Annotated in this window: 230 protein-coding genes, 3 tRNA genes and 3 pseudogenes (2 of these 236 only partly in view); 128 read left to right on the plus strand and 108 right to left on the minus strand. The window is 63.7% G+C overall.

Going from position 1 to position 219,233, the window contains the following annotated elements:
- The 3 genes from ACVWZM_RS25250 to ltrA form a co-directional block, all read left to right on the plus strand.
- A protein-coding gene (locus tag ACVWZM_RS25250) for a hypothetical protein (RefSeq protein WP_456855194.1) crosses the window boundary here: on the plus strand, window positions 1–409 show its 3' portion. The gene continues 347 nt to the left of window position 1, outside the view; the window shows 409 of its 756 coding nt (coding positions 348–756); its start codon lies beyond the left edge, outside the window; it ends in the stop codon at window positions 407–409.
- A gap of 249 nt (window positions 410–658) precedes the next feature.
- Window positions 659–1,294 (plus strand): hypothetical protein, encoded by a 636-nt coding sequence (locus tag ACVWZM_RS25255; protein ID WP_057017853.1) that lies wholly within the window; start codon window positions 659–661, stop codon window positions 1,292–1,294.
- 1,119 nt (window positions 1,295–2,413) lie between these two features.
- Window positions 2,414–3,790: a group II intron reverse transcriptase/maturase gene (gene ltrA / locus ACVWZM_RS25260; protein WP_456835305.1), complete on the plus strand. Its 1,377-nt coding sequence runs from the start codon at window positions 2,414–2,416 to the stop codon at window positions 3,788–3,790.
- A gap of 279 nt (window positions 3,791–4,069) precedes the next feature.
- Here the strand turns inward: ltrA and ACVWZM_RS25265 are convergent, their stop codons facing one another.
- On the minus strand, window positions 4,070–5,158 hold the full coding sequence (locus ACVWZM_RS25265) for a TRAP transporter substrate-binding protein (protein WP_057017852.1): 1,089 nt from the start codon (window positions 5,156–5,158) through the stop codon (window positions 4,070–4,072).
- A gap of 308 nt (window positions 5,159–5,466) precedes the next feature.
- On the opposite strand from ACVWZM_RS25265, the gene ACVWZM_RS25270 reads away from it, so the two are divergent.
- Window positions 5,467–6,552, plus strand: a complete 1,086-nt coding sequence (locus ACVWZM_RS25270) for an NAD-dependent epimerase/dehydratase family protein (RefSeq protein WP_057017851.1) — start codon at window positions 5,467–5,469, stop codon at window positions 6,550–6,552.
- Between the two features lie 214 nt (window positions 6,553–6,766).
- Here the strand turns inward: ACVWZM_RS25270 and ACVWZM_RS25275 are convergent, their stop codons facing one another.
- The 5 genes from ACVWZM_RS25275 to ACVWZM_RS25295 form a co-directional block, all read right to left on the minus strand.
- Entirely contained in the window at window positions 6,767–8,074 is a 1,308-nt protein-coding gene (locus ACVWZM_RS25275; RefSeq protein WP_456855195.1) for an NAD(P)H-dependent oxidoreductase, read from the minus strand.
- A gap of 127 nt (window positions 8,075–8,201) precedes the next feature.
- Window positions 8,202–9,002 carry a phytanoyl-CoA dioxygenase family protein gene (locus ACVWZM_RS25280; RefSeq protein WP_050425629.1) on the minus strand — a complete coding sequence of 267 codons (801 nt, stop codon included), beginning with the start codon at window positions 9,000–9,002 and terminating at the stop codon, window positions 8,202–8,204.
- A 47-nt stretch (window positions 9,003–9,049) separates the two neighbouring features.
- The gene (locus ACVWZM_RS25285) at window positions 9,050–9,724 is read right to left on the minus strand and encodes a GntR family transcriptional regulator (RefSeq protein ID WP_057017850.1); all 675 of its coding nucleotides are present in this window, start codon (window positions 9,722–9,724) and stop codon (window positions 9,050–9,052) included.
- Between the two features lie 236 nt (window positions 9,725–9,960).
- Window positions 9,961–11,211: a M20/M25/M40 family metallo-hydrolase gene (locus ACVWZM_RS25290; protein ID WP_057017849.1), complete on the minus strand. Its 1,251-nt coding sequence runs from the start codon at window positions 11,209–11,211 to the stop codon at window positions 9,961–9,963.
- Window positions 11,212–11,275: 64 nt separating this feature from the next.
- Window positions 11,276–12,142, minus strand: a complete 867-nt coding sequence (locus ACVWZM_RS25295; protein WP_057017848.1) for a sigma-70 family RNA polymerase sigma factor — start codon at window positions 12,140–12,142, stop codon at window positions 11,276–11,278.
- A gap of 110 nt (window positions 12,143–12,252) precedes the next feature.
- Here ACVWZM_RS25295 and ACVWZM_RS25300 point away from each other — a divergent pair, with 110 nt between their 5' ends.
- Window positions 12,253–12,708 carry a carboxymuconolactone decarboxylase family protein gene (locus tag ACVWZM_RS25300; protein ID WP_028341912.1) on the plus strand — a complete coding sequence of 152 codons (456 nt, stop codon included), beginning with the start codon at window positions 12,253–12,255 and terminating at the stop codon, window positions 12,706–12,708.
- 169 nt (window positions 12,709–12,877) lie between these two features.
- Here ACVWZM_RS25300 and ACVWZM_RS25305 read toward each other — a convergent pair whose 3' ends face one another.
- On the minus strand, window positions 12,878–13,687 hold the full coding sequence (locus ACVWZM_RS25305) for an alpha/beta fold hydrolase (RefSeq protein ID WP_057017847.1): 810 nt from the start codon (window positions 13,685–13,687) through the stop codon (window positions 12,878–12,880).
- Window positions 13,688–13,831: 144 nt separating this feature from the next.
- Here ACVWZM_RS25305 and ACVWZM_RS25310 point away from each other — a divergent pair, with 144 nt between their 5' ends.
- Window positions 13,832–14,374, plus strand: a complete 543-nt coding sequence (locus ACVWZM_RS25310; RefSeq protein WP_057017846.1) for a methylated-DNA--[protein]-cysteine S-methyltransferase — start codon at window positions 13,832–13,834, stop codon at window positions 14,372–14,374.
- Window positions 14,375–14,603: 229 nt separating this feature from the next.
- Here the strand turns inward: ACVWZM_RS25310 and ACVWZM_RS25315 are convergent, their stop codons facing one another.
- The 5 genes from ACVWZM_RS25315 to ACVWZM_RS25335 all read right to left on the minus strand — a co-directional run bounded on the left by ACVWZM_RS25315 (window position 14,604) and on the right by ACVWZM_RS25335 (window position 18,351).
- Window positions 14,604–15,467: an MBL fold metallo-hydrolase gene (locus ACVWZM_RS25315; protein WP_456855196.1), complete on the minus strand. Its 864-nt coding sequence runs from the start codon at window positions 15,465–15,467 to the stop codon at window positions 14,604–14,606.
- 72 nt (window positions 15,468–15,539) lie between these two features.
- Entirely contained in the window at window positions 15,540–15,713 is a 174-nt protein-coding gene (locus ACVWZM_RS25320; RefSeq protein WP_156436273.1) for a hypothetical protein, read from the minus strand.
- A gap of 33 nt (window positions 15,714–15,746) precedes the next feature.
- Window positions 15,747–16,361, minus strand: coding sequence for a glutathione S-transferase family protein (locus ACVWZM_RS25325; RefSeq protein WP_057017844.1), 615 nt, complete (start codon window positions 16,359–16,361; stop codon window positions 15,747–15,749).
- 158 nt (window positions 16,362–16,519) lie between these two features.
- The gene (locus ACVWZM_RS25330; RefSeq protein ID WP_057017882.1) at window positions 16,520–17,362 is read right to left on the minus strand and encodes a fumarylacetoacetate hydrolase family protein; all 843 of its coding nucleotides are present in this window, start codon (window positions 17,360–17,362) and stop codon (window positions 16,520–16,522) included.
- A gap of 140 nt (window positions 17,363–17,502) precedes the next feature.
- Window positions 17,503–18,351, minus strand: a complete 849-nt coding sequence (locus tag ACVWZM_RS25335; RefSeq protein ID WP_456855197.1) for an MBL fold metallo-hydrolase — start codon at window positions 18,349–18,351, stop codon at window positions 17,503–17,505.
- A 119-nt stretch (window positions 18,352–18,470) separates the two neighbouring features.
- On the opposite strand from ACVWZM_RS25335, the gene ACVWZM_RS25340 reads away from it, so the two are divergent.
- Complete coding sequence (locus ACVWZM_RS25340; RefSeq protein WP_456855198.1) at window positions 18,471–18,884, plus strand: DUF3775 domain-containing protein; 414 nt, start codon at window positions 18,471–18,473, stop codon at window positions 18,882–18,884.
- A 182-nt stretch (window positions 18,885–19,066) separates the two neighbouring features.
- Here the strand turns inward: ACVWZM_RS25340 and ACVWZM_RS25345 are convergent, their stop codons facing one another.
- The 3 genes from ACVWZM_RS25345 to ACVWZM_RS25355 form a co-directional block, all read right to left on the minus strand.
- Window positions 19,067–20,014 (minus strand): NADPH:quinone reductase, encoded by a 948-nt coding sequence (locus ACVWZM_RS25345; protein WP_456855199.1) that lies wholly within the window; start codon window positions 20,012–20,014, stop codon window positions 19,067–19,069.
- Window positions 20,015–20,052: 38 nt separating this feature from the next.
- Entirely contained in the window at window positions 20,053–20,835 is a 783-nt protein-coding gene (locus tag ACVWZM_RS25350; RefSeq protein ID WP_057017840.1) for an SDR family oxidoreductase, read from the minus strand.
- Between the two features lie 133 nt (window positions 20,836–20,968).
- Window positions 20,969–21,484, minus strand: coding sequence for a CvpA family protein (locus ACVWZM_RS25355; RefSeq protein ID WP_057017839.1), 516 nt, complete (start codon window positions 21,482–21,484; stop codon window positions 20,969–20,971).
- Window positions 21,485–21,594: 110 nt separating this feature from the next.
- Between ACVWZM_RS25355 and ACVWZM_RS25360 the strand changes: the two genes are divergently transcribed.
- On the plus strand, window positions 21,595–22,356 hold the full coding sequence (locus ACVWZM_RS25360) for an SDR family NAD(P)-dependent oxidoreductase (RefSeq protein ID WP_057017838.1): 762 nt from the start codon (window positions 21,595–21,597) through the stop codon (window positions 22,354–22,356).
- 321 nt (window positions 22,357–22,677) lie between these two features.
- Here ACVWZM_RS25360 and ACVWZM_RS25365 read toward each other — a convergent pair whose 3' ends face one another.
- Together ACVWZM_RS25365 and ACVWZM_RS25370 are read right to left on the minus strand one after the other, a co-directional pair.
- Window positions 22,678–24,285, minus strand: a complete 1,608-nt coding sequence (locus tag ACVWZM_RS25365) for a GMC family oxidoreductase (RefSeq protein WP_456855200.1) — start codon at window positions 24,283–24,285, stop codon at window positions 22,678–22,680.
- Window positions 24,286–24,400: 115 nt separating this feature from the next.
- A complete protein-coding gene (locus ACVWZM_RS25370; protein WP_057017836.1) occupies window positions 24,401–25,834 on the minus strand; it encodes a coniferyl aldehyde dehydrogenase in 1,434 nt (477 codons plus the stop codon).
- Window positions 25,835–26,151: 317 nt separating this feature from the next.
- Here ACVWZM_RS25370 and ACVWZM_RS25375 point away from each other — a divergent pair.
- A tRNA-Met gene (locus ACVWZM_RS25375) sits at window positions 26,152–26,228 on the plus strand.
- Between the two features lie 235 nt (window positions 26,229–26,463).
- Window positions 26,464–26,655, plus strand: a complete 192-nt coding sequence (locus ACVWZM_RS25380; RefSeq protein WP_456855201.1) for a hypothetical protein — start codon at window positions 26,464–26,466, stop codon at window positions 26,653–26,655.
- 141 nt (window positions 26,656–26,796) lie between these two features.
- On the opposite strand, the pseudogene ACVWZM_RS25385 reads toward ACVWZM_RS25380, so the two are convergent.
- Window positions 26,797–28,053: pseudogene (locus tag ACVWZM_RS25385) on the minus strand (recombinase family protein); the annotation flags it as partial.
- A gap of 244 nt (window positions 28,054–28,297) precedes the next feature.
- On the opposite strand from ACVWZM_RS25385, the gene ACVWZM_RS25390 reads away from it, so the two are divergent.
- Window positions 28,298–29,113 (plus strand): integrase, encoded by an 816-nt coding sequence (locus tag ACVWZM_RS25390; protein ID WP_456855202.1) that lies wholly within the window; start codon window positions 28,298–28,300, stop codon window positions 29,111–29,113.
- An 8-nt stretch (window positions 29,114–29,121) separates the two neighbouring features.
- Here the strand turns inward: ACVWZM_RS25390 and ACVWZM_RS25395 are convergent, their stop codons facing one another.
- Entirely contained in the window at window positions 29,122–29,730 is a 609-nt protein-coding gene (locus ACVWZM_RS25395) for a recombinase family protein (protein ID WP_456855203.1), read from the minus strand.
- A gap of 223 nt (window positions 29,731–29,953) precedes the next feature.
- On the opposite strand from ACVWZM_RS25395, the gene ACVWZM_RS25400 reads away from it, so the two are divergent.
- The 4 genes from ACVWZM_RS25400 to ACVWZM_RS25415 all read left to right on the plus strand — a co-directional run bounded on the left by ACVWZM_RS25400 (window position 29,954) and on the right by ACVWZM_RS25415 (window position 31,737).
- Window positions 29,954–30,157, plus strand: a complete 204-nt coding sequence (locus ACVWZM_RS25400) for a YqaE/Pmp3 family membrane protein (protein WP_456855204.1) — start codon at window positions 29,954–29,956, stop codon at window positions 30,155–30,157.
- Window positions 30,154–30,885, plus strand: a complete 732-nt coding sequence (locus ACVWZM_RS25405; protein WP_456855205.1) for a hypothetical protein — start codon at window positions 30,154–30,156, stop codon at window positions 30,883–30,885. The genes ACVWZM_RS25400 and ACVWZM_RS25405 overlap by 4 nt, the downstream gene beginning before the upstream one ends.
- 4 nt (window positions 30,886–30,889) lie before the next feature.
- A complete protein-coding gene (locus tag ACVWZM_RS25410; RefSeq protein ID WP_456855206.1) occupies window positions 30,890–31,417 on the plus strand; it encodes a hypothetical protein in 528 nt (175 codons plus the stop codon).
- Between the two features lie 89 nt (window positions 31,418–31,506).
- Window positions 31,507–31,737 (plus strand): hypothetical protein, encoded by a 231-nt coding sequence (locus tag ACVWZM_RS25415; protein WP_456855207.1) that lies wholly within the window; start codon window positions 31,507–31,509, stop codon window positions 31,735–31,737.
- A gap of 620 nt (window positions 31,738–32,357) precedes the next feature.
- On the opposite strand, the gene ACVWZM_RS25420 is transcribed toward ACVWZM_RS25415, so the two are convergent.
- Window positions 32,358–33,590 carry a replication initiator protein A gene (locus ACVWZM_RS25420; protein WP_456855208.1) on the minus strand — a complete coding sequence of 411 codons (1,233 nt, stop codon included), beginning with the start codon at window positions 33,588–33,590 and terminating at the stop codon, window positions 32,358–32,360.
- Between the two features lie 288 nt (window positions 33,591–33,878).
- Here ACVWZM_RS25420 and ACVWZM_RS25425 point away from each other — a divergent pair, with 288 nt between their 5' ends.
- On the plus strand, window positions 33,879–34,541 hold the full coding sequence (locus ACVWZM_RS25425; RefSeq protein WP_456855209.1) for an AAA family ATPase: 663 nt from the start codon (window positions 33,879–33,881) through the stop codon (window positions 34,539–34,541).
- The gene (locus ACVWZM_RS25430; RefSeq protein WP_456855210.1) at window positions 34,513–34,869 is read left to right on the plus strand and encodes a hypothetical protein; all 357 of its coding nucleotides are present in this window, start codon (window positions 34,513–34,515) and stop codon (window positions 34,867–34,869) included. Before ACVWZM_RS25425 ends, ACVWZM_RS25430 begins: the two co-directional genes overlap by 29 nt.
- A 75-nt stretch (window positions 34,870–34,944) precedes the next feature.
- On the opposite strand, the gene ACVWZM_RS25435 is transcribed toward ACVWZM_RS25430, so the two are convergent.
- The 4 genes from ACVWZM_RS25435 to ACVWZM_RS25450 all read right to left on the minus strand — a co-directional run bounded on the left by ACVWZM_RS25435 (window position 34,945) and on the right by ACVWZM_RS25450 (window position 37,543).
- Window positions 34,945–35,253, minus strand: coding sequence for a hypothetical protein (locus ACVWZM_RS25435; protein ID WP_456855211.1), 309 nt, complete (start codon window positions 35,251–35,253; stop codon window positions 34,945–34,947).
- A gap of 2 nt (window positions 35,254–35,255) precedes the next feature.
- A complete protein-coding gene (locus ACVWZM_RS25440; RefSeq protein WP_456855212.1) occupies window positions 35,256–36,140 on the minus strand; it encodes a phage integrase N-terminal domain-containing protein in 885 nt (294 codons plus the stop codon).
- A 790-nt stretch (window positions 36,141–36,930) separates the two neighbouring features.
- Window positions 36,931–37,140 carry a hypothetical protein gene (locus tag ACVWZM_RS25445; protein WP_456855213.1) on the minus strand — a complete coding sequence of 70 codons (210 nt, stop codon included), beginning with the start codon at window positions 37,138–37,140 and terminating at the stop codon, window positions 36,931–36,933.
- Window positions 37,130–37,543: a hypothetical protein gene (locus ACVWZM_RS25450; RefSeq protein ID WP_456855214.1), complete on the minus strand. Its 414-nt coding sequence runs from the start codon at window positions 37,541–37,543 to the stop codon at window positions 37,130–37,132. Before ACVWZM_RS25450 ends, ACVWZM_RS25445 begins: the two co-directional genes overlap by 11 nt.
- On the opposite strand from ACVWZM_RS25450, the gene ACVWZM_RS25455 reads away from it, so the two are divergent.
- The 5 genes from ACVWZM_RS25455 (at window position 37,533) to ACVWZM_RS25475 (ending at window position 39,623) form a co-directional block, all read left to right on the plus strand.
- Complete coding sequence (locus ACVWZM_RS25455) at window positions 37,533–37,727, plus strand: hypothetical protein (RefSeq protein ID WP_456855215.1); 195 nt, start codon at window positions 37,533–37,535, stop codon at window positions 37,725–37,727. The two genes, ACVWZM_RS25450 and ACVWZM_RS25455, sit on opposite strands and share 11 nt — an antisense overlap.
- Before the next feature lie 395 nt (window positions 37,728–38,122).
- Window positions 38,123–38,509, plus strand: coding sequence for a hypothetical protein (locus tag ACVWZM_RS25460; RefSeq protein ID WP_456855216.1), 387 nt, complete (start codon window positions 38,123–38,125; stop codon window positions 38,507–38,509).
- 366 nt (window positions 38,510–38,875) lie between these two features.
- On the plus strand, window positions 38,876–39,130 hold the full coding sequence (locus tag ACVWZM_RS25465; RefSeq protein ID WP_456855217.1) for a hypothetical protein: 255 nt from the start codon (window positions 38,876–38,878) through the stop codon (window positions 39,128–39,130).
- The gene (locus ACVWZM_RS25470; RefSeq protein WP_456855218.1) at window positions 39,130–39,357 is read left to right on the plus strand and encodes a hypothetical protein; all 228 of its coding nucleotides are present in this window, start codon (window positions 39,130–39,132) and stop codon (window positions 39,355–39,357) included. Before ACVWZM_RS25465 ends, ACVWZM_RS25470 begins: the two co-directional genes overlap by 1 nt.
- Before the next feature lie 101 nt (window positions 39,358–39,458).
- Window positions 39,459–39,623 (plus strand): hypothetical protein, encoded by a 165-nt coding sequence (locus ACVWZM_RS25475; RefSeq protein WP_456855219.1) that lies wholly within the window; start codon window positions 39,459–39,461, stop codon window positions 39,621–39,623.
- Between the two features lie 5 nt (window positions 39,624–39,628).
- Here ACVWZM_RS25475 and ACVWZM_RS25480 read toward each other — a convergent pair whose 3' ends face one another.
- Complete coding sequence (locus ACVWZM_RS25480; protein WP_456855220.1) at window positions 39,629–39,832, minus strand: hypothetical protein; 204 nt, start codon at window positions 39,830–39,832, stop codon at window positions 39,629–39,631.
- Window positions 39,833–39,896: 64 nt separating this feature from the next.
- Here ACVWZM_RS25480 and ligD point away from each other — a divergent pair, with 64 nt between their 5' ends.
- From ligD to ACVWZM_RS25495, 3 genes and pseudogenes are all read left to right on the plus strand, one after another.
- A complete protein-coding gene (ligD, locus tag ACVWZM_RS25485; protein WP_456855221.1) occupies window positions 39,897–40,793 on the plus strand; it encodes a non-homologous end-joining DNA ligase in 897 nt (298 codons plus the stop codon).
- 432 nt (window positions 40,794–41,225) lie between these two features.
- Entirely contained in the window at window positions 41,226–41,438 is a 213-nt protein-coding gene (locus ACVWZM_RS25490) for a hypothetical protein (RefSeq protein ID WP_456855222.1), read from the plus strand.
- Window positions 41,435–41,595, plus strand: a pseudogene (locus ACVWZM_RS25495) (DUF2934 domain-containing protein). The gene ACVWZM_RS25490 and the pseudogene ACVWZM_RS25495 overlap by 4 nt, the downstream one beginning before the upstream one ends.
- Window positions 41,596–41,788: 193 nt before the next feature.
- Here ACVWZM_RS25495 and ACVWZM_RS25500 read toward each other — a convergent pair.
- Complete coding sequence (locus tag ACVWZM_RS25500) at window positions 41,789–42,016, minus strand: DUF6894 family protein (RefSeq protein WP_456856773.1); 228 nt, start codon at window positions 42,014–42,016, stop codon at window positions 41,789–41,791.
- Between the two features lie 166 nt (window positions 42,017–42,182).
- Between ACVWZM_RS25500 and ACVWZM_RS25505 the strand changes: the two genes are divergently transcribed.
- Both ACVWZM_RS25505 and ACVWZM_RS25510 read left to right on the plus strand, forming a co-directional pair.
- Window positions 42,183–42,512: a hypothetical protein gene (locus ACVWZM_RS25505; protein WP_456855223.1), complete on the plus strand. Its 330-nt coding sequence runs from the start codon at window positions 42,183–42,185 to the stop codon at window positions 42,510–42,512.
- An 80-nt stretch (window positions 42,513–42,592) separates the two neighbouring features.
- On the plus strand, window positions 42,593–43,087 hold the full coding sequence (locus tag ACVWZM_RS25510; protein ID WP_456855224.1) for a hypothetical protein: 495 nt from the start codon (window positions 42,593–42,595) through the stop codon (window positions 43,085–43,087).
- Here ACVWZM_RS25510 and ACVWZM_RS25515 read toward each other — a convergent pair.
- Window positions 43,084–43,722, minus strand: coding sequence for a hypothetical protein (locus ACVWZM_RS25515; protein ID WP_456855225.1), 639 nt, complete (start codon window positions 43,720–43,722; stop codon window positions 43,084–43,086). The two genes, ACVWZM_RS25510 and ACVWZM_RS25515, sit on opposite strands and share 4 nt — an antisense overlap.
- Window positions 43,723–43,732: 10 nt before the next feature.
- Here ACVWZM_RS25515 and ACVWZM_RS25520 point away from each other — a divergent pair, with 10 nt between their 5' ends.
- The 3 genes from ACVWZM_RS25520 to ACVWZM_RS25530 all read left to right on the plus strand — a co-directional run bounded on the left by ACVWZM_RS25520 (window position 43,733) and on the right by ACVWZM_RS25530 (window position 45,750).
- Window positions 43,733–44,254 (plus strand): hypothetical protein, encoded by a 522-nt coding sequence (locus ACVWZM_RS25520; protein ID WP_456855226.1) that lies wholly within the window; start codon window positions 43,733–43,735, stop codon window positions 44,252–44,254.
- A 141-nt stretch (window positions 44,255–44,395) separates the two neighbouring features.
- A complete protein-coding gene (locus ACVWZM_RS25525) occupies window positions 44,396–45,352 on the plus strand; it encodes a hypothetical protein (RefSeq protein WP_456855227.1) in 957 nt (318 codons plus the stop codon).
- 131 nt (window positions 45,353–45,483) lie between these two features.
- Entirely contained in the window at window positions 45,484–45,750 is a 267-nt protein-coding gene (locus ACVWZM_RS25530) for a hypothetical protein (protein ID WP_456855228.1), read from the plus strand.
- A gap of 401 nt (window positions 45,751–46,151) precedes the next feature.
- Here ACVWZM_RS25530 and ACVWZM_RS25535 read toward each other — a convergent pair whose 3' ends face one another.
- Together ACVWZM_RS25535 and ACVWZM_RS25540 are read right to left on the minus strand one after the other, a co-directional pair.
- A complete protein-coding gene (locus ACVWZM_RS25535) occupies window positions 46,152–46,979 on the minus strand; it encodes a GIY-YIG nuclease family protein (RefSeq protein WP_456855229.1) in 828 nt (275 codons plus the stop codon).
- 248 nt (window positions 46,980–47,227) lie between these two features.
- Entirely contained in the window at window positions 47,228–47,878 is a 651-nt protein-coding gene (locus ACVWZM_RS25540; RefSeq protein WP_456855230.1) for a hypothetical protein, read from the minus strand.
- A gap of 253 nt (window positions 47,879–48,131) precedes the next feature.
- Here ACVWZM_RS25540 and ACVWZM_RS25545 point away from each other — a divergent pair, with 253 nt between their 5' ends.
- Both ACVWZM_RS25545 and ACVWZM_RS25550 read left to right on the plus strand, forming a co-directional pair.
- Window positions 48,132–48,800: a recombinase family protein gene (locus tag ACVWZM_RS25545; RefSeq protein ID WP_456855231.1), complete on the plus strand. Its 669-nt coding sequence runs from the start codon at window positions 48,132–48,134 to the stop codon at window positions 48,798–48,800.
- Entirely contained in the window at window positions 48,797–49,021 is a 225-nt protein-coding gene (locus ACVWZM_RS25550; RefSeq protein WP_456855232.1) for a WGR domain-containing protein, read from the plus strand. The genes ACVWZM_RS25545 and ACVWZM_RS25550 overlap by 4 nt, the downstream gene beginning before the upstream one ends.
- On the opposite strand, the gene ACVWZM_RS25555 is transcribed toward ACVWZM_RS25550, so the two are convergent.
- A complete protein-coding gene (locus ACVWZM_RS25555; protein WP_456855233.1) occupies window positions 49,018–49,755 on the minus strand; it encodes a hypothetical protein in 738 nt (245 codons plus the stop codon). The two genes, ACVWZM_RS25550 and ACVWZM_RS25555, sit on opposite strands and share 4 nt — an antisense overlap.
- Window positions 49,756–50,216: 461 nt before the next feature.
- On the opposite strand from ACVWZM_RS25555, the gene ACVWZM_RS25560 reads away from it, so the two are divergent.
- A complete protein-coding gene (locus ACVWZM_RS25560) occupies window positions 50,217–50,444 on the plus strand; it encodes a hypothetical protein (RefSeq protein WP_456855234.1) in 228 nt (75 codons plus the stop codon).
- Window positions 50,445–50,482: 38 nt separating this feature from the next.
- Here the strand turns inward: ACVWZM_RS25560 and ACVWZM_RS25565 are convergent, their stop codons facing one another.
- Window positions 50,483–51,379, minus strand: coding sequence for an AbiTii domain-containing protein (locus ACVWZM_RS25565; protein ID WP_456855235.1), 897 nt, complete (start codon window positions 51,377–51,379; stop codon window positions 50,483–50,485).
- A 168-nt stretch (window positions 51,380–51,547) separates the two neighbouring features.
- Here ACVWZM_RS25565 and ACVWZM_RS25570 point away from each other — a divergent pair, with 168 nt between their 5' ends.
- Window positions 51,548–52,411, plus strand: a complete 864-nt coding sequence (locus ACVWZM_RS25570; RefSeq protein ID WP_456855236.1) for a tetratricopeptide repeat protein — start codon at window positions 51,548–51,550, stop codon at window positions 52,409–52,411.
- 58 nt (window positions 52,412–52,469) lie between these two features.
- On the opposite strand, the gene ACVWZM_RS25575 is transcribed toward ACVWZM_RS25570, so the two are convergent.
- The 6 genes from ACVWZM_RS25575 to ACVWZM_RS25600 all read right to left on the minus strand — a co-directional run bounded on the left by ACVWZM_RS25575 (window position 52,470) and on the right by ACVWZM_RS25600 (window position 56,304).
- Window positions 52,470–52,546: transfer RNA gene (locus tag ACVWZM_RS25575), tRNA-Pro, on the minus strand.
- A 152-nt stretch (window positions 52,547–52,698) separates the two neighbouring features.
- On the minus strand, window positions 52,699–52,917 hold the full coding sequence (locus ACVWZM_RS25580) for a hypothetical protein (RefSeq protein ID WP_456855237.1): 219 nt from the start codon (window positions 52,915–52,917) through the stop codon (window positions 52,699–52,701).
- A 4-nt stretch (window positions 52,918–52,921) separates the two neighbouring features.
- Window positions 52,922–53,335, minus strand: a complete 414-nt coding sequence (locus tag ACVWZM_RS25585) for a very short patch repair endonuclease (protein ID WP_456855238.1) — start codon at window positions 53,333–53,335, stop codon at window positions 52,922–52,924.
- Window positions 53,336–54,229 (minus strand): NaeI family type II restriction endonuclease, encoded by an 894-nt coding sequence (locus ACVWZM_RS25590; protein ID WP_456855239.1) that lies wholly within the window; start codon window positions 54,227–54,229, stop codon window positions 53,336–53,338.
- 51 nt (window positions 54,230–54,280) lie between these two features.
- On the minus strand, window positions 54,281–55,249 hold the full coding sequence (locus ACVWZM_RS25595; RefSeq protein ID WP_456855240.1) for a DNA cytosine methyltransferase: 969 nt from the start codon (window positions 55,247–55,249) through the stop codon (window positions 54,281–54,283).
- 341 nt (window positions 55,250–55,590) lie between these two features.
- Complete coding sequence (locus ACVWZM_RS25600; protein WP_456855241.1) at window positions 55,591–56,304, minus strand: dCTP deaminase domain-containing protein; 714 nt, start codon at window positions 56,302–56,304, stop codon at window positions 55,591–55,593.
- A gap of 26 nt (window positions 56,305–56,330) precedes the next feature.
- Here ACVWZM_RS25600 and ACVWZM_RS25605 point away from each other — a divergent pair, with 26 nt between their 5' ends.
- Window positions 56,331–56,813 (plus strand): deoxycytidylate deaminase, encoded by a 483-nt coding sequence (locus ACVWZM_RS25605; protein WP_456855242.1) that lies wholly within the window; start codon window positions 56,331–56,333, stop codon window positions 56,811–56,813.
- Between the two features lie 141 nt (window positions 56,814–56,954).
- Here the strand turns inward: ACVWZM_RS25605 and ACVWZM_RS25610 are convergent, their stop codons facing one another.
- On the minus strand, window positions 56,955–57,470 hold the full coding sequence (locus tag ACVWZM_RS25610) for a type II toxin-antitoxin system VapC family toxin (RefSeq protein WP_456855243.1): 516 nt from the start codon (window positions 57,468–57,470) through the stop codon (window positions 56,955–56,957).
- Window positions 57,471–58,220 carry a hypothetical protein gene (locus tag ACVWZM_RS25615; protein WP_456855244.1) on the minus strand — a complete coding sequence of 250 codons (750 nt, stop codon included), beginning with the start codon at window positions 58,218–58,220 and terminating at the stop codon, window positions 57,471–57,473.
- Window positions 58,221–58,433: 213 nt separating this feature from the next.
- Here ACVWZM_RS25615 and ACVWZM_RS25620 point away from each other — a divergent pair, with 213 nt between their 5' ends.
- From ACVWZM_RS25620 to ACVWZM_RS25635, 4 genes are all read left to right on the plus strand, one after another.
- A complete protein-coding gene (locus ACVWZM_RS25620; RefSeq protein WP_456855245.1) occupies window positions 58,434–58,730 on the plus strand; it encodes a nucleotidyltransferase family protein in 297 nt (98 codons plus the stop codon).
- Complete coding sequence (locus ACVWZM_RS25625) at window positions 58,730–59,092, plus strand: HepT-like ribonuclease domain-containing protein (protein WP_456855246.1); 363 nt, start codon at window positions 58,730–58,732, stop codon at window positions 59,090–59,092. The genes ACVWZM_RS25620 and ACVWZM_RS25625 overlap by 1 nt, the downstream gene beginning before the upstream one ends.
- A 256-nt stretch (window positions 59,093–59,348) precedes the next feature.
- Window positions 59,349–59,687 (plus strand): DUF3768 domain-containing protein, encoded by a 339-nt coding sequence (locus ACVWZM_RS25630; RefSeq protein WP_456855247.1) that lies wholly within the window; start codon window positions 59,349–59,351, stop codon window positions 59,685–59,687.
- An 11-nt stretch (window positions 59,688–59,698) separates the two neighbouring features.
- Window positions 59,699–59,968 (plus strand): hypothetical protein, encoded by a 270-nt coding sequence (locus ACVWZM_RS25635; protein ID WP_456855248.1) that lies wholly within the window; start codon window positions 59,699–59,701, stop codon window positions 59,966–59,968.
- A 48-nt stretch (window positions 59,969–60,016) separates the two neighbouring features.
- On the opposite strand, the gene ACVWZM_RS25640 is transcribed toward ACVWZM_RS25635, so the two are convergent.
- Entirely contained in the window at window positions 60,017–60,307 is a 291-nt protein-coding gene (locus tag ACVWZM_RS25640) for a hypothetical protein (protein ID WP_456855249.1), read from the minus strand.
- 631 nt (window positions 60,308–60,938) lie between these two features.
- Here ACVWZM_RS25640 and ACVWZM_RS25645 point away from each other — a divergent pair.
- On the plus strand, window positions 60,939–61,769 hold the full coding sequence (locus ACVWZM_RS25645; RefSeq protein WP_456855250.1) for a hypothetical protein: 831 nt from the start codon (window positions 60,939–60,941) through the stop codon (window positions 61,767–61,769).
- Here ACVWZM_RS25645 and ACVWZM_RS25650 read toward each other — a convergent pair.
- From ACVWZM_RS25650 to ACVWZM_RS25675, 6 genes are all read right to left on the minus strand, one after another.
- Entirely contained in the window at window positions 61,744–62,424 is a 681-nt protein-coding gene (locus ACVWZM_RS25650) for a hypothetical protein (RefSeq protein WP_456855251.1), read from the minus strand. The two genes, ACVWZM_RS25645 and ACVWZM_RS25650, sit on opposite strands and share 26 nt — an antisense overlap.
- A 185-nt stretch (window positions 62,425–62,609) precedes the next feature.
- A complete protein-coding gene (locus ACVWZM_RS25655; RefSeq protein WP_456855252.1) occupies window positions 62,610–63,551 on the minus strand; it encodes an FtsK/SpoIIIE domain-containing protein in 942 nt (313 codons plus the stop codon).
- Window positions 63,548–63,859, minus strand: coding sequence for a hypothetical protein (locus ACVWZM_RS25660; RefSeq protein ID WP_456855253.1), 312 nt, complete (start codon window positions 63,857–63,859; stop codon window positions 63,548–63,550). Before ACVWZM_RS25660 ends, ACVWZM_RS25655 begins: the two co-directional genes overlap by 4 nt.
- A gap of 63 nt (window positions 63,860–63,922) precedes the next feature.
- Window positions 63,923–64,147 (minus strand): hypothetical protein, encoded by a 225-nt coding sequence (locus tag ACVWZM_RS25665; protein ID WP_456855254.1) that lies wholly within the window; start codon window positions 64,145–64,147, stop codon window positions 63,923–63,925.
- Window positions 64,148–64,149: 2 nt separating this feature from the next.
- Entirely contained in the window at window positions 64,150–64,500 is a 351-nt protein-coding gene (locus ACVWZM_RS25670; RefSeq protein WP_456855255.1) for a hypothetical protein, read from the minus strand.
- A 26-nt stretch (window positions 64,501–64,526) separates the two neighbouring features.
- On the minus strand, window positions 64,527–65,699 hold the full coding sequence (locus ACVWZM_RS25675; RefSeq protein ID WP_456855256.1) for a protein rep: 1,173 nt from the start codon (window positions 65,697–65,699) through the stop codon (window positions 64,527–64,529).
- Window positions 65,700–66,114: 415 nt separating this feature from the next.
- On the opposite strand from ACVWZM_RS25675, the gene ACVWZM_RS25680 reads away from it, so the two are divergent.
- The gene (locus tag ACVWZM_RS25680; RefSeq protein ID WP_456855257.1) at window positions 66,115–68,208 is read left to right on the plus strand and encodes a DUF3825 domain-containing protein; all 2,094 of its coding nucleotides are present in this window, start codon (window positions 66,115–66,117) and stop codon (window positions 68,206–68,208) included.
- A 21-nt stretch (window positions 68,209–68,229) separates the two neighbouring features.
- On the opposite strand, the gene ACVWZM_RS25685 is transcribed toward ACVWZM_RS25680, so the two are convergent.
- On the minus strand, window positions 68,230–68,556 hold the full coding sequence (locus ACVWZM_RS25685) for a hypothetical protein (RefSeq protein WP_456855258.1): 327 nt from the start codon (window positions 68,554–68,556) through the stop codon (window positions 68,230–68,232).
- A gap of 368 nt (window positions 68,557–68,924) precedes the next feature.
- Here ACVWZM_RS25685 and ACVWZM_RS25690 point away from each other — a divergent pair, with 368 nt between their 5' ends.
- Window positions 68,925–70,784 (plus strand): ATP-binding protein, encoded by a 1,860-nt coding sequence (locus tag ACVWZM_RS25690; RefSeq protein ID WP_456855259.1) that lies wholly within the window; start codon window positions 68,925–68,927, stop codon window positions 70,782–70,784.
- A 228-nt stretch (window positions 70,785–71,012) separates the two neighbouring features.
- Window positions 71,013–71,447 (plus strand): hypothetical protein, encoded by a 435-nt coding sequence (locus ACVWZM_RS25695; RefSeq protein WP_456855260.1) that lies wholly within the window; start codon window positions 71,013–71,015, stop codon window positions 71,445–71,447.
- 295 nt (window positions 71,448–71,742) lie between these two features.
- Here the strand turns inward: ACVWZM_RS25695 and ACVWZM_RS25700 are convergent, their stop codons facing one another.
- A complete protein-coding gene (locus ACVWZM_RS25700) occupies window positions 71,743–72,345 on the minus strand; it encodes a hypothetical protein (RefSeq protein ID WP_456855261.1) in 603 nt (200 codons plus the stop codon).
- A 6-nt stretch (window positions 72,346–72,351) separates the two neighbouring features.
- Between ACVWZM_RS25700 and ACVWZM_RS25705 the strand changes: the two genes are divergently transcribed.
- A complete protein-coding gene (locus tag ACVWZM_RS25705) occupies window positions 72,352–73,221 on the plus strand; it encodes a hypothetical protein (RefSeq protein WP_076828113.1) in 870 nt (289 codons plus the stop codon).
- 161 nt (window positions 73,222–73,382) lie between these two features.
- On the opposite strand, the gene ACVWZM_RS25710 is transcribed toward ACVWZM_RS25705, so the two are convergent.
- Complete coding sequence (locus ACVWZM_RS25710; protein WP_456855262.1) at window positions 73,383–74,897, minus strand: helicase HerA domain-containing protein; 1,515 nt, start codon at window positions 74,895–74,897, stop codon at window positions 73,383–73,385.
- Between the two features lie 762 nt (window positions 74,898–75,659).
- Between ACVWZM_RS25710 and ACVWZM_RS25715 the strand changes: the two genes are divergently transcribed.
- Entirely contained in the window at window positions 75,660–76,949 is a 1,290-nt protein-coding gene (locus ACVWZM_RS25715) for an MFS transporter (protein ID WP_057018169.1), read from the plus strand.
- Window positions 76,950–76,995: 46 nt separating this feature from the next.
- On the opposite strand, the gene ACVWZM_RS25720 is transcribed toward ACVWZM_RS25715, so the two are convergent.
- The 3 genes from ACVWZM_RS25720 to ACVWZM_RS25730 all read right to left on the minus strand — a co-directional run bounded on the left by ACVWZM_RS25720 (window position 76,996) and on the right by ACVWZM_RS25730 (window position 80,413).
- Window positions 76,996–78,186 carry an OpgC domain-containing protein gene (locus tag ACVWZM_RS25720; RefSeq protein WP_057018168.1) on the minus strand — a complete coding sequence of 397 codons (1,191 nt, stop codon included), beginning with the start codon at window positions 78,184–78,186 and terminating at the stop codon, window positions 76,996–76,998.
- Between the two features lie 283 nt (window positions 78,187–78,469).
- Entirely contained in the window at window positions 78,470–79,084 is a 615-nt protein-coding gene (locus ACVWZM_RS25725; RefSeq protein WP_076828126.1) for a TetR/AcrR family transcriptional regulator, read from the minus strand.
- 156 nt (window positions 79,085–79,240) lie between these two features.
- Window positions 79,241–80,413 (minus strand): acyl-CoA dehydrogenase family protein, encoded by a 1,173-nt coding sequence (locus tag ACVWZM_RS25730; RefSeq protein ID WP_456855263.1) that lies wholly within the window; start codon window positions 80,411–80,413, stop codon window positions 79,241–79,243.
- Window positions 80,414–80,446: 33 nt separating this feature from the next.
- Here ACVWZM_RS25730 and ACVWZM_RS25735 point away from each other — a divergent pair, with 33 nt between their 5' ends.
- Window positions 80,447–80,920: an AMP-binding protein gene (locus ACVWZM_RS25735; protein WP_456855264.1), complete on the plus strand. Its 474-nt coding sequence runs from the start codon at window positions 80,447–80,449 to the stop codon at window positions 80,918–80,920.
- A 112-nt stretch (window positions 80,921–81,032) separates the two neighbouring features.
- On the plus strand, window positions 81,033–82,127 hold the full coding sequence (locus ACVWZM_RS25740) for an asparaginase (protein ID WP_456855265.1): 1,095 nt from the start codon (window positions 81,033–81,035) through the stop codon (window positions 82,125–82,127).
- Here the strand turns inward: ACVWZM_RS25740 and ACVWZM_RS25745 are convergent.
- On the minus strand, window positions 82,087–82,638 hold the full coding sequence (locus tag ACVWZM_RS25745) for a sigma factor-like helix-turn-helix DNA-binding protein (protein WP_456855266.1): 552 nt from the start codon (window positions 82,636–82,638) through the stop codon (window positions 82,087–82,089). The genes ACVWZM_RS25740 and ACVWZM_RS25745 overlap by 41 nt on opposite strands.
- A gap of 184 nt (window positions 82,639–82,822) precedes the next feature.
- On the opposite strand from ACVWZM_RS25745, the gene ACVWZM_RS25750 reads away from it, so the two are divergent.
- From ACVWZM_RS25750 to ACVWZM_RS25770, 5 genes are all read left to right on the plus strand, one after another.
- Window positions 82,823–83,803, plus strand: a complete 981-nt coding sequence (locus ACVWZM_RS25750) for an AraC family transcriptional regulator (protein WP_456855267.1) — start codon at window positions 82,823–82,825, stop codon at window positions 83,801–83,803.
- A gap of 60 nt (window positions 83,804–83,863) precedes the next feature.
- The gene (locus tag ACVWZM_RS25755) at window positions 83,864–84,670 is read left to right on the plus strand and encodes an MBL fold metallo-hydrolase (protein WP_168858395.1); all 807 of its coding nucleotides are present in this window, start codon (window positions 83,864–83,866) and stop codon (window positions 84,668–84,670) included.
- A 91-nt stretch (window positions 84,671–84,761) separates the two neighbouring features.
- The gene (htpG, locus tag ACVWZM_RS25760; RefSeq protein ID WP_456855268.1) at window positions 84,762–86,624 is read left to right on the plus strand and encodes a molecular chaperone HtpG; all 1,863 of its coding nucleotides are present in this window, start codon (window positions 84,762–84,764) and stop codon (window positions 86,622–86,624) included.
- A gap of 261 nt (window positions 86,625–86,885) precedes the next feature.
- Entirely contained in the window at window positions 86,886–88,091 is a 1,206-nt protein-coding gene (gene zigA / locus ACVWZM_RS25765; protein WP_456855269.1) for a zinc metallochaperone GTPase ZigA, read from the plus strand.
- Between the two features lie 171 nt (window positions 88,092–88,262).
- Entirely contained in the window at window positions 88,263–89,411 is a 1,149-nt protein-coding gene (locus ACVWZM_RS25770) for a DUF3095 domain-containing protein (protein WP_057018114.1), read from the plus strand.
- 243 nt (window positions 89,412–89,654) lie between these two features.
- Here ACVWZM_RS25770 and ACVWZM_RS25775 read toward each other — a convergent pair whose 3' ends face one another.
- From ACVWZM_RS25775 to ACVWZM_RS25785, 3 genes are all read right to left on the minus strand, one after another.
- On the minus strand, window positions 89,655–90,098 hold the full coding sequence (locus ACVWZM_RS25775) for a DUF2147 domain-containing protein (protein ID WP_076828011.1): 444 nt from the start codon (window positions 90,096–90,098) through the stop codon (window positions 89,655–89,657).
- A gap of 259 nt (window positions 90,099–90,357) precedes the next feature.
- On the minus strand, window positions 90,358–91,743 hold the full coding sequence (locus ACVWZM_RS25780; protein ID WP_076828013.1) for an MATE family efflux transporter: 1,386 nt from the start codon (window positions 91,741–91,743) through the stop codon (window positions 90,358–90,360).
- Window positions 91,744–91,879: 136 nt separating this feature from the next.
- Window positions 91,880–92,410 carry a GNAT family N-acetyltransferase gene (locus tag ACVWZM_RS25785; protein WP_076828015.1) on the minus strand — a complete coding sequence of 177 codons (531 nt, stop codon included), beginning with the start codon at window positions 92,408–92,410 and terminating at the stop codon, window positions 91,880–91,882.
- A 139-nt stretch (window positions 92,411–92,549) separates the two neighbouring features.
- On the opposite strand from ACVWZM_RS25785, the gene ACVWZM_RS25790 reads away from it, so the two are divergent.
- The 14 genes from ACVWZM_RS25790 (at window position 92,550) to ACVWZM_RS25855 (ending at window position 108,403) form a co-directional block, all read left to right on the plus strand.
- A complete protein-coding gene (locus ACVWZM_RS25790) occupies window positions 92,550–93,149 on the plus strand; it encodes a superoxide dismutase (protein WP_016846956.1) in 600 nt (199 codons plus the stop codon).
- A gap of 241 nt (window positions 93,150–93,390) precedes the next feature.
- The gene (gene crcB, locus ACVWZM_RS25795) at window positions 93,391–93,777 is read left to right on the plus strand and encodes a fluoride efflux transporter CrcB (protein ID WP_076828042.1); all 387 of its coding nucleotides are present in this window, start codon (window positions 93,391–93,393) and stop codon (window positions 93,775–93,777) included.
- A gap of 570 nt (window positions 93,778–94,347) precedes the next feature.
- Window positions 94,348–95,061 (plus strand): protein TolQ, encoded by a 714-nt coding sequence (gene tolQ / locus ACVWZM_RS25800; RefSeq protein ID WP_016846954.1) that lies wholly within the window; start codon window positions 94,348–94,350, stop codon window positions 95,059–95,061.
- Between the two features lie 34 nt (window positions 95,062–95,095).
- Window positions 95,096–95,563, plus strand: coding sequence for a biopolymer transporter ExbD (locus ACVWZM_RS25805; RefSeq protein WP_016846953.1), 468 nt, complete (start codon window positions 95,096–95,098; stop codon window positions 95,561–95,563).
- A 30-nt stretch (window positions 95,564–95,593) separates the two neighbouring features.
- Window positions 95,594–96,526, plus strand: coding sequence for a cell envelope integrity protein TolA (locus ACVWZM_RS25810; RefSeq protein ID WP_057018118.1), 933 nt, complete (start codon window positions 95,594–95,596; stop codon window positions 96,524–96,526).
- 72 nt (window positions 96,527–96,598) lie between these two features.
- On the plus strand, window positions 96,599–97,924 hold the full coding sequence (gene tolB / locus ACVWZM_RS25815) for a Tol-Pal system beta propeller repeat protein TolB (RefSeq protein WP_028340643.1): 1,326 nt from the start codon (window positions 96,599–96,601) through the stop codon (window positions 97,922–97,924).
- A gap of 184 nt (window positions 97,925–98,108) precedes the next feature.
- The gene (locus tag ACVWZM_RS25820) at window positions 98,109–100,433 is read left to right on the plus strand and encodes a putative bifunctional diguanylate cyclase/phosphodiesterase (protein WP_456855270.1); all 2,325 of its coding nucleotides are present in this window, start codon (window positions 98,109–98,111) and stop codon (window positions 100,431–100,433) included.
- A 172-nt stretch (window positions 100,434–100,605) separates the two neighbouring features.
- Window positions 100,606–101,340, plus strand: coding sequence for an N-acyl amino acid synthase FeeM domain-containing protein (locus ACVWZM_RS25825; RefSeq protein ID WP_057018120.1), 735 nt, complete (start codon window positions 100,606–100,608; stop codon window positions 101,338–101,340).
- Window positions 101,341–101,612: 272 nt separating this feature from the next.
- Window positions 101,613–102,095, plus strand: a complete 483-nt coding sequence (gene pal / locus ACVWZM_RS25830; protein WP_016846948.1) for a peptidoglycan-associated lipoprotein Pal — start codon at window positions 101,613–101,615, stop codon at window positions 102,093–102,095.
- 252 nt (window positions 102,096–102,347) lie between these two features.
- Window positions 102,348–103,388: a tol-pal system protein YbgF gene (gene ybgF / locus ACVWZM_RS25835; protein WP_076828018.1), complete on the plus strand. Its 1,041-nt coding sequence runs from the start codon at window positions 102,348–102,350 to the stop codon at window positions 103,386–103,388.
- A gap of 52 nt (window positions 103,389–103,440) precedes the next feature.
- The gene (tilS, locus tag ACVWZM_RS25840) at window positions 103,441–104,475 is read left to right on the plus strand and encodes a tRNA lysidine(34) synthetase TilS (RefSeq protein ID WP_057018121.1); all 1,035 of its coding nucleotides are present in this window, start codon (window positions 103,441–103,443) and stop codon (window positions 104,473–104,475) included.
- Window positions 104,476–104,733: 258 nt separating this feature from the next.
- Complete coding sequence (gene ftsH / locus ACVWZM_RS25845; RefSeq protein WP_057018122.1) at window positions 104,734–106,656, plus strand: ATP-dependent zinc metalloprotease FtsH; 1,923 nt, start codon at window positions 104,734–104,736, stop codon at window positions 106,654–106,656.
- A 39-nt stretch (window positions 106,657–106,695) separates the two neighbouring features.
- A complete protein-coding gene (locus ACVWZM_RS25850) occupies window positions 106,696–107,082 on the plus strand; it encodes a DUF3052 domain-containing protein (protein ID WP_244558820.1) in 387 nt (128 codons plus the stop codon).
- 121 nt (window positions 107,083–107,203) lie between these two features.
- On the plus strand, window positions 107,204–108,403 hold the full coding sequence (locus tag ACVWZM_RS25855) for an ABC transporter substrate-binding protein (protein WP_456855271.1): 1,200 nt from the start codon (window positions 107,204–107,206) through the stop codon (window positions 108,401–108,403).
- Window positions 108,404–108,613: 210 nt separating this feature from the next.
- Here ACVWZM_RS25855 and ACVWZM_RS25860 read toward each other — a convergent pair whose 3' ends face one another.
- The gene (locus ACVWZM_RS25860; RefSeq protein ID WP_456855272.1) at window positions 108,614–110,113 is read right to left on the minus strand and encodes a hypothetical protein; all 1,500 of its coding nucleotides are present in this window, start codon (window positions 110,111–110,113) and stop codon (window positions 108,614–108,616) included.
- Window positions 110,114–110,510: 397 nt separating this feature from the next.
- Between ACVWZM_RS25860 and ACVWZM_RS25865 the strand changes: the two genes are divergently transcribed.
- Window positions 110,511–111,185: a TetR/AcrR family transcriptional regulator gene (locus tag ACVWZM_RS25865; protein ID WP_026191806.1), complete on the plus strand. Its 675-nt coding sequence runs from the start codon at window positions 110,511–110,513 to the stop codon at window positions 111,183–111,185.
- Window positions 111,186–111,279: 94 nt separating this feature from the next.
- The gene (locus ACVWZM_RS25870) at window positions 111,280–111,708 is read left to right on the plus strand and encodes an OsmC family protein (protein ID WP_016841620.1); all 429 of its coding nucleotides are present in this window, start codon (window positions 111,280–111,282) and stop codon (window positions 111,706–111,708) included.
- Between the two features lie 77 nt (window positions 111,709–111,785).
- Here the strand turns inward: ACVWZM_RS25870 and pyk are convergent, their stop codons facing one another.
- Window positions 111,786–113,222 (minus strand): pyruvate kinase, encoded by a 1,437-nt coding sequence (gene pyk, locus ACVWZM_RS25875; RefSeq protein WP_225162447.1) that lies wholly within the window; start codon window positions 113,220–113,222, stop codon window positions 111,786–111,788.
- Window positions 113,219–113,827: a DUF1036 domain-containing protein gene (locus tag ACVWZM_RS25880; RefSeq protein WP_038377731.1), complete on the minus strand. Its 609-nt coding sequence runs from the start codon at window positions 113,825–113,827 to the stop codon at window positions 113,219–113,221. The genes pyk and ACVWZM_RS25880 overlap by 4 nt, the downstream gene beginning before the upstream one ends.
- 196 nt (window positions 113,828–114,023) lie before the next feature.
- On the opposite strand from ACVWZM_RS25880, the gene ACVWZM_RS25885 reads away from it, so the two are divergent.
- The 3 genes from ACVWZM_RS25885 to ACVWZM_RS25895 all read left to right on the plus strand — a co-directional run bounded on the left by ACVWZM_RS25885 (window position 114,024) and on the right by ACVWZM_RS25895 (window position 116,793).
- Window positions 114,024–114,326, plus strand: a complete 303-nt coding sequence (locus ACVWZM_RS25885) for a DUF1244 domain-containing protein (RefSeq protein ID WP_050422684.1) — start codon at window positions 114,024–114,026, stop codon at window positions 114,324–114,326.
- Between the two features lie 271 nt (window positions 114,327–114,597).
- Window positions 114,598–114,870 carry a DUF2312 domain-containing protein gene (locus tag ACVWZM_RS25890; RefSeq protein WP_016841616.1) on the plus strand — a complete coding sequence of 91 codons (273 nt, stop codon included), beginning with the start codon at window positions 114,598–114,600 and terminating at the stop codon, window positions 114,868–114,870.
- A gap of 159 nt (window positions 114,871–115,029) precedes the next feature.
- Window positions 115,030–116,793 (plus strand): adenylate/guanylate cyclase domain-containing protein, encoded by a 1,764-nt coding sequence (locus tag ACVWZM_RS25895; protein WP_076828030.1) that lies wholly within the window; start codon window positions 115,030–115,032, stop codon window positions 116,791–116,793.
- A gap of 36 nt (window positions 116,794–116,829) precedes the next feature.
- On the opposite strand, the gene ACVWZM_RS25900 is transcribed toward ACVWZM_RS25895, so the two are convergent.
- The 3 genes from ACVWZM_RS25900 to ACVWZM_RS25910 form a co-directional block, all read right to left on the minus strand.
- On the minus strand, window positions 116,830–118,425 hold the full coding sequence (locus ACVWZM_RS25900; RefSeq protein WP_456855273.1) for a DUF882 domain-containing protein: 1,596 nt from the start codon (window positions 118,423–118,425) through the stop codon (window positions 116,830–116,832).
- Between the two features lie 265 nt (window positions 118,426–118,690).
- Entirely contained in the window at window positions 118,691–120,988 is a 2,298-nt protein-coding gene (locus ACVWZM_RS25905) for a L,D-transpeptidase scaffold domain-containing protein (protein ID WP_456855274.1), read from the minus strand.
- Between the two features lie 308 nt (window positions 120,989–121,296).
- Window positions 121,297–122,787 (minus strand): sigma-54-dependent transcriptional regulator, encoded by a 1,491-nt coding sequence (locus tag ACVWZM_RS25910; RefSeq protein ID WP_456855275.1) that lies wholly within the window; start codon window positions 122,785–122,787, stop codon window positions 121,297–121,299.
- 142 nt (window positions 122,788–122,929) lie between these two features.
- On the opposite strand from ACVWZM_RS25910, the gene ACVWZM_RS25915 reads away from it, so the two are divergent.
- From ACVWZM_RS25915 to ACVWZM_RS25960, 10 genes are all read left to right on the plus strand, one after another.
- Window positions 122,930–124,846 carry a M3 family oligoendopeptidase gene (locus ACVWZM_RS25915; RefSeq protein ID WP_456855276.1) on the plus strand — a complete coding sequence of 639 codons (1,917 nt, stop codon included), beginning with the start codon at window positions 122,930–122,932 and terminating at the stop codon, window positions 124,844–124,846.
- A 268-nt stretch (window positions 124,847–125,114) separates the two neighbouring features.
- Window positions 125,115–125,267, plus strand: coding sequence for an aa3-type cytochrome c oxidase subunit IV (locus ACVWZM_RS25920; protein ID WP_092080774.1), 153 nt, complete (start codon window positions 125,115–125,117; stop codon window positions 125,265–125,267).
- Window positions 125,268–125,411: 144 nt separating this feature from the next.
- Window positions 125,412–126,536, plus strand: a complete 1,125-nt coding sequence (locus ACVWZM_RS25925; protein WP_229192827.1) for a Re/Si-specific NAD(P)(+) transhydrogenase subunit alpha — start codon at window positions 125,412–125,414, stop codon at window positions 126,534–126,536.
- Between the two features lie 11 nt (window positions 126,537–126,547).
- Window positions 126,548–126,865 carry a proton-translocating transhydrogenase family protein gene (locus tag ACVWZM_RS25930; protein ID WP_016841609.1) on the plus strand — a complete coding sequence of 106 codons (318 nt, stop codon included), beginning with the start codon at window positions 126,548–126,550 and terminating at the stop codon, window positions 126,863–126,865.
- A 43-nt stretch (window positions 126,866–126,908) separates the two neighbouring features.
- The gene (locus ACVWZM_RS25935; RefSeq protein ID WP_028335992.1) at window positions 126,909–128,306 is read left to right on the plus strand and encodes an NAD(P)(+) transhydrogenase (Re/Si-specific) subunit beta; all 1,398 of its coding nucleotides are present in this window, start codon (window positions 126,909–126,911) and stop codon (window positions 128,304–128,306) included.
- A gap of 10 nt (window positions 128,307–128,316) precedes the next feature.
- A complete protein-coding gene (locus ACVWZM_RS25940; protein WP_199805310.1) occupies window positions 128,317–128,487 on the plus strand; it encodes a hypothetical protein in 171 nt (56 codons plus the stop codon).
- 15 nt (window positions 128,488–128,502) lie between these two features.
- Window positions 128,503–129,321, plus strand: a complete 819-nt coding sequence (locus ACVWZM_RS25945) for an alpha/beta hydrolase (RefSeq protein WP_057019010.1) — start codon at window positions 128,503–128,505, stop codon at window positions 129,319–129,321.
- Between the two features lie 53 nt (window positions 129,322–129,374).
- A complete protein-coding gene (locus ACVWZM_RS25950; protein ID WP_057019011.1) occupies window positions 129,375–130,472 on the plus strand; it encodes a calcium:proton antiporter in 1,098 nt (365 codons plus the stop codon).
- Window positions 130,473–130,509: 37 nt separating this feature from the next.
- On the plus strand, window positions 130,510–130,794 hold the full coding sequence (locus ACVWZM_RS25955) for a cupin domain-containing protein (protein ID WP_028340624.1): 285 nt from the start codon (window positions 130,510–130,512) through the stop codon (window positions 130,792–130,794).
- Between the two features lie 264 nt (window positions 130,795–131,058).
- Window positions 131,059–132,000: a hypothetical protein gene (locus ACVWZM_RS25960; protein WP_456855277.1), complete on the plus strand. Its 942-nt coding sequence runs from the start codon at window positions 131,059–131,061 to the stop codon at window positions 131,998–132,000.
- A gap of 48 nt (window positions 132,001–132,048) precedes the next feature.
- Here ACVWZM_RS25960 and ACVWZM_RS25965 read toward each other — a convergent pair whose 3' ends face one another.
- A complete protein-coding gene (locus ACVWZM_RS25965; RefSeq protein WP_057019012.1) occupies window positions 132,049–132,711 on the minus strand; it encodes a tetratricopeptide repeat protein in 663 nt (220 codons plus the stop codon).
- Window positions 132,712–132,824: 113 nt separating this feature from the next.
- Window positions 132,825–133,121: a 30S ribosomal protein S21 gene (rpsU, locus tag ACVWZM_RS25970; RefSeq protein WP_021078544.1), complete on the minus strand. Its 297-nt coding sequence runs from the start codon at window positions 133,119–133,121 to the stop codon at window positions 132,825–132,827.
- A gap of 264 nt (window positions 133,122–133,385) precedes the next feature.
- Here rpsU and aqpZ point away from each other — a divergent pair, with 264 nt between their 5' ends.
- Window positions 133,386–134,108 (plus strand): aquaporin Z, encoded by a 723-nt coding sequence (aqpZ, locus tag ACVWZM_RS25975; RefSeq protein ID WP_057019013.1) that lies wholly within the window; start codon window positions 133,386–133,388, stop codon window positions 134,106–134,108.
- A 173-nt stretch (window positions 134,109–134,281) separates the two neighbouring features.
- Here the strand turns inward: aqpZ and ACVWZM_RS25980 are convergent, their stop codons facing one another.
- Both ACVWZM_RS25980 and purE read right to left on the minus strand, forming a co-directional pair.
- Window positions 134,282–135,388 carry a 5-(carboxyamino)imidazole ribonucleotide synthase gene (locus ACVWZM_RS25980; protein ID WP_168855438.1) on the minus strand — a complete coding sequence of 369 codons (1,107 nt, stop codon included), beginning with the start codon at window positions 135,386–135,388 and terminating at the stop codon, window positions 134,282–134,284.
- Window positions 135,385–135,873, minus strand: coding sequence for a 5-(carboxyamino)imidazole ribonucleotide mutase (gene purE / locus ACVWZM_RS25985; RefSeq protein WP_028335999.1), 489 nt, complete (start codon window positions 135,871–135,873; stop codon window positions 135,385–135,387). The genes ACVWZM_RS25980 and purE overlap by 4 nt, the downstream gene beginning before the upstream one ends.
- Before the next feature lie 145 nt (window positions 135,874–136,018).
- On the opposite strand from purE, the gene ACVWZM_RS25990 reads away from it, so the two are divergent.
- Window positions 136,019–136,744 (plus strand): GGDEF domain-containing protein, encoded by a 726-nt coding sequence (locus ACVWZM_RS25990; RefSeq protein ID WP_057019015.1) that lies wholly within the window; start codon window positions 136,019–136,021, stop codon window positions 136,742–136,744.
- Here the strand turns inward: ACVWZM_RS25990 and ACVWZM_RS25995 are convergent.
- The 3 genes from ACVWZM_RS25995 to ACVWZM_RS26005 form a co-directional block, all read right to left on the minus strand.
- Entirely contained in the window at window positions 136,739–136,990 is a 252-nt protein-coding gene (locus ACVWZM_RS25995; RefSeq protein WP_018268738.1) for a hypothetical protein, read from the minus strand. The genes ACVWZM_RS25990 and ACVWZM_RS25995 overlap by 6 nt on opposite strands.
- A gap of 30 nt (window positions 136,991–137,020) precedes the next feature.
- Entirely contained in the window at window positions 137,021–137,230 is a 210-nt protein-coding gene (locus ACVWZM_RS26000; protein WP_253588851.1) for a hypothetical protein, read from the minus strand.
- Between the two features lie 196 nt (window positions 137,231–137,426).
- Complete coding sequence (locus ACVWZM_RS26005; protein WP_016847372.1) at window positions 137,427–137,633, minus strand: YdcH family protein; 207 nt, start codon at window positions 137,631–137,633, stop codon at window positions 137,427–137,429.
- 240 nt (window positions 137,634–137,873) lie between these two features.
- Here ACVWZM_RS26005 and ACVWZM_RS26010 point away from each other — a divergent pair, with 240 nt between their 5' ends.
- Window positions 137,874–138,059 carry a YdcH family protein gene (locus ACVWZM_RS26010; RefSeq protein WP_016847370.1) on the plus strand — a complete coding sequence of 62 codons (186 nt, stop codon included), beginning with the start codon at window positions 137,874–137,876 and terminating at the stop codon, window positions 138,057–138,059.
- Between the two features lie 96 nt (window positions 138,060–138,155).
- Here ACVWZM_RS26010 and ACVWZM_RS26015 read toward each other — a convergent pair whose 3' ends face one another.
- The gene (locus tag ACVWZM_RS26015) at window positions 138,156–139,259 is read right to left on the minus strand and encodes an NAD(P)/FAD-dependent oxidoreductase (protein ID WP_456855278.1); all 1,104 of its coding nucleotides are present in this window, start codon (window positions 139,257–139,259) and stop codon (window positions 138,156–138,158) included.
- Window positions 139,260–139,533: 274 nt separating this feature from the next.
- Here ACVWZM_RS26015 and ACVWZM_RS26020 point away from each other — a divergent pair, with 274 nt between their 5' ends.
- From ACVWZM_RS26020 to ACVWZM_RS26030, 3 genes and pseudogenes are all read left to right on the plus strand, one after another.
- Window positions 139,534–142,221 (plus strand): sensor domain-containing protein, encoded by a 2,688-nt coding sequence (locus tag ACVWZM_RS26020; RefSeq protein ID WP_456855279.1) that lies wholly within the window; start codon window positions 139,534–139,536, stop codon window positions 142,219–142,221.
- A 343-nt stretch (window positions 142,222–142,564) separates the two neighbouring features.
- Complete coding sequence (locus ACVWZM_RS26025; protein WP_057019052.1) at window positions 142,565–144,088, plus strand: ABC-F family ATP-binding cassette domain-containing protein; 1,524 nt, start codon at window positions 142,565–142,567, stop codon at window positions 144,086–144,088.
- Window positions 144,089–144,422: 334 nt separating this feature from the next.
- Window positions 144,423–145,890 (plus strand): annotated as a pseudogene (locus ACVWZM_RS26030) (glycerol-3-phosphate dehydrogenase).
- 155 nt (window positions 145,891–146,045) lie between these two features.
- Here ACVWZM_RS26030 and ACVWZM_RS26035 read toward each other — a convergent pair.
- Window positions 146,046–147,275 (minus strand): tetratricopeptide repeat protein, encoded by a 1,230-nt coding sequence (locus ACVWZM_RS26035; RefSeq protein ID WP_082653939.1) that lies wholly within the window; start codon window positions 147,273–147,275, stop codon window positions 146,046–146,048.
- Between the two features lie 296 nt (window positions 147,276–147,571).
- Between ACVWZM_RS26035 and ACVWZM_RS26040 the strand changes: the two genes are divergently transcribed.
- Genes ACVWZM_RS26040 through ACVWZM_RS26050 form a run of 3 tightly spaced genes read left to right on the plus strand, consistent with a single transcriptional unit; the run spans window position 147,572 to window position 150,407 of the window.
- Complete coding sequence (locus ACVWZM_RS26040) at window positions 147,572–148,672, plus strand: ABC transporter ATP-binding protein (RefSeq protein ID WP_244558894.1); 1,101 nt, start codon at window positions 147,572–147,574, stop codon at window positions 148,670–148,672.
- Window positions 148,669–149,583, plus strand: a complete 915-nt coding sequence (locus tag ACVWZM_RS26045) for an ABC transporter permease (RefSeq protein ID WP_057019022.1) — start codon at window positions 148,669–148,671, stop codon at window positions 149,581–149,583. The genes ACVWZM_RS26040 and ACVWZM_RS26045 overlap by 4 nt, the downstream gene beginning before the upstream one ends.
- Entirely contained in the window at window positions 149,583–150,407 is an 825-nt protein-coding gene (locus tag ACVWZM_RS26050; protein ID WP_456855280.1) for an ABC transporter permease, read from the plus strand. The genes ACVWZM_RS26045 and ACVWZM_RS26050 overlap by 1 nt, the downstream gene beginning before the upstream one ends.
- A 114-nt stretch (window positions 150,408–150,521) precedes the next feature.
- Here the strand turns inward: ACVWZM_RS26050 and ACVWZM_RS26055 are convergent, their stop codons facing one another.
- The 4 genes from ACVWZM_RS26055 to ACVWZM_RS26070 all read right to left on the minus strand — a co-directional run bounded on the left by ACVWZM_RS26055 (window position 150,522) and on the right by ACVWZM_RS26070 (window position 155,952).
- The gene (locus tag ACVWZM_RS26055) at window positions 150,522–151,373 is read right to left on the minus strand and encodes a carbohydrate ABC transporter permease (RefSeq protein ID WP_076829618.1); all 852 of its coding nucleotides are present in this window, start codon (window positions 151,371–151,373) and stop codon (window positions 150,522–150,524) included.
- A complete protein-coding gene (locus tag ACVWZM_RS26060; protein ID WP_076829621.1) occupies window positions 151,370–152,239 on the minus strand; it encodes a carbohydrate ABC transporter permease in 870 nt (289 codons plus the stop codon). Before ACVWZM_RS26060 ends, ACVWZM_RS26055 begins: the two co-directional genes overlap by 4 nt.
- Before the next feature lie 203 nt (window positions 152,240–152,442).
- Window positions 152,443–153,828 carry an ABC transporter substrate-binding protein gene (locus tag ACVWZM_RS26065; RefSeq protein ID WP_057019053.1) on the minus strand — a complete coding sequence of 462 codons (1,386 nt, stop codon included), beginning with the start codon at window positions 153,826–153,828 and terminating at the stop codon, window positions 152,443–152,445.
- A 156-nt stretch (window positions 153,829–153,984) separates the two neighbouring features.
- Window positions 153,985–155,952 carry an AsmA family protein gene (locus tag ACVWZM_RS26070; RefSeq protein WP_076829623.1) on the minus strand — a complete coding sequence of 656 codons (1,968 nt, stop codon included), beginning with the start codon at window positions 155,950–155,952 and terminating at the stop codon, window positions 153,985–153,987.
- Between the two features lie 244 nt (window positions 155,953–156,196).
- On the opposite strand from ACVWZM_RS26070, the gene ACVWZM_RS26075 reads away from it, so the two are divergent.
- From ACVWZM_RS26075 to ACVWZM_RS26090, 4 genes are all read left to right on the plus strand, one after another.
- Window positions 156,197–156,904, plus strand: a complete 708-nt coding sequence (locus tag ACVWZM_RS26075; RefSeq protein ID WP_016842309.1) for a CoA transferase subunit A — start codon at window positions 156,197–156,199, stop codon at window positions 156,902–156,904.
- A 24-nt stretch (window positions 156,905–156,928) separates the two neighbouring features.
- Entirely contained in the window at window positions 156,929–157,579 is a 651-nt protein-coding gene (locus tag ACVWZM_RS26080; protein ID WP_018268725.1) for a 3-oxoacid CoA-transferase subunit B, read from the plus strand.
- Between the two features lies 1 nt (window position 157,580).
- On the plus strand, window positions 157,581–158,225 hold the full coding sequence (locus ACVWZM_RS26085; protein ID WP_076829626.1) for an N-acetyltransferase: 645 nt from the start codon (window positions 157,581–157,583) through the stop codon (window positions 158,223–158,225).
- 351 nt (window positions 158,226–158,576) lie between these two features.
- Complete coding sequence (locus ACVWZM_RS26090; protein ID WP_456855281.1) at window positions 158,577–159,596, plus strand: GlxA family transcriptional regulator; 1,020 nt, start codon at window positions 158,577–158,579, stop codon at window positions 159,594–159,596.
- On the opposite strand, the gene ACVWZM_RS26095 is transcribed toward ACVWZM_RS26090, so the two are convergent.
- A complete protein-coding gene (locus ACVWZM_RS26095) occupies window positions 159,588–160,718 on the minus strand; it encodes an IS630 family transposase (RefSeq protein WP_076829362.1) in 1,131 nt (376 codons plus the stop codon). The two genes, ACVWZM_RS26090 and ACVWZM_RS26095, sit on opposite strands and share 9 nt — an antisense overlap.
- A gap of 39 nt (window positions 160,719–160,757) precedes the next feature.
- Between ACVWZM_RS26095 and ACVWZM_RS26100 the strand changes: the two genes are divergently transcribed.
- The 3 genes from ACVWZM_RS26100 (at window position 160,758) to ACVWZM_RS26110 (ending at window position 162,682) form a co-directional block, all read left to right on the plus strand.
- Window positions 160,758–161,039: a LexA family protein gene (locus tag ACVWZM_RS26100; RefSeq protein ID WP_076829365.1), complete on the plus strand. Its 282-nt coding sequence runs from the start codon at window positions 160,758–160,760 to the stop codon at window positions 161,037–161,039.
- 118 nt (window positions 161,040–161,157) lie between these two features.
- Complete coding sequence (locus ACVWZM_RS26105; RefSeq protein ID WP_076829632.1) at window positions 161,158–161,685, plus strand: tautomerase family protein; 528 nt, start codon at window positions 161,158–161,160, stop codon at window positions 161,683–161,685.
- A gap of 13 nt (window positions 161,686–161,698) precedes the next feature.
- A complete protein-coding gene (locus tag ACVWZM_RS26110; RefSeq protein ID WP_141342314.1) occupies window positions 161,699–162,682 on the plus strand; it encodes a carbon-nitrogen hydrolase family protein in 984 nt (327 codons plus the stop codon).
- 59 nt (window positions 162,683–162,741) lie between these two features.
- Here the strand turns inward: ACVWZM_RS26110 and ACVWZM_RS26115 are convergent, their stop codons facing one another.
- From ACVWZM_RS26115 to ACVWZM_RS26125, 3 genes are all read right to left on the minus strand, one after another.
- Window positions 162,742–164,097 (minus strand): MFS transporter, encoded by a 1,356-nt coding sequence (locus tag ACVWZM_RS26115; RefSeq protein WP_456855282.1) that lies wholly within the window; start codon window positions 164,095–164,097, stop codon window positions 162,742–162,744.
- 79 nt (window positions 164,098–164,176) lie between these two features.
- On the minus strand, window positions 164,177–165,706 hold the full coding sequence (locus ACVWZM_RS26120; RefSeq protein ID WP_076829640.1) for an aldehyde dehydrogenase: 1,530 nt from the start codon (window positions 165,704–165,706) through the stop codon (window positions 164,177–164,179).
- Entirely contained in the window at window positions 165,703–166,356 is a 654-nt protein-coding gene (locus ACVWZM_RS26125; protein ID WP_076829643.1) for a GntR family transcriptional regulator, read from the minus strand. Before ACVWZM_RS26125 ends, ACVWZM_RS26120 begins: the two co-directional genes overlap by 4 nt.
- A gap of 157 nt (window positions 166,357–166,513) precedes the next feature.
- On the opposite strand from ACVWZM_RS26125, the gene ACVWZM_RS26130 reads away from it, so the two are divergent.
- Both ACVWZM_RS26130 and ACVWZM_RS26135 read left to right on the plus strand, forming a co-directional pair.
- The gene (locus ACVWZM_RS26130) at window positions 166,514–167,308 is read left to right on the plus strand and encodes an alpha/beta fold hydrolase (protein WP_456855283.1); all 795 of its coding nucleotides are present in this window, start codon (window positions 166,514–166,516) and stop codon (window positions 167,306–167,308) included.
- A gap of 131 nt (window positions 167,309–167,439) precedes the next feature.
- Complete coding sequence (locus ACVWZM_RS26135) at window positions 167,440–167,925, plus strand: Crp/Fnr family transcriptional regulator (protein ID WP_076829648.1); 486 nt, start codon at window positions 167,440–167,442, stop codon at window positions 167,923–167,925.
- Here the strand turns inward: ACVWZM_RS26135 and ACVWZM_RS26140 are convergent.
- The gene (locus ACVWZM_RS26140; RefSeq protein ID WP_456855284.1) at window positions 167,864–168,691 is read right to left on the minus strand and encodes a metallophosphoesterase family protein; all 828 of its coding nucleotides are present in this window, start codon (window positions 168,689–168,691) and stop codon (window positions 167,864–167,866) included. The genes ACVWZM_RS26135 and ACVWZM_RS26140 overlap by 62 nt on opposite strands.
- A 162-nt stretch (window positions 168,692–168,853) precedes the next feature.
- Window positions 168,854–172,741: a PAS domain-containing protein gene (locus ACVWZM_RS26145; RefSeq protein ID WP_456855285.1), complete on the minus strand. Its 3,888-nt coding sequence runs from the start codon at window positions 172,739–172,741 to the stop codon at window positions 168,854–168,856.
- A gap of 356 nt (window positions 172,742–173,097) precedes the next feature.
- Here ACVWZM_RS26145 and ACVWZM_RS26150 point away from each other — a divergent pair, with 356 nt between their 5' ends.
- From ACVWZM_RS26150 to ACVWZM_RS26170, 5 genes are all read left to right on the plus strand, one after another.
- Window positions 173,098–173,496: a phasin family protein gene (locus ACVWZM_RS26150; RefSeq protein WP_057019032.1), complete on the plus strand. Its 399-nt coding sequence runs from the start codon at window positions 173,098–173,100 to the stop codon at window positions 173,494–173,496.
- Between the two features lie 271 nt (window positions 173,497–173,767).
- Window positions 173,768–174,202 (plus strand): phasin, encoded by a 435-nt coding sequence (locus tag ACVWZM_RS26155; protein ID WP_028336028.1) that lies wholly within the window; start codon window positions 173,768–173,770, stop codon window positions 174,200–174,202.
- A gap of 189 nt (window positions 174,203–174,391) precedes the next feature.
- A tRNA-His gene (locus tag ACVWZM_RS26160) sits at window positions 174,392–174,468 on the plus strand.
- Between the two features lie 200 nt (window positions 174,469–174,668).
- The gene (locus tag ACVWZM_RS26165; RefSeq protein WP_375162575.1) at window positions 174,669–174,962 is read left to right on the plus strand and encodes a hypothetical protein; all 294 of its coding nucleotides are present in this window, start codon (window positions 174,669–174,671) and stop codon (window positions 174,960–174,962) included.
- 378 nt (window positions 174,963–175,340) lie between these two features.
- Window positions 175,341–175,667 (plus strand): hypothetical protein, encoded by a 327-nt coding sequence (locus tag ACVWZM_RS26170; protein ID WP_018273595.1) that lies wholly within the window; start codon window positions 175,341–175,343, stop codon window positions 175,665–175,667.
- A gap of 13 nt (window positions 175,668–175,680) precedes the next feature.
- Here the strand turns inward: ACVWZM_RS26170 and ACVWZM_RS26175 are convergent, their stop codons facing one another.
- Complete coding sequence (locus ACVWZM_RS26175; RefSeq protein ID WP_301322284.1) at window positions 175,681–175,815, minus strand: hypothetical protein; 135 nt, start codon at window positions 175,813–175,815, stop codon at window positions 175,681–175,683.
- Between the two features lie 34 nt (window positions 175,816–175,849).
- On the opposite strand from ACVWZM_RS26175, the gene ACVWZM_RS26180 reads away from it, so the two are divergent.
- On the plus strand, window positions 175,850–176,530 hold the full coding sequence (locus ACVWZM_RS26180; protein ID WP_028336032.1) for a ParA family protein: 681 nt from the start codon (window positions 175,850–175,852) through the stop codon (window positions 176,528–176,530).
- A 462-nt stretch (window positions 176,531–176,992) separates the two neighbouring features.
- Here the strand turns inward: ACVWZM_RS26180 and ACVWZM_RS26185 are convergent, their stop codons facing one another.
- The gene (locus ACVWZM_RS26185) at window positions 176,993–177,289 is read right to left on the minus strand and encodes a DUF4282 domain-containing protein (RefSeq protein WP_028340592.1); all 297 of its coding nucleotides are present in this window, start codon (window positions 177,287–177,289) and stop codon (window positions 176,993–176,995) included.
- Window positions 177,290–177,607: 318 nt separating this feature from the next.
- Here ACVWZM_RS26185 and ACVWZM_RS26190 point away from each other — a divergent pair, with 318 nt between their 5' ends.
- The 3 genes from ACVWZM_RS26190 (at window position 177,608) to ACVWZM_RS26200 (ending at window position 178,873) form a co-directional block, all read left to right on the plus strand.
- Entirely contained in the window at window positions 177,608–178,066 is a 459-nt protein-coding gene (locus tag ACVWZM_RS26190) for a MaoC family dehydratase (RefSeq protein WP_057019033.1), read from the plus strand.
- Between the two features lie 8 nt (window positions 178,067–178,074).
- Window positions 178,075–178,557 carry a MaoC family dehydratase gene (locus tag ACVWZM_RS26195; RefSeq protein ID WP_076829845.1) on the plus strand — a complete coding sequence of 161 codons (483 nt, stop codon included), beginning with the start codon at window positions 178,075–178,077 and terminating at the stop codon, window positions 178,555–178,557.
- 172 nt (window positions 178,558–178,729) lie between these two features.
- Window positions 178,730–178,873, plus strand: coding sequence for a hypothetical protein (locus ACVWZM_RS26200; protein WP_016841369.1), 144 nt, complete (start codon window positions 178,730–178,732; stop codon window positions 178,871–178,873).
- 107 nt (window positions 178,874–178,980) lie between these two features.
- Here ACVWZM_RS26200 and ACVWZM_RS26205 read toward each other — a convergent pair whose 3' ends face one another.
- The 6 genes from ACVWZM_RS26205 to ACVWZM_RS26230 all read right to left on the minus strand — a co-directional run bounded on the left by ACVWZM_RS26205 (window position 178,981) and on the right by ACVWZM_RS26230 (window position 182,784).
- Window positions 178,981–179,121 carry a hypothetical protein gene (locus ACVWZM_RS26205; protein ID WP_167350365.1) on the minus strand — a complete coding sequence of 47 codons (141 nt, stop codon included), beginning with the start codon at window positions 179,119–179,121 and terminating at the stop codon, window positions 178,981–178,983.
- Between the two features lie 386 nt (window positions 179,122–179,507).
- Entirely contained in the window at window positions 179,508–179,930 is a 423-nt protein-coding gene (locus ACVWZM_RS26210; RefSeq protein ID WP_076829847.1) for a hypothetical protein, read from the minus strand.
- 155 nt (window positions 179,931–180,085) lie between these two features.
- The gene (locus tag ACVWZM_RS26215; protein ID WP_456855286.1) at window positions 180,086–181,027 is read right to left on the minus strand and encodes a hypothetical protein; all 942 of its coding nucleotides are present in this window, start codon (window positions 181,025–181,027) and stop codon (window positions 180,086–180,088) included.
- 246 nt (window positions 181,028–181,273) lie between these two features.
- Window positions 181,274–181,708: a nuclear transport factor 2 family protein gene (locus tag ACVWZM_RS26220; protein ID WP_456855287.1), complete on the minus strand. Its 435-nt coding sequence runs from the start codon at window positions 181,706–181,708 to the stop codon at window positions 181,274–181,276.
- A gap of 284 nt (window positions 181,709–181,992) precedes the next feature.
- A complete protein-coding gene (locus ACVWZM_RS26225; RefSeq protein ID WP_456782618.1) occupies window positions 181,993–182,253 on the minus strand; it encodes a hypothetical protein in 261 nt (86 codons plus the stop codon).
- A gap of 60 nt (window positions 182,254–182,313) precedes the next feature.
- Window positions 182,314–182,784, minus strand: coding sequence for a nuclear transport factor 2 family protein (locus ACVWZM_RS26230; RefSeq protein WP_057019035.1), 471 nt, complete (start codon window positions 182,782–182,784; stop codon window positions 182,314–182,316).
- Between the two features lie 312 nt (window positions 182,785–183,096).
- Between ACVWZM_RS26230 and ACVWZM_RS26235 the strand changes: the two genes are divergently transcribed.
- The 3 genes from ACVWZM_RS26235 (at window position 183,097) to ACVWZM_RS26245 (ending at window position 185,156) form a co-directional block, all read left to right on the plus strand.
- Window positions 183,097–184,215: an alpha/beta fold hydrolase gene (locus ACVWZM_RS26235; RefSeq protein WP_456855288.1), complete on the plus strand. Its 1,119-nt coding sequence runs from the start codon at window positions 183,097–183,099 to the stop codon at window positions 184,213–184,215.
- Window positions 184,216–184,634: 419 nt separating this feature from the next.
- Window positions 184,635–184,868 carry a hypothetical protein gene (locus tag ACVWZM_RS26240; protein WP_253638637.1) on the plus strand — a complete coding sequence of 78 codons (234 nt, stop codon included), beginning with the start codon at window positions 184,635–184,637 and terminating at the stop codon, window positions 184,866–184,868.
- 93 nt (window positions 184,869–184,961) lie between these two features.
- Complete coding sequence (locus ACVWZM_RS26245; protein WP_016841379.1) at window positions 184,962–185,156, plus strand: hypothetical protein; 195 nt, start codon at window positions 184,962–184,964, stop codon at window positions 185,154–185,156.
- Between the two features lie 157 nt (window positions 185,157–185,313).
- Here ACVWZM_RS26245 and ACVWZM_RS26250 read toward each other — a convergent pair whose 3' ends face one another.
- Window positions 185,314–186,639, minus strand: coding sequence for a TAXI family TRAP transporter solute-binding subunit (locus tag ACVWZM_RS26250; RefSeq protein WP_057019039.1), 1,326 nt, complete (start codon window positions 186,637–186,639; stop codon window positions 185,314–185,316).
- 718 nt (window positions 186,640–187,357) lie between these two features.
- Window positions 187,358–188,125 carry a DpnI domain-containing protein gene (locus ACVWZM_RS26255; protein ID WP_253638638.1) on the minus strand — a complete coding sequence of 256 codons (768 nt, stop codon included), beginning with the start codon at window positions 188,123–188,125 and terminating at the stop codon, window positions 187,358–187,360.
- Between the two features lie 199 nt (window positions 188,126–188,324).
- Between ACVWZM_RS26255 and ACVWZM_RS26260 the strand changes: the two genes are divergently transcribed.
- Window positions 188,325–188,945, plus strand: coding sequence for a hypothetical protein (locus ACVWZM_RS26260; protein WP_456855289.1), 621 nt, complete (start codon window positions 188,325–188,327; stop codon window positions 188,943–188,945).
- Window positions 188,946–188,956: 11 nt separating this feature from the next.
- Here ACVWZM_RS26260 and uvrB read toward each other — a convergent pair whose 3' ends face one another.
- The 5 genes from uvrB to ACVWZM_RS26285 all read right to left on the minus strand — a co-directional run bounded on the left by uvrB (window position 188,957) and on the right by ACVWZM_RS26285 (window position 194,645).
- Window positions 188,957–191,869, minus strand: a complete 2,913-nt coding sequence (gene uvrB, locus ACVWZM_RS26265; RefSeq protein ID WP_076829859.1) for an excinuclease ABC subunit UvrB — start codon at window positions 191,867–191,869, stop codon at window positions 188,957–188,959.
- Window positions 191,870–191,981: 112 nt separating this feature from the next.
- Window positions 191,982–192,188, minus strand: a complete 207-nt coding sequence (locus tag ACVWZM_RS26270; protein ID WP_371852155.1) for a hypothetical protein — start codon at window positions 192,186–192,188, stop codon at window positions 191,982–191,984.
- On the minus strand, window positions 192,185–192,421 hold the full coding sequence (locus ACVWZM_RS26275; RefSeq protein ID WP_038377734.1) for a hypothetical protein: 237 nt from the start codon (window positions 192,419–192,421) through the stop codon (window positions 192,185–192,187). Before ACVWZM_RS26275 ends, ACVWZM_RS26270 begins: the two co-directional genes overlap by 4 nt.
- A 108-nt stretch (window positions 192,422–192,529) precedes the next feature.
- Window positions 192,530–193,750 carry an NAD(P)-binding domain-containing protein gene (locus tag ACVWZM_RS26280; protein WP_456855290.1) on the minus strand — a complete coding sequence of 407 codons (1,221 nt, stop codon included), beginning with the start codon at window positions 193,748–193,750 and terminating at the stop codon, window positions 192,530–192,532.
- Window positions 193,743–194,645: a LysR substrate-binding domain-containing protein gene (locus tag ACVWZM_RS26285; protein ID WP_018273588.1), complete on the minus strand. Its 903-nt coding sequence runs from the start codon at window positions 194,643–194,645 to the stop codon at window positions 193,743–193,745. Before ACVWZM_RS26285 ends, ACVWZM_RS26280 begins: the two co-directional genes overlap by 8 nt.
- A 112-nt stretch (window positions 194,646–194,757) precedes the next feature.
- Between ACVWZM_RS26285 and ACVWZM_RS26290 the strand changes: the two genes are divergently transcribed.
- The gene (locus ACVWZM_RS26290) at window positions 194,758–194,991 is read left to right on the plus strand and encodes a hypothetical protein (protein WP_057019043.1); all 234 of its coding nucleotides are present in this window, start codon (window positions 194,758–194,760) and stop codon (window positions 194,989–194,991) included.
- 106 nt (window positions 194,992–195,097) lie between these two features.
- On the opposite strand, the gene ACVWZM_RS26295 is transcribed toward ACVWZM_RS26290, so the two are convergent.
- The 3 genes from ACVWZM_RS26295 to ACVWZM_RS26305 are packed head-to-tail and all read right to left on the minus strand — an operon-like array spanning window position 195,098 to window position 197,115.
- Window positions 195,098–195,775: an SCO family protein gene (locus ACVWZM_RS26295; protein WP_229191213.1), complete on the minus strand. Its 678-nt coding sequence runs from the start codon at window positions 195,773–195,775 to the stop codon at window positions 195,098–195,100.
- Complete coding sequence (locus tag ACVWZM_RS26300; RefSeq protein ID WP_316399156.1) at window positions 195,772–196,887, minus strand: MBL fold metallo-hydrolase; 1,116 nt, start codon at window positions 196,885–196,887, stop codon at window positions 195,772–195,774. Before ACVWZM_RS26300 ends, ACVWZM_RS26295 begins: the two co-directional genes overlap by 4 nt.
- Before the next feature lie 48 nt (window positions 196,888–196,935).
- Window positions 196,936–197,115: a hypothetical protein gene (locus tag ACVWZM_RS26305; RefSeq protein WP_456855291.1), complete on the minus strand. Its 180-nt coding sequence runs from the start codon at window positions 197,113–197,115 to the stop codon at window positions 196,936–196,938.
- On the opposite strand from ACVWZM_RS26305, the gene ACVWZM_RS26310 reads away from it, so the two are divergent.
- Window positions 197,114–197,821, plus strand: coding sequence for a glutathione binding-like protein (locus ACVWZM_RS26310; RefSeq protein WP_456855292.1), 708 nt, complete (start codon window positions 197,114–197,116; stop codon window positions 197,819–197,821). The genes ACVWZM_RS26305 and ACVWZM_RS26310 overlap by 2 nt on opposite strands.
- Before the next feature lie 118 nt (window positions 197,822–197,939).
- Here the strand turns inward: ACVWZM_RS26310 and ACVWZM_RS26315 are convergent, their stop codons facing one another.
- The gene (locus tag ACVWZM_RS26315) at window positions 197,940–198,731 is read right to left on the minus strand and encodes a crotonase/enoyl-CoA hydratase family protein (protein ID WP_316399153.1); all 792 of its coding nucleotides are present in this window, start codon (window positions 198,729–198,731) and stop codon (window positions 197,940–197,942) included.
- Window positions 198,732–198,817: 86 nt separating this feature from the next.
- Between ACVWZM_RS26315 and ACVWZM_RS26320 the strand changes: the two genes are divergently transcribed.
- Window positions 198,818–199,420, plus strand: coding sequence for a TetR/AcrR family transcriptional regulator (locus ACVWZM_RS26320; RefSeq protein WP_456855293.1), 603 nt, complete (start codon window positions 198,818–198,820; stop codon window positions 199,418–199,420).
- Between the two features lie 99 nt (window positions 199,421–199,519).
- Here the strand turns inward: ACVWZM_RS26320 and ACVWZM_RS26325 are convergent, their stop codons facing one another.
- Complete coding sequence (locus ACVWZM_RS26325) at window positions 199,520–200,194, minus strand: HAD family hydrolase (RefSeq protein ID WP_456855294.1); 675 nt, start codon at window positions 200,192–200,194, stop codon at window positions 199,520–199,522.
- A 315-nt stretch (window positions 200,195–200,509) separates the two neighbouring features.
- On the opposite strand from ACVWZM_RS26325, the gene ACVWZM_RS26330 reads away from it, so the two are divergent.
- From ACVWZM_RS26330 to ACVWZM_RS26340, 3 genes are all read left to right on the plus strand, one after another.
- Window positions 200,510–202,093 carry a DUF1800 domain-containing protein gene (locus tag ACVWZM_RS26330; protein ID WP_456855295.1) on the plus strand — a complete coding sequence of 528 codons (1,584 nt, stop codon included), beginning with the start codon at window positions 200,510–200,512 and terminating at the stop codon, window positions 202,091–202,093.
- Entirely contained in the window at window positions 202,090–203,319 is a 1,230-nt protein-coding gene (locus tag ACVWZM_RS26335; protein ID WP_456855296.1) for a DUF1501 domain-containing protein, read from the plus strand. The genes ACVWZM_RS26330 and ACVWZM_RS26335 overlap by 4 nt, the downstream gene beginning before the upstream one ends.
- 80 nt (window positions 203,320–203,399) lie before the next feature.
- Window positions 203,400–203,744, plus strand: a complete 345-nt coding sequence (locus ACVWZM_RS26340) for an endonuclease domain-containing protein (RefSeq protein ID WP_456855297.1) — start codon at window positions 203,400–203,402, stop codon at window positions 203,742–203,744.
- 67 nt (window positions 203,745–203,811) lie between these two features.
- Here the strand turns inward: ACVWZM_RS26340 and ACVWZM_RS26345 are convergent, their stop codons facing one another.
- The 3 genes from ACVWZM_RS26345 to ACVWZM_RS26355 form a co-directional block, all read right to left on the minus strand.
- Window positions 203,812–204,753 (minus strand): aldo/keto reductase, encoded by a 942-nt coding sequence (locus tag ACVWZM_RS26345; RefSeq protein WP_456855298.1) that lies wholly within the window; start codon window positions 204,751–204,753, stop codon window positions 203,812–203,814.
- 272 nt (window positions 204,754–205,025) lie between these two features.
- Entirely contained in the window at window positions 205,026–205,487 is a 462-nt protein-coding gene (locus tag ACVWZM_RS26350; RefSeq protein WP_057015132.1) for a GNAT family N-acetyltransferase, read from the minus strand.
- A 103-nt stretch (window positions 205,488–205,590) separates the two neighbouring features.
- Window positions 205,591–206,406 (minus strand): PAS domain-containing protein, encoded by an 816-nt coding sequence (locus tag ACVWZM_RS26355; RefSeq protein ID WP_076829885.1) that lies wholly within the window; start codon window positions 206,404–206,406, stop codon window positions 205,591–205,593.
- A 212-nt stretch (window positions 206,407–206,618) separates the two neighbouring features.
- Between ACVWZM_RS26355 and ACVWZM_RS26360 the strand changes: the two genes are divergently transcribed.
- Window positions 206,619–206,972: a DMT family protein gene (locus ACVWZM_RS26360; protein ID WP_028336063.1), complete on the plus strand. Its 354-nt coding sequence runs from the start codon at window positions 206,619–206,621 to the stop codon at window positions 206,970–206,972.
- Between the two features lie 190 nt (window positions 206,973–207,162).
- On the opposite strand, the gene ACVWZM_RS26365 is transcribed toward ACVWZM_RS26360, so the two are convergent.
- The 3 genes from ACVWZM_RS26365 to ACVWZM_RS26375 all read right to left on the minus strand — a co-directional run bounded on the left by ACVWZM_RS26365 (window position 207,163) and on the right by ACVWZM_RS26375 (window position 208,390).
- Entirely contained in the window at window positions 207,163–207,318 is a 156-nt protein-coding gene (locus tag ACVWZM_RS26365; RefSeq protein WP_168859260.1) for a hypothetical protein, read from the minus strand.
- A 61-nt stretch (window positions 207,319–207,379) separates the two neighbouring features.
- Complete coding sequence (locus ACVWZM_RS26370; RefSeq protein ID WP_168859259.1) at window positions 207,380–207,556, minus strand: hypothetical protein; 177 nt, start codon at window positions 207,554–207,556, stop codon at window positions 207,380–207,382.
- A gap of 180 nt (window positions 207,557–207,736) precedes the next feature.
- Window positions 207,737–208,390 carry a glutathione S-transferase family protein gene (locus ACVWZM_RS26375; protein WP_057015955.1) on the minus strand — a complete coding sequence of 218 codons (654 nt, stop codon included), beginning with the start codon at window positions 208,388–208,390 and terminating at the stop codon, window positions 207,737–207,739.
- Window positions 208,391–208,997: 607 nt separating this feature from the next.
- Here ACVWZM_RS26375 and ACVWZM_RS26380 point away from each other — a divergent pair.
- The 3 genes from ACVWZM_RS26380 (at window position 208,998) to ACVWZM_RS26390 (ending at window position 212,417) form a co-directional block, all read left to right on the plus strand.
- Window positions 208,998–210,200: a pyridoxal phosphate-dependent aminotransferase gene (locus ACVWZM_RS26380; RefSeq protein ID WP_028340563.1), complete on the plus strand. Its 1,203-nt coding sequence runs from the start codon at window positions 208,998–209,000 to the stop codon at window positions 210,198–210,200.
- 248 nt (window positions 210,201–210,448) lie between these two features.
- A complete protein-coding gene (locus ACVWZM_RS26385; protein WP_057015953.1) occupies window positions 210,449–210,970 on the plus strand; it encodes a DUF992 domain-containing protein in 522 nt (173 codons plus the stop codon).
- Between the two features lie 964 nt (window positions 210,971–211,934).
- Window positions 211,935–212,417, plus strand: coding sequence for a DUF992 domain-containing protein (locus ACVWZM_RS26390; protein ID WP_168859258.1), 483 nt, complete (start codon window positions 211,935–211,937; stop codon window positions 212,415–212,417).
- On the opposite strand, the gene ACVWZM_RS26395 is transcribed toward ACVWZM_RS26390, so the two are convergent.
- On the minus strand, window positions 212,414–213,346 hold the full coding sequence (locus tag ACVWZM_RS26395; RefSeq protein WP_456855299.1) for an alpha/beta fold hydrolase: 933 nt from the start codon (window positions 213,344–213,346) through the stop codon (window positions 212,414–212,416). The genes ACVWZM_RS26390 and ACVWZM_RS26395 overlap by 4 nt on opposite strands.
- Before the next feature lie 124 nt (window positions 213,347–213,470).
- Here ACVWZM_RS26395 and ACVWZM_RS26400 point away from each other — a divergent pair, with 124 nt between their 5' ends.
- From ACVWZM_RS26400 to ACVWZM_RS26425, 6 genes are all read left to right on the plus strand, one after another.
- The gene (locus tag ACVWZM_RS26400) at window positions 213,471–214,385 is read left to right on the plus strand and encodes a LysR substrate-binding domain-containing protein (protein ID WP_456855300.1); all 915 of its coding nucleotides are present in this window, start codon (window positions 213,471–213,473) and stop codon (window positions 214,383–214,385) included.
- Window positions 214,386–214,545: 160 nt separating this feature from the next.
- On the plus strand, window positions 214,546–216,594 hold the full coding sequence (locus ACVWZM_RS26405; RefSeq protein ID WP_253606878.1) for an elongation factor G: 2,049 nt from the start codon (window positions 214,546–214,548) through the stop codon (window positions 216,592–216,594).
- 139 nt (window positions 216,595–216,733) lie between these two features.
- Window positions 216,734–217,375 carry a YoaK family protein gene (locus tag ACVWZM_RS26410; protein WP_057015948.1) on the plus strand — a complete coding sequence of 214 codons (642 nt, stop codon included), beginning with the start codon at window positions 216,734–216,736 and terminating at the stop codon, window positions 217,373–217,375.
- A gap of 31 nt (window positions 217,376–217,406) precedes the next feature.
- Window positions 217,407–218,249 carry a shikimate dehydrogenase gene (locus ACVWZM_RS26415; protein WP_456855301.1) on the plus strand — a complete coding sequence of 281 codons (843 nt, stop codon included), beginning with the start codon at window positions 217,407–217,409 and terminating at the stop codon, window positions 218,247–218,249.
- 117 nt (window positions 218,250–218,366) lie between these two features.
- Complete coding sequence (locus ACVWZM_RS26420; protein WP_194295382.1) at window positions 218,367–218,945, plus strand: hypothetical protein; 579 nt, start codon at window positions 218,367–218,369, stop codon at window positions 218,943–218,945.
- A gap of 266 nt (window positions 218,946–219,211) precedes the next feature.
- Window positions 219,212–219,233: the start of a single stranded DNA-binding domain-containing protein gene (locus ACVWZM_RS26425; RefSeq protein WP_057015947.1), read on the plus strand. Its footprint extends 587 nt past the window's final position; the window shows 22 of its 609 coding nt (coding positions 1–22); the start codon lies at window positions 219,212–219,214; its stop codon lies off the right edge, out of view.

Raw genomic sequence — 219,233 nt, forward strand, 5'->3', positions numbered from 1 at the left:
CTCCTTCTCGGTGCTGCTGCCGATTCCGTTCAATGATTTCACCACGCGCGACGCGCAGACCGGTGAGACCACGCATGTGGTCGGCGGCAAGAGCTCCGAAGGAATCAAGTTTGTCGCGGTCGAACTGCCGCCCGGCAACAAGCCGCCGCCGGATCTCGCTTCAATCCCGAAAACGCTGGCCGCAAATCCGGCGAACAAGGTTTCCGACGTCGGCCGCAGGACAAGCGGCGATGCCGAGATTCTGACCCTGACGGTGAGCGATGGCGGCAAGACCATGTACATGCGCTGCATCGATGCGAAGGGCACGCGCTACACATTGACGATCGAGTTTCCCAATGCCTATCGGGACCTGGTCATTGCAAACAAAGACAGGTTCTTCGAGTCATTCAAGCTGAAGAAGAACTCTTGAGCGGCTGACCGTCAGCGCTCGCCGTGCACGGGTGCGCATAGACCTCGGCCACGCCGCTGATCGCCATCCCATTGTGCTGCTCGACTGCTGGCTGGGCATGGCGATCAACACTCCTTGAACGCTTTGTGATGATTCGGCCACGATTGACCTTCATCGTCTACGACCAAAGTTCATGGGCCGTTCATTTCGATTTCCGTACCTGTTCCACCCAAGAAGCTCGGCAAAACCTGCCCCAACAAGGAGACTTCCATGCGTGAGATCGTCCGTCCCGTAACTGCTGCGCTGAGCGTCGCGTGTCTTGCGATCGCCATGACCGCGGCGTCGAACAGCGGCGCATTCGCGCAGGCCAAGCAGCAGCAGATGGCGCCGCCGGCCAAGCAGCCCGCGCAAGCCGCGCCACCCGCGCAGGCTGCGGCTCCGGCACAGGACCAGGCCCCGCCGATCAAGCAGATCGCGCTGACCGACAAGCAGGTCGATGGCGCGCTCGCCGCAGCCAAGGAAATGGACCCGATCACCGCGAAGCTTTCCCAGGACGCCAAGCCGGATCCGAAGATCGTCGGCCAGCTCGAGGGCATCGCCAAGAAGAACGGCTTCGCCAGCTATGACGAGTACAACAACGTCGTCGACAACATCTCGCTGGTGCTCGGCGGCTTCGATCCGCAGACCAAGAAGTATATCGGTCCCGAGGCCGTGCTGAAGGCGCAGATCGCCCAGGTCCAGGCCGACAAGAAGATGTCGGCCAAGGACAAGAAGGACGCGCTCGCCGACCTCAACGACGCGCTGAAGTCGCCGCCGCCCGCGGTCGAGAACAAGGGCAACATTGATCTCGTGACCAAGAGCTACGACAAGCTGATGGAAGAGTTCGGCGGCAGCGACGACAATTAATGCGTCGCATCGAATCAGGAAGAGAGCCCCGGAGAAATTCTCCGGGGCTTTTTTATGGTGTGCCGAGCATGTTCGACAGCTTGGAGGTGGAAGTCCTTTACCCAGCCTGATGGCGGCGAAGGGTTAGCGAAGCGCAAGGGCGTCATCGCGAGGTGGGGTCTGAAGGAAGCGTGGAGCAAACCTGCGGCCCGATGGACAAAAACCGGATAACGAGGCCTACCCAACCGGACGAGCGAGCCAATGATCGCAAAGTCCACAGTCATCAAGGGTTGGGGTGGTAAATCCGGCGGGCGTGCAGGGAAGGCGGTCGAACTTACCTCGGGAGATCTTCGGCGTGTCCGGGCGACCGGACTGAGCGGGCCGCAAGGTCCGTGATCGCGACGGAGAAGTCAGCAGACGGCATAGTAGGCGGAACGAGTTTCGCTGAAGGCCCGAACGCTGGAAAGACGTTTGGATGTGGAAGCCTCGAGCCGGCCATGCGGCTGAAATCCAGGTCACTGGCCTTTGGAGCGGCGGGAAAGGGTGAAGCCCGGACGGCGCCGCTCAAAGGGGCCGAAGCCGACACGACGGAGACCACTATCTGAGCCTCTGGCGCGGACGCAAAACAAACCGTTCGCGCTTAATCCGGTGAACCGCCGTATACGGACCCGTATGTACGGTGGTGTGGGAGGGGAGAGTCGCGAGACTCCCCCTATCCCGATTGTGCCGAGTATGAACGACAGCTTGGAGGTGGAAGTCCTCTATCCAGCCTGATGACGGCGAAGGATTAGCGAAGCGCAAGGGCGTCATCGCGAGGTGGGGTCTGAAGACAGCGTGGAGCAAAGCCGCGGCTCGATGGACAATTACCGGATAACGAGGCCTACCCGGCCGGACGAGCGAGCATGTGATCGCGAAGTCCATAGTCATCAAGGGTCGGGGTGGTAAATCCGGCGAGCGTGCGGTGAAGGCGGTCGGTCTTACCTCGGGAGGTCTGTGCTGTGTCCCGGTAACGGGACTGAGGTCGTCGTAAGGCGACTTGACCGCAGCGCAGAAGTCAGCAGCGGGCATAGTAGGCGGTGGCGTGCCGTCGAAGGCCCAAACGGTGGAAGTGGCCAGTAGAACGGTGATCTCGCGCGAGCCATGCGGCAGAAGAATCAGGTCGAGCTGAACTTGGGCACCGGAGCGAAGGGTGAAGCCCCGAACGCCGCCGCCCAAGAGTCCGAAGCGCGCGCGGCGGCCACCGCCCTCGAACGCCCGGCGGCCGCAGGGCCGTCGATGGAAGCGGTAATCGAGCGTGAGAACCTGAAGACGGCGTTGGCGCAAGTGACGCGCAACAAGGGCGCGGCGGGCGTCGATGGGATGACCGTCGATGAGTTGCCGGCCCACCTGAAGGAGCACTGGCTAGCGATCCGAGCCCAGTTGCTTGAGGGCACCTACAAGCCGCAGCCGGTGCGGCGGGTGGAGATACCGAAGACGTCGGGCGGCCTGCGGCCGCTCGGCATCCCGACGGTGCTCGACCGCTTGATCCAGCAGGCGGTGATGCAGGTGCTGCAGGCGGATTGGGACGGGACGTTCTCCGAGACCAGCTTCGGCTTCCGGCCGGGGCGCTCGGCGCATCAGGCGGTGGAACGGGCGCAGACGTACATTGCGGCCGGCCGCAGCTTCGTGGTGGACATCGACCTGGAGAAGTTCTTCGACCGGGTCAACCACGACATCCTGATGAGGCTCGTTGCCAAGCGGGTGACTGACAAGCGCCTCCTGAAGCTGATCCGCGGATTCCTGAATGCGGGTGTGCTGGAGAGAGGGCTGGTCAGTCCGACGGAAGAGGGTACGCCGCAGGGCGGTCCGCTCTCGCCGCTATTGTCGAACCTGATGCTGGATGTGCTGGACAGGGAACTGGAAAGACGCGGCCATCGCTTCGTGCGCTACGCCGATGACTGCAACATCTATGTGCGCAGTCGGAAGGCGGGCGAGCGGGTGCTGGCGGGCATCGAACGGTTCCTCGAAAAGCGCCTCAAGCTCAAGGTCAACAAAGCCAAGAGCGCGGTCGCCAAACCGAGCGTTCGCAAGTTCTTGGGCTTCAGCTTTATCGGTGGGAAAGAACCGCGTCGGCGCATCGCGCCGCAGGCACTTGCCCGCTTCAAGGCGAAGGTCCGAGGACTGACACGACGCACCTGCGGCCGAAGCCTCGCGCAGATTGCCAAGGAACTATCGCGCTATCTGATCGGATGGCGCGGCTACTTCGGCATCTGCCAAACCCCGTCGGTGTTGCGCACACTTGACGAATGGCTCAGGCGGCGGTTGCGCGCCATCGCCTGGAAACAATGGAAGCGCGGTGACACTCGCTTTGCCGAGCTGCGACGCTGCGGCGTCGGCCGGGATCTGGCGGCACAAACCGCCGGCAGCCCGCATGGCCCTTGGCGGCTCGCGAACAGCCCCGCGCTCACCATCGCCATGCCAATCGCGTTCTTCAGGGCACTCGGCTTGGCTTCCGTCGCGGCACAGCAGCCCGCATAATCCACCGAACCGCCGGATACGGACCCGTATGTCCGGTGGTGTGGGAGGGGAGAAGCCGCGAGGCTTCCCCCTATCCCGATTGTCTCGGAACGCGCCCGGCTCAAGATGAACGAAATAATAAGCGCTGCTCCAGCCCCGTCATTGCGAGCCAACGGGTCGCGCGAACGCGCGCCCGATGACAGGCTCCGCGAAGCAATCCATCTCATCGCAAGCGGAGAAATGGATTGCTTCGTCGCTATCGCTCCTCGCAATGACGGCAGTGTAAAGCCATCGTCCGGCTCAGGTGCGCGTGCGCATCCGCATCATGAAGCTGTCGAACGAGAGCTCGGCGACCTGCATCCAGGCCAGCGATTCGTTGCGATAAGCGGCCAGGCTCGCATGCATCTTGCCGAAATGCGGATTGCTCTTGGAAAGATCCGCGTAGATCTCGTTGGCCGCGTTGTAGCAGGCTTCCAGCACCTCCTGCGGGAATGGCCGCAACTGCGCGCCGGCCACGATCAGGCGCTTCAGCGCCGGCGGGTTGACCGCGTCATATTTGCCGGTCACCCAGGTGAAGGTGTCCTCGGAAGCCGCCTGGATCGCTGCCTGATAGTGCTTCGGCAGCGCGTTCCACTTGTCCTTGTTCATCACATTGTGGCCCTGGCCGGTGCCTTCCCACCAGCCGGGGTAGTAGTAGAACTTCGCGACCTTGACGAAGCCGAGCTTCTCGTCGTCATACGGCCCGACCCATTCGGCGGCGTCGATGGTGCCTTTTTCCAGCGCCGGATAGATGTCGCCGCCGGCGATCTGCTGCGGCACCCCGCCGACCTTGGCGATGATGGTGCCGGCGAAGCCGCCGACCCGGAATTTCAAGCCCTGGAAATCCGCCATCGACTTGATCTCCTTCCTGAACCAGCCGCCCATCTGGGCGCCGGTCGAGCCGGTCGGAATGCCGATGCAGTTGAATTCAGCGAGCAGATTGTTGAGCAGGTCGGTGCCGCCGCCCCATTGCAGCCAGGAAATGTGCTGGCGCGTGTTGAGGCCGAACGGCAGCGACGTGCCGAAGGTGAAGGCGGGATTCTTGCCCCAGTAGTAATACAGCGCGGTGTTGCCCATCTCGACCGTGCCGTTGGAGACGGCGTCCAGCACCTGCAGGCCGGGGACGATCTCGCCGGCGGCGAACGGCTGGATCTGGAACCGGTTGTCGGTGATCTCGGCGACGCGCTTGCAGAAGAATTCACAGCCGCCATAGAGCGTATCGAGCGCCTTCGGCCAGCTCGCCGCGAGCCGCCACCTGACCTCCGGCATCGATTGCGCGACCGCGGGCGCGGCGACCGCCGTCGCAGCCAGGCCGACGCCGCCTGCCTTCAAGAATTCACGACGTTTCATGCGTATCCCTCCTGTGTGCCGATACCTCGACAAGGGGAACGATCTTGGTGCCGTCTTTCTTCGCCGATCGATCGACGTTCTGTGATGAATGTGTCCGGTGGCCCTCGACGGGCTCTTGTTGTGGAAATCCGAGTTTCCGGTTCCGCCGGTCAGGATGATCGTTTGCCGGAGGAAATCAAGCGCCTGCCTTCGTTGCAGGTGCGAAGGACAATCGGCGCTGTCGGTCTCATCCGATACCCGCCGCGATGGCTGCCGGCCCTGCCGCGATCTGCTACGCAGGGCGGGTGGGTTGATGGGAGTTCAAGGACATGGCCAACAAGAAAATCGTGGTTGCCGGCGCAACCGGCCTCGTGGGCAACGCCGCCTTGCGACACTTCGGCGCATCCGACGATTGCGAGCGCATTGCGCTGTCGCGCCGCAAGCCACGCGATCTCTATGGCGCGCGGCATGTGCGAATCGATCTCACCAGCGCGGAGGATTGCTGTCGCGCCGCGGCCGAGCTCGCCGACGCAACGCACCTGATCTACGCCGCGCTCTATGAGGCGCCCAGCCTGGTTGATGGCTGGCGCGATGCCGGCCAGATCGAAACCAACGACCGGATGCTGCGCAATTTGATGGGCGTGCTCGAACCCGTCGCGCCCGATCTCAAGCATGTCGCGCTGCTGCAGGGCACCAAGGCCTATGGCGTGCATGTCCGGCCGCTCACGGTGCCGGCACGCGAGGGCCGTTCGGAGATGTACGAGCAACCGAATTTCTATTGGGCGCAGGAGAATTTCCTGCGCGAGCTGCAGCGGGGCAAGAGCTGGCACTGGAGCATCTTGCGCCCGGTCCTGATCATCGGCGAAGCCATGGGCGGCGCGATGGACCTGATCCCGCCGCTCGGCGTCTACGCGGCGGTGCTGCGCGCGCAGGGCAGGCCGCTGGATTATCCGGGCGGCGCGCCGCGCGTCGCGCAAGCGGTCGATGTCGATCTGCTGGCACGCGCGATCGCCTGGTCGGGTGACGCCGAGGCTGCGCGCAATGAAGCGTTCAACGTCACCAATGGCGACGTCTTCACCTGGCAAAATATCTGGCCGGCGGTCTCTGACGCGCTCGAGATGACGCCGGGCCGGCACGTGCCGCTGTCGCTGGCGCAGGAATATCCGAAATGGATCGCGCAGTGGGACGAATTGCGCAGGACGCACGATCTGATCGCGCCCGGGCTGGAGGAGTTCGTCGGCCTGTCCTTCCAATATGCCGACTACAGCATGCGCTACGGACAGACTGAAGCTGGTCCGCCGTCGATCGTCTCGACGGTGAAGATCAACCAGGCCGGCTTCACCGAGATGATGGATACGGAAGCGATGTTCCGGAAGTGGTTCAGGCTCGCGAAGGCGAGCCGGCTGCTGCCGTAGTATTGAGCCCCGCTCGATCTTCTCCCTCTCCCCGTTCTTACGGGGAGAGGGTTGGGGTGAGGGGCATCCATCCGGCGAGCACTTCGCCGCTTGTTGAGCAGTTTGCCTCGCCCCTCACCCGGATCACACCGGACGATGCTTCGCATCGCCGGGGCGATCCGACCTCTCCCCGCAAAGAGCGGGGAGAGGTGAAGGACGTCCCGTCGTTCGAGCGTCAGCGCGAAAACGCCTGCTCCATCGCCTTGCGCGTCTTGATCGTATCGTTGCTCTCGTCGACCTCGACATCGCTCCAGCGCACGACAGCGCCATGGGCGACGTCGTTCTTCAGCTTCACCCGATGTGCAAGCCCGATCGGCAATGCGCCGGCGGCGAGGCTGGCGGCGGCCGGCATCAGCTTGCCCCACACGGTGTAGCCGCCTTCGCCGTCGAGCATCTCGCCGGCGCGCAGATTGCGCTTGGCCACCGCTGCGACGTCGCCGCGGAAGCCGCGCGGTTGCCCGGTCGGCTCGTTGCGCAGCGCTGCCGACAGCACGGAGATGTTCAGCTCGAGTCCGATCAGATGATACGGCTTGTACATCGCCGCATAGCGGCCGGAGGCGTCGGTCTTGAGGCCGTACTGCTTGAAGCAATCGGCGGCATAATCGTTGGGCGCCTCCAGCACCACATAGACGCCCCAGCGCAGATCACGGAACACCGGACGGCCGTCGCGCTCCAGCGACGACACCACTTCGACGATGCCGGATTTCTCCAGCACGCCGCCCTTGTCGCGCGGCCGCATCACATGCGGCAGGTCGTCGACGCCGCAGGGCGGAAACAGCAATCCCTCCGACGGCACGTCGAGGGTGCAGGCGTTGGCGATCGCCGCCATCTCGATCGCGGATTTGGTGCCGTCGAGGAAGGAGTTGAACATCTGCGGATTCATGCCGGCGGATTGCGCCTCGCCGGCGGTGAGCCCGTAATGCTGCCACACACCGTCCGGCGTGACGTCGTGATAGGCCGGCAGGTACTTTGTGCCCTTGCCGGCGGCGACGACGCGGAAGCCTGTCGCGCGGGCCCAGTCGACCATCTCGGCTGTCAGCGCCGGCTGGTCGCCATAGGCCAGCGAATAGACCACGCCGGCCTTGCGTGCCTCCTCGGCGAGCAGCGGCCCCGCCAGCACATCGGCCTCGACATTGACCATCACGACATGTTTGCCGGCGGCAATCGCCGCGCGGGCATGGCGGATGCCGACGGCGGGATTGCCGGTCGCTTCCACCACGACATCGAATGCGCCGCCGGCGATCGCACGCGCGCCGTCGTCGGTGAAGGTGGTGGCGCTGATCCGCGCGTCGTCCCAGCCGACCGTGCGGCACGCCTCGCGGGCCCGGTCACGGTCGAGATCGACGATCACGGGCACCTCAAGCCCCGGCGTGTGCGGCACCTGCGACAGGAACATCGAGCCGAATTTTCCGGCGCCGATCAGGACGACGCGCACCGGCTTGCCGGCGGCGGCGCGGGTTTTGAGGAGGTGATGCAGGTTCATGATGCTTTCCAAAGGGTCGTTCCGGGGCGCGTGAAACGCGAACCCGGAACCTCGAGATTCCCCGATGCGCAATTGCGCATCTGCGGTTCGACGCTAACGCACCGCCCCGGAATGACGGTCGAAGACTTTACTCCGCCGCCTGCCGCGGTGCACGAGCGAGCCGCAGCAGCGCGTCGTCGGCGACGGTCTGGATCGGCGTGAAGTCGCGGTGCGCGATGTAGTCGGGCCGCGTCGGGGTGCGGATGTAATTCGAGACCGCGTTCAGCGTCAGGTAGACGATCTTGCGCGGGTAGGGCGTGATGTTGCCGCTCGATCCGTGCACCAGATTGCCGTGGAACATCAGCATGCCGCCGGGCTTGCCGGTCGGCGCGACGATGCCGCCCTGCTTCACCAGGCGGGTCACGGTTTCCTCGTCCAGCGTCCACAGCGGATAGGATGTGGTTTCGAGATCGTGCGAGGCTTTCAGATCGCCCGCGGTCTGGCTCTGCGGCACCAGCATCAAGGGGCCGTTGATCGGCATCACCTCGTCGAGGAAGATCGCGATGTTCATCGCGCGCGGCTCCGGCATGCCGTCATCGCGCTTCCAGGTGCCGTAGTCCTGGTGCCACTGCCAGACGTCGCCGGTGAAGGCCGCCTTCGCGTTGATCTTGAACTGATGCATGTAGACCTTCTCGCCGAACAGCTGCTCGATGGGATCGATCATGCGCGGATGCGCGCCGAGGGTGCCGAACGCCTCATTGTAGAGATGCGCGGCGAAGGCCGTGCGCGGCGCGCCGCTCTTCTCGCGCCACACCTCGGGGCGGTTGGCGTCATAGATCGAGACTGCTTCGCGCGCGAGGAAGTCGACCTCTTCCTGGCTGAACAGCTCGGGCAGGAACAGCCAGCCTTCGCGATGGAAAAATTCGACCTGCTCTTGGGTCAGTTTCATGGTGCTTTCCTCCTGTTGTTATTGTCATCCGGGGCGATGCGTGAACGTCACGCCGCCACGTCGATTGCCCTCAGCTTCTCTTCGGTCATCCGTCCTGCCGTCTGCGCATGCGCCAGCGCCGCGGCTTCTGCCGCTGCGGCATTGCCGGAAAAAACATGCGCGGCGATGGTCTCGTGCTCGGTCCAGGCGCTGCCGCGGTAATCGAGCTCGGCGAGCACGGTCGCCATCGAGCGGCGCATATGCGGCCATTGCGGCGCGATCATCTCCTCGATCGCGGAATTGCCGGCGAGGCGATAGATCGCGCTGTGGAAATCGACGTCGAGTGCGATCAGGCGCGCCAGCGGCGTGCCGTCGTCGATCGCGCGTCCGGCTTCGAGCGCGGCTTCGAGTTGCGCGCGTGCCGCGGCATCTTCCTTTACACGCGTAGCGGCAAGCCGTGCCGCCAGCGCATCGATGGCGCCGCGGACTTCATAGAGTTCGCGGATGCGCTGCGGATCGAGCTGCGTCACCTCGAAGCCGCGTTTGCCGCTCTCCGCGACAAGGCCCTGGCGATGCAACAGATGCAGGGCGTGCGAAATCGGCTGGCGCGAGACGCCGAGCCGATCGGCAAGTTCGTTCTGGGTGATGCGCTGGCCAGGCAGCAGCGTGCGGTCGATGATCGCTTCGAGCAATCGCCCGTAAACCTGGTCGATGAGGTTTGGAAGCGGGTCCAACGGGATCATACCGACCGTCCAGCTTTGGAATACGGAATTCCGTATTCGAAAATGAGGTTACTGCGGGTTGGGGGAGCGGTCAAGGCTCCGGTTTGCGACCACGCTAAGCGATTGAGAATGGGCCTGTTTTTGACCGGGCCGCGCTGCGACAGCCGTCCCAACGTCGTGATGGCCGGGCTTGGATGCCGGGACCAGAGCCGCGGATGCCCGGGACAAGCCCGGGCATGACGAGTTTTTCGGAAACGCTACTTCGCCTTGCCCAGCTCCATCAGTATTCGCGTCATCAGATAGAGCCGCGGCACGATCGAATTGGTGTCGATGTATTCGTCGCGGGCGTGATAGCCCCAGCCGGCGAGGCCGAAGCTTTCGACCACGACCGCCTTGCCGCTGCGCGCGGCGTAGCCGGCGTCGGTCGCGCCGCCGGTCATTTCCGCGATGTCGAGCGTGCGCCCGAGCTCGGTGTAGATCGCCTGTCCCTGCCTGGCGAGCGCGCGGCCGCGATCATCGGCGACGAACGGCGGACGGCCCGCGACGACCTTCACGGTCACCTCGGTGTCCGCGATCAGTCTGTTCTTCACCTTCTCGTCGAGCGCGGCCTGCAGCTTTTGCACGCCGTCGGGAATGGTGAGGCGGATGTCGGCGCCGGCGGTGGCATGATCGGGGATCTGGTTGCGCACAGTGCCGGCCTTCGCGGTGGTCCAGTTCAGCTGCGTGCCCGGAATCGATTTCGCGATGTCCTGGGTCTGCAGCAATTGATGCGCGAGCTCGATCAGCGCGTTGCGGCCGAGCTGCGGCGCCGCGCCGGCATGCGAGGCCTTGCCTTTCACATCGATCGTGCCGGTGGCGGTGCCGCTGGCGCCGAGCAGCAGGCTTTCATTTTTCGCGACCGGCGGCGCCACCGTCGGCTCGCAGGACAGCACCACGTCGTGCTGGTCGGCGAGCTCTGCGATGATCTCGCCGGAGCCGATCGAGCCGACCTCCTCATCCGGATTGAACGACACCGTGAGCTTGGCGTAATCGCGCCAGCCCGCATCGTTCAGGATCTTGAGCGCATGCAGGATGACGGCGATGCCGCCCTTGTCGTCGGCAATGCCGGGTCCATAGATCCTGGTGCCGTCGACCTTGTAGGGCTGGGTGTCGAGGATGCCGTGCTCATAAACCGTGTCCATATGCGCGATCAGCATCAGCTTCTTCGTGCCGGTGCCCTCAAAGCTGCCGATCACCATGTCGGCGCCGGCGCCCTTCGTGGTCTTGCGCCGCTCGGTCTTGGCGCCGAGCGCCTTCAGCCGTGCCTCGGTGTAGTCGGCCATCTTCTTCAGGCCTTCGACATCGCCGGAGCCCGACTCGATCAGCACCATGTCGTGCAGGCTCTCGATCACGGCCGGCTGGGCCTGCTCGGCGGCCGCACGCAGCTTCTCGTCTGCGGCGGCAAAGGCGGAGGAGGAGGCAAGGGCGAGCAGGCCGGCCGACGCGAGCAATTTGATGGATAGTTTCATGATTGTCCTCCCTGCGCAGATGCAGAGAGACACTAGCATTGCGACTTTGCTGCCTCCAGCTGTGTCAGCTGCGCTCAAGCACCTCGACATCGAAGGTCTCGATCTCCGAGACGTCGGCGGTCGCATCGATCGCCGCGATCCGGTCGCCTGAGATCGTGACCTGCAGCACGACGCGGAGCGCGCCGCCGAAGATGACGGCAACGCCGATCCCGCCGTCGACCAGCGCGGGCCTCGCCGCCTGCGCGCGTCCCCTAAAGCTTTCGGCAACCGCTGCGGCGCCGCGGATGACGGGTAGCGAGCCGAGCCGCTGCGCAGCCTGATCGGCGCGCACCACGACGTCGGGCGCCAGCACGGCCAGCAGTCCTTCGAAATCGCCGTTGCGGGACGCCGCAAGAAAGGCCTCGACGATGCCGCGCTGCCGGCTGAGATCGGCATCCGGTGCGGGCGGCGTGCCCTGCACGCGACGCCTGGCGCGGCTGGCGAGCTGCCGCGCGGCGGCCGGCGTGCGCCCGACGATCGGCGCGATCTCCTCGAACGGTACCGCGAACATGTCGTGCAGCACGAAAGCCAGCCGCTCGGCCGGCGCCAGCGTTTCCAGCACCACGAGCAGCGCGGCGCCGACGGAATCGGCCATCTCGGTCTCGCGCTCGGACGGATTGTCCGCGATCGGCTCCGGCACATGTGGGCCGATCGGCTCCTCGCGGCGCGATTTGCGCGAGCGCAGCATGTCGAGACAGATGCGCGCGATCACCGTGGTCAGCCAGCCCCCGAGATTGTCGACCGCCGCCGTGTCGGTGCGGCCGAGCCGCAGCCAGGTTTCCTGCACGGCATCGTCGACTTCGGCGGTCGAGCCCAGCATGCGATAGGCCACCGCCCGCAGGCGCGGCCGGTTGGCCTCGAACTGCTCGGTGAGAGAATTTTTCTCGTCCATCGGTCACATTCCCTTTGTCCGCTCCGTCATGGCCATGACGAACGAAACTGCGCCGATGTGACAACAGATCGGCACGGCGCCGTCAAAAGGCAATTCAGGAGAATGACATGATGAAAGCCCGCATGAACCACCCTGTGATGGTTGTTCCCGAGGCCATGAAGGCGCTGCAGGCGCTGAGCGAGAGCACCAAGCCAGCTCTGCCGGAAAAGCTGCTGGAACTGGTGCATCTGCGCGCCAGCCAGATCAATGGCTGCAGCGTCTGCGTCGATATGCACCCAAAGCTCGCCCGGCGTGCCGGCGAGACCGACGAGCGGCTGTTCGCGGTCGGTGCCTGGCGCGACGCGCCGTATTTCACCGAGGCCGAGCGCGCCGCGCTGGCGCTGACCGAAGCGGTGACCCGGCTCAGCGACCGCGAGGATCCGGTGACGGACGCGGTGTGGGACGAGGCGGCCAAGCACTTCGACGAGCAGCAGCTCGCGTCCCTGGTGCTGGGTATCGCGGCGATCAACGTCTGGAACCGGCTCAACGTCGCGGTGCGCCAGCCGGTCGGCGCCTGGAAGGTGTGAGAGAGTAGCTTTCTTACTTCGCCTCTCCCCTTGTGGGAGAGGCCGCCACCGATGCGTCGCATCGGTGGCGGGTGAGGGGTCTGCCTCCGCGGAGAGAACCCCTCACCCGGCACGATGCCGCTGCGCACCATCGCGCCACCCTCTCCCACAAGGGGAAAGGGTGCACCGCTTACGCGGAGAGAAACTCCAGCACGATCTCGCAGTAGCGCTGCGGGGCCTGCTCGAACATCGGATGGGTGGTGCCCGGGATCATCTCGGTGCGCGAACCCTTCACATTGGCGGCGAGCGCGTGCAGCACCTTCGGCAGCACGCCCTTGGTGTTGGCGCCGCCGATGAACAGCGTCGGCGTCTTGATCGCCTCCGCGTCCGCCTTCGAGAATGGCGGGCGTTGGTCGCGGGTCTGGCCGATCAGCGTGGTCGCATTGTCGCGCAACAGCTGCTTGGAGGTTGCCGGAATCCGCTTCCACGCGCCGGGGCCTTCGAGCGCGTCCATGAAGATCTGCAAGCCGCCGTCGATGTCGCCCTTGGCGATTTCCGCCGCGCATGCCGCGAAGCGTGCTGCCAGCGGCGAGGGGCCCGGCTTGAAATCTGGATCGAGGGTCTCGTCGAGCTCGCCGCCCGGCTCGGCGAGGATCAGCTTGCGCAACAGGTCGGGCCGGCGCTGTGCGGCGCGGAAGCAGATATGGCCGCCGCGGGAATGCCCCATCAGGTCGACCGGTCTGGTGTCGAATTTTTCGATAAAGGCGATCACATCGTCGACGTGCTGCGCGATCGAATAGGTGTCGCCGATGCCGTCCCAATGCGCCGGGAAGAAATGCCGCAGGCTGACCGCGATCACGCGGTGCCGCCGCGTCAGCGGGCCGAGCACCGCCGACCAGATCCGGAAGTCGCACAGCGAGCCGTGCACGCAGACCAGCGGCGGGCCCTCTCCGACATCGAGATAGGGCATGTCGAAACCGTTGACGTGGAGGCTGTGCATTTTGGGCTCGCGGAGAGGCAGGAGATGTTGTTGATTTGGCCGAAGTTCCCACGGAATTCGGGTGGATAGCAACATTCTCCAAGCCTAGATTCCGGATCAACAGCAGGCTCACGCGAGAGCTGAAGGGAACATCTGGAGCGAGCCATGACCGGCCAGCATTTTGCAATCTTCGAGACCATGATCGGCGCCTGTGGCGTCGTCTGGGGCGAGCACGGCGTTACCGGGGTGCAGCTGCCGATGGGCACCGAGGAGAAGACCCGCAAGCGGATCTTCCAGCGCAACGGCGAGGTCACCGAGGCGGCGCCGCCGGCCGAGGTGCAGCACGCGATCGACGGCATGATCGAGCTGCTCGCCGGCAAGCCGAACGACCTTGCCGACATTGTGCTCGATCTCGACGGCGTGCCGGAATTCAACCGCGGCGTCTACGACATCGCGCGGAAGATCCCGCCGGGCAAGACCGTAACCTATGGCGATATCGCCAAGCAGCTCGGCGGGGTCGAGCTGTCACGCGATGTCGGCCAGGCGCTCGGCCGCAACCCGTGCCCGATCGTGGTGCCTTGCCACCGCGTGCTGGCGGCGGGCAACAAGCCGGGCGGCTTCTCGGCCAATGGCGGCGTCGTCACCAAGCTGAAGATGCTGCAGATCGAAGGCGCGATCGTGAACCACACGCCGAGCTTGTTTGATTGAGGTGCGCGCGCTCTTATCCTCCCCTGGAGGGGAGGATCGGTTCGCATGAAATGCGAACCGAGGTGGGGTGAAGGTCTCTCGTAACGGGCGCTGCCCGCGTTGAGAGATCACCCCACCCCGTCTCACATTGCGCTGCGCCTGATGTGAGCCACCCAGAGAGCGAGCTACGCTCGTCTCGACCCCTCCAGGGGAGGGTGGCAGGGTGCGACTATCGCGAGTTTGGCTCACGTCACACCGTTTCGCACACAAACCCGCTGCCCTTCCGCCTGATCTTGCCAATCGACGGCGAGGGGAAATGCGCGGGGCAGCACAGCGTGTCGGTGTCGCAATAACGCTCCAGGAAGCCGCGCCGCGTCTTCGCGGCTTGCGCCTGGTCGACATCGAACTTCGCCGACAGCTCCGGATAATGCGTCTGGATCGGCGAGTGCATCAGATCGCCCGAAAAGACCGCAGCGTCCTTGCCGCGGCCGAAGGCGACGTGGCCCGGCGTGTGGCCGGGCGTCGGCAGGATGCGAGCATGGTCGCCGATCGCAAAGTCATGGCCGACGATCTCGGCGCGCTTGGCCTCGACCACCGGCAGCACGCTGTCCACGAAAGGCGGGACTTCCGCCTTCGCGTTGCTCTCGGTCCAGTAGTCGAACTCGGCCTTGTCGAACACGTAGCGCGCGTTTGGAAAGGTCGGCACCCAGCGGCCGTTCTCCAGCCGCGTGTTCCAGCCGACGTGATCGACATGCAGATGCGTGCACATCACATAGTCGATGTCAGCGACGGAGAAGCCGGCTGACGCCAGACTGCGCAGATAGTTGTCGTCGGTCTTCATATTCCATTTCGGCCGCGCCGGCCGCGGCTTGTCGTTGCCGATGCAGCTGTCGATCAGGATGGTATGGTGCGGTGTCTTCACGACGTAGGACTGGAACGCCAGGATCAAGGTGTCGCTGTCGTCGAGCGCACCGGTGGCCTGCATCCAGCCGCGGTTCTCGGCGAGCACGTCCGGCGTCAGTCCGGGCAGCATGTCGTGCGCGGGCAGGAACGTGGTCTCCTGCTCGACGATGCGATGAATGGTGAGATCGCCGGCGGCAAACTTCAGGCTCATGGTGATTCCTTGGCGTTGGCGCTTTCGAGCGAGGTGGAGTCCGGTTCGCGTGAAGAAGCGCGCAGGAAAGTTCTAGTGCGCGTCGCGCACGGCGGGAATGATGATGTTGGCAAGGATATCCATCGCCGCAAGGCCTTCCTTCGGCTGGCCGTACCGGGCTGCCGCCGTCATCATCACAAGGTCGAGATCGGAGCCAGGCCGGCGATGCACAAGACCTGCGCCGGGAGGTGAGAGGCGGGGAGGCATTCGCGCGTCACATGCTCCCCGCTGTTGCCGTGGTCACGCCGCCGGCGGCGCCGAGATCTTCACCGACGGCCGCTCCAGCATTTTCTGGTAGAACGCGTCGAGCTTGGGATAGGCCTTGCGCCAGCCGCAATCGGCGAAGCGGAAATCGGCATAGCCGAGCACACAAACGAGGCCGATCTGCGCGATGTCGAACGACGCGCCATCGAGAACATCCGGCCGGTTCTCGAACCGCGCCATGCCGGCCCAGGCCCTGTTCCAGTGATCGTCGTGCCAGGCCTGCCACAGCGAGCCCTGCGGCCGCACCATTTTCTCGTAGCGGCACAGCAGCATGGAATCGAGCATGCCGTTGAGCAGGGAGTGATCGGTCTTCAGCTTCCAGCGCCGCGGGCCGTAGCCCGGGATCAGTCGGCCGCCGCCGAGCTCGTTGAGATATTCGACGATGACGTAGGAATCGAGGATGACGTCGCCATGGTCGAGGATCAGCACCGGCAGTTTCTTCAGCGGCGAGATCTTGGAGTATTCGTCGTTGGCCGTGCCGGGCGCGACGGTCGCCGGCACCAGCTCGATCTTGTCGATCAGGCCAAGCTCGATCGCCGCGATGCGCACCTTGCGGGCGAACGGGGAGGCGGGAGAGAAGGTGAGTTTCATGGAGATGACCTCTTTACGAACACACAGTCGTCATCCTGAGAGACCGTGAATGTATGACTCTCGATGACGCAACATACTCGATGTCGTCCCGGCCTAGTGCGCAATTGCGCACGGGAGCCGGGACGACGAGGGGAGAGATTGCGCTGTATCCCCGAAAACTACGCCCCAACGATTTCCTGGCGCTGCTCGCCGAGGCCTTCGATGCCGAGCGTCACGACGTCGCCGACGTTGAGATATTGCGGCGGTTTCATGCCGGTGCCGACGCCGGGCGGGGTGCCGGTCGTGACGATGTCGCCGGGCAGCAGCGTCATGAACTGCGAGACGTAGGAGATGCACTTCGCCATCGTGAAGATCATGGTCGAGGTCGTGCCGGTCTGGCGGCGCTGGCCGTTGACGTCGAGCCACATCGACAGCTTCTGCACGTCGGCGATTTCATCCTTGGTGACGAGCCACGGGCCGACCGGGCCGAACGTGTCGTGCGACTTGCCCTTGGTCCACTGTCCGAGGCGCTCGATCTGGAAGTTGCGCTCGGAGACGTCGTTGCAGATGCAGTAGCCGGCGACGTGGTTCAGCGCGTCGGCCTCCGAGACATATTTGGCGCGGGTGCCGATGATGGCGGCGATCTCGACTTCCCAGTCGAGCTTGGTCGAACCGCGCGGCTTCTCGACCGGATCGTTGGGACCGGACAGCGCGGTGTTGGCCTTCAGGAAGAAGATCGGCTCGGACGGGATCGGGTTGCCGGTTTCCTTGGCGTGGTCGGAATAATTCAGGCCGATCGCGACGAATTTGGAGATGCCGGTGACGGGGGCGCCCAAGCGCGGCTTGCCGGCGACGGCGGGCAGGGAGGCGGGATCGAGGGCAGCAAGCTTCTTCAGCGATTCCGGCGTGTAGGCATCGCCGGTCAGGTCCTTCAGATGGGCCGAGAGGTCGCGGAGCTGGCCGGATTTGTCGATCAGACCGGGCTTTTCCGCACCCTTTTCGCCATAACGAACAAGCTTCATGTTGATCACTCCCTACGATGTCCTGAGGATTGTTACTGGTATACCTCGACACGCTTCATGGAACAGCGCGCCGGGAAATTCAACCGCCCTGAGCGCGCTGCATTGCTGCCAAGCCTTATTTCAAGGCCATTTCGGTCCAATCAGCCCAGCGCGATAAACCTGAACGCGTCGCCGTCGCGCTTGATGTGGCCGGCATTGAAATGCCCGCCGATCACCAGCGTCGACGTATCGGCAAAGCGCGAGAACAATTCGCGCCGCGTCGCGGCCGATTGCTGCTGGTCGGAGTCCGCGGTCGACGACCAGTCGAGGTGGTACATCTGGCAGGGATGATGCGCGACATCGCCGGTCAAGAGGCCTTCCTCGCCGCCGGACCTGATGTGGATGCTCATATGGCCGGGGCTGTGTCCGGGCGTCGGGATCAGCGTGATCTCCTCGGTCAGCCGGTGATCGCTCGGCACCAGTTCGGCCTTGCCGGCATCCGCGATCGGCTTCACGGAATCGGCGAACACGGCGGCATGCGCGGGATCGTCGCTATGGTCGCGCCAGTGCTCGTATTCGGTCTTGCCGAACACGTAGCGCGCCTTGGCGAAGGTCGGGACCCATTTGCCGCCGACGAGCTTGGTGTTCCAGCCGACATGGTCGACATGCAGATGCGTGCACAGCACGGTGTCGATGCTGTCTGGGGCAAATCCGGCTGTGGTCAGTTTTTCCAGGAACGGATCGCTGCGGTTGTTCCAGATCGGCACGTTGCGGCCCTGCTTGTCGTTGCCGAGCCCGGTGTCGACGATGATGCGGTGCTCCGGCGTTTCCACCAGCAGCGAATGGATCGACATCTTCAGCCGGCCGTCCTCGTTGGCGAAATGCGGGATCAGCCAGGGCAGGCTCTGGATCTCTTCCCGGCCGGCCAGCGGCAGGATGAAGCGGGTGCTGCCGACCGTCTCGAGCTCGACGACTTTCGTGATCCTGACCTTGCCTACGGTCCAGTGCATGCGGCGTGTCCTCTATTTTTTTGTTGCTCTTGCCGGACCATGCGGGTTTCCGCACGCCGACGCAATGGATCAAGTCGGCGCCTCCTGCGTTACCGCCTCGTTGGACGAAGGAGTGTGCAATGCCGGAACTCGCAATCCCCCCTGAAAAGGTCGGCTTCTTGATCGAGAAGGCGCGGGAATTCGACGTCAAGGAGGGGCTCGTCGATCCCGACTCCGGCTCGAACGGCGCCGACGACGACATGATCGATGTGCTGGAGGATGACGGCACCGATCCGGTGGCGCGCGAGATCACCGGCTTCATCAACGCGCTCAGCGAGGACGAGCAGGTCGACCTCGTCGCCCTGATGCGGCTCGGCCGCGGCGACGGCACGATCGAGGAATGGGCCGATCTGCGCCGCGAGGCGGCGCGCGGACGCACCGGCCATGTCGCCAACTATCTGTTGGGCGAGCCGATGCTCGGCGATCTCCTGGCTGAAGGACTCGACGAGTTTGGCCTGGGGCCGAGCGACGAACGCATCACGCCGATCCACTAAGGATGCGGCTCCTTGCTTACCTCGCCCCGCTCGCGGGGAGAGGTCGGAATTCAAGCGTAGCTTGAATTCCGGGTGAGGGGGGCCTCCGCAATCTTTGCCTTCACCGTCTTTGCGGTGACAGCCCCTCACCCCAACCCTCTCCCCGTAAGAACGGGGAGAGGGAGCAGGAAGGAGAAACCGTGCTAACGTGCGCAGTCGACGATCACGGTGCCGATCTTGTCGCCCTTCTCGACGGCGAGATGGGCGTCGGCGGTCTCGGCGAGCGCGAATTGCCCGGCGATATTGTGCACGCGGGTGCCCGACGCCAGCCATTTGGTGATGTCGGCCTGCGCGGCCGCGAGCAGCGGCGGCGGCAGCGCGAACAGCACCAGCGAGCGCACGGTGATGCATTTCTCCATTAATTCGCGCACCGGCAGCGTGGGGGTGCGGTTGCCGTTGGTGGCGTAGACCGCGATCGTCGAGTTCATGGCCATGATCTTCAGCGTGGTCGCGAGATTGCCGCCGAAATCGACGTCGATCACGCGGTCGACACCGCGGTTCTCGGTGAAGGCCATCACCTTGGAGACGACATCCTCGGTCCGGTAGTTGACGACGGTGTCCGCGCCGGCGAGCCGTGCCTCGACGTCCTTGACCTGCGAACTGACGGTCGCAATTACGCGCGCGCCGCCCCATTTTGCCAATTGCACGGCGTAGTGGCCGACCGCGCCGGCGCCGCCGGTAACCAGCACCGTCTGCCCCGAGATCGGGCCGTCCGCAAACAGCGCGCACCACGCCGTCATGCAGGGGATGCCGAGCGTAGCACCTGCCGCGAACGACACGTCCTGCGGCAGCGGCGTCACCAGGTAATCGGCGAGCGTGATGTATTCGGCCGCGGTGCCGAAGGCGCGGCCGTTGCGCTGGCCGTTGAACAGCCAGACGCGGTCGCCGACGGCAAAGCGCGTGACGCCTTCACCGAGCTGGTCGATGATCCCGGCACCGTCGCTGTTCGGGATCACGCGCGGGAATTCCATCGCGCGATAGTTGCCGCTTCGGCGGCCGACATCGGCCGGGTTGACGCCGGACGCCTCGAGGCGAACCCGGACTTCACCGGGACCAGCCTCGGGCGTTGGCATCTCGCCGACGGTAAGCACCGTCGGCGCCGCGCCGGTCCGTTCGTACCAAACAGCTCTCACAACGTGCCTGGGAAAGCACCGCCGTCGAGCAGCAGGTTCTGCCCGGTGATGAAGCCGGCCTTGGCGCCGCACAGGAATGCGCAGGCATAGCCGAATTCGTCGGGATCGCCGAAGCGGCCGGCGGGGTTCAGCTTGGCACGCTCGGCCAGGACCTGCTCGGCCGAGATGCCGCGCTTCTCGGCCTCGGGCTTCGCGGTGCCGCGCAGGCGGTCGGTCTCGAACGGGCCCGGCAGCAGGCCGTTGATGGTGACGTTGTTGATCACGGTCTTGCGCGACAGGCCGGCGACGAAGCCGGTGAGGCCGGCGCGGGCGCCGTTGGACAGGCCGAGGATCTCGATCGGCGCCTTCACCGCCGCCGAGGTGATGTTGACGATGCGGCCGAACTTGCGCGCCATCATGCCGTCGACGGTCGCCTTGATCAGCTCGATCGGCGTCAGCATGTTGGCGTCGATCGCCTTGATCCAGTCGTCGCGGGTCCAGTTGCGGAAATCGCCCGGCGGCGGGCCGCCGGCATTGTTGATCAGGATGTCGGGCTCGGGGCAGGCCTTGAGCACGGCTTCGCGTCCCGCCGCCGTCGTGATGTCGCCGACGATCTCGGTGACGGTGACGCCGGGGTGCGCCTTGCGGATTTCGTCGGCGGTCTGCTTCAGCGCCTCGGCGCCGCGCGCCGTCAGGGTAACGTGCACCCCCTCATTGGCGAGCGCGATCGCGCAGGCGCGGCCCAGTCCCTTGCTCGATGCGCAGACGATGGCACGGCGGCCTTTGATTCCAAGATCCACGGTTCACTCCCTGTGATGTCGGTCGGTTTGTAAAGGTTTGATTGCACCAGTCTAGCGAAGCTCGGCGGCGCCGATAAGGGACGTGCAATGCATAAGTGCATGCCGGGCAGGAACAGTGCGGTGGGCCGGCGCCCTAGATGCGTTGCTCGCGCCGCAGCCGCTCGATCGCCATGGTGGCCTCGGGCGGCAGCGAGCGGAATCCGGCCTGTCCGGCCGCGGAGAACAACGGCCGCAATTGCGATCCGTTGAGGAATTGCGGCTGTCTGGCGAGCGGCACCAGCTGATCGAACACCAGCACCAGCGTGGTCACGACGAGGCCGACCCTGATGGCGCCGAGCAGCGCGCCGCCGAGGCGGTCGCCGATCCCGATCTCCGAGCCGATGGTGTCGTCGAGCATCGTCCGCGCCATCTTTCCGAGGATGACGCCAATCAGGAGAAAGAGGCCGAACAGCAGCACGCCATTGGGCGGAAACGGCGACGACGGCAGCGTCGCGATGTGGGGCCCGATCATCGCCAACGCGGCGACTGCAAGCGGCATGGCGACGAGATAGGCCAGGATAGTGACCGCGCTGCGCAACAGGCCGGTCGTGAAGCCGGTCACCACTGCGAACACCGATCCGAGGATGACGGCAAGGTCGAAGAGATTCATGGATGAGGAATTCCTGCCCCAATCTCCTACTGTCCCCTGGTTGATCAAGCCTGCTTACATCAGGGACAATTGTCGCTATCACTCGTCCGCTTCAATCCGGGAACCTGTCGATGTCCGACCTATTCGATGTCAGTAAAGAAATCATCCTCATCACCGGCGCCTCGCAGGGGCTCGGGCGGCAATTCGCCCGCGTGCTGGCGGCACATGGCGCCGCGGTGGTGCTGGCCGCGCGCCAGACCGCGAAGCTGAAAAGCCTCGAGGAGGAGATCAAGGCTAAGGGCGGCCGCGCTGCCGCGGTGCAGATGGATGTCGCGGATATTTCCGGCATCGCGCAAGCGCTCGACGCTGCGGAAGCCGCGCTCGGTCCGGTCACGGTCCTGATCAACAATGCCGGCATTGCGATCGAGAAGCTGTCGACCGAGCAGACCGAGGCGGATTGGGACGCCGTGATCAGCGCTAATCTGAAGGGCGCCTACTTCCTCGCGACCGAACTTGCGCGGCGCATGATGGCGCGCAAGCAGCCGGGCAATATCATCAACGTCGCGTCCGTGCTCGGACAGGGCGTGCTCAAGGCGGTGTCGCCCTATGCGATCTCCAAGGCCGGCATGATCCAGGGCACCAAGGCAATGGCGCTGGAGCTTGCCGGCAACAACATCCGGGTCAACGCGCTGGCGCCGGGCTATATCGATACCGAGATGAACCATGATTTCTGGTCGACGCCGGCGGGCGAGCGGCTTGCCAAGCGCATCCCGCAGCGCCGGGTCGGCGCCGAGTCCGATCTCGACGGCGCGATCATGCTGCTGGCCTCGAACGCCTCGCGCTACATGACCGGGACGGTGGTGACGGTGGATGGCGGGTTCTTGCTGAACTAGCTTTGTAGCCCGGATGAAGCGCAGCGAAATCCGGGGAGCATGCGTGAAGGTCCCGGATAGCGCTTCGCTTCATCCGGGCTACGATTGCAACCCATCAGGTCACGAGCACGGCCCGAGGCAGTCGGGCGCGGTTTCTGGATAATAGAAGAATGCCGCTGATTTGCCCGACGAGTCAAGTCGCCGTGTCGAAGCCGGCAGCCCCAGCCCCCCCCCGGCTCCTTTGCATGGGGTTGTTTTCGATATTTTGGCAATGCGGCCCTGCGACGGCAGCCTCATAGGGGGGCAAAGGCGCTCTTGCGCCGTGCCCACCCTACGCATTGGTCACCCCGCCCGCATCTCCGCCCTGATCATGTCGGCCGCCTTCTCGCCGATCATGATGGTCGGTGCATTGGTGTTGCCGCCTATCAGGGTCGGCATGATCGAGGCGTCGACTACGCGCAGGCCTTCGAGCCCGTGCACGCGCAGCTTCGGATCGACCACCGCGAGCGGATCGCCGGTGCCCATCTTGCAGGTGCCGACCGGGTGATAGACTGTGTCGACGCGCTCGCGCAGAATGCTGCGGATATCGTCGTCGGTGCGGACGTTGGACGTGAACACATCCTTCTGCTGCAGGGCGCGCAGCGCCGGCGCCTCCATCAGCCGCCGCGTGGTCTTGTAGCCCGCCACCATCGATTCGAGATCGTCTTCCTCGCCGAGGAAGTTCGGGTCGATCAGCGGCGCCCGCATCGGGTCGCTGCCGGCCAGCGCGACGCTGCCGCGGCTCTTCGGCCGCAGCAGGCAGACATGGCAGGAGAAGCCGGTGCCGCCGTGGCGCTTGCGGCCGTGGTCGTCGACCATCGCCATGCCGAAATGCAGCTGGATGTCGGGGATGTCGAGATCGGGCCGCGTCTTCAGGAAGCCGCCGCATTCGGCGAAGTTCGAGGTGAGGGGGCCGCGGCGCTCGCGCCGATATTGCATGATGGCGCGGACGAGCCGCGGCATGCCCTTCAGCGAGATGCCGGCGAAGTTCGGATTGTCGGACATGTAGCCGAAGATGAAATCGGGATGGTCCTGCAGGTTTTGGCCGACGCCGGGCAGATGATGCACGCTGGCGAGGCCGTGCTTGCCGAGCGCTGCGGCATCGCCGACGCCCGACAGCATCAACAGCTGCGGCGACTGGAACGCGCCGGCGGCAAGCAGGACTTCGCGCCGCGCGCGGATTTGCTTCAGCTCCTTGCCCTGGCGGTATTCGACGCCGACCGCGCGCTTACCCTCGAACAGGATGCGCGTCGCGTGCGCATTGGTCTCGACGCGAAGGTTGGGACGCCTGCCGATATGCGGATGCACATAGGCGCGTGCCGCGCTCCAGCGCTCGCCGTTGCGTTGCGTTACCTGGTAGATGCCGAGGCCCTCATGGTCGTCGGCATTGAAATCCTCGCGGATGCGGAATTGCGCCTCTTGCGCCGCCTGCAGGAAGGTCTGCTGGATCGGATTGCCGGAGCGCAGCTTGTTGACGGCGAGCGGGCCACCCTTGCCGTGATACTCGCCGTCGAAATCGGAATTGTCTTCCGAGCGCTTGAAATAGGGCAGCACGTCGGCGAACGCCCAGCCGGTATTGCCGAGCGCGGCCCAGTGGTCGTAATCGGCGCGATGGCCGCGAATGTAGACCATGGCGTTGATCGCCGAGGAGCCGCCGAGCCCCTTGCCGCGCGGCTGATAGCCGATGCGGCCGTTGAGGCCTTTCTGCGGCACGGTGTTGAAGGCCCAGTTGTTGACGGTGCCCGCGACCATCAGCACCAGGGCGCCCGGCGTGGTGACGACCCAATTGTCATTGGTGCCGCCGGCATCGAGAAGCGCCACCGACGTCGCCGGATCCTCCGACAGCCGCCCCGCCACCGCGCAGCCGCCGGAGCCCGCGCCCACCACCACGAAATCGAATGTGTCAGTCACGCATCTTCCCCCTTGGTCTTCGTTTTGCGTCATTGCGAGCGCAGCGAAGCAATCCATCTATCCGTTATGCGGCGCTATGGATTGCTTCGCTGCGCTCGCAATGACGGTGTGAATCCTACGACAACATCCGCATCAGCTTCTCCAGCCGCGCGACCTTCGCGCCATAGGGCGGATAGAGATCGGCAAGCCGGTTGAAGCGCGAGCGGTAGAACACCGGCTTGAACTTGGTCAGCGTCTTGAACCCCCACTCGCCGTGATAGGCGCCGGTGCCGGAGGCGCCGACGCCGCCCATCGGTTGATAGGCCTGCGCGAAGTGGAACAGGCAGTCATTGACGGTGACGCCGCCGGACACCGTGCGCGCCAGCACCGCATCGCGGGCGGCGCTGTCGGTGCCGAACCAGTACAGCGCCAGCGGGCGATCGCGGCTGTTGACGAAGGCGATCGCTTCCGTCGCATCGCGCACGCCGATGACCGGCAACAGCGGCCCGAAGATCTCTTCCTGCATCACCGTCATGTCCGGCGTCGCGCCGACGATCACGGTCGGCGGAAATTTGCGCCCCGCCTTCCACTCGCGGTCGTTCGGCGTTGCCGGCTGCATGATGGTCGCGCCCTTCGCGGCGGCGTCGGCGACCAGCCCCTCGAGCCGTGCATAGTGCCGATCCGAGACGATCGACGTGTAATCGGTGTTATCGGGATCGGTACCGAACATGTGCTGCATGTGGCCCTGCAGCCGCATCGCGAAGGGCTGCACCGCGGCCTGCGGTACCAGCACGTAATCGGGTGCGATGCAGGTCTGGCCGGCATTCAGCAGCTTGCCATAGGCGATGCGCTGCGCGGCTTCATCGATGTCGGCGGAGCCGTCGACGATCACGGGCGACTTGCCGCCGAGCTCGAGCGTCACCGGCGTCAGATTGCGGCCACAGGCTTCGGCCACCAGCCGGCCGACCCGCGTCGAACCGGTGAAGATCAGATGATCGAACGGCAGCGCGGCAAACGCCTTTGCGATTTCGTCGTCGATCTCGGTGACCGCGAGCTCGGTGACGTCGAATTTCTTGGCGATCGTCTCCATCAACAGCTCGGCGAAGCGCGGCACCAGCTCGCTCGGCTTGATGATGGCGCGGTTGCCGGCCGCGATCGCGGCGACCGCGGGCGCCAGGGTCAGCTGCAGCGGATAATTCCACGGCGCGATGATGCCGACCACGCCGAGCGGCTGCGGCATCAGCCGGTTCTTGGCCGGCGCGAACTGCACCGTGGTCGGGACCTTCCGCGGCGCCATCCAGCCCTTGAGGTGCTTGGCGGCGTGCCTGATCTCGCCGAGCACCAGCATGGTCTCGGCGATCGCGGTCTCGACGGTGGAGCGGTGGCCGAAATCGGCCGAGATCGCCGCCTCGAATCGCGCCTCATTCTCGGTCAGCGCGGCGCGCAGGCGGCGCAGCCGGTCGAGCCGTGCCTGCAATGTCGGCGCCGGCTCGCTGCGCGACAGCTCGAACTGGCGATGAAAGGCCTCCTCAAGCGCATGCAGCCCCGGGCTCTTCAATGGCCGGTCCATGGCATTTCCCCCTCGGATGACGCATTCTTGACTGATTTGTTGCGCGCCAAGCTCCGCTTTTGCGCGCGGTCTGGCAAGGCTCGGTTCCCGGCGGTAAATCCTGCCGGGACGGCCGGCGATTTCGACGTCACAAAATCCTCAAAAACCCGCATCCGGGGCTTTCCAAACCGGGCTCACGTTGATACATACGCCCCGCACCCGATGGCTTCGGCCCGGGTCGCCTTCTCAGGAAGCCCCCGGACGGATCGATCGGCGCCGTTGAAAAGCGTTGGCCGGCCGGCTCAGGCACCCTTTCTGCAAGGCACGCAACGGTTTAACGCGGGGTGGAGCAGCCCGGTAGCTCGTCAGGCTCATAACCTGAAGGTCATAGGTTCAAATCCTATCCCCGCAACCAGCACACCCCCAGACTCTTGGGGGCCAGCCGCCCTCTCAGAAATCCTGAGCAGGGCGGCGAGTTGGCCGTAAATCTCAATCTCCACCGGCTTGTAGAGGCCACGCGGGTGGACGACGATTTTTTCAACAATCTCGCGCAGGGCCTCATGGGCCGCTAAGCGGCTGTCCTCATCGGCTGCCGCCAAGGTCTTTTTCAAGTCCCGCACCTTCTCCCGGTAGGCATCAGCAGCGTTGGGGTGGAACTCGACGGTCGGCGGGACGAGGTTGGCGATGTCGGCTTCGAGCTGGTCGCGCTCGGCTTCCAGGGCGGTGAGCCGATCCCGCAGCGCCCGGCTCGGGGCTTCCGCAATAATGGCATCCACGGCCTTGGTTATGGCGCCGTTGACGTTGCCCAACCGCTTTTCGAGATCGCGGCGGCGATGCGCTGACGAGCCGTGAAGTTCGCGGGTCATCCGGTAATATTCCCGGACGTACTCGGCAATCACCTCAGGCGCGGCCAGCTTTTCCTCGATCCCCTTCAGCACCACGGCCTCAACCGTGGTGCGCGGCACCATTCGCTTGTTGTCGCACAGGCCGGTCTCCTTCATCCGTGAGCACAGCAGCAGCGAGCCACGCTTGTCATGGCCGCCGACGATGTAGCCCGAGCCGCACCGGCCGCACTTGACCAATCCCGACAGCAGGTTCTTGGGCCGGGTCGCGAACGGCTTTTTCTGCGGGCCGCCGCGCTCTTCCTTCCGAGCCTGCACACGGGCCCAGGTATCGGCATCGACGATGCGCAGGTGTTCGGCTTGCGCCGTCATCCATTCCTCGCGCGGGTTCTCGCGGCTGATGCGCTTGCCGGTCTCCGGGTCTTTGATGAAGCTCTGCCGGTTCCAGACGATGCGGCCCACGTATAGCTCATTCTGCAGGATGCCGTTCATGCGCTTGCGACTGCCGCCGATCGTGGAGGCGTTCCAGATCCCGCCGCGCGGGCCGGGCAGACGCTTCTTGTTCAGCGCCGCCGCGATGTCGCGCGGTGAACGGGCATCGAGGTAGTCGGTGAAAATCTGGCGGACGACAGCGGCCTCGGTCGTGTCGATCTCAAGTTCGCCAGCTTTGCCGGGGATCGGCCGATAGCCGTAGCTGCGTCCACCGTTGTGGCGGCCGTCGCGGTTGACGCCGGCCTGGCCGCGCCGGGTCTTCTGAGCCAGGTCTTTGAGATAGAGCGAGCCCAGCAGTCCCTTGACGCCGATATGGATATCACCGGCGATGCCGTCCTGTGCGGTACGGATCTCGACACCAGCGAACCGAAGCCGCTTGTGGATGCCTGCCAGGTCTTCCTGGTCGCGCGAGATGCGGTCGAGCGCTTCGGCAACGACCACATCGAACTTGGCTGCCTTGGCGTCGCGCATGAGGCGCTGCCACCCTATCCGGTTCAGGGTGCTGGCGCCGGAGATGGCGCGGTCATCATACACACCGACGATGCTCAACCCTTCCCGCTCGCAGATGGCGCGGCACAGCGCGACCTGATCCTCAATCGACCTGTCGGTTTGTTTGTCGGAGCTAAACCGTGCGTAGATTGCCGCCTTCATCGTCGCTGCTCGCGTCTGTTGTGCGGTGTTGCCGCTCATAATCCGCGATTGCCGCAGCACGAGCAAGAGCACGAACGAATCGCAGCAATGCATCGCTGCGCGTGGGGTCGGCAAGCTCGGCTCGCGCGAGAAGGCTCGCTGCCTGACTTGTTGAATCGAGCGCGCCGCATGACACGAGTTCAGCCTGCGTCGCCTCTGCTGGTGGACCAGACATATCGATGGCACCCAAGACACGACGGCCGCGAATACGACCATCAAGTTGAGACTGGAGGCCTCCAGGACATTGAGCCCTGTTGCTGGGAGATCGATGAGCGGGGTGCGATGAACGCGGGCTGAGAATTGCGGCTCGGGGCGATAGTACGGGCTTTAAACGCGTTTCGCCGGGTTCGCGGAGGGGCGGTTCGCTTTGGAGCTGGCAATGATTTTAATTCGTTTGGCGCTGTCCTGAAGGACGACGGAAATGTAACCTGATCCCCCGCCATTTTCAAGATGCAGGCCCATGCCAGATGAATTCACGCTGCAGCGTTCGAAGGACCTGATCGAGCGTTATACTCGATTCCGCGCCGAGCTGGATGCCAGTGAAGGGGGCGGTCGCTTTATGCCCTACTCCTGGTGGAGCCTTCCCAGACCGTTGCCGATGAACTGGTTGGCTTACAGCCTCATGCTGCAGGAATATGCCTCGGAGCTCGCCAACATCATCAACGACTTGACGCATCACGTGAACCGGTTGCGCGCCTGGGCCGCGGTCATCGCCCCTCTGTCGGATGATGAGAAGTTCGAAGTGACGCACGAATTCATCGATATGCTGGGCACCGTCGCGCTCGGGCAGCCCTATGCGATCAAGTCACGCTTTGCGTACGCGGCGGGACATCTCTGCCACCAGGCAAACCAAGCCAAGAGCCCGGCCAACTGGAAGGACGATTTCCCGAAGAAGAACCTCTATCTCAACGATATCGAGCCGTATTGCAGGGGCTGGAAGAAGTATCGCCGTTTCAAGCTGCGGGTAGAGTCGATTGCGGGCAGCCTATTCAACCAGGACTCTGATAATTTTCGACACGCCTACAACCATGAATTCTCCCCCCGGTTCGTACTCGGGTTGACGAGAATGGTCAGCAGGATCGAGGAGGCTGGTGGCGTCAAGTACACGTTCGGTGGCAACGAGCCTCTCGATCTGACCGAGGTTGCCGACTTGCTCGAAAAGGAGCGCGACAAGTGTTACCTCGCCTTCGTCGCATTCCAAAAGCTGGTCGAGGAGCAAATTGCTGCAATACGGACTTACGAGGCGGATCAGGCAATCGCCAAAACTGACGCGTAGGGGGCGCATCACTCGGACAAACGGGCGGCCCGGTGTGTCGGATTCTTGGCCTCGTCATTGCCGTCAGAAGAACATATCCTCGAAATCGTCGACGAACTTACCTGGAAGGCGCTTGCGACAGCCTTTTGCGTTTGGCCCGCAGAGCAGAGATCGAGCGCGGCCTTCCGTTCAGCTGCCGTCAGCTTCGGCTTGCGTCCAAACCTGACACCGTTCTGGCGCGCGCGATCTCGTCCAGCAGCGGTGCGCCTCACGATATCGTCCCGCGTTTTGCGCGCGATGTAACCGACCAGCGCAGCCAGCACTTCGCCAAGCTCGGTGGTGGTGTCGGCCCACGGCTCGGCCAGAGATCTGTAGCCGGCGCCACGCGAGGTGATGTCGGCAAGAACGCTCAGCATCTTGAACGGTCCGCCGCGGGTCAGGCGATCGAGCGCGGGCAGGATCACGGTATCGCCTTTGTGCAGCCGGCGCAGCAGTCTCGCCAGCTCGCGCCGATCATCCTTTAGACCGCTTTGCTTCTCGCAAAGAATCCGCTCGCAACCCGCAGCCTCAAGCTGCGCTATCTGAATGTCCAGCTCCTGGCCGGACGTGCTGACGCGCGCATAACCGAAGATGGTCATCGCCGCTGCCCCGTTGCAAAACTCCTAAGTTTTGCAAGGCCGTCGACGCGGGAAGGGGAGGCCGGAAGTAAGTCGTACCTTTCCCGAGTCCGCTCAATAACTTGTGCGAACGTCTCGGGGGCGACCTTATTTTCCATCCGGGGCTGATTCTGCCCTCAGACCCTTGCATTCGTAAATCAGGATTTTTGCATACAAACGGAAACCTTTTTTTGAGGGATTTCCGATGATTGCCGTTGCGATCTTGCTGCCTTGGTTGGCGCTCTTTATGCGTGGGCGTGTCGTTCAAGGCATTCTCTGCCTCATCCTCCAAATCACTGTCATCGGCTGGATACCGGCCGCCATCTGGGCGCTCGTGGTCGTCAACAACGACAACCAGGAACGCCGTCATAAAGAGATGCTGGATGCGGTGCGCGGAGGTCGGCCATGAGACCGCTGCTCAGCGCCTTCTTTCTCGTGCTGGCCAGCGCGGCGCACGCCGACAAGCTGTTGCCACCGGTACGCATCGAGCAGGAAGCATTCGCCTGCCTCGACATCAACGCGGTCAAGTATCGCGAACAGCTTATCCAGAACGGACAGACCGAACAGGTCGATAAGATGCACGGGCTTTACCACCTGGTAGATGGCTGCCTTTTTCCGCATCCGGGGCAGTACATGTTTTACGAGGGCTACGACGCGACCACCAAAGGCGCATTCGTATGCCTGCGCCAGCGCCCCGGATCGGATTGCTATTGGATGAAGCGCACGGCCATCGGCGAAGTGCCGACGATGTATCCCGGTCGCAAGCTTCCGGACGGCAACAAGGGGATTGCGTGCCCGGCGTGGGAGAAGGTGGTCAGAACTTCGAAGGAAACCGACAAGGCCACGTACGCCCGCTTCAAGGGGAACAAGCAACCCGGTGACGGCAACCCGGTCGGCGAGATGGCCCAGGGCATGGCGACCGGCATGCTCAGCATGATCACGGGTGGCCCGGACAGCCACAGGGCGCGGAGCCTGAACCTCTGCGAATACTACCTGCTGTCGGCACAACAGGAAGCGCGACGCCTCACGGCCTATGACCGGTGCCCGCAGCTCATTGCTCCCGACCAGCTCCTTGCGGAAAAGAGAGGCTACCAGTCCGACATCACCGAAATCGTCCGCTCGTGCTTGGGGAACTGACGCCATGCGTGTGGGGAATTTGACACTGGCGATGCTGCCGGCGTTGTCGTTGGGCGCGTGCCAGGACTACGGCACAGATGAGCGCTTGCAGGCGGCCGCCGACATCGTCGGCGCCGCGTACGGGCTCAGGGCAAACTATCTAGAAATGTCGTTCGATAAGCGCGACGCGAACACCCTGGTCGTGTCCAGCAAGCGTGGCCCCTACAAACGGTATGAACTGCGGGAGCCGGAGCGCTGCACGTTCCGGTTTACGGTAGATGCCGGCATGCACGATGCCCAGACCACAACCGCCGACCTCAGCAAGCTCACCCGCCTCGAAGTGGCACCAACGATCTCGGGCAACTTCGGCATCGTCTACCTGGCCGGCAGCGAAGCCAATACCGTCACTGTTCACACGCAGTTCGGTGACCAGAAAAGCAACAAAGTGCAGCTCAACAACCTGGCGCCCGCACAGATCGACGCGTTCCTGTCCAAGGTGGCGGAATTCCAGGAAAAGATGTGCGGGATCAAGGTCAAGATTCCGGGCAGCTGACACAGCCCGTGGAAGATTTCCGTCCCGGCAGCGGACGGATACGCAATCAGCCCGGCATACCGCCGACGCTGATAAACAGGAGAAGTTCAGTGAGCATCTTCGGTAACCCTACGCATTCCGCTTCCTTCGGCGAGTCCGTGACGGGCGGGTCCATTCCCACCCATGCGGCTTCGTTCGGCGACAAGGCGACCGGCGCCGCCGTGCAAGTCTCAAGCGCTTCGTTTGGTCAGAAGGTCTCCGGCGCGTCGACCGCGACACATGCCGCGAGCTTTGGTGAGCGGATGTGCGGAGAGTCCGTGCCCACCTACTCGAAGGACTGATTGATGGTTACGGGACGAGCGGTGGTTCATACGCCGCTCGTCTCGCGTGTAGGCCGATTGTGCGGGCGTTAAAACCATTTTCATCGCTGCCGCGCGGTGTGCTTCGCTTCCGAAGTCAGAAGTGTGTTTAAATCGCGCCCTCGGTTGTTCTAGCCCTATCTCTATCTGTTGGCGCTGCCTTCAGTGATAGCTCCCGCCGTATCCTTCCCCTTCAAAAACAAGTTTGAAAAAATCAGCCGCAGGCGTTTTAGGGGTATTCATAGTTTTAAATAGTTTTAAGCAAAGCGGCCCTGTGGATATGTAAAAAACGCACCAATCCATTCATGCACTTGGTCGAAAAGCCGATAGGTGAAAGACGGCCGCCCGATAGGTGATAGACGGCGTTGCATAGGTGATAGACGGGATTGGGTAGGTGATAGACGGGCCTGGATAGGTGATGGACACCGTTTTGTAAGAACCAGTTGAGCGGCGGTTCAGCGCCTCCTTCAAGGTCTCGCACAGTAGGTGAAAGACGCTTCTGTAAAAACGGTTGTAAAAAAAGGGGCCGCCGCCTGGAGCCCGATGCAGATATCCGGTGTGATAGGTGAAAGACGGCTTTTGTAAAAAAACCTTGTAAGAATTCATCCGACCGGCGATGCAGCGGCTTCGTTCTTGAGCTGTGCAGCCCCTTCCCCGCGGTAGCGCATCCGCAACAACTGACCGTTTCGTCCGCCCACAAAGTCGAGATCGTAGTCAGGCAGCGGAAATACCTTGGTGTTAGCTACTAGCTGTTTCAGCATCTGCGCAAACTGTGGCAAGGCTTGAGGCGACCCGCTGCGCTTGCGAACTTCCGAGATGGAATAGCGCGCTTCTCCGCGTCCTGCCGCACGTCGCGCCAATCGGTACACCATCCGACCGAGCCCCTGGCTGATGAGGAAATAGTCCGGATGAAGCGTGAGTATCTGTGGTGCCCCCTTCCCGCGCACCACCATATCGTAGATCCACATCGGGATGTGGATTTCGACCTGGTCAATGTGCCCGTTGGCGGTTTCGCTAACGACGCGGTACTTGTCTATGAACGGGACATTCATGATCTCGCGCCGTTTGCCGCCGTTCAACGGCACGACTTTCAAGCGGGTACCAGCCAAACGGTCCAGTGCGGCTTCCAGGTCCTTGTATTGCCTGCCACCCGAGCTGCGCCGGCAGAACTTGAGAATGTGCGACGCGCTCGGCCGGTAAACTTGGGACGGCAGGCTGGGCCGCAGGCCCTTCGCTTCGTCAACGCGATAGCGGCGCACTTCCTCGTTTAGATACGATAGCATGTGAAGGAAGATGTCATAGTCGAATACCGTGGCCAGGCCGTGCTCTCCGCTCCCCGCCACTGTGATGATGCTATCCTTCAATTCGTAGCGCAGTAGCGTCAGACGGTGGTTTTTCGACATCGTGAACGGCGCGATGTCCATCAGGTTTACGTCATCCTTGAGCGGTGCATCGAAAATGACCGGCACAAAGAGCGATAGCTGGCTGTCATCGACCGGCGCCCCACGTAGCACCGGCGCCGGCAGCTCTGATTTTAGCATGCCGATGAGGTCGGCTTTGTGCTCGCTGCCCTTGATGGTTTCGCCGAGGCTGCGCAACGCCGCAGCTAATTCCGGATCGGCGATCTTTACGCTGCCACGCTCAAGATCCGCAAAACTGCGCCGCATGTAGAACACTCGCAGTCGGGCCAACGCCTCTTTGTCAAGTATGAAAACCGGCCGGTTCGTTTTCTCGGAGAATTCAGCGGCCAACTTCTGGAGATAATCGTTTCGCTCATGCAAGCTCAGCGCTGCGAATTTCTCGCGGGCTATCAGATCGAGCTTGAGCGATTGCATACGGCAACAGTACCGGGTCCCCTTCCCGCCCGCGAGCCGGTAGCCAATGAATTAGGCAGTCATGATTGGCGTCGAAGTTGGAGAAATGCACGGTTTTCTGCGAAGCGTACCGATCGTACTGCTACACTGCTACACAATCATCCTGATGTATCGCTAAGCCGCTGTACTGCTATGGCAGCATGCTGTTAAAGCAGCGCGCTGCCATACTGTTGTAGTGCTGTAACAGCCTGTCAGCGAACTGCTGTACTGCTGTAGCAGTGATGTCCAACCCTGCACTAGGGTGGGCGCATGAAAATCGTCAGCTTCGTCAATCAAAAGGGTGGCACGGGTAAAAGTATGCTCGCCATCAACCTCGCCGTGGCTGCCGAAGCCGCTGGCGAGAAGGCTTGCCTTATCGATCTCGATCCGCAAGGCACTGTGACCAACTGGTTCGATACCCGGACAGCCGAAACGCCCCCGGTTGTTGCACATGAGTCTGCGGCCGATATCACAAGAACTCTTACAACGCTGGAGAAGGCTGGGTTCACGTTAGTGGTGATCGATACGAAAGGGGAGGACGGCCACGCCACCCGTGCGGCCATGCGGGTCGCGGACCTCTGCCTGATTCCGGTACGTCCCGCCGGGCCCGACCTGCACGCCACGCGGACTACGATGGACGCATTGCACACGATGCGCCGCGACTTTGCGCTCGTTGTAAATCAGGCGACACCGAATAAGGCTGCCAAACTCACATCGGCTGTTATGACCGGCCTCGCACAAAGCGGACCGGTGGTGCCGATCTCTTTGGCCTCGCGGATGGACTTCCAATACAGCTACGCTCTGGGCCTCGGCGTCGGTGAACATGCGCCTGGATCGAAGGCCGCCGATGAAGTTGCCGAGTTTTGGGCCTGGTGCAGGAAACGTATCAACAAGGAGAAGACCGGTGAGCAGCAAGAGCGACGCCGCGCGTAACGCTGTAGCAGCCGCGGCTGGCTTGGACGGATTGCTGCGTCCAAAGCCCGTTCAGTTGGCTGCCGTGCAGCCTGACAACGTGGTTGAAATCAGCCCCGAAGTAGACGCGCCCAGTGTAGCACCGACAGGCGGCAAACAGCGCAAGGCCGCTAAGCCGCAAGAAGGGACGGTGCGCGCAACCTACAAACGCGTGATGTTGTACCTGCCGCCCAAGGCAAAGAAGAAGATGCAGGAAATCGCCTTCACGACCGATCGCAAGGCTCATGATATCTACCTGGACGCTTTGCGAGAATATCTGGAGCGGTCGGGTCATCCCGGGCTGCTATAGCAGCATATCAGTACGCTGCTGTGCCAGTATGGCAGCGAATCGCAAATGCGCTTTTGCGATAATGCGACGATACGACTACCAGGAAATCTCAACGTCGTAGCCGCTGGCCTGCCGACCGCCTTCGAGCGTCGCGGTGCGACTCAGCCATTCCAATTGCAATCCGTTGGCTTTCACCCACTCCTTCAAAGCCTCGGCGCTTTCAGTATCGCGCAGGTCGACTCCATCCGGCATTGCGATCCGAAGGGCACGATGCCCTTTTCCGGCAGCTTCGTGAATCTGGGATCTTACTTTATCGGTACGCATGAGGCCGACGGCCAGGTTCTCGCGCGCGGTTTCGTACGAGCGAAGAAGCTCAGGAATGAGTTTCGAGAGGGGTGCTTTCATTACTACCGATTCTGCGCCTTCGCGAAGCGGCTGCCAAGATAGGTGTCGGCGACGGCCAGCCGGCCATGCCCCAGCTCATTTGAGATCTGCATCCGGGCGCGGAAGTCTGATGCTTTCTCGGCGCGGCTCATGCGCTCATACGTGGCTCCGCCAGCAGCAGGGCAGGGGTGACCCGTCAGCGCCTGGTAGCGCCATTGGGCGTACCAGTGGCGGTGGCCATGGAGATTGCGGATGCCGGTGCCCCAGGTCATTTTTTCGACCTCCTTGCGGAAATCGATATAGCGCTGCCCCTGCGGGATCAGCGAGCCATCACCGCAGGCCTGCCGCAGCTCATCGAGTAACCGACGCTGCCGTGGATGCGTCACCGGGATCTCCCGCGCGCGGCCGCCCTTGCACCAGCTTGACTGCATCGCCAGCCGTTCGCCCTTGTCGGCCTGGCTGACCCGGAATTTCAGGCTCTCTTCGAGCCGCATACCAAAGGCCATCTGGAGACGCAGCGCCAATTGCATGCGGTAGGGCAGGGTGGTCAGCCTCTCACCCGGGGTGGCTTGAGCGCGATTGCCGTTATAGGCAGCGCGTTTCTCAATGCCGACACTCTCGTTGTCGCGCGGGACGACGTTGGGCTTGCGAACCCTTGCCGCCCACCACCGCAGCCAGCCCATGCGGTTCTTCATCGTTCCGGCCGAGAGCCGTGACGTCTGCCAGTGCCCAACCAGCGCCTCGACATGGCGCGGCTTCAACGACGACGCGGCCGGGAGCTTGAACCCGAGCCCACGTAGCTCGCGTGCCATGAGCTGCAACCCCCGGTGCCGCTGGTTGCGCGTCAGATACGACCCTCCGCCATCGCCGAGGGCAATGGTCTTGAGGTCGTAGGCGAGCGCGTCCATCGTCGTTATCCTCGTTAGTGTTGATGACCGCCGCAAAAGCCTTGGCTTGATGCGGCCCGCCTTGCTGGCGGACTGGTCGTACAAAACGGCGAGCGACGCCGTATTGCCTCGTCCTGGTCTGTGACCGGTTCGCTACCGGGAATGCGGCCAGCTCCTTCCATGCTGTGCTTCGGCATTGCCGAGTTGTTGCGATCCCTTGTCATTACTTGCCTCGTATCGGCGCGCAGCCGGCATTGCCCGTAGGGTTGCACTGGCGGCGGGATTGCCGGGAAACGCCCGGCTCGCTTTCGTCTGGTCGACATCATCTTGCTCCTTTGAAACGGTCGTGGCCTGGCGGCCGGGGGTGGCTCTCCTATTGTCGTACGGCCTGGCGAATAACTTCTGGCACTCGCCGGCACTCGGCCCGTGCAGAGCCCGTGCCTAACCGCCACGGTGTGTAGAATGATTGTGCAACCTCGGAGAGAGTTCGTCTGACAACTTACCGTCGTGCGTGTGGTGCGCGCCCTCACTACTGGTCTTTGACTGTAGTGAGGGCGCTCGCAGCGCGAGTGCCGGCACGCCGGCATTGGGGAGGGGCTCCCCAAACCCTTCCGTGGCCGCTTAGGGCCTGCGCCATCCAGCGGCCAGCGGAAGCCTCGCGCGGGCCTCCACACCACGCGCGGCCGGGGACACCCCGGCGCCCCGCGATGTACCGCGTCGTAAAATCGTGGAATCGTGAATGCGATTAGGATCAAGCCGCCGCCATACCGATAAAAAAAAGCCCCGATCAGCTCGGGGCTTCCGCGTTTGGTCACTTGAACAGGTCGAGTTGCGGATCGTCGACGATGCCGTTGTCGGATCTGAACTTGGCAGTCGTCATGTCCTCGCTGGCCCAAGGGAATCGAAGCAACTCGCACGTCGGACAGGGCGAGTTCTCGGGCTCGGGCGTTTCTCGGGTCCACTGCATGAGCGGGTGGGTCCAGTCGCACTTGTACCAATGGCGATGCAGGTTAATTGCCATCGATATCCTCGTCAGCGTCGTAGTTGCTGTTGGTGAGAACCTCCGGCCGATAGTGGCTGAGCTTCTCGTCAACGCACTGGGGACAGACCCGCGCGAGTGGAATACCGCGGGCGTCATTGACCCAGCGTGAAGCAAGCCCCGACCCACACGGGCAGGGATGCAAATCGTCGATCGCCATGAGCGTCTCCGGAAAAAAGTGATGAAGATGTTCGTATGGCAGAATCTTGCGCTGCACGGCTGCGATTGAAAAGCCCCGGCGTCGCTGCCACTGATGCTTGCCTGCTACATGAGCAACAAAACGGCCTGACGGCTTTACGGCCCAACACATTGCGTCACCATCGATGCACAGCGCTTTGCTGGAAACACCCCGCACATTTAAAAAAGGAAAACCGATGGCCGACAACAAGTCGCCTTCGCATGACGCGTTTGCCGTCAGCGGCGATGGCAGGAAATCGACGTGGACGCGCATTGGCGCCGCGTGGCCCAACGATGATGGTAAGGGCTACAACATCGTGATCGCGCCCGGCGTTGCGGTCTCGGGAAAGATCGTCCTGCGCGCACCGAAGCCCCACCAGGAGAGTGATTAGATCGCCGCTCCGATCGCCGAAGCAAATGCGCTGCTGGACGCCATCCACGCGCATATTGAGCAGACCTCGTGGCCGCACTGGCGCAAGGATCAGTTCATCCGGGCCGTTGAAGCGCTCGCCGAAGCGCAGCTCGTCGTGGATGGCGCGATTGAATTCCCGCAGGAGGCTGAATTCCGGCAGCGCTTCGCCGCGGCCTTCATCCTGTTTGCGAAATGCTAAGGCTCTCCTACGGGAGAGCCTTTTCTACATTCTGCGCGCCTGGAAACGACCCGATCGGGACGTGTATGTGAGATGCGTCCCCTGTCTGGTGTGGCTGCGGTTGGATTGCTAAAGAGCAAGAACTGTACTGTTGCTCGACCGTGTTACTCAGACCTTATAGCAGAGCGAGGCCAACCATGATTGCAGTCCTCATTCATTGGCGCATCAGACCCGACGACGAAAACATCAAAGCCTTTCTTGACCACTGGAAAGGTAACAACACTATTGGCGATCGAACCGGTCTTATCGCCGAGTTCCTGAGCGATTCGCTGCCCGTTAAAGAATTTCCCGACACCACTTGGCATCTTGATCCCGATTCTCTTGGTAATTTTCGATCATACGTGACGGTCGGTCTGTGGGACAATGCCGAGGCGTTCAAGACCCAGGTTGGCAACTATTTCAACGATCAAAATCCATTATTGAAGTTCGAGAAGTATCGGCGCCGCCGCGTTATGTTTGATCCGGTGGGCTGGCGTATTGGCCACGCCGCGTTGCCTTCAACAGATTCATCGAACGTCAAATAGCGACGACGTTTGTGTGGGCCATTCGTGGTTGCATCCTCTCACGAGAAGGCGGGCGCGCCTACGGCCGGGCTTTAGGCTGCGCCCGGAGCCTGTCGTCTCCGCCCATACGGGTCACAATCCCTCACGCAAGCGATATTGAACCCTTCGCCGGAGGCACTCGGTCACGCCGCTGCCCGTGCACCGCTTTCACTGCGGCGCGCGCCGGGTGCCGTTATTAACCGGTCTCAGGGCCGGAGAACGGTCCTCGCCTTGCTGCGGGCCATACTCCTTTTTCTCTTCGGCCTTTTGATTGTTTCGGGCTACGACCGGCTTGACTAATTGTTCTTATTTTGTTCTTTTGATGCTCGTCGCATTCCAGAGCCTATCATGCCGACACTTGAATACATCCGGTCCGAAATCGAGCACATGCGCCGGCAAATTGGCCGTCAGCAAAAGGAGATCCTCACCCTTCAGCGCGCGGGCATCCCGACAACATCGGCCGAGGCTCTCCTGGAGCGGATGCAGACCAAGGTGGATGGTCTGGTCGAGGAACGGGACCGGAAGAAGGGCGAGGCAAAGCTCGGCAAGACTTACGCGTCGGGCAAGCGCATCGTTGGCACGCCCGCCCATCGCAGAGCCTGATGGACAACCTGCGGCGGTTTCCGGCGCCCTGGGTGATGGAAGAACACGAGGACGGATTCCGGGTGAAGGATGCCAACGGCTTCTTTATCTGCGGTGTCGCGCACCGTGATGATTTGCACCGGAGCAAATATCAGTACGCCAGCAACTTCCTCTCGCGAGAGGAGGCGCGGCGCATCGCCAAGGCGATTTCGCGGTTGCCAGAACTGCTCAGGCGTCCGCAGTACTGAGGGTCCAAGACCGTTGAACTACGGTGCCCGTTTTTAAGGATATTCTTTGGTTTCGTGAGCCGACACGTGCTCTCCGCCGTATAATTTGTGTCGGAGGGAAGATGAAAGCCACGCAGAAGGATTTGCAGGCGTTGAGGCTGTTGCGGGCCTTCGCGGAGATCACCGACCCGCAGGCGCGCGAAGCCGTCATTGCCTTTGCCGAGAAGGCCCGCGAGGCTGCGCGTGTGCAGTCGGGCCAGCCGCCCGATCACAGCGGCTCTGAATAAGCGGGTTAGTTGTCAGCGTTACCCCCGTCAGCCTGGTCTGCAGGCCTCCGGTCGTTCAGCACCACGAGGGGCAGGGGCTTCGTCTTGGCTGGCCCTCTCTCGTAGCGCAAGGCCAGATCGAGCAAGCGCCGCTTAATAAAAGGGTCGGCGCGGCTGGCCAGGTCGCGGACCAAATTGGCCCGTTGTTTGTTAAATTCATCGTCGAGCATGGGAGCACCAAATAAACCCCCTTATACTCGCTGTCGTTTGCATAGGTTATTTTTGAGTTTGCGTATGGTTAAGCGTACGGCCGAGATGCCGGGGTTCATCAAGCCCCAGCTTGCCACCTTGAGGAGCAGGGCCCCTTCGGGGAGCTACCTGCACGAAATCAAATACGATGGCTACCGCATCCAGCTGCACGTCAACCGCGGGCGCAAAAAGGCCTACACCCGCAACGGGCTGGACTGGACCAAGCGCTTTTCGCTAATCGCCGCCGCCTTCGACGTTCCTGGCCAGGCGATCGTCGACGGCGAGGTGGTGGTGGTTCACGAGTGGCGGACCAACTTCAGCGAATTGCAAGCCGAGCTCGCCAGAGGCGACCAGGACCGTTTGCTCTATTACGCCTTTGACCTCCTGTGGCTCGATGGTCAGGACTTGCGCAGAAGGCCCCAGATTGAGCGCAAGGCCATGTTGCAGGGGCTGTTTGATAGCTACGAGCTCGAACCGCCGGTTCTGTTCAGCGAGCATATCGAGGGTGATGGCCAGCCGCTGTTCGAGCACGCGGCCAAGCTCAACTACGAGGGGATCGTTTCCAAGAAGAAGGACGCGCCATACCGGTCCGACCGGAATGAGGCCTGGCTCAAAATCAAAGCCGTTCTACGCGGCACATTCCCCGTTGTCGGCTTTGTCAAAGACCCGTCGGGTGTCGCCGCACTGTATCTTGGGAAGCAGGAAGGCAAAGATCTAGTCTACATGGGCAAAGTGGGCACCGGCTGGGATCGCACGACCTCAAGCAGGATCCGCAAGGCCTTGGATACCGTTATCAGTCCAAAGAGCAAATTGAGTAAGCCGCTCAGAAAGCCCAAGGCGACATGGGTTGAGCCGGTTTTTACCGCGGAAATCGAGTACCGCGACATCACCTCCGAAGGCTTGCTGCGCGCGAGTTCGTTCAGGGGGATCTTCAGAAAGTAACCTACGTTGCAGAGCGGTCCGCAAAATTGTTCTTACGTAGACCCCATCGCCGTACGGCCAAAGGTAACTACCGGTGATGAGAACGCCCATCACAGCGCTCCCGCCCCATACCAACAGGGAGCTGCGCCATGAAGAAACGGTGTCGGTTCAAACAAACAGAAACCCTGCAGGAGAGGCTCCATAAGTTCGCGGCGAGAGGCCGTGAGCGAGCGAAGCAGATGCCGGCAGGGGCTGAGCGCGAACAGCTCGTGAAGAAAGCCCGGTAGCCTGAGACGGCTGCCCATCTCGGCGGGTGGATGAGTTCGCCGGGTCTTCAATCCCCGACATAGGGGCTGGGGGTTTCTCCTCCCCCCAGGCTCTTGAAGGGCCCTCGTATCCGGCGGGGGCCCTTCGCTTTAGGAACGTACCTGCATCCCCGGACGTTTTCTGCTTATGAGTGAAAGCGTACACGTCCTTGTAGAGAGTGCCGTCCAGATCGCCTGGGACTTTCTCGAAGCGTCAGGCGAAATTGTCGACGGTTATGAGACCAGCCAGCTCCTGGTGAAGGAAATCGGCAAGATGGCGCTGGCCGGAGAACAGCGAAAGCTCATGCTCGCCAACCGCGCGATCGAGGCTTACCGAAAGAACAGGCAGCAGGCCGCATGAACAGACGGATCGACGAAGCTGTCGCAGCCCGGGCTTACGAACTGTGGGAAAAAGCCGGCAAGCCCGAAGGCCGAGATGAGGAGTTTTGGCATTTGGCCGAGCAGGAGCTCATCAACGAAGAAAGTCCTCACCGTTGCGGACGCCCGACACGCTGTGATCAACCCGAATTGCCCGATCTGCCATGGCCTGGGCTGGGTGTGTGAGAACCATCCGCACCTCGCTTGGACCGATGACCCCGATGGCTGCATGTGCGGCGCCGGGATGCGCTGCGCCTGTAACCGGTCGAATGACATCGACGCTGGGATTGAAGAGCCGGACGTTTCCGGCCTGATTACTGAAGCGCCGCACGACTAACCGTCAGGCCGTCGTCGAAGCCCGGGGATTTGAACGACTTCGCGTCTTTTTTCATCCGTTACCGAGATGAAATTGCCCTCACGAACCATACTCGGTCTTTCCGTTCCGATCCGGTGCGCGATGAAGCTGCCCTGATCCTTGGCCTCATTGTCATTCGCGCGGTCGTGGCCGAGGCGATCACGGGCCGGGATCTGGCCGGCCAAATGAAAGAAATACCGGGGCATGCTGGCCAACCAGAATGGGGCTTGCTTGTTCCTGATCGTGTCGCTCGCATCGGTGGGGAACGCCCGAACAAAGCTTATAGTCCGCAGGGCAGCCACACCGCTGACGCGAAACTAGACTAGTCGGCCGACGATACACTTCAGCTGCTTAGCTTTATTGTCAGCCGTAGTGAACGGCGTCAGTCTCACCGGCACGCCCAATGTCGCCAGCGGCACCAGCGGCAGTCTTATCTTCCGCGATTCCAGCGGCAACCTTATGGCCAGCTCCGCACTTTACGTCAGCAACAGCACCGTGCCGCGCGTGGTGATTGCAGACACCAATGCAGCCGCCGATAACGTCAACCTGACGCTCGGCAGCAGCATCCAAGGCGGCGCCAACCAGGATATCCTGCTTACGCCGGCCAGCGGCCGAGGTGTAGCAGTCGGCGATGCCACCTTCACCCCCAGTGCCACGCTCGATGTCTCAGGCAGCACCCCCTTCGTCGGCAATTCGGCCTAGATCGTCGTGCGGGGGGGGGCACGAATGGCCTTGCGACGGATTTTTTCACTTCGGGCGCCAACCGTGGCGGTACGGCCGCGGTGTTTGCTGCCAATACCTCCAACGGTAGTGGCTCCTCAAATATCACGATTACTGGCGGCTCGTCCGGCGCAGCGTCCGTCTCGTTCGACAAGGTATCGCCCACGACGACTTCCGCATCGGGTAACCTTCGCTACGACCTCCTCCTCAACAATGTGATGGCGTTCTACGTCAACACACTGGAGAAAATGCGCATCGTTAGGAGCGGCAATGTCGGCATTAACACCGTCACGCCTACCACCGCACTGGAAGTCAACGGCACCATTTCAGCCACCAACCTGGTGGTCAACGGCGTCAGTATCACTGGCGCCGGATCGACGGCCGACCGCATCGTGAGCGGCAGCATCAACGCGGTCGCCGACGTTTCTTCGGGGGCGGTGCGGATCCCCGGCACGCTGGCGCAGACCAACACCGGCAACGAGCCTTGCGACGCAGCCCACTGGTATACGCTGCGGATCGACCCGACGACCCAGCGGCTGCAAATGTGCCGGCCCTAGATGTAGCGCCGGGCTGTTCGCTCGATGTCGTCGCGCATTTTTCCTCGCCGCATGTGGCCGCTGCGCGTCGTGTGCGGCGCGAACAGGGCCTTGCCATATCGTCGGCCGGGCTCAAGCCCCCAGAAATTTGCGGCTCTCAGGCAGACGACAAGCCGGTCGCCGCGCTCTGCCTGCGGGAATAGGGTCGATTGCGCCCAATCGAGCATTGCACGGCTGGACGGAAGCGCAGCGAGAACATGATGATCCGTGAAGGTGCGGGAGTGATAGGCCCCGATGTTCGCGATGGCGACCTTCTCGTTGACATCACTCGGATCACCCAACCAGGCTAACCGCTCTTTGCGCCATCTGGCAGCCTCAGGGTGATGGTCGGTGAATCCCGACCTCCCGGTGCGCTGCTTGACATACCGCTCCCGACCTTCTTTGGACCTGGCCATGCGGACATCGGTTTCCGAAAAACCGGGCGACAGGTAAAGCAGCACGATGGGCGCGGTTCGGAGCTTCCCCGCAAAATTGGATGGCAGGCAACGCAGGTCGAACCCGTGCGAGTTGTTGAGGCGGGCAAACACCGGGCGGTCCAGCGGATGGATCGTCTCCGCTTTCCCGATGGTCGACCAGAACTTGAAGATATCTGTCATGGAATGCCTAATGACTATCACAGCTGGTGGCGCAATGATTGAAGATGCAAATCTGTTGCCGAGAGATCGCGCACTTTATGCGAAACTATACGCCTCCCACGGGGACATTGGTGTGGCTCGCTCTTGCGCGGAATTCATCCTCAAGAAGGGGTGGCACACCTACTCATTCATGCGGCGTGGCAGTGTACGAATTCAGCAGACCGCGTTTATCACCACGATGATCGTGGCCTACGCCCGACCCTTCGCTCCTGGACGCGGCAATATCAACTTCCCACACAGACTCTTGCAATACGATAGCCAGGAGATGGCATTTCACAAGAGGCTGCTCGACTTAAGAAAGCAGGAGTATGCGCATTCGGACGCATCAAAGATCTCGGTGCGCCCGCTCAAAGGCAGCGTGGTTACCAGCATCGTATCCATACGTGATCTCTATTTTTCACCTGCCGAACTGAAACTCTTTCTTGGAATGACAGGCTGCCTTTCAAGTCGAATCCAGGAAAGGCTTGAAGAAATTCGACTGGGTGGAAGCTAACCTGAAAGGTTCGCGGCCCACTTGAAATCAGCCACGATCGTCCCAGAATAGGTTTATTCACGCATGCCGTTTTCGCCTTTGGCGATCGGCCTTTCGTCATCGCCTCCGGGCGTGACGGAGGCCCAGCCAAGGGATTTTTCCATGACCAGAACTGTGAGAGTGACGCTCGACATTCCGTTGAGCGACGACGGCAAGCTGCTGCTACCGGACAACCTGTCGGTCAGCGGCGGCAGCGACCTGAGCGGCACGGCGATCACGTCGCTGCCCGATAACCTGTCGGTCAGCGGCAGCCTCTTCCTGCGCGACACGGCGATCACGTCACTGCCCAACAACCTGTCGGTCGGCGGCGACCTCGACCTGAGCGGCACGGCGATCACGTCGCTGCCCGATAACCTGTCGGTCGGCGGCAGCCTCTTCCTGCGCGGCACGGCGATCACGTCACTGCCCGACAACCTGTCGGTCGGCGGCGGCCTCGACCTGCGCGGCACGGCGATCACGTCACTGCCCGATAACCTGTCGGTCGGCGGCGACCTCGACCTGAGCGGCACGGCGATCACGTCGCTGCCCGATAACCTGTCGGTCGGCGGCAGCCTCTTCCTGCGCGACACGGCGATCACGTCACTGCCCGATAACCTGTCGGTCAGCGGCAGCCTCTTCCTGCGCAGCACGGCGATCACGTCACTGCCCGACAACCTGTCGGTCGGCGGCGACCTCTACCTGAGCGGCACGGCGATCACGTCGCTGCCCGATAACCTGTCGGTCAGCGGCAGCCTCTTCCTGCGCGACACGGCGATCACGTCACTGCCCGACAACCTGTCGGTCGGCGGCGACCTCGACCTGAGCGGCACGGCGATCACGTCGCTGCCCGACAACCTGTCGGTCAGCGGCGGCCTCGACCTGAGCGGCACGGCGATCACGTCGCTGCCCGACAACCTGTCGGTCGGCGGCGACCTCGACCTGAGCGGCACGGCGATCACGTCACTGCCCGATAACCTGTCGGTCGGCGGCGGCCTCTACCTGAGCGGCACGACGATCACGTCGCTGCCTGCCGGCGCCACGGTAGAAGGTAGGGTCTACGGACTGCCTGAGCCAACCTGAATACGTTGAGTCCCTGCTTCGGCAGGGGCTCTTCGTTTGTCGTCGTGAAATCGTAAACACGATTAGCTATCCGAGCGATGCCAAGAAGGACGCCAACGGCTGCGTCGGCGTTGGCGATTACGAACCTTAATATGGCCAACGGCAATAACGTCAACTTTGCCAATGGCTGCGTGTACGCAACGCAGAACGCCAGTAGCAACTGGGGTGGCCTGTTCTACGGGCCTGCTAACTACGGCGACGTGTACGGCCAGGCCGGGGCGTCTGGCGTGTATGGGAGTACTACCGCTAACGGCTATGGAGTGTTCGGTAATGGCGGCAGCCAGGGCGTCTACGGCACCAGCAATCGTCGATCTTCGTCAAGCTTGGACAGTGATGAATGCGGCGAGAAACTTCTTTAAACATCCCGCCGATCGTGTCGACGACAGCCTTCCGTTTGACGATTCGGAAAATGATGCGCAAATCTACATCGCCTGCACCGACTGCATGACTCTCTCTCCAGCCGGTCACCCGGTTAGGCTGGCGCCTTTTTGCTATGGTCTATCTCCTCTGCCAACATCGAATGGACCGATGAAGGACTGCCGCCCGATGACGCAGCGAAGGTGCGGGCGGTGATGACCGAAATGGATGAAAGGCTTCCCGGACTTCGCAAAGCAGCGCGGGCCGACAAGAAACGTTGGGGACCAGGGCTGCTTGAACATGTTCGATCGCGGCCAGATTCGCACTTTGAACAGATCGGGACCCTCATGCGGCAATACCGCCAGGAGCAGCTCGCTGCCGCTCGGCAACCTAGTATGGGTAATTAAGGTGCCTCTGGCGCAACGAGACCGGCGTCGATCAGAGTAGACTTGCCAAAGGTCTTCACGACGAATGCGTGCCCGGCTGTGGTTAGCTTGAGTATTTCTCGCGTCGGGGTGGCTTCGTGGACCTCGATCATCCCGTTCGATACCATGTCGCGGCCAACCCCGTTTTCGATGATGTATTCTGTGCCTTCGACTTCGAGCCGGCGCGGCAGTAAGCAATTGGGTTCTAGCAAGACGCCGTTCGCCAAGGCAGTAGCGATGACCGCGCCGGCCTGACGCGGTTTCATGCCGATCGTGTCATCATTCTTCCACAGGCCCGCCGCCCGCGTGAATGTGGCGGCAGGTTTAATGGGGACTGACTTGACCGGGGTCAGCTTCTGAAACCACCGATTGATCGTTTGACGTTCAGGGTCTTCGGCTTCACCCCATAGCGAATCGCGGCGGCGCTGGCGGCTTTCTTCGGATGGGTTCGATGTTCCTTCGCCACCGTCCGTTTGATTAGTGAGTGGGCCAAGCTTTAGGTCATGTCGTCCGATCTCGGCGATCAATGTGCGTTCTCGTGACAACGCCCCCGCTTCATCTGGATATGAGCTGTCGATGCGATAAGCGACCGCTTGGCCTTGGCGATGAAGGCTCCGGATGACGTTCAGCTTGTGCGTCAGAGCCTTTGTTGTTCTCGCGTCGGCCTCGTGTTGAAGACAGCGAAAATTGACTCCCTTGCCCACATAGAACGGTTCGCCGCTCGGCCGGCACAGAACGTATACGTAGAAGGGGTGGTGGTCCCGCAGAAGCGCGCGGATGCCGATAGCGTCAAACAGGTCCATCATATTTGGTAAGTATAAAAAAGCAGCGTTGCGCGGAAACCGCGCAGCAGCCTAGCATGACCAACTGCAATTGCGGCGATGGCGCTTTTCGGTCCCCAAGAGAATGTCTTTAGGGTGCACCCATCTGCGACAGCCTGAACCGGAGACAAAGTGTGTCACAAGGTTCGGTTTGCGGGCTTTCTTCACACCTGAGTCATGACGTTTTCGATCCTCATGCCACACAATAACAGGTGAGGGGCCGTACCGGGGGCTTAGGTGAACCCTCTGGCATGGAGGACTTCGGCACGGTCGAGTTTGAGCATGTCCACCCATGGTCTCCCGTTTGCCGGGTCAATGAACGTACCTTTTAGATCGATCATAAAGTGAGCCGGAAGTGGGATGCGCCGGCCCCGAATAGCTCGGTTGGCAACCCAGCGCGGCGGATTCAGAATATTCTCTGGAGCCTCGTCGAAGGCCGCCTGATCCCTGAATATCCAAATCTTTGAGTGCGCCTCACGAACGGATTGCTCCACCAGGTCGAAGGACACGGCAAGGGAAGTAATTGCGTGGGCCTGCTTCACCGCCGAAATGAGACCATCGACGATGGCGCGGTTGAAGATCAAGCCGTCGCTGGGTGACAAGTAGTACTGAGCGCGGTAGCCGCTTCGACCGTTAAAGAGCTGGTCGAAAACGATCTCCGTCACCGGGATTTGCGCCCATATCCGTGCGAGTTCGGGCGGAGCATCTGGGTCGATTGCGACTTCCCACATGAGACGCACTTTGCCCAGTCTGGCGGATTGCTCAGCATCTTTGACGACTGCTTCAATGAGGTCCTGTGGTGGTGGCGGATCGAGGAGCCGAGTTCGGCGCTCGCCGTCAGCTAAGGCTGTGAGGTCCCATTCCTTCAAACTGACAAGCTGCATGGCTTTGATATCGGCTTCAGGGACAACCTATCATCGGCGTACATCCAGTGAAACGCAGTTCTGCGCCCCGTGAAGGGATACTTATGAAAGCGACAACTCTGCAACACCGCTAATCAGGAAGCGTCACTCAATGGCTTGTCGGGACCCGTTTGCGAGCCTTAGATTCCTTAACGGGATAAGTGACTACTTTGCGTCCGCTATGATAGTTCAGCAGGCCTGTCACACAACCGAACGTTTGGGTGACAGGAGGAAGATGCAACTCGGCTACATGAGGGTTTCCAAAGCGGATGGCTCTCAAACTTTGGACTTGCAGAAGGATGCTTTACTTGCGGCTGGCATCAAACCGGATCACCTCTACGAGGACTTGGCCTCCGGCCGCCGCGATGACCGGCCGGGGCTGGCGGCTTGTCTGAAGGCGCTGCGCCAGGGCGACATCCTGGTGGTGTGGAAGCTAGATCGCCTTGGTCGCGATCTGCGCCATCTCGTAAACACTGTTCACGATCTGGTCGAGCGCGGCATCGGCTTCCGCGTCCTGAGCGGTCAGGGGTCAGCGATCGACACCACCACAGCCACCGGCAAGCTGAATTTCGGAATATTCGCGGCGCTTGCGGAGTTTGAGCGCGACCTGATCTCCGAGCGTACGCGCGCCGGATTGGCTTCGGCCCGCGCCCGCGGCCGGAAAGGGGGGCGCAAGTTCAAGATGACGCCGGCAAAGGTGCGGTTGGCCCAGGCCGGGATGGCAAACCGCGACACGAAGGTCGGCGAGCTCTGCAGAGAACTCGATATCACACGCCAGACGCTCTATCGTTTCGTCTCGCCAGAAGGGGACCTTCGCGACGACGCGAAGCGTCTGCTTGGCATTGAGCTGACCACAGACTCTCCAGAATCAATTGAAAAACAAAAAGAGGAGGAAATCGCATGACAGCCATCATGCTTACCCGCATCGACGACCACCGCAATATGGCGCGGTTCTACAAGCTGGATGTCCAGCCGACGCTGTTCGGCGAATGCTCACTGATCAGGGAATGGGGCCGCATCGGCCGTGCGGGCACCGTTCGCATCGAAACGTATCGGAGCCGAGGCGCGGCCGATATTGCCATGGCCTTGAACTGGACGCGAAAACTCAAGCGCGGTTATCGCTAGTAACCATACGGCTCATTCGCATAAGCAATCGTCTTCAACGCTTTGTTTGCATCTCCGCGACCTTGATACTGGCCGAGCAGCTCACCTTTGTCTTCGATCGATTTGACGCGGAAGAGGGTCCATCGCTTATCCTTGCCCTGAATAATACGAAATGTGCGGCCATTGCGACGGCAATAAAAGGCGTCGGATTTGTTGACGGGGGTCCACCCACAATCCGCGCCCGAGAGAAAGCGCTGCTCGAGCTTTACCCTCTCTTCCTCTTTCCAGCGGTGATAGCTCTCTTCCTGTTCTCGCCTGAGCCTGTCGTCTTCTCGCTCGATGTGCTCTTCCAGCGCCCCGATGATTGCACGCAGTTCGGTGCCCTGTGCCGCTTCTGAGTGATACAGCGCCAGGCAACCGATCTTTAGCTCGTCCTTAGGGTAGGTTGCGTAAGGCTCCTCCCAGATCGCCCGCAAGCGTTGCTCAACGTCTGTCTTCGTCAACGCGGGACCGGGCAGGCTATTTAAGAAGGCTTGAAGGTCTTCTATTGGTATCCAGCACGGAGCAGCAGCTTTTGCGATCTCCTCCCGTTGCGGTTCCCATTTCTTCCATACCGAACTGGCCCGATCGACGGCGAGTAGTATGTCCCGGGCAAGCTTATGTACGCTGTGAGGCTCACGTAGGTGCCGTAACGAGGGGCTTTTCACGTAATCGAAGAGCAGTGAGGCTATGGCGTACTGGCGGTCGGCATCCATGTGCGTTTCCTCCATTTCGCTTACCGTGGACGAGCCCTTCGGATTGAAGATCCGTGCAATTGCTGCTGCCCAACACAACCGTGGATCAGGCCATCCTCGTTTTGGGCACCGAGCAGCGGAACCGCATAATCTGCAATCGTGTAATCCTATTCACGATTGCACGCGTATGTCTTGAGGCGACTAACGCAATGCGCCGATGCTGAGGCTGCTTAAGGAATGAGCAGTTGCGGCCGCCCGTGCGTTGACGATGTCCTGACCATCGGTCCATCGTGTCCAGATGAACCGCCAGGAAATCATCCAGGAAATCGAGGCCAACGAGGCCAACGAGCAGAGCCTTAGGCGGCGCCTGGAGGCCGCAGGCACTAACCATCAACTATGCGCGGAGCTGCAGCTGTTACTGCGCGCGAATACGGTTCTCGCCTTCGGGCTCACAAGAAAACTCATGAAGACTGTTGGCACTAATGACCTCGCTGGACGACATCAACGCGCAGCTGCTCACGCTCAAGACCGAGCTTAGGAAAACCGAGAACACCCGCGACGACATGCTCAAGGCGGCGGATGACCCGACTGCCCAGATTCCACGCGAAGAGTATCTTGCTTACGCCGCCGGTCTGGAAGGCGACGCCGCTGATTTGCGGGTCAAGATTGCCGACCTCGAAGCGCAGCGGCGGCTTTTGCGCGACCGTTGAGGGCCGCACTCCGGTCTACAGTGACCAGTGAAGTGAGATCACGAGCCTAGATGCTTAGTGATTAAATCCCTGACAACATCGATGCCGGCGGCCGTGCCAATTTTCCACGCAGCCCCGCCCATCTTGCTCGCTAAGCTGCTCAGCCAGCTTTGGGTATTTTGACCAACGCCTGATTGGTGACCGGCCGCGTCCAGGTCTGCAGCCTCTTTAAATTCAGCAATGTCGCTTTCGGCAACGCCAATCGCCTTGAGCGCCTCGGCGAGGGCGGTGAAATCACCGGCGATGATCGTATCGCCCTGCTGAGACAGCTGTTCGACCTGACTGTTAATCACGTTGTTGCCACCGAAGATAAAATTTGTCACGGCTGCATCGACCTTTGCGGTTGGAATTTTCAAGGGTTCGTCGTCAACGGCCCCGAGCTCTTCTCGTATCTCTAAGGCGAACCGCAGTAGGCGGCTTCTCACCGTATCAACTATGGACCTAAACAAACCTTCCGATACTTCCTGCCAGGCCTGTGCCAGTCCGTATCCCTTTATGAATTTCGTTTGGTACAATAAGATAAGGTCCGGCGGCCAATTGATCACGTAGGTTCCTTTGCCGTCCTTCCTCGTGAGTTCATATGCGGCAATTGGCTCGGTGAAATAAGTGGGCGTCAGGATCTCACGGTGCTTCTCATCCAAGACCCCCAATGGGAGAGGCCGGTTCGGAATCCAGGCGTTGAACGGGCCGGAAAAGTTACCTTTGGAAAAGAGGTTTGCAGTCCGATAGCTCGGCACATTGTCGCTATCATCGTAGCCGTTCAGTTCCCCTTCCACCCAGCCCTTTAGCTTGTCGTTCTTTAGGTCGAACGCCAAAACAAGGCACTTTCTCAGCAAGCTCGCAATCGGCTTGTCGTTGTCCAACGCTTCGGCGACGATTTCATTTATAAGTTTCATAGCTCAATTTATCATGAGTCGCCGTCGCTGATCTAACCCCTATAGACGGTCCTCCGACCGGGTGATGGCACTGAATCGGGCCCAAAAACATAGGCACGGTGCCGCTCACGGGCCTTGCAGCTCTATGCTGGCTGCGCATACTCAGTTGGAAAGAAGTAGGGGGTCACCTTGCTGCAATTTGCAAAAGGGCTGCTATGCCTGGGTATCTTCTGCGCAGCGACACTTGCAAGCCCAGCACGCGCCGAAACGGATGTCGAGCGCCTGATCGCTAAGGCGAAGCTCGGTAGCGTCGATGCTCAGATCGAGCTTGGCATGAGCTACCGGGAAGGAATGCGGCATATGCCTGACGGAAGCCAGATCGACAAAGACCTTGATCAAGCCGAGCGATGGCTCAAAGAGGCCTCGAAGAAAAACATTCAAGCAAAGCTTTGGCTAGGTGGGCTATATGCGAGCTACGATTTCCCACGCCGCAACGATGCGGCCGCGGCGCACATTTTCGGGGAGGTCGCTAGCAGCCCTGAAGCGAGCAGGGAAATGGCGACATCGGCGGCAGCTGGTCTCGGCGAATTGCTTTATCAGGAATGCACAGGATATCTGATCTCATTGGACTGCGGCAAGAACAACAGCTCACCGTTCCAAGACTACAAAGCTGCAGCCTACTGGTTTAAGAAGGCGGCTGATGCAGGTAATACTCGGGCGCAATTCTTCCTCGCAACAATGTATGAAAGCGGGCGGGGCGTCCCTCAGGACTATGCCCAGGCCGCCGAACTGTACGAGCAGGCTGAGGACGCGGGCCATGAAGAGGCTGCGGTCATGCTGGCCGAACTGTATAGGCGAACGAAAAAGTTGCCCGTGGCCTACATGTGGTTGAATATCGCAGCTACTGAAAACCGCGCGCAAGCGGCGGAGCGGCGCGAAGAACTCGCCAAAACCATGACACAAGCACAAATCGAGGAAGGGCAACGCCTGACCCGAAACTATACGGCCGCTCATGCGTCAAAATCGAAGGATTGCGCCTGGTATCGGTGCTAACGACATATTCGAGAATTTCGAATGTCTACGACATACGCTGCATGCCATCGCAGTGGGTTGGTCGGAGTGGCAGGATTCGAACCTGCGACCCCTGCGTCCCGAACGCAGTGCTCTACCGGGCTGAGCCACACTCCGACATGAGGCACAGTTGTAGCGTCGGGTTTGGCGCATCGCAACCGGCCTCAGTAATTTTGTCCTTTTGGGCCGTCGATAGCCGATCGGCTAACTCGCCACGTGTAACTCGTATCGAGCTTACAGCGTGTCGCACGCCTGGCCTGAGCAACAACCTAAGTTCGGCGCCGCGGCGCCGCATTGGGCCAACGCTTAGTCCGGAATTCGTGGATCGCTGCGCGGAATTGGCTGCGTGAGGGTAGCGGAGTGGTGGTCTCGCGCTCCCGGATCATCTTCTCCAGTTCAGTCACCTTCAGCGTGGAGAAGCGCTCCTCTCCGAGCCACTGAAGCGTATTCTGAAGAACTTCATCGATCTTGCTGTAATCGTATCGCATGGCTCTATTTCAAAAACTTCCTCAGCCTCGACTGCAGAGCCTTAGCATCTTTCGTTTCGCATTCCCAGACCACCAAGACGTTCCATCCGTTAGCTTCAAGGGAGGCAATTCGCTCGGCGTCTCGCTCCTTATTGCGCGTCAGCTTTGGATTCCAGTAGTCGGTGTTTGATTTTGGACGCCGCGCGTCTAAGCAGCCCTCGCGCTCGTGACCGTGCCAGAAGCAGCCGTGCACAAAGATCACTTTGTGCTTTGGGCCGAACACCAGGTCGGGCTTGCCGGGGAGATCCTTGCGGTGCAGCCGGTAGCGATGACCCATGCCGTGCACCATGCGGCGCACAAGTAGCTCAGGCTTCATATCCTTACTTTTGATGCGCCGCATATTCTCCGAGCGACGCTCGGGCGTCAGCTTGTCGGCCACTTAGACAATCAGTCCTGCTTCGCGCATCGCGGTGCGCTGCTCGTCATTCTCGGGTGCGATCGCGACGATTTCATCGCGCGCAAGGTTGGAGATACCCAGGGTTGCCGCCATCATACGGTCTTTCAAATAGGTGCCGATGAGTATGGCGATGCCTTCATGCTGCAGGATATCCGGTGCACCGCCATTGGCTCGCAGGCGCTTCATGTAGTCATAGTGATCAAAGAGCAGCGCGTGCGCCACATCACGATGGATAACACGGCGAAGGTTCTCGCGGCAGAACTGGGCCGCGCGTTCGTTGCCTAACAGATTCTTGCGAAGCTCGCGAAAGCGGTTCATGTCGAGATCCATAAAACGGCTTTGCCGGAAGGGCGCGCCGTTCACGATCCACAAGATGTGCTGAAATCCAAGGCTACTGACGCCGCGTTTGGTGTCCCGATTGCCTACACCGCCGTGCAGATACTCTAGCTTCGCGATGATCAGGCCGAGAAAACATTGGTGTACCGTCTCATCGACCGCCATCAACAAGCATGGTTCTGCATTATTGTAAGTTTCTTGCGGGATGGACCAGTTGTCCCCCGTCGTGTTTTTGATGTCGACGTCCATGCCGTTGATGTGCAGGTCCCGAAGGCCTTTGGGCACGTCGAGCATATCCCGCACGAAATGTTCCAGCTTCAGGCCGATGAAGGTCTTTTCGACGTTGTCCAGCTCGTGCAGCCGGGTCCTCGCCGTGCGAACTGGATCAAGGAGAAAGTCGACGGCGTCGCGCACGAGCTCAGGGAAACGTGCGGTGAGGGCTTCCAAACCTCCTGCACGCGCCGCGATCTCGTCTCGAAGGGCCGAAAGCACCGCGTAGTCAGGATGCGCTTCGTCCAGATGATGCCGAATCACCCGCATTGCGGGCAACTCTTGCAGATCTAAGAAATGAATCCGAATCGCGTCTGTGGATCAGGCGGCTCTGACGATCCGGTAGGCGCGCTTGAAGGAGAGCGCCACCTTAATCTTCTCGGCGACGGCTTGCGCAACCGGCGGTGGAAAAGCATTGCCGATCTGGCGATAAGCAGCCGTTTTGCGCCCCTTAAGCTCCCAATTCTCTGGAAATCCCTGAATGCGCGCCACCATCGGAACCGTAAGTCTCGGCATGATGTCGGCATCATCATTAGCTGAAGGCGCGCGGTCCGCGATGCCCAAGCCATCGACTCCTAAGGAGGCCCAAGCTCGCTTGGCACGCGTCGGGCCGAGATCGGGCCCGCCATGCTTCTTCGACCCGCCCACGATCGTCGGCGCAATGTCGTCAGCCTTGTCGCGCCACTTGGCGGCGCCCTTCCAGCCATTGGCAGCCATGAGCGGATAGAGAGCTTGGCCAACCGTCGGGGGATTTTGCGGGAGCACTTGCGGCCAGTCGAAGTGGTCCCAGTATTGCCGCTTAAGGGCGACGATGACCACCCGCGGCCGCAGCTGTGGCACACCGAAGTCGGACGCGTTGAGTAGGCGGAAGCCCGTCAGATAGCCCATGTTGAAGAGCTGGGACCTGAAGCTCTCGCGGTACTCAAGAAAAACTTCTTCAAGAAAGCCGCGCACATTTTCGATCATCACCGCTTTTGGATCGGTCTGCTCGATGATCTTCAACGCCGCAGGGAAGAGGTTGCGCTCGTCGCGTTCGCCGAGCTGCTTTCCCGCGACGGAAAATGGCGGGCAGGGCAGACCGCCCGCAAGGAGATCAATGCCACGGAACTTCGATGCGTTGAACTTCGAGATATCGGCGTTGATGACGTTCCAGTGCGGGCGATTGTGCTTAAGCGTCTCACAGAAGCCCGCCTCGATTTCGACGAGGGCCTCGTGTTCGTAGCCGGCCGCTTCGAGCCCCAGCGCCTGTCCACCCGCGCCTGCGCACAGCTCCAACGATGTCAGGCCCATAGCCTTGCCCACTATCCCGCGAGAATCGAAACGGGCCAGCAGTAGAATCCGCTGGCCCGAGCGTCGAGCATCTCCGCCCCAACATCTTGTGGGCGAAGGCTTTATGTTGAATACATTCTATGTATGTTCGTATTTTGTTCGGAAGTCAACTACGAGGCGGAGAGTTTGGTTTACGGACCCTGAAGGCGAACGGTGGCGATGCATGCGCGAGCCTCGGGTTCCAGAGGCGGCAGCCGGTCGGCCACCACGAGACAAGATGTGGCTGACTGCTTGCCACGCCGTTCAGGCGACCTTCTTACACTGATCCGATCGTCGACCCGCTGCCGCTGACATGGGCGGCGTCATATTTTCAGCTTGTCGCGTATGGTTCTTACGAACTCGAGCTTGGCAGCCAAGTAGTCGTACAGCCCCAGATGAAGCAGAAAACCGAATACAATGATGGTGATCACCAGCAGCGGAATTGATACTTTCCAGTTCCGCGTGAGGCCGTAAACGATGATGCTCCAGAATTTCTGGAAATAGAATTCATCGTCAAACTTAGGAATATTCAGGAAGTTGGGAGAGAAGTCGGAATAGGAGATTTCCTCAAGGTTACGGACGTATGCCGCCCGATCAACGTTCTCGTCCCTGACATGGTATTGGCTTACGTCGTCGTGCTCGAAAAATGCGATCCGGAAGAACTTGTCGCCGACCGAGATACGCCGAGGCCGATCCGAGAAGTTAATCAGTGCCGTGCTAATCGGTCCCCGGAAGAAAGGATCTATGATCCCAACGTTGAGTGCCAGTATACCCTGCTTGGTGAACGCCGTCCGCAGGGTTGCCATGCCAGTCACATCCGGCGGCATATTGAACTCTTCCCGGGAAAGGACCCAGACCATCTCGCGTGGCTCAAGATAGTACGAAGAAGGCGGCTGCTTTTTTCGCCGTTCCTTGATTGCCTTCTTTCCGATCGGAACAATCTCGCCGACGGTCAGATCAAATGTACTATTTTTCAGGTTGCTGGCCGACCCACCGACGACCAGTTTCCTGTCGAGAATATGCTGTCCTACAATCATGCAAATGCGTCCCGAGGTGCTAGAGAATGCCTGAATCTCTCGAATCGATGACCAAATGGGATCGCAGATTCTTCGAACTCTGTCAGCTCGTCGCGAGCTGGAGTGAGGATCGCAGCAGAACAGTGGGCGCGGTTATTGTCGGACCGGCAAATGATATCCGGGCCATCGGCTTCAATGGCCTACCGCGCCAGGTGCGCGGGGACCAGGAACAGCGTCACTCCCGTGAAAACGGAGAGAAGTACTATTGGTTTGAACATGCAGAGCGCAACGCAATCTATAACGCAGCCCGGTCCGGCATCAGCACAGAAGGCTGCCGCATGTACACAAACCTTTTCCCCTGTGCCGACTGTACCAGGGGTATAATTCAGAGCGGCATTATTCAGCTGAACACCTATCAGGTGCCCGCGGGAGACCAGACGTTTCAACGGAGCTTCGAGGTGGCGCATGAAATGCTATCGGAAGCGGGCGTCAAAGTGCGGGTTTTCCCACCGCTCACTCAACACAAATGAGGGCGGCTTGGTACGCGAAGCAGGCTGCGCCATTCGAGCTGCGTCAAGGCCAAGCTTCGCGCTTCGCGGCCTTGACCCATCCGGCCTGGCGCAGCGAGCGGCTTTCCATGGGCTGAGCCGGATGCCGACTTGGCAGAGCGCTCAACGATTTGACGGCTTGACTGGATCGAAGAGGTCGGGCGTTTTTTCCGGTGGGTCGGGCAGATCCTGCAGCCGGATGACCTCAAGCCCTTCTGCTCTGCCGATGCGGTAAATATCGTCGTCGTTGGAATATATCCGCTCCGCGGCCTCAACTTTTGCAATTGCAACAATCTGCCGGTCAAACTTCACTTTATCCCAGCTGGTCGCGCCTTCCTTTTTGTCCTTGTTGCGCACGGCTTGGCGATGACGCTCTGCGGCTTCCACGGCCGCACGCGGCCCGAACGGCGCAATGCGAAAGCGCGGCGTCTTGTTGAGGATTTCGAGATACTGTGGCGCTGCGTCACCGGCGCCAATCAGCACCTCGCTCAGTGCCGGTGTCGGGACAATGACGACGTCTTTCTGTTTGTCGAGTGTTTCGATGAGGTGCGTGAGCTTGGCGTCGACCGCGCCAACACCCTTTACGCGGGGATCGAGCAGCGGCACCAGGAACGACGTGTCGAACACCACCACTGCCATTTAGTGGCGTTCCTTGCCGTCGCGCCGCAGGCCGAGAATATCGCTCAACACGTCGTCGCTCTCATGCCAGGTGCTGCCCTCCACCGCCCGTAGCTTGCCGACGACGTCGACCATCGGGCTGTCATCCAGCACCTCAAAATCGGTGATGTCGAACTGCTCAAGGCTCCAGGCGCCGCTTTCCTCGCGCACCCATTTGCCGCTACCATGCACGCGGATGACGCCGTTCAAGTAATAGGGGGCCAGCCGCCGCGCGACCTCTTCGCCGCGCACATTGCAATGATATTCAACATCCCCGTCTTTGAGCCAAACCGGAATGGTCTCGTCGCGGCCGCCGATCCGGATAATGCGACCATCGAGCGTGCCGACCTCGCGGAAGGGCCCATACTTCACCGGCTTGGGCCGCGTCCGGCCCGGGAATTCAATCACCTGGCCGACCGTCGGCCCGGTCAGCACCGCAATGGCGCCGTCCTTGGCCAGCAGGTTGTCGATGTTCTTGAACGCCTGCATGGCATCCTTCGGGCCTTCGCCCTGGCTTACGCGGGTGACGCGGTCCTCGACCTTCGGAAAAGCGACCGGCTCAATGGTCGAGACCAGGACGGCGCTGCCCCTCTCCATGTGCGAGAAATGCACGCGCTCACGCTCGCCCAGCAGGGCGGCCAGCTCCGCCATGTACTCCGCCAGGCGGGCCATAGGCAGGCTATCGACGCTGAAAACGTCGATTTTCAAGCGGTATTGCTGTTGCTCGGCCACGTCCTTGCGTTCCTTAATTGTTCATAAAATAACACCGTCTCAGCCAAATGGTATGAGGGGGAGGTCAATTTTTTCCTGACGGGCGGCAGCGAAGCCAGCGTCGGGCGCGCTGCATTCTCCGTATTTGCAAATCTGCCTAGGGGATGCGTCGCTCACTTTCGGCGTCAGAATGCGGTTTTGCCGAAATCCATACTGCTGTGCTATTGTGCTGCCATGCAGACCGCAGAAGTCATTTCGCGTTTGAAGTCCGTAGAACCGCAATTGAGGGCCTTTGGCGTTGATGGACTCTATCTCTTCGGCTCCTACGCCCGAAACGAAGCCGGCCCTGATTCCGACGTCGACGTGTTCTTCGACCGCGCTCCCGGCACGAGGTTGAACCTCGACGCATTCGTGGGCGCCTACGACGTTCTAAAAGCGGCTTTGCCGGTCGACGTCGACTACGGTACCCGGGACGGGCTTTCCAAGTTCATACGGGATGACGTGGAGCGAGAGGCGATCCGTATCTTCTAATGCCCCCGAGCAAGACGCCCCTTATCCGCCTCCTGCACATCATCGAAGAAGCCGAGGCCATTAGCCGCGCGCTCGACGGGGTATCGCGCATGGACTTTGAGGATTCGTGGGTGCTGCAGCGTGCCGTGGAGCACGGATTGCTCATCATCTCGGAGGCTGCCAAGACCTTGCCCCCGGAGGTGAAGGAGATCGCGGCTGATATCGCCTGGGGCAAGATCGAAACGCTGGGCAACTTCCTGCGCCACGAATACCGCGACGTCGATTCTGAGCTGATCTGGAGCATTACGCAGGACAACCTGCCAAGTCTCGTCGCGGCGGCTCGAAAGCTGGTGGTAAGGCTCAAAGAGCCGGCTCTCGCCTGACCGTCGTCTCATACGGCTTAGCTTCATCAGTGTAGCCGTTCGCAGTCTCCCCTTGAAGGACCGCGCCACCCGGCCGGTAAGGTCGGGGAGTAGGCCCTCAGCGCGTGCCGGCAAGGGCATCCACGCGTATCCAACGCGCAAAGCATGCGCGCCGGAGCCTCGCGCGAACCCACCCTGTGCCTGCCCGCTGAAGCTGCGGGCCTTGAATACTCCCGACCGGCCGCGATGACGCAGCCGACAACAAGGGAGAATCCAAATGACCGACCACACTAACACCGTCAAAATCCGCGACCTCAACGACGGCTTCCGCCGTGAGCTGACGATCGGCGGCACTGTCCTGCTCACACCGGGCGTGACCAGCCTCGAACCCGATCGCCTGGCCGAGCTGCTCGACGCGGTGCGCAAGTTCGACGGCTTCACACGCGACAACGACCCGCACGGCGAACGCGACTTCGGCTCGATCGACCTCAACTCGGACCGCTTCTTCTTCAAGATCGACTACTACGATCTCAACCGCACCATGGGCTCGCCCGACCCGGCCGATCCGGCCGTCACCGAGCGCGTGATGACGATCATGCGGGCCGACGAATACTAGGAGGCGCCGCCATGACCAAGATCCTCAACGTCAACGATCTCTGCGACGCCATCAGCGATTCCACGCTAGATGAACACACCCAACGGGCGCTTATCGCCAGCATAGAGGCTGCCGTGGCCCGGGCAGCCAGCGTGGTGGCCGATCACTACGGCATCATCTCCGCGCATGCCGAATACGGACGTGGCTTCGGCGGGCTCTGCGTCAATTTTCGTCCCGCTTCCGAAGGCCAGGAATGTCCGGCCGTCATCGATGCAGGCGACGAGGGCGGTGACTGGCCGTGAAACGTAACTATCAACACAAAGAGCGCCGATGGGCGCTCTTTGCATTCGCTAGACAGTTCTTCTCGGCAGCCCGATGATCTTGCCGCCGATCTTGGCATCTTCCGGAATTGACCTGACCTCCGTGCCGGTCAGGTCGAGGTTGCCGGTCACGATCAGTCCTTCCGGCAATTCCTTGAGGCCGGTGTCCTTGAGGATCAGGTCGCCGTTGATGGTCACGCCTTTGCCGATCGCCCCCAGGGGCACGCCGGTCATGTCGATGCCCTCAGGGCTATCCGTGCCATCAAGGGGAAAGGTCCACCTGTAGCCCGGCGGGTTGTAGCCCGGTTTCAAAACCAACATTGCTTATCTCCATGAATACTCCATCGCAACCGAAGATGCGTGGAACGAATGAAACGGTATATGGAATGAACGCAGTATGGGGCAGGAGAGGCGGATTTCAATCCCGAAGATAAGCGCGCACGCTAGTGCATTACCCTTTGTGTCTGCATAGACAAAAAGTTGCGGCATACAGTTCGCCGATAACAACGAAGCGATTGTTGCAAGTTTACAACTTGTGGGGTTTTTGCGTACGAAGCCCTTGCGCTTCCTGGTTGTTGAGTGGACGGTTGAAAACGTAAAGGAGTTTTTTATTTTGGTAAGCTGAGCGCAAAATGCTCGATTTTTTTCGTGCGATGTATTGGAAGGCCGCTCGCTCATTAACCGGTCAAATTAGCGACGATGAGCTGAGAGTTAAGCTGCGCAGGATTACTGGAGCATCAACCGATGCTGAGTTACAGCGCAGGAATCCAGACGCGGTTCAGCAAATCTGTCTCGTCAATTTCACCCAACCGGGGGTTACCCCGATCTGCATCAAGAATTTGAACTCAAACGACTGCACCGCCTATGGCACTGCTTTAGGGGGCACTGGACAAATATATCCGGGCAATTGTCCCCCGAACAGCCGCCCATACCCTGGCTAAGGTTGTTCACCATGAATATTCGAGCCAACGCCCTGCTGGCGTTTCTGTGTCTATTTCTTTCAGGTTGTGCCGTCGATAACTTCGATGTGCCGCGCGACGAGTCCAACGCTCCCAGTCTGAAATCGATCGTACAAGAAGTCACGTGCGAACTAGCCGTGATCGCCGACCCCAACTACCAGTACAGCGCTGACATGACCGCCGGAGACTACGTCATCGCGGTTGAACTCGATCTCACAGTGAACGATGACGGGTCCCTCGCTCCATCCTTCACCTATACGAATGGTCCTTTCGCTTTCGGCGCTGGGGCGAAATTGGATGTTCAGCGCGAGCATTTTATCTCTGTGCCTTTGACGTACTCAATTGCCGACTTGAGAGCGCAGATGGAAGCTGACAAACGAGCGAGCGTGAAATTCGGCCGGAAAGTCGATTCGCTCGCTTGCCCTACCATCGCCGACACACCGCTTGCGACGAACCTCGGCATCGAAAGCACCGTGCATATGGCCATGAATACCGCTCACATCGCGAGCCAGACAAAGCTCACGGGAGCGAAAGCTGGTGAACTGGCCGGCTATACAAAATTCGTCGTGGTCAAAAATCTTAACTCAGTCGGCCCGACCTGGACGCTGACCTCATTCAAAGGGCCCGGGCCTTTGGCGGGGCTGTCCGAGACAAACACGGATCAAGTTTATTACGCCTTTGCCGAACGCGCAGCCAATGGTCTCATTCCCGGGCCGAGGCTCACGCAGAATGCGAAGACGATCGCTCAAAATCGGATAATGGACGCCAAAGCCACGCAAACGAACACGACGCTTTCGCTCATACAGGCGAATACAAACCATTAAGCGTTGAATGCGTCAAGCCGAAGCCCTGAGGTGATAAAACGATAACAGTGGGGCAGGAGAAGGGATTTCCGTTCCCTCCAAAAACGAAAGCCCCGCTCGCACCGGGGCTTTCGCGCTTGGCCTTGCCGAGCAACATACTAGAACCCCGATCACACACGTCCGGGGTCCGAGAATCATAACGCCGCAATTGCGAGAGTATCAAGGAAAATGAACGCTCCGCTTCCGGCCGCTTGGCGGCCGTCGCGGCGCGTTTCTCTCCTTGTTGATTAATCCAAAGAAAGCAAAACCCATGTTCATACACACATGGTCTATGACCCTGACCGTTCGCAGCGGTCGCGACACCGTAACCAGTATGCGCGATTATCTCCGTCAACGCGGGATAGTCGTTCCCATGCGCGACCGCGATGTCGTCGCCAAATACCTTCACCGGGTTATCGAGAACGGTAACGCTCGTACCGGCATAGAGGCTGCGACCGCAGTTACCCGGCCACTCTGGCTCACGAATGCCGCCAAGGAAGGCCTTGAAGGGAACGCGGCACGCACCAACGCGATCTACGCCGGGCGTCAGAGCCGTCTCGCGCTCGCGGTCGAAGGTCTTGCGGGCCTTATGGTGCTCGCTTGCATCGCGCTGGCTGCCAGCCGTGCCTTCACCCATACGCCTCAGCCCGGCCTGTGGTATCCTCCCGGCCATGCAACGCCCGTCAGCTCTTCGCCACGTTCGCCTGAATAGGGCGTCTGTCGAGATGTTGCATTATACTAGTATCAAGGAAAGGCGCCGCGCTTCGCTGCGCGCGGCCGCTTGCGCGGCCGTGCTCGCTCGCTCGGCTCCTTTGGTGATCCTTACCAGCCACCCGACAGATCCAAACCTGGCGTAATTGGGGCCTGTATGCGACGGTACGCGCGCCCGTCATCGAGCACGAAGCGGCCGACCCGCAGGTTGCGAGGATCAATCGGCAGATCGTCACCCGATGCTTCGAGCACCGCTTCGGCCGCCTGTCTCGTCTTGACCAGGAAGCAGGCCCGGAAGCCCATGTTTGCTTTCAAGTTCGAGTCGATCGCATCACTGGTTGGCTTCTGCAGGGCGCAGATCAGCACGATGCCGGCGGCTCTCGCCATCAGCACCAGCTCCCGGAGGTCATTCGACACGCGGACCGCCAGTTCTTTCTGGCCTTTGGCTTTGGCCTCGCCAATGAACCCGTGAAGCATCGCGTACTCGTCGACGACCACGAAGATTCGCTGACCCGGCCAGGTGCGTTGCTTTCGCGTTCGCAATTGTTGAAGGCGTTCGCGCAGAACGGCGACCAGTTCCTGGAAGACATCGGCGACCCGTTCGATGTCCCTGCATATTGCGACGTTCCAAAGGCCATCATACCGTACGAACTCGACGCCCCCCTTGAGATCGATCAGGAAAAGCCGCTCGACCTCATTGGAAGCCTGGAGTTGGGACACGAGGGCGTGAAGCCATACGGTTTTGCCACTTCCGGGTACGCCGCCCACGAGCATGTGCTGTATCTGGCGAACGGGCACCACGAGATCGATCTGTGTCAACTCGCCGTCCTCGATGGTCCGCCCGAAGTTGATGCCGTTTGGATAGAAGCGCAACTGAATGCCTGCGTCGCCACTGCCGGGTGGAAGGAATACGCCGTTCTTCTCGGCGATCGCCCGGTCCCGTTCCGCCCGGGCTTCCTGCACCCGCCGCTGGAAGTCAGCCTCGTGTGCCTTGGTTTCGCGATAGGCGGTTTCCGCCAGCTCTGATCTCGCTGCATCGCCGAGCGGGCTCATTGGCGTCGCCCCGCCTTGATGTCTTCGATGTACTTCTCGAAGCCGCGTTCACGTTCTGCCCAACCGTGCACCCGCTGATTTGCAGCCATGTCGCGGATCCATTTGGCATGCGCGTCATCATGAGGATAGTCGAGTGGAATTGGAGGATCGAGTTGAACGCTCTCGACGGCAGCAGCGCGCCTTACAGGGGGCGCTGGTGGTGGTGGCGGCGCCGGGTCGCGCTCCGGCATGAGAGCGAACTTGCGGGTGCAGATAAACGTGACGAACAGCGCTGCGATGATCAGGCCGCTTAAAAACAGAATAAGCATGATGATGATCCCGTATGAAGGAAGAGAGGGGCGGCGCCGCGCGGTATGCGCGGCGCCTAGCCGTCAGCTTGAACAGGTTGGACAGCCCCGGCCCTGCATGGCGATCAGGTCGGCAAAGCACTGGCGCTGCCAGGCGTGGCGATCTGCCATGTCTGTAGGGGGCCGAAGCAGAACCCGCTGTTCCATCGGCCGGCCTGTCGCCTCGTAGAAGGCGCAGACCAGGCCGGGATCGATCGCCAACCAGTCGATCGCATCAAAGAAGGCGGCGGGGTCGCTCGCATCCGTCACCCTTAAGCGACTTTCGGAGACGGCGCCGGCGCCGGAGTTGCGCGTTCGGGAGCAGCGGGCGCCTTCAGGTCCCGGATCGCCCGGAAGAAGACGTTGCTCTCGAAGACCGAGTAGTCCACCGCCAGCTCTACGATGGTGCCTTCCTTGAAGTTCTCGGGCTTGGCCCCCTCGAACAGCTTGATGTTGAGAAGGTCGTAGCCCTTCAAGCCCTTCTTCATCAGCTGCATCGTATAGCCAATGATTTGGCCGCGTTCGTTGCGCGACTCTTTGAGGTGCAGCACGGGGCCTTTCACGATCAGTTCGCAGACGTTCATTTGAAGTTCCTTTTTAGGTTCAGATAAATTGGCAGGCACGTCCCGGCATCACGCCGGCAGAGCGCTTACGGTCCCATGGCGAATCCTCCCTCGCTTGTGGGTCGCTCGAAGGAGCGACTTACGAAAAAGAAGTCACCTCGGCCGCGCACAACGCGCCAGGCGTAGAGGTCCGAACAGATGAAGTCGCCGAGTTCCGCTTCGTGAGCTTTAGTCTCGGCATCTGGATCGTCGGTGAAATCGAGGTCGAGATTGCCCTTGAGGTTGGCGGAGGTCTCGACTAGGCGACGGTCTTTCAGCGCCTGGATAATCGCGCGCAACGGCACGTTGGTCATCCAACGCACGCCTTTGCCGTCATTCGGGTCGAACAGCTCGCGTACGGTGGCGCCGACAATGGCGGGCTTGCCGCCCTTCTTGGCGTAAATAATCGTGCTGGGCTTGAAACAGTACTTAAGGGATTCCTGCAGGGACTTGCGACCCGTTACGGTGAGCGGCGCGAATCCGCCACGCATCTTTTCGATGCGCACCATCGGGTCGTAGTCGGCGCGAAGGCTGGCTTTCCAGGCGGCACGCAACTGCTCGAAGGAGAGATACTCCTTGCTTCCCGGTTTGTAGTTGGGACCGACGATGAATATGCAGTGCAGATGGACCATGAAGTGGCCCGTCTGCGGATTGCGGCTGATTTCGAGCGAGCGGAGCCACGCAAGGAAGGCTCGCCGAACCGCAACCCTGCGCATCAACTTTCGGAAAGCTTCGAGGATCTGGTTGACCGCAACCCACAGGTCATAGGCGGGGACCGCCCGTGTGGTCAGGGTAGCCATGAGGGGACGACTGTCGGGACGCTTCGAGATGAAGCGCTCGATCGCGGCGCCTTTCTCGTCGACCAGCTTTGCGGCACGGCGCCGTTGCGCCGTGGGGCAGACCAAGTGGTTGCACTCGTTCATGGCGCGGAAAACGCTGCCGCGCTCATAGCGATCGACGATCACGTAACAGCCGCATCGGCGCATCGCGTGCGCGGCGTCAATCTCCCCGATCTCCTCAAGGGCGTCGGCGAGCGGCCCGACCTTAAGGCATTGATATTGGCTCAGACGCTTGTTGCCGAGGCGTTTGCCGTAGTTGTCGAATTCGCCAAGCTCGGGAAGTGACCAGTCCCATTCATGAGACCAGCCAGCATCGCTCGGCGCGCGCCTATGATCAATCAGTGCTTCAAGATCGTCGAAATGACGAGCTTCCGCGAACACACCCCACCTGCCTTCTGTCCACGATGCCCGTGGCCAGGAAAAACAGAGCGACCGCGCTCAGGGGTCCGCGGACTAGACAGGCCTGTGTGTAAGGAGAGAATGGCCAGACGGGCCAGCTATCCCTGCTATTGCAGGCCAACGAGTTTCCAGAGACTTTGAGTGTCCGGCAAAGACACCCGAAATCATGAAAGTGCGGCAAACACCTTCAATGCACAAAGATTAGCGTTTCTTTGCGCGAAAGCAACTGGATTTTCGCGTGTCCCGTTGAGGTTGAAAAAATAGTCCACCGGGGGCAAAAAGGTGGCGGCGTCATGTTTGCCGCATAACGCCGCCTACGACTTGACCCAGTCGCCGGGCTCGCCGCCCCTGGTGGCGCGTTGGTCGCCTGGGCGGGGGAGTTAAGAACAGGAGCACCATGGACGTGGTGTATCAGGCGAGTCAACGACTAGCTGAGTCCGTTATTTCCAAAACCCGTGGTGCCCTGATGACTAAATGGGAAGTTCTTGAGGGGGACAATTCGTGGTCGGAGCCGCTCGACGCCGAAGAAATTAATAATCGTATCCGACAAGGGACAATCCGCTTGTCGGACGAAGCGAGGTGGGTCGGTGCCAATTTTTCGGCACCCGTTGGTCGATTTAGCGGTATTGGTGATTTCCTATATGACGCAGCCTTCGCGCGTCATCACGTCGCCCTAGAGGGCTTTGACGGAAGCCTTCGGCTTCTACAATTTGAACATGAGCTAGCTAGACGAGCTAAGGCGGCTAAGTTTGCTGCTCCGCAAGAAGAAGCGGCTTTTCCGCATAATAGCCACGCAGAATCTCGTACGGTTGACGAGCCCTCGATGCGTGCTGAAGAGCTCGACGAAGTAAATAGAGACCTCATACCCCCGGAGACAAAGTCGGTGCCAGAAGACCAGCCAACAAGCCGGAACCTCGATGGATCGTTGACCGGCGGTTTGCTCCATCAAGGTTCCGGATTGACACCCGACGATGAAGCGCTCGCAGAACAGTTTCAGGAACTTCTATCCAGGCAATTAGAAGCGCGCAAAACTACACTCCTACCTAACGAAATGCAGGAAGTCGGGCCTCAGCTAGCCGACAGCCACGATCGAGAGCCGGGGACGCCCTTTGAGAGGCAGTTAATCGAGGCGCAAGGGACGCTTCCATCTGAGGCTCCTACGGACGATCACCAGGGCACTTCGGTTGAAGATAGCAAGCCCTTATCAAAGCCAATGCGAACAGATTCAGCCGCAAAGCCGACGGATACTAACGAGTCCGCGATTGAAATGACCCAATGGGGACGGGTTCAAAAATACGACACCAAGAAGAAAAAGGGCGAGGTCAACGTCGATGGAAAAATGTTCTCGTTTGCACTCGAGGACGTAGCAAGGCTTACGTCGCCTAGCCGGGTGCTCGGTTCCTATGCGCGCGTGCGTTTCGCGCAAACGCCCCGTGGCTTTGAGCTCATCTCCCTTGATGTGCAGCCGGAGCATGATCCGGAAAAGGAGGGTATCCGCCAAAAGATTGCGGGCTATAGACTCGAACTCGAAATATTGGAAAGAAAGCGGCAGGGTTCCCATGGCACCCTTCTTACCAAGTGGGCTGAAATCAACATCAGAGATGCAGCGAGAGATCTCGCTGAAATAGCCAGTCGCCGAGACGAGTCTTGGTCATTCAAGGGACGTCGCCCGCATGGGATCGCTGAGAACTATCTGCGCTACACTTTTTATCGGCTGGTCTATGAAGACAAGATCGCTTTCTCTGAAGACCTCGCTTGCTTCAATACCGGGCTGTCCGACAAGTGGAATCGACCGATCTACGCGCTCTTTCAGAGATACAAAGGGAAGCGCCGTCCGCAATACCGCTTCTTAGAGTTTTGCATTCAAGGAGAGGGGCGCCGCACCTTCAACTTTATTCACGATTTTCCGGTTCCTCCACCTCCGGCGCAATATGTTCGGGAGCTGCATCACACATTCTTCGACGGCAACGCCGAAATAATTATTCAAGAAGAGCATGTAATCGACGACGGCATAGAGGCAGGGAGATATCCCTTGAAGTTTCTTGAGCGTCATATGCCCAATTCTATGATAGGAAGAGGTGTTCCGAACAACAGGGACGAGGCATGGCTGAAAGCGTACGTTCACGCAATAAATAATGACGAAGGAGGACAGAAGAAACGCGATATCCTTGCCGTAATCAATCACGCCAAAGATCGCGCGCGAGCCCGCGTCATCCAGAATTTCAAGACGGCTATTCCCTGCTACTATCCAGATCTCGATACAATCAGTCTCCTGCTTCCGCTGTGTCTCCTCGACGACCATACGACCGATGTCGCACTCGTTCTTCGCTACATTAATAAATCGGCCTCTTATGGGATCACGGTCTATTCGCGCGAGCTGGCGTATATCAACGCGAGGCTTGTGAGCCGACCAATGAGCGAATGGCTGAACCCGGATATCGAGCCCAGTGATGCAGGGGAAAGGGATCTCGATGTTGGTACAGAAACATAGTCAACGAAAAAGGGCGCGCTCTTAGCGCGCCCGATTTTCTTGACCGATCTGCAAATCGTAAATGACAATCATCCGGTCATGCAGTCCGGGTATATTGCGATCACAGATATAGTCCAGAGCATCTTTCTTGTAGGCGTCGACGATTGTCACGTCTACCTGTAGGTCGACAAGACGAGCAGCGACCTCGTACTCCTCGAAGACTATCGCCTCGATAAGCGCAGTCCGTCCCATGGCGTCAGGAACGTTCAGATCATGGCCCGCCTTAAGCGACTCATTGATCGCTGCCAAAGCGCCTGCAGTATCGCGCTTGAGGATAGCCAAGGTGAGCACCGATGGGGAATTATCCATCAAGATGTGTCCTCTTGAGTTGGCCTTCCATCACGCCGGAAGGCGTGATCGGGTGGCCGTACCTCAGAGGAGGAAACGGAACGCGTGATGCATTCAGTATGGGCCGAATACCGCATTGTACAAGCGGGTCAGCCCAGAATCTTCATGTAAGCTGTTGGGATTCAATGAGATAATGATTGGCGGTCCCTGGAAAAGTCGCGGGATTGCGGCGTTGACGTGACATGGAGTGGCGCCGCCGAGGGGCCACAGACCTCGATCCAGGAAGTTGGCTTGTAACAATCTGCCGACGCCATCTCCTAAGGATCGAGAGCCAATGATGGCCTCGCCCGGTGTCGAACAGCCGACACCACAAAACATGGAGAGAGCAAATGTTGGATACCCCAGAAAGCAATCGCGATCAGGCCGAAAACGCTGCGGCGCCTAACTGGGCTACAGACGCCCCGCGTGGTGGCAAGACGGTGATGAACCGCATCTTGAAGGAGAATGCCACTGTCCCCCTGTTCTTCGCCCAAACGCTCATCGCGTCATTGCGCGACGTTGGCTACAACAACACCACTTCCGCGCTTTGCGAGCATGTGGACAATGCGATCGAGGCAGGCGCGAACGAAGTCCGTATCTATTTCCGCCAGAGAGGGACGAGAGGTAGCTACGAGATCGACGCGGCCGTTTACGACAACGGCCAAGGCATGTCTCCCAACGTCCTGAAGATGGCAACCGCTTTCGGCGGCTCCATGCGTTACGGAAATCGCGAGGGGATCGGCCGCTTTGGGATGGGGATGAAAACCGCCGCTCTGAGCATGAGCCCCGTGCTGGAGCTCTTTTCCTGGCAGGAAAAGGGAGCCTTCTACAAGATGACCCTTGACGTCGAGGACATCGGCAAGGATCGGGCTAACTCGGTCGAGCTGCCGGACCCGGTCTTCTCGACTGACCTGCCTTCGGACGTCGCCGGTCTTTTCACTGAAACCATGGTGTTTCCCGACAAGAACGAACAGAATTTTCTCGCGTTGCCCAGCGACGATCTGAACGAGGTTTTGGGCGCATCCGGCACAATCGTATTCCTTCCGAATTGCGATAGGCTCAGCTATGCGAAGGCTCAAACCTTGGTCGATCACGCCGTAAAGGAAATGGGCCGAGTTTATAGGCGGGTGCTGGCAAACGGCGTCGCCCTATTCGTGAACAATCGGAAAGTCGAAATCTTCGATCCGACCTACTGGATGCCCAACGCCCGCCACGCCCGCATTCCCGATCTGGTGACCACCCAGAGCCGCTTGATCGACACCAAGGAAGTTGACGTTCCGATCTCGGAGGCTTCCAAAGAAACCGCAAAGGTCACGGTGAAGTTGTATGCGTTGCCTTTTGAGTCCTGGCTCGGATTGTCCCGAAAGGTCCAGAAAAACGACTTGCGGGTATTCGACGGGATGACCGTTTCGATCGTCAGGAACGACCGCGAGGTCTATGCCGGCCCGATGCGTGAGATTGTGCCCAAGCATAGCGTCGCAAACTGGTATAGAGTCCAGATCGACTTCCCTGGTATCCTTGACGAGGCCTTCGGCGTCGCCGCCAACAAGCAGGGTGTGCGCCTCAAGGGGTACGTCGTCGAGGCGATCAATCGGAAAATCCGCGACGACGTCTCTGCTATCGCCGAAGAAATCAAGCGGTTCCAGAGCAAGCAGGCCGCGGCAAAGCTGGAGGCCGGGCGTAGCGAGGCGGAAAGCAAAGCCAGCGACACCGACGGCTTCCAGATGAAGCCGTTGAACGTGGAATCACTGTCGCCCGAGGAGGAAAAGCAGCGCGACGACAACTTGCGTGGCCTGGCTTTGACCCTCAAGCGTGACGGCGAAACCGACGAACAGGCGTTTGAACGCGTTAAGTCGTCGAAGTACCTGATTACGTTCAAGTACGACGAATACTGGCCGTTCTACCACGTCGAGAACCGGTTCGGCCGGGTGATTATGACGATCAACACCGCCCATCCGTTTTTCAGCAAACTCTACGAACCTCTGAAAAAGGCCAATGTGGTTTCCGCTGCGGAAGAACCCGGGGAGGCCGGCGAACCACCGACCAATGCGGAGGGGGTTGACGGCCTTGTGGTTGCCCTCGACCTGCTTCTGCTTTCCCTGGCCCGGACGCAAAGCGTGTTGTCTTACAACAACGAGGACGCGCGCAAGCTGCTGGATGGATTTCGGAAGGAATGGTCCGACTCCTATCGCGTCCAGATGACTGACTAAGGGGAAAATGTGCAGCGCGACACAACTTCGCGCTGCACAGCACTTTGAATTTTAGCAGAACCGTGTACGTTAGCGGCAATCGGCTCGTTTCTAGCGCGCCCAGGCTACCCTTCTGACCAGCACAGCGTCTCGGTTAGAGGTTACCTGGAAGAAGCTCGTCCCGGACGGACCGATTGTCGTCTCCCCGTAGGCCAACAGCGGCCTGCACAGAACAAGGAATGAGACCCAATGGCGGACCTTCCGCACCCCTGGGGCGTCTACGCCCGTCTTCAGAGCAATCTCAGCAATAACCATCAGGTTGGTGACCGTAGTTGGGGCACCGAGGCCGCCATGAACTTTGTTCTGGAATCGGCATCGGACGCTCCCTCTGACCAAGATGTCCGGCTCGTCGTCGCCACCAGCAGGCGCCGCGAACGTCATCGCATCGCTCGTCGTGAACCGTTGAGCGAGCATTTCGCGACCGCCCACCCTGATAAAGCCCTGGAAGCTCGCAGCGAACTTGCTGACATTCGTGGCCGGATCGGCAAAACCAATTGGGATCTGCTGTCCGCCGTTGCCGCAGGATCGAGCTACAAGGAGATTTCTGCGGCCATGGCGCTCCGTGAGGGCGTGGCTAGGGTGCGGGTAATCCGGTTGCGCGCGCAGCTGGCTGAAGCCGCATAGTGACAAAGGAGGCCGGTCACGCCTAGCCATATAGGTTCGCTAAAGACGCCGACAGGACTTCGCCACCAATCAAAGAACAGACCAATCGCTAAACCCTTATAGTTTCAACGAAATCACGATCGGCGCCAGTCTGTGGGGGCGTTTGTTGCGCGTCCCCGCAACCAAGTCCGGACCAACCGGTTCCGACAAAATGGCCCGCATTTCGCGGGCCATTTTGCTTTGGGAGGACAATCGGGCCTCGTGTCGTCGACCGATTGGGTGCAGATCACGGCGTTTCCGCAACGCGGGCCGCTCCCTAGACGATGAAATGGAATTCGTGCCACGCACTCCAGCTGATGCCATCGCTGGCGCGAACCCAGAGGTCGTCAGGCACGGTACCGCCCTGGAATGACGTGCTCGCAATTTGGGCCGCGCTGACGTTGATGGCGGTGCCGGTGGGCTGCGTATTCCCGCCAATGCTCCAGTGGCCGCTGCTTGCCGACGGCGTCGAATCCCAGAGTTGATATTGTGCGATACTGTCGCCGTCGGCATCCGAGACTGAAAACAGGGTTAAGGCGGCCACGCTCTGGTTGGCCGTCGCGTGGAAGTCGGACGCGGTCACCAACGGAGCGCTGTCAACCGGCGCGGTGACGTGAAACTCCTTCCACGCGCCCCAGGCAAAGCCGTCGTAAGCCCTCACCCAGAGATCGTCCGAACCCGAGCCGCTTTGAAAGCTTGTGCTCGAAAGCTGGGCTGCCGTGACATTGATGGCGGCATTGGTGCCTTGGGCGACTCCCCCGACCACCCAGTGCCCGCTGCTCGCATCCGCCGTCGAATCCCACACCTGATAGTTTGTGATGGTGTCGGCAACGATACGATCACCCAGTACGCCTTCTGGGACACCGGCGGGAACGGCCATTGGGTTGTGAACGGTGTCGCCCAGGCCGCCAACTCCGAGATCGATGTGAGCGCGGCCAACCTGTCACAGGTGAGCTACGTCTTCGGCCCCGGTGGCTCGCCATCGGATACGCTCTGGGTTAAGGCCAATGACGGCAGCATGTGGAGCGCCTGGAAGAGCTTCACGGCCACCGCAACGAACCAGGCGCCGACAGTCTCGGTCTCGAACGTGACGACAGTCTCGGGGCAGGTCTTCGCGGCTTCGAGCCTGGTCAGCGCGACGGACGCGGATGGCGATACCATCACGAAATATGCGTTGTGGGATTCCAACACGAACGGGCGTTGGAATGTCAACGGCGTGAACCAGTCTGCGAATACAGAGATCGACGTCACTTCGGCACAACTTGCCCAGACGACCTATCAGGCCGGTTCCGGCACCGACCAGCTCTGGATCCGGGCCTATGATGGCAGTGCGTGGGGTGTCTGGCAGCCTTTCAACGTAACGGGAGAGAGCCCCAGCACTGCCACCATCGCAGCGGGTACCACCCTGGAATTGACGGGGGCTTCGAACGCCGCCGTTACGTTCCTGGGCAGCACGGGGACGCTGAAGCTCGACAATTCCGCGAGCTTCACCGGAACTGTCGCCGGGATGTCCGGTTCGGACACGATCGATTTCGCGAATATCAATTTCGCGAACGTTCAAACGCCGACCTTCAGCGGAAACGCCTCGGGCGGAACGCTCACGGTGACGGACGGCACTGTCACCGCCAGCATTGCGCTGCTGGGCAACTACATGGCTTCCACATTCACGGCCTCGAGCGACGGCCATGGCGGTACCTCGGTTGTCGATCCGCCGGCGATGCAGGTCAGTCAGCTTGCGCAGCCGCAGCATGCGTAAGGGCTTGAGATAGGCGGCTGTGGAGGGCCTGTTGCGGGCCCTCCGCAACCAAGATCCCTCAACCGGCAAAGATGAAAAGGCCCGCCTCCTGGCGGGCCTTTTTCCAGTCTTGCAGCGCTTCCGCGATGCCGCTCAACACTTAACGCCTGCTCAGCACCTGATCACAGCGACGAGCCGTTACAGGCTGCTTCCGCCGCCTGGTCGTCCACATTCGGGTCGGCCGCGGCGGTGGCCCAGGCGAGCTCGACGAGGGTGACGATCCGCCGACCGGCACCGTCGAGCTGGCAGACGATCAGGCCTTGTTCCTCGATGTAGGTCAGAAGATGCCGGGCGCGGCGCAGCGAATGCGTGCCGTAGGCGCGGGCGATCGCGGCATCGCTCGGGCACGGCCAGCCCTCTTTCGCGGCGCGCGCGATCATCATGAAGACGCCCTGCATGTCCTCGGGCAGCAGGGCCGCACGCAGCGAGACGTCCTGCCAGGCGTCGTCGTCCGCGACATCGGCGCCGAGCCCGGCGCGGGCGCGCGTCAGCATCCGGCGGAAGTCGGTCAGCTCCGGCACCACGGCACCGAGACCCTCGATCCGGCAGCGGACCACGAACTCCTGATAGAGCACGCCGATGGCGCGAAAGCCTGCGTCGGGTTCGGCGAGGATGGCGCGCAGGATACGGTCCAGCCGTTCCCGCCGCTCGGCCAATTGCTCGGCGCTCGGCGGCGGCTCCGCAGCTTCGGGATCTGGCTCCGCTGCCGGCTGCTTGGCGGCCATCAACTGGCTGAGCAGGTCCGGCGACGGCGTCCGGCGTTGCGGCCGCGCCGCTTCCGGCGGCGGAGCGGCGAGGATGATCGCGCGCGCGTCCTCCAGTGCCGCTTCAGGCAGCGGCATCAACCGCGGCGCCGCATTGCGCGGCTGGGTGTCGGTCGGACCGATGCGCAAGCCCAGTGGACGGCGAGAGAGCGCAGGTCCCAGCGCCATGAATTGCCCGCGCTCGAGGTCGCGGAAGGCTTCCGCCTGCCGCCGTTCCATGCCGAGCAGGTCGGCGGCGCGCGCCATGTCGATATCGAGGAAGGTGCGGCCCATCAGGAAGTTCGACGCTTCGGCCGCGACATTCTTGGCGAGCTTCGCCAGCCGCTGGGTTGCGATGATCCCGGCAAGCCCGCGCTTGCGGCCGCGGCACATCAAATTGGTCATTGCACCGAGCGAAAGCTTGCGCGCCTCGTCAGACACCTCGCCCGCGACCGCCGGTGCGAACAGCTGCGCCTCGTCCACCACCACCAGCATCGGATACCAGTGATCGCGGGCGACGTCGAACAGCCCGCCGAGGAAGGCTGCGGCGCGCCGCATCTGGTTCTCCGCGTCGAGCCCTTCGAGATTGAGCACCGTGGAGACGCGATGGATGCGCACGCGCTCGCCGGCGACCTGCAGGCTTCGCTCGGTGTGGTCCTCGGCGTCGATGACGAGGTGGCCGAATCGTTCGGCCAGGGTGACGAAATCACCTTCGGGATCGATGATGGTCTGCTGCACCCAGGGGGCGCTCTGCTCCAGCAGCCGGCGCAGCAGATGGGATTTGCCGGAACCCGAGTTGCCCTGCACCAGCAGGCGTGTCGCCAATAGCTCCTCGAGGTCGATGGCCGCCGAAGTGCCGGCCGTCGTTTGTCCCATCTCGATCGCTACGGTCATGTCCCGACTCAAATTGCCCTTGCGGAGAGGCGGCTTAACAAGCTGATCGCGCCGCGTCGAGCGAACCGCACCATCATCCCCAGGCGCGGGGAGGGGGACGGTGTTGATGCTCGCCGGACGAGATGAAGATTGATCGAGCCACTACAACGTGTTTAGCTTGCATGTCTGATGTAGATTTTTTCGAACCAGTTCCTGTTCAGCTGCGCGATCCGGCCCGGTTCGGACCCGCTCTTATTTAAGCAGCCCGTCGAACTCTCAGCCCGTCGAACTCAATGTCTGAGTTCAACTACGACGCATTCATTTCCTACATTCTTCCCGATCCAAACGGGATTGATCCCAGCTTGCAAGGCTCGCGTTGTCGAAGGCATCCGCCAAAAATCGAAGGTTTCACGGATCTTATCCCCGCTCACGCGCGCATGTGGCGGAGCGATCCTGATGTCGGGAGCGAGATCGCGTAAATCTTTCCGGCGTCGGTATTGATCTTTGCCGTTATCGCGTTCGGGCAGGTCTCGGCGCCCCTCGGCGACGGGATCTGGGACCAGCCTCCTGGCTCGCACTTGCCGTGCCGCCGCTGGTCATCATCGCTTTCTACATTTTCCGGCGTTCCGTGCGTGCTTCGTAGAAGGAGCGGGCGTTCGCAGTGACGTCGATGTGATCGGCGTCGCTATTCTCATGCCGGATACCTCCGTCCCGTTTGCCGGTGGTGTCTCGGCGCGCAAACCTCGTCATAGTCCGCCGCACAAAAGAAACGTGCGAGGAAACATGACTGAGAGCATCGTTGATGCCGTAGCGCCGTCGGTCGCGGCGCCTGGCGCAGTGTCGCCGCGAAAAGTGTTTTGGGCGACCTGGTTCGGCTGGATGCTCGATGGCTTCGATTCGTCGATGTACGCCTACATCCTGGTCGGCGCGTTGAGCGAATTGCTGCCGGCCAGCGGCATTGAGCCGAGCAAGGCCAATATCGGCATCTATGGCGGGCTGTTGTTCTCGATCTTCATGCTGGGCTGGGCCTGCTCGATGGTCTGGGGCTGGGCCGCGGACCGTTACGGACGGGTCCGGATCATGTGCTGGACGGTGCTGGTCTACTCGCTGTTCACGGCGCTGTGCGGGCTTGCGACCGGTATCGTGATGTTCGCATTGTTTCGCTTTGTTGCCGGCTTCGGCATCGGCGGCGAATGGGCCGCGGGCACGCCGCTGCTGCAGGAATCCGTGCCGGAGAATACGCGGGTGCGGCTCGCCGGATGGCTGCACACGGCGACGCCGACCGGGCTATTCCTCGCCGCCGCCGTCACGCTTGCGATTGGCAGCACGCTGGGCTGGCGCGGCATGTTCCTGCTCGGCATTCTGCCCGCGCTGCTGATCGCGTATCTGCGCAGCAACATTCCCGAACCCGAGCGCAGGGCTGCGCACGAGCAGCCGTCGGTCGCGGCCTTGTTTGCCGGCGACCAGGCGCGCACCACCTGGGCCGCGGCGCTGATGATGGCCTGCATCATCTTCGGCCTTTGGTCGTCGAACTTCTGGGCCCCGACCGTGATCTCGACCAAGCTGGTCGCCGCGGGCGCGACGCCGGCGCACGCGCAGGAGATGGGCGCGGTGGCCGGCCTGATCACCAATGTCGGCACGCTGATCGGCTGCCTCCTTGTACCATGGCTAACTACCTGGCTCGGCAGCCGGCGCCGCACCGCGGTGCTGTTCTTCGTCGGCGGGCTGATCTCCGTCGTGGTCTCCTATGAGGTCGCGATCGAATGGCTCGACAGCCTGACGCTGTTCATGGTGCTGCTGCCGGTGCTCGGCTTCTTCACCAATGGTGTGTTCGGCCTGTTCACGATCTGGCTGCCGGAGATGTTTCCTTCGGCGCTGCGCGGCTCGGGCTCCGGCTTCGCCTTCAGCATGGGCCGCGTGCTCGGCGCCGCCGGCCCGACCCTGATCGGCGCGCTCGCCGCCCGCACCGGCAGCTTCCCGCTGGCGATTTCGATGCTGTCGCTGATCTATGTAGTCGGCCTGCCGCTGATCGCCCTGGCGCCGGAGACGGCCGGCAAGCCGCTGGCGAGATAGCAGGCTACTTTGCACGTTGCGCGCGGCTTCGGCCGCGCGCCGTCACTTACTCCGCCGGCTTCGCGGTCGCTGGCGTCTGCGCGGCCACGGGCGTCTGCGCAGCTACGGGTACCTTCGCGGGCGCCTTGTCGACCTTCTTCGACCAGGAGCGGTAATAGGCGAGTGCGGTCATCAGCACGATGCCAACAATGCTGACCGCGATTTGCATCCAGATGCTGCCGGAGACCTCGACCAGCAGCACATGCGCGATGACCGCGAGGAAAACGCCGGTGCAGAACACTTCGAGCGACTGCTGGCCGCATTTGATGATCGGCTGGAAGATCGGCCATTCATATCCGGGCCATTCGCGCGGCAGGAAGCGGGTGACGAAGAAGGCGAGGACGATGAAGTGCAGCACGCGATAAGGCGCAAGGTTGGTCTTGTCGTTCGGATTGAAGGCGTCATAGAGCCAGGCCGGCATCGCCTGTCCGAGCTCCGGGAAGCGGCCCGCCAAGGTCATGACCAGCGCGAACAGCAGATAGGCGCCGCCGAGCCAAAGGAAGGCGCGCGAGCGGATGAACGTGATCGATTCGCTCGCGCCGCCGAGCGCGAACCAGCCGCCGAACACGAACAGGAACTGCCAGCAGAACGGATTGAAATACCATGAGCCGGACGGATAGGCCGGCAGGTTCCAGCCGAATTGCCGCGCCGCGAGATAGAGCAGGAACGAGGCCAGCAGCGTCAGATTGAGCTTGCGCAGCATCGCCCACAGCACCAGCGGATAGCACAGCATCAGCGCTATATAGAGCGGCAGCACATCCATGTTGACCGGTTTGAACGCCAGGATCAGGCCCTGATAGAGCGTCTCGGCCGGATTGTGCATGAAGCCCGCGACGTTGAATTCGTCCTGCAGGTTCGGGTCGTGGTAGCGCTGGGAGAGATAGCCGATCTCGGCGATATAGATCACGAACAGCAGGACGTGGGCGACATAGATCTGCCAGGCGCGCTTGATCAGGCGGGTGGCGCCGATCACGGTGCCGCGCTCGAGCATCATGCGCGCATAGACGAAGGATGCGGTGTAGCCGGAGATGAACACGAACAGATCGGCCGCATCGCTGAAGCCGAAATTCTTCTGCGTGATCCAGTTCACCGCGTTGTTCGGGATGTGATCGAGATAGATCGCCCAGTTGGCGAAGCCGCGCAGCAGATCGAGGCGATAGTCGCGGCCACGCGGCGGCAGAACAGCCTTGACGTCCATCGGTACGCTCCCATCCCGAGTGCCCGCGTGTCCGGTCGCGGGTCGCCCACGACGTCATACTAGAACAGGATTTCGACGGTTGTGTATTGGTTTTCCGGAAACGGATCGCCGCCATAGCCGGCCAAACAGCGATGAATTTGGATCAAATCGTTCGCGCCGCGAACCACGCGGTGCGTAGGATGGGTAGAGCGAAGCGAAACCCATCGCTCCGTGTCGACCTGACGAATGATGGGTTTCGCTTCGCTCTACCCATTCTACGAGAGCCGGCCGCGCACCGGCGCGGCTAACGCTGCACAAACCCGTTATGCAGCGTGGTGAACAGCGCCTTGCCCTTCTTCACCAGATCGTATTTGCGGCCGTAAAGCAGCCAGACGGCGGTGAGGTGGCACATCCCGCCCATCATCAGCGACATCGCGGTGTAGGGATCGAGATTGCGGCGATAGGTGCCGGCGCGGCTCGCCTGCCTGATCAACTGCACATAGCGCAGCGCGTATCTGTCGACCGCCTTCTTGATCCGCGGTTCGGCGGCAAGCACGCTCGGCCAGATCTCGAGGAAGAACACCCGGCCCCAGCTCGGGTTGTCCTTGATGTACTGGAAGTTGGTGAGGAAGATGATGCGGAGCTGGTCGACGGGATCGCCACCCTTGACCAGCAGCGGCTCGGTCTTCTGATACAGCGCCTCGAAATTGCCTTCGGGCACATCGAGCACCAGCGCGCGCTTGTCCTCGAAATAATCATAGATGCTGGAGAGCGGTACTTTCGCCGCGGCGGCGACCTCGGTGAGCGAGGTTCCGTCGATGCCTTTTTCGCCAAACAGCTTGGTGGCCGCCGTGAGGATCTGCTCGCGCCGGTCGCGGCTGCGTTGCTGCTTGAGCTTGAGTGTCGTCCCCGAAGCCACGGTGGTCTCCAAGAGCGTTTTCGCGCGAAGTGGATACCGGTTCGCGCAAGGAAGACGCGTCAAAGCAGGAATCTCATCCCCGTAAAAAAAACAGTAAGGCAGCGGGATCGGAACACAAGTGCTATTGCGACGGGATACAGCGGTAAAGCCTGCGGGTCAGACCGGCGCGTTCCGCCGTTCATGTGTGCGGAACGCGTTGCGGGCAATGATCTGGCGCATGATCTCGGAGGTGCCGTCTAGAATGCGGACCACCCGCGTTTCCCGCCAGATGCGCTCGATCGGCAGGTCTCTTGAATAACCGGCACCGCCGAACAGCTGCATGGTCGTGTCGGCGACGCGCTGCACCATGTCGGCGCCGGTATATTTGGAGAGCGCTGCCGCGGCGGTGCGGGCGGCGGCATCGCCCTGGTCGTAACGCCAGGCTGCCTCATAGGCGACAAGCCGCGCGGCATGCAGCGAACTCGCCATGTCGGCGATCTGCCACTCGATGCCCTGATGGTCGCGCAGCTTGCGTCCGAACGTCTCGCGCTCCGAGACATGGTCGAGCGCGTAGTCCAGCAGCTGGCTCGCCGCGCCGACGCAATAGGCGCCCCAATGGGTGCGCCCGGCATCCAGGCACCGCATCGCGATGGCGAATCCTTCGCCCTCCTGTCCCAGCAGATTCTCGCGCGGAACACGGCAATCCTCGAAGATCACTTCGGCGTGCTCCGAGCCGCGTCCGGCAGCCATCTCGACCAGGCGGCCGATGGCAAGGCCCGGCGTCTTTGCGTCGACGACAAAGGCCGCGATGCCCTTGGCGCCGGCGGAGGGATCGAGCGTGGCGAACACCGTGAAGACGCCGGCCGCGGGCGCATTGGTGATATAGGTCTTGCGGCCGTCGAGCACGTAATGATCGCCGTCCCGCCGCGCTCGGGTCTGGATCCGGGCGGCATCGGATCCGGCATTCGGTTCGGTCAGCGCGAACGCGCCGATCACCCGTCCGCTGGCGAGCTCCGGCAGCCATCGGTCGCGAACCGCCGGCTGCGCGTAGAGCTCGATCGCCTTCGAGCCGATGTGAACGTTGACCCCGCTCAGATAGTAGAAGGCGGTGTGGGCCTTCGCGAGCTCCTCGATCGCGATGCAGCTGCCCAGCATCGTGAGGCCGAGGCCGCCGAATTGCTTCGGCGTGTTGGTGCCGAACAATCCCATCCTGCGCAGGCCGGCCATGGCGCTGTCCGGCACCTTGCCGGTCGCCTCGATCGCGGCATCGTGCGGCTGTAGCTCGCTGCGCACGAATTCACGCATCCGGCCTTGCAGAACGCGGAGGTCGTCGGGAAGCTCAAAATGCATCGCGGGCACCAAAAGTCGAATAATCTTCGAAAAATGTTGCGCCGCCTTCCGGCAGATGTCAAGGTTTTGCGGAAGTTCCGGAGAATACGGCATGCTCGCAGGCTTGATGCAGCAGGTCCCGCTCACCCTCAATCTGGTGAGGGACGTGTCGCGGATCTCTATCCGAACAAGACGGTGACGACGCGGTATTGCGACCGCGTCCATGTCATCAGCCATGCGGAGCTGCTCGGCCGCGCGGGCCAGCTCGCCAACTTCCTCGCCGAGATCGGCGTCGAGCGCGGCATGCGCGTTGCCACGCTGGCCTGGAACTCGCGCCGTCACCTCGAGCTTTATCTCGCCGTGCCCTGCATGGGCGCGGTGCTGCACACCATCAATGCGCGCCTGCACGCGCTTGATATCGCAAGACTGCTCGCCCACGCCGAGGATCGGGTGCTGTTCGTCGATCGTTCGATCTGGCGAACCGTCGGGACGGAGATCGAGCTGCGCAACACGTTTGAAGCTCACTAAACGCTTCAACCCATCTTCCGACCATCGCATCTTCCGCCGCAACTTTGTCCACTTGTTACGGGACAAAACCACGAGTTGTGGACTGGCGACCTGTCGCTTTGGGGAGAAGATCATGCCACGTTCGTTTCAATCCAATTATTCCGTTCGGCTCTTCCTCGGCCTCGCCGCCGCCCTCACGATCGGGCTTGCCTCGCCGGTATCAGCGCAACAGGCCTCCGGCACCGCGCTGGCCCGCGTGCTCGTGCTCGGTACCGGCGGCACCATCGCGGGGCAGGCCAGCGCACGCGCCGGCAACGCCTATGACTCAGGCAAGGTCAGCGCAGCCAACCTGGTCGCGGCGATCCCGGGCATCGACAAGCTCGCCCAGATGTCGGCCGAGCAGATTTCGTCGATCGGCTCGCAGGACATGAACGACAACGTGTGGTTCGACCTCGTCAAGCGCATCCGCGCGGCCATTGACGACAAGGAGGTCGACGGCGTCGTCATCACCCATGGCACCGACACGATGGAGGAGACCGCGTTCTTCCTGCAAAACGTACTCGACACCGACGTCCCGATCGTGCTGGTCGGATCGATGCGGCCCTCGACCGCGATCGGCGCCGACGGTCCGGCCAATCTCTACGAGGCGATGCGGGTCGCATCGGCCCCGGAATCCCGCGGCCGCGGCGTGCTCGTGGTGCTCAACGACACCATCCATGCCGCGCGCTGGGTGCAGAAGACCAACACCACCAGCGTCGAGACGTTCCGCTCGCCCGAAGTCGGCCCGGTCGGCTATGTCGACACCGGCTCGCTGCGCTTCCTGCAGCCGGCCGCACCCGTCAAGGCTGCCAGGTTGAAGCTGCCGGATGCGCCGCCCTTGCCGCGGGTCGACATCATCTATTCGCACGCCAACATGGACGCCGCTGAGGTCGAGGATGCGGTCAGGCGCGGCGCCAAGGGCATCGTGCTGGCCGGCGTCGGCGACGGCAATTCATCGAAGGGCGCGATCGATGCGCTGGCCGCCGCGGCGAAGCAGGGCGTCGTGGTGGTGCGTTCGACCCGGGTCGGCTCAGGCTTCGTCAACCGCAACGTCGAGGTCGAGGACGACAAGCTCGGCTTCGCGGTCTCGCTCGATCTCAACCCGCAGAAGGCGCGGGTATTGCTCGAGCTCCTGATCGCGAACGGCATCACCGAGCCGTCGGCGGTTCAACAGGCGTTCGCGCGGTAGACCACCGGTTTTGAGGCGCCGCCGGCTTCGCCTGCGCGGCCTTGTTCGCCGCGCGCCACGCTGGGAGCAGCAGGGCGCGCGCTTCCGCGATGCGCGACATCACGGTGGTGACGGGAATGCCGGTGACTTCGGCGATCTCCTTGTAGGAGAGATCGATCATCTCGCGCAGCGCGATGACCTCGCCGAGCGGGGCGGGCAGGTCATGGATGAGTTGCCGGATGGTCGGGGTGTCGCGCCGTTCCGGCGTTACATTGTTGCCGGAGGGTTTCCGGTCGAGTTTCTCTTGGCAGACGGCTTTGAGGATCGCGAGCAGCCACGGCCTGATGGCCGGGCCGCGAACGCCGTCGAACCGGCGCAGTGCGCGCAGATAGCATTCCTGCACGGCCAGTTCGGCGTCCGCCTCGGTCCGCATCAGGACCTGGGCGAACGCGTAGGCATCGTCGAGACACGGCAATGCCGCGTCGCGAAACTGCTGCGCCGTTTTATTCCCGGCTTTCGCACTTCGCATCATAGGGTTGCATCTCGTGAATAGCTTTACCGGCAATCGGCGCAGTGGTATCAGGCTCCGCGCCGGAGTCGTGGACCGTCGCGCCAAGCGTAGGGACAGGAACGACGTGCGCACACGACATGCGCGCGGCGGACAGCAAGCGATCGATCGTGTCAGCCCTGATCGATCGAGCGTCGGAGCGCGGATCATGTCCGAGACACAGGTGCCCAACCGGTTCTCGATTTTCCATCATGGGCTGGCCAAAGGGCCGGCCTATGAGGCATGGCGCGAAGGGATTTGCCGCGGCTTCTGCCGGCTCGACGTCGGACCGACCGACGACAACCGCATCGACTGCCACAACGAGTTTACGCTGCTGCATACGGTTGCCATCGCGACGCCGCGCGGCGGCTCGGCCCGCTTCGCTCGCACCCGCGCGCTTCTGAATGACGGCTGCGACGACCTCGTCCTGATCTCTGCGACGCGCGGCACGGTGCAGGTCACGCAGGCAGGCAAGGCGATCGAGCTTCAGCGCGGCCAGATGTGCCTCACCGAAATGAATATCGTCGGCACCGCCGACCTCACCCGGTCGGGCAGCTTTACGACGACGCGGTTTCCGCGGCGCCTGCTGCTCCAGGTCGCACCATTGGTGGAAACGCAGCTGGCGCGGGTACTCGGGCGCGAGCCGGCCCTGGGCGCGATGATCGAGCGCTATTCCGTGCTCTGCACCGAGCTTGCCGGCGATCTGGACGTGCCCGGCCAGCGGGCGGCGGCGCACCATCTCGCCGACCTGGCGGGTCTCGTTCTCGGCAGCAGCGCCGAGACAAAGCAGCTGTCGGCACGCGACGGCGTGGCGAAGGCGCGGCTCGATCTGATGAAGGCCGATGTTCTCAAAAATCTCGACAACGGTAAGCTCACGATCGAAGCCATAGCAAAGGCGAATGCGCTGAGCACCCGCCAGGCGCAGCGCCTGTTCGCGTCCGCAGGAACGACATTCTCGGAGTTCGTCCTCGAGCAGCGCCTGCTGCGGGCGCGCCGGCTACTGCTGCACGAAGAGGACGCCGGCCGCAAGGTCAGCGACATCGCCTATACGGTCGGCTTCAACGACTTGTCCTATTTCCATCGCGCGTTCCGCCGGAAGTTCGGCATAGCACCGGCGGAGATGCAGATGGAACTGGGGCGGCGGCATTGAACGCCTCCTGCCGCGGCGCTAGATCAGCAGACCAGCTTCATCGCAACGAGGGCGCTGCCAATGCCTCTGTGGACCTGCGAACAATGCGGCGCGCAATTTCCTGAGACCGCTGCGCCGCCGCCGGCTTGCCCGATCTGCGAGGACGAGCGGCAATATGTGAACTGGAAGGGGCAGGCGTGGCTGACGCGCGAGGAGCTCGCAGAGCGGCACAAACTGGTCTGTCGCGACGATCTTGGCCTCGTCGGGATCGCGCTCGAGCCGTCCTTTGCGATCGGGCAGCGCGCGCTGCTGGTGCCGGACCGCGGCGGCTGCGTGATGTGGGACTGCGTGCCGCTGGCAACCGCCGAGGCGATCGCCCATGTCAGATCGCTCGGCGGGCTGAAGGCGATTGCGATCTCGCATCCGCATTATTATGGCGCGGTCGCCGACTGGAGCGCGGCGTTCGACAATGCCCCGGTCTATCTGCACGGCGACGATGCACAATGGGTGACGCGGCCTTATCCGTCGATCGTGCCGTGGCAGGGGGACAGCCATCGCATCTCCGACGACATCCTGCTGGTGCGCGGCGGCGGGCATTTTGCCGGCGCCACCATGCTGCATTGGCGCAATGGCGCCGACGGGCGCGGCGCGCTTCTGACCGGGGATATCGCGATGGTGGCGATGGACCGCCGCTCGGTCAGCTTCATGTATTCCTACCCGAACTATATCCCGCTCAATGCATCAGCGGTCCGCCGCCTCGCGCGCGCGGTCGAGCCGCTGGCCTATGATCGGATCTATGGCGCCTGGTGGGGCAAGAACATCGCCTCCGACGCTAAGGCGGCGTTCGACCGCTCGGTGCAGCGCTATCTCGCGGCGATCTCGGACTGACGGTTCCGGCCGCTTTTGGCAACCTTGCCACGCGGCGCGATCGCGCTATATCAGGGCTTTCCCGCCCCTTACCGATTGTCCGAGTTTCCGCATGACCACAACTGCCGCTGCCGAATCCCAGCCATTCCAGGCCGAGGTTGCCGAATTGCTGCACCTGATGGTGCATTCGGTCTATTCCGAGACCGATATCTTCCTGCGCGAGTTGATCTCGAACGCGTCGGATGCCTGCGACAAGCTGCGCTACGGGGCGATCGCCAATCCGTCCCTGATCACGGACGGCACGCCGCCGGAGATCAGGATCGTCCCGAACAAGGCGGCCAACACGCTTGCCGTGGTTGATACCGGCATCGGCATGGAGCGCCAGGAGCTGATCGACAATCTCGGCACCATCGCGCGCTCCGGCACCAGATCGTTCCTGTCGAAGCTCACCGAGGCCAAGGACGGCGCCAACCTGATCGGCCAGTTCGGCGTCGGCTTCTATGCCGCCTTCATGGTCGCCGAAAAGATCGTCGTCACCAGCCGCCGCGCCGGCTCGGACGAGGTGTGGGTGTGGACGTCGGAAGGCGGCAGCGGCTTCGAGATCGCACCGGGGGGCGAAGAGGCCGCCCAGCGTGTCGCGCGCGGCACCGAGATCGTGCTGCATCTGAAGAAGGACGCCGCCAAGTATCTCGAGGCCTACGAGATCGAGCGCATCGTCCGCGAATATTCCGACAACATCCAGTTTCCGATCCTGCTGGTGCCGGAAGAGGGCGAGCCGCGCCAGATCAACTCGGCGAGCGCGCTGTGGCAGCGCTCGAAATCCGAGCTCAAGCCGGAGGATTACGCCCAGGCCTACAAGCAGATCGCCGGCGCGTTCGACGAGCCGGCGATGACGCTGCATTACCGTGCCGAGGGCCGGCAGTCCTACGCCGTGCTGCTGTTCGCGCCGTCGCAAAAGCCGTTCGACCTGTTCCAGGTCGAGCGCAAGGGTAAGGTCAAGCTCTACGTCCGCCGCGTCTTCATCGCCGACGATGCCGAGCTGCTGCCGGCTTACTTGCGCTTCATCCGGGGTGTGATCGACAGTGAGGACCTGCCGCTCAACATCTCGCGCGAGATGCTGCAGAACAATCCGCAGCTCGCGCAGATCCGCAAGGCCGTCACCGGCCGCGTGATCGGCGAGTTGGAGACGCTCGGCGAGAAGGAGCCGGAGACCTTCGCAAAGATCTGGAACGCGTTCGGCCCGGTGATCAAGGAAGGCCTGTGGGAGGATTTCGAGCGCCGCGACAAGCTGCTGGCACTGGCGCGCTTCACCACGACGTCGGGCGAGAACCGCTCGCTGAAGCAGGTTGTCGACGACTTCAAGCCGAACCAGACCGAGATCTATTATCTGGTCGGCGACAGCGTCGAGCGGCTGAAGTCGAACCCGAAGCTGGAATCGGCGCGCGCCCGCGGCATCGAGGTGCTGCTCCTGACCGATCCGGTCGATGCGTTCTGGACCTCGGCGCCGCTCGATTTCGGCGGCAAGCCGCTGAAGTCGCTGAGTCAGGGCGATGTCGATTTCGGCCTGATCCCGCTTGCCGATGACAAGGACGATAAGAAGGACGAACCCGCGGCCGACGCGGCGACCACGATCGCCGTGATCAAGGACGCGCTCGGCGAGCGCGTCTCCGACGTCCGCGCCTCGCAGCGGCTGACCGCGAGCGCGTCGTGCCTCGTCGCCGGCGGCGATGCGCGCGACCGCGCGCTGGAGCGGCTGCTCGCCCAGCAGAACCGCGGCGCGATCACAAAGCCGGTGCTCGAGATCAATTTGCGCCACCCGCTGGTCGCAGCGCTCGCGACCGATACCGCGCAGGCGAAGGACCTGTCGCTGCTGCTGTTCGAACAGGCGCAGATCCTCGACGGCGAGATGCCCGACGACCCCGCCGCGTTCGCTGGCCGCATGAACCAGCTTGTGCTGCGCGGATTGGGGAAGTAGAGCGCGAACTCTGAACCCGTCATCCTGAGCCCGTAGCCCGGATGGAGCGAAGCGCAATCCGGGACAGGTCCATCCGTGGATAGCGCGGCCCCGGATTTCGCTGCGCTCCATCCGGGCTACGCATTCCTAAAACTGGCAGGCTGACTGCGCCGCCCAGGCGCTTGACAGGCCTCGCCTCATTGATGTTATGTTATAACATAACATCAAGCGAATGCCCCATGTCCCGCCGCCGCCGATCCCTCCAGCAACTGTTTGATCTCGATGCAAAAACTCCCCGTCACCATCTTGTCCGGCTTCCTCGGGGCTGGAAAGACCACTTTGCTGAACCACGTCCTGAACAACCGCCGCGGTCTGAAGGTTGCGGTGATTGTGAACGACATGAGCGAGGTGAACATCGACGCCGACCTGGTTCGCGATGGCGGTGCGAACCTGTCCCGGACTGACGAAAAACTGGTCGAGATGAGCAATGGCTGCATCTGCTGCACCCTGCGCGACGATCTGCTGAAAGAGGTGCGCGCGCTCGCCGAGAGCGGCCGTTTCGATTATCTCCTGATCGAATCGACCGGCATTTCCGAGCCGCTGCCGGTCGCCGCGACTTTCGAGTTTCGCGATGAAGATGGCCAGAGCCTCTCCGACATCGCGCGGCTCGACACCATGGTCACGGTGGTCGATGCCACCAATCTCCTGAAGGACTACGCCTCGACCGATTTCCTCGCCCAGCGCGGCGAAGCGCTCGACGGCGACAAGCGCACGCTGGTCGATCTGCTGGTCGAGCAGATCGAGTTCGCCGATGTCGTGGTGCTGAACAAGATCGATGCCGCGACGCCTGCGCAGCGCGAGGCCGCCCGTACCATCGTGCGTGCGCTCAATCCCGAGGCCGACCTCGTCGAAGCGAATTTTGCGCAAGTCCCGTTCGACCGCGTGCTCGACACCGGCCGCTTTGCCTATGAGCGCGCGCAGCAGCATCCGCTCTGGCACAAGGAACTCTATGGCTTCGCCGGGCACGTGCCGGAGACCGAGGCGTACGGCATCAAAAGCTTCGTCTACCGCGCGCGGCGCCCGTTCGACCCGGTGCGCTTCCACGGCTTCCTGCGCGAGAGCTGGCAAGGCGTGATCCGCGCCAAGGGCCATTTCTGGATCGCGACGCGCCCGGATTGGTGCGGCGAGCTGAGCCAGGCCGGCGCCATCGTCCGCACCGAAGGGCTCGGTTCGTGGTGGGCCGCGATCCCGCGCGTGCGCTGGCCGGATGATCCGGACTGGCGGCTGATGATGCAGCGGAGCTGGAACGATCTCTACGGCGATCGCCGGCAGGAGCTGGTCTTCATCGGCTCCGGCATGAACGAGGACTACATCCGCCGCAGGCTCGATGCCTGCCTCGTCACCGGCAGACCGGGCATGGACCCGCAAGCCTGGGCCGGGCTGCGCGATCCGTTTCCGCCGTGGAGCAGGACAGGCGAGGCGGCGTGAGACAGTCACCGTAGCCCGGATGGAGCGAAGCGCAATCCGGGGTCTCCCGCCGCTTGAGAGGTCCCCGGATTTCGCTGCGCTCCATCCGGGCTACGCTTCTAAAACCGGTCCCAACCCGCGCCGTATCTGCTAGAGAATCCCGCATCAGGGCGGAAACGGCGCGGCGTTGCGATGGCTGGCGGCAGCGATATCTTCTACGGCGGCATTCCGGTGTTTCGCGGCTTCGCGCGGCTGATGGACCCCGCGCTGTATGCGCCGTTGCCGGATGACTGGACGGTCGGCGTCGCCGATATCGTGGAATCGACCAAGGCGATCGCGGCGCAGCGCTACAAGGCGGTCAACATGGCCGGCGCCGCGGTGGTCGCCGCCGTCACCAATGCGCTGGAGGGCCGCGAATTCCCCTTCGTGTTCGGCGGCGACGGTGCGAGTTTTGCGGTCGCGCCCGCCGATCTCGACAAGGCGCGCGAAGCCCTGGCCGCGACCGCGCGCTGGGTGCACGACGACCTCGATCTGGTGCTGCGGGTGGCGCTGGTGCCGATGGCGGCGATCCGCGCCGCGGGCGCCGATGTCCGCGTCGCGCGCTTCGGGCCGTCGGCCAATCTGTCCTATGCGATGTTCTCAGGCGGCGGTCTTGCTTACGCCGATGCCGCGATGAAGCGCGCCGAGTTCGCGGTCGATCCGGCGCCTCAGGGCACGCAACCCGATTTGTCCGGCCTGTCCTGCCGCTTCGAGGTGATGCCGTCCGCGCGCGGCGTCATTCTGTCGGTGCTGGTGCTGCCGGCGAAGAACGCCGATCCCGCGTCCTTCCGCAAGGTGATCGAGGATATCGTCGTCCGCGTCGAGAAAAGTCCCGATGCCGGACGGCCGGTGCCCGCCAGCGGTCCGCCGCTGCACTGGCCGCCGCAGGGAATGGAGTACGAGGCGCGCGCACGGCGCCGCGGCCCGCTCGCGCTGCGTCGCGCCGTGGTGCTCACATTCACGCTGTGGGCCTATACGCTGATGCGGTTCAACATCCCGGTCGGCAAGTTCGCGCCGAAACGTTATCTGCAGCAGGTCGTCGAGAATTCAGACTTTCGCAAGTTCGACGACGGCCTGCGCATGATCCTGGATTGCACGCCGGAGCTCGCTTCCGACATCGAGCAGCGCCTCGCCGCCGCCGCGGCGCAGGGCATCGTGCGTTATGGCCTGCACGAGCAGGATGCCGCGATGATGACCTGCTTCACCCCGTCGGTGATGCGCGCCGACCACGTCCACTTCATCGACGGCGCCCGCGGCGGCTACGCCTCGGCCGCGACGGTGCTGAAGGCGCGCGCGGTGTAGCAATTTTTCTCACCTCTCCCCGCTCGTTTGCGGGGAGAGGTCGGACGCCACGCCTCGCGTGGCTTTCGGGTGAGGGCAGGCAATGCGTGGCCGCAAGAGATATTCATCCGACTCGCGAGATCGACGGTGAGCTGACTACAATTCAGATATGGCTACGCGGATAGAGCCCCTCACCCCAACCCTCTCCCCGCAAGAGCGGGGCGAGGGAGCACGGTCCCGTCGCGGTTACCGCTCGGCTCAGAATTACCGTCCCACCCGCGTCCAGGTCTCGCCGCCGCACAGCGCGCCGACGCAGCCTTCGACGCGCAGCGTGCTCTCGCCGGTCACCGAGATGCTGCTCGCATAGGTGCCGCCGTCGTCGGCGTTGTAGATCTGGCCCGACCATTTGCCCGCGGCGACCGGATGCATGCCGGAAAACAGCGGCAGCCCGATGATCGGCCGGCTGGACAGCGACGGATTCGGATTCTTGTTGTCGACCTGGGGCTTGCCGGTCATCGGATCGATCGGGTCGCGCAGGCTCACCACCACGCCGCAGATGCCGCCGCCGCATTTGCTGATCTTGACGCGGGCATCGCCGGCCTGGGTCTGCCAGACGCCGACCGGCTCAGGCGCGCCTTGCGCATGCGCGACGGGCACGGCAAGCACCGTCGCAATGATTGCGATCATGAATTCGAATCTGCAGGCCATGGCTCATTCCCCCAGAGCATGATCCGGAAAAGTGCGAAGCGGTTTTCCGAAAAGATCATGATCAAACAAAGAGCTAAAGCGCGATGACGATTCGACCCAATCTCATCGCGCTTTAGAGGTCGGCCTGCATAACAAGTCGAAGAATTTCTGCAATGTCATATTCGCGCGATCAGGTGAGCGCGCTCCCAAAAAATTTGGTGCCTGTTTCCGGAGCAGTCATGCTTAGGCAACGCTCCGGTGCGAGGGCGCTGCGTCGTATTTATCCCCAGCGGGTCAGCCGGATCGAAATGATGGTGGCGAGGCCGAACGCCACCATTGCACCGCCGACCAGCGCAAACAGCGTCCACGCCGGGGCGCTCACGGTAGCGAGCCACCAGCCGCCGATGCCGACCAGCAGCAGGCGGATGGTGCCGGCCAGCACCGGTCCGCCGACCTTGGCCGCGCCCTGCGAGGAGAAATAGAGACAGACGCCGACGCCGAAGAAGCCGAAGCCCGGGCCGGCCAGCGCGAAATAGGACGAAGCCGCGGCGGTCACGCCGGGATCGGTGGTGAACAGCGCAATCCACAGCGTCGGCTTGAGCGCGACCACAAGTCCGACGAAGCCAACGACAAGTCCGGCGACGGTGCCGGCGGTCCACGCCACCTTGCGGGCGCGCGTCACGAGTCCCGCGCCGATCGCCATGCCGACTATCGGCACCGAGGCGACGCCGACCGCGAACGCGATCGGGATCAGCAAAAACTCCAACCGCGAGCCCATGCCGTAACCGGCCAGCGTCTCGGTGCCGAAGCTGGCCAGGATCTTGGTGAAGATCAGGATGGTCAGCACGCTCTGCAGCGGCGACAGGCAGGAGATCGCGCCGACCTTGAGAATGTCGAGGAACATCGCGCGCTGGAAGCTGAAGGCGGCGAAGTCGAGTTTCAACCGGCTGCGGCCAGAGGCGAGATACCAGGCGAGGAAGATCGCACCACACGTGAAGGCCGTGAGCTGTCCGGCGGCGACGCCGCGCATGCCGAGACCGGGCATGCCGAACAACCCGAGACCCAGCACGCCGCCGACCGCGATCTGGATCATCGAGACCGTGATCAGCGTCATCGAGGGAATTCGCATATCGCCGGTGCCGCGCACCACGGAGGCGAGCGTGTTGACCAGCCAGATCGAGATCGCGCCGGAGAACAGCACCTGCGAGTAATGCATCGACTGCTCGAGCACGCCGCCATGTCCGCCGAGCAGCGCATAGAATTTGCGGCCGAAGCCCAGCATCATCACGGTGAAGAACAGTCCGGCGCATCCGCCGATGATCGCCGCATGCAGCGCCAGATCGGCGGCGCGGTCGCGATCGCCGGCGCCGAGCGCGCGGCTGATCGCCGACGAGACGCCGCCGCCCATCGCGCCGGCCGACATCATCTGCGTCAGCATCGCGAACGGAAACACCAGCGCAATGCCGGCCAGCGGCTCGGTGCCGAGCCGGCCGATGTAAGAGGTCTCGGCCACCGCGACCAGCGTCGAGCCGAACATGGCGATGGTGTTCGGGATCGCGAGGCGAAGCAGCGTCGGCAGGATCGGCGCGGTCAGCAGGTCATTGACCGGCGTGGCGGGCGCGGCCGTGGCCGGCTGCACGTCGTCGATCGAGGCATCAATGGTCATGCGTCACGGCTCACTTCGCAAGCGGGAGAGGGGCGCACTGCAATCCAACGCCAGTGAACCGGGCTCGCAATCAATAAATGATGATCGACATGTTACGAGGTTGCACCGTTGATCGCCACCGCCGCCGATGCAGGGGTCACCACGGCAGGCCGCATAGGTCGATCTTGCCCTGGCGCGGCGCGCGGACGATGTCGTTGACGAACGGCGCCATCGCCTCGAAGCGGATCTGCCCGGAAGGCTGCTCGCAATAAACTTCGCCGCTGAAGGGATGCCAGCCGCGCGCCTGGTAGAACGCGAAATTGTGCGGCTCGCAGAATAAGATTGCAAATTTCACCGCGTCGTTGGCACGAATGGTGTGCACGGCAGCATCCAACGCGAGTGACGCATAGCCGCGCCGCCGGCAGTCCGCGCGGGTCGAGACTCCGCCGATGCCGCCGACATGCACCTTGTGGCCATTCCAGGTGATGGTCCGGAAATAGATACCGACATGGCAGGCCAGCCCGCTGTCGTCGGGCGCATCGAGCAGTACGCGCAAATCCGCGTGGGCCCATTTGATGTCCGCCCAGACCGGCTTCTCGGCGGCATCCGGGCTCCAGACCGCCTGGAGCAGCGGCTCGGCGCGCTTCCACGACGCATCTCCGTTGAGAATGTCGATTTCGATGCTCATCGTCTGGGTCCTTGGTCTTGGTTCGGGCTGTGCCGATCTGTCATGGGCGATCCGAAAATGCGGTGTTTCTCCGCCATGGAACCTTCTATAAGGGGGGCCCGTTAAGTGTAGTCTCCCACCCTCTGTTGGACATTACCCCATGACCTTCACGCTACCCGATCTGCCCTACGCCCACGACGCCCTTGCTCCCTACATGTCCAAGGAAACGCTGGAGTTTCACCACGACAAGCATCACCAAGCCTACGTCACCAACGGCAACAACGCGATCAAGGGGACCGAATTCGAAGGCAAGTCCCTCGAGGAGATCGTGAAGGGTTCGTTCGGCAAGAACGCGGCCGTCTTCAACAATGCCGGTCAGCACTACAACCACATCCATTTCTGGAAGTGGATGAAGCCGAATGGCGGCGGCAGCAAGCTGCCCGGCCGGCTCGAGAAGAAAATCAACGAGGACCTCGGCGGCTTCGACAAGTTCAAGGCCGACTTCGCTGCTGCCGGCGCCGGTCAGTTCGGCTCCGGCTGGGCCTGGCTGCAGGTCAAGGGCGGCAAGCTCGAGGTCGCCAAGACTCCGAACGGCGAGAACCCGCTGGTCCACGGCGCGGTGCCGATCCTCGGCGTCGACGTCTGGGAGCACTCCTACTACATCGACTACCGCAACCGCCGTCCGGACTATCTGAAGGCGTTCGTCGAAAACCTCGTCAACTGGGACTATGTCGACGAGCTGTTCGGCAAGGCCGGCTAAGCGCGGCTTCGACCGTCGCATATTTCTTCACCCTCCCCTGAAGGGGAGGGTCGTTTCGCATGCAGCGAAGCGAAATGCGAAACGGGGAGGGTCATCTCTCAGCACGAGCAGTCTCTCAATGGAGAGACTGTGACCCCGCCCCGCCGCTCATTTCATTCGCGTCGACCCTCCCCTTTCAGGGGTGGGTGATTTGAGTGTGCGGCAAGATGCGCCCTCACTCGACACACCAGCGGGGGCATTGGTGGGTAACGCGGCAAGCTATCTCCTCGTCTTCTTCGGCGGCGGTCTCGGCGCGACGTTGCGGCATTTGATCAACGTCACCTGCGCGCGCTGCATCGGCACCGCGTTTCCCTACGGCACCTTCATCATCAACATCACGGGCTCGACCGTGATGGGCCTGATCGCCGGCTATCTCGCCTTCAAGGGCGACGCCTCGCAGCCCTGGCGGCTATTTTTGATGACCGGCATCCTCGGCGGCTACACCACCTTCTCCGCCTTCTCGCTCGACACCGCGCTGCTCTACGAGCGCGGCGAGCTCGGCCTTGCGGTGTTGTATGTCGCGGGCTCGGTCGCTCTCTCGATCGCCGGCCTGTTCGCCGGGCTCGCGATCATCAGGCATTTGACGTGAGATGCACTCGGCACCGCCATCTCTGGAATACTGGATCACCCGCATGCGGGTGATGACACCGCGTGGTGTGGCAACTTGAATCGAGAACCATCCTTCCCGTCGTCCCGGCGAAGGCCGGGATCCATTACCCCAAGTCTCAAATGTTGCGCGCGCTGGGGCCGCGATCCCGTTCATCACTGAGTGCGGTGGTTTGGATCCCGGCCCCCGTGCGCAATTGCGCACTAGGCCGGACGACGTGGGAAGGGGTCTCGTCACCTTCCATCCCGCGGAAACTGTTCATCTGTGGAACCCGCCAACCTCCCCGGCCGGCGGCATTTCCCGCCTCCAAATTTCCCTTTGGTAACCTCGCCTTAACCATGATTAGCGTTTGGTTAGGGTCGGAATGACGCGTGAAAAGCCCTCGTTTTGACATGTTGGCAGGGGAAGCAGGGCGCGGCTTTGGACGGGCCCCCCATGCGACAGATGTAAGAGGCTCTCGCGCAGTTTTGCCGCGCCGGGCGCGCGGCCGTGGAAGGGGTGCCGATTGGCGGCCCGCCGAATTGGGACACTTGCGTTGAGAGGATATTGCCGATGAATCCCGCCGACGTGGCTCAGTCAACTCTGCCACTGGCATCGAGCGACGTGTCGCTGATCGCGCTGTTCTGGCAGGCCCATTGGGTCGTCAAATGCGTGATGTTGGGACTTCTGTCCTGCTCGGTGTGGGTCTGGGCGATCGCAATCGACAAGATCCTGCTCTACGCCCGCACCAAGCGGGCCATGGACAAGTTCGAGCAGGCGTTCTGGTCCGGCCAGTCGATCGAGGAACTCTACCGGGCCCTCTCGGCCAAGCCGACCCAGTCGATGGCGGCCTGTTTCGTCGCGGCGATGCGGGAGTGGAAGCGCTCCTTCGAGAGCCAGTCGCGGTCCTTTGCCGGCCTGCAGGCGCGGATCGAGAAGGTCATGAACGTCTCGATCGCCCGGGAGGTGGAGCGGCTGGAACGCCGGCTGCTGGTGCTCGCCACCGTGGGCTCGGCAGGCCCCTTTGTCGGCCTGTTCGGCACCGTCTGGGGCATCATGTCGAGCTTCCAGTCGATCGCGGCCTCCAAAAACACCTCTTTGGCGGTGGTGGCGCCCGGTATCGCGGAAGCGCTGTTTGCCACTGCAATCGGCCTGATTGCCGCAATTCCGGCGACTATTTTCTACAATAAGTTCACTTCGGAGGTGAACCGGCAGGCCGCGCGCCTGGAGGGCTTCGCCGACGAGTTCTCCGCCATCCTGTCCCGTCAGATCGACGAGCGGGGTTGAGTTAGATGATGGTCACTTTTGCGGGTGTGCGATCATGGCGATGAGCATGGCAGGGTCCGGCGGTGGCAGACGCCGCCGCGGCGGCCGCAAGCCGGTCATGGCCGAGATCAACGTCACGCCGATGGTCGACGTGATGCTGGTGCTGCTGATCATCTTCATGGTCGCGGCGCCGCTGATGACGTCGAACATCGACATCGACCTGCCGGTGGCGAGCGGCGGCAAGTCGATCTCGTCGAACCAGCCGCCGCTGACATTGTCGGTCAAGCGCACCGGCGGCGGCTGCAACTCGAATGTCGAGCTCTATCTGGGTGACGCGCCGGTCACGGCCGCCGATTTTCCGGCCAAGATCAAGGCGATCGGTGACGCCCGGTCGGATGCCGAAAAAGTGGTCTATCTGCGTGGCGACAAGGACGTCTGTTACACGGATATGATGAAACTGCTCGGGGAGGTCCGGGCCGCGGGATTCAAGGCGAATATCGTCATCATCCCGGAAGGCGGATAACCACCATGCCAAGGCACGGGGAAGCCTGATTTGAAGGTCAAGGTCGACAAGACTCTGGCGGCATCGATTGTCCTGCACGTCCTCGTGATCGGGTGGGGCCTCGTGTCGTGGTCGACCAAGGCGTACGTGATGCCCGAAGAGGAATCGGTTGCCGTCGACGTGATCTCGCCCGACCAGCTCTCGCATGTCATGGCCGGTCAGAAGGACGGCAAGAAGGAAAATCCCAAGCCGCTGGTCGACAAGGTCGCTGAAGCCAAGCCGGTCGACGACACCGTCGGCAAGGTCGAGGAGAAAAAGCCCCCTGTCGTGACCGACACCGCGCCGCAGCCGGCGCCGAAGGTGGAGAAGCCGGAAGACAAGAAGCCGGATCCGCCGAAGAAGGTCGAGAACAAGCCGAAGGAAGAGCCGAAGCCGGTCGAGAAGAAACCCGATCCGGTGAAGCCCGACCCGATCGCGGAAGCGATCAAGAAGGAAGAGAAGAAGCCGCCGCCGAAGCCGGTCGCACAGGCCGCCAAGCCGCCGCCGGAGCAGAAGCCGAAGGATCGCGTGTTCGACCAGAGCAAGATCGCAGCCCTCCTCGACAAGCGTGACCCGACGCGGGCCGCGGCGACCGGCGATACGCTCAATGCCAATGCGGCGCTCGGCACCGCGAAGGGCAAGGCTGCCGACAACTCCGCGACCTGGGGCGCGATGTTCAAGCAGCAGGTCGAGCGCTGCTGGAAGAAGCCCTATGGTGGCATCGAGGCGCAGCAGACCGAGGCGGTGTTCTCGATCAAGCTGAAGCGTGACGGCTCGCTCGAGGGCATGCCGGTGCCGGAAGGCACGCCGGCGACGCCCTATCTGCGCGTCTATCAGGAGAGCGCGCTGCGGGCGATCATCGAATGCCAGCCGTACAATCTGCCGGCGGCCTTCTTCGACGAATGGAAGTATTTTGCGCCGGTGTTCACAGAGCGAAAGACCTGAGGGCGACGGCGTCGCTTGGCCAATAGCAAACAAAGTCTACGGACAATGACCGACCAGAATGATTTGCGTACAATGACGTTTCGCCTCGACCGCCGACAGATGATCTCCGGAATGGCTGCCCTTGGCGTGCTGGCCGGAAGCCGCAGCGCCTTTGCACAGAAGCGCGTCGTCATTCCGGAAGGCGACTTCGCGCCGCTGCCGATCGCGATCCCGAACTTCGCCGCCGGTACGCCCGGGGACACCGAGGTCGGTGTCGGCGTGACGCAGGTGATCACCAACAATCTGAAGCGCAGCGGCCTGTTTGCGCCGATCGATCAGGCGGCCTATCTCGAGAAGCAGATCAACATCGACGCGGCGCCGAACTTCAACAACTGGAAGAGCATCAACGCGCAGGCGCTGGTGACCGGCCGCATGACGCGCCAGGGCAACGGGCGCGTCAAGGCGGAGTTCCGGCTCTGGGACGTCAACACCGGCCAGCAGCTCGCCGGCCAGCAGTACGACACCTCGGCCGAATACTGGCGGCGCATCGCCCACATCATCTCCGACCAGATCTACGAGCGGCTGACCGGCGAGAAGGGTTATTTCGATACCCGCGTCGTGTTCGTCGACGAGAGCGGCTCGGCGGATCGCCGCGTCAAGCGGCTCGCGCTGATGGACCAGGACGGCGCCAATGTGCGCTACCTGACCCGCGGCTCGGATCTCGTGCTGACGCCGCGCTTCTCGCCGTCGACCCAGGAAATCACCTACATGGAATTCGGGCAGGGCGACCCGCGCGTCTATCTGCTCAACATCGAGACCGGCCAGCGCGAGATCGTCGGCAACTTCCCGGGCATGTCGTTCTCGCCGCGCTTCTCGCCCGACGGCCAGCGCGTCATCATGAGCCTGCAGCAGGGCGGCAACTCCAACCTGTTCGTGATGGATCTCCGCTCGAAGTCGATGACGCGGCTGACCGACACGCCGGCGATCGACACCTCGCCGTCCTACGCGCCCGACGGCACGCGGCTGTGCTTCGAGTCGGATCGCGGTGGCAAGCCGCAGATCTACGTGATGCCGGCAACCGGCGGCGGTGCACAGCGCATCTCGTTCGGCGACGGCACCTATTCGACGCCGGTTTGGTCGCCGCGCGGCGACTACATCGCCTTCACCAAGCAGGGCGGCGGGCAGTTCGCGATCGGCATCATGAAACCCGACGGTTCGGGCGAGCGCATCCTGACCTCGGGCTTCCACAATGAAGGCCCGACCTTTGCGCCGAACGGGCGCGTCGTGATGTTTTTCCGCGATCCCGGCGGCAACAGCGGCCCGTCGCTGTTCACCATCGACGTCTCCGGCCGCAACGAGCTGCGGGTACCGACCCCGGGCTTTGCCTCCGACCCGGCCTGGTCGCCGCTGTTGTCGTGAGCCGGGTGCAGAGCTGCTCCGGGAACCTCGGCGGCGGTCAACACTTCTCACCTAGCGCACTGAATTTTATAGTGAATTCCGGTCGTCGCCTGGGCGCGGCAAGGACTTGCTAACGATGTTCGCTCAGAAAGACTTCACCTGCGATCAGTAAGAGTGCGAGCTGAAAAGGACGCGCGCTCTCACAATGCAGTTTGCAAGTCAGACGGGTGAACCGGACCGGTCGATGTCGCCGACGATTTCGGCGGCACTGGTCGATTCCCTGTTCATGAACCCAGCGCCCATGATTTTCGGCGCCTTCGGTCCCGCCATTGCGGGCGCCGTGATTGCGGCTGTCACGAGCAATCTGTTGTGCTGGCTATGCGTGCCGCTGTTCATCGTGGTGGGGCTGGCGCGCGCGCTGCAGATGTACCGCTACCAGCAGCGCAATTCCCGGCTCACCGTCGAAGAGTCCGTGACCTGGGAGAAGCGTTACCGGATCGGCACCATCGCCTACGGCATCTCGCTCGGCATCTGGGGCGTCACCGTGCTGCTCATGACCAATGATGCCGCCGCGCACATGCTGTGCGTGACCACGGTGGTCGCCTACACCTCGGCGGGGGTAGGGCGGACCTTCGGCCGGCCGCAGATCTTCCACCTGCATCTGTTGATGTCGATCGGTCCCCTGATCCTGGCGCTGATGTATGTCGGCGGCCCCTATCACATCGCCCTTGCACTGCTCAGCCTGGTGTTCTTCAGCGCCATCCGGCATCTGACCTCCAGCCTGCAGCGCATCTACGTCAACGCCTGGATCGCCAAGGAGCGCGAGGCCGCGCTGGCGGGCCAGTTCGATACCGCGCTGAACAACATGCCGCACGGCCTGTGCATGTTCAGCGCCGACGGCCGCGTTGCGGTGATGAACCACCGCTTCATCGAGATGATGCAGCTGTCGGACGATTTCGTGCAGCGCGGCGCCAGCGCGACCGACATCTGCAACGCCTGTGTCCTGTCCGGCTCGATCTCGGCCGCGGCCGCACAGCAGATCCTCTACGAGATCGAGAGCTCGCAGCGCGGCGATATCGTCACCAGCGATCCCGACCCAACCAAGAACCGCTCGCTCGACTGGACTTTCCAGCCGATGGCCGGCGGCGGCACGGTGGTGCTGGTCGAGGACATCACCGAGCGCAAGGACGCCGAGGCCCGGATCAGCCACCTCGCGCGCTACGACGAGCTGACCGCGCTGCCCAACCGCGTCAATTTCCGCGACGAAATCGGCCGGCTGCTCGCCATGCAGCACGGCGACCATCGCTCCGCATTGCTGTTCGTCGACCTCGACCAGTTCAAGCAGGTCAACGATACGCTCGGTCATCCCTGCGGCGACCAGCTGCTCTGCGCGGTCGCCGAGCGGCTGCGCGAGATGCTGCGGCCGGAGGATTTCGTGGCGCGGTTCGGCGGCGACGAGTTCGTGGTGTTCCAGCAGAACATCCACTCGCACGAGGACGCTGCGGCGCTGGCTCGTCGCATCGTCGACCGCCTCAGCGAGCGCTACAAGATCGACAACCATTTGGTCGAGATCGGCGCCAGCGTCGGCATCGCGATGACCGCGCCCGGCGTCGGCGCCGACACGCTGCTGAAGAACGCCGACATGGCGCTCTACCGCGCCAAGGCCGACGGCCGCGGCACCTTCTGCTTCTTCCGCGACGAGATGGCGCAAACCGTCGAGGCCCGCCGCATCCTCGAGCTCGACCTGCGCAAGGCGCTCGCCAACGAGGAATTCGAGCTGTTCTACCAGCCGCTGATCAACCTGAAGTCCGGCAAGGTGAGCACCTGCGAGGCGCTGCTACGCTGGAACCATCCGGCACGCGGCACGGTCTCTCCGGTCGACATCATTCCCGTTGCCGAGGACATGGGCCTGATTGTCGATCTCGGCCGCTGGATCCTGCGCAAGGCCTGCATGGAATGCATGAAGTGGCCCGAGGCGGTCAGCGTCGCGGTCAACTTCTCGCCGCAGCAGTTCCACCAGCGCGACGTGCTGAGCGAGGTTCGCTACGCGCTCGAGGTCTCCGGCCTGCCGGCGCACCGGCTCGAGATCGAGATCACCGAATCCTCGCTGCTGCACAACACCGAGCTGACCCACGACTTGCTGTCCCAGTTGCGCTCGCTCGGCGTGCGGATCTCGCTGGACGATTTCGGCACCGGCTACTCGTCGCTCAGCTACCTGCACAATTTCCCGCTGCAGAAGGTCAAGATCGACCGCTCCTTCCTCGAAGGCATCGACAGCGACCGTCCGCTGACCCTGCTGCGCGGGGTGGCGCGGCTGTCGGCGGATCTCGGCATGTCGGTCGTGGTCGAGGGCATCGAGACCAATGAGCAGCTCGAACTGATCAGCGCCGATGGCGCGGTGACCGAAGCACAGGGATACCTGTTCAGCCGGCCGGTTCCCTCCGTCCGCATCCGCCAGCTGCTCAATGCCTCGCACGGCCGGCGGATCGACGAGCAACTGCACGTGGTTCCCTCGCGCTCGATCGCTTGACCCGGCGCAATACCCTCAATCGATAGTTGTGAGAGCCTTCGGCTGCACCATTCGTAGTGTACCCTTGCGGCGAGAGGTTAACTGTATTGCCTCGATTGCTTTGACGGAAATTAAGAAGCTGTTAATCTTTTGGCCGCGCGTTGAAGTTGTTGCGTTGTTCAGGGAGTACCAAATGAGGTCCGCGGCCGAAGCCATCAAGCCCGCGACAGGAAGGCTTGCGGACCCTCTGGATCAAGTCGATTACCGCCTCGCTCAGACCCCGGAACAGAAAGACGAGATCTACCGGCTTCGCTATCGCGCCTATCTGCGCGAAGGTGCGATCCGGCCCTCGGCGGATGAGCGGGTCGTCGATCAGTTCGATGATGCGCCGAATGCCTGGGTGTTCGGTGTCTATCTGCAAGGCGAACTCTGCAGCTCGATCCGCATCACCGTGGTGACGCCGGAATGGCGTACCTCGCCGACGCTCGAGGTGTTCGGCGACGTGCTGCTGCCGAAGCTTGATCAGGGTCTGGTCTTCATCGACTCGACGCGCTTCGTCGCGGATCCCGAGAAGGCCCGGAACGTTCCGGAACTGCCCTATGTCACCGTGCGCCTCGGCTCGACCGCGGGCGTGCACTTCAACGCCGATTACGGCCTGGCGCCGGTCCGGCCCGAGCACATGGCGTTCTACCGGCGTGTGTTCCTGCACGAGACCTGGTCGGAGCCGCGGCTCTATCCCGGGCTGGTGAAGCCGGTCGGCTTGATGGCGTCGCATTTGCCGACGGTGCGGGAACGCGTGCTGGCCCGCTATCCCTTCCTGCGCTCCAGCGCCTTCGAGCGGCGCATGCTGTTCGACCGCGAAGGCCAGTTGCAGCCCGACGGCTTCGTGCAGCCGTTCGAGCGCGCTTCGATCGTGCCGAATCCCTGAGGGAATCGGCCATTCTCATCGAGTCAGTGTCGATCGACTGTTGCGCGCAGGCCAAATTGTCCTGCAAAAGCGGCCGGTTCCCGCGAACCTTGCCTTCCCTTCACCATCGCGCCACATTTGCCACCCATTAACCATCGGGGGCGCTTTTCGCCATTGCCTGGCATTTGATGGGGTTCAGCAAGGTCTCGTCAAGGTTGACGGAACGTTCGCTTAACCATCGCCCTGTAGACCGATTGGGTAGTACGAAGAGCGCGAGCGTGGAGGCTCCGGGAATGAATTATCTCCAGGGTATGAAGCTGGTTGCGGTTCTGGCGGTGGCGCTGTCGATGGGCGCCTGCGCCAACAAGAACCCGTTGGACGCCAATGGCGCGATTGGGGGCGCCGCGACCCCGGGCAGCCAGCAGGATTTCGTGGTCAATGTCGGCGACCGCGTGTTCTTTGAGAGCGATCAGACCGATCTCAGCCCGCAGGCGACGGCGACCCTCGACAAGCAGGCGCAGTGGCTGCAGACCTATAATCGTTACTCCTTCACCATCGAAGGTCATGCCGACGAGCGCGGCACCCGCGAATACAACATCGCGCTCGGTGCCCGCCGTGCCCAGTCGGTCCGCGCTTACCTTGCCTCGCGCGGCATCGATCCGAGCCGCATGCGCACCATTTCCTACGGCAAGGAGCGTCCGGTCGCGGTCTGTAACGACATCTCCTGCTGGTCGCAGAATCGTCGCGCCGTCACCGTGCTGAACGCCAGCTCCTGACGCGAACCTGAATGAGTGTTTTCAAGCCGGCGCCTTCAGGGCGCCGGTTTTTGTTTTGGCCGCGTGAAGGCCCGGCCCGCCGTCATCAAGATGAACGAAGCTGCGCGCAATTGGCCGCTTGCTTGTTCCAGCGTCCGTACTAAACCGGTATCCCGCGACGCTGTCCCGGATTTGAAGTGCCAGTCACAATTCCGGCGTACTCCGTCTTTCAATGTCGCTCGCTTTTCACGTCGATCTCGTCGTCAGGGCAAAATGTCATCCAGGATTCATTTTCTTTCCTCCGCCGCGGCGATCGCGGCGTTGCTCGCCGTTTCCGCGCCAGTGTTTGCCCAATCCGACGATTCCGATGCTGAAATGCGGATCGAGCGGCTCGAGAACCAGCTGCGGCAGCTGACCGGCCAGAACGAGGAACTGCAATACCGTAACCGCCAGCTCGAGGAGCGGCTGCGGCAGCTTGGCGGGCAACCGCCCGGCCCAGCTGGACAGGCTCCGGCGGGCCAACCCGTTGCGGCGGCGCCACCGGCGCAGCAACCGCAGGCCTACCCGCAAGCGCAGCCGGGCTACGCCCAGCCCCAGCAAGGCTACGGCCAGCCGCAGCAAGGATATGGCAGGCCGCCGCAGGGCGGCTATGACCAGCAGCAGCAGATCGCGGCGCCTGCGCCGATCGCGCAGGAGCCGGCGCCGGCGGCTTCCGGCCGCCGCGGCCGCGGCGATGCCTTCGATCCGAACCAGAACCCGAATGCCCCAGGGGCGCCGCGCGCACTTGGCGGCGGCGGGATGCCGATGCCCGGTGAGGCGGCGGTTGGTGCGCCCGGCGGCCGTGGGGCAGGCGAGCCGCTCAATCTCGGCAACACCAGCCCGCAGCGTGCGCCCGGCGCAAGCGCAGCCCTGACCACGCTGCCGCCGTCGGCGACGTCGAAGGACGAGTTCGACCTCGGCATCGGCTATATGCAGCGCAAGGACTATGCGCTCGCCGAAGAGACGATGAAGAACTTCGGCCAGAAGTATCCGAACGATCCCCTGGTGGCGGACTCGCAATACTGGCTCGGCGAAAGCTATTTCCAGCGCCAGCAATATCGCGATGCTGCGGAGACCTTCCTCGGCGTGACCACCAAGTTCGACAAGTCCGCGAAGGCGCCCGACGCCCTGCTGCGGCTCGGCCAGTCGCTGGCGGCGCTGAAGGAGAAGGAAGCGGCCTGCGCCGCGTTCGGCGAGATCACGCGGAAGTACCCGCGCGCGTCCGGCGGGGTCAAGGCTGCGGTTGATCGCGAGCAGAAGCGCGTGAAGTGCTAAACCAGATGCGGGAAGGCCGCTTCCGGCCTCTCCGCCAGCAGCTGGTTTTGCGATGCCCGACGATCAATCCGCCATCCCGGCAAGGGACGCCAAGCGCCTGTTCGCAGGCCTTGCGGGCGCGCCGGCGCTCCTGCTTGCGGTGTCCGGCGGTCCCGATTCAGTCGCGCTGATGTGGCTCGCCGCGCGCTGGCGCCGCGCGCTCGCGCAGGGACCGCGGCTGGTGGCGGTCACGGTCGATCACGGCCTGCGTCCTGAAGCGGCTCGCGAGGCGCGCGACGTCAAGCGGCTGGCGCGAAGTCTCGAGCTGCCGCATCACACGTTGCGTTGGACTGGACCAAAGCCTGGAACCGGCGTGCCGGCGGCCGCGCGCGCGGCCCGCTATCGACTGCTCGCGCAGGCCGCACGCAAGCATGGCGCCACGCATATTTTGACCGCGCACACCCGTGACGATCAGGCCGAGACGCTGTTGATGCGGATGCTGCGCGGCAGCGGCGTTGCGGGCCTCTCGGCAATGGCGCGCGAGACCGAGCGCGATGGCGTCTTGCTGACACGGCCGCTGCTCGACATCTCCAAGGCCCAGCTGATCGCGACGCTGCAGAAGGCGCGCATCGGCTTTGCCGACGATCCGACCAACCGCGATCGAACCTTCATGCGTCCGCGGCTGCGCGCGCTGATGCAGATGCTCGCGGCGGAGGGCGGCGACGCGCGGAACCTGGCGCGGCTTGCCGCGCGGATCGCGCGCGCCAACGCCGCCCTGGAGGTGCTGGTCGACGGCGCCGAGCACTATCTTGCGTTGAAGAGCGAGGATAACTCTGGCACGGGCTTCGATGCTGCACTGTTCGCAGTAATGCCCGAGGAAATTCGCGTCCGTCTGCTCAAGCGCGCCATCGACCGCGTCGGACATGAGGGCCCGGCCGAGCTCGGCAAGGTCGAAACCCTGCTCGCCGCGATGGACGAGGCCTTGGATGGGACTTTGGGAAAACGCGAATCCAGGCTGAAACAGACCCTTGCCGGAGCGGTCATCAGCATCGCTGCCGGCCGGATCAGGATCGGCCCGGCACCGCCCCGCCGGGCGCGCTCCCGCTGAGCCGGGTTCGATTGTTTCAATCGCTGTCATAATCGGGCAAAGAGGCTTAACCACCCCGGAAAAACACCGGATTCAGCGCCATTTTTTGACCGGGAATCGCGCTAGGATGCGGTAAATAGTCGTGCGTGGTTCCCTTGGCATCTACCCCAGCGGCACCTAAATTGTATGCCATCGACGGGATGGATTCCCTGGGGATTCCCACAGAGCCTGCCCAAGGATAGAGAGAGGCCGCGATCCGCGCGACCACGAAGGAAGACCATGAACGCCAATCTGCGGAATTTCGCCCTCTGGGTCATCATTGTCCTGCTGTTGCTGGCGTTGTTCACGCTTTTCCAGAATCCTGGCCAGCGCTCGTCGTCCTCGGACATCTCGTTCTCGCAGCTTCTCACTGAGGTCGATCAGGGCCATGTCCGCGACGTCGTGATCCAGGGGCCGGAGATTCACGGCACCTTCAACAACGGCACGAGCTTCCAGACCTACGCGCCGAGCGATCCGACGCTCGTGAAGCGCCTCTTTGACGCCAAGGTGCAGATCACCGCGAAGGCGCCCGGCGATAACGTGCCGTGGTTCGTCTCGCTGCTCGTCTCCTGGTTGCCGTTCATCGCGCTGATCGGCGTGTGGATCTTCCTGTCGCGGCAGATGCAGGGCGGCGCCGGCAAGGCGATGGGCTTTGGCAAGTCGCGCGCCAAGATGCTGACCGAGGCCCATGGCCGCGTCACCTTCGAGGACGTCGCTGGTGTCGACGAGGCCAAGCAGGATCTGCAGGAGATCGTCGAATTCCTCCGCGACCCCGGCAAATTCCAGCGGCTCGGCGGACGGATTCCGCGCGGCGTGTTGCTGGTCGGCCCTCCCGGCACCGGCAAGACGCTGATCGCGCGCGCGGTCGCGGGCGAAGCCAACGTGCCGTTCTTCACCATCTCCGGTTCTGACTTCGTCGAGATGTTCGTCGGCGTCGGCGCGAGCCGCGTCCGCGACATGTTCGAGCAGGCCAAGAAGAACGCGCCCTGCATCATCTTCATCGACGAAATCGACGCGGTCGGCCGTCATCGCGGCGCCGGCCTCGGCGGCGGCAACGACGAGCGCGAGCAGACGCTGAACCAGTTGCTGGTCGAGATGGACGGCTTCGAGGCCAATGAGGGCGTGATCCTGATCGCGGCGACCAACCGTCCCGACGTGCTCGATCCCGCGCTGCTGCGTCCCGGCCGCTTCGACCGCCAGGTCGTGGTGCCGAACCCGGACGTCGTCGGCCGCGAGCAGATCCTCAAGGTTCACGTCCGCAAGGTGCCGCTGGCGCCGGATATCAACCTCAAGACCATCGCGCGCGGCACCCCGGGCTTCTCGGGCGCCGACCTGATGAACCTCGTCAACGAGGCTGCGCTGACCGCCGCCCGCCGCAACAAGCGGATGGTGACGCAGGCCGAGTTCGAAGAGGCCAAGGACAAGGTGATGATGGGCGCCGAGCGCAAGTCGCTCGTGATGACCGAGGAAGAGAAGCTGCTGACGGCCTATCACGAGGGCGGCCACGCCATCGTTGGCCTCAACGTCGTCGCGACCGATCCGATCCACAAGGCGACCATCATTCCGCGCGGCCGTGCGCTGGGCATGGTGATGCAGCTGCCGGAGCGCGACAAGCTGTCGATGTCGCTCGAGCAGATGACTTCGCGCCTTGCCATCATGATGGGTGGCCGCGTCGCCGAAGAGTTGATCTTCGGCCGCGAGAAGGTGACCTCGGGCGCCGCCTCCGACATCGAGCAGGCGACCCGCCTTGCCCGCATGATGGTGACGCGCTGGGGCCTCTCGGAAGAGCTCGGCACCGTCTCCTACGGCGAGAACCAGGACGAGGTGTTCCTCGGCATGTCGGTCTCGCGCACGCAGAATGCGTCCGAGGCGACCGTCCAGAAAATCGACTCCGAGATCAGGCGTCTGGTCGAGGAAGGCTACAACGAGGCGACCAAGATCCTCACCGAGAAGCGCGAGGATCTCGAGGCGCTCGCCAAGGGCCTGCTCGAGTTCGAGACGCTGACCGGCGACGAGATCATCGACCTCTTGAAGGGCAAGAAGCCCAATCGCGAGTCGGTGCTGGAGCCGTCGACGCCGCGCGCATCCGCCGTGCCGCCGGCCGGCAAGCCGCGCCCGCGTCCCGATCCGGACACCGGCATGGAGCCGCAGCCGCAGGCGTAAGCCTCGCCCGCGATGGCCGGCACTTCCGGCAGACCAGTTGTGCAAAAGCTCGGCCTCAAGCCGGGCTTTTGTATTTTTGTCGACGGGTTGTCCGTTCCCTATGGCGACGTTGTCGGCGAGCTGCCCGCCGATGTGCTGGTAGCGAAGACCGCACGGGCACCGCTCGATGCCGTGCACCTGTTCGCCGCCAAGGCCGAGGGGCTTGCGGCCAGGCTGCGGCGTTACCGTCATGCGATCGCCCCTGACGGCATGATCTGGGTATCGTGGCCGAAGAAGAGTTCGGGTGTCGCGACCGACCTTACGGAGAAGGAGGTCCGCGCAACCGGGCTCGCGAACGGCTTGGTCGACGTCAAGGTCTGTGCGGTCGATAACGTCTGGTCGGGGCTGAAATTCGTGATCCCGGTCAGGGACCGCGGCAAGCGCTGAAATCGCGCCTTTCGAATATCCGTGGCCTCCGCTGCAACGCCGTGGCATCCTCCCGCCAAGCCGTCAAACGGCACAGCCGCGATGTCTGAAGGCGCGGCAAGAAAAAGGGAAGGGGAGGCCGATGCGCAAGGCATTCGGCGCGCTTGGCGCCATTTCGTTCCTGCTGCTGCCCACGTCTTCTCTCGCCGACGAGATGCGGGGCGTCACATCAACCGAAATCAGGATCGGCCAGACCATGCCCTATAGCGGGCCGGTGTCGGCGTTCGGCGCACTCGGCAAGGGCGAAGCCGGCTATTTCAGGATGCTGAACGAGCGCGGCGGCATCAATGGCCGCAAGATCAACTTCATCTCGCTGGACGATTCCTACGCGCCGCCGAAGACGGTGGAGCAGACGCGCCGCCTCGTCGAGAGCGACGAGGTCGCGCTGATCTTCTCCTCGATCGGCACCGCGCACAACACCGCGATCGCAAAGTACCTGCAGGGCAAGAACATCCCGCAGCTGTTCCTGGCCTCCGGCGCCTCGAAATTCGGCGACGTCACGCAATTCCCGCAGGCGACGATGGGCGTGCAGGCGCCGTTCCGCTACGAGGCACGGCTATATGCGCGCTATGCGCTGGCGAAGAATCCGAATGCAAGGTTCGCCGTCATCTCGCAGAACGACGACTACGGCCGCGACTATCTCGCCGGCCTCAAGGACGTGCTCGGCGAGAAGTATGAGTCTCTGGTCACGGTTGCGACCTATGAGATCACGGACCCGACGATCGACTCCCAGATCGTCAAGCTGAAGGCCACCAATGCCGACGTCTTCGTGATCGCGGCGACGCCGAAATTCGCGGCGCAGTCGATCCGCAAGGCCTTTGAGATCGGCTGGCGGCCGATGACTTTCCTGTCCAACACAGCGGTGTGGATCTCGACCGTGATGCAGCCTGCCGGCCTCGAGGCCGGCACCGGCATCATCTCCACGGCCTATGTGAAGGATCCGGACGACCCGGCATGGAGCGACGATCCCGGCATGAAGGGCTGGCGCGAGTTCATGACCAGATACGTGCCGGACGGCGACCAGCACGACACCAACTACGTCAACGCCTACAACAGCGCGATGGCGCTGGAGGCGGTGCTGAAGGCCTGCGGCGACGATCTCTCGACCGAGAACATCCTGCGTCAGGCATTCGCGATCAAGGGCCTGGAATTGCCGATGTTGCTGCCGGGCATCAAGGTCAACACCTCGCCGGCCGACCACGTGCCGGTCGATCAGATGCAACTGATGCGCTTCAACGGCAAGACCTGGGATCGCTTCGGCGAGCTTCAGACAGGGAATTGAGGGTGGGGCTGATCGCGCTTGAACTGTGAGCGCCGGGGATCAAACCCGTCATCCTGAGGAGCCGCGCAGCGGCGTCTCGAAGGATCGACGGCCCGACTGGTGGCCGATTCATCCTTCGAGGCTCGGCCAGCGGCGCAATTGCGCCGCAAGGCTCGCACCTCAGGATGACGGGCTCAGCAGTGCGCGATTCCAGGCAACGCAATAGCAAAGCTACTTCGAACCCGTGGCCGCCGCCGCGCCGGCCTTCGTCTCGTCCGAGCGCACATGGATCACGGCGATGTCGTCCTTGTACAGCCGCTTCCAGCCCTTCAGGTGATCCAGCGCGTTGCCGGCGGGCGAGTCCGAGCTCAGCAGCGTGGCATCGATCCGGTATTTGTCGAGCAGGCCCAGCAGCCGGCCGACGTCGCGGGCGTCGAGCGCATCGTAATAGTCGAGCACGAATTGCTCGCCATAGAGCTCGGCGCGGCCGTCGATGAACACCTTCATGTCGCGGCTGACCATGTAGCCGCCAAACGGCGCGGTGCTGAACACGCGCTGCGCCTTGTGCTGCTGCAGCACATCGACCGCGGCAACGGGCGAGAACATCGGCAGGAATTTGAACTGATGCTGCGCGACGAACATCGCCGTCGTCACCCACGCGCCGATCACCATCGCGATCACAGCCAGGATCGCGACGACGGGGAATGCGCGCGTTTCTCCGAAGCGGGCGGCGGTGGCGCCTGCCGTTCCCCATTGCTCGGCGATCGGCTTGGCGAGCACCAGCGGAGCGATGAACGCGAATACCTCGATGTTGCGGACATGGCTCAGCGCCATCCAGATCAGCCCGAGCAGCAGCAGGATCCGCGGCACCGACAGCGTCAGCCTGCGATAGCAGATCAGGCCGATCAGGCCGAGCAGCGTGGCTTCGAAGAAGCTGGGCTTGCTGAAATCCGCCGGCTTCCATTCCCCGATCAGCGTCAGCAATTTGCCGAGGCTGAGGATCTTGGTCGCGCCGAGCAGGCTGTTCCAGCCATAGGGCGTCAGGCAGCTCGCGGCCAGCGCGGCGAGGCCGAACAGGCCCCATCGCACGACAAGCTGGCGGCGGCGGCCGGGCTCCGCGTTCCACACCGCCTCCAGTCCGATCGGTCCGATCAGCGCCAGGCCGAGAACGAAGCCGCCATGCAGATTGGCCCACAGCGTCATCAGCGGCAGCAGCCACCATGACGGTGAGGCGCGGCGATCCGCGGCCACGAGCAGGCCGCCGATGAACGCCAGCAGCACCGGCAGCGCCAACACATGCGGCCGCGCCAAGAAGTGGATCGTCGACAACAGCAGCGCCAGCGCCGCGATCAGAAGCGCGCGCGCCGGATCGAAATACGGGCTCAACAGATGCAGGAAGATTGCGACCGTCGCGCCGATCGCCATCGACGACAGGATCACCGGCCCGGCCCAATCGCCGCCGTATACGAGCGCGTACACCACCTGCGGCAGCCACGAGCTCGAGATCCAGGGCTCGCCGAAACGGGTGAACGAGAACACGTCCGATGTCGGCATCGCGCCGTGTTCGAGGATCCACTGTCCGACCCGGATCTGCCACATCGTGTCGGAATCGCGCAGCAGGATTTCGCCGGCCGAGAGATAAAACAGATAGGCGCCCACGGCGGCGCACAGCGGCACCAGTCCTCGCGCCGCGCTACGGCTGCTCACGCTGCTGGTGATGGAGAGTGACATGCGCTTTCTTGCTTGTTTCGGCCGGGGGCATCCAGAGCCAACGCCACGCGTGATGCTGGCGCGCACTCGACCACGGCTTCCGATAAATTCGGGTAAATGCCGCGGCGATATCGCGAGTGTGTGCAAGATCAGATGTCTCGATTTCGAGCGATCACCTTAGCCGGCGATTTACCATCGCGGCCCTGAACCGGTCGGGGAGAGGCCCGAAGCACCGCCGGCTCAATCAGAGGTGGTACCAGAGGTTGCAAAAAAATCCTTACAATTCCAGCTTGTCAACCAGTCTGAATAGTTGTTCACTTCTTCAGGCGATTGCGGGATCAATCGCTCAAAACGTTGAAGACTCGTGTGTTCTGCCGGTGGGCGCCGGCCGGGGCGCACGGCGGGGGGACGGAATGCCATGGTTTACCGGCGAACTCATCAGGTCGTGAAACGGCTGGCCGCGCGGCGCAGCGCCATCCTGTCGGCTGCGCGGGACGCGGCGGCGGCGGGCGGCATGGCGGCGGTCCAGATCGCACCCGTCGCGGTGCGGGCCAATGTCGCGGCGGGAACAGTCTACCGCTATTTCCCGTCGAAGGCCGAGCTGATCTCGGAATTGATCACGGAAGTCTCGCGCGACGAGCTCACGGCGATTCGGCGTGCCGCCGATGCTGCGCCGGGGCCGTCATCGGCGCTTGCCGCCGCGGTGACGACGATCGCGGTCCACGTGCTGTCGCAGCGCAAGCTCGCCTGGGGCATTTTGGCCGAGCCGGTCGACGTCGACGTCACCGCCTCGCGCCTCGCCAGCCGCCGCGATATTTCCGGCGAGCTTGCCATGCGCATCGATGCCGCGGTGCGCGCCGGGCACCTGCCGGCGCAGGACACGGCGCTGGCCGCCACCGCCTTGCTCGGCGCGCTGCACGAAGCGCTGGTCGGCCCGCTGGCGCCGGCCAATCTCGACGATCCGATCAAGCTGCGTGACGCGGTGCAGACCGTGACGCTGCTAGCGCTGCGCGCGGTCGGCGTGATGGACGCACGCGCGCGTGGCCTCGTGGTGCAGGCGACGACTCCGGCGAAGGCGCTGGTCGGCGCCTGAGTCCAGGATGAGGCCAACGCGCGCGAAGAACACTTCTGTCGCATTGGCGTTGTAGTTTTGCGGGCTGGGTTCAACCAACCTCACGGAGCAACCCATGACGACAACCCATGGCTCGGCCAAATGGCAGGGCGGCATCAAGGACGGCAAGGGCGCGATCTCGACCAAGAGCGGCGCGCTCTCGGATTACCCCTACGGCTTCGCCAGCCGTTTCGAGGGCAAACCGGGTTCGAACCCGGAGGAGCTGATCGGCGCTGCGCACGCCGCCTGCTTCACGATGGCGCTGTCGCTGATCCTGGGCGAAGCCAAGCTCACGGCGGAGCATATGGAGACCAAGGCCGATGTGACCCTGGAGAAGGTTGCCGACGGCTTCGCCATCACCGCGGTGCATCTGACGCTGTCGGCGAAGATCCCGGGCGCCGACAACGCGACGTTCCAGGAACTGGCCGGCAAGGCGAAGGCCGGATGTCCGGTGTCGAAGCTGCTCAACACCAAGATCACGCTCGACGCGTCATTGCAGGGCTGATCGCGGCGCGGCGGGTTAGAGCGTTTTCGAGCGAAATAGGCACCGGTACGCGTGAAGAAAACGCGCCAAACAGGAATCTAGAGCTGCGCGTCGCCCTTCGGGCCGACCGAGGCGATACGCAGCATGTTGGTGGTGCCGGGCGCGCGGAGCGGCACGCCGGCGACGATGATGACGCGCTGGCCGGCCTTGGCAAAACCGTCGCGGAACGCAATCGAGCCGGCGCGGTCGACCATGTCGTCGAGATCGTGGGCGTCCTCGGCGACCACGCAATGGACGCCCCACACCACCGACAGCTTGCGGCCGGTGACGAGGTTCGGCGTGATCGCGACCACCGGCACCTTAGGCCGCTCGCGCGCCACCCGGATCGCGGTCGAGCCTGATGACGTCCAGCAGATGATCGCCGACAGGTCGAGCGTCTCGGCGATCTGCCGCGCGGCGTCGGCAATGGCGTCACCCACCGTCGCTTCGGGATCGACGCGCTGCGCGTTGATCACGTTGCGATAGGTCGGGTCGCGCTCGACCTCCTCGCCAATGCGGTTCATGGTGGAGACTGCCTCCACCGGGAATTTGCCGGCGGCGGATTCCGCCGACAGCATGATGGCGTCGGCGCCTTCGTAGACGGCGGTGGCGACGTCGGAGACTTCGGCGCGCGTCGGCACCGGCGCCTGGATCATCGATTCCAGCATCTGGGTTGCGACCACCACCGGCCTGCCGGCGCGGCGCGCCATCCGGATCATCTGCTTCTGCAGGCTCGGTACCCGTTCCAGCGGCAGTTCGACGCCGAGATCGCCGCGCGCCACCATCAGCGCGTCCGACGCTTCGATGATGTCGGCAAGGCGGTCGATCGCCTGCGGCTTCTCGATCTTGGCCATCACGGCGGCGCGGCCGCGGATCATCTTCTTGGCCTCGATCACGTCCTCGGCGCGCTGCACGAAGGACAGCGCGACCCAGTCGATCCCCTCCGGCAGCGCGGCTTCCAGGTCGGCGCGGTCCTTTGCGGTCATCGCCGACACCGGCAGATCGGTATCGGGCAGGCTGACGCCCTTGCGGTCCGACATCTTGCCGCCGATCACGACGCGCGTGACCGCGCGCTCGGGCGAGGTTTCCTCGGCGATCAGCCGCACCTTGCCGTCGTCGAGCAACAGCGCATGGCCCGGGCGGAGCGCCGCGAGGATCTCCGGATGCGGAAGCTGGACGCGGCTGTTGTCGCCCGGCGTCTTGTCGGAATCCAGAATGAAGCTCTGGCCGTTCTTGAGCTGGGTCGAGCCTTCCGCGAACGAGCCAAGCCGCAGCTTCGGCCCTTGCAGGTCGACCAGGATGCCGATCGGCCGGCCGTAGCTCGATTCGACATTGCGGATGGTCTTGACCAGCTCCCGCATCTTGTCATGCGGGGTATGGCTCATGTTGATGCGGAAGACGTCGGCGCCCGCCTCGAACAGCTTGCGGATCATCGCGCTGTCTGAGGAGGCCGGGCCGAGCGTTGCGAGGATCTTGATTCGACGCAGTCGTCTCATGGTTTGTTTCCGGGTGGTGCGGCTGGCGGCAGACCAGACGCGCCCGGCGGCGCTGCGCCCGGCGGCGGGTTGGGCAGGCCCGGCATCGCCCCGGGACTTCCTGGACCCACGCCGCCCGGCATTCCCGGTACTTTCTGCGGCTGTTGTTCGTTGGCTTCGGTCAGCTGGACGGTCCATGCACGCTGCTCGCCGGTGTCGACCTCGAAGAAGCCGGTGCGGTCGAACCCGCGCGCCAGGCAATTTTCGGTGCCCTTGATGGTGAATTCCTTGTCGCGCGAGCACATGAAGGCCTGGCCGGACCATTCGCCGCCGCGATCATAGTCGAGAGCGTAGATGTAGTAATAGCGCGCCACAAGGTTGCCGCGCAGCAAGGTCTCGCAGGTGCGCGACGACACGTTCCACCAGCCCTCGGTGGTCCAGCCCTCGGCGTCCTTGTAGCCGAGCGCGATGCCGACGCGGCTCGAGGTGTTGTTGCAGAGCCGGAAATCGGCCGCCGCCGGGCTCGTCCACAGGCAGGCCGCGACCAGCGCCAGCACCGGCAGGAGGCCGGCCAACGTCAGACGGATATTGCGGGGAGCTGAGGCGAGGGAATCTGTTGGGCTCATGCAGCGAAGCTATATCAAATCATGGACGATTTCGCGTGCCCGGCCGGCACTGTCAACGGGCGGGCGCCCGTCTGCGACGCTGTCGGACCATGGCCGGGGTGGCCGGACCGGTCCGTTTTGCGCGCCGATATGGCAAAATCTGTGACAATTCCCACCTGATATCAATATGGTGAGCGCGACACACGGGATCACGATCATGAGCATTGACGACAAAACCAGAACGGAACTCGAGGCCGCGGTCTTCCGGCGTCTCGTCAGTCACCTGCGCAACCGCACCGATGTGCAAAACATCGACCTGATGAACCTCGCCGGCTTCTGCCGCAACTGCCTGTCCAACTGGATGAAGGAAGAGGCCGACGCCAAGGGCCTTGCCGTGAGCAAGGACGAGAGCCGTGAGGCGGTCTACGGCATGCCGTATGAGGAATGGAAGGCGAAGTATCAGGGCAGCGCAACGCCGGAGCAACTCGCGGCGATGAAGAAAGCCCAAAGCGGGCATTAAGCCGAGCAACGTCATTCCGGGATGGTGCGTTAGCACCAGACCTCAGATGCGCAATTGCGCATCGGGGAATCTCGAGATTCCGGGTTCGATGCTGCCGCATCGCCCCCGAATGACGTTTATACCTGAAAGACCAGCATCTCCTGTGGGCGCGCTGTGGATGAGCGCGATGTTTCCTTGACGGAACGCGCGCCAAAATCGAGGGTCGCCCGCAGCAAGCGGTGCGCAAGGCGCGTATTCGCGTAACATTTCAATACCTGTTCAGGAGTGCGCGATGGCCACCACGTCTGCCGCCGTCAAGGAAGAGCCCGCAACGCGATTTGCCAAGGACCAGCTCAAGTCCATCATCGAGCGCATCGAGCGGCTGGAAGAAGAGAAGAAGACGATCTCGGACGACATTCGCGACGTCTATGCCGAAAGCAAGGGCAACGGCTTCGACGTCAAGGCGCTGCGCGCCATCATCCGTCTGCGCAAGCAGGATCCGAACGAGCGCCAGGAGCAGGAGACCATCCTGGAGACCTACATGCAGGCTTTGGGGATGCTCTGAGGCGGCCAGCGGCCACCCCTGCCGGGCGTTGCCAAGGGCGCCCCCCAAAGGCTCTCCCTGAGGCTCAGGTCAAAGCTGCTGGAAGGCCTCCTGTCGAGGCTTGGGTGAAATCCCGGGATTTGCTACACTGGCGGCGAGGTAACCGGGCAGATCGTTCAGATGGACGTGCCAGGACCAGAGCGTCGGCTCGCTGCGGTCCTCGCCGCCGACATGGTCGGCTATAGCCGCCTGATGGAGGCTGACGAGACGGGCACCCTTGCGCGCCTCAAAACCCATCGCATCGAACTGATCGATCCGGCCATCGCCAAGAATCGCGGCCGCATCATCAAGACCACCGGCGACGGCCTGCTGGTCGAATTTCATAGCGTCGTCGATGCGGTGCTGTGCGCGGCCGAGGTCCAGAGCCGGATGGCCAAGCGCAACGCCGACGTCGCGCCGGCGCGCTGGATGCAGTTTCGCATCGGCATCAATCTTGGCGACGTGATCGTTGACGGCGCCGATATCTTCGGCGACGGCGTCAACGTCGCGTCCCGCCTGGAGACGCTGGCCGAGCCCGGCGGCATCTGCATTTCCGGCGCGGTGCGCGATCAGGTCGGCGATCGGCTGGAAGATCTGAGCTTCGAGGATCTCGGCGACCAGACCGTCAAGAACATCGCGCGCCCGATCCGGGTTTTTCGCGTTCATCTCGAATCCGGTGCCAGGCCCGTTCCGGAGCACCCGAGTGCGGTGGCCGCCCCTGTCGTCGCCAAGAAGCCTTCCATCGCCGTGCTGCCGCTCGTCAACATGAGCGGCGATCCCGAGCAGGAATTCTTCGCCGACGGGCTCACCGAGGACATCATCACCGAGCTGTCGCGCTTCCACGATCTGCTGGTGATCTCGCGCAACTCGAGCTTCGTGTACAAGGGCAAGGCCGTGAAGGTGCAGGACGTCGCGAAGGAATTCGCCGTCGACTATGTGCTGGAAGGCAGCGTGCGGAAGGCGGGCGGCCGGATCCGCGTCACCGTGCAGCTGATCGACGCCGTGGCCGACCGGCACGTTTGGGCCGAACGCTACGACCGCGAGCTTGCCGACATCTTCGCGATCCAGGACGAGATGACGCGCGCGATCGTGGCGACCTTGCCGGGGCGCGTCGAGGCTGCCGCGCATGACCGCGTCAAGCGCAAGCCGACCGACAACATGGCGGCCTATGAATGCGTGCTTGCCGCCAAGGTGCTGCATCATCGCTCGGCACGGGACGACAACGCGGAGGCGCAACGCTTGCTCGAGCGGGCCATCGTGCTTGACCCAAACTATGCCCATGCCCACGCCTGGCGGGCCTGCGTGCTCGGCCAGACCTGGGTCTACAACTGGTGCACCGACCGCGACGCGACAATGGCGCAGGTCGCCGCAGAGCTCGAGATCGCGCTCAAGCTCGACGACAATGACAGTGACGTGCACCGGATCCTCGCCGCGCTGAACCTTAACCGCGACGACCACGACAAGGCGGCCTTCCACCAGGAGCGCGCGCTCGCGCTGAACCCGAACTACGACCTCGTCGTCGTGCAGCAGGGCGAGCTCCTGACCTGGCTCGGGCGGCCCGAGGAGGGCATCGACTGGATCAAGCGGGCGATGCGCCTCAATCCGTTCCATCCGGAGCGCTTCTGGAGTCATCTCGGCCGGGCCTGCTATTGCGCCGAGAAATACGCCGACGCCGTCGAGGCGTTCTCGCGCATCACGCGCCCCGACCACACCCATCATGCCTTCCTCGCGGCGACCTTCGCGCAGATGGGCAACACGGTGGCGGCCTCTGCCCACGCCGCCGAGGTGCTGAAGCGCGAACCGACCTTCTCGGTTGCCGCGCATCTGACAACCCAGCGCTACAAGTATGAGCCCGATCGGGCACGCTACGAGGCCGGCCTGCTCAAGGCAGGGCTGCCGGCCTGAAGGGGCGGAAAGCTATCTTGTCGGCAGAAGCGCGGCTCAGCGCAGCGAGGCGGTGCGGAGCACGAAGGACTGGGTCGTCAGGAGGGCGGTCGCCGAGCCCGAGAAGCGGTCGCAGGTCATGCCCATCATCGGATCTTCCGAGAAGGTCATGACGACGGCGGCCTGCGGCTTCACGAAATGAGCCCGCATCATGGTCATGTCGGTGTCGCCAAGCACCGTGGTCAGCATGGCATTGCTCGCGCTCGGCGCCAGCATCACCACGCGCATCCAGATATCGTTGCCCTTGGCAGCCGAGATCCGCGCGGAGGTGGTGATCACGCCCTGGCTCGGTGCGCCCTTGGCAACGACGGTGTTGATTTCGGTGCTAGGAACCGCGGCATTGCGCGTCGGGCGCACGTTGCGCGGGATCGGCGCGGTCGCTGCGACGATGTTTGCGCGATCGACCGGTGACGCCGCAGGCGCATAGGCCAGCGCCTTGTTGAAGTTTTCGGTTGTCGTGCTGGCAGTGGTCTGCGGATCGGTACCGCCGACCGCCTCGCGGGCCTTCAGCGCGGCTATCTGCGCCGCCGACGCCTGCTTCGGCGCCTCACCCTCGTCACCCCAGAAGCCGCGGGCATTGATGATGTCGGCAGGCGATTGCGGCGCGGTGTTCTCGGCCACCTGCACCATTTGCACCGCGGGCTTCGCCTTCGGCATCGGAACGAGCTGGGCGTCGGCGGCGGCGAGCTGGATGGCGGCGGCGAACTGCGGCTTGGCGCGCGGCAGCGGAACCGGATCGGCGGCTTTGGCGGGCGCGGCGGCGGCCACCACGGTGTTGGCGGCGGGCTTGTCGTTCACGCTGGCCGCGCCTTCGTCTTCATCGTCACTCGACTTGCCGCCACCGAACAGCTTCGCGAACAGGCTCGGCTTGCCGATGGTCGCGGCATCGTCACCATTGCCGCGGCGCTCGATATCGGCCTTGGCAAGCTCATAGCCCTTGAGCGGCGTGCCGTCGGTCGGGACATGGACGGTGCGGCCGTCGGGGAACACCCTGACCAGCTGATCGCGGGTCATGCGCGGCCAGTGGCGGATGCTGCCGGTGTCGAGATGGACGAACGGCGAGCCCGAGGTCGGATAGAAGCCGACGCCGCCGCGCTGCAGGCGGAGGCCGGCGTAGCGGATCTGCTCCAGCGGCACGCCCGGGATGAAGAAGTCCATCGCATGCCCCAGCATGTGCTGGCTGTGGCGCGCAACGCCCGAGGAGCGGCGGCGGAGCATGGCGTTGGTGGCAGGGGCGCGATAGGCGGAGATGATCTGGATCGGCTGCTTGCCGCCGACGTCGTTATAGACGTCCCACAGGATGTCGAAGAGGTGACGGTCCATCACCGTTTCATCCTGGGAACGCCAGTCGCGCAGGAAGTGGTTGAGCTGCTTCAGCGCGCCTTCGTCGTAGCGGCCCTCGCGCTTGAAGGTGACGGTGAGGTCTTCGCCGGAATGGGTGTGGTGGAAGGAGAGGGTGCGGGTCTGGTTCAGCGCGGTGGCATCGTGCACCGATCCTGCGCCCGCCAACAGCAATAGCGCAGTCAGGCCGACTTGGTATCCGGCCTTAGGCAACGACAGCGGATTGCAGCGGCGTGCGAAGACAGCCAGCACTATGAGCCCACCCAGTCGACGAGCGTTCGGTCGGCATCTTTCGCAGACCCCCTGCGGAAGACGGTGAACGCTTTCTTAAAGCGGGAGGGTTAACCGAGGTTTACCGACCCGCCCCCAAGTTAGGCTTAACTAACTGGGCGACTGTGGCAAAAGATAGCCCTGCTCCCCGGCCGAGACCCGAAATGGTTAACGTAAACGGTCTCGCCTTTTGAGCGAGATCGTTGATTTTGCTTCAAAATTTATCCCAATCGGGCGGCAATGCAGATTAGCGGGTGATCACCCGGCGCTGCTGCTGGGCCTGCCCGCGACGGATCGGCTGCGGCTCCGGCTGTCCGAATCCTCCGAACAGGCGCTCGAAGAAGTTTGGTCCGGAGGAGCCAAAGCCGTTGTCGCCGGCGACATTGACGCCGGCGGGCAGGCTGCTGCTCGGCGGACGCGAGTAGCTCGGCTGGGCGTGCGCCACCACCGTCTCGAGATCCTTGCCGCGGCCGTTCCTGAGCAGCGACAGCATGGCGGCGTCGCGGCCGTAAACGTCCCTGCGCAATTGCAGCTTGCCGGCATCGTCCACGAACGCGGTCTGGTAGGTGATGTTCACCGGGATCGGCGTCGGGAATTTCAGGTCGACCTCGCTCGAACCGTACATGCTGCGGATCCGCTCCGGCGTGTAGTGCTGGTTCGGCTCGGTAATGTTGAGCAGGACGGCGGCGTACTGATCGGGATTCTGCACGCGCATGCAGCCGTGGCTGAAAGCGCGCTCGTCCTTCGCGAACAGGTACTTGTCCGGCGTGTCGTGCTGATAGACCAGGAACTTGTTCGGGAAGTTGAAGCGAATGCGGCCGAGCGCGTTGGCTTCACCCGGCGGCTGCGAAATGTGGATCGAGCCGTCGCGGTTGCGCTCGAGCCTGAGGCCCATGCGCTGCAGCACCGTCGGATCCTGCTGCAGGGCCGGCAGATATTCGTTGTAGATGATCGACGGCGGCACGTTCCAGGTCGGATTGACCGTGATGTACTTCATCGTCTCGGTCAGAAGCGGCGTGGCATGCTGGCCGGGCTTCCCGGTGACGACGCGGGTGGTCCAGACCGGCGCGCCGTTCTGCATCACCTTCAGCGTGTAGTCCGGGATGTTGAGGATCACATAGGCATTGCCGACACTGGCGGCGCCGAGCTGGCGCGGCAGCCAGCGCCAGCGCTCCATGTTGACGATCACGGTGTCGACCTGCCGGTCGCGCTTCGGATTGTTCAGCGCCTTGACCGTGCGCTCGTCGAGAACGCCGGTCGGCTTGAGGTCGACGCTGCTCTGGAATTTCTCCACCGCCCGCGCGACCGTCGCGTCATACTTGGTGCTGTCGGCATCCTCGGTGATGCCGAGCTTGTTGCGCAGGTCCGGCACGCGCGGATCGTCCATCTCGACCGCGGCCTGCTTCTTGCGCGCCGGCAAATATTTCAGCGTCGGACCGTCCGCGATCGTGATGACCGGACCGTCGCCCTGGCCGCGCAACTCGGCGAGCTTCTTCTTCAGCTCCTTGTAGAGCTTCTGCGGCGGGTTGTAGCCGTCGAGCGCGGCGGAGGCGTCCTTGGCGGAGGTCACATTGGCGAACACTTCCGCCGGATCGATCGGGTGCTCCGGATAGAGAATGTCCGCCGACACCTGCGACCAGTGCATGCGGCCGCTCTGGGCCTGGCGGGCGTAGTCCAGCATGCTGGCGGCGAGCTTCAGCTCGGCGTCGGCCAGCGCGTCCGGCGAGGTCGCCGCGGCGAAATCCGGCACCGGATAGTCTGATGCATCGAGGCCGTCGGCGGCCGCGTCCTTCAGGCGGGCGATGACGCCCTTGCCGGCGTCGGTCAGCTTGCCGGCCTTGGTGAACACCGGCGCGTATTCGCGAGCCGAATAGAACTTCTCGGCCGCTGCGCGCTCGTTCTTGCGGTCAAAGCTACGCAGCGACTTGCTGGCGAGCAGTTCGCGCAGCTTGTCGGCAACCGGCTGATCCTCGGCAGCAACGTTGCTTGCCGCCTTCGCCGGTTCGCCCGCCGGCGCTGCGGCGGTCGCGGGAGCAGGAGCTGTGGTCGGCGCCGCTGCCGTTGCAGGCGCGGGGCTTGCGGCAGGCGCGGTGGCCGTTGCAGGGGCGGGGGTGGCCGCCGCCGGCGCGACGGCGGTATCGGTCTTTGGCGCGTCGGCGGGCTTCGTCGCCGGCGCGGTTACGGCATCGGCGGGCTTCGGCTCGACGGCCTTTGCAGTCGCGCTCGGCTCTGCCGGCTTGGCGTCGACCGGCTTTGTCTCAGCAGGCTTGGCTTCGGTGGCGTGCACATCCGCTGGCTTCACGTCGGCCGGCTTGGCTGCATCGGGCAGCGCGGCGGTGGTGTCGGCCTTGAAATCGCTTGCGGTGGGGGGCGGCACGTTGGCCGGTTCGGGGCGCGGGATCGCCGCGTCGATCGCGAGTTCCGAAGCGCTGGAGTGCGGCGTGTCCTGCGCGAGGGCCGAGGTCGCGGACACCGTGAGGAAGGTTGCCGCGACGGCCATCAATACGCGGTCAAATCCTCTACGGTTGTTCGAACAGTCACGCATCGTCACACCCCCTGGGTGAAACTGCCCCTCATCAAGTTGGAACAGTTCAAATCAGAATTTGGTTTCATAGCTTGCGCGAAAGCGCCGGCCTCTCGATCGACTCGCACGCCTGCACACAACGAACGCAGACGATACCTTTGCCCCTCTCATGCAGCCAGCGCCATGCGGGGCAACTCACGACAAACTGACCTCGAAGCAGCTGATTTCGCTCCGGGCTGTGCGTTTTTGCCACGCGGCACAGCCTTTGTCTGTCACCGCCACGACACGGTTCAAAGGGTTCCCTGGTGCGGCCCTGTCGGCCTCGAGGGCTAAGTAGCGTCGTTTGCGCGCGCGCCGGCCGCGGCTTCGTCGAGCTTGCGGTAGAGTGTCGAGCGGCCGATCTTGAGGCGGCGCGCGACCTCCGACATCTGTCCGCGATAATGCGAAATCGCGAAGCGGATGATCTCGTTCTCGAGATCTTCCAGGGGGCGCACCTCGCCCGCGGCACTGAGCATGGAAAGGCCGCCGGCGGTGGGCAGGGAGGTGGCAACCGGTATTTCATTACCGGAAATCATGGCGGGGGCCGTGGAAGGCGACACCACCAGCGGCTCGCCCTGCAGCGATTTGCCATCCGGCGCCGGATGCGCCGTTCCTTGCGGGAAATCGGCGAGCCCGAGCTGGTCGCCGTCGCTCATCACCACGGCGCGATACACGGTGTTCTCGAGCTGGCGGATGTTGCCCGGCCAGTCGAGCTGCGAGAGGTGAGCCATCGCCTCGCCGCTGATGCCGGTGATGTTGCGGTTCTCCTCGGCGCAGAACCGCGCCAGGAAATGCCGCAGCAGATGCGGGATGTCTTCGCGCCGCTGCCGCAGCGCCGGAATGGTCAGCGGCAGCACGTGCAGGCGATAGAACAGGTCCTCGCGGAACTGGCCGCCTTTCACGAGATCGAGCAGCTTGCGGTTGGTCGCCGAGATGATGCGAACATCGACCTTGACCGGCTTGCGGCCGCCGACCGCCTCGACGGTGCCTTCCTGCAGCGCGCGCAGCAATTTCACCTGCGTGGCCAGCGGCAATTCGCCGACCTCGTCGAGGAACAGCGTGCCGCCATGCGCTTCGACGAACTTGCCCTGATGGCGCTCGGTGGCGCCGGTGAAGGCGCCCTTCTCGTGGCCGAACAGGATCGATTCGACGAGATTGTCCGGGATCGCGCCGCAATTCACCGCAACGAACGGCCTGGCCTTGCGCTCGCTGCTGCCGTGAATGGCGCGCGCGAACAGTTCCTTGCCGACGCCGGATTCGCCCTCGATCAGCACCGGGATCGTCGAGGACGCGGCCTTTTGCGCGGTGCGCAGCACCCCGGCCATCGCCTCGCTGCGGGTGATGATGTCGGAGAAGGTCAGCCGGCCCTCGCGGCTGTGACGGATCCGCTGCAATTCGCCCTTCAGCGCCGAGGCGTTGAGGGCGTTGCGCAGGGAAACCTGCAGCCGCTCGAAGCCGACCGGCTTGACGACGAAATCCTGGGCACCGGCGCGCATCGCCGACACGACATTGTCGATGCCGCCATGCGCGGTCTGCACGATGACCGGGACGGTCAAACCAGCTTCACGAATTTTTGCGAGGACTCCAAGACCGTCGAGGCCCGGCATCACGAGGTCGAGCACGACGGCGTCAATCGCCTGCGTCTCGGATGCGGTCAGGGCCGCGATCGCCGCGTCGCCACTGTCCACGACGAGGGGCTCATAGCCGCACTTCTGCACCATGTTTTCAACCAAACGGCGCTGTACTGCGTCGTCATCGGCGATCAAAATGGTGGCAGCCATGGTTTTCCCCGCACGCTACGTTTATTTGTCTCGAATCGGGGCAATGTCGCCGATGCCGATTAACGCACTCTTAAATGTTGCAAACCCGCATTCATTCCGCCGCCGCCGACATCTTTCCGACTGAACTAAGGTTACGAACAAGATGACCTCGCGCTCCAAAACTGCATCCAACAAGTCTGCCCTCAGCAAGGCCGCTCTCCGCAAGGAAGCCGCGTTGCGCAAAACGGCCGCGCAACGCAAATCGTCCGCAGGCGGTCCGGCGGCGAAAAAGGCAGCCAGCAAGACCGGCAAGCTTCCGGAATGGAATCTGGCAGATCTCTACTCCGGTATCGATGCGCCGGAGGTCGCACGCGACTTGCAGAAAATGGACGCAGATTGCGTCGCGTTTGAGACCGACTACAAGGGCAAGCTTGCCGAAAATACCGCCAAGGAAGGCGGCGGAAAGTGGCTGGCCGAGGCGATCAGGCGCTATGAGGCGATCGACGATTTGGCTGGCCGTCTCGGCTCTTACGCCGGCCTGGTCCATGCCGGCGACAGCGTTGATCCCGCGATTTCGAAATTCTACGGCGATGTCTCCGAGCGGCTGACCGCCGCGTCGGTGCATCTGTTGTTCTTCTCGCTCGAGCTCAATCGCGTCGACGACGACGTGATCGAGCGCGCGATGGCCGAACCCGAGCTCGGCCATTACCGGCCATGGATCGAGGATCTGCGCAAGGACAAGCCGTACCAGCTCGAGGATCGCGTCGAGCAGCTGTTCCACGAAAAGGCGCAAAGCGGCTACGCGGCCTGGAACCGGCTGTTCGACCAGACCATCTCCGGTCTGCGTTTCAAGATTGGCGGCAAGGAGCTCGCGATCGAGCCGACGCTGAACCTGCTGCAGGACAAGGCGGGGGACAAGCGCAAAGCTGCCGCGCAGGCGCTCGCCAAGACCTTCAAGGACAATGAGCGCAGCTTCGCGCTGATCACCAACACGCTCGCCAAGGACAAGGAAATCTCCGACCGCTGGCGCGGCTTCCAGGATGTCGCGGACTCCCGCCATCTCAACAACCGCGTCGAGCGCGAGGTGGTCGATGCGCTGGTCGCCTCGGTGCGCGCGGCCTATCCGAAGCTGTCGCACCGCTATTACGCGCTGAAGGCCGGCTGGTTCAAAAAGAAGAAGCTGCCGCACTGGGACCGTAACGCCCCGCTGCCGTTCGCGGCGACCGGCACCATCGCCTGGCCCGAGGCGCGCAACATGGTGCTGTCGGCCTATAGCGGCTTCTCGCCCAGGATGGCCGAGATCGCGGAGCGCTTCTTCAGCGATCGCTGGATCGATGCGCCGGTCCGTCCCGGCAAGGCGCCCGGTGCGTTCTCGCATCCGACCACGCCGTCGGCGCATCCCTATGTGCTGATGAACTATCAGGGCAAGCCGCGCGACGTGATGACGCTGGCGCATGAGCTCGGTCATGGCGTCCATCAGGTGCTGGCGGCGAAGAACGGCGCGCTGATGGCGCCGACGCCGCTGACGCTGGCGGAAACCGCAAGCGTGTTCGGCGAGATGCTGACCTTCAAGCGGCTATTGTCCCAGACCAGGAACGCCAAGCAGCGCCAGGCGCTGCTCGCGGGCAAGGTCGAGGACATGATCAATACCGTGGTGCGGCAGATCGCGTTCTATTCATTCGAGCGCGCGGTTCATACCGAGCGCAAGAACGGCGAACTCACCGCCGAGCGGATCGGCCAGATCTGGCTCAGCGTGCAGGGCGAGAGCCTGGGGCCGGCGATCGAGATCAAGCCGGGCTACGAGACGTTCTGGATGTACATTCCGCACTTCATCCACTCGCCGTTCTACGTCTATGCCTATGCGTTCGGCGATTGCCTCGTGAACTCGCTCTATGCGGTCTACGAGCACGCGTCCGAAGGCTTTGCGGAGCGCTATCTCGACATGCTCGCCGCCGGCGGCACCAAGCACTACTCCGAGCTGCTGCGGCCGTTCGGGCTCGATGCCAAGGACCCGAAATTCTGGGACGGCGGCCTGTCCGTCATCGCCGGCATGATCGACGAGCTGGAGGCGATGGGCTGAGGCCCATCGGCGTTCCGGCCGGGCCGGGCGGCAGCCGGTCCCGTGCCAGTTTCGTTCGGCGTTTTTTGCGCCTGGCGGCATGATCGTTCCATGATGCCTGCGTTTGGGAGGCCAATCCTGCCGAGGGGCTGCCGCGGCGTCGTCGCTCGAACGTGGATCGGGGACGATTTGCGCTTCAAATCGCCCGATCGGGACCGCGCCGTTGCCCTGCCTATCCGTTTGCGGTAATGGCTCGCGGAGGAACGCGAATTTCTGACTGGGGACAGCGATGGCAGACCATAGCGAAGTGGCCTACACGACCGCCGACGGCAACGATTACGTGGCGCATGAGCAGACCTATGAAGGGTTTCTCATGCTGGTCAAATGGGGCACCATCAGCGTCGCCATCATTCTCGCCTTGATGGCCTATTTCCTGGTCTGATCCTTAGATCGGCTAGCGGCGCCGCCGTCCCGCGGCGGTGCCGGAATTGCTGTCGAAACCCGGATGTAAAAACCGGGTATCCAAATCTGGCGAAAATAACGCTAGTTTGAAGACGCGTGCGCCGCTCGCGCCGCCGGAGGGCCCATGAAGATTGCCGTTGCCAAGGAAATTGATCCGTCCGAGCCGCGGGTTGCGGCCTCGCCCGATACCGTGAAGAAGTTCAGGGCACTCGGCGCCGAGGTCGCGGTCGAGCCGGGCGCGGGCATCAAGTCGGGCCTTCCCGATTCGGAGTTCACCGCGGTTGGCGCCACCGTCAGCGCGGACGCGCTCAAGGACGCCGACATCATCATCAAGGTGAAGCGGCCGGAAGCCTCCGAACTTTCCAAATACAAGCGCGGCGCGCTGGTCATCGCGATCATGGATCCCTACGGCAACGAGGCCGCCCTGAAGGCGATGGCCGATGCCGGCGTGTCCGCCTTCGCGATGGAATTGATGCCGCGCATCACCCGCGCGCAGGTGATGGACGTCTTGTCCTCGCAGGCCAACCTGGCGGGCTACCGCGCCGTGATCGAGGGCGCCGAGGCCTTTGGCCGCGCCTTCCCGATGATGATGACCGCCGCCGGCACCGTTCCGGCCGCCAAGGTGTTCGTGATGGGCGTTGGCGTCGCCGGCCTGCAGGCGATCGCGACCGCGCGGCGGCTCGGGGCCGTCGTCACCGCGACCGACGTGCGCCCGGCCACCAAGGAACAGGTCGAATCGCTCGGCGCGAAATTCCTCGCCGTCGAGGACGAGGAATTCAAGAACGCGCAGACCGCCGGCGGCTACGCCAAGGAAATGTCCAAGGAGTACCAGGCCAAGCAGGCCGCGCTGACCGCTGAGCACATCAAGAAGCAGGACATCGTGATCACGACCGCGCTGATCCCCGGCCGTCCGGCACCAATGCTCGTCACCGGCGAGATGGTGAAATCGATGAAGCCCGGCTCGGTGCTGGTCGATCTCGCGGTCGAGCGCGGCGGCAATGTCGAGGGCGCGAGGCCCGGCGAAGTGGTCGAGACCGATGGCATCAAGATCGTCGGCTACACCAATGTCGCAGGCCGTGTTGCGGCGTCGGCCTCGGGGCTCTACGCGCGCAACCTGTTCTCGTTCATCGAGACGATGGTCGACAAGGCCAACAAGGCGCTCGCGGTCAATTGGGACGACGAACTGGTGAAGGCCACCGCGCTGACCAAGGACGGCGCCGTCATCCATCCCAACTTCCAGCCGAAGTAAGGAGAGAAGCCATGGAGCATCTCGCGCAGGCCGTCGATCCGTTCGTGTTCCGGCTGTCGATTTTCGTGCTCGCCGTGTTTGTCGGCTATTTCGTGGTGTGGTCGGTGACGCCGGCGCTGCATACGCCGCTGATGAGCGTGACCAACGCGATCTCGTCGGTGATCGTGGTCGGCGCGCTGCTTGCGGTCGGCGTCGGCATGGTCTCGAGCGGTTCGGGCTGGGCCCGCGGCTTCGGCTTCGTCGCGCTGATCTTCGCCTGCGTGAACATCTTCGGCGGCTTCCTGGTCACCCAGCGCATGCTCGCGATGTACAAGAAGAAAGCCAAGTGAGCGGCAATCACCTCGGGGTGATGAGGATTTTGGGGGACCTGAGATGAGCGCCAATCTCTCTGCACTGTTGTATCTCGTGGCGGGGGTGCTGTTCATCCTGTCGCTGCGCGGCCTGTCGAGCCCGGCGTCGTCGCGCCAGGGCAACATGTTCGGCATGATCGGCATGGCGATCGCCGTCGGCACCACGCTGGCGAGTCATCCGCCGGCCGACGGCGTGGCCTGGCTGCTGGTGATCCTCGCGGTCGCGATCGGCGGCGGCATCGGCGCCGTGATCGCGCGCCGGGTGCCGATGACCTCGATGCCCGAGCTGGTCGCCGCGTTCCACTCGCTGGTCGGCATGGCCGCGGTGCTGGTCGCCGCCGGTGCGTTCTATGCGCCCGAGGCGTTCGACATCGGCACGCCCGGCCACATCCATCCGCAGAGCCTGGTCGAGATGTCGCTCGGCGTCGCGATCGGCGCCCTGACCTTCACCGGCTCGGTGATCGCGTTCCTGAAGCTGTCGGCACGGATGAGCGGCGCGCCGATCATCCTGCCGTTCCGCCACGTCATCAACATCGTGCTGGCGCTGGCGCTGGTGTTCTTCATCGTCGGCCTCGTGATGAGCGGCAGCGCGCTCGACTTCTGGCTGATCACCATCATCGCGCTGGCGCTCGGCGTGCTGATGATCATCCCGATCGGCGGCGCCGACATGCCGGTCGTGATCTCGATGCTGAACTCGTACTCCGGCTGGGCCGCGGCCGGCATCGGCTTCACGCTCGGCAATTCGGCGCTGATCATCACCGGCGCGCTGGTCGGCTCCTCCGGCGCGATCCTGTCCTACATCATGTGCCACGCGATGAACCGCTCGTTCATCTCGGTGATCCTCGGCGGCTTCGGCGGCGAGACCGCCGCGGCCGGCGGCGGCTCGGGCGAGCAGAAGCCCGCCAAGCTCGGCTCGGCGGATGACGCCGCCTTCATCATGAAGAACGCCTCCAAGGTCATCATCGTGCCCGGCTACGGCATGGCGGTGGCGCAGGCCCAGCACGCGCTGCGCGAGATGGCCGACATCCTGAAGAAGGAAGGCGTCGAGGTGAAATACGCCATTCACCCGGTGGCGGGCCGCATGCCCGGCCACATGAACGTGCTGCTGGCCGAGGCCAACGTGCCCTATGACGAGGTGTTCGAGCTCGAGGACATCAACTCGGAGTTCGCCCAGGCCGACATCGCCTTCGTGATCGGCGCCAACGACGTCACCAACCCGGCGGCGGAAGAGGACAAGACCTCGCCGATCTACGGCATGCCGGTGCTGCAGGTCTGGAAGGCCGGCACCGTGATGTTCATCAAGCGCTCGCTCGCCTCGGGCTATGCCGGCATCGACAACCCGCTATTCTACCGCGACAACACCATGATGTTGCTCGGCGACGCCAAGAAGGTCACCGAGAACATCGTCAAGGCGATGTAAGGCGGTAGCGATGGCGCTGAACCGGGAGTGGCATCGAGCGCATCGCATGCCGCTCCAGGCGACGCGCGAGCAGCGCATCAAGTGGCACGTCGCGCATGCGGCGGCGTGCGTGTGCCGACCGGTCCCCGACAGCATCAAGGCGGACGTCGAGAAGCTGCTCAAGCTCCGCGGCAAGACATAGCCGCGGCCACCGCTGATGGCACTGGCACTCGCAATCCTGAAATGGTTCCTGATCGCCGCGGTCGTCGTCTATCTCGGCGGGCTCGCGGTGCTCTACGTCAAGCAGCGCGAGCTGCTGTTTCCGATCCCGCCGGTCGGACGGACTGCGCCGGCAGCCGCGGGCCTTCCCGAAGCGGAAGAGCATGTCCTGACCACGGGCGACGGCGAGAAGGTCATCGTCTGGCACGTGCCGGCGAAGCCGGGCCGGCCCGTCGCGCTGTTCTTTCATGGCAATGGCGATTTCCTTGCCGGGCGCGTGGCGCGCTTCAAGGCCATCACGGCCGACGGCACCGGGCTGGTGGCGCTGTCCTTTCGGGGTTACGCAGGGTCGAGCGGGTCTCCGAGCGAGCAAGGACTGCTGCAGGACGCCGCGGCGGCCTACGCCTTCACCACCGCGCGCTACCGCGCCGAGCAGATCGTGGCCTGGGGATTCTCGCTCGGCAGCGGCGTTGCGGTCGCGCTCGCCGCCGAACATCCGCTCGGCAAGCTGATCCTCGAGGCGCCGTATACGTCGACGGCCGACGTCGCCGGCGCGCATTTCTGGTATGTGCCGGTCACCCTCCTGATGCGCGATCAATTCCACTCCGACCGGCTCATCGCGCAGGTCAAGGCGCCGCTCCTGATCATGCATGGCACCGACGATCCGGTGATCCCGATTCGCTTCGGCGAGCGCCTGTTCGATCTCGCCCATGAGCCCAAGCAATTCGTGCGACTGCCCGGTGGCGGGCACGACAATCTCGACGATTTCGGTGCGATGGCGACGGCGCGGCGGTTTATCGGCGCCGCAAGAGGCTGACGGCGGCGATTGTCTGTCGCATAATCGCGCCACCGAAGTGAGGGGACCCCACGATGAGTGCACACGGACCGATGCCGCGGTCGGCCTGGCTGTATCCCGTTCTGGCGGTGCTGTTGTTTGCCGCGGTCACGGCCACCGGTTACAGCTTCGCGCCATCGGCCGGGGGCTGGGTGTTTGCGGCGGTGCTGCTGGTCATTCTGTTCGGCACCGTGTTCGCGGCGGTCCACCATGCCGAGATGATAGCCGAGCGGATCGGCGAGCCGTTCGGCACATTGCTGCTGACGCTCGCGGTGACGATCATCGAGGTGGCGCTGATCTCGACCATCATGCTGGGCGAAACGCCGGCGCCGACCCTGGCCCGCGACACGGTGTTTGCGGTGGTGATGATCGTCTGCAACGGTCTGGTCGGGCTCTGCATCTTCATCGGCGGCCTGCGCTACAAGGAGCAGGATTTCCAGATCACCGGGGCGAACCTTTACCTCAGCGTGCTGTTCGTGCTCGCGACCATCACGCTCGATATGCCCAATTTCACGCTGACCTCTCCGGGCCCGGTGTTTTCCACGGCCCAGCTCGCCGTGGTCAGCATAGTGACCGTGCTGCTCTATGCGGTGTTCCTCTACACCCAGACCATCCGTCACCGCGATTATTTCGTCAGCGGCGCCAATGAGGCAGCGGCGCATGGCGAGGTGATGTCGGACCGCATGACGGCGATCAGCGTTGCACTGCTGCTGGTCTCGCTGCTGGCGGTGGTGCTGCTGGCGAAGAAATTCTCGCTGGTGGTCGATGTCGTTACCGTCAAGATCGGCGCGCCGCCGGCCTTTGCCGGCCTGGTGGTGGCGGCCCTGATCCTGTTGCCGGAGAGCGTTGCCGCTGTGTCGGCGGCGCGCAAGAACGACCTGCAGAAGAGCATCAACCTTGCGCTCGGCTCGTCGATCGCCACCATCGGGCTTACGGTTCCCGCGGTGGCCGTAGCCGCCTATGCGCTCGACAAGCAATTGGTGCTCGGGCTCAGCAACCAGCATATGCTGATCCTGCTGCTCACCTTCATGGTCAGCATGCTCACCTTCGGAACCGGCCGCACCAACATCCTGTTCGGGCTGGTTCACATGGTGGTGTTCGCCGTGTTCGTGTTCATGGTTTTCGTGCCGTAGAGCATGATCCGCTTAAAAAAAATTGGAGAAAATGACGATGCTCAGTGCCAAATCGGATGTGCAGGTGGATACGGCGGAAGTCCGGGTGACCGAATGGCGCCTCGCGCCGGGCAGCGCCACCGGCCACCACACCCATGAGATGGACTATGTCATCGTTCCGATCACGGCGGGCGAGATGACGATCGTGGCGCCGAACGGCGAGCGCTCGAAGGCGCAGCTCGGAGCCGGCAAATCCTATTTCCGCAAGGCCGGGGTCCAGCACGACGTGCTCAACGAGACGGCCAGCGAGATCGTGTTCCTCGAGGTCGAACTCAAGCCCTGACGCGGCGCGAGAACCAAGCAAGGAACCCTGCACCCGCCGAATGGCAGGTCCGAGCCGGTGCGGCTGTGGAAATTCATAACCCGTTAACGGCTGCGCGATGATCTAGCAGGCGGATGCGGCCTGCGCAGGGGACGCCTCCGGCTGAAACCAAAGCGACACCAAAGGTGACGTCGGAACGGGGGTTTGCCACCGATCCGACGCAGTTGATCCCTGAATGTGCCTCAAAGTTCCAGCATGTAATAGCGGGGTGGGGAGTGGCAGGTCATGCTGAGTTACCTGAAGAAATTCGTGATGGACATCTTACCCTCGGTGGCAGCGACCATCATCGGGGCGTACATCGTTAATCACTACATCGTGGCCAAGCCGGAAGCACCGGCAGCCGCAGCCTTGACCGCCGCAGTCGATCCCAAGGTAAATCCCAAGGCAGATCCGAAAGCCGCCGCCAAGCCCGCCACCGTCGTCAGCAGCCTCCCCGAAGCCGGCGTGAAGGCCAAGGGCATGTCCGAGCGCACGCTGATCGAGCGGTCGGCGTCCGAGAAGGCCACCGTCACCGAGAAGGCCACCGTCACCGAGAAGGCCACCGTCACCGAGAAGCCTGCCGAGAAATCGGCCGACCCCAAATCGGCCGATGTGAAGCCTGACGTGCCGGCCGATACCGCCAGCATCCTGGCCGACACCCGCCATCATCCGGCGGCGCCGAAGGCCGTCGCGAAGGTCGCGCCCGCCGCGCCGCAGCCGGCCGCGCCCGCGACGTCAGCCGCGCCGGTCGAGGCTGCTGTGACGCCCGAGGAAAGCCGCGACGCCAACGACCTCGCACGCGCCGCCATCGAGCGGCTGCGCAAGGAGCGTCCGCAGGAGGCGGCGCGGTCCCAGGATGCCACGCGCACCGATCTCGCCCGCCTGCCTGAGGCGCAGCGTCCGGCAGCCACGTCGGCGATCCGGCCGTTGCCGCCGCCGATCATGGTGTCGAGCCCGTCCACTGACAATGTCGATCAATCCTCGCAGCCGCGTCCGCCCTATGCCGCCGGCGGCCAGGATTCCAACCGGCTGACGCCGCCGGCCGACATTCCGGTCCCGGTGGTGCAGGCCCCGCTCGACCTGCGCGCCGAGGCGATCATGCCGGCGCAGAAGAACGAGCGCACGTCGGTGACCGACGACATGTTCTCCGGCATGAAGTCGATGTTCCACGCCGTCCTGCCGAAGTAGCCACAGCGCCGCTCGATCGTTTCTGACGGATTGCCTTCACGCCAAGGGCTAGCCGCCGGTGCGCGCCAGCCCGCTGCGCGCATTGCCGTCGCCTGGCCGCAGCGCGAGCGCGCGATTGTAGGACGCCGCCGCCTTGGCCTTGTCGCCGAGCCGCTCATAGGCCTGGCCGCGCGTGCTCCACGCCCCAACATTGCCGGGATCGGCCTGCACGGCCTCGTCGAGATCGCTGGCGGCCTGCTTGGCCTTGTCGAGCGCGAGGTAGCTGGTGGCACGGCCGACCAGGGGCTCGGCCCTCTGCGGCGACAGCCCGCTGGCTGCCGTGAAATCGTCGATCGCCTGCTGATGCTGTCCGCGGCCCTGATAGATCAGGGCGCGGCCGTAGAGCGCCTGGATGTTGTAAGGGTCGGCCGCCAGCGCCTGTTCGAACTCCGCCATCGCCTCGTCGAGCTTGCCGGAGCGCGCCAGCGCCTGCGCACGCGTGGTGTGATCCTTGGCGCTGTTGACGTCTTGCGGGGTGATGGTGTCGGCGGCGGGCTTGTCGGCGGTGGCAGCGGGCTTCGGCTTGTCGTCCGAGGAGCCCCATGAACCGAGGTCGAAGGAGCAGCCTGCGAGCGGCAGGCCGAGAAGCACTGCAATGATGACGAGATGCGGCGCGCAACGGCGCTGCGCCGGTCCTGGAAAGGGCGGGCGGGCTACCGGATCAGCCGTCATGCAAAATGCTCTTGCCGGTCGTTTTGCATGGGTACCCCGGAACGCGGCGTGCTTCAAAACGACAACGCGGGCCCGTGGCCCGCGCTGTTAGACTTCCATATCGGCAAAACGGTTCAGCGAGGGCCGCGACCGGCGCCTGCACCGCCCGGACGGCCGCCGCGGTCGCCACCGGGGCCAGCGCCGAACACCGGCTTCGGCTTCATCGGCAGCAGGCCTTCGCGCTGCAGCTTCTTGCGCGCCAGCTTGCGCGCGCGGCGCACGGCTTCGGCCTTTTCGCGAGCCTTCTTCTCAGACGGCTTTTCGTAGTGACCGCGGAGCTTCATCTCGCGGAAAATGCCCTCGCGCTGCATCTTCTTCTTCAGCGCCTTCAGGGCTTGGTCGACATTGTTATCGCGGACGAGAACCTGCACGCGGCATCCTCTTTTGAATTGATCGGTTCGGAATTCTGGCGAGGTGAAGGGACGGCAAAAGGCCTGCCTCTTAACCCTAGGCGCGCGCATGTATCAGACAAACGCGCAGATGTCCACCGGTCGAGTGACTTTCGGGCCTAGTAAAGCCACGAAATAGGACGAAAATGCCATTGTGCGGCCCTGATTTGGGTGGTTTGGCGCCCAGATGAGGGCCGCTCCCGGCGTTTTGGATAACCCGGACATTGGAAATAGGGGAGATGCGAGATGGAGATGAAGAAATACGCTGCCGAGGCCATCGGTACGTTCTGGCTCACATTCGCTGGTTGCGGCAGCGCGGTGATCGCGGCCGGCTTTCCGCAGGTCGGGATCGGCCTGGTCGGCGTGTCACTGGCCTTCGGGCTGAGCGTGGTGACCATGGCCTATGCGATCGGCCATATCTCGGGTTGCCACCTCAACCCGGCGGTGACGGTCGGGCTCGCCGCGGGTGGGCGTTTCCCGGGCGGCCAGGTGCTGCCCTACATCATCGCGCAGGTTGTGGGCGCAATCATCGCGGCCTGGCTGCTCTATGTGATCGCGAGCGGCGCGCCCGGCTTCGATGTCAGCAAGGGCTTTGCCTCCAACGGCTATGACGCGCACTCACCCGGCCAGTACAACATGGTGGTGTGCTTCATCACCGAGGTGGTGATGACCATGATGTTCCTGTTCATCATCATGGGATCGACCCATGGCAAGGCACCCGCCGGCTTCGCACCGCTCGCCATCGGCCTCGCGCTGGTGATGATCCATCTCGTCAGCATTCCCGTCACCAACACCTCGGTGAATCCGGCGCGCAGCACCGGGCCGGCGCTGTTCGTCGGCGGCTGGGCGCTGGGGCAGCTCTGGCTGTTCTGGGTCGCACCCCTGATCGGCGGTGCGCTCGGCGGCGTGATCTATCGCTGGCTCAGCGACGAGCCGACCGGCATCGTCGCCGGCGCGAAGACGGCGTGATCGGCGAGAGCGTTTTCGAGCGAAGTGGACGCCGGTTCGCGTGAAGAAAACGGGTAAACAAAAATCCAGAGCATCGGTTCTGATTCAATCAGAACCGTTGCTCTAATGGATCGTGGTTGCCACGATCCCATTTCCATCGATGCGACGAAGGCGGCTATCGGCCGCGTGTGGAATTATCCCTTGCGGGCCGGCGTCACTTCGGTGACGTGTCCCATCTTGCGGCCGGGGCGCGGCGTGCCCTTGCCGTACAGATGCACTGTGGCGCCGGGAACGGTGAGCCACTGCTCGTAGCTCAGGATGTCGTCGCCGATCAGGTTGGTCATGACGACGTCGCCGTGGCGCACCGGCTTGCCCAGCGGCCAGCCGGCGATCGCGCGGATGTGCTGCTCGAACTGTGAGATCGAGGCGCCGTCGAGCGTCCAGTGACCGGAATTGTGCACGCGCGGCGCGATCTCATTGACCAGCACCGTCGCCTTGCTGCCGTTGCCGGGCACCGCGAACATCTCCACCGCGAGCACGCCGACATAGTCGAGCGCCGAGGCGATCTCTTCGGCGATCGCGCGCGCCTGCGCGGCAAGCTCATCGGGGATCGCGGCCGGCGCGCGGGAAATTTTCAGGATGTGGTCGCGATGCTCGTTCTCGGTGACGTCGAAGCATTCGACTTCGCCGGACGCGGAGCGGGCCGCGATCACCGAGATCTCGCGCTCGAACGGCACGAAGGCCTCGAGGATGGCCGACTTGGTGCCGAGGTCCTCCCAGACCTGTTCGAGGTCATCGCCCTCGCGGATGATGGCCTGGCCCTTGCCGTCATAGCCGAAGCGGCGGGTCTTGATCACCGCGGGCAGGCCGATGCGTTCGATTGCCGTGCGCAGCGTGCCGACCGAGGACACGTCGGCGTAGTCGGCCGTGCCGATGCCGAGCTTGCTGATGAAATCCTTCTCGATCAGCCGGTCCTGCGTGGTCTCCAGGATCTTGTAGGCCGGCAGCACCGGGCGCCGCGCGGCGAGCACCATGGCGGTCGCGGCCGGGACATTCTCGAACTCATAGGTGACGACGTCGACATCGTTGGCGAACAGTTCGAGCGCCTCGACGTCGGCATATTCCGCGCAGGTCGCGTTCTGCACCACGTCGAACGCCGGGGAGTCCGGATCCGGCGAAAACACCTGGCAGCGGAGCCCGAGGCGCGCCGCGGCCATCGCCAGCATCCGGCCCAATTGTCCGCCGCCGAGGATTCCAATGGTGTCGCCCGGCTTCAGCTTCACTGCGTTCGAAGCCGTCACGCCGCGCCCTCCGGATGCTCGTTGACCGCGTCGGTCTGCTGCTTGCGCCAGGCCGCAAGGCGGGCCGACAGAGCCGGATCGTTGAGTGCGAGCACGCTCGCCGCGAGCAACGCGGCATTGATCGCGCCGGCCTTGCCGATTGCCAGCGTTCCGACCGGGACGCCGGCCGGCATCTGCACGATCGAATAGAGCGAATCGACGCCCGACAGAGCCTTCGACTCGACGGGAACCCCGAACACCGGAAGCTCCGTCAGCGCGGCCGTCATGCCCGGCAGATGGGCGGCGCCGCCGGCGCCGGCAATAATCACCTTGTGGCCGGCTGCCTTGGCGCCCTTGGCAAAGGCATAGAGCCGATCCGGGGTGCGGTGGGCCGAAACGATGCGCGTTTCGCAGGCCACGCCGAGCGCAGCCAGCGTCTCGGCGGCATGGCGCATGGTTTCCCAGTCGGACTGACTTCCCATGATGATGGCGATCGGAGCGGTCATCTCTTCAATTCTGTGCAGGAATCCAAAAGCATAGGCCGATTATAGGGACGGCCCGGGCGTCATCCAAGGCGTGGCAAGGGAGTTAGAATGGACTATCCTGTCTTGGTGAATCCCGGCAAGCCTTCATAAGCAGGCCTCAACAAGGATGCGCATGAAGAAGAAGACGACGTCGGCCGCCTCCGGGGCCGCGAAACGACGGAAAGGCGCGCCCGCCGCGCGCAAATCCAGGCCGGGCAAGACTGCAGCCAAGCGGGCTGGAACCAAACGGGCTGGAACCGGAGCTTCCACGCGAGGCGCGGTCGCATCCGGCGACAAATCGACCATCCGCAGCTTGCGGGCGCAGCTGGCGCGGGCGCAGGCCCGGATCGAGGAGCTGCAGGCCTCCGCCGAGACCGACTTCCTGCTCGACATCTTCAACCGGCGCGGATTCGAGCGCGAGCTCGCCCGTTCGCTCTCCTTCATCAAGCGTTATCAGGCCTCCGGTGCGCTGATCGTGCTCGACGTCGATCGCCTCAAGCCGATCAACGATGCCTTCGGCCACGCGGCGGGCGACGAGGTGCTGAAGGCGATCGTTGCCGCGATATCGGATCAGGTGCGCGCTTCCGATGTGATCGGCCGTCTCGGCGGTGACGAGTTCGCCGTGCTGCTGTGGAATCTCAGCGAGATCGATGCCCGCGCCAAGGCGGCTGCGCTGGAAGAGGCGATCGATCGGTTGACCTTCATGTTTCGTAACAGCCAGGTCACCGCAGGCGCCTCCGCGGGCGTTGCTATCCTTACCGCGCACTCGGATATCGATCGCGTGCTCGATGAGGCCGACCGTGCGATGTATGTGCGCAAGGCCCAGCGGCGCCACGAATCCCGAGAATTATAACGCGCTCAAATCCTCCGGCACATTTCCGTAAGCACGCAACAGCTTGGCATCGCCGAATTCGCCGATCGCAGGATCGCCGGTGCGGCTGAACGCGACGGCGCCGATGCTGCCGGGCATCCGCGACATGGTCTCCGCGCGGCGCAGCGCGACCGCCGAGCTCTGGCATTCCTCGGCATTGCCGGCGACCGGCGTGCCGTCATCATCCTGCATGAAGGGCAGTGCCACGTAATACGTTACATCGGCCATCGCTGTGCTCCCTGAAGATCAGGCCAAGGATCAGGCGGCATCGGTCGCCGCCCGGGTCTGCGCCGGCACGCAGCCGGCGGTGATCGCGGCCTGCAATTCCTCAAGCTCGGCTTCCAGATATTCGTTGGCCATGATCAGCGCCTTGATGGTGCTGCGCAGGTTGCCGTCGCACATCGCGATCGCCTGATCGCAGGCCTTCTCGTAGCGGCTGTTGTCGGGCAGGGAAGGCGGTGCGGACATGGCGAAACTCCCTCTGATGGCTGGCGGCTGGGCTGGCATGTTCTCTTTTTGTTCATGTGGAGTCAAGCGCCGGGAAACCGCCTTCCGTCCGTTGCCGCGAACGTGAAGCCGGCGAGGCGATGTGGATGACGGGGAAAACCGTCGCCCGGTCTGAACCGGAAGCGCCGAACCGCGAAGGCCCGCGCCGCGGCACGCGTCAGGCAATGATGTCGGGCGTGATCTGGTCTTCGATAAAGGCGATGCGATCGCGCAGTTGCAGCTTCCGCTTCTTCAAGCGCTGCAGCATCAAGAGATCCGGCGCCGGCGACTGATGCAGCGCGTCGATCGCGGCATCGAGGTCGCGGTGCTCTTGTTGCAGCCGCGCGAGTTCGGCGATTAGTTCGCGCTCATCCTGATCGTTCATGGTTGTGTATTAACTGATAAGCACGATAAGGTTGTTGCGGCTGAAGTCGCCGCTCGCCGGAATATCCTCCTTGAACGCGCGCCGCGCAAGCCGGACCGGTTCCATAGTCACGATTGGTTACAGATAAACCGAAATGAGTGCGTGCGGCATTTCGCGTCCCCCATCGACAGCGCCGTCCACTCGTGTACACTCGGCGGTCCGGATCGAACCTGAGGTTTAACGCACCGAGGAGTGTTCGCAATGGCAATACAGGCCCATCTCATTGAGCTGGAGCGTAAACACAAAATACTCGAGAACGAACTGCACGAAGCGCTCGTTCACCCCTCTGTAGACGACCTGCATATTTGCGAGCTGAAGCGCCGCAAGTTGATGGTCAAGGATCAAATCGAGCGGTTGAGACTGTCCGCCGACGACACGGTCCACTAGACCGCCCCCCTGCAAATTAGCAAATAGCCTGGCCTTTCACCGAGGGATGAACGCCCAAGCGCGCGCGCATCCCCCGGGAGGCCTTACTGTATTTGCTCAGAGTTCCGCCAACGCGCCGACATGGTCGGCGACCGCGAGGGACGATGTCAGTCCGGGCGATTCAATCCCGAACAGGTTGATCAGGCCCGCGACGCCATGATCGGCCGGCGCCTGGATCAGGAAATCCTGGGTCGCCACCGCCGGCGGCACGATCTTGGGGCGGATTCCCGAATAGCTCGGCATCAGCGCGCCGTCCGGCAGGGCCGGCCAGTATTTCCGGATCGCCGGATAGAACCGCTCGGCCCGATCAGGGTCGACCGCGTAATCGATGTGATCGATCCATTGGACGTCGGGCCCGAATCTCGCCTGGCCGGCCATGTCGAGCGTCAGGTGCACGCCGAGCCCGCCGGGTTCCGGCACCGGGTAGATCAGCCGCGAGAACGGCGCCCTGGCGCTGCAGCTGAAGTAATTGCCCTTGGCCAAATAGGCCGTTGGAATCAATTCGATCGGCATGCCCTCGACGTTGCGCGCGACTGCCGTCGCGCCGAGCCCGGCGGCATTGACCAGGAGATCGCAGGCCAGCGTTATCGGTGCGGCGCCGCCGGCCTCGATCTCGAACCCGTCGGCGGTGGCCCTGGCGTGGAGCAGCGGCGTATGGAAGGCGAACGCCGCCCCGGCCGCCTCGGCGTCACCGCGCAGCGCCAGCATGTAAGCATGGCTGTCGATGATCCCGGTCGAGGGCGACAGCAGCGCTGCGTCGCAATTCAGCGCCGGCTCCAGCGCGCGCGCCGCCTCGCCGGACAACAGCTGCATGTCGTCGACGCCGTTGGCCTCGGCATGCGCGCGGATCGACTGCAGCTTCTCGGTCTCCGCAGGCGTGGTGGCCACGATCAGCTTGCCGCAATTCTTGTGCGGGATGCCGTGCTCGGCGCAGTAGCGGTAGAGCGCCCGCTTGCCGCTGACGCACATCCGCGCCATCAGGCTGCCGGCGCGGTAGTAGATGCCGGCGTGGATCACCTCGCTGTTTCGCGACGAGGTCACCGTGCCGATCCCCTCGGCCTCCTCGAGCACAATCACTTCGCGGCCGGCCTGTGCCAGCCGCCGCGCCACGGCGAGGCCGATCACCCCCGCACCGACGATCACGCAATCAACCCTGTCCATCTCGTCCTTCAGGTCCGAAAATTTCCGCCCAGCCACGCCATGACCGTTGCCGCCAACATCGTTCAGCCGATCCGGCCGCCTTGGGCAAGTGCTTATTAGGCAAGTGCTTGGGCCATCTCAAATAGTTGGGAAGCCATGCCCTGTTAGTGGAGCATTAATCATGTCAGGGCAATTGCCATAAATTAAGTCAGCATTTTCCGGTTGCATCAGTACGCGTTTACCCGATCCAAACCGCCGGAGCCGGACACTCGCCCCGGAAATCCGCGGGTGATCGATGGTTGGCAGGAAGGTGCAGGCGGGCGGGAAGAATTCGATTCCGGCAAGGGCCGTGCTCTGCCTGATCGCCGCCGTCGCGCCGTGCGCTGCAGCTCGGGCCGGCACCGGTGCGTTCGCGCCGTCGAGCTATCTGGGCAGCCTCGATCCCGGCCTGGTCTGGGAGCTCCTGATCGGCAGCGTGGTGGTCGCGTCCTTTTTCGGCGCGGTCGGGCTGTGGATTCTCTCGGCGCTGCGCAAGGCCAAGCGCGCGCAATTGCGGCGCAACGCCTTCGTCTCGTCGGCACTCAACCATTTGAACCAGGGCGTGGTGATGACCGATGCGCAGGAGCGCATCGTGTTCTGCAACGACCGCTATCTCGACATCTACGGCCTGTCGCGCGCCGACATCAGGCGCAACATGACCGGCGTCGAGCTGCTGGAACTGCGCCGCGACCGCGGCGTGCTCGATCTCAGCGCCGAGGATTTCTTCGCCAGGGCCGCGGCGCCCGAGGGATTGGTTACCGAGCTGCCCGGCGGCAGGTCGGTGCTGGTGAAGTATTTTCCATTGCCGAACGGCGGCTCGGTCGCGACCCATCTCGATTGCACCGACCAGCGCAAGCTGTCGCGCAAGCTCGCCTCGACCACACAATTCCTGGAATCGGTGCTCGACAACGTTCCGGTCTGCGTCGCGGCCAAGAACATCGAGGACGGCCGCTACATCTTCGCCAACCGCGCATTCGAGCGCTTCTCGCGCTTCTCGCGCGATCACATCGTGGGCAAGCGCGCCGACGAGATCTTCCGCCCCGAGACCGCCGCCAGCATCGACACCGCCGACCGCGCGGCGTTGAGCGCGGCGGAAGGCTATCACCGCAGCGAATTCTTCGTCGAACGCGGTTCGGACAAGCGGATCCTCGCCTCCAACCGCGTGATCGCCCGCAACGAGGCCGGCGAGCCGGAATTCCTGATCGCGCTGTTCGAGGACGTCACCGATCGCCGCTCGCTGTCGCGCGAGCTCGAGAACAACAAGAAATTCCTCGAGCTCGTGGTCGACAACATCCCGGTCTCGCTGATCGTGCAGCGGGTCAGCGACGGCCGCTACCTCCTGGCCAACCGCAGCGCCGAGACGATCCTCAATCGCCGCCGCGAGGACGCCGCCGGCCTGACCGCGTCCGACATCTTCAATGCGCGTGAAGCCAAGCTGATCATCGCCCGCGACGAGGCCGCGATCAGGAAGCGCAGCATGATCGCCGAGGAGCATCCGATCTCGACCAAGGACGGCCTGCGGCTGTTCCTGACCCGCCGCATGACCGTGCTCGACGATGTCGGCGAGCCGCAATATCTGATCAAGACCCATGAGGACGTCACCGACCGGCGCCAGACCGAGTCGCGGATGGCGCACATGGCCTATCATGACGGCCTGACCGATCTGCCGAACCGCGCCGCCTTCCTGCAGGCGCTGACCCAGATGATCGAGGCCTGCGACGGCACCGACGAGGAGTTCGCCGTGCTCTGCGTCGATCTCGACGGGTTGAAGGAGATCAACGACGTCTACGGCCATGCTATGGGCGACAAGGTGCTGATCGAGGTCGCGCAGCGTTTGCAGGCCGTGGCGCGCGGCGGCGTGGTGGCGCGGCTGTCCGGCGACGAATTCGGCCTTATCATCGACGGCAAGCAGCCGGTCGCCGGCATCGCGCTGGCCGAGCAGGCCGCCGAGGCGCTCGGGCAGGATTTCCTGATCGACGGCAAGTCGGTGCGAACCGGCCTCACCACAGGGATCGCGGTGTTCCCGGACAACGGATCCGACGCGGCGTCGCTGCTGGCCAATTCCGGCGCGGCGCTGTTTCGCGCCAAGGCGAAGTCGCGCGGCACGATCTCGATCTTCGAACCGGAGATGGACCAGCAGATCCGCGATCGCCGCGTGCTGCACCAGGAGCTGTCGGTCGCGATCAAGAATGGCGAATTGTCGCTCTACTACCAGCCGCAGGCCGCCGCGGGCGGCAGCGTGGCGGCCAGCCAGATCATCGGCTTCGAGGCGCTGGCGCGCTGGCACCATCCGGTGCGCGGCTTCGTGCCGCCCGGCGACTTCATTCCGCTCGCGGAAGAAAGCGGCCTGATCGTCGAGATGGGCGAATGGATTCTGCGCGAAGCCTGCCGGGAGGCGGCCTCCTGGGCGATCCCGCTGCAGGTCGCGGTGAACCTGTCGCCGGCGCAATTCACCCATGGCGACCTCGTCGGCCTCGTGCATTCGATCCTGCTCGAGACCGGGCTCACGCCGGACCGGCTCGAGCTCGAAATCACCGAGGGCGTGCTGATCGAGGATTTCGACCGCGGCCTGTCGCTGCTGCGGCGGCTGAAGGCGCTCGGCGTCCGCATCTCGATGGACGATTTCGGCAGCGGCTATTCCTCGCTGAGCTACCTGCAGGCATTTCCGTTCGACAAGATCAAAATCGACCGTGCCTTCGTCATCAATCTCGGCCGCAACCCGCAATCGGCCGCGATCGTGCGCGCGGTGATCGATCTCGGCCACGGCCTTGAAATGTCGATCGTCGCCGAGGGCGTCGAGACCGAGGCGCAGCTCGACTTTCTCGCCGAAGAGGGCTGCGACGCGGTGCAGGGCTATCTGATCGGCAGGCCGGCCCCGATCGGTCAATTCGCCGCGCTGGTCGGCGGCGACCAGCTTGCCGAAACCGTGCGCAGAGCCGGGTAATTTGGCCTGAATCGCCCGGCCGGCTGTGCTTGCCATCCGCTGCACGTCCGGCTACATCTCGACCCACCACATCATTTCAGCCGAGAAAGGAGGGCTGCGTCGTGGCGAGATACACCGATCCCCACCTCAAGCGTGGCCCCGTCAACGCCCTGCAGATGCGTTTGCAGGGCTGACCGGAAACTCGCGCTAAATCCTTCCTGGTCTGCCCTTCGTGGCCGTGCGGCGTCGACGCTTGAGCGTTCGCGCCCGCACATCAATCCCTCGCCGCGCTTCGACACGCACATCCGATGATGGCTGGACGCCTCGGGATGTTGCGATTGCCGGCAAGACCAGAGAATTGATCGTGACCCTCATCAATGTCCGCAATCTCGGCGTGACGCTGAACGCGCCGCTGTTTTCCGAACTGAATTTCGTCGTCAATGCCGGCGACCGCATCGGGCTGGTGGCCGCCAATGGCCGCGGCAAGTCCACGCTGCTGCGCTGTATCGCAGATGCGATGGAGCCTAACGAAGGCGATATAACCCGCGCGCGCGGACTGACCGTCGGCCATGTCGAGCAGGATGCGCCGCCCAGACTGCTGGATACGCCGTTCCATGCCGCCGTGCTCGAGGCGCTTCCCGGCGAGCAGCGCGCCAGCGAGGGCTGGCGGGTCGACGTCGCCTTGCAATCGCTCGAGGTGCCGGAGGAGCTGTGGACGAGACCGCTGAAGCAGCTGAGCGGCGGCTGGCTGCGGCTTGCGGTGCTCGCCCGCGTGCTGGTGACCGAGCCCGACGTGCTGCTGCTCGACGAGCCGACCAACCATCTCGACCTCGCCAAGATCGGCCGGCTTGAGGCCTGGCTGAACGCACTGCCGCGCGAGATGCCGGTGGTGATCGCAAGCCACGATCGCGCCTTCCTCGATGCGACGACCAACCGGACACTGTTCCTGCGCCCGGAGCGGTCGCAGCTGTTCTCGCTGCCCTATACCGCGGCGCGCGCGGCGCTCGACGAATTCGATGCCTCGGACGAGCGACGCTATCAGCGCGACATGAAGGCCGTGCGGCAGCTCCGGCAGCAGGCCGCGAAGCTCAACAATCTCGGCATCAATTCCGGCAGCGACCTTCTGCTGTCGAAGACCAGGCAATTGAAGCAGCGCGCCGAGAGACTGGAGGAGACGGCGAAGCCCGCGCATCTGGAACGCTCGGCCGGAACGATCCGGCTCGCTAACCGCGACACCCATGCCAGGGTCCTGATCAGGCTGGACAACGCCGGGATCGCCACACCCGACGGCCGGCTGTTGTTCAGGACCGGCCAGCAGTTCATCTGCAAGGGCGACCGGATTGCGCTGCTCGGGCCGAATGGCGCCGGCAAGACCCGCTTCGTCGCGGCGCTGCGGCTGGCGATCGAGAATGCCGCAGCGGCACCGGCCGAGATCCGGGCCACCGAGTCATTGGTGCTTGGCTATTGCGATCAGGCGCTGGCCGATCTCGCCGATAGCGACACGCCGATGCGCATGCTGACGCGGCGCTTCGAGGTCGGTGATCAGCGGGCGCGCGGCCTGCTCGCCGGCGCCGGGCTCTCGATCGAGATGCAGGGCCGTCCGATCGGGCGGCTGTCGGGCGGGCAGAAGGCCCGCCTCGGCATGCTGGTGCTGCGGCTCACCCAGCCGAACTTCTATCTGCTCGACGAGCCGACCAACCACCTCGACATCGAGGGCCAGGAGGCGCTGGAAGACGAGTTGATGGAACAGCAGGCCAGCTGCCTCCTGGTGTCGCACGACCGCCAGTTCGTGCGCACGGTGGCCAACCGATTCTGGGTGATCGACGGCAGGAAGCTGATCGAGGTCGATGGACCGGAACAGTTCTTTGCCGCGGCCGGCGCGGGCTAGCGCGTGATGGAGTCAGGTTGGATAGCCGTCGCGAAGACGGTGTGCCTCTCCCGCTCGCGGGCCGTCGCAGGAGGAGCGCTGCCAAAATATCGAAAACAACCCCATGCAAAGTAGCCGGCGGCGGCCGGCGTTCGAGCAGGCTACTTGACACGTCGGGCAACTCAGGGGCATTATTCCAATATTCCGAAATCGTGCAAACGTACGATCGCCCCGCAAGCGGGAAGGTGAGTGTGCCGTGATTCACCCGGACATCATGTAGTTCAGCGCCGCGCCTTGACGCATTTTTCGTGCGAACCCGTCTTTTGTTCGCATTGAAATGCGATAGGCGTTGCGCATGGCGGACTACGACGTCGCGATCATCGGCGGTGGCCTGAACGGCACGAGCATTGCTCGTGATGCCGCCGGCCGCGGCCTGCGCGTGATCCTGCTGGAGCAGGGCGATCTCGGTTCCGGCGCATCGCAGGCTTCGCCACGGCTGGTCCATGGCGATCTGGCCGGGCTGGAACGGCGGGAGTTCTTCCGCGTCCGCCGGGCGCTGAGGGAACGCGACGTGTTGCTGCGCATTGCGCCGCATCTGGTGCGGCCGGTGCGCTTCGTGATCCCGGCGCATGCCGAGGAGCGGCCGCCGTGGCAGTTGCGGTCGTTGCTGCTGCTCTACGAACGGCTGACTTCGCGCAGCGGTCTGCCGCGCTCGGCGACGCTCGATGTCACCCACCATCCGGTCGGCAATGCGCTGAAGCGGCCGTTCGGAACCGCGTTCGAATACTCCGACTGCGTCGTCGACGATTCCCGGCTCGTCGTGCTCACCGCCGTCGATGCCGCAGCGCGCGGCGCCGATATCCGCACCGGCGCGCGCGTGACCCGGGCCGAGCGCGGCGAGACCTGGCGGCTGGTCGCGATCGACCGCGGCTACCGGCGGGTGATCACGGCGCGGGCGCTGGTCAGCGCGACCGGCGCGTGGAGCGCCTCGGTCGCCGACATCGTGCTGCGCGTGCCCGCGCCGCAGCTTGCGACCGTGCAGATCAGCCAGATTGTCGTGCGCCGCCTGTTCGACTGCGACAACGTCTATGTGTTTCAGAACCCTGACGGCCGGTTGATCTTCGCCAGTCCCTACGAGCGCGACTTCACCCTGATCGGCAGCGTCAGTCATCCCTTCAAGGGTGATCCGGCGGTGGTCGCAATTGGTGTGCGCGAGGAGGCCTATCTCTGCGACGCAGCCAATCGCTACTTTCGCGAACAGATCGCTCCAGTCGATGTGCTGCGGACCGTCTCCGGTGCCAATTCCGTGCTCGTGCCCGCGCGCCGGCACATGAGCGATGGCGCAGCGCTGCTCGATGTCAGGCGCGGCAAGGCGCCACTGCTTACGATCTTCGGTCGGCGACGTCACCACCGCGCGGCGCCGCGCCGAGCGGACGGTGTCGGAGTTCACGCGGTTTTATCCGATGACGCCGCGCTGGACCGCAACGGCGCCGCTGCCGGGCGGCGAGTTCGCGTGGCAGCGCTTCGAGACCGAGGTCGACATCGTCCGCGACCGCTGGCGCTTCCTCGGCGAGGCGCAGGCGCGGCGGCTGGTGGCCGCCTATGGGCTGAACGTCAGAGATGTTCTGGGCGACGCCAAAGAGAAGGCCGATCTCGGCCCGGCCTTCGGTCCCGAACTGACCGGCGCCGAGGTGCGCTACCTCATGCGCAAGGAATGGGCGCGCTTTGCCGACGATATCCTGTGGCGCCGCTCAAAGCTCGGGCTGACCATGCCGCAAGCCGATCGCGACGCGCTTGCGGCGTTCATGGCGAAGATGGATTGAGCTCGATTCAAACCTCCCCTTGAAAAGGGGAGGTCGCTTTGCTCGCCAGAGCAAAGCGGGTGGGGATTCTGCCTCCATGACAACCGGTGTCGTTCGTGGCCGACCCCCATCCCGACCTTCCCCCTTTCAGGGAAGGAGGAGAGCTCCAGCAGCGGCTATTGCCGGGCCGCCTCCTGTGACCAGGCGAGGTCGCGCCGGGACGGACGGCGATGCAGCCGCTCCGAGATCAGGCTCGTTGCCTGCCGGCCCTGGCCGGCGCGCAGGCATGCGACGATGAAGGTGTCCTCCCACAATTCACGTTGCGCATGGCTGCCGCCGATTCGCACCAGCTCTGGCATCAGCGGCGCAAGGATGCGCACCGCGTCGTCGTGATCGCCGGCGGCGAAGGCCGCGATCCCGCGGCCGAGCCCGATCGCCGCGGGGCCCGGCGCCAGTCTGCCGTCGGCAGCGCGCGCGGCCATCTCGACCAGCCGCGCCTCGAGCGCGTCGTTGTTGGTCGTGGCTGCGACCAGCGCGTGGTGCACGTCGGCGAAATGCGCGCCGGCCTTCGGGAAGTAGCCGTCGCCATAGGCGGCGACATCCTTCCAATGCTGCTCGAGACCGGTCTTGCCGGCGACCGTCAGCCGCCACAGCAGCGAGGCCGTGTCGGTGAAGATATTGAGCGGCGGATAGGGGCGGCCTACCGGCTTGATGTGCTGCTCGTAAATGTCGAGCGCGCTGTCGGCGTCGCCTTCCTCGATCGCGATCAAGGCCAGGTGCCAGGCGAGATGGCCCTGCAGGAAACTCGTCCGGTCATTCGCCGGCAGCCAGGCGGAAAGGAAGCTGCGGCCTTCCGCCGCGTCGCCCTGCTCGAACAACGCATGCGCGACCGCGTGCGCGGCGCCGGCGTTCTCCGGCTTCAGCGCATAGCCGCGCTCGGTGATGGCGCGACCCGAGACGATATCGCCGGCCTCGGTTTTCGACCAGCCGAGATAGGTGAGGAACCACCAATCGTCGCCATAGTCGCCGGCGTAACGCTCGCAGACGGCAAGCCGCGCGGCGTCATGATCGGGCCGGCCGGAGAACGCATAGAGGCCGAAGGCGCCGAGCAACAGCGACAGCACCTGCGCATCGCGCGGATATTCGCTGAGATGCTGCTCGGCCGCGGCCATCGCCTTCTTGCCTTGGCCCTCGATCACAGACGCCATGATCTCGATGTGCTGGCGCTCGCGCGGGCTTGCGGCCGCGGCCAGCTGCCGTGCATCGGCCGCCTTGGCGCGGGCCTTGGCGCCTTCCATGTTGAGCTGGTGGACGCGGGCACGGCCGATATGGGCCAATGCGAAATCGGGGTCCTCGGCGATCGCCGCCTCGAATGCCGCATCGGCGCCATGCAGCGCCGCCAGCATGCGATCGACGCCGTCGACATAGTAGGCGGCGGCGCGGTCCGAGGTCGTTGTCAGCGGCAGGCCGTAGCGGTCGTGAATCATCGGTTGCCCTCCCGGATTTGGCTGCGGAGTCTAGCAGAGGCGCGGACGCCGACAATATTGCGGGAGATGTCCGTGAGGCGGTTGAGCCGGTGGCGATCCACCGCTAGCTTGCCGCCAGAATCGGACCTTACGGGGAATCGGGGCTGACGGACGTGACATCGGGCGAAGCGAGTGCGGAGGCGGCAAGGCCGTTGCCTGAACCGGCCGTCTCGGACATGCCGCTGCTGCGGGTCGAGGGTGTCGCCAAGTCGTTCGGCAATTTCCGCGCGGTCGACAAGCTCTCGCTCGATATCCGCGCCGGCGAGTTCTTCGCGCTGCTCGGCCCGAGCGGCTGCGGCAAGACCACGCTGCTGCGCATGCTCGCCGGCTTCGAGACGCCGGACGAGGGCCGCATCCTGCTTGGCGGCAGCGACATCGCGCAGGTGCTGCCGCATGAGCGGCCCGTCAACATGATGTTCCAGAACTACGCGCTGTTCCCGCATCTGTCGGTGCGCGACAACATCGCCTTCGGTCTGAAGCGTGCCGGCATGGCGCGCGGCGACATCGCGGCCCGCGTCGCCGAGATGGTGGCGCTCGTCAAGCTCGAGGGGATGGAGAAGCGCAAGCCCGACCAGCTCTCCGGCGGACAGCGGCAGCGCGTCGCGCTGGCGCGCTCGCTGGCGCGGCGCCCGCAGGTGCTGCTGCTCGACGAGCCGCTCGCGGCGCTCGACAAGAAGCTGCGCGAGAGCACGCAAGGAGAGCTCATGGAGTTGCAGCGCCGGCTCGGCATGACCTTCATCATCGTCACCCACGACCAGGAGGAGGCGATGACGATGGCCGGCCGCATCGGGGTGATGGATGCCGGCCGTCTGGTCCAGGTCGCCACCCCGCGCAATCTCTACGAGGCGCCGGCCTCGCGCTGGATCGCCGAGTTCGTCGGCGACATCAATCTGTTCAACGGCGAGGTCACGTCCCGCGAGAACGGGCGCCTGACGGTCGCGACGGCTGATGCGGGCAGGCTGGCGGTCAGCGAGCTGTGGCCGCCGGTGACCAGGCAGGTCGTTGCCGTCGCGATCCGCCCCGAGAAGGTGAAGCTGTCGCGCCGCGCGCCGGCAACGGACGGCGGCGCGTCGCAGGCGATCAACCGGCTGGACGGCGTCGTCACCGACGTCAACTATCTCGGCGGCGTGACCAGCTACCGGGTGAAGCTGGAGACGGGCGCGGTGGTGCGCGCGTCGATGGCCAACACCGCGCGGCTCGATGTAGATGCCTATCTCGCCGGCCAGCGTGTGGTGGCATGGTTCACCGCCGACGATTGCCTGGTGCTCGAACAATGAGCGCGCGCCGCATCTTCGCCCGGCCGGCGCGGTTCGCCGCGATCGCGCCCTATCTGTGGATGGTGCTGTTCTTCCTGGTGCCGTTCGGCTTCGTGCTGAAGATCAGCCTGTCGCAGACCGCGATCGCGCAGCCGCCCTATACGCCGGTGTTCGAGTTCACTGAGGGCCGCGCGGCGCTGGCCGCGGCGTTCGCGCAATTGTCGTTCGACAATTTCCGCCTGCTGATCTCGGACAATCTCTACATCCTGTCCTATCTGCGCAGCCTCGTCGTCGCGGTGACCGCGACGCTGATCCTGCTCCTGATCGGTTATCCCATTGCCTACGGCATGGCGCGGTTGCCGCAGCGTTGGCAGGGCGTGGCGATGATGCTGGTCATCGTGCCGTTCTGGACCTCGTTCCTGATCCGCATCTATGCCTGGATCAACATCCTGCAGCATGACGGCCTGCTCAACCAGGTTCTGCTGGCGCTGCACATCGTGTCCGCGCCGGTGGTCTGGCTGTCGACGGACAGCGCGATGTACCTCGGCATCGTCTATTCCTATCTGCCGTTCATGATCCTGCCGCTCTATGCGACGCTCTCCAGGATGGACGCGTCGCTGCTGGAGGCCGCGGGCGATCTCGGCGCCTCGCCGTTGCAGGCGTTCTGGCTGGTGACATTCCCGCTGTCGCTGCCCGGCGTCGGCGCCGGCGCGCTGCTCTGCTTCATTCCTGTTGTCGGCGAGTTTGTGATCCCCGACCTGCTCGCCGGCTCCAACTCGCTGATGATCGGGCAGACGCTGTGGCTCGAGTTCTTCACCAACAAGGACTGGCCGGTCGCATCGGCCGCCGCGGTCGCCTTGTTGCTGCTGCTGGTGCCGCCGCTCGTACTCTACGATCGCCTGCAGCGGCGTCAGCTCAAGGCCAACAGCTGATGACGCGCCCCGTCACCAGGCTCACCAGGCTCACCCGCTTCAACATGACGTCGCTGGCGCTCGGGCTGGCGTTCCTCTATCTGCCGATCGTCATCCTCGTGATCTACTCGTTCAACGCCTCGCGGCTGGTGACGGTGTGGGGCGGCTGGTCGCTGCGCTGGTACCGCGAGTTCTTTGGCGACCGCGCCATGCTGGAAGCGGCGTGGATGAGCCTGTCGGTCGCCGCGGTGTCGGCGACGCTGGCGACACTGCTGGGCACGCTGGCGGCGATCGGGCTGGCGCGCGGCGAGCGGTTCCGGGGCCGGGCACTGTTCTCCGGCATGTTGTATTCGCCGCTGGTCATGCCCGAGGTGATCTCCGGCCTGTCGCTGCTGCTTTTGTTCGTGGCGCTCAATGCCGAGCGCGGGTTCTGGACGGTGACGATCGCCCACACCACGCTGACGATGTGCTTCGTCACGGTCGTGGTGCAGTCGCGCCTCGCTACGCTCGACCGCAGCCTGGAGGAGGCCGCGATGGACCTCGGCTGCGATCCGGTGCGGGCGTTCTTCCTGGTGACGCTGCCGCTGATCGTGCCGGCGATCGTGGCGGGGTGGATGCTTGCCTTCACGCTGTCGCTCGACGACGTCGTGATCGCGAGCTTCACCACCGGCCCGGGTTCGGCGACGCTGCCGATCCGGATCTATTCCGAGGTCCGGCTCGGAGTGAAACCCGAGATCAACGCGATCTGCACGCTGGGGATCGCGCTGATTGCCGTGATCATCGTGATCGCCTCGTTCGCGTCGAAACTGTCGAGCGCGCGCGGCGAGAGCGCCGCGCCGCTGTAATTTCCGTCATTCCGGGGCGATGTGAAACATCGAACCCGGAATCTCGAGATTCCCCGATGCGCAATTGCGCATCTGAGGTCTGGTGCTAACGCACCATCCCGGAATGACAGCGCGTCACGACTTGACAGCGCCTGCCGTCAGCCCGCCGACCATGTAGCGCTTGAAGGCGTAATAGACCGCGGCCGGCGGCAGCGCGTAGATGAAGCCGGTGGTCATCAGGAGCTCCCACGGCGAGTCGTCCGCGGCGAGGAAGTTGCCGAGCGCGACCGGCAGCGTGATGTCGGTGTCCTTCGACAGCAGCAGGAACGCGTAGAGATATTCGTTCCAGGCGAGCAGGATCGCATAGGTGCCGACCGCGACCAGCGACGGCATCATCAAGGGCACATAGACCAGGCGGAACAGCTGCAGTGTGGTGGCGCCGTCCATCGTCGCGGCCTCGTCGAGCTCGACCGGCAGCTTGTCGGAGGCCTGCTTCAGGACCCAGATCGCGTAGGGCGCGGCGATCGTCACCATCGCGAGGATCAGCGACCAGTGATTGTTGAGCAGGCCGTAATTGCCCATGGTGCGGTACATCGGCACGGCGAGGAACGCGGCCGGAATGAAGTAGGTGAACAGCGCCATGTTCATGACGGCGCGGCCGCCCGGCACGCGCAGCCGCGAGATCGAGAACGCGGCGGCGGTGGCGACGAACAACGTCAGCGCACCGACCGCGAGCGCGATCACGGTCGAATTCCAGAACTGGATCCAGAAGTCGCGCAGGAAGTAATGCTGCTGGTGGAACACGATCGAGAAATTGTGCAGCGTCGGATGCGTCGGCCACAGCTTGCCGGTGAACGCGTCCTCCTTCGGCGAGATCGCGAACACGAACATGTGGTAGATCGGGATCATGGTCCAGATGAAGACCGGGATGCCGATCAGCAGCAGCTTGGCTTCGGTACCGACTTCGCGGAGGGTGGGCAGCTTCATCGCGACAACCGTTTCATCATGAAATAGACCAGCGGCAGCACGAACGGCATGGCGCAGACGATCGAGGCCATCGCCAGCGAGAGCTGGTCGAGGCGCAGATAGCGGATGCCGAGGGTCGACAGCACGTGGGTGAGGTCGGCGGGGCCGCCGCCGGTGAGCAAGTAGACGCTGTTGAAGTCGCCGAGCGTCCAGATCATCGAGAGCAGCGTGCAGGTGATGTAGAGCGTCTGCATCGACGGCCAGGTGATGTAGCGGAATTTCTGCCACCAATTGGCGCCGTCGACGTCGGAGGCCTCGTACAGATCGTGCGAGATCGCGAGCCGCCCGGTCAGCAGGATCAGCGTCCAGAACGGCAGCGACTTCCAGATGTGCACGCCGATCGCCATCGCCAAAGCGACCGACGGATCGTTCAGCCAGTTCGGGCCGTCGTCGCCGGTGAACTTGAAGATCAGCTGGTTGACCACGCCCCATTCGGGATTGAGCATGAAGCGCACCGACAGGATGGTCGGGATCGAGGGCACCGCCCAGGGCAGGATGAAGATGACAGACAGCCACCTGATCCAGGGCCGCTGCTGGGCGAAGAAGCCGGACAGGAACAGCGCGATCAGCATCTTGATGTTGATGCCGATGACCAGGAAGATCAGCGTGTTGATCGCCGCGCGCGCGAAGATCGGGTCGTGATAGAGCGCGACATAGCTCGCCGGATGGCGCGCCAGCCACAGGCCGTAGCCGACCGGATAGACCACGAAGGCGAGGAAGACGAGCAGATAGGGCGCGAGCAGCACGATGCCCCAGACCTGCGGCGGCGACAGCCGCGCCGACAACGGCGGCGAGGGGACATCGGATGCGGAGAGTGTGATCGCCATTCGATTACTCTAAGATGTCGCTTACGTCGTCGATGTCGCCTACGTCGTCGTCCCGGCGAAGGCCGGGACCCATAACCACAGGGCCCGGCCGTTGCCAGAAAGCCGTCGACCAGCCTGCTCCCAAATTACTGCCTCGGCGTATGGTCCCGGCTTTCGCCGGGACGACGCGGAGCAAGTGTCGGCAGTGCCGGTCATCGTTGATGTTACCCCGCGACCTGCTTGATGCGGGCGATCAGTTCGTCGACGGCCTTGTCCACCGGCACCTTCTCGCTGACGACGCGGTTCATGGCTTTGGCCCAGACGTTCTCGTTGTTCAGGATGGTGAACTTCCAGTTCTTGGTGAAGTCGAACGGCGCGGTGCCGCCGGTGAACTGATTCCACACCGCCTTGCGGTGCCGGTCGGCCTGCCAGAACGGGCTCGCCTGGCTGGCCTTGGTCACCGGGAACCAGCGACCGAGCGCGCCCTCGACATAGGGCCGCACATTGTCTTCCTGCATCAGGAACGCGATGAACTGCTTGCCTTCCGCCTTGTTCTTGGCGTTGGCGAAGATCAGCCCGGTCTTGACGTCGGAGCGGTACTTGATGGTCGAGCCGTCCGGTGCCTTGGGGAAGGACGCGGTGATGATGTCCTGCTCATAGGCCTGCTTGCCGGCGGCGCGCTGCGCGTCGGTCAGCGCCGGGTTGGTGGAATCCTCGAACCACTTCGCCGCGATCGAGATCGTGAAATTGTGGGTCATCACGATCGTCTTGTTGTGGAAGGCGACGTTGTTGTCCGGATCCTTCCAGGTCGTCGAGGAGGGCGGCGTGCAGCCCTTGATGTAGGTGTCGGTGTAGTCCTTCAGCGCGTGGATCAACCCGTCGCGCACCTTGGGATCGTCGACCAGGAGCTTGCCGTCGTCGTCGACCAGCTTGACATGATAGGCGTCCATGAAGGTGTAGAACGACTGGAACGAGTCGGTGGATTCCACGCCCATCGGCTGGCCGACGCCGTAGATGCGCTGGCCGGTCGCCTTGCGGATCGCCGGCTGCACCTTGTCGCACCAGAACGACCAGTAATCCTCCCACTTGGTCGGGATGTCGGCGGCCTTGAAGCCGGCCTTCTCGAGCATGTCGCCCCAGATCTGGACGTGCATGCTCTGCTGCTTCAGCGGGAAGCCGTAATAGGCCTTCTTCTTGGCGACGTCGTTGTAGAGCAGCGCCGTCTCCAGCGTGTTCGGCGCGAACGCGTCCTTCATCGGCAGCAGGATGTCGGAGAGATCCTCGAGTTTGCCTTCATAGGCCCATTTGCCCTGGGCCTGCACATCGTAGGTGTCCGAATAGGCGACGTCGGGCACGGTGCCGGAATCGAGCGCGGCGACCGTCTTCGGAATCATGTCCTGGATCGCGTATTGCGACAGTTCGACCTTGATGCCGGTCTTGGCTTCGAATTTCTTGATCGTCTCGAGCAGCGCGTCGTCTTCGGATTTGTAAAATCCCTTGCCCCACCAGACGGTGATCGTCTTGCCCTGGGCCAGAGCGGGTGCAGTTGCGGCGAACAGGCCGACCGCGGCGACCGCAATTGATAGCGCACCGATAACCTTGGATCTCACGTTGTTCTCCCTCATGAGGCCGGCTTTTTAACCGGTTGGAGAAAACACTAGCGCATGCCCGTGACCCGATAAAGATGTCGCGCCGCCGACTTGTGTAGGGGTTTGCGGCGAGCGCGTGGATCGGTCCCGGTGCATCGATGCGCAAAGTGAATGGATTCAGTTCGACTTCGCATTCTCGGCCGACGCCGCCGGTGCGCCGCCGGGCGCGCCTGCCGCAGCATCGGGCGCCGCCGCGGGCCGTGCGGCTCCTCCGCCGGTGAAGCGCTCGATCACCGAGCGCACCGCGTCACGGGTCTTGCGATCCTTCACCGCATCGAGCAGCGGAGCGGAGGCCGGCGAGCGGCGGATCAGGCTTTCCGGATCGGGGAAGATCAGCGGATCGTCCCACGGGCCCTGGATCACGAAGGGCAGATCGAAACCGTTGCCGCCGGCCGATGCCGAGGTCAGGCTGGCGACGCCCTTGAGATCGTATTCGCGCGACGGCACCGAGGCCGTGCCGGTCAGCGTGATCTTCGCGGTGGGGCTTTCGACATGAATGTCGTCAGCGGTCGCGACGCCGTCGGCGAATTTCACCGAGATGCTGAGATTGTCGTAGGGCGTCGAGCCGGAGCGGAAATTGCCGCCGCCGGACAGCGGCCGCTTCTCCAGCCGCTTCAACAGCTGCTCGACATTGAAGCCCGCGATCGCGCCGTCATGTCCATTCAGCGTCGCGGTGCCGTCGAGCGACGACGCGAGCCCGAACGGGCTCGAGCCCGAGGCGGTCAGCGAGACGTTCAGGTTGCCGCGGCCGGACAGCTTGTTGATGCCGAACAATTCGCTGGCGCAGGCCTGCAGATCGACATCGGTGAACTGGAATTGCGCCCTGACGTCGGCGACCGCATCCGAGCGCGCGATCGCGAACGAGCCCTTGGCGATGCCGCCATACATCTGCGCCTCGCCGACGCTGAGCGCCAGCGCGCCGCCGCGCAGATTGGCGCCGAACGCGGTGCGGCCGAGCTTGGACGGGCCGACCGTGACCTTGGCCGCCGACAGGCGCATGTCGAGATCGGTCGACGACAGCGAGGAAAGGTCGAACAGCTGCCTGTTCCAGTCGCGCTGGCCGCTGGCCAGCAGGCGGAACGTCGAGATGTAAGGCGTGAAATCGAGGTTGCCGGCGGCAAGCGTCGCCTGCAGCGTCTGCCGGCCGTTATTGGCGTAGGTCATCACGCCCTCGGCGACGTTGCCGTCGAGCTCGACATTGACATTGGTGAGCGCGACCGAGCCGCCGACCACATTGGCGCGGGCCTTCAGCGCGAAGCGGCCGAAGCCGCCACCGCCGCCGGGCGGGGCCTGGCCCATCCAGCGCAACGCGTTGCGCAGCGACGGTGAGTCCATGGTGGCGACGCCTTCCATCATCAGGCTGGTGCGGTTGGCGACGGTTCCGTCGAAAGCAACTTTCAGCGGCGCGCTGGCGAGCCGTGCCTTCAGACCGGAGCGGTCGCCCGACAGCAACGCGACGAAGTCGCTGGCGCTGATCGAGCCGTCGACGCGTTCGCCGCGCCAGTCGAACTGGCCGGTTGCGGCAAAGGAACGCGAGATCGAGGGCCAGGCCAGCGACAGGTCGATATCGCCGAGCTGCTCGGAGATGTTGTTGGTGCCGTCCTGGTAGTTCAGCTCGCCGTCCTGGATCCGGATTTCGGAGAACGACACCTGGTTCTCGGCGCCGGGCGTCATCGCCTTGGCGATGGTCTCGACGAACGGCGTCCAGTTGCTCTCGCCGGCGCCGTCGCGGACCACATGGATATGCGGACGGAGCATCATGACGTCGGCAATCTCGAACCGCCGCAGCAACAGCGGCAGCAGGCGCAGATTGGCGGTCAGCACGTCGACCTGCAGGGCGGGACCGATGGTATCGGCGCCCTTCAGCCCGACATTATGAAAGGAGACGTAGCTGCCCGGAAAAACCGAGACGTCGATCGGGCCGTTGACGACGAGTTCGAGCCCGGTCACGGCGCGGATCTGCGCCTCCACCGCGCGCTGCAGCGCGTCCCGGTTGAGGAACCACGACGTTCCGACCAGCCCGACCAGCGCCAGGCCGAAAAGCGCCGCGATCGGCATCCCCAGGCGCTTAATTCCTTGGGCCATCGTCAATGACATATCCGGGTCGGGTTGAATTTTGTCGGGTCGTCGTCGAACACAGCGGGCTCTCGCCGGAGGCCCCTGCCAACCCACGCAACTTGAAGGGTTTTCTTGTCGCTTTCAAGGCCATGTTGCTGCCGCGGGCCGCCGCCCGTCGCCGCACCGGGCCGTGATTGACGCATTGCGAAGATTTCGCCTAATAATCCGCTTTGCCACAGCCGTTCCGCGCCCTCCATCAGGTATTCGCTGCATGAACAAAGTTTATCCCGACGCCAAATCGGCACTCGATGGTCTCCTCAAGGACGGCATGATGATCATGTCGGGCGGCTTCGGCCTCTGCGGCATCGCCGAGACCCTGTCCGACGCGATCCGCGAGTCCGGCGTCAAGGGCCTCACCGTCGTCTCCAACAATGCCGGCGTCGACGGCATCGGCCTCAGCCGGCTGCTGGAGACCCGCCAGATCAAGAAGATGATCTCGTCCTATGTCGGCGAGAACAAGCTGTTCGCCCAACAGTATCTCGCCGGCGAGCTCGAGCTCGAGTTCAACCCGCAGGGCACGCTGGCCGAGCGCATCCGCGCCGGCGGCGCCGGAATCCCGGCCTTCTACACCAAGACCGGCGTCGGCACGCTGATCGCCGAGGGCAAGGAAGTGAAGGAATTCGACGGCGAGAAGTACATCATGGAACGCGGCCTGTTCGCCGACGTCGCCATCGTCCATGCCTGGAAGGGCGACACCGCCGGCAATCTGGTCTACCGCAAGACCGCGCGCAACTTTAACCCGATGATGGCGACCGCCGCGAAGGTCACCGTCGCCGAGGTCGAGCACCTGGTGCCGGCCGGCGAGATCGATCCGGACCACATCCATACCCCCGGCATCTTCGTCAAGCGCATCGTCGAGGTCGGGACCGGCAAGAAGCGGATCGAGTTCCGCAACACCCGTCCGCGGCCCGCCGCCTAAAACATAATCCTTCAGGAGAGCCACATGGCCTGGACCCGTGAACAGATGGCCGCCCGCGCCGCCAAGGAGTTGCGCGACGGCTATTACGTCAATCTCGGCATCGGCATCCCGACGCTGGTCTCGAACTACATCCCCGACGGCATCGACGTCAGCCTGCAGAGCGAGAACGGCATGCTCGGCATGGGCCCGTTCCCCTATGAGGACGAGGTCGACGCCGACCTGATCAACGCCGGCAAGCAGACCGTGAGCGAGCTGCCCTCGACCAGCTATTTCTCGTCGGCCGATTCCTTCGGCATGGTGCGCGGCGGCCATATCGATCTGTCGATCCTTGGCGCCATGCAGGTGGCGCAGAACGGCGACCTCGCCAACTGGATGATCCCCGGCAAGATGGTGAAGGGCATGGGCGGCGCCATGGACCTCGTCGCCGGCGTCAAGCGCGTCGTGGTCGTGATGGAGCATTCCGCCAAGGACGGTCCGAAGCTGCTCAAGCAGTGCAACCTGCCGCTGACCGGCGAACGCGTGGTCGACATGGTCGTCACGGATTTGGCGGTGTTCACCATCGACAAGCACGGCAAGGACGGCATGGCGCTGATCGAGCTCGCCGACGGCGTCACGCTCGACGAGGTCAAGGCCAAGACCGAGGCCGAATTCCGCGTCGCGCTGAAGAACACCTGAGATGATCGGCGCGGGACGATCCTCGATCCGTCCCGCACGATCCGATGACGCCGGCTTCATCGCCCGCATTGTCCTGGCCGCGCAGCGCGGCCCGTTGCCGCGCGGCTGGTTCGACATCGCGCTCGACCGGGGCGAGGCGGAATGCCTGGCGTTCATGACACGGCTCGCCGTGGCGCGGGTGCGGTCATGGTATCACGTCGCCCATTTCCTGATTGCTGAAGTCGATGGCGTGCCGGCTGCCGCGCTGTGCGCGATTCCGGCATCCGGAACCGTCCTCGCCGCACGTGCGGCGATCGAGGAAGTCGCAGCAGAGACCGGCATGGACGCCGATGCCATCGTCGCGCGCGGCGGCTATGCCCGTAACTGCTGGGTACAAGGCGGCGAGGGCGACTGGCTGATCGAGCATGTCGCCCGACAAGCGTCCCATCGCAGCGGCGGCCTGGTGCAGGACTTGATCCGCCGCGCACTCGCCGACGGCAAGACGGCCGGTTACACGCAGGCATCGATCTCGTTCCTGATCGGCAACGACGCCGCCGAACGCTGCTATGCCAAGGCCGGCTTCACCTTCGCCGAAGAGAAGCGCGACGCCGCCTTCGAAGCGATGACCGGCGCGCCTGGCTTTCGCAGATTTGCGCGGGCGATGTGAATAGGGCGCACGGCGAACGGCCCGCATATACATCTGTCGTCCCGGCGAAGGCCGGGACCCATACGCCGCGGCGGATGTTGCAGGCGGGACTCGTCGTTGCAATCGCGCATGACAATTCGCGTCGGTGGTTATGGGTCCCGGCCTGCGCCGGGACGACGGTGAGTGTGCGGCACCGCTTGTGAGTCATACGCCCGCATTTTCGCGACATGGTTTGTCCGGGTTGACAGTTTTTTGCTGAGTTTCCCGTCGGGCAGCCACACGGCGCGGCGCATTCGGCGCCCGCCGCCCGCTTGTCCGGTCGTCCATGCAATGGCAGAATTGCGCCATGTTGTGCAAAATCGGACACGGGCCATGCCACTCATCCGGATCTGGGTCTATGACGGCATCCTCGCTTCGGGCGTGGCGGGGATTGTCGACGTGTTCACCGCCGCCAATTCGGTGACGTCGCGGCGACCGCGACGTCGCAGCGGCACGCCGTCGCAGCTGCGGTGGCGCGTCGAGTCCTTGAGTGGCCGGCCGGTCCACACGGCGTCAGGCCAGGTCATCGGCGTCGATGGGCCGATCGGTGCGCGGTCTTCGGCAGACGCGGTGGTGATCCCGGGACCGTTCGTCGGCGATATCGAGCGTTTCTTCGCGCGGCTCGATACCGTCGAGCCGCTACTCGCGGCGCTGCGTCGGCAGCATGAGCGCGGTACCCTGCTCGCGTCCTATTGCACCGGCAGCTTCATCCTCGCCGAGGCCGGCCTGCTCGACGGCAGGGTTGCGACCACCCATTGGGCGAAGGGACGGACATTCGCGATGCGCTACCCGGCAGTGGATCTGCGCGTCGCCGAGATCCTCACCGAGCAGAACCGCATTGTCTGCTCGGGCGCGGTGACCACCTCGCTCAATCTCGCGCTTCGGCTGGTCGAGAAATTCGCCGGTGCCGACGTAGCCGCCGAGACCGGCAAGCTGATGCTGATCGACAGCAATCGCGTCTCGCAGGCACCCTATGCCAGCCGCGCGCGCGACACGCAGCACTCCGACGCGCTGGTGGCGCGGGCGCAGAGCATGATGGAGAAGTCGCTGCAACAGGGCTTCAGTCTGGCCAGGCTGGCCCGCGACCTTTCGGTCAGCGAGCGGACGTTGAACCGCCGCTTCAAGCTGGCGGTCGGCGAGGCGCCCTTGCAATATCTGCAGGCGCTGCGGGTGGATGTCGCCAAGCGCCTGATCGAAACCACGCGGCTGAAGCTCGACGCGGTCAGCGGGCGCGTCGGCTACAACGATCTGTCGACCTTCCGTCGCCTGTTCAAGCGCGAAACCGGGCTTTCGCCCCGCGAATACCAGCGTCGGTTCGTGCGCAGGGCCCCCGCTAGTAGCTCGTCACAGTGATTTTGACTCTTTGGGTATGCCTGGATAGGCGCGCCCCAGTTTGGTGCGAGCTTTGTCCGTTGTGAACATCCAGTTGATACGGGCGCGAGTTTTGTTTCGCTGCCGCTCCCATGCTGCGATCTCGTTTCTAAGGCGTTTTGGATCGTCGATCCGGCGGCCGAGACACTGCCCTTGGAGCACGCCGATCTCGATCTCGACCATATTGAGCCAACTGGCGTGTTTCGGGGTGTAGTGGAACTCGAGGCGGCGCAGGATGCGGCGGGCCTCGGCGGGGGCAAAGGCCTGGTAGAGGGCGCCGGGGGCATGGATCGACAGATTGTCCTGCACGACACGGATGCAGGCGGCCTTGGGGTAATGGACATCGACGAGTTCGCGCATGCAGTGAGCATAATCCACGGCGGTGCGCCGTTCGGTGACTTTGACGTTACGCCAGGCCCGATGCGGATCGAGGGCGACAAAGAGATTGACGGTGCCGTTGCGGCGGTACTCGTAATCGTAACGCTCGCGCTTTCCCGGCTCGGGTGGGATCGGCTGGCGCACTTCGCCGATGAGCTGGACGGGGGTTTCGTCGAAGCAGACCAGCGGCCGCTCGGGATCAGGCGCTTCAGCGTAGAGATCGAGCACATCTTCCATGCGGGCGACGTATTCGCCATCGACATGGGGAATGCACCACATGTCCCTGCGCCACGGCTTGAGGTCATTATCGGCCAGCCGGCGGCGCACGGTCTCGCCCGACAGGCTGTCATGATCGGTGAGCTTGACCATCACGTCGGCCAGCAGCGCCAGCGTCCAGCGCCTCCGGCCAGCGGGCGGCTTGGCGCATGCGGTCGCCACCAGCAGGGCTTCCTCCTTGCCGGTCAGCTTGCGCTCCGCACCGGGACGCGGCTCCTCACTCAAGGCCCGATCGAGATTGCCTTCCACCAAGCGGCGTTTGGTCCGATAGACGGTGGAGGCGCTTACTCTGACGGTCCGGACAATCTCCTCGTCGCGGCTGCCGATGTCGGCCGCCAGCAAAATCTGGGCCCGCTTGAGTTTGCGAGCGGCATGCTTGCCGCCGCTCAGCATCGCCGTCAGTTCCTCTCGCTCGGCTTGGCTCAATTCAACCCGGTACCGTACATTCATCGTTCGCCTCCCTGTCGGAGGCTCCGGACGAATCGATCCATGAGTCAAAAATCAGGCGCACGCTTTACCGAGAAGCAGGGCCATTATCTGGCTTTCATCTATACCTACTCGCACATGTTCGGACGGCCCCCCGCCGAAGCCGACATGCAGCGTCACTTCGGTGTTAGCCCGCCCTCAGTCCATCAGATGATCGTCACGCTCGAACGTAACGGCCTCATTCGCCGTCGAGCCGATATCCCCAGAAGCATCGAAATCCTCGTGCCGCCAGAGAACTTGCCGATCCTAAGCTGGCTCGGTATCAAACCGTCAAAATCACTGTGACGAGCCACTAGCTGAGAAGGCCGTGTCCGAATTTGCCCTGAGAATGGCGATACTGCCACTGCTGCAAGGAGCACGCCGCGCATAGACCTCGTCCTGTCAACAACAGGAGGTCGCCTCAATGCCGATGATCGACGTGACAATTCCCGAAGGAGCCCTGAAGCCGGAAGCGGAAGCGCGGCTCATCAAGGAGCTCGGCGATATCCTGATCGGTCACGAGGGGTTCGATCCGGCGAACAAGGTTGCGCAAGGCGTCACCGTTGTCTTCCTGCATCGGCCGGCCGCAGTCTACGTGGCGGGCCGGCCATCGCCATCGCCGCGATTTCGCATCGTCCCGACGGTCCCCGAGGGGCAGTACACCGAAACCTCGCGCGCGGCCTTGGTAAAGGACGTGACCGATGCCGTGGTGCGCGCCGCCGGCGGTTCGTTCGACGATGTGGCGCCGCAGGTATGGGTGTTTCCGACAGAGATCCCCGACGGCCAGTGGGGCAGCCGTGGCGTCATTCGTCCGCTGCCGGACATCCAGGCCTTCATCGCCGGCGAGCACGAGCGCAAGGTCGGCGAGGCGCGTCTGGCGCGACGGCGGCGCGTCAAGGCGCTGGAGTTGCTTGCGGGCGCGCTCGACGCTGCCCGCAAGGGCGTCGACTGACGCGGGCGCAACCATGACATCCGACACGCATTTCAGGCTCGCGGCGGTCCAGGCCGCCGCGGTGCCATTCGATCGCGACGCCTCGCTGGAGAAGGCCTGCCGCCTGATCGGCGAGGCCGGCACCATGGGCGCGACGATCGCCGCCTTCGGCGAGACCTGGCTGCCCGGCTATCCCTTCTTCTGTCACGCGCCGACCGGGCCGAACACGTTTCGCGCGATGGCCGAATATCTCGACAACGCGGTCGAGATTCCCTCGCCCACGACCGATCGGCTCTGCGCCGCCGCCGAGGCCGCGGGACTGGATGTCGTGATCGGCGTCGCCGAACGTGATGCCGTGACCAAGGGCACGGTCTACTGCACGCTGCTGTTCATCGGCCGCGAGGGACGGCTGCTCGGCCGCCATCGCAAGCTGAAGCCCACCTTCACCGAGCGCTCGGTGTGGGCCGATGGCGACGCGGCGGGCCTGCGCGTGCATGAGCGGCCCTATGGCCGGATCAGCGGCCTCAATTGCTGGGAGCACAACACGATGCTGCCCGGCTATGCGCTGGCCGCGCAGGGAACGCAGATCCACGTCGCGGCGTGGCCGGGGCGGGAGCCCGCGGTGGCGCCACCGTCGCCGACGCCGCTCTGGCCGCGGCAGTTGTTGCTGTCGCGCGCGTTCGCCTCGCAGGCCGGCTGCTACGTCATCGCGGTCGGCGGCATGCGCTCGCGCGAAATCACGCCGGAACGTTACCGCGAACTCTCGACGATCGAGTACAGCGGTGACAGCGTCATCATCGATCCGCGCGGCGAGGTCATCGCAGGTCCGGCGCAGGGCGAGACCATCCTGATCGCGGACGGCTCGCGGGAGGCCGTGCTCGCCGCCAAGGCGCTGTGCGATATCGGCGGCCATTATTCGCGCCCCGACCTGCTGCGGCTGATCGTCGATCGCAATCCGCAGGAGCGGGTCATCGACTGCGGCTTCGCCGGGCGTGTCACGCCGGAGATGTGGGAGTGACGCGAACGGCGCGGGTATCCCGCGCCGTCAAAGCTTGTCGCGAGAGAGGTCGCTCCGCCTCACGAAGCTTCCTGCGGAATTGCGGATGGTGATTCCTCGCCCTTGAGCTCCTCGAGGCTGCGGTGCCGCGGCTCGATGCCGAGCGCCCATACGGTGATGATCTGCACGATGAGCAGTCCGATCATCAGGGCCATCACGCCGGCGACGCCGCGCGCTTCGAACAGCATCACGACCAGGAATGGTGTCACGATGGTGGCACCTCGACCGAGTGTGTTGACTATGCCGGATGCCCGCAGCCGCACCTCGGTCGGGAACAGTTCGGGAATATAGATGCCGAACAACAGTGCGACCAAGACATAGATCGGCACGGTCAGCGCGAAGCCGACGGCCGGCAGCAGGAATGGATCCGAGATCATCGGATAGATGACGCCGAGGATGATCGATATCAGCGATGCGCCGATGATCGTGGGCTTGCGGCCCCAGCGGTCGGCGGTCAGGGCGCCGATCGCCGAGCCAAGCGCCATCAGCAGCGAGTAGCCGAACGAGGTCGCGACGGACAGGCCCTGCTTGATGAAGAACACCGGCAGCCAGGTCACGAAACCGTAGAGCAGCGTATTGATGGTAATCAGGCATACCGCGCCGACGATCATGCGGGACAGCAGCGGCGCAGCGAACAGCGTGGCGAGATCGGGCGACACCGGTGCCGGCGTTGCAGCCGCGGGCGCCGGCAAGGGCTGACCCTGGGAAGCTTCCTTCTCGATCGCCTGCATCAGCGCCTCGGCCTCGGCGGTGCGTCCCACCGCCTCCAGCCAGCGCGGCGACTCCGGCAGCGACTTGCGCAGGTACCAGACGATCAAGGCGCCGACGCCGCCCAGCACGAACATCGCGCGCCAGCCGAATTGCGGGACGACGACCGATGCGACCAGCAGCGCGATGGGCAGGCCGGTCACGACGCAGACGGCGGTGAAGCCGAGCCACTTGCCGCGGCTCCGGGCCGGCACGAACTCGGTCATGGTGGAATAGCCGACAACATTTTCGGCGCCGAGACCGACGCCCATCACGAAACGGCAGGCAATCAGAAAGGTCATGTTTGGCGCAAGCGCCGCCGCCAGGGACGCGATGCCGAACAGCAGCAAATTGAACTGGTAGGTGAAACGCCGTCCGTAACGGTCGCCGAGGAAGCCGGTGCCGAAAGATCCGAGCATCATGCCGACGAAGGTTGCGGAGATGAACGCGGCGTTTTGGGCGAGCGTCGAGAACCCGGTTTTCAGCGTCACGCCGAGCACTGTGCCGGCGATATAGATGTCGAAACCGTCGAAGAACATTCCGATCCCGATCAGGATCATGATCCGGCGATGGAATGGTCCGATCGGTAGCCGATCGAGGCGGCTCCCGGCATTGACCGATGTCGACATATGCGCTCTCCCCTTGACTGTTTTCCTCGGTGATGCGGCCCGCCATCTGTGGGCGGTTTGCCGCTTTGCTCGACTGCGGCTAGTTCAACCGGCGCTGGCTGGCCGTGTCGCGGTACCAATCGAACGGCTGTTCGTGGGTCGCGACCATCACGCTCTTGGTGTTGAAATGGTCGTCGAAGCTCTCGGTGCCGCATTCCCGGCCGATGCCGGAATCGTCAACGCCGCCCCAGGGCGAGGCCGGATCGAGTCGGTGGTGATCGTTGATCCAGACGATCCCGGCCTTGACCGCGGCGGCCACGCGATGCGCGCGCGCGACGTCGCGGGTGCGAATGGCGGCGGCGAGGCCAAAGGGCGAATCGTTGGCGAGCCGGAGCGCGTCGGCCTCGTCCTTGAAGGGGGTCACCGAGGTGAAGGGGCCGAACACCTCCTCCTGGAAGATCCGCATGTCGGATTTGACGTCGGCGAACACGGTCGGTTCGACGAAAAAGCCGTTGTCGTGGCCCGCGACCTTTGCGGCCACGCCGCCGGTGAGCAGCCGCGCGCCGTCTTCATGACCGTAGCGCGCATAGCTGAGAACGCGGTCGCGCTGGCGTGCCGAGATCACCGGCCCAAGCTGCGTGTTCGGATCGAACGGATCGCCAATGCGGATGGTGCGGGTCTTGGCCTGCAGCTTTTCGACGAACTCGTCGTAGATCGAGGCCTGCACGATATGGCGCGACGCGCAAACGCAGGTTTGGCCGGCGCCGATGAAGGCGCCGAACGCGGCATAGTTGACGGCGCGGTCGACGTCGAAATCGTCGAATATCATCACCGGCGTCTTGCCGCCGAGCTCCATGGTCTGGTGCGCGAACACCTTCGCCGCGGCGCTGCCCGCGATGCGGCCGGCTTCGGTCCCGCCGGTCAGCACAAGCTTGTCGATGTCGCCATGCTCAGCGAGCATCTTGCCGGCGCTCTGGCCGAGGCCAAGCACGATGTTGAAGACGCCGGGAGGCAGTCCGGCCTCGCTGAAGATCTGGGCGAGCTTCAGTGTCGTCAGCGGCGTGTATTCCGATGGCTTGACCACGGTGACGCATCCGGTCGCCAGCACGACGGCAAGCGACTTGCACAGGATCATGAGCGGGTGATTGAAGGGCGTGCAGTTGGCGACGATTCCGATCGGCGTGCGCAGGGTGTAGTTCAGATACGCGCCTTCGACCGGGATGACGGAATCGCGGCGCGACAGCGCCAGTCCGGCGAAGTAGCGGAAGAAATCCGGCAGGCGCGAAAGCTGCGCGCGGGTTTCGTTGACCGGACGGCCGTTGTTCAACGTCTCCAGCCGGTACAGCGTGTCGAGATTGGCCTCGAACGCGTCGGCGAGCCTGTTGACGAGCCGGGCGCGCGCCCTCGTGTCCATCCCGCCCCACGCCTTGCCTTCGAATGCAGCGCGAGCGCTCTTCATCGCACGGTCGATATCCGCGGCGGTCGAATTCGGAATGCGGGCGATGACGTCGCCGGTCGCGGGATTGCGGACGTCGAGCATCTCGCCGTCTCCGGCCCCGACCTCGCGTCCGTCGATGAAGTTGCCGTGGATCTCGACGTCGATCGTCGCGGGCTTCGACGGAATGTTCATGATGACCTCTCTTCGACGATGACGGCGTTGCGCTTGAGTGCCGGCAGCACGCGCTTTTCGGTCGCCGCGATGTGAGCCTTGATGATGCGGGCCGCGGTGCGTGCCTCGCGCCGCTGCATGGCGTCGATCAATGCGACATGCTCGGCCACGAGCTTCGCCGGGTCGTGGCCCTTCAGATTGGAGACGCTGACGCGCACCAGCCGATCGGCCTGGCCGATCAGGTCGCAGAGCGTGGTCGCCATGCGGCGGTTGCCCGATGCGTGCGCCAGCGCCGAGTGGAAGCCGCGATTGTAGGTGATGAAGTCCTCATGGCTGCCGGAGAAGCGACGGAATTCATCGAGTGATTTCAGGATGCTGTCGGGCGCGCTCTCGATTGCTTCGGCGACGCAGGCCGGTTCGAGCGCAAGGCGGAAGCGCAGCAGATCGCGGGCGTCGGACAGCGAGATCGGATTGACCCGGTAACCCTGGCGGGGCTGCACCGTCACGAGGTGCTCGCGCTCGAGCCGCAGCAGGGCGTCCCGGACCGGCTGGCGGCTGACCGCGTAACGCTCCGCCAGATCCTGCTCTCGTATTTCATCACCGGGAGCAAGCTGGCACGATAAAATATCAGATCGCAGGTTTTCGTAGATATTCTCGCGGAGAAGGATCATTTTTATTGGGCCTCCCTGCCCAGTAAAATGCAGTTTGTGAAATATCACGTCAAGCTGAAATCCTTGAAATCCGCGTGATTTGATTTATCAATCGTCCGCAGGGGCGCTTTGGAGCCCCAATGCGCGAATTTCGGGCGCGATTTGAAAGAGAGCGACGATGGACAGGCTTTTGGCCAACCGCACAGTCAACGCAGCCCAGTCGGGCGAAGGGCCGCCGCTGGTCCTGTTTCACTCGCTGCTGTCGGATCGCGCGAGCTTCGATGCGATCGTGCCGGAACTTGCCCGGTCGTTTCGGACCATCGTGCCGGAACTGCCGGGATTTGGTCGGTCGAGCGCGGTTGAGGGTGGCCTTGCCGCGATTGCCGACCGGATGGCGGACGCGGTGCATGACGCGGCTGATGGCACGCCGGCCATCGTGCTCGGCAATGGTTATGGCGGGTTCGTCGCGCTGCAAATGGCGATCCGCCACCCGGCGATCGCGAGCCGGCTGATCCTCGCCGACAGCGGTGCGGCATTCTCCGAGCCGGGCCGCGAGGCGTTTCGCAACATGGCCAGGGTTTCACGCGAGAAAGGGCTCGCCGCGATCACCGACATTGCAATGCGCCGGCTGTTTGCACCGGATTTCCAGGCACAGCATCCCGCGCTGATGCAGGATCGCCGCGACGCATTCCTGCGCACCGATCTCAACGTGTTCTGCGCGGCCTGTGACGCGCTGGCGAGCCTCGATCTTCGTGCCGAACTACGCAGCGTGACGGTACCGACACTCGTCGTGGTCGGCGAATATGACGAGGCGACGCCGCCGCCGATGTCATACGAATTGGCAGGCGGCCTGCCGAGAGCCAGGCTCAGGGTCATTCCGGGATGTGCGCATGTCCCGCAACTGCAATCGCCAAAACTGTTCCTCGATACGATCGGCGATTTCCTGGCGGTCAAGCATAACGCGCCCGCCTGAGGCGCGCGCAAAGGGCTGGATCGCGCCGCGGGTCACGCGGTGGCGTGCCGACAATTTGGGCAGAACGCCCAGCTAATGCCGTTTGACGCGACAGCATCTCTGCCTAGTCTGACCGGAGACGGAGATGAAACATGCGAGCGATCCTTGATCACTGCACCGGCGGTCGCAGGCGCAGCCTGCCGGCGGGCACGGATTTCATCGAGGAGGGAGGCAAGACCGGTCATCTGTTCGTGCTGCTCGAGGGCAAGGTGGAAGTCGTCAAGGGCGACAGCCTGGTCGCCGTCATCGACGAGCCCGGCGCGGTGTTCGGCGAGATGAGTGTGTTGCTCGACCGGGCGCACAGCGCCAAGGTGCGCACGGCCACTGATTGCGTCCTGTACGAGTTCGACGATGCGGCGTCGTTCCTGCGCGAGCAGCCGGAGGTGGCGCTGCTGATCGCGCAGCTCCTGGCGCAACGGCTTCATGTCGCCACGACCTATCTTGCCGACCTGATGCACCAATATGCCGATCACGGCACCCATCTGGCGATGGTCGGCGAGGTGCTGCAGAGCATGATCAACCTGCCGCCGATGCAGGTCGCGCCAGGCTCGGATCGGCAATCCGATCCAAGGATATGAGCCAGTCCGGCGCCTCGCGCACGGGAGCCGCCGGCCGCGACAGCGGCGCCTTGAGATCGATCATCTGCGCATCGCCGGCGGCCAGCCAGAACGCCTTGTCCTGCGCGAGATCGAGCACGATGTAGACCGGAGGCCGGCCGGGCTGCAGGCCGGTGTTGAACACCCAGCTCGCTCCGATCCGGTCGAACCACGAGCCGCTCTGGATGAACGGCGACTGATGCACATGGCCCGAGATCACCAGCGCCGGATGGTGGCGCTCGATCCAGCCGAGCAGCTCGGCGTCGCCGAAAAAGCGCTTGCCGCCCCAGCTGGTCGGCGAATCCGCCGGCGGGGCGTGATGGACCCAGACCCAGCGGCGGTGCGGCATCGCGGCCGCCGCGCGAAGCTGATCGTCGATCCGCGCCTTGACCAGCGGGCCGTCCCACCACGGGCACACCGTGAACAGCGTGTCGCCGATGGCCAGATTGTCGCCGTCGCAGGCGACGCCGAACTCCCTGATGCCCGCGACCCAGCGCGCGATCTTCTCGCCCTCCGGGTTGCGCTCGTCGAGGTCGTGATTGCCCGAGCAGAAGATCACCCGCGTGAGATCGGCGAGCCGCGACAGGTATTTCGTGACGACGACGATCTGGGCGCGGAAATCGACCGCCGAGCCGAGGTTGAGCGCATCGCCTGCGAAGATCACGAGATCGAATTGCGGTGCCGCCGCCAGCAGCCAGTCGAACTGCGGCAACGAGTAATGCAGATCGGCGACGACAAGACAGCGCATCGGTGAAATCCGAATGCCCGGAAAACGGGCGGGGCCGCACGGCAATGAATTCAAACAAGCCGAATCGCAGCAAGATCTATGCCGCGCCGCGCGGATCCGACGCGACAGATGTTCGCAGTGTCCGGGAATCGGCCGGCAAGAGCGCGAAGGGCGGATCGCGGCTCACGCCCTTGCTGTGGCGTGGGCGAAGGTCACCTCGATCAGCGTGCCGGTGCGGCCGCCGGTCCGGATCTGGAATTTGGCGCGATTGGCTTCGACCAGCGCCTTGGTCAGCGACAGGCTGACGCCGCCGGAGCCGGCCTGATCTGATGGCGTCGGGGCGCGGAACGGCTCCAGCGCGGCGGCGACCTCGTTGTCGTTGAGACTCTGCCCGGTGTCGCGCACGCGCAGCATCACCTCGCCAAAATCCGACAGCGCGGTCGAGACGATCACCTGGCCGCCGGCATTGGCGAGATGGATCGAATTGCCGATCAGGTTCAGCGTGATCTGGCGCAACGCGCGGGCGTCAGCGACCACAGGCGGCAGCGTGTGGGCGAGCGAGGTGCGGATGATGATGCGCTCGCGGTTGGCCTGCGGCTGCATCACAGCGACGCAGCTCTCCACCATCTCGTTGAGGTTCTGGCTGGCGAAGGCGAGGTCGAGCTTGCCGGTCTCGATCCGCGACAGGTCGAGCAGATCGTTGACGATCGCGATCACCCGCTCGCCGGAGGCGCGGATGTCCTTCATGTATTCGACATAGCGCTCGTTGCCGAGCGCGCCGAAGCGCTCGCCGATCATCACCTCGGCAAAGCCGATGATGGCGTTGAGCGGCGTGCGCAGCTCGTGGCTGATCCGCGCCAGCATGTCGGACTTGGCGTTGGCGGCGCGTTCGGCGAGCCGCCGCGCCTCGCGCAATTCGCCTTCGCTCTTTTTGGTTTGCGAGAGATCACGGAACACCGCGAAGAAGTTCGGTCCATCGGCGCGGGTGCGGCCCATCGTCACCGACAGCGGGATGATGCCGCCCTGGCGGACGCGGCCGAGCGTCTCGCGGCCATGGTCGAGCAGGCTGGCGACGCCGGCCGATTTCAGGCTGGCAAGATAGTCGAAGATGCCGTGCTGGCTTTCCGGCGCGAACAGATCGGCGAGCTTGCGGGTGACGAACTCGTCGCCGTCATAGCCGAACAGCGCCTCGGCGCTGCGGTTGCAGGAATGGATGTTGCCGTCGGCATCGAACATGATGATGCCTTCGGCCGCGGTGTCGAGGATCGCGCCGAGCTCTTCGGCGTCGGCCTGGCCGGCTTGCGGCTCAGCCGGCGCAAGCAGCGGCTCGGCGGCCGCCGCAGGCTCCGGCTCGGATAGCGCGGCGGCGATCGAGGCATCCTCGTCCAGCGTGCGCGAGAAGATCAGCGCCAGCGCGGAATCGTCGTCCCAGGTGATGGTGTGCAGCCGCGCCTCGGCGGACACCGACTGCGCGCCGTGCTCGGTGCTCTGGTTCGCGGAGATCGTCACCGGCGTGCCGGTGCCCGACGTGCTGCTCGCCTGCGAGACGCCGGGCTCGACATAGAGCGCGTCGAGGCCGCCGGCGGCTTCCAGCGCGTGCAGGCTGTCATGGCCCATGCGCGAGAGGAAGGCGCGGTTGGCATAGAGCAGGCGGTCGAGCCGGTAGATCAGGATGCCGACCGGCAACAGATCGAGCAGCGCGCGGTCGCGCCGGGAGTCGGCGCGCGGCGCCGGCTCCGCCGCAGCCAGCCAGCTGGCCTTTGGTGTTTCCGCCGGTGTCTCCAGCTGCGCGACCGCCTCTTGCGCTGGCGCCTCTGCTTGCTGCGGCGGTTCGCTTGCGGGCGGCGCTTCGGCGACCGGCTCGGCCGGCACGCTGTCGTCCGTCGTCGCGGCGAGGCCGGCCTCGTTCTCGAGCCGCGCCGACAATTGACGGGCGAGCTCGTTGAAGGCGTTGTTCTCGACCGGCGTCAGCGACGGCGGCCGGGTGTCGCCGGCGGGACGGAACGGCACCACATTCGGTGGCGGGTCGTGACGCACTTCGTGCGTTTCCTCGTGCGTTTCCACGGCGTGATCCGGATCGGCTCGGTGTGAAGTCTCTGCGGCTGTCGGCTCGGTCAATTCCTCGGGTGGTGCTGCTGCGGTCGTGTCGGGCGGCGGCTCCGCGTGCGGCGGAGGATTGTCCTGTGGCGCGGCGGGCCCGGGCGGCGCAACGGTGCGCGGCGCCGGTGCGACATCGGCCGACAGCGATTGCGGCGCGACCGTGCCGCTGAAGAACTCATAGCGGCGCAATGCGGCGAGTCGCGCAAGCCCGTCGAGGTCGCGACACACACCAAAGCCGCGGTAGCCGGCGAAATTCCTGGCACGATCGAACACCGGCAGGCCGGACAGTTCGACCGGCAGCCGGCCGCCACCGTCGACCGGCCAGTGCAGCGTGATGCCGCTCCAGGTGTCATGGCTGGCGAACGCCTGCATCACGCGGCCCTCGGGATCGAGGCCAAAACGCTCGGCGATGTCGCTCCACAGCCGGCCGAAGCCCGCCGCGGTGTGCAGGCCGATCAGGCGGGTGAATTCATCGGAGCCAAGCGAGAAGCGGGCCTCATGGTCCATCTGCCACATGAAGCGCAGCGGATGGCGCCGCACCGGCAACGGCTCGTCGAGCCATGATGGTGGTGGCACCGGCGCCAATGTCGCGGGCTCCGGCTCGGCGGCAGGCGGCGGCGCGGGCGCATCCGCGATCGCATAAGGCGAGGGGGCGGGATCGGCCGGGGGCGCCGATATTTCCGGCGCGTGCGTGCGTGCCGTCTCTGCGAGATCAGGCGCAGGCTGTTCGACCGGCGCTTCAGCGGGTGCTTCGATCAGCGCTTCCGACAGCGGCTCCTCGACGGCGGGGCTTTCGTCGGGCGTGGTGTCGAGAGGTGCAGTCTCGACGGGCGCTGTCGCTGCGTTTGTCTGTTCTGCTGACGCGGGCGGCGACGGAAGCTGCGCAGGCTCTTCGATCTGCGCGCCGTCCGGCACTTCGATCAGTGCTTCCGACAGAGGTTCCTCGGCGGCAGCTGTTTCGTCTTGCGTGGTGTCGAGAGCTGCGGTCTCGACGGGCGCCTCTACGTGCGCCGCCTCTGCTGCCGCGGCAGATGGAGCAGCATTCTCAGGTTCGGATTTGGCCGCGCTGACGATCGGCTCGATCGTGACGCGCTCTTCCAACTGCGGATCCAGCGCGTCGAACAAGGCGATCGGTGCTGCGCTGGCCGTCGCGGGCGCTTCGTCATGCGCAACGGCTTGTTCTACAACTGCAGGTGCTGGCGGCGGCTCTACGGCCATGGCCTCTTGCTGCGCTGGCGCTGCGGGAGCCGGTGCTTCGCGCGCCGGCATCTCCGGCTCAACCGGCGCAGGCACGATCGGCGCCGGCCTTGCGGCGAGATGCGCCGCCGGCTTGATCAACGCGACCAGCGCGCGATCGGCGCCGTGCCCGATCCGCTGCAGCACGACGCGGCCGATCGCAACGCTCGCCGCCGCGCGGCCCTGCGCCAGCGCCTCACCGCGCGCGGCATCGAGACCGGCTTCGGTGAGGTCGTGCAGGCCGGGCAGCGTACGCGCCGCCTCATTGGTTGCGACCAGCAGTCCGTTGCTGGTGAAGGCGGCGGCCGGACGCGGCAAGCCCTGCAGCAGCCGCTGCAGGCGTTCCGCGAGCGGCATGCCGCGGCTGGTCGCGTTGAGCGCCGTCATCAGGATGCCGTGGCTGCCGTCCGGCAGGTCGATCCGGGCGCAGCCGCAGGTCGCGAGCACGCCGGGCGCAGCGCCGAAGCCGCGCAGCCGCTCCAGGCGGACCGCGCCATTGGCGTTCAGGGTGTGGCCGAGCCGCGCGACCTGGCGGCGGTGCGGATCGGCCGGGCCGAAGCCGCGCTTCGCCAGCTCGGCGCCGTTGGCGGCACCGAATACCTGCGCGCCGACCGGATTGGCCCAGAGAATCCGCGCGCCGTCGGCCGCCCACAGCCATGCCGGCAGGGCGCCCGTCGCATGATCCGCCAGCCTGACATCGCCGAGCGCCTGGATCTGGAATTCCGCGTCACTCATCACGCAAGATTTGACCGCATGGGTTTGGCTTTCTTCCTTAAGCTCAGCCGAAGGCTCGGCAGCCGCAGGACGACAGCCTTAACAGAAGGTTAGTATCGCAACTGGGGGGCGGCAGGTCCATGTCCGCAGCGAAACTGCCCCCGCCAAAGCCGGGATAACGTTAACTCGGCTGAACGATCCACAGCCGTTTGGCGTTGTCGGGCAAAGAGAGGTTGCTGCGAGCCGCGCGATGCGGAACCAGGCGGCGCCGCGTCACACCTGCGATTGCAGTGCCACGATATATATTCTGCCGTCTATCTTGCCCTGGGCCCGCAGGGCCAAGCGGCGGGCCGATCAGCAAGCGAGGGAGAGCGACCATGAGCGACAACGGGCGTGACCATTTCGAGATCCCCAAGTTCGAGATTCCCAAGGATATGCGGTCGATGGCGGAGGCGAGTTTTGAGCAGGCGCGCAAGGCGTTCGAGCAATTCGTGACCAACGCCAAGGACACCGCCGGCAAGATCGAGGAGCGCAACGCCACGGTGCGCGCCGGCGCCAAGGATCTTTCGGCCAAGGCGCTGTCCTATGCCGAAAAGAACGTGCAGTCGTCGCTGGACTACGCCGAGGCGCTGCTCAAGGCCAAGGACCTCAGCGACGTCATGCGGCTGCACAGCGAATATGTGCAGGGCCAGATGCGCTCGCTCGCCGAGCAGGCCAGCGAGATGGGCCAGGCCGTCAGCCGGGCCGCGATGGACGCGGTCAAGCCGAAGAACTGACGAAGCGCATTGGCCGCGGCCGACCCCGGCGCGTTCAGCCTCGGTCGGCCGCGGTAATCTTTTGTTCCGTCAGATAAAAAATGTGGCGTCGCACGCGATCTTACGTTGCGTTGCACAAAATTGACATGATATGGGTGTTTATTAGGCGCGCCCGACGAAGGGCACTCCCGTGAATCAAGGCAGCGTGATCCATTTCAGCGCTCCCGGCCTGATGGGCTCCGGGACGTTCGCAATGGTCACATCTACTCACCCGTTGCGAAGGATTACACGTATGACCAACCCGTCCGATCCGTTTTCCGCCTCGATCATTCCGTTTGAAGTTCCCGAGCAGATGCGCGCGTTCGCCGAGAAGGGCGTTCTGCAGGCCCGCGACAGCTACGCCAAGTTCAAGGACGCTGCCGAGACCCACAACTCGACGGTCGAGGCCGTGTTCACCTCGGTGAGCAAGGGCGCCAGCGAGTATTCGGCCAAGCTGATCGAGTTCTTCAAGGCCAACACCACCTCCTCGCTCGACTTCGCCCAGGAGCTGTTCAGCGTGAAGTCGCCGACCGAAGCGGTCGAGCTGTGGACGTCGCACGCCCGCAAGCAGTTCGAGACCTATACCGCGCAGGCCAAGGAACTGGCCGAGCTCGGCCAGAAGGTCGCCAGCGAGACCGCCGAGCCGATCAAGGCCAGCGCCTCGAAGTTCTACAAGCCGGCCGCCTGATCGCTGCCGTTTGGGAGACCAGCGAAAGGCCCGGGCCGAAGCGGTCCGGGCCTTTTTGCTGGGCAGGAGCCCGTCAAGCGGCCCGACATAACAGCGGAAATCGGCGCGTTACGGCCTTGCCAAAGCGCGGCGTTGCACCTAGTTTCCGCCCGAAATCGCCGCCCGCTTGAGCGGGCCGCGCGTCAGGATGCAGTTGTAGCTCAGTTGGTTAGAGCGCCTGTCTGTGGAACAGGAGGTCGGTGGTTCGAGCCCACCCAACTGTACCATCCGCAAGATCATTCAGCGCGACATCGCAAGATCAGACCATCGCAAGGTCGCTCGCCCTTGTCGCCCGGCGTGTCACCGCGTCCGCTTGCACTTCTCCGTCCCGTCACCCAAACTGACTGACACGACGCCTTAACGACGCCTAGTGACACCTTTGGGGGGATGCATGGGGATCGCCTGTTCAAGGAGTTTTTCGTTTGCGTTGATATCAAGCATCGCTCTTGCGGCGCTGCTGCTGCCGGGCCGAAGTGAGGCCTATACGCAAGACCAGCAGCAGGCCTGTACGCCGGATGCGTTCAGGCTTTGCGGCCCCGAGATTCCCGACGTCGATCGCATCACGGCCTGCATGATCAGGAACAAGGCGCAGCTCTCGCCGGCCTGCCGGGTGTTCTTCCGCGGTGGTCCCGAGCCGCGTGAAGCGAGCGAGCGCGTGGAACGGCGTGCTGCCAAGCACAAGGCCGCCAAATCGCACAGGGCGAAGAAGTCCACCCACTAAATGATTCCCATCGCGCGCACGCGGCTAACTTGGCGCATTCTCGTCGAGCGGACCGCTGTGCGCTTCACCTCGCCCCGCGTGCGGGGAGAGGTCGGAACGCATCGTCAGATGCGTTCCGGGTGAGGGGGAGTCTCCACAAGCGCAACTATCGCCATCCACGCGGAGACAGCCCCTCACCCCAACCCTCTCCCCGTAAGAACGGGGAGAGGGAGCGCAGCGCCATCGCGGTCAACGCAATCTCATCGCGCGGTGGATCGCCTCCATGCGATTTCAAGGTTGCGATGCGCGACAGACTGACGCCTTGTGACGCTGTCACGCAGCATCATCTCTGGGGCTTGTATTGTCAGCCAAATCTGTTCCGCTTGTGGAACGGATGGAGTGGGACGCGTGAGCGAATACTACAAACAAGAGATCGATCGGCACTTCGCCTGGTTCGAAGCCAAGCTGCCGGAAAAGCCGGCGCGCTTCGTCGCGTGGCTGCGCAAGCCGTCGTCGCGCTATGTGCGGATTCCGCTCGCGATCCTCCTGATCATCGGCGGCATCTTCAGCTTCCTGCCGGTGCTCGGACTCTGGATGCTGCCGCTCGGACTCCTTTTGTTCGCGCAGGACGTTCCGTTCCTGCAGAAACCGACCGCGCAATTGCTCGGCTGGATCGAGCGCAAGTGGATCGAGCGCGAGCGCGCGAAAGCTGCCGGAAAACGCTAGGCACTGAGTCAAATCAAACGCTTAGCGCTTCCATTTGCGGTTGCGTCATAAGTTCGGTGTGACGCAAAAAGCAAAACGCACCGGTGATCTTGGCCACTTTGCGGATTGCAAGAAATTTTTTCTTTCGCGAATCAGCGTGCTGATTCATTTTCGCCTCCTGGGGTCAATCTGGAGGCCAACGTATGAACGTGATTGTTTTCGCTTCGCGTAAGGGGGGCTCGGGAAAAAGTACCCTGGCTGCTCACCTCGCCGCGCAAGTGCACAAGGCAACGAAGCCCTGTCTGCTGATCGACGCCGATCCGCAGGGCTCGCTGACTCTCTGGCACAAGCTGCGCGGCACCAACGAGCCGGCGATCAAGACGGCGGTGAACTCGGTCAGCGGGATCATTGCCCAGGCCAAGCGTGACGGCATCGAGTGGGTGTTCATCGACACGCCGCCGAACCTCTCGGCCGTGGTCGACGACTCCATCAAGAACGCCACGATGGTGATCATTCCGGCGCGGCCCGGCGTGTTCGACGTCAACGCCGTGCAGGAAACCATCCAGACCTGCCGCTCGATGCGCAAGCCCTATGCCGTCGTGATCAACGGCGCACCCGCGCAGCGTGACGGCGCCGAAAGCCGCATCGTCGCGATCGCGCGCGAGGCGCTGGCGAAATTCCGCGCACCGGTGTGGAGCGGCCAGATCACCAACCGCGCCGATCTTCTGATGGCGCTCGGCCAGGGCGAAGGCGCCCGCGAATATTACGCCGAAGGTCGCGCCGCTGCCGAGATCAATCGGCTGTGGGCCGCGATCGAACGCTCGATCAAGGCGATCCGCGGCACGGCGTCGGCGTCCGGTACGATGCACAAGCAAGCGGCGTAACAACGCCGCTTACGTTCGAAATGGAAAGAACGCGCGGCTCCCGCGCGTTTTTTGTCGTCGAGAATATTGGAGTCATTCCGGGGCATGCGAAGCATGAGCCCGGAATCTCGAGATTCCGGATTCGATGCTCACGCATCGCTCCGGAATGACGGAGGGGATGCCCTCACGCCACCATCAGCAGATAGAACACGATCACCGGCGCCAGGGTCAGGATCACCGACCAGATGCCGACAGCCCATAAAATATCCTCGGTCGTAAAGCCCGGCTCGGCACCCGGCCTCACGGCAACAAACCCATTCCTCGAATTCACGACGCCCCCGCGCTGGTCTTGGCAATGCGGAAGGCTGTACGCGAGCGGATTTAAGATACCGGTCGGAATTTCGCGGGCATTTGCGCGCGGGTGCTACTTCGGATTAACCACAGCCCCGCCGGTCGGTCGCGTTCGGCCGGGTGCCGTTCGCTTCAGTGCATTGCTCCGTCCCGATCGCGGATCGCTCCGAGATGCTCGTTGATCCGGAATACGATCAGGATGAACTCGGCGGCGATGCGCGAGAACACGATGCCGACGAAGACGCTGGCGATCGACGCGAGCAGCTGGATGAATCCGACGAACGGGCTGATCGCCATCGCCGTGAGGCTCCACAGGATGCCGGAGATCCCGAACAGCACGATGACCGCGATCACCAGCCAGTAGAACGTCTTGATGATCGTGGGCGTGATGAAGCGGTCCCACTGAAACAGATCCTGGAAATCGAACATCATGGTTCTCCCGGCCAGCCGAATATGATTCGCGTCTCGCTCATCCTACTGCGTGACCGCCGGCGTGATCACTTCATCCCGGGAGCCTGCGCCGCAGGCGTCCGTCGGGAAGAGGCTTTCGCCGGGCCAATGGTTCGGGACGGCGCCAGGCGCCTCCGCGACCAGAGGGATCGATACCGCAGAAGCCCATTCGGTCTCGCCAAAGGCGAGCCCCGGACCGGGCGCCGGCAGTCCAGGGGCGAGCTATGCGAGTGGGCCGGTTGTGATTGCCGCAAATAACGGCCACAATCGGGCTTCCCTCCGGCATATCCTCACCCAATGACCACGCTGACCTTCGAAGACTTCAAGCCCGGCCGCTTCGGCACGTTCGGCCCGCGCCATGTTTCACGCGAGGAGATCCTCGCCTTTGCCGCCGAATTCGACCCGCAGCCGATGCATCTCGACGAGGAGGCGGCGAAGAAATCCATGCTCCGCGGCCTGTCGGGCTCGGGCTGGCATCTCGGCTCGCTGATGATGCGGATGCTGTTCGACGGCTTCATCGGCCGCACCGCCTCGCTCGGTTCGCCCGGGGTCAACGAGATGCGCTGGGTGGCGCCGCTGCGTCCGGGCGACGATTTGACGCTGGATGTCGACGTCGTCGAGGCGCGCGTCTCGAAGAGCCGGCCCGAGACCGGCATCGTCACTTTCAAGGGCACCATCCGCAACGCGCGCGGCGAGATGCTGTGCGAGATGGAGTCGCCGATCATCGTCAGCCGCCGCGACGGCGCGAGCGCATAGGAGAGGTCATGCGCTTTTTTGAAGATATCGAGATCGGCGCGCGGCGCGAGTTCGGCTCCTTCACCTTCACGCCCGAGGACATCAAGAGGTTCGCCGCGCAGTTCGATCCGCAGCGCTTCCATCTCGACGAGGAGGAGGGGCGCAACTCGCTGTTCGGCGGGCTCGCCGCATCGGGCTGGCATGTCGCCAGCGTCTGCATGAAGCTGCTCGTCGCCGACGGCAAGCGGCTCGCCGCGGAAGCCGCCGCGCGCGGCGAGGAGGTCGCGGTCTGGGGGCCCTCGCCGGGCTTTCGCGAACTGCGCTGGATCCGCCCGGTGCTGGCGGGCGATACCATCAGCTTCACCAACCAGGTCGAGACCAAGCGCACGTCCGAAAAGCGGCCCGAATGGGGCATCCTTCAGGCCCGCAACACCGGCGTCAATCAGCGCAACGAGGTGGTGTTCTCGTTCCTCGCCACCGCTTTCGTGCCGCGGCGGAATCCCGGTTCCTGATGTTGCCCGCGCGCCTCTGATGTTGCCCGGACGCCATGGTTAGCGGATGACTTCTGCTGCCGACGCAGTTGTGCGTTGCGTGGAACTCAGTTTTTGCTAACGCATTCTGAACCTTTGTCCCTGCCTTATGGTTTGAGGGCACGGACATCTGGCAAGAATGACTGGGGATACCATGGCAGATCGCAGCGCGCTGAAACTCGTCGGCATTATCTTCGCGACGGTAACGGTTGTGGTGATGCTGGCCACCGGAATGGTCGTGAAGGGCTTTGCCGACGGCAATTATTCCTTCGAGACCACCGCGAGCATCGACCGCTGATTGACCGTCTGTAACTCCCGGCGCTCGAGGGAGCGCAGGTGGCGTGCATTTGCGCTTTTCAATGTGATCTGTCGGCAGGCTGCGTCACATTTCTTCCAAGCTTCAGTCTAACGATTCCAGATCAGCACCATCACGACCGTCGCGGCTGCCAAGATGCCGATGAAGCGGATCATGATCGTGCCGATGCCCTGCTGCGGCTGGCGCAGCGGAATCGGATCGGCGGCGTTATCCGGCCGGACGCTCTGCATGACTTCGTCTCCAAATGGATGCCCGGCTAGTGTCCCGAATCCGAAGTTCGCATCATTTGCCGCACCTTCGGAGCGAACTTCGGATTCGATAAGGACACTAGCAAACCTTTGATTCTAGTGTGCTTTATGAATGCGAAGTTCGTGAAAGTGGCTGCCGCGAAATCGCACAAACTTCGCATTCAGCACACTAGGCGCGGTCCGGACGCGAATTCCGGATTGGACGCGGGCTCGACATCCCCAGTTCAAATCGGCTTCTGCAAAAAATTGACGTCGCGGAGTTTACACCGCGCTGAATAACGAATCGTTCTGCGCTGAATCAGGCCGCAAAGCGAAGCCGCCGCCCCCTGTTCAGGAGGCGGCGGCGATCAGTTTGGAAAACTGAAGTATCAGCTGTTGCGCAGGCCGTCGGCGGCGCGCTTCCACTGCGAGACGTTGTCGGCGATCATGCGCGTCGACTTCATCGCGGCCTGGCTGAGCTGGGCATAGCCGGAGATCTCGCGCTGGACGCGCTGGCCCTCGGCATGCAGCAGGTCACGCAGGCTCTCGAGCTCGCCGATCAGCTTCTCGATCTCGGCGAGCGAGGTGCCGGCGACGCGCTGGATCAGCGAGTTGACGTTGCTGACGGTGGCATCGGTGTTGGAGTCGGTCGGCGCGGTCTCCGGGCTCGCCACCGGCCGGCGCAGATAGGCGATATCGTTGCGCACGAAGTCGCGGATGCCGGCTTCGACTTCCGAGACGGCGGCGAGGTTGGTGTCGACCTCGGACGTCGTTTCGACTTCGGCTTCCTCGGTACGGTTGGTGGCGTTCATCGGCTTTCCCCTTGTTCGCAATGGCGAAGCGCGGCTTGTCCCCCGCACGACGAATTGATGAAGTTACGGACCTATCAGTGCCGCCGAATTTGACCGCATCTGGGCCAAGTTGCGGCAATGCCTGATCATTTAGCGCGATAGAGCTAACAGACCGTTCACCATGAGCGCTTGTAGCCGGCGCTGATGCTCTTGCTGGTGGTGCCCTGGGAGGTCTCGCCGACCGAGCCGGAGACGGTAACGCCGTCGAACAGCTTCTGCTCGGCACCGATCCGGCGCAGCCATCTGTCGTCGGAGGTCGACAGCGTCTGGCCTGCCGTGATGCTGGTGCCGGTGTCGTTAACCGACAGGCTCGCCGACTGATCGGTGTCGTAGCTGCGCGAGGAGTGGTTGATGATGCCGGGCACCGGGACCACGCCCTGCTGGATGAGGTTGTAGCCGTTCTGCAGCGTCAGCGAATATTGCTCCGACAGCGGCACCGACTTGCTCAAGGAGGTGCCGACCTTGCTCTGGTCGGCGGAGGGATCGACCCGCGCCTCGACCGAGGTCTTGTCCCAGATCGAGGCCACGCCGCCGGTCGAGATCGCGGCCCAGGCCGAGCCGCCGGACTGCGGCAGGCTGCCGCCATTGGCGAGCCGCTCCGACAATTGCTCCGACGTCGTCATCGTGCCTTGCCTCGCGACCGTCATGTCGGCGCCGATGCGGGTATCGAGGAATGGCGAGATCGACTGCTTGACCGACACCGCCGACGAGCCATTGGCGTTGTTGTTGGTCGACCAGGATGGATCCTTGCCGGCGACGCTGACGGGCCTGGCCGCACGCTTCGGCGCCAGCGTGGGCAGGCTCGTAGAATCGGTGTCGAGCTGGCTCCAGTCGAGCTTGCTCTCGTCGATGTCCTTCAGGATGTCGGCGTCATTGGCATTGGCCGCCGGCGGCTCCTCGTCGGCCGCAGCCTCGGCGTTATCAGCTGCGGTATCCTGGGCTGCGGGAGCGATCTGCCACGGCGGGGTTTGCGCGGCGGCCGGCAGCGCCATCGCCAGGCTGAAGCCGGCCGCCAGCACCTGCAGCCTTGCCCAGCCAAATCGTAATGTGAAAGTCATTCCCAGCCCGCAAATTCCAGAGCCGCAGCATGCATTGCCGTGGCGCAAAATTGTGGCATCGGCGCTCTGAAAGCAAGTGATCAACGCGTGATCGTCATGTCCGGGACAAACGCGCCGCGCGTTCGCGCGGCGCGTCCCGAGCGCGGCCGTTCGGGGCTGGCAAAACAGGCCGCTGCCGGGGCGCCTGAACGCGAAGACGCGCTTCGCGCTTTAGCGCCCCGGACATGACGAAGGCGTGAAAAGCCGTCAGACCGCGATGCGCGGCAGATGGATCGGGTAGCCGACGGTCTGCTCGACGAGGTCGAAACTGTCGACCAGCACGCGGAAGCTCGTCAGCTTGCCGGCCCTGAACTGCGCGAAATGCGCGATCCGGAGCGAGATCGGCTTGTTGGAGTCGAGTGCCGTCAGCGAATAGCGCAGCATCGAGGCTGCGGAATCCACGCCGAGCATGATCTGTTCCCGGTCGAAGCGGTGAACCCTGAGGTTCTCGCCGATCTGCCGGATCACCTCGAGCACCGCGGCCTTGCCGCGGCGCGCGCCGAAAAAGGAAAACAGGTCGATCGGCCCATAGATGGACCATTCGACCTCGTCGTCGAGCAGCGGCTCGATATCTTCAAGCTGGCGTTCGTTGATCGCGCGATGCAATGCGCGCGAAAAACGCCAGAGACTATGCTCTGTCATTTTGGCCTTGTCCTGAAACTGGATTTTCAAACGCAAACGGATGGCAGGGGGTCAGCGCCGACGCCTTGCCAGGTTGCTGCACATCGCTATTGCGGCCTGAAATAGTGCCGAACGGCAAAAACGCAAATGACTTTTTTGCAATGCACAATTGCGCGGAATTTTACCGGAATGTGACCGCCGACCTCTGGATTCTGGTTCCGACGCGCTTTTTTGATGCGAACCGGCATCCACCCCGCATCACGTGGGGAGTAGGCTTCGCGCGAAAAGGCTCCGGTCGCCGCAATTCAGCGGTCGCGCTGCCGCACCGGTTGCCGCTCGATCACGATCTCGGCGTCGCGGATCGCCACCACCGCGAACAGCAGCGCGCCGCCGATGCCGCCGATCCCGGCGCCGAGCGGCATGAAGGTGAAAAACACCAGCGTTCCGCTGTCGATACCAGAGGTTCTGGCCAATCCGATCCAGCTAAGCCCGGCTCCGATGCCGAAGGCGGCGCCGCCAAGGGCGCCCAGCGCCAGGCCAAGCACAGCGAGCAATGCGATTTTCATGGTGATTTCAGCCCCGACCGCAACAAGCCCGGTAATAAGTCAGCGCCGGGCTGTCGAGGTTCAACGCCGGCGTTGCGAATTTGCCTGCACGATGTCGTCGTGCCCGGTCAGCGCCGCCGCGACGTCGCGCTCCAGCACCTGCTGGACGAGGTCGAAGGTGTCGATGATCTCGCGGATCTCGGTGATCTTGCCGTCGCGCAGCGTGTAGAACACCGCCACATCGAACTGCACCACGCGGGCGTTGTTGCGCTTGCGGAAGAACACGCGCAGCTGCGCGGCGACCCTGTCGCCCTGGGTCACCACGATCGGCGCCTCATAGCGCATGTCCGAATAGCGCTCGTGGATCGTGGTCCACATCTGGCGCAGCGCGGCCTTGCCGCGGTGCTGGCCCATATGCGGAAGAATGTCGATCGGGGCGTTGGCGAGAAACGCGACGTCGTCGCTGCAGCGATCGAGCGCGCCCTCGATGCCGCCGGCATAATAAACGTCGAGGAAGTTCAAGACGCGCTGCCGGTTCAAATCCTCGCCCATGATCGACTCCGCCGGTCCGACTCGCTCTGGCCCGGCATTGTGAACCGGAGCATTCCACAATCAAACAACATATGTTTGACGCGCGAGACGCGATTAGGTTTGGCAACCAGCGCGTGCATTGTGGCGCAAAATGCATGCGGCGCGCCGGTTCGCGTAATGCGACGACGGGCGGCTGTCGCGGTGCAGGCGGCGGTTTATTCCGCGCCTGCGCCGCTTAAATCTTCGCGCCCGCGGCCTTGCCGCGGCGCCGCCGGCCCGTATGCTTCGCGGCGGAAGGCGGCCGAACAGAGCCGCCCCGATGGGGAAAGACCAATGAAGCGCATCACCCACTTCGCCGCGATCCTGTCGCTGCTGGCATGCCCGGCGATCCCGCCCGCCTTCGCACACACGCCGCAGCAGCCTGCCCACCAGCTCTACAACGAAGGCGACCTGAAGCTCGAGAGCGGCGAGGCGATCGAGGATTTCTCGATCTCCTACGTCACCCACGGCACGCTGAACGCGAAGAAGTCGAACGCCATCCTGATGGTGACCGCGATCTCGGGCAATCATCACCGGCTCGATTTCATGATCGGCCCCGGCAAGGCGCTCGACCCCGACAAGTATTTCATCGTCTGCACCGACGCAATCGGCAACGGGCTGACCACGTCGCCGAGCAATTCGAAGGCGCAGCCGCGGATGCAGTTTCCGAAATTCGCGATCCGCGACATGGTGGAATCGCAGTATCGGCTGATGAAGGAGAAGCTCGGCATCGACCATGTCGTCGCCGTGGTCGGCCCCTCGATGGGCGGCATGCAGGCGCTGCAATGGGGCGTCAGCCATCCGGACTTCATGGACGCGCTGGTTGCGATGGTGCCGCTTGCGAAGACGCCGGCCTGGTCGGTCGCGGTGATGGAGGCCTCGCGCAAGGCGATCATGAACGATCCGGCGTGGAAGGAAGGCAATTACGAGGCGCCGCCGGAGAAGGGCCTCAAGCTGTTCCGCGATATCGTCGCGCTGCTCGCGGCGCGCACGCCCGATATGTATGCGGCGCAGTTCAAGTCCGGCCCCGACGTGCTGCCCTGGATGGCCGAGCAGGAGACCGCGCTATGGAAGCTGTTCGACGCCAACGACTGGATCTACCAGAGCTGGGCCTATGACCGGCACGATGTCGGCACCACGGCCGGGTTCGGCGGCGACACGGCGAAGGCGCTGGCTTCGATCAAGGCGAAGACGCTGATCCTCACCGGCACCAAGGACCTGCTCAATCCCGAATTCGAGCCGAACCAGATGGCAAAGGACATTCCCGGCGTGACGATCAAGACGATCAGCCCGGGCACCGTGACCGGCCACGCCTCGGCCGGCGGTTTCTTCCCGGCGGATGTCGAGTTTCTCAACCGCGAGACCGGCGTGTTCCTCGACGGCGTGACCGACGGCGGCAAGAAACTGGAGTGATCGGCTGAACCGGCCGCGTCTCGCAGACGTGGAGGCATGCGGCGGGCAGCTGTCCGCGAGTTAATGAAACCTCCGCTCGCGCGCCCGGTTGGTTCGGCGTGGGCGACGCATCCGCAATGAGGAGTTCCGTATGAGAAACACCATGCCGCTTGCCGTCGCCGCCCTGGTTGTCTCCAAATAAATCATGCGAGCGCGCACCGCGCGACGGTGAGCCGGCGTCGACGCCGGCCACGAGGCCTTGAGCTCCTCCGGGGCCGGCCGGTGAAATCGCGCCGGCTCGCTGTCGCGGTGCGTTCGACAACAGCCAATCCGACGGCGCCGCCTTGCCGGCGGCGGGGTCGATGGTGAACCGCTTATTCTTCCCGGAACCGGCCGTGCCGCTGCACCGTTGATGCGGAGCATTGCATTGGAGCCGTATCATGAGATCGATTGTTCTCGCGTCCGTCATTGCCGTCAGTGCACTCGCCTTGGCGCCGCCTGCCGACGCCAAGGGTTGCATCAAGGGCGCCATCGTCGGCGGCGTCGCCGGTCATTATGCCGGCCATCACGGCATGCTCGGCGCCGCCGCCGGTTGCCTCTACGGCCGCCATCACGCCAAACAGCAGCGCCAGCAGCAGCCGCAGTCACAGCCCGCGCAGCAGGAGAAGCTGTAGGATCAGCTGTGAAGCCACATCTCCAGAAACGTGAAGCACATTCCGGGAACGCCGTCCGTCCCGGCCGCGTTGTCTCCATGCGTAACGGAGACGATGATGACGAAACCAAAGACAAAGACCATCCAGCCCGTTCCCGACGACAACAAGAGCCACAAGGGCCCCGGCAGCACCCCGAGCGTTCCCATCGACACCACCAAGGGGCATCGCGACGACGAGAAGCACAACATCCGCGAGCAGGCCGCGCACGGTAATCTGACCCAGAACACCAGCAACAAGCGATCGGGGTAGGGCGGCCACACTCTCGGTGTCGTCCTGGCGAAAGCCAGGACCCATAACCACCCAATTCAGTGATGAGCGGGATCGCGGCCCAATGTCGCGCAGCAATAGAGATATGGGGTAATGGGTCCTGGCTTCGCCAGGACGACGATGAGCGTCCGATTCTCTCCTAGGCCACCGAAGCGATCGGGGGTTTTGCCAACAGTATCGCTCTGCGGTCATGAACCAGATTTTCCAGGCGGTGGGCTACGACATTCAGCGTCGCGGTGTCGACCGCATTTTCATCGCCCGCCTCGGCCTTGAGACGTTCGCTCTTAAGAATATTGTCGATCTCGTCCTCGATGTCTGAAAGTTCGTTCTCGAAGCTGACCGTGCGGATCCGGCGCGCGAGGCCGTAAAGGGTGTCGAGGGGACCCTCGCGGAATTCGGGCTGCCCGATGCCCAAAAACTTCCACGCAGCGGCAAGCACCGAGGCAATTCCTCCAAGGATCATCGGGCCCAGATAAATGTAGTTGCTGTATTCATCGAGGAAACTCTGCGTGGTGCCGTTGTAGACGGCCAACGCTCCGGGATGGACGGGAAGGTAGGCGTCCGCATCAGTGCTTGGGGCCGTGATCTGGGCAATGAGAGGATTCTCTCGCAGCAGCTCTCTACGTACTTTCAAAATGCTCTGGGTCAGATTTGTTGCAACGTCGGCGCTGAGGCTCTTTCGCGCGACAAGATAGAGCGACGTCCTCAGAGTCGTCAGGTCGTCATCGGGGACGGGAGGTGATCCGCGCAGGGTGCCCTTTGGCAGGTCGAAGCTCTCATAGGCGCGATTGCCGTCTGCAATTGCCGCGGCCGAGTCGATCGGGATCAGGATCGGGCTCGCTTTTGTACCTTGCGGGAAAAAGCCCTTCACCAGCGCAATGTATTTCTCCGTCAGCGGGATGACCACAAGCAGGGCGTGGACCTGTTTTGATGCAACGGCCTGCCGCGCATCCCGCAAGCCGAGGTTCTTGAAAACCGTCTTGGTCCGGGCAAGATCGTAGGTGCTGTTCAACACATCGACGAGTTTGGCGTTTGCCTCGCCTCCGAGCACGCCCACGGTCTGGCCCTTGAGCTTGCTGATGCTGTCGATCGATGAACCGGGCGGGGCGATGAGAAGTGCAGTCAAGTGCGACAGCACGACAATGGCCTGGGCTTTGGACAAGTCGCCGACGTCACCGCGAACGGCAGCGAGATCGACATTTCCTGCAGCGAACAGTTTGCCTGATTCAACGGCTGTTCCGGTGTCGACGACCTTCAACCGTACCGAAGCGCCGTCGGAGGCAAGCTGATTGGCGACCGCCGTCATTGCGCTGGCTGCTTCTCCGTCGATCGAGCCGACCGCCAGCGTCAGCGTTACCGGACGATTGTACCAACGATATCCATAGAGCCCGGCGGCCGTGCAGAGCAGGATCACGCCAACCAGCGAAACAACGCGGAGCCAGAACGGCATTCTGACCGAAATCATGACGACTTCCCCAATGCCGGAACAACTATGGCTTCAAAATGTAAGGGGTAGGGGATACCCGTGATTGATGCAGGTCAAGGGGGTTTTGGCTAAACGCCGCCCGTGAGATCGAACGCTATGGCGCCACGATCTCCGTCGTGTTCGCCTCGCTGGTCTACGCCGCGATCACACCATGGCTCGGCGCGATTTCCGCGGCGGTTCGCGCACGCCTACGCGCCGGTGTTCTTCGACGCGAGTCTCACGGTCGCCGAGAAGATCGCGCGGTGGCGGAGACAGCCTAGTGTTTCGCTGTAGCTCGTGACCACGATGATCACAATGTCACTGCTGGCGGTCGCGGTGGTGAGCGTGGGGTAGGTATCTTGTGCGCGCTGTTGAGGCGTCGTGAAGTTGGCGCCTCAAAGCGATCTGTTTTTGCGCCATGTCGGGCCTAGTCGGAGGCAGTCGAGGACAGAAATTCTTCCGCCTGTGCGCGCGTTGGAAACCGACCAAGTTCGCGATAGTCCGGACTGTGCTCGGCCGAGTCCGGTGACCGAATAGCAACGAATTCGTCACCTTCCTGCGCGACAAGCTCAGTCAAGTCTTCGCTGTTGAATGGCGACATATGCCGTGCGCCGCAATGCGGGCAATCGTCATCGCAAGTGCAAGACCACTCGTCAGTCCAGATGTCCCCACAGCGCGCACATCGGTAGAGATTCAGAAACCAGGCCATGTCGACGCCTCACGATTTTAGTCGGTAATTGCCTCGCGACAAGAACTCGATGAATCCACGATCACGCAAATACTGGAGCTGCTGGCGTATCTTCGGCCGGACGTTCTGATTGCCCGGATACAGGTCGCCAAGATGACGCTCGAAGGCATAGACGTCGTCAAGCGTGAAATCGCGCTTGCCGAGTGACTCTACACACTTCATCACGTCGAGAAGCCATCCCCGCGATTCCAGCGATTGGTCTCTGAGAAAGAGCGTCTTCTGCCATTCCGCAAGAACCAGCTCCTTGTCGCGAATGACACCGTTTCGAACGATGTGGATTTTGCCTGATTCAGGAACCTTCCCGAGCAGGATATTGGACCCGATCCAGCCCGCGCGCCGGGCGGTCGCAGCCAGCGGCTTCCGCTCCTCGATGATGTCCCGAACGAAGAAGTGCTTGGGGACGATCAGCAGATTGACGACTGCAAGTGACCTGAGATCGTAGTTCATCAGCAGAAGATTGGGATTATTGCTCGCAGCAAGACGCTCGCATTTGGTCTTGTAGGCGCCATCGGCGACCTTCCGGCCGAACTTTCCCTTCTGGCTCTTGAGTTCGAACTCCTCGCTGCACGATCCGCACAGGAAGTCGGCCAGCGGGCTGTTGTTGGGAAACTGCGACATCTTCGCATTGCCGCAGTGCGGACAATAGGCCCAAGCCCTGACCCAGGCCTCCGTCCACGTGCGGGCGCTTTGCGAGCCGCTGGTGTAGGAGGTCTGCGATTCTTCAAAAGCTAACTTCATCCGCGTTCTAAGTCTTTAGCCAATGAGGTCTCTATTGCAACTATTAGCTGCATACACCATGGTGTTTCTGAGAGGGGTTCTTCCATTGGTGGGGCAATAATGTTGACAGAAACTACATGTTGGGGCTGCCGAAGAACAGGGTGCTCGCAGCGTAAAAATATGTAATGACTTGTTTGAAGAGGTTCGAAGATCAAGCTTTTTGAAGAAACCCGTTCCCCGTGTAGCGCTTCTATCTGATGAAGAGGTGAGGGATGCTCAGATCATATTGCAAGAGCTCCTAGAAGGGGAATTTGCCGATATTCGGGAAATGCCGCGGAGCAACAATCTTATCATTGCAGCTTTTCAAGGTGGTCGTGATTCTCGGATTGCCTGGATTCAAAGAATTCATCGTCAGTTAAAAGCGCGCCTTCTTGTCTTGCATGTTGACGAAGAAAGCCACCTCGAAAAGCAATTGCTAGTCTTCTTTAAGGAGGAAGACGTTCGTCGTATCAATGATCTGCTTTCTGAAGTCAGAACACTCGTGAGAGACAACGCCGATTTGTCGGGCGACCACAAGCGGCGACTCCTTAGGATTGTAAACAAATTTCAAGCAGAGCTTGAGAAGTCAAAAAGCAGCTTTCGAGTGATTCTTGACGGGTTTGTGGAAGCTAGCGAGGCCCTCGGAGAGGCGGGACAAAAGGTCAAGCCCGCCTTTGATCGAATTCGTGAGATACTGGGCATTGCGGAAAAGAGTTTTGGTGAGAATCCTCAAATTGAGGGGCCTTCAGAACCGAAGCAGCTTCCTGCTCCCAACGAGGTAGTTCCTGGCGAGGACGAATAGAAAAGGTTGCTCTACCGCTTCTTCCACCCGCCCCGCTTGCCTGGCGCGCCGCCGCTCGACCGCGGCGACGGGCCGAACTCCGGCCCCGACTGCCGCGAGTCGGTCGGCTGGATGATGCGGCTCGTGGTGCCGAACGGCTTGGCGGGCAGCGCGCCGCTGGGGCGGAAGGGCAGCGATTCCGGGCCGTGCATCTCGTCGAGATCGGGCTTGTGGATGCGTGAGCCGGACTTGCCGCCGCGGCTCGCCTTGAGCGAGGTCTGCGCCGACTTGTTCTTCAATGCGCTGACCGGCAGGTTGGCGGCATCGCCGTATTTTCTTGTGCCGGCATAGGCGCCGGCCTGCTTCTGCACGTTGCGCTGCTTGGCGGTGGGGTCGTCGACCACGGCCATCTCGGTGGCGCGCAGCCGCTTGACCTCGTCGCGCAGTCGCGCGGCCTCCTCGAAGTTCAAATCGGCCGCGGCCTCGCGCATCCGCGTTTCGAGATCGCTCAGCACGGCCTCGAAATTATGCCCGATACTGATGACGTCGTCGGCGATGCCGCCGTCGCCGATCTCGACCAGCACGTGGTCGCGCTCGTAGACGGAGTTGAGGATGTCGCCGATCGACTTCTTCACGCTCTCCGGCGTGATGCCGTTGGCCTCGTTGTACTCGACCTGCTTCTCGCGGCGCCGCGTGGTCTCGGCCATCGCGCGCTCCATCGAGCCGGTCATGCTGTCGGCATAGAGGATCACCTTGCCGTCGACGTTGCGCGCGGCACGGCCGATGGTCTGGATCAGCGAGGTCTCGCTGCGCAGGAAGCCTTCCTTGTCGGCATCGAGGATCGCGACCAGCGCGCATTCGGGAATGTCGAGGCCCTCGCGCAACAGGTTGATGCCGACCAGCGCGTCGAATGCGCCGAGCCTGAGGTCGCGGATGATCTCGATGCGCTCGATGGTGTCGATATCCGAGTGCATGTAGCGGACGCGGATGCCCTGCTCGTGCAGATATTCGGTGAGGTCCTCCGCCATGCGCTTGGTGAGCACCGTGATCAGCGAGCGATAGCCGGCCGCCGCGGTGGCGCGCACCTCGCCGACGAGATCGTCGACCTGGGTGCGGGCAGGGCGGATGTCCACGGGAGGATCGATGAGGCCGGTCGGACGGATCACCTGCTCGACAAACACGCCGCCGCTTTCGTTCAGCTCCCAGCCGCTCGGCGTCGCCGACACCGCAACCGTCTGCGGCCGCATCATGTCCCACTCCTCGAAGCGGAGCGGCCGGTTGTCCATGCAGGAGGGCAGGCGGAAGCCGTATTCGGCGAGCGTCGCCTTGCGGCGGAAGTCGCCGCGGAACATGGCGCCGATCTGCGGCACGGTGACGTGGCTCTCGTCGGCGAAGATCAGCGCGTTGTCCGGTACATATTCGAACAGCGTCGGCGGCGGTTCGCCGGGGCGGCGCCCGGTGAGATAGCGCGAATAGTTCTCGATGCCGGCGCAGCTTCCGGTCGCCTCCATCATCTCGAGATCGAAGGTGGTGCGCTGCTCGAGTCGCTGTGCCTCCAAGAGGCGGCCCTGGTCGTTGAGCTGGTCGAGGCGCTGCTTCAACTCCGATTTGATCGACTTGATCGCCTGCACCAGCGTCGGGCGCGGCGTCACATAGTGCGAGTTGGCGTACATCTTGATGAATTCGAGCTCGTCCTGCTTGTGGCCGGTGAGCGGATCGAACTCCTCGATGGTTTCGATGGTGTCGCCGAACAGGTTCACCCGCCAGGCGCGGTCCTCATAGTGCGCCGGGAAGATGTCGATGACGTCGCCGCGGACGCGGAAGGTGCCGCGGGTGAAGTCGGCCTGGGTGCGCTTGTACTGGAGAGCAACGAGGTCGGCGATGAGCTGCCGCTGATCGATGCGCTCGCCCTTCTTCAAGGCGAAGGTCATCGCGGTGTAGGTCTCGACCGAGCCGATACCGTAGATGCAGGACACGGAAGCGACGATGATGACGTCGTCGCGCTCGAGCAGCGCGCGCGTCGCCGAGTGACGCATGCGGTCGATCTGTTCGTTGATCGAGGAATCCTTCTCGATATAGGTGTCGGTGCGCGGGACGTAGGCTTCCGGCTGGTAGTAGTCGTAATAGCTGACGAAATACTCGACCGCGTTGTCGGGGAAGAAGTTCTTGAACTCGCCATAGAGCTGGGCGGCCAGCGTCTTGTTCGGCGCCAGGATCAGCGCCGGGCGCTGCGTCGCCTCGATCACCTTGGCCATGGTGTAGGTCTTGCCCGAGCCGGTGACGCCGAGCAGCACCTGGGTGCGGTCGTTGCGGTCGATGCCCTCGACCAGCTCGGCGATCGCGGTCGGCTGGTCGCCTTTCGGCTGGTAGTCGGACTTGATCTCGAAGCGCACGCCGCCTTCGGATTTTTCCGGGCGCGGCGGGCGGTGCGGGGTCCACACCCGCATCGAGCCGTCGTCCTTGCGGAATTCCGGGCGGCCGTCGCGGATCAGGTTCTCCAGCGCGTCGGCAGTCGCCTTGACGCCGAGCGCCTCCATCTTGCTGCGCGGCGGCCGCGCCAGGGCTTCGTCGTCGTCCTCGGCGGTCGGCAGGCCGAGCTGCCGCGCCAGTTCCGGATCGAGGGTCGGGATCGTGGCCGAGGTTCCGTAATTGGCCTGCGGGGCCTCCTCGAGCCCGGAAGCATCGCGCTTCGCGACGCCCTCGCTGGTCTCGCGCGTCGACGCCCGCGCGCGATGCGCGGCGGCCTCGCCGCCGGCGCGACGGTCCCAGGAATTGTCCGGCGGCGGCTGCAGGCCGGTGCCCGAACCCATGCCGGCATCGCCGCGGTTGATCGCCGGATTGAGCAATTCGGCAAGCGCGGGCCCGATCGGGAGGACCTCGGGCCGGTGTGCTTTGGATTTGGGGGTTTTGCCGGGCTTTTTCGGAGTGTTCGGTGTCTTCGCCATGCCCCGAATATGGGACGAGTCCGGCAGCGAGAAAAGGGCAAACGGCGGCCGGATCGCTGCTCGGGCAAGGCTGCTGACAGCAGGGTGTCAGCAGGCGGCGGCTTCGCGGCCTTTACGCCCGCGGCAGGTCGACGATGTCGAGATGGATCCCGCCGCAGCCGTCGCAGCGCATGGTCCAGTATTCGGCGGCGCGGCCGGGGATCACGCGCAGCAGCGAAAGCGATGCGGCACATTCCGGGCAGCTGGTGCGGACCTGCGCCGGCCAGACCGGATCCGGCTCGCATTGCGGGACGGCGGCGACCACGACGTTACCGGTCACGCCGACGCTTCGGCCGCCGGCATTGTCATGCCATAGCGTTGCGGGAACCGGTCGATAGCCCGCTTCGCGTCGGCGATCGCCGCATCCGGATCGGACCACGCAAAGCCGATGTCGAGCGTCGGAAACAGCATGCCATCGATGACGACCGGCCTTTGATCGACCCGTTGAACCCTGGCGTGCCATTGCCCCTTCCCCACTTCGAACGACTTGATCTCAAAACCGCTGTAAATCATGTGCGACCTCGAAATGCCCTTCTCATAGGAAGCATGAGCGCGTTGCGCTAAATGTGAAGCAGTTCACAACTCGCCGGGTTTATTTCCGCGCAGCAAAGGAACCCGGAGCTAGCCGCGGCCGGCGATGTGGTCGGCGAGCACCGCGGCATCGTCGCCGACGCCTGACAGGAACGAGGATTTCATCTTCGACAGCCATTGCAGGCCGAGGAAATAGAGGCCCGGCACTTCGGAGACGCCATGGCGGTGGCGCGGGGCCCCGGCGGCATCCAGCACCGGTATGTCGATCCAGTTCAGATCGAGACCGTAGCCGGTGGCCCAGATCACGCTCCTGATCCGCGCGGCGCGCAGGTCGATCGCGTCGAGCGGCGCGGTGAGGCACGGCGGATCGGGCAGGCGGAGGCGCGCCAAGGGATCATCGGGATGATCGAGGCCGCGCGCCGCGACGAAGTCGTCGACGATCCCGAGGAACGTCGCGTAATAGGCGTCGCCATTGGCGATGTTGGCGGCGAGATCGGGCGCGATCTCGAGCACGCCGTCGCGCGCCGCCGTCACGCGGCCGAGCAGGGTCACGCCGCCGGCGGAGAAGCGGCGGAAATCGACGGTGTGGCCGCCATGGGCGCCGGAAATCACCGGCAGCAGCCGCGACGGGCCGCGCTGCTCGACCGGCGTCCGGTCGATGCCCATCTCGGCCAGCCACCAGATCAGATCGCGGCCGCGATAGCGGCGCGGCAGGCGGTTGTGACGTCCGACCGAGAGGAAGACATCACGGCCGGCGCGCATCAGCTCTTCGGCGATCTGCGCGCCCGAGGCGCCGGCACCGACCACCAGCACTGCGCCGTCAGGCAATTGCGCCGGATTCTTGTAGCCGGCGGCATCGACCTGGAACAGGCCGGGGTGATCGCGCAGGAGGTCCGGCCGCAGCGGCCGTTGATAGGGGCCCGTGGCGATGACAACACTGCGGGCGACGATGCTGCCGCCGGCAAATTCGGCGAGGAAGCCGCCGGCGTCGCGGCGCAGCTTCGTGACCGCGACGCCGCAGAGGATCGGCGGCGCGACGAACGCGGCGTAGTCCTCGATGAAGGCGATGATGGCAGCGGTGTCCGAAAAGCCGTCGGGATCGCTGTGCGGAAACGCGAAATCCGGCAGCCGCACCGACCAGTTCGGAAACTGGAACATGAGGCCATCCCAGCGTTCGCTACGCCAGCGCTCGGCGATGCGGCCCCGCTCCAGCACCAGATGGGCGATGCCGCGCTGCTTCAGCCGGTGGCTCATGGTGAGCCCGGCCTGGCCGCCGCCGATCACCAGCGTATCGACGGTCTCGTCAGGCACTGCGCGTTCCCTTGCGGCGGGCCGCGGGCTCCGCCGCGGCGCGGATGATCCAGCGCCGGAACGCGGCGAAATCGCGCTGCTCGGCGTGGAAGCCGCGATAGACCAGATACCAGCGCATGCCCTTCGGCACGCTGAGCGCAAACGGCGCCACCAGCCGGCCGGCGGCGAGATCGTCGTCGATATAGGGCCGGATGCCCATCGCGATGCCGAGCCCGTCGCTAGCTGCCTGCAGCGCCTGGCCGTAGAACTGGAATTCCGGCCCGCGCGCGGTCAGGCGCGGCACGCCCGCCGCCTTCAGCCAAGACGGCCAGTCGTCGGGCGAATGCGCGACGCGGATCAGGCTCGGGCCCTTGAGGTCGGCGGGGCGCTTCAGGGTGTTGGCGAGCCGCGCCGTGCACACCGGCATCAGATCGGCGGCGAACAGCGGCTCGGCGACGAGGCCCGGCCACTGGCCGTCGCCGAGCTGGATGCCGCAGCTCCAGTCGTCGGCGAACGGCACCGCCATGCCGCCGGTCGTGATCCGCACCTCGATGTCGGGCTCCGCTTTGCGGAACTCGGCGAGGTGCGGGATCATCCATTTCAGCGCAAAGGTCGGTCCGACGCCGACGGTCAGCACCCGCGCGCTCGCGGATGCCGTGACCTGCGCGGTGAGGCTCGCGAGCGCGTCGAAGATCGGCGTCAGCCCGCCCTGATAGGCGCGGCCCGCCGGCGTGGTGACGAGGCGGTTGGCCTTGCGCTCGAACAGCGCGACGCCGAGCCGCTCCTCGAGCAGATGCACCATCCGGCTGATCGCGGCGGCCGAGACATTGAGCTCGCTGCCCGCCGCCGCGAAGCTGCCGGTCCGCGCCGCGGCTTCGAACGCCTTGATGCCGTTGAGAAAGAGCAGCCGCCGCATGAACCCTCAGGAAAACTGATGCAAGGTCAAGATAACTCAGTTTGCCGGAAGAGGCCAAGCGGCGCAGAAATACCGGAGACAATGAATCCCTGCTGATCCCGGCGAGGACCACATGACAGAGACCACAGACGCCCTGGTGCTCGATCTCGTGGAATGGGTGGCGCGCGGGCCGCGGCGCTATACCGAGGTGCTCGAGGTCTGGCGCACCTCATGCCCGCGGCTGACGATCTGGGAGGACGCCGTTGACCGCGGCTATGTCGCGCGCCGTCCCTCGGTTGAGGGCATGCGGGTAACGGTGACGGAAACCGGTGAGACATTCTTGCGCGCGCATGGGCGGATACATTGAGTCCGGCGATTTGTCCGATCCGCCTGCCGAACTGCTTTCTTCACCTCACCCGCAAGCGGGAGAGGGGGCGCAGTATTGACGCGGCTGGAATTGCCAATCTCTGATGTCAGCGTACCGGTTCGGCGAGCCGTGGCCGGATGATCTCGACCATCCGGTCGGCTGATGTCCCCGGCGGAAAGAAGCCGAGATAATTGCCCTCGCGGTCCATCAAATAGATGTAGGCGGTGTGATCGACGGTATAGTCGCCGGCATCCTTCAGCGGCACCCGCGCGAAGTAGACCTTGTAGGCATCAGCGAGCTTGCGGATCGCATCACCGCTGCCGGTCAGTCCGATCAGGCGCGGGTGGAACATCGGCACATACTCCGCGAGGTGGGCCGCGGTGTCGCGCTCGGGATCGACCGTGATGAAGATCGGTTGCACCTGGTCGCCGTCGCGGCCGAGCTTGTCGAGCGCCAGGGCGATCGCCTGCAGATCGGTAGGGCAGATGTCGGGACAGGTGGTGAAGCCGAAATAGATCAGCATCAGCTTGCCGCGAAACTCCTTGTCGGTGCGTTCATGGCCGGCCTGATCGGTCAGCGCGAACGGGCCGCCGACCGGCTCCCTGTTCCACATCAGGATGTCCATGATCTCGGCGGGCGAGCGCGCCGATTGCGGCGGCGCATCGGCGGCCAGCACCGGCGCCAGCGTCAGCCACAGGCCGGCGCCGGCGAATGCCAGGCCCGCGCCAGCGAATGCCAAGCCCGCGCCAGCGAATGCAATGACGCGCAGGATCGGCGCGATCATATGCCGAAGGAGAGGCGGCTGCCCGTCGTCGTGACCAGCACCTTGTCGCCCATCTGCGCGGTCGCCTCCTGCACGAAGTTGAGCCCGGAGCAGTGCATCGGGATCAGCACGTCGGGGTCGAGCTTCCTGATCTCGGCGACCACCTCGGTGAGGTAATCCTTCGGCGCCGGCCCGAGATGGAAGCCGCCGACGATGGCGTGCACCTTCTGGATGCCGGAGACCTCCTGTGCCTGCTTCACCGAATTGACGATGCCGACATGGCCGCAGGACGAGATCACGACGAGGCCGAAGTCCCGCACGTTGAAGCAGGTGGCGTGCTCATGGATGTGCTCGTCGGGCACGATCTTGCCGTCCATCTCGGCCGGCAGATAGTGGCTGGCATTGCAGCCGAGCCCGTCCTTGATGCCGAACTCGACCCAGGTCTGCGGCAGCACACGCTCGATGCTGCGGCGGGTGATCTTGCCGGTGGTGAAGGCATGGCCCGCGATCACGGTCGGGGTCTCGCACAGCACCGTGGTGACGCGCTGCGCCGCGAGCTGGCGGCGATCGAGCGTGCCGAAATCGTTGAACTGGCCCTTGGTCGGCGTTGCGCTGACGCGGTGGCAGAAATTGTCCTCGCCGCCGGCATAGAGCTTCACGTCGGCCGGTAGTTTATCACGGAATTTGTCGAGGAAGCCGTTGAGGCCGCCGAAATGGTCGTAGTGGCCGTGGCTCACGATCAGCCCATCGAGCTTCGCCGGATCGACGCCGACCAGCGCCATGTTGTTGAGCAGCACCTCCGGCGTGTAGCCGTAGTCGAGCATCAGCGTGCGCTGTGCGCCCTTGGCTTCCGACTCCAGCCACAGCGACAGGCCCCATTCATTGTGCAGCGACTTCTGGTAGTCGGCGGAGCGCGGCGGCGGCGCGATGGTGACGCCGCCGGCCTGCTTCGGCTTGAAGAACAAATCGAAGCTGGAATCGACCAGCACGCGGATCGAGAGCTTGTCGACGGTCGGCACCTCGATCGGTGCGGCGCTCGCGATCTCGACGCAGGAGAAGGCGCCCGCGGCTGCGGCGCCGGCGAGCGCCGCCGAACCTTTCAGGAAATCACGTCGTGCCAAATCTCGCGTCATCGCAATCCCCCGTGTTTTGAAAACTTTTCAATACCAAACACGTTGAGCCTAGGAGCAATCGGGACGCGGCTCAATCGGGCATTTGCGCTGCTTGCAGATCACATTCGCGCGCGGTGCAATGCGGGCGCCATTGACTTGGGTGCGGTTATGCGCCCAAGTCAATGCATTCGCATCTTTCTCGCCGATGCACGACATCGGCAGTCCCTGGCAATGCAGGATCACGCCCATGATCGACCTTCACTACTGGTCCACGCCGAACGGTCACAAGATAACGCTGTTCCTTGAGGAAACCGGATTGGAGTACAGGATTTTCCCGGTGAACATCGGCAAGGGCGATCAGTTCAAGCCGGATTTTTTGCAGATCGCGCCGAACAACCGCATCCCCGCAATCCTCGATCACGCGCCGAAGGGCGGCGGCAAGCCGCTACAGCTGTTCGAGTCCGGCGCGATCCTGCTCTATCTCGCCGAGAAGACCGGACAATTCCTGCCGGCCGATATCCATGGCCGCTATGACGCGATCCAGTGGACGTTCTGGCAGATGGGCGGGCTCGGGCCGATGGCCGGGCAGAACCACCACTTCCGCAACTACGCCGTCGAGAAGCTGCCTTACGCGATCGACCGCTATGTCAACGAGACCAACCGGCTCTACGGCGTGCTCAACAAGCGGCTCGCCGACCGCGAATTCGTCGCCGGCGACTACTCGATCGCCGACATGGCGAGCTATCCCTGGGTCGTGCCCTACAAGAACCAGGGCCAGGAGATCGACGATTTCCCGCATCTGAAGCGCTGGCTGGAGACGATCGGCAAGCGCCCGGCGACCGTGCGCGCCTATGCCAAGGCGAAGGAGGTCAATCCGAATTTCGGCCAGCCCGCGATCCGCACCGAGGAAGAGCGCAAGTTGCTGTTCGGACAGACCGCGGCGGTGGTGCGGTAGGGCGAACTCCTCCGTCATTGCGAGGAGCGAAGCGACGAAGCAATCCATCTTTCCGCGTATGCGGGTCGATGGATTGCTTCGCTTCGCTCGCAATGACGGATGTAGCACTCGCGGGTTTTCAAGCCCCGACATACCTCGCCAGCCGCCGTTCCTTCCACGCCGCGAGCCCCTCGGCGAGATCGCGGCCCGGCACCAGCGCGGCGAACTGCTCGCTCTCGACCAAAAGGCCCTCGGCAATCGGCATGTTGAGCCCGCGCGTCACAGCGGTGATGGTGCCGGCGACGGCGCCGGGCGAATGCCTGGTGATGCGGCCGGCGAGCTCGCGCGCGGCCGTCAGCAATTGATCGTGCGGCACGATCTGATTGACCAGCCCGATCTCACGCGCATGCTCGGGCGGAAACGGATCGCCTGCGAGGAGCAGCTCCAGGGCGCGCTTGCGTCCGGCCAGCCGCGGCAGCCGCTGCGTGCCGCCGAAGGTCGGGGGCATGCCGAGCTTGATCTCGGGTTTTGCAAATAGCGCGCGGTCGCTGGCGACAGCGAGATGCACCGCCTCGGTGATCTCGCAGCCGCCGCCGAAGGCGAGCCCGTTGATCGCGGCGATCACGGGCTTCTTGAATGCCTCGAGCCGCGCGGTCATGGCCTGGCCGCGGCGGACGAAGTCCCGCACCGCGACGGCGGAGCCCTGCTTGACGCTCTCGGAAAACTGCTTGATGTCGGCGCCGGCCGAGAAGGCCCGCTCGCCGGCCCCGGTCAAAATCACGGCGCGCACCTCAGCGTCGCCCTCGATGCGGTCGAGCGCGGCCATCAGCTGATCGATCAGCGCGTAGTTCAGCGCGTTGAGCTGCTCCGGACGGTTCAGGGTGATCAGGGCGATCGTGTCGGTGATCTCGAGCAGGATGGGGGCGGGCATGATGCAGTCTCCAGCAATTGTGTGTCGGGCCGAATGTAGGGCCAGCCGCAATTTGTGTATATTCACTGGTTAGTATACATAGCGCCATGCCCAGACCCTCCGAGCCCACCCGCGAGCGCATCGTCCAGGCGGCGAGCGCGCTGTTCTACAATGAAGGCATTCGCCGCGTCAGCGTCGACGAGGTCGCCGCCAAGGCCGGCCTCACCAAGCGCACGCTGTACTATCACTTCAAGAGCAAGGACGATCTGGTCGCTGCCTATCTCGCCGCGCGCGACCAGCCCAATCTCGCGCTGTGCCGAAAGTGGTTCGCGGAGGCCGAGGGTGGCCTGCCGGTGAAGGTCGAGGCGATCTTCAGGAACCTCGCGCGCTCGGCGCGGCATCCGAAGTGGAAGGGCTGCGGCTTCCTGCGCACCTCCGCCGAACTCGCCAACATGCCCGGGCATCCCGCGATCAGGATCGGCGCCGCGCACAAGAAGAAGTTCGAGGACTGGCTGCGCGCGACCTTCGCGGAGCAGGGCATCGCCGATCCGCTCAAACTGGCGCGGCAGATCCTCTTGCTGCTGGACGGATCGTTCGCCGTGGTGCTGCTGCATCGCGACCCGAGCTACATGGAGACCGCCGGCGAGGCCGCGCGCACACTGATCGAGACGGCGCTGGGGAAGCAGGGCGTAAGCGGGGTTAGGACATGACGAGAGTAGGTTGAATGGTAGTCGCGAAGGCGGTGCGCTCCCTGCCCCGCAAGCGGGAGAGGTGCAGCAGCCTGCGGCGAGACCGTCTCGCAATGACGGCTAAAGCGCGCCGCGCTCCTGCAGCAGCACCAGCACGGCGTTGAGGTCCGGCAACACGGCTGCGCATTTCGCGCGGGTCTCGTCGGTCGGCGGCGCCATGTCCGGCACCATCAGCGTGATCGCGCCGGCGGCGTGGGCGGCGGCGACGCCGTGGTTGGAGTCTTCCACCGCGATGCAGGACGCCGGCCTCACGCCGAGCCGCGCGGCGGCCTTGAGATAGAGCTCGGGATCCGGCTTGCCCTGCGCGACATCGTCAAGCGTCAGCAGCGTGTCGAAGCGCGCGCGGATGCCGGCGAGGGTGAGGTTGCGTTCGGCCGAACGGCGCGATGACGAGGTGACGATCGCCATCGGGCGCTCCGCAAGCGCGAGCGCATCGAGCAGAGCGAGCGTGCCTGATTTGAGCGGCAGGCCCGACCGCATCATCCGATCGCGATGTTCGAGAAACGCTTGGTTGACGTCCGCGAGCGGAAACGCCGCGCCGTAATGGTCGCGCAGCATCGCCTCGCAGACCGGGCCGGGAAGCCCGACCATGGAGTGGCACAGCGCGACGACGTCGTCGGTGTAGCCGCACACGTTCAGCGCCGCGACCAGGCTGTCGAAGTAAACCTTCTCGGTGTCGAGCAGCGTGCCGTCCATGTCGAGCAGGACGGCGTCGACGGTCCAGCGTGCGTTCACGTGGCGCTCACCGCTGCTTGCTGTTCCGCGAGCTTCCGCAAGCATGCGGGGCACAGGCAGTCGCCGCCGTCGGTCGGCATTGGCAGGCGAAAACTCTCATCGCAGCACCAGCATGCTCCGGTGAGCGAGCAGGAAAATTCGCTGCCGCATGCCGTGCAGGCAAGCTGGCGCGGAGATGCTGGTTTGGAACGATCGTTTGACGAGAGGTCCATTCTAACCGCGATTTAATGCGCGAATTAATCTCGGGTTCATCCCGGACCGCGCTATGATGCCAGGCAACTGATATAGCCGGGATAGGCCGTTAAGGGAATTCTGATGGCCCGTGATTCGCAAGCCGCGCTGGTTGCCCTCAACCGGTTTGGATTCGGTGCCCGCGGCGGGGCGTCCGGCGACTTCATCAACGCCGCCTCCGATCCGCGCGGTTTCGTGCTGGCGGAACTGGCGCGTCCGAACGGCGCGCTGCTCGAAGTGCCGGGCCTGCTCTCGACGCCGGAGCTCGGCAAGCAGGTGTTCGACTATCAGTTCGAGATCCAGCAGGCGCGCAATGCCGCGAAGGTCGCGCAGCAAGGCGCGAGCGAGACACCGCCGCAAGGGTCCGACGCAAAGCCGGCACAGCGGCGCAATCTGTCGCTGTCCACGGCCGCCAAGGAGATCGCCGGCAAGGATCCGGCGATGCAGGCGCAGGGCGCCGATGGCGCCAACGCGGCGATGACGCCGTCGGCTCCGATGCAGCCTCCGACGATGCAGACGGTGCCCGGTCCCCCCAAGCCGCCGGCGCAACCGCTCAACATCATCCAGAAGACGTTCCGCGCCGAGGCGCTGGCGCGCCTGCAGCGCGGCGTGGTCGCCGATTGCGGCTTCGTCGAACGGCTCGTGGTGTTCTGGTCCAACCACTTCTGCGTCTCCGCCAACAAGGGCGCGCTGGCGCGGATGTGGGCCGGCTCGTTCGAGCGCGAGGCGATCCGTCCGCATGTGCTTGGCCGTTTCCCGGACATGCTGAAGGCCGTCGAGCAGCATCCGGCGATGCTGTTCTTTCTCGACAACCAGCAATCGCTCGGCCCGGAGTCGCGCGCCGGCATCAACCGCAATCGCGGCCTGAACGAGAATCTCGCGCGCGAGATCATGGAGCTGCATACGCTCGGCGTCGGCGGCGGCTACACCCAGGACGATGTGACGGCGCTGGCGCGCGTCATCACCGGCTGGACCTTTGCCGGCCGCCGTGGGCAGTTAGGTGTGCCCGGCAGCTTCGTGTTCAACGCCAATGCGCACCAGCCCGGACCGCAGCAGGTGCTTGGCAAGAGCTACGCGCAGGCGGGCGTCGCGCAGGGCGAGGCGGTGCTGGCGGACATCGCGCGGCATCCCTCGACCGCAAAATTCATCGCGACCAAGTTCGCGCGCCACTTCGTCGCCGACGATCCGCCGCCTGCGCTGGTGGCGAGGCTGCAGGATATGTTCACGAAAACGGGCGGCGATCTCAGGGCGCTGGCTACCGCGCTCGTTCAGTCCAGCGAGGCCTGGCAGCCGCCGCTGACAAAGATGCGTTCGCCTTACGAATTCCTGGTCGCCTCCGGCCGCCTGCTGGCCCGCAATCCCGAGGATCCGGGCCGCTATCTCAACGGCCTCAATGTGCTCGGCCAGCCCCTGTGGTCGCCGGCCGGGCCGAACGGTTTTCCGGACACCGCCGCGGCCTGGGCGGCGCCTGAAGGCGTCAAGCTCAGGCTCGACATCTCGGCGCAAGTCGCCTCCCAGCTCGCCGACCGGTTCGATCCGCGCGACCTGCTCGAGCTCATTGCCGCCGATGCCGCCTCGCCCGAGACGCGGCGCACCATCGAGCGCGCGGAATCGCGGCAGCAGGCGCTGGCGCTGCTGTTGATGTCGCCCGAGTTCCAGAGGAGATGACGATGGAATGCTCCGAGAGCCTGATGCTGCAGGCGACGTCGCGGCGCGCGCTGCTGCTCGGCGGCGCCTCCTTTGCGGCCTGGGCCTACCTCCCGAAATTCGCGCGCGCCGCCGATGGCCGCGATCCGCGCCTCGTCACCATCATCCTGCGCGGTGCACTCGACGGCCTCGCCACGGTCGCACCGGTCGGCGATCCTGATTATGCCGGCTTGCACGGCGCGATCGCGCTGCGCCCCGATGGCCCGAACGCGGCGGTGATGCTGGATCAGTTCTTCGCCCTGCATCCGGCGATGCCGGAATTTTCGCGGATGTATCGCGCCAAGCAGGCCGCGGTGGTTCATGCGGTGGCGACCTCCTATCGCGATCGCTCGCATTTCGACGGTCAGGACGTGCTGGAAAGCGGCTTCCCCGGTCCGGGCCGCGTGCAGTCCGGCTGGCTCAATCGCGCGCTGGAAGCCTTGCCGAAAGGCGAGCGGGTGACGAGCGCGCTCGCGGTCGGCCCGACCACGCCGCTGGTGCTGCGCGGCGCGGCGCCGACCGTCGGCTGGGCCCCGACCGCGCTACCGCAAGCCGCCGACGACACCGCGATGCGGCTGCTCGATCTCTATCAGCACCGCGATCCGGCGCTGGCGAGCGCGCTGACGCAAGGCTTGCAGCTCGAGAAGCAGGCGCAGGGCGAGGAGATGAAGCCGAAGCCCGGGGCGGGCGGCGTGGCGGCGATGCGCCTCGTGGCGCGGGGCGCCACGAAATTGATGGCGGCCGATGACGGCCCGAGGATCGGCGCGCTCGCCTTCGACGGCTGGGATACCCATGCCAATGAAGGCGGGCCGGTCGGCCGCCTCGCGCAACTGCTCGGCGGCCTCGACGGCGCGCTGGCGGAATTCCAGAGCGGCCTCGGCGCGCGCTGGCGCGACACCGTGATCGTGGTCGCGACCGAGTTCGGCCGCACCGCGCGCATCAACGGCACCGAGGGCACCGACCACGGCACCGGCACCATCGCGCTGCTCGCCGGCGGCGCGGTGAATGGCGGCCGCATGATCACCGACTGGCCCGGCCTCAAGCCCGCCAATCTCTACCAGGCCCGCGACCTCGCCCCGACTACCGACCTGCGCGCCGTGATCAAGGGCGTGCTGCACGACCAGTTCGGCCTCGGCGAGCGCGTGCTGGCCGATGCCGTGTTTCCGGACAGCGCCCCGGTAAAGCCGATGAAGGGGCTGGTGGCTTGACTTCCTCAACCTCTCCCCGCTCTTTGCGGGGAGAGGTCGGAAGCGACGCATCGCGTTGCTTCCGGGTGAGGGGCAGGGCAATGCGTGGCCGCAAGGAAACACCTATCCGACTCGCGAAAGGGCTGCGCGCCAATCAAACGGACGCGGAGACCGTGCTTTGGAATCGCATCCGCAATCGCCAGATTGATGGCCATAAGTTCGCACGGCAGGTGCCGGTCGGGAGTTACATTTGCGACTTCGTCTGCCGCGAGCGACGGCTCGTGATCGAAGTGGATGGCGGTCAGCACGCGAACTCAGCTGCAGACGTGGTCCGGGACCGGTATCTCACCGGGGAGGGCTATCGCGTGCTTCGCTTCTGGAACAACGATGTGCTCGGCAACGTCGAGGGTGTGTTGATTACAATTCAGACTGAGTTGCGCGGATAGATGCCCCTCACCCCAACCCTCTCCCCGTAAAGGACGGGGAGAGGGAGCGGAGAGAGTGCCGTTCGCTTCACGCCTTCGTTATCCCATCGATCTCCGCCATCTCCTCCGCGGAGAGCTTCCAGCTGATCGCCTTGGCGTTCTGCTCGATCTGCTCGGGACGCGTCGCCCCGGCGATGACGCTTGCGACTTGCGGGCGGGCGGCGAGCCAGGAGAAGGCGAGCTCGAGCATGGCGTGGCCGCGCTCCCTGGCAAACGCCTGCAGCTTCTCGACGATGTCCTCGTTGCGCGGCGTGACGTAGCGATCCTTCAGGGCCGGCGCCTTGGCGAAGCGGGTATCGGCGGGTGCAGCGGCGCCGCGCTGGTACTTGCCGGTCAACAGGCCGCTGGCGAGCGGGAAGAACGGCAGCAGGCCGAGATTGTATTGCTGCGCCGCCGGCAGCAGGTCCTTCTCGATGCCGCGCACCAGGAGGCTGTATTCGTCCTGGCAGGACACGAAGCGGTTCATGTTCATCTGGCGCGCGACGTACTCGGCTTCGGCGATCCGCCAGGCCGGGAAGTTGGAGTTGCCGATGTAGCGCACCTTGCCCTGGCGGACGAGATCGTCGAGCGCGCGCAGCGTCTCGTCGATCGGGGTGAGCGGATCGTAGTCGTGCTGCTGGTAGAGATCGATATAGTCGGTCTTCAGGCGAGTGAGGCTCGCTTCGGCCGCCGACATGATGTAGCGCCGCGAGGCGCCCTGCTTGGTGCCGTCGGTCGCCATCGGCTTGGAGAATTTGGTGGCGAGCACGATGTCCTTGCGGCGGTCGCCCAGCACGGTGCCGAGCACGGTCTCCGAGCCGCCCATGCCGGCATAGATGTCGGCGGTGTCGAACAGCGTGATGCCGAGATCGATCGCCTTGTGGATCACCTTGCGCGAGGTCTCGAGGTCGGTGCGCTGGCCGAAATTGTTGCAGCCGAGGCCGACCGCGGACACGCGCAGCCCAGAGCCGCCGAGATTACGAATTTCCATGAGACAATCCTGTGGGATAGGCGAGCGGTGCCGCGTATTGTGACAAGCACACTAGGGCCCGGCAAGGTGCCGTCCTACCGCCGATGACGCATGACGATGTCGCAAAATGAGATGCCGCAAAAAAAAGCGGTCCCGGTCAGACGCGGCGACTGACGGGGACCGCTTGGCGAAGATCTGAGACGGGGGGCCTGATCTGCGCGAGCGGAAGCCTAGCCGGGCTTTGTAACGTGCCGGTGACACCTCTGTTCAATCCACAGGCCGCGAAGATCCGCTCAGACAATCTTGCGATAGATGACGAAGCCCGGCTTGTCTGCGACCTTGTCATAAAGCTGCATCGCGGTGTGGTTGGTCTCATGCGTCTGCCAGTAGACGCGTGGCGATCCCGCGAGCCTGGCCTGCGCGTAAACCCCGTTGATCAACGCGCGGCCAACGCCCTTGCCGCGTGCGGCTTCGCTGGTGAACAGATCCTGCAAATAGCAGGTTGGCGCGATCGCGGTGGTCGAGCGGTGAAACAGATAATGCGTCAGCCCGAGCAATCTGCCGCCGGCGTCGGCGACCAGCGCGTGCACCGGCTCATAGGCATCGAAGAAGCGTTCCCACGTCATCGCGGTGATCTCGGGCGCGAGCGCGGTCGGCCCGGATCGCTCATAGAAAGCATTGTAGCCGTCCCACAGAGGAAGCCACTGGGCGTAGTCGTCGCGGGTGATGAAGCGGATGGTGACGTCGTCGGCCATGGACATCCCTGGATGATCCTGCGGTTGCGGGCGATGCCTCGGCACCGCTCGCAAGGTTCTACCGTCGCTATCTCGCAGGATCAATTGCGGACGAGGTCGCGCCTCACTCGGCGGCGCGCAGCAGCCGCGCCAGACGGCGCTCGCGCCCGGCGCGCTGGGCCCGATATTCATCGGCCTTGGCGGGATCGTCGGTGTGCCGCACGAGGTCGGTGACCGGCGTGTAGCTCAGCATGCGGCCGCCGTCCGGCAGTGCGGTGCAGCTGAAGCGCAGCACCTGGCCGTCGGCGAGGTTGAGATTGATCGGCGTGGAGTCGCCGGCGCGCATCATCGCGATGCGCTCGGCGATGAATGCGCTCAGCTCGTCTTCCGGCAGTTCATAGGCGCCGGTGTCGCGGCCGTGATACATCAGCGCGACGAAGGGCGGCTTGCTCTCGGCCTGCGCATCCGACAGCGCGAAATAGTCGCGGAAGGCGCGGTTGATGAATTCGGCGCGGGTGTCGGCGTCGAGCAGCACGATGCCGATGTCGACCTGGTCGAGCGCGGCTGCGAGCCGCTCCGCGGTGGCGTGATGCTGCTGATCCGCGGCAAAGGCGTCGATCCATTTCTGCCGTAGCATTCCGGTGATCACGGCGGTGCCGGCCGCGGTCGCCGCCAGCATCAGCATCCGCGCGACGTCGGCGGTGTCGTAACCGGGCAGCGCGCGATGATTGAGGAAGAACAGCGCCGAGGCGGCCACCGCGATCGCGGCGGAGATCAGCCCGGAGGTGATGCCGCTGATCGAGCTCGCAAGCGCCACGATGCAGACGAACAGCGGCGCGGGATTGGGGACGGCGACAACGAGGCGATCGAGCAGGAAGGCGGCGGATGCCGTGATCGCCGTCAGGGCCGGACCTGAAATTGCACGCCAGTCGAACCGCATGCGCGTTCTCGCTATCTATCAAACGAACGATAAAGCCGCAGTTTGACGACAGGGCCGCAACCGCGCCGGCATTTCCGTCCCGACCGTTAAGCGGGCGTTGCGGGGGCCGAACCAGCTTTCGCTGCTTTCAAATCAAATGATATGCAGATCGGCACGGAACCCGGTTCCGTGCCTGCGGGTTACCGCGTGCTTTGCTTGCAAGAGGACATTCGATGCCCGCCATTTCGCCGTCGCTGCTGCCGATCCTGATGCTGTTCGCCTCGAACGTCTTCATGACCTTCGCCTGGTACGGCCATCTCAAGTTCAAGGATCATTCGCTCCCCATCGTGATCCTGGTGAGCTGGGGCATCGCCTTCTTCGAATACTGGCTGGCGGTGCCGGCCAATCGCTGGGGCAGCGCGGTCTACTCGGCGGCGCAGCTCAAGACCATGCAGGAGGTGATCACGCTGGTCGTGTTCGCCGCCTTCTCGGTGTTGTACCTGAAGGAGCCGCTGGGCTGGAATCACGCGCTCGGATTTGCCTTCATCGCCGCCGGCGCGTTTCTGATCTTCCACAAATGGGGCTAATGCTTCACCTCGCCCCGTGTGCGGGGAGAGGTCGGAAGGCATCGTTAGATGCGTTCCGGGTGAGGGGGACTCTCCGCAAATGCAGCGATCTCCGAATACGCGGAAAGAGCCCCTCACCCCAACCCTCTCCCCGTAAGAACGGGGCGAGGGAGCACACTGCCGCCGCGGTTCGACCTGATCTCATTGCGCTTTAGTGGTGCGGGGCCGGCTTGGCGGTCGGCGTCGTGACATGCGCGGGGCGTGCGCGGTCTTCGCCTTGCGTGCCGGTCACGATCAGGAGCGATGCCGCCAGCAGGATCGCCGCCGACAGCGTCACGGTCACCAGTCCGACGGGGGTCTTCATCATGTCGCGCCGCTGTCTCTCCCGCGCCTTGCCGCGGATCAGGTGCCAACCGGAAATTGCTTGATTACGCCGGGATCGCCGTTGCCATGGTGATGTTGCTCGACAGCACCGTCACGGCGACGACCAGGCACAACGTCAGCGCGCCGAGCGCGAGCGACGCGGCGATCGCGTTCGTCAGCCGGGATGATGCCACCGGGGCAGGGCGGCCATCGAAGCCTGCCGTGCCGGACCACCGTTTCATGGTCTAAATCCCTCAGGCCGCGAGCGAATCACTCGCGACATCCGCGCGAATCTGCCGGTTGTCACCGGCAACATTGCGGCGGCGGCGCCGTCCAAAAATGGCTAAAATACGGCGGTGGCGCGAGTTTTGCCCGTTATTTGGGCAGTTTCCCCGTTATTCCCTGGATTCACACCCGGCCGTTCAGACGCCGGCCGCGAGGCGAGGCTCAGGCTCGGCCTCGGTACCAGGCTGCCAGTCCATCGAGACAAATCCGGGGGTCTGCTCGACCCGCTTGAGCCAGGCGCGGATCGACGGAAAGGTCGCCAGGTCGAAGTCGCAGCGGTCGGCGACGTGGGTGTATCCGTAAAGGGCGATGTCGGCGACGGTGAGCTGTCCGGCGGCGAAATAGGCGTGTTCCTTGAGGTGATTTTCCATCACCTGCAGCGCCGCATAGCCGCGCTCCATCCAGTCCTCCAGCGCGTGCGTCTGCAGGTCGCGTCCGCCCTTGACCAGCGACAGCCAGAAATAGGCAGCGCCGATGTTCGGCTCCAGCGCGTGCTGCTCGAAGAACATCCACTGCAGCGCCTCGGCGCGCTCTATCCGCGACTCCGGCGCCAGCGGCGTGCCGATCGCGACATACCAGAGGATGGCATTGGACTCGGCGAGATGGCGGCCCTCGGCGACCTCGAGCAGCGGCACCTGGCCGCTCGGATTCTTGGCCAGGAATTCCGGCGTGCGGCTCTCGCCGCGCAGGATGTCGATCTCGATCGCCTCGTACGGCGTGTTCAGCACGGCAAGCGCCAGCCGGACCTTGTAGCTGTTGCCGGAGCGCTGCATCGAATAGAGCTTGTACATTGCGTCGTGGTTCACTCGGTCAGGGAGACGGTACGCTTAAAAATTGCGCGGCCTGTCACACCGCAACGCCGCTAAACAATGATGCTGACGGGGGTGCGTCGCAAGCCCTGCAGTGTGGAAAAAGTCGAAACGTCTACTGCACTGCACACGTGCAGAACGATTCCATCCACACGGCAGAACAACTCGGATCACGCCTGCGCGACGCTCTGCACGGTGCCGGTCGATCGCCAAGGTCGCGACCATGGCGGGCGCGCTGAAATTCACAAACCTTAACGCGCCATCCTTGGCGGCACGACGCGCCGGTCTGCGTTGACGACCCGCCGCTAGCGCCGTCAGGCAGGTTGCCGCGCGGCATTGTCCTCGGAGCAATCCGCGCTGGTGCATGCCGCCGAAGGGCCCGCCGGCAAGACCGGAGCGGGCTTGCCGGATATGAGTCATCCGGTGCCGGAACTTGCGGAAAATTGCGCGCGCCGCGAGCCATGCGCGAAAGTTTTCGTGCTTTACCGCCAAGCTTCTTGCGGTGCAGCGGCGACAGGCCTAGGGTGCCGCGATCCCATTCAAATCAAGTCGTGGCCCTACGGCTCACGACGTTTGCCAGGAGATGATAATGGCCTTCCTGTCCGCTGCGCTCGACCGTGTGAAGCCGTCCGCGACGATCGCGGTCACGGACAAAGCACGCGCGCTGAAAGCCGCGGGCCGCAACGTCATCGGCCTCGGCGCCGGCGAGCCTGACTTCGATACGCCCGCCAACATCAAGCTGGCAGCGATCCACGCGATCGAGGCCGGCAAGACCAAGTACACCGATGTCGGCGGCATTCCGGAGCTCAAGGAAGCCATCATCAACAAGTTCGCGCGCGAGAACGGCCTGACCTACAAGCCGAACCAGGTCATCGTCGGCACCGGCGGCAAGCAGGTGCTCTACAACGCGCTGATGGCGACCATCAATCCGGGCGATGAGGTGATCATCCCGGCGCCGTACTGGGTCAGCTATCCCGAGATGGTGGCGCTCGCCGGCGGCGAGTCGGTGCCGGTGGTGTGCCCGGCCTCGACCGGCTTCAAGCTGCGTCCGGAAGATCTCGAGAAGGCGATCACGCCGAAGACCAAGTGGGTGATCCTGTGCTCGCCGTCGAACCCGACCGGCTCGGCCTATACGAAGAGCGAGCTCAAGGCGATCACCGACGTGCTGGTCAAGCATCCGCATGTCTGGGTGATGACCGACGACATGTACGAGCACCTCGTCTATGACGACTTCGTCTTCACCACGGCGGCGCAGGTCGAGCCGAGCCTGTACGATCGCACGCTGACCGTGAACGGCGTGTCGAAGGCCTACTGCATGACCGGCTGGCGCATCGGCTATGCCGGCGGCCCGGCGCAGCTGATCAAGGCGATGGCGACGATCCAGTCGCAGTCGACCTCGAACCCGTCGTCGATCGCGCAGTGGGCGTCGGTCGAGGCGCTCAACGGTCCGCAGGACTTCATCGCCGCGAACAACAAGGTGTTCAAGGAGCGTCGCGACCTCGTGGTGTCGATGCTCAACCAGGCGAGCGGCATCGAGTGCCCGCGGCCGGAAGGCGCGTTCTACGTCTATCCGTCCTGCGCCGGCACGATCGGCAAGAAGGCGCCGTCGGGCAAGCTGATCGACAACGACGAGGCGTTCGTTACCGAATTGCTCGAGAGCGAAGGCGTCGCCGTGGTGCAGGGATCGGCATTCGGGCTCGGACCCGCGTTCCGCATCTCCTATGCGACCAAGACCTCCGATCTCGAGGATGCCTGCAAGCGCATCCAGCGCTTCTGCGGTAATCTGCGGTAGTTCGATCCGAACTTAAAGAAACGCTCCCGCACCTGGTGCGGGAGCGTTTTTGTTTGTGCGCCGAAATCGCGCCAGTAGATTCGACGAGTCAAATCACATCCAGCTCACCTCACGCGCGTGTGTGCGAACATCGATGCCACACGCGGGAAGTTTTTACGGCCGCTTTGCGCACTGCCTTGTTTTGGACACGAGCCTTCCTTCCTGTCCGCCGCGCGAATTCAGTTCAGTTCACCTTGCGGAGACAGATAATGCGACTTTCGACCCTCACCCTTGCAGCGCTTGCGTTGCTGGCGCCGTTCGCCACCGCCAACGCGGCGCCTCAGGTTCAAGCCGGGGTCCTGCAATGCCAGGGCGGCGAGAATGTCGGCTTCGTTGTCGGCTCTGTCGCGCGCCTCGAATGCGTGTTCCAGAGCGGCGGCCGTCGGCCCGAGCCCTATGTTGCGACCGTGAAGCGGATCGGCGTCGACCTCGGCGTCACCGCGACGACCCAGCTCGCCTGGGCCGTGAGCGCGCCGACCACCCAGCTCCCGCGCGGTGCGCTGGCCGGCAGCTACGGCGGCGTCGGCGTCAACGCCTCGGTCGGCCTCGGCGCCGGCGGTAACTTCCTGTTCGGCGGCCCGAACAATGCCTATGCGCTGCAGCCGGTCAGCGTGCAGGGCCAGACCGGCCTCAACGTTGCGGCCGGCATCGCCGGGATCGATCTCGAGCCGGTCGCCTACGGCGGTCCGCGCCGTCATCATCGTCACCACCGTCATCATCACCACCACTAGATTTGTCTTAACGCGTTTTCTTCACGCGAACCGGTATCCACTTCGCTCGAAAACGCTCTAAGCTGGTCGGTGTCCGATCAAAGAGGCCCGCGAAAGCGGGCCTCTTTTTTTGGTGTGCCGAGCATGTTCGACAGCTTGGAGGTGGAAGTCCTTTACCCAGCCTGATGGCGGCGAAGGGTTAGCGAAGCGCAAGGGCGTCATCGCGAGGTGGGGTCTGAAGGAAGCGTGGAGCAAACCTGCGGCCCGATGGACAAAAACCGGATAACGAGGCCTACCCAACCGGACGAGCGAGCCAATGATCGCAAAGTCCACAGTCATCAAGGGTTGGGGTGGTAAATCCGGCGGGCGTGCAGGGAAGGCGGTCGAACTTACCTCGGGAGATCTTCGGCGTGTCCGGGCGACCGGACTGAGCGGGCCGCAAGGTCCGTGATCGCGACGGAGAAGTCAGCAGACGGCATAGTAGGCGGAACGAGTTTCGCTGAAGGCCCGAACGCTGGAAAGACGTTTGGATGTGGAAGCCTCGAGCCGGCCATGCGGCTGAAATCCAGGTCACTGGCCTTTGGAGCGGCGGGAAAGGGTGAAGCCCGGACGGCGCCGCTCAAAGGGGCCGAAGCCGACACGACGGAGACCACTATCTGAGCCTCTGGCGCGGACGCAAAACAAACCGTTCGCGCTTAATCCGGTGAACCGCCGTATACGGACCCGTATGTACGGTGGTGTGGGAGGGGAGAGTCGCGAGACTCCCCCTATCCCGATTTGTCTGTTGTTTGCTGTCCGTTGCTCGATCAATCGGCAGACCCTGAGGAACATAGCAGCGCCGCAACATCTCCTGACAATCGGTGGCGGGCACCGCAAATTCTGGCTGGACGTTCGATGTTGTGGCATAGGATGCGAACGGCGCCGCAGACACGGCGCCGTTCGGTTCTCTGCTCGCGTCATGCCTCTCAGCCGGAGACTTCCCAACATGCGTCGCTTCACTCGCCTCGCCGGTGCTGCCATTGCCACGCTGACCGCAATCGTTGGCGCCAGCGCCCAACAGCCGATCCAGCGCGTGCAGGTCGGCGTCCTTGAATGCCGCGGCGGCGCGAGCGTTGGCTTCATCGTCGGTTCCGTGACCCATCTCGGTTGCGTGCTCCGCGCCAATGGTCTGCCTGAGGATCGCTACATCGCGACCATCCAGAAGGTCGGCATCGATCTCGGCATCACCCAGGAATCGGCGCTGGCCTGGGGCGTCTATGCGCCGGTGGAGCGGCTCGGGCCGGGTGCGCTCTCCGGCAACTATGCCGGCGCGCAGGGCAGCGCGACGCTCGGTGTCGGCGTCGGCGGCAACGTGCTGGTCGGCGGCTCCGACAACACGATCGCCCTGCAGCCGCTCAGCGTGCAGGGCCAGGTCGGCATCAACATCGCCGCCGGCCTCGAGAGCCTGGAGCTGCGTCCGGGCCGCTAACGCGCGCCCGTGCGGTTGATCAGCTTGCCGAAGAAGCCGCTTGCTTCTTCGGCAACGATCCCGGGCGCCTCGGCGTGAACATAGTGCCCGGTCTCGACGAACCTGATCGAAGGTTCGCTCCAATAGTCTCCCAACCTGTCCGACCATTCGGGCGCGATCAACGGATCGCGGCGGCCCCAGAGAAAGCGCGACGGCACGTCGATGCGCGGCTGCGCCGGCAGCTTGCCTTCCAGCCAGAGCCGGCGATTGGGCGCGGACGAGAGATACCAGTCGAAGCCGCCCTGGATGTTGCCCGGCTTCATGAAGTTGTCGACATAGGCTTCCAGCAGGTCGCCGAACACCGCGGGATCGTCGCCCGACCAGTGGTCGAGGAAATGCCGGAAGTAGAGCCGGCATGACTCGCGCGAGCTTCCGACCAATTGCGCGGCCCATGGCAGCTGCTGGAAGTATTGATACCAGACCTCGATCAGGTGGCCGGGCTGGCCGTAGCGATGGCCGAGGCCCGGATAGGGCGTGCAGAGATAGAGCGTGCCGATCAGCCGCTGCGGATGTCGATGCGACATCGCCTGCATGACGTAGGCGCCGAGATCGCCGCCGATGACGCCGAAGCGCTGATAGTCGAGCGCGTCCATGACGGCAAACATATCCAGCGCGTGGCGCTCCGCGGTGGCGGACGCATCGGGCCCCGTTGTCGGCTTGCCGGTGTCGCCGCAGCCGCGCAAGTCGGGCGCGATCAGTTCAAAACTGTCGCCGAGGCGCAGCATCAGCGGGCGCCACACCAGCCAGAACTCCGGCCAGCCGTGAAGCAGGAGCAGCGGCGGCCCTTTGCCGAAGCGCGCGACATTGACGCGCAAATCGCCGATATCGATCTTCTGTTGCGTAATGCCTGCCGCGGCTGCTTCTGCGAAGGCTTTTTCCAGCGCCGTCATGGGGACTCCCTTTGCTTTGTCGCAGGCTGTCCGCGTTCGCGCGTCCGGTCCAATACTCGTTCGATACGGTTGCAGAGCTATTGCGTATGACTGACGGCACCCGCCGCCGTGCTATACCGACGGCATGGAATTGCGACATCTCAGATATTTCGTGGCGCTCGGCGAGGAATTGAACTTCACCCGCGCGGCCGAGCGGCTGCACATCGCGCAACCGCCGCTAAGCCAGCAGATCCGTCAGCTCGAGGACGAACTCGGCGTGACGTTGCTGCAGCGGAATAGCCGTCCTGTCAGGCTCACCGAGGCGGGCGAGCTGCTGCTTGCGCGCGCCCGCTCCCTGCTCGCAAATTTCGAGGCCGCGGTTGCGGACACGCGGCGCGTCGGGCGCGGCCAGGCCGGCAAGCTCGCGATCGGATTCGTCGGCTCCGCGATGTTCGCCGGTCTGCCCGATATCATAGGCAGCTATCGCGACGCCTGTCCCGACGTCGAGCTCGTGCTTGACGAGATGCTGGCGGCCGAGATTGCCGAAGCGCTGCGGCGACGCCGGATCGATGTCGGCTTCGCACGCCCGGCGCTATTGCCGGAGGCGGGTCTTGCCCAGCGCCTGATCCTGGAGGAGCCCTATGTCGCGGCGTTGCCGCGCGCGCATCCGCTTGCCGAGAGGGACGACATTGCGCTTGCCGAATTGTCCGATGATGCCTTCGTGCTCTATCCGGCGCGGCCGGAGCCATCGGTCACCGGCCTGATCGTCGCCGCGTGCCAGGCCGCCGGATTCACGCCGCGACTCGCGCAGGAGGTGCTGCATCTGCAAACCGCGATTGGCCTGATCGCCGCCGGCGTCGGTGTATCGCTCGTCCCGGAGGCCGCGGCACGCGCGCAGACCGGTCGCGGCGTGGCGTATGTCCGCTTGGCCGCGCCGGCGGTTACGGCGCCGCTCACGATTGCGTGGCGTGAAGAAGATGTCTCGCCCGCCGTGCAACGCCTGCTCGACCTTGCGATACGCTGGCGCGAGATTTCTCCGGGACTTGCGCGAAGGAACTGACGCAGCGGATGCAATTGTCCGGACGATGGCTCGGAATTGCAAACCTCCGCGACGCCGCACCGCAGCGACGTTTTTCCCGCTTGCCAAATGTCAAGCGCAGGCAGAGCATAAACGGTCGCCGACCCAATCATGGGCCGAGCTCCAAAACGAGGAGGCGGCAATGGGACAAGACGTCAGAAGTCCCCGAGGTCCACGGTGCATCGCATTGGTGGGCCCTTTCCAAAGCGGTAAAACCACACTTCTGGAAGCGATCCTGGCGCGCACTGGCGCCATTAAAACTGCCGGCAGCGTCGATGCCGGAACCTCCGTCGGCGATGCCAGCCCCGAGGCGCGTCAGCACAAGATGGGCGTAGGCCTGACCGCCGCCACCACCACCTTTATGGGGGACAGCTACACCTTTATCGATTGTCCCGGCTCGATCGAATTCGCGCACGATATGCGTGCAGCGTTGCCGGCGGTCGATGCCGCGGTCGTGGTCTGCGAAGCCGACGAGAAAAAGCTGCCGCAGCTGCAGATCATCCTGCGCGAGCTCGAGGAGCTCGGAATTCCCCGTTTCCTGTTCCTGAACAAGATCGACCGCGCCAACAAGCGCGTCCGCGAGACGCTTGCGACGCTGCAGCCGGCCTCGCGCGTGCCGCTGGTGCTGCGCCAGATCCCGATCTGGAACGGCGATCTGATCGAAGGCTTTGTCGATCTCGCGCTGGAGCGCGCCTTCGTCTATCGCGAGCACAAGCCGTCGGAGGTGATGGCGCTCGAGGGCGGCAATCTCGATCGCGAGAAGGAAGCCCGCTTCTCGATGCTGGAGAAGCTTGCCGACCATGACGACGCGCTGATGGAGCAGTTGCTGGAGGATATCCAGCCGCCGCGCGATGCCGTGTTCGACGATCTCGCCCGCGAACTGCGCGATGGGCAGATCTGTCCGGTGCTGCTCGGCGCTGCGAGCCGCGAGAACGGCGTGCTGCGCCTGATGAAGGCGCTGCGCCATGAGGCGCCCGGCGTTGCCGAGACCGCCGATCGGCTCGGCATCAAGGATCAGAAGGATGCGCTGGCCTACGTGTTCAAGACCGTGCACTTGCAGCACGGCGGCAAGCTGTCGCTGGCGCGCGTGCTTGCGGGCCGGCTCGACGACGGCGCGACGCTGCAATCCTCAAGCGGCGAGAGCGGACGCGTCTCAGGCATCCTCGCGGTCTCGGGCGGGCATGACAGCAAGCGGCCGCAGGCCGAGGCCGGCGACACCGTCGCGCTCGGCAAGCTCGATGCGATCAAGACCGGCGATACGGTCTCGAGCGGCAAGACGGCGCCGGCCTCGCTGGTCAAGGTCGAGCCGGCCGCGGCCGTGCTGTCGATCTCGATTGCCGCGACCGACCGCAAGGACGATGTCAAGCTCGGCCAGGCGCTGCTGCGGCTGAACGAGGAAGATCCCTCGCTGACAATGATCCAGAACCCGCGCACCCACGACACCGTGCTGTGGGGGCAGGGCGAGATGCATCTGCGCGTGGCGCAGGAGCGGCTGAAGGACCGCTACGGCGTCAACGTCAAATCGCATCCGCCGGCGATCGGCTATCAGGAGACCATCCGCAAGCCGATCACCCAGCGCGGCCGGCACAAGAAGCAGTCCGGCGGCCATGGCCAGTTCGGCGACGTCGTGCTCGACATCAAGCCGAAGCCGCGCGGGTCAGGCTTCGAATTCCACGAGAAAGTGGTCGGGGGCGCGGTGCCGCGCAACTATATCGGCGCGGTGGAAGAGGGCGTTGTCGACGCGCTGGCGCGCGGCCCGCTCGGCTTCCCCGTGATCGACGTCGACGTCACGCTGACCGACGGCTCCTATCACAGCGTCGACTCGTCCGATCTCGCGTTCCGTACCGCGGCGCGGATCGGGGTCAGCGAAGGGTTGCCGCAGTGCCAGCCGGTGCTGCTGGAGCCGATCCATATGGTCGAGATCGTCTGTCCGACCGACGCCACCGCCAAGATCAACGCGATCCTGTCGGCGCGCCGCGGCCAGATCCTCGGCTTCGACACCCGCGACGGCTGGATCGGCTGGGATTGCGTCCGCGCCACGATGCCGGAATCGGAGATCGGCGACTTGATTGTCGAACTGCGCTCCGCCACCGCCGGCGCCGGCACCTTCACCCGCCAGTTCGACCGCATGGCCGAAGTGACGGGCCGCGCCGCCGACCAGATCATCGCCGCGCATCGCGACGCGGCGTGATCGAATTGTCATTCCGGGATGGTCCGAAGGACCAGACCCGGAATCTCGAGATTCCGGGTTCGATGCTGTCGCATCGCCCCGGAATGACGGGCCAAGATAGCGCCCGTGATTCCCTTCCTATGAGGCAGTTTCCGCCAGCATGCTTGAATCCCGCCGTAACCTGGCGCTGGCCTGCGCGCTCAGCGCAATGGCCGGCTATGTCGACGGCATCGGCTATCTGCATCTCGGCGGGCTGTTCGTCTCCTTCATGAGCGGTAACTCGACGCGGCTTGGCGTGACGCTGGCCGAGGGGCATTGGCAGCACGCGCTGGAAGCGCTGGAGCTGATCGTGCTGTTCGTCGCCGGCGCCGCAGCCGGCAGCCTGATCGTGCTCAGCGCGCTGGTGCATCGCCAGCCCCTGCTCCTGCTCATCGAGGCGTGGCTGCTCACGGCGGCGGCGGTGGCCTATGCCTATGGCCTGTCGAACGCCGCGGTCGCCGCCATCGTGCTGGCGATGGGGCTCGAGAACGCCGTATTCCAGCTCGAAGGCGGGGCCGGGCTCGGCCTCACCTATGTCACCGGGGCGCTGGTGAAGGCCGGTCAGCTGATCGCCGCCGCGCTCACAGGCGGTGCGGGCTGGGCCTGGCTCCCGAACCTGCTGCTGTGGGCGGCGCTGGTCGCGGGCGCGCTCGCCGGCGGGCTGGCCTATGGCTGGATCAACCTCGCCGCGATCTGGTTCGCCGCAGCCGCCGCGTTCGCCCTCAGCGCGCTGGTTGCCGCAACCGCGAAGCGGACGCATTGACAGCGCGCCCGCCTTGGCCGATGTCACGATCATGACGTCCTCAAGCAAAACCCGCGCCGCGTGCCTGATCGGCTGGCCCGCCGCGCATTCCCGCTCGCCGTTGATCCATCATTACTGGCTGCGCACGCTCGGCATCGAGGGCGGCTATGTGATCGAGGCGGTGCCGCCGGAGGACTTCAAGGATTTCCTGTTCCGCCTGTCGCTGCGCGGCTTCGTCGGCGCCAACGTCACCATTCCGCACAAGGAGCGCGCGCTGGCGCTGTCGGCACCGGATGCGCGCGCCCGCGCCGTCGGCGCCGCCAACACGCTGTGGTTCGCCGATGGCGAGCTGCGCTCGACCAACACCGATGTCGAAGGCTTCATCAACAATCTCGACGCCTGCGCGCCCGGCTGGGACAAGACGGAGGACGCGCTGGTGCTCGGCGCCGGTGGCGCGGCACGTGCGGTGGTGTTCGGCCTGATCGAGCGCGGCATCGCGCGCGTGCATCTGGTCAACCGCAGCATCGATCGCGCCCGCGCGCTGGCCGAGCAATTCGGCGCGCGGGTTCATCCCGCGACATGGGACGCGGTTGATAAGCTGCTGCCGCGCGCCGGCCTGCTGGTGAATACCACCTCGCTCGGCATGCATGGTCAGCCCGCGCTCGAGGTCGATGTCGGTCTGCTGCCGCAACACGCGGTCGTTTCCGATCTCGTCTATGTGCCGCTGGTGACGCCGCTGCTTGCGGCGGCAGAGGCGCGTGGTCTGAAGACCGCTGATGGACTCGGCATGCTGCTGCATCAGGCGGTGCGCGGTTTCGAATTGTGGTTCGGGCGGCGTCCGCAGGTCACGCCGGAACTGCGCACGCTTGTTGAGGCCGATCTCACAAAGACTTGAGGCCTGGAATAGCATCTCCGGAACGGGGTCTGGTGTTAGTCCCCCCGCGTTCCCTCCCGGAGATCAGTCATGCCTGCCAGCCGCTCCCATCTCATTCGGCCGTTCATCGCGCTTGCGATGGTGACGGTGTCCACGCTCTACGCGCTCGCGCAGCAGCCGCCGACACCGACGCGGGTGCGTGGAACCGTCGAGAGCGTCGACGGCGATACGCTCGCGGTGAAGTCGCGCAGCGGCGAGGACGTCAAGCTGCACATGGCAGGCAACATGGTGGTGCTCGGTCTCACCAAGATCGCGCTGTCCGACATCAAGGTTGGTTCCTTCATCGGCACGACCACCGTGCCCGGCCCCGACGGCACGCCGAAGGCGGTCGAGGTGCACGTCTTCCCGGAGAACATGCGCGGCACCGGCGAAGGCTCGCGGCCGTACGATCTGAAGCCGAACAGCAGCATGACCAATGCGACCGTCGCGCAATCCGTCGTCAGCAATGACGGCCACACATTGCTGGTCAAATACAAGGACGGCGAGAAGAAGGTGGAAGTCGCACCCGATACACCGGTCGTGACCTATGTTCCCGGCGACAAGGCGGACCTGAAGGCCGGCGCCAAGGTCATCGCTTTCATGAAGAAACTGCCGGACGGCTCGCTTGAGACCGACCGCGTCAGCGTCGGCCGCGACGGCCTTACGCCGCCGATGTGACGCACAATGTCATCCCGGGGCGATGCGAAGCGTCGGGATATCGAGATTCCGGGTCTGGTCCTTCGGACCATCCCGGAATGACGATCTGAACGGGCTACATCAGAACACGCGAGCGCATCACCTGTCCGTTATCGCAGTAACAGTTCCCTCGTCCGGCGCGTAGTTGTCGTGTGAGCCGTCGCTTCCGCGAGGAGTTGTGGCTTGCACGGAATACCACCAACTCCCCGGTGTTCCCTGATTCGCCAGCCCAACCCATGAGGGACACCATGCCGAAATCGACGCTGTTCG

The sequence above is a fragment of the Bradyrhizobium sp. USDA 4501 genome (genome assembly GCF_054062115.1).

Bases quoted from the DNA above. Each gene is read 5' to 3' on its own strand.
- zigA (WP_456855269.1), top strand. From the start codon at position 86,886: ATGCAAAAACTCCCCGTCACCATCTTGTCCGGCTTCCTCGGGGCTGGA.
- ACVWZM_RS26195 (WP_076829845.1), top strand. From the start codon at position 178,075: ATGCGCTTTTTTGAAGATATCGAGATCGGCGCGCGGCGCGAGTTCGGC.
- ACVWZM_RS26235 (WP_456855288.1), top strand. From the start codon at position 183,097: ATGAAGCGCATCACCCACTTCGCCGCGATCCTGTCGCTGCTGGCATGC.
- ACVWZM_RS25720 (WP_057018168.1), bottom strand. From the start codon at position 78,186: ATGGACGTCAAGGCTGTTCTGCCGCCGCGTGGCCGCGACTATCGCCTC.
- ACVWZM_RS26315 (WP_316399153.1), bottom strand. From the start codon at position 198,731: ATGCCCGCCCCCATCCTGCTCGAGATCACCGACACGATCGCCCTGATC.
- ACVWZM_RS26390 (WP_168859258.1), top strand. From the start codon at position 211,935: ATGCGTCGCTTCACTCGCCTCGCCGGTGCTGCCATTGCCACGCTGACC.
- ACVWZM_RS25990 (WP_057019015.1), top strand. From the start codon at position 136,019: ATGCGCATGAAGAAGAAGACGACGTCGGCCGCCTCCGGGGCCGCGAAA.
- ACVWZM_RS26080 (WP_018268725.1), top strand. From the start codon at position 156,929: ATGGCCTGGACCCGTGAACAGATGGCCGCCCGCGCCGCCAAGGAGTTG.
- ACVWZM_RS25895 (WP_076828030.1), top strand. From the start codon at position 115,030: ATGGACGTGCCAGGACCAGAGCGTCGGCTCGCTGCGGTCCTCGCCGCC.
- ACVWZM_RS25655 (WP_456855252.1), bottom strand. From the start codon at position 63,551: ATGAGCCCGCTCGGCGATGCAGCGAGATCAGAGCTGGCGGAAACCGCC.
- ACVWZM_RS25620 (WP_456855245.1), top strand. From the start codon at position 58,434: ATGCAGACCGCAGAAGTCATTTCGCGTTTGAAGTCCGTAGAACCGCAA.
- ACVWZM_RS25330 (WP_057017882.1), bottom strand. From the start codon at position 17,362: ATGAAGCTTGTTCGTTATGGCGAAAAGGGTGCGGAAAAGCCCGGTCTG.
- ACVWZM_RS25315 (WP_456855196.1), bottom strand. From the start codon at position 15,467: ATGAGCCTGAAGTTTGCCGCCGGCGATCTCACCATTCATCGCATCGTC.
- ACVWZM_RS25630 (WP_456855247.1), top strand. From the start codon at position 59,349: ATGACCGACCACACTAACACCGTCAAAATCCGCGACCTCAACGACGGC.
- ACVWZM_RS25790 (WP_016846956.1), top strand. From the start codon at position 92,550: ATGACCTTCACGCTACCCGATCTGCCCTACGCCCACGACGCCCTTGCT.
- ACVWZM_RS25905 (WP_456855274.1), bottom strand. From the start codon at position 120,988: ATGCGTGACTGTTCGAACAACCGTAGAGGATTTGACCGCGTATTGATG.
- ACVWZM_RS25290 (WP_057017849.1), bottom strand. From the start codon at position 11,211: ATGAAACTATCCATCAAATTGCTCGCGTCGGCCGGCCTGCTCGCCCTT.
- ACVWZM_RS26070 (WP_076829623.1), bottom strand. From the start codon at position 155,952: ATGGCCCAAGGAATTAAGCGCCTGGGGATGCCGATCGCGGCGCTTTTC.
- ACVWZM_RS26355 (WP_076829885.1), bottom strand. From the start codon at position 206,406: ATGCGGTTCGACTGGCGTGCAATTTCAGGTCCGGCCCTGACGGCGATC.
- ACVWZM_RS26370 (WP_168859259.1), bottom strand. From the start codon at position 207,556: ATGAAACGGTGGTCCGGCACGGCAGGCTTCGATGGCCGCCCTGCCCCG.
- ACVWZM_RS25580 (WP_456855237.1), bottom strand. From the start codon at position 52,917: ATGCGATACGATTACAGCAAGATCGATGAAGTTCTTCAGAATACGCTT.
- ACVWZM_RS26285 (WP_018273588.1), bottom strand. From the start codon at position 194,645: ATGCGGCGGCTGCTCTTTCTCAACGGCATCAAGGCGTTCGAAGCCGCG.
- ACVWZM_RS25355 (WP_057017839.1), bottom strand. From the start codon at position 21,484: ATGAATCTCTTCGACCTTGCCGTCATCCTCGGATCGGTGTTCGCAGTG.
- ACVWZM_RS26180 (WP_028336032.1), top strand. From the start codon at position 175,850: ATGAACGTGATTGTTTTCGCTTCGCGTAAGGGGGGCTCGGGAAAAAGT.
- ACVWZM_RS25930 (WP_016841609.1), top strand. From the start codon at position 126,548: ATGGAGCATCTCGCGCAGGCCGTCGATCCGTTCGTGTTCCGGCTGTCG.
- tolB (WP_028340643.1), top strand. From the start codon at position 96,599: ATGACGTTTCGCCTCGACCGCCGACAGATGATCTCCGGAATGGCTGCC.
- ACVWZM_RS25995 (WP_018268738.1), bottom strand. From the start codon at position 136,990: ATGGCCGATGTAACGTATTACGTGGCACTGCCCTTCATGCAGGATGAT.
- ACVWZM_RS25410 (WP_456855206.1), top strand. From the start codon at position 30,890: ATGCGTGTGGGGAATTTGACACTGGCGATGCTGCCGGCGTTGTCGTTG.
- ACVWZM_RS25340 (WP_456855198.1), top strand. From the start codon at position 18,471: ATGCCGGAACTCGCAATCCCCCCTGAAAAGGTCGGCTTCTTGATCGAG.
- ACVWZM_RS25270 (WP_057017851.1), top strand. From the start codon at position 5,467: ATGGCCAACAAGAAAATCGTGGTTGCCGGCGCAACCGGCCTCGTGGGC.
- ACVWZM_RS25945 (WP_057019010.1), top strand. From the start codon at position 128,503: ATGGCACTGGCACTCGCAATCCTGAAATGGTTCCTGATCGCCGCGGTC.
- ACVWZM_RS26320 (WP_456855293.1), top strand. From the start codon at position 198,818: ATGCCCAGACCCTCCGAGCCCACCCGCGAGCGCATCGTCCAGGCGGCG.
- ACVWZM_RS25775 (WP_076828011.1), bottom strand. From the start codon at position 90,098: ATGGCCTGCAGATTCGAATTCATGATCGCAATCATTGCGACGGTGCTT.
- ltrA (WP_456835305.1), top strand. From the start codon at position 2,414: ATGCGGCAGAAGAATCAGGTCGAGCTGAACTTGGGCACCGGAGCGAAG.
- ACVWZM_RS26190 (WP_057019033.1), top strand. From the start codon at position 177,608: ATGACCACGCTGACCTTCGAAGACTTCAAGCCCGGCCGCTTCGGCACG.
- ACVWZM_RS26100 (WP_076829365.1), top strand. From the start codon at position 160,758: ATGAGTCAAAAATCAGGCGCACGCTTTACCGAGAAGCAGGGCCATTAT.
- ACVWZM_RS26035 (WP_082653939.1), bottom strand. From the start codon at position 147,275: ATGCTGGCGGCGCTGCATGGCGCCGATGCGGCATTCGAGGCGGCGATC.
- ACVWZM_RS25550 (WP_456855232.1), top strand. From the start codon at position 48,797: ATGACAGCCATCATGCTTACCCGCATCGACGACCACCGCAATATGGCG.
- ACVWZM_RS25370 (WP_057017836.1), bottom strand. From the start codon at position 25,834: ATGGACCGGCCATTGAAGAGCCCGGGGCTGCATGCGCTTGAGGAGGCC.
- ACVWZM_RS25440 (WP_456855212.1), bottom strand. From the start codon at position 36,140: ATGGACGCGCTCGCCTACGACCTCAAGACCATTGCCCTCGGCGATGGC.
- tolQ (WP_016846954.1), top strand. From the start codon at position 94,348: ATGAATCCCGCCGACGTGGCTCAGTCAACTCTGCCACTGGCATCGAGC.
- ACVWZM_RS26090 (WP_456855281.1), top strand. From the start codon at position 158,577: ATGCCACTCATCCGGATCTGGGTCTATGACGGCATCCTCGCTTCGGGC.
- ACVWZM_RS25460 (WP_456855216.1), top strand. From the start codon at position 38,123: ATGATTGCAGTCCTCATTCATTGGCGCATCAGACCCGACGACGAAAAC.
- ACVWZM_RS25300 (WP_028341912.1), top strand. From the start codon at position 12,253: ATGAAAGCCCGCATGAACCACCCTGTGATGGTTGTTCCCGAGGCCATG.
- ACVWZM_RS25565 (WP_456855235.1), bottom strand. From the start codon at position 51,379: ATGAAACTTATAAATGAAATCGTCGCCGAAGCGTTGGACAACGACAAG.
- uvrB (WP_076829859.1), bottom strand. From the start codon at position 191,869: ATGGCGAAGACACCGAACACTCCGAAAAAGCCCGGCAAAACCCCCAAA.
- ACVWZM_RS26130 (WP_456855283.1), top strand. From the start codon at position 166,514: ATGGACAGGCTTTTGGCCAACCGCACAGTCAACGCAGCCCAGTCGGGC.
- ACVWZM_RS26110 (WP_141342314.1), top strand. From the start codon at position 161,699: ATGACATCCGACACGCATTTCAGGCTCGCGGCGGTCCAGGCCGCCGCG.
- ACVWZM_RS25645 (WP_456855250.1), top strand. From the start codon at position 60,939: ATGAATATTCGAGCCAACGCCCTGCTGGCGTTTCTGTGTCTATTTCTT.
- ACVWZM_RS25925 (WP_229192827.1), top strand. From the start codon at position 125,412: ATGAAGATTGCCGTTGCCAAGGAAATTGATCCGTCCGAGCCGCGGGTT.
- ACVWZM_RS25755 (WP_168858395.1), top strand. From the start codon at position 83,864: ATGCCTCTGTGGACCTGCGAACAATGCGGCGCGCAATTTCCTGAGACC.
- ACVWZM_RS25530 (WP_456855228.1), top strand. From the start codon at position 45,484: ATGGCCAACGGCAATAACGTCAACTTTGCCAATGGCTGCGTGTACGCA.
- ACVWZM_RS26255 (WP_253638638.1), bottom strand. From the start codon at position 188,125: ATGAAGTTAGCTTTTGAAGAATCGCAGACCTCCTACACCAGCGGCTCG.
- ACVWZM_RS25500 (WP_456856773.1), bottom strand. From the start codon at position 42,016: ATGCCCCGGTATTTCTTTCATTTGGCCGGCCAGATCCCGGCCCGTGAT.
- ACVWZM_RS26245 (WP_016841379.1), top strand. From the start codon at position 184,962: ATGATGACGAAACCAAAGACAAAGACCATCCAGCCCGTTCCCGACGAC.
- ACVWZM_RS26225 (WP_456782618.1), bottom strand. From the start codon at position 182,253: ATGAAAATCGCATTGCTCGCTGTGCTTGGCCTGGCGCTGGGCGCCCTT.
- ACVWZM_RS25455 (WP_456855215.1), top strand. From the start codon at position 37,533: ATGGCCGACAACAAGTCGCCTTCGCATGACGCGTTTGCCGTCAGCGGC.
- ACVWZM_RS26330 (WP_456855295.1), top strand. From the start codon at position 200,510: ATGGCCCGTGATTCGCAAGCCGCGCTGGTTGCCCTCAACCGGTTTGGA.
- ACVWZM_RS26395 (WP_456855299.1), bottom strand. From the start codon at position 213,346: ATGACGGCGCTGGAAAAAGCCTTCGCAGAAGCAGCCGCGGCAGGCATT.
- ACVWZM_RS25265 (WP_057017852.1), bottom strand. From the start codon at position 5,158: ATGAAACGTCGTGAATTCTTGAAGGCAGGCGGCGTCGGCCTGGCTGCG.
- ACVWZM_RS25685 (WP_456855258.1), bottom strand. From the start codon at position 68,556: ATGGATAATTCCCCATCGGTGCTCACCTTGGCTATCCTCAAGCGCGAT.
- ACVWZM_RS25740 (WP_456855265.1), top strand. From the start codon at position 81,033: ATGCCACGTTCGTTTCAATCCAATTATTCCGTTCGGCTCTTCCTCGGC.
- ACVWZM_RS26005 (WP_016847372.1), bottom strand. From the start codon at position 137,633: ATGAACGATCAGGATGAGCGCGAACTAATCGCCGAACTCGCGCGGCTG.
- ACVWZM_RS25690 (WP_456855259.1), top strand. From the start codon at position 68,925: ATGTTGGATACCCCAGAAAGCAATCGCGATCAGGCCGAAAACGCTGCG.
- ACVWZM_RS25435 (WP_456855211.1), bottom strand. From the start codon at position 35,253: ATGAAAGCACCCCTCTCGAAACTCATTCCTGAGCTTCTTCGCTCGTAC.
- ACVWZM_RS25560 (WP_456855234.1), top strand. From the start codon at position 50,217: ATGACCTCGCTGGACGACATCAACGCGCAGCTGCTCACGCTCAAGACC.
- ACVWZM_RS25405 (WP_456855205.1), top strand. From the start codon at position 30,154: ATGAGACCGCTGCTCAGCGCCTTCTTTCTCGTGCTGGCCAGCGCGGCG.
- ACVWZM_RS25910 (WP_456855275.1), bottom strand. From the start codon at position 122,787: ATGGCTGCCACCATTTTGATCGCCGATGACGACGCAGTACAGCGCCGT.
- ACVWZM_RS26175 (WP_301322284.1), bottom strand. From the start codon at position 175,815: ATGAATCAGCACGCTGATTCGCGAAAGAAAAAATTTCTTGCAATCCGC.
- ACVWZM_RS25540 (WP_456855230.1), bottom strand. From the start codon at position 47,878: ATGCAGCTTGTCAGTTTGAAGGAATGGGACCTCACAGCCTTAGCTGAC.
- ACVWZM_RS26305 (WP_456855291.1), bottom strand. From the start codon at position 197,115: ATGGGCGTGATCCTGCATTGCCAGGGACTGCCGATGTCGTGCATCGGC.
- ACVWZM_RS26055 (WP_076829618.1), bottom strand. From the start codon at position 151,373: ATGAAGCTGCCCACCCTCCGCGAAGTCGGTACCGAAGCCAAGCTGCTG.
- ACVWZM_RS25525 (WP_456855227.1), top strand. From the start codon at position 44,396: ATGACCAGAACTGTGAGAGTGACGCTCGACATTCCGTTGAGCGACGAC.
- ACVWZM_RS25535 (WP_456855229.1), bottom strand. From the start codon at position 46,979: ATGATGGACCTGTTTGACGCTATCGGCATCCGCGCGCTTCTGCGGGAC.
- ACVWZM_RS25420 (WP_456855208.1), bottom strand. From the start codon at position 33,590: ATGCAATCGCTCAAGCTCGATCTGATAGCCCGCGAGAAATTCGCAGCG.
- ACVWZM_RS25940 (WP_199805310.1), top strand. From the start codon at position 128,317: ATGGCGCTGAACCGGGAGTGGCATCGAGCGCATCGCATGCCGCTCCAG.
- ACVWZM_RS26020 (WP_456855279.1), top strand. From the start codon at position 139,534: ATGGTTGGCAGGAAGGTGCAGGCGGGCGGGAAGAATTCGATTCCGGCA.
- ACVWZM_RS25465 (WP_456855217.1), top strand. From the start codon at position 38,876: ATGCCGACACTTGAATACATCCGGTCCGAAATCGAGCACATGCGCCGG.
- ACVWZM_RS25860 (WP_456855272.1), bottom strand. From the start codon at position 110,113: ATGTCACTCTCCATCACCAGCAGCGTGAGCAGCCGTAGCGCGGCGCGA.
- ACVWZM_RS25555 (WP_456855233.1), bottom strand. From the start codon at position 49,755: ATGGATGCCGACCGCCAGTACGCCATAGCCTCACTGCTCTTCGATTAC.
- ACVWZM_RS25955 (WP_028340624.1), top strand. From the start codon at position 130,510: ATGCTCAGTGCCAAATCGGATGTGCAGGTGGATACGGCGGAAGTCCGG.
- ACVWZM_RS26015 (WP_456855278.1), bottom strand. From the start codon at position 139,259: ATGGACAGGGTTGATTGCGTGATCGTCGGTGCGGGGGTGATCGGCCTC.
- ACVWZM_RS26125 (WP_076829643.1), bottom strand. From the start codon at position 166,356: ATGATCCTTCTCCGCGAGAATATCTACGAAAACCTGCGATCTGATATT.
- ACVWZM_RS25610 (WP_456855243.1), bottom strand. From the start codon at position 57,470: ATGGCAGTGGTGGTGTTCGACACGTCGTTCCTGGTGCCGCTGCTCGAT.
- ACVWZM_RS25305 (WP_057017847.1), bottom strand. From the start codon at position 13,687: ATGCACAGCCTCCACGTCAACGGTTTCGACATGCCCTATCTCGATGTC.
- ACVWZM_RS25515 (WP_456855225.1), bottom strand. From the start codon at position 43,722: ATGACAGATATCTTCAAGTTCTGGTCGACCATCGGGAAAGCGGAGACG.
- ACVWZM_RS25715 (WP_057018169.1), top strand. From the start codon at position 75,660: ATGACTGAGAGCATCGTTGATGCCGTAGCGCCGTCGGTCGCGGCGCCT.
- ACVWZM_RS26300 (WP_316399156.1), bottom strand. From the start codon at position 196,887: ATGACGCGAGATTTGGCACGACGTGATTTCCTGAAAGGTTCGGCGGCG.
- ACVWZM_RS25425 (WP_456855209.1), top strand. From the start codon at position 33,879: ATGAAAATCGTCAGCTTCGTCAATCAAAAGGGTGGCACGGGTAAAAGT.
- ligD (WP_456855221.1), top strand. From the start codon at position 39,897: ATGGTTAAGCGTACGGCCGAGATGCCGGGGTTCATCAAGCCCCAGCTT.
- pal (WP_016846948.1), top strand. From the start codon at position 101,613: ATGAATTATCTCCAGGGTATGAAGCTGGTTGCGGTTCTGGCGGTGGCG.
- ACVWZM_RS25780 (WP_076828013.1), bottom strand. From the start codon at position 91,743: ATGACCATTGATGCCTCGATCGACGACGTGCAGCCGGCCACGGCCGCG.
- ACVWZM_RS25490 (WP_456855222.1), top strand. From the start codon at position 41,226: ATGAGTGAAAGCGTACACGTCCTTGTAGAGAGTGCCGTCCAGATCGCC.
- ACVWZM_RS26120 (WP_076829640.1), bottom strand. From the start codon at position 165,706: ATGAACATTCCGTCGAAGCCCGCGACGATCGACGTCGAGATCCACGGC.
- ACVWZM_RS26115 (WP_456855282.1), bottom strand. From the start codon at position 164,097: ATGTCGACATCGGTCAATGCCGGGAGCCGCCTCGATCGGCTACCGATC.
- ACVWZM_RS26290 (WP_057019043.1), top strand. From the start codon at position 194,758: ATGACAGAGACCACAGACGCCCTGGTGCTCGATCTCGTGGAATGGGTG.
- ACVWZM_RS25480 (WP_456855220.1), bottom strand. From the start codon at position 39,832: ATGCTCGACGATGAATTTAACAAACAACGGGCCAATTTGGTCCGCGAC.
- ACVWZM_RS25360 (WP_057017838.1), top strand. From the start codon at position 21,595: ATGTCCGACCTATTCGATGTCAGTAAAGAAATCATCCTCATCACCGGC.
- ACVWZM_RS26385 (WP_057015953.1), top strand. From the start codon at position 210,449: ATGCGACTTTCGACCCTCACCCTTGCAGCGCTTGCGTTGCTGGCGCCG.
- ACVWZM_RS25880 (WP_038377731.1), bottom strand. From the start codon at position 113,827: ATGAGCCCAACAGATTCCCTCGCCTCAGCTCCCCGCAATATCCGTCTG.
- ACVWZM_RS26045 (WP_057019022.1), top strand. From the start codon at position 148,669: ATGAGCGCGCGCCGCATCTTCGCCCGGCCGGCGCGGTTCGCCGCGATC.
- ACVWZM_RS26340 (WP_456855297.1), top strand. From the start codon at position 203,400: ATGCGTGGCCGCAAGGAAACACCTATCCGACTCGCGAAAGGGCTGCGC.
- ACVWZM_RS26400 (WP_456855300.1), top strand. From the start codon at position 213,471: ATGGAATTGCGACATCTCAGATATTTCGTGGCGCTCGGCGAGGAATTG.
- ybgF (WP_076828018.1), top strand. From the start codon at position 102,348: ATGTCATCCAGGATTCATTTTCTTTCCTCCGCCGCGGCGATCGCGGCG.
- ACVWZM_RS25595 (WP_456855240.1), bottom strand. From the start codon at position 55,249: ATGGGCCTGACATCGTTGGAGCTGTGCGCAGGCGCGGGTGGACAGGCG.
- ACVWZM_RS25735 (WP_456855264.1), top strand. From the start codon at position 80,447: ATGTTGCGCCGCCTTCCGGCAGATGTCAAGGTTTTGCGGAAGTTCCGG.
- pyk (WP_225162447.1), bottom strand. From the start codon at position 113,222: ATGAGACGACTGCGTCGAATCAAGATCCTCGCAACGCTCGGCCCGGCC.
- ACVWZM_RS26105 (WP_076829632.1), top strand. From the start codon at position 161,158: ATGCCGATGATCGACGTGACAATTCCCGAAGGAGCCCTGAAGCCGGAA.
- ACVWZM_RS26375 (WP_057015955.1), bottom strand. From the start codon at position 208,390: ATGTACAAGCTCTATTCGATGCAGCGCTCCGGCAACAGCTACAAGGTC.
- ACVWZM_RS25965 (WP_057019012.1), bottom strand. From the start codon at position 132,711: ATGACGGCTGATCCGGTAGCCCGCCCGCCCTTTCCAGGACCGGCGCAG.
- ACVWZM_RS26415 (WP_456855301.1), top strand. From the start codon at position 217,407: ATGACGTCCTCAAGCAAAACCCGCGCCGCGTGCCTGATCGGCTGGCCC.
- ACVWZM_RS26140 (WP_456855284.1), bottom strand. From the start codon at position 168,691: ATGCGCTGTCTTGTCGTCGCCGATCTGCATTACTCGTTGCCGCAGTTC.
- ACVWZM_RS26135 (WP_076829648.1), top strand. From the start codon at position 167,440: ATGCGAGCGATCCTTGATCACTGCACCGGCGGTCGCAGGCGCAGCCTG.
- ACVWZM_RS25275 (WP_456855195.1), bottom strand. From the start codon at position 8,074: ATGAACCTGCATCACCTCCTCAAAACCCGCGCCGCCGCCGGCAAGCCG.
- ACVWZM_RS25680 (WP_456855257.1), top strand. From the start codon at position 66,115: ATGGACGTGGTGTATCAGGCGAGTCAACGACTAGCTGAGTCCGTTATT.
- ACVWZM_RS25335 (WP_456855197.1), bottom strand. From the start codon at position 18,351: ATGCACTGGACCGTAGGCAAGGTCAGGATCACGAAAGTCGTCGAGCTC.
- ACVWZM_RS25920 (WP_092080774.1), top strand. From the start codon at position 125,115: ATGGCAGACCATAGCGAAGTGGCCTACACGACCGCCGACGGCAACGAT.
- ACVWZM_RS25785 (WP_076828015.1), bottom strand. From the start codon at position 92,410: ATGAGCATCGAAATCGACATTCTCAACGGAGATGCGTCGTGGAAGCGC.
- ACVWZM_RS25855 (WP_456855271.1), top strand. From the start codon at position 107,204: ATGCGCAAGGCATTCGGCGCGCTTGGCGCCATTTCGTTCCTGCTGCTG.
- ACVWZM_RS26075 (WP_016842309.1), top strand. From the start codon at position 156,197: ATGAACAAAGTTTATCCCGACGCCAAATCGGCACTCGATGGTCTCCTC.
- ACVWZM_RS25660 (WP_456855253.1), bottom strand. From the start codon at position 63,859: ATGCTTATTCTGTTTTTAAGCGGCCTGATCATCGCAGCGCTGTTCGTC.
- ACVWZM_RS26000 (WP_253588851.1), bottom strand. From the start codon at position 137,230: ATGTCCGCACCGCCTTCCCTGCCCGACAACAGCCGCTACGAGAAGGCC.
- htpG (WP_456855268.1), top strand. From the start codon at position 84,762: ATGACCACAACTGCCGCTGCCGAATCCCAGCCATTCCAGGCCGAGGTT.
- ACVWZM_RS25470 (WP_456855218.1), top strand. From the start codon at position 39,130: ATGGACAACCTGCGGCGGTTTCCGGCGCCCTGGGTGATGGAAGAACAC.
- ACVWZM_RS26250 (WP_057019039.1), bottom strand. From the start codon at position 186,639: ATGATTTCGGTCAGAATGCCGTTCTGGCTCCGCGTTGTTTCGCTGGTT.
- ACVWZM_RS25280 (WP_050425629.1), bottom strand. From the start codon at position 9,002: ATGAAACTGACCCAAGAGCAGGTCGAATTTTTCCATCGCGAAGGCTGG.
- ACVWZM_RS26200 (WP_016841369.1), top strand. From the start codon at position 178,730: ATGGCAGATCGCAGCGCGCTGAAACTCGTCGGCATTATCTTCGCGACG.
- ACVWZM_RS25605 (WP_456855242.1), top strand. From the start codon at position 56,331: ATGCCTGAATCTCTCGAATCGATGACCAAATGGGATCGCAGATTCTTC.
- ACVWZM_RS26230 (WP_057019035.1), bottom strand. From the start codon at position 182,784: ATGGGCGAGGATTTGAACCGGCAGCGCGTCTTGAACTTCCTCGACGTT.
- ACVWZM_RS25545 (WP_456855231.1), top strand. From the start codon at position 48,132: ATGCAACTCGGCTACATGAGGGTTTCCAAAGCGGATGGCTCTCAAACT.
- tilS (WP_057018121.1), top strand. From the start codon at position 103,441: ATGCCCGACGATCAATCCGCCATCCCGGCAAGGGACGCCAAGCGCCTG.
- ACVWZM_RS25600 (WP_456855241.1), bottom strand. From the start codon at position 56,304: ATGATTGTAGGACAGCATATTCTCGACAGGAAACTGGTCGTCGGTGGG.
- ACVWZM_RS25520 (WP_456855226.1), top strand. From the start codon at position 43,733: ATGACTATCACAGCTGGTGGCGCAATGATTGAAGATGCAAATCTGTTG.
- ACVWZM_RS26350 (WP_057015132.1), bottom strand. From the start codon at position 205,487: ATGGCCGACGACGTCACCATCCGCTTCATCACCCGCGACGACTACGCC.
- ACVWZM_RS25310 (WP_057017846.1), top strand. From the start codon at position 13,832: ATGACCGGCCAGCATTTTGCAATCTTCGAGACCATGATCGGCGCCTGT.
- ACVWZM_RS25950 (WP_057019011.1), top strand. From the start codon at position 129,375: ATGAGTGCACACGGACCGATGCCGCGGTCGGCCTGGCTGTATCCCGTT.
- ACVWZM_RS25695 (WP_456855260.1), top strand. From the start codon at position 71,013: ATGGCGGACCTTCCGCACCCCTGGGGCGTCTACGCCCGTCTTCAGAGC.
- ACVWZM_RS26205 (WP_167350365.1), bottom strand. From the start codon at position 179,121: ATGCAGAGCGTCCGGCCGGATAACGCCGCCGATCCGATTCCGCTGCGC.
- ACVWZM_RS25255 (WP_057017853.1), top strand. From the start codon at position 659: ATGCGTGAGATCGTCCGTCCCGTAACTGCTGCGCTGAGCGTCGCGTGT.
- ACVWZM_RS26410 (WP_057015948.1), top strand. From the start codon at position 216,734: ATGCTTGAATCCCGCCGTAACCTGGCGCTGGCCTGCGCGCTCAGCGCA.
- ACVWZM_RS25590 (WP_456855239.1), bottom strand. From the start codon at position 54,229: ATGCGGGTGATTCGGCATCATCTGGACGAAGCGCATCCTGACTACGCG.
- ACVWZM_RS25700 (WP_456855261.1), bottom strand. From the start codon at position 72,345: ATGGCCGTTCCCGCCGGTGTCCCAGAAGGCGTACTGGGTGATCGTATC.
- ACVWZM_RS25870 (WP_016841620.1), top strand. From the start codon at position 111,280: ATGACGACAACCCATGGCTCGGCCAAATGGCAGGGCGGCATCAAGGAC.
- ACVWZM_RS26145 (WP_456855285.1), bottom strand. From the start codon at position 172,741: ATGAGTGACGCGGAATTCCAGATCCAGGCGCTCGGCGATGTCAGGCTG.
- ACVWZM_RS26310 (WP_456855292.1), top strand. From the start codon at position 197,114: ATGATCGACCTTCACTACTGGTCCACGCCGAACGGTCACAAGATAACG.
- ACVWZM_RS26085 (WP_076829626.1), top strand. From the start codon at position 157,581: ATGATCGGCGCGGGACGATCCTCGATCCGTCCCGCACGATCCGATGAC.
- ACVWZM_RS25295 (WP_057017848.1), bottom strand. From the start codon at position 12,142: ATGGACGAGAAAAATTCTCTCACCGAGCAGTTCGAGGCCAACCGGCCG.
- ACVWZM_RS26050 (WP_456855280.1), top strand. From the start codon at position 149,583: ATGACGCGCCCCGTCACCAGGCTCACCAGGCTCACCCGCTTCAACATG.
- ACVWZM_RS26335 (WP_456855296.1), top strand. From the start codon at position 202,090: ATGACGATGGAATGCTCCGAGAGCCTGATGCTGCAGGCGACGTCGCGG.
- ACVWZM_RS26275 (WP_038377734.1), bottom strand. From the start codon at position 192,421: ATGATTTACAGCGGTTTTGAGATCAAGTCGTTCGAAGTGGGGAAGGGG.
- ACVWZM_RS26185 (WP_028340592.1), bottom strand. From the start codon at position 177,289: ATGTTCGATTTCCAGGATCTGTTTCAGTGGGACCGCTTCATCACGCCC.
- ACVWZM_RS26220 (WP_456855287.1), bottom strand. From the start codon at position 181,708: ATGACAGAGCATAGTCTCTGGCGTTTTTCGCGCGCATTGCATCGCGCG.
- ACVWZM_RS26380 (WP_028340563.1), top strand. From the start codon at position 208,998: ATGGCCTTCCTGTCCGCTGCGCTCGACCGTGTGAAGCCGTCCGCGACG.
- ACVWZM_RS25390 (WP_456855202.1), top strand. From the start codon at position 28,298: ATGCCAGATGAATTCACGCTGCAGCGTTCGAAGGACCTGATCGAGCGT.
- ACVWZM_RS25915 (WP_456855276.1), top strand. From the start codon at position 122,930: ATGACCTCGCGCTCCAAAACTGCATCCAACAAGTCTGCCCTCAGCAAG.
- ACVWZM_RS26155 (WP_028336028.1), top strand. From the start codon at position 173,768: ATGACCAACCCGTCCGATCCGTTTTCCGCCTCGATCATTCCGTTTGAA.
- ACVWZM_RS26095 (WP_076829362.1), bottom strand. From the start codon at position 160,718: ATGAATGTACGGTACCGGGTTGAATTGAGCCAAGCCGAGCGAGAGGAA.
- ACVWZM_RS26345 (WP_456855298.1), bottom strand. From the start codon at position 204,753: ATGGAAATTCGTAATCTCGGCGGCTCTGGGCTGCGCGTGTCCGCGGTC.
- ACVWZM_RS25820 (WP_456855270.1), top strand. From the start codon at position 98,109: ATGCAGTTTGCAAGTCAGACGGGTGAACCGGACCGGTCGATGTCGCCG.
- ACVWZM_RS26040 (WP_244558894.1), top strand. From the start codon at position 147,572: ATGCCGCTGCTGCGGGTCGAGGGTGTCGCCAAGTCGTTCGGCAATTTC.
- ACVWZM_RS26150 (WP_057019032.1), top strand. From the start codon at position 173,098: ATGAGCGACAACGGGCGTGACCATTTCGAGATCCCCAAGTTCGAGATT.
- ACVWZM_RS25960 (WP_456855277.1), top strand. From the start codon at position 131,059: ATGCTGAGTTACCTGAAGAAATTCGTGATGGACATCTTACCCTCGGTG.
- ACVWZM_RS25745 (WP_456855266.1), bottom strand. From the start codon at position 82,638: ATGATGCGAAGTGCGAAAGCCGGGAATAAAACGGCGCAGCAGTTTCGC.
- ACVWZM_RS26010 (WP_016847370.1), top strand. From the start codon at position 137,874: ATGGCAATACAGGCCCATCTCATTGAGCTGGAGCGTAAACACAAAATA.
- ACVWZM_RS26405 (WP_253606878.1), top strand. From the start codon at position 214,546: ATGGGACAAGACGTCAGAAGTCCCCGAGGTCCACGGTGCATCGCATTG.
- ACVWZM_RS25865 (WP_026191806.1), top strand. From the start codon at position 110,511: ATGGTTTACCGGCGAACTCATCAGGTCGTGAAACGGCTGGCCGCGCGG.
- ACVWZM_RS25640 (WP_456855249.1), bottom strand. From the start codon at position 60,307: ATGTTGGTTTTGAAACCGGGCTACAACCCGCCGGGCTACAGGTGGACC.
- ACVWZM_RS25750 (WP_456855267.1), top strand. From the start codon at position 82,823: ATGTCCGAGACACAGGTGCCCAACCGGTTCTCGATTTTCCATCATGGG.
- ACVWZM_RS25770 (WP_057018114.1), top strand. From the start codon at position 88,263: ATGGCTGGCGGCAGCGATATCTTCTACGGCGGCATTCCGGTGTTTCGC.
- ACVWZM_RS25935 (WP_028335992.1), top strand. From the start codon at position 126,909: ATGAGCGCCAATCTCTCTGCACTGTTGTATCTCGTGGCGGGGGTGCTG.
- ACVWZM_RS25825 (WP_057018120.1), top strand. From the start codon at position 100,606: ATGAGGTCCGCGGCCGAAGCCATCAAGCCCGCGACAGGAAGGCTTGCG.
- ACVWZM_RS26360 (WP_028336063.1), top strand. From the start codon at position 206,619: ATGCCCGCCATTTCGCCGTCGCTGCTGCCGATCCTGATGCTGTTCGCC.
- ACVWZM_RS26210 (WP_076829847.1), bottom strand. From the start codon at position 179,930: ATGAACGCCACCAACCGTACCGAGGAAGCCGAAGTCGAAACGACGTCC.
- ACVWZM_RS25625 (WP_456855246.1), top strand. From the start codon at position 58,730: ATGCCCCCGAGCAAGACGCCCCTTATCCGCCTCCTGCACATCATCGAA.
- ACVWZM_RS25395 (WP_456855203.1), bottom strand. From the start codon at position 29,730: ATGACCATCTTCGGTTATGCGCGCGTCAGCACGTCCGGCCAGGAGCTG.
- ACVWZM_RS25635 (WP_456855248.1), top strand. From the start codon at position 59,699: ATGACCAAGATCCTCAACGTCAACGATCTCTGCGACGCCATCAGCGAT.
- ACVWZM_RS26240 (WP_253638637.1), top strand. From the start codon at position 184,635: ATGAGATCGATTGTTCTCGCGTCCGTCATTGCCGTCAGTGCACTCGCC.
- ACVWZM_RS26060 (WP_076829621.1), bottom strand. From the start codon at position 152,239: ATGGCGATCACACTCTCCGCATCCGATGTCCCCTCGCCGCCGTTGTCG.
- aqpZ (WP_057019013.1), top strand. From the start codon at position 133,386: ATGGAGATGAAGAAATACGCTGCCGAGGCCATCGGTACGTTCTGGCTC.
- ACVWZM_RS26365 (WP_168859260.1), bottom strand. From the start codon at position 207,318: ATGATGAAGACCCCCGTCGGACTGGTGACCGTGACGCTGTCGGCGGCG.
- ftsH (WP_057018122.1), top strand. From the start codon at position 104,734: ATGAACGCCAATCTGCGGAATTTCGCCCTCTGGGTCATCATTGTCCTG.
- ACVWZM_RS25325 (WP_057017844.1), bottom strand. From the start codon at position 16,361: ATGAAACTCACCTTCTCTCCCGCCTCCCCGTTCGCCCGCAAGGTGCGC.
- ACVWZM_RS25320 (WP_156436273.1), bottom strand. From the start codon at position 15,713: ATGCCTCCCCGCCTCTCACCTCCCGGCGCAGGTCTTGTGCATCGCCGG.
- ACVWZM_RS25475 (WP_456855219.1), top strand. From the start codon at position 39,459: ATGAAAGCCACGCAGAAGGATTTGCAGGCGTTGAGGCTGTTGCGGGCC.
- ACVWZM_RS25445 (WP_456855213.1), bottom strand. From the start codon at position 37,140: ATGGCAATTAACCTGCATCGCCATTGGTACAAGTGCGACTGGACCCAC.
- ACVWZM_RS25400 (WP_456855204.1), top strand. From the start codon at position 29,954: ATGATTGCCGTTGCGATCTTGCTGCCTTGGTTGGCGCTCTTTATGCGT.
- ACVWZM_RS26215 (WP_456855286.1), bottom strand. From the start codon at position 181,027: ATGACTTTCACATTACGATTTGGCTGGGCAAGGCTGCAGGTGCTGGCG.
- ACVWZM_RS25650 (WP_456855251.1), bottom strand. From the start codon at position 62,424: ATGGGTGAAGGCACGGCTGGCAGCCAGCGCGATGCAAGCGAGCACCAT.
- ACVWZM_RS25890 (WP_016841616.1), top strand. From the start codon at position 114,598: ATGGCCACCACGTCTGCCGCCGTCAAGGAAGAGCCCGCAACGCGATTT.
- ACVWZM_RS25730 (WP_456855263.1), bottom strand. From the start codon at position 80,413: ATGCATTTTGAGCTTCCCGACGACCTCCGCGTTCTGCAAGGCCGGATG.
- purE (WP_028335999.1), bottom strand. From the start codon at position 135,873: ATGACCGCTCCGATCGCCATCATCATGGGAAGTCAGTCCGACTGGGAA.
- ACVWZM_RS26295 (WP_229191213.1), bottom strand. From the start codon at position 195,775: ATGATCGCGCCGATCCTGCGCGTCATTGCATTCGCTGGCGCGGGCTTG.
- ACVWZM_RS25805 (WP_016846953.1), top strand. From the start codon at position 95,096: ATGGCGATGAGCATGGCAGGGTCCGGCGGTGGCAGACGCCGCCGCGGC.
- ACVWZM_RS25285 (WP_057017850.1), bottom strand. From the start codon at position 9,724: ATGATCCCGTTGGACCCGCTTCCAAACCTCATCGACCAGGTTTACGGG.
- ACVWZM_RS26420 (WP_194295382.1), top strand. From the start codon at position 218,367: ATGGTGACGGTGTCCACGCTCTACGCGCTCGCGCAGCAGCCGCCGACA.
- ACVWZM_RS25710 (WP_456855262.1), bottom strand. From the start codon at position 74,897: ATGACCGTAGCGATCGAGATGGGACAAACGACGGCCGGCACTTCGGCG.
- ACVWZM_RS25885 (WP_050422684.1), top strand. From the start codon at position 114,024: ATGAGCATTGACGACAAAACCAGAACGGAACTCGAGGCCGCGGTCTTC.